Raw genomic sequence first — 190,783 nt, 5'->3', positions numbered from 1 at the left:
TGTATATAGTCGGGGTATGAACCAATAATCGCCGTCTCATTCTCTTGATAGAAGTAATTCTTACGTTCATTACCCTCGTAAATAAACGTTGTTTTAGCCCCGCTGGGATACTTAATAGCCGTCAGGATACCCGACCGTGTATAAACACTGTCTGGCTCGCGGTTAGCACCTGTGTAGCTGCCCACTGCCGGAATGAGATCGGCATTAGCCTTATTATTGAAATAGCCCCAATGATCCTGCGAGGTGTTGTTTACTTTCGGCACTTTACCACTAGCATAGCTGAACTCATAAGGCAACAGGGTTCTGAACTGTGTATAAATGCTCAATCGTTGCAGCTTTAATTTAGATATAGAAGTATCGGTACTTCCATAAGGAAACAAGGTCCCGTTACTAGAAAAATATTGGTACTCCAGCTTATACCCCATTCGTAAGACGGTATCCCGCAACTCGATATTCTTGAGCGCATATTCCCGTTTAGAATCGGCCCGCTCTGCAGTATCGTACAAAAAGTTCAAGGTTACGTTGTACGGAAACATAATTTGTTCCAGGTATTTCTGCTCTACCCGTATATACTGGCTGTTGGTGTAATTAATCGGGGACTCACCTGCACGTTCAAAACGGCTGGCTACCTGCGGAATGGTTTTTCCAGTCAACACCGTTTTGTATTTGAATTGAATGGTATCTTCCGCATAGGCCGAGATAATAGAAGTAAGATGCCAGGCCGAAACATAGGAGGCTGAATAATCGTAACTGGAAAGATTGCGCGTAGTGATTTCCCGGTTGGAAAATAAATACCGTGATCCATCTTCAAAAATGATGGTGAACTCGGTTATATTACTCGCTGGTATGCCGGAAATAGTGCCTGTTTTCCACCGCAAATTGATATTCTGCTTAGGGATGGTAACCACAGTCCCGTTCTTTCCAATCAAAAACGTTCCAGTTCTACCAGCGACGTTATATTGAAAAATATCCTGCTCGCTGTCAATAGAATCGGTTCCGTAATTTTCATCAGTGTATCGTTTAGGGTCCCGGCCAGTTCTTGATCCTGGATCCACTTCTGGCGTATACAGGAAACCACGCCCGGGAAAATCATCCGGAAGCCCACGTTGGTTCCTAATGATTATTCCCCCCGCACTCAATTGCCAACCTAAGCCAATGTTAGAGGCAGGTTCGTCAACTTTTACGCCTCCAGCGAAATAGTCTAGAGAAACACTCGTTGCAATGCCACTTCTTGTATAACTGTGAATAGGAATACTGATATTGGGTATACCAGTGAAATAATTGACGGGGATATTTATTTGTTTTCCAGATGCGACCGCTGCAGCCGAGCCGGAAATACTACTGTTCATATTCGGTGCTTCCTGTGCCACTATCGTTAGCGGCGATAGCAGAAGCAGGACCATAAAATATAGGTATCTCATATTTACCTGTTTAATTGGGGGATCGGTTTACTAATTTTAGAATCTGTATGAGTAATTGGAAAGTCGAGGCTATAATGAATAGCCAAATCTAACTTTGAGACCATTGGACCTGGGGATTTGGGATGCTGCCAAAAAATCATATAGGACCATTATGTTTCCTTTTAAACGTGCATTGATCTGATACTTCCTGCTTACTCCTATAAGCGCAGAGGTTTGCCAATCATGCCAGTTGGCTGTGTTGGTAGTCACTCCTTGAATTGATAAGCGATTTAGATCAAAACCACCATTCAGGTAATACATGTTTTTAATCTTCCAGTCTACGAAAGACCGTAAACTGACTCCCGAATGAGAAAAATGGATATGTGACCAATCTGATCCAAGACCAAGCTTATAGGCAATCCCAAGTCCTACTGATCCGTTCTTATGAAAATGATAGGCTGCTTGTGCGGCAACATCAGTGGTGGCAGGAAAGTATTTGGTAGATCGTTGAAATTGTATATTTCCGCCCAGTTCAATTCGCTGCCAAAAACGTTTTGACTTCAATGGAGAAGGTTTGAAGTTGGGCATTTCAGCTGCGTTGTCAAGGTCTTCATGGTTCTGCCTCAGTTCATTCATTCGGCTCCGGGCAGCACTCATCTGGTTAACGACGGCGCTCCTGATGTTAGCTAGACCTGGAACAACTGACTGGGAACCGAGCTGGCTTTGTGCCGTCTGTAGCTGCTGTTGCATTACTTGGCTGGCAATACCGCTACCTCCTAACCGCTGTTGTAGTAATGCTTCCACCATAGATCTTGTCTGTAATCCTTCAAGCTTCACAGAACTGGCTCCGGAGGTAAGATTGAAAAGGGAGGCCAGTGTTGAATTCCGTTTAATGAAATCTTTATATAAAGATGATTTCTGTAAAATCACCTGCGCCTTGGCTTCTATCTTACTGCGGTCGTTCAACAGGCTTTTGTATTCGCGTATCCGGGCGCCGTAATAGTAGGCTTGCTGGTTATACTTTTGAAGGTATTTGCTCGCGTCACTATATCCTGTTAGCCGTTGTTTTAACAGCTCTTGCCGGCCTCTGATGAACTTTTTAATATCTTTTGCTTTTTCAAATTCCGCTTCAAGATCATTTACACCTTTCACAGCCTTCGACAGTTTATTCTTCGAATCTGACAGTAATTCTTTATGCTCTTCCAAAAAACGAAAGGTAGTTTGCAAACTATCCAGGTAGGCGCTGCTCTGCAGGCTCTTAATAGGCAAAACAGCTTTGGTAAAACCCTGGTAGCTGGAATCATTAAGGAGCGATAACAGCTCCTGATCGGCCTTACCTTTTAGTTTTCTTTTTATTTTCCGTTCAATCCGGTTAAGCCTTGTTAGTACCTTACCGGATTGTCTGTCCAGGATATGTTCTACCTTTTCAGTTTTAGAGCTTACCCTTGTCAGATACTTTGACGGCAGCTTTTGTAGATCGTTCAGCTTTGCAGTGGTAGTTTTCAGTAGCAGGCTGGTATCAGTACTGCTTTGTGAAAATACCTGTTGTATACCTACACTAAGCCAGGTAGCCAACCAGAGGATCATAAGTCTCATGGCATCAGCTTTTCAGGGGTGAACAATTATTTGCGAGCGGCCTTTAATGCATCTATTTCGTTCTTGAGCTGAAGGATGTACAGCGTAAGTTCTTCTACGGTTTTTAAAAGCGCTTTTTGGTTCTCTGCCAGGTCTATTCCTGTTTCAGTTATTTGCTTTTCGGAGGGTATGTGAGGCAGGTGCCGCTCTTTTTGAATATAGGCTTCTAATTGTGCAAGTGGCGGAAGCTGGTATTCTGGTTTAAAAACGTAATCAGGCCAGCTGCCGTATGGCTTGATCATTACCTTTGTGAACATACCCGTGCCGTTTACTGCCAGCTTGTAGCCTTTGGTGTCAGATGTCCCGATACCTACATTGCCTGCCATAAAACCATTACCCGTGATCCTCAAATCCGCTATTTGGTCTTCGCTTTGCTGGTTCCGGATGCTGTTGTCGTTCAGATCAGTGAGGTCATACATTGCAGAGGACGCTATTTGCCAATATACCGGATTGGCCACCGTAGGGGTATCTCCGGTTAAGAACACATAACCAGCTGTTCCATAAGGACCAGCATATCCGCAAACCACCATATAGGCATAATCTTCCCATTTACCTGTGCCTGTATTATTGGTGAGCCACTGACGCATTGCGCCGGTACCTAAAGCGTTATTCGCGTAATTGAGTGTATAACCAACGGGGATTTTGGCCCGTATAAGGTGTACCAGTGTTTTATTACTACCACTCATGCCTTGCTGCTGGTAACCGCCTATGCCTGGTGATGCAACTCCTGTATGTTTTAGCTGCAGGCAGTAGCCAGAGGTACTGGGAGCGGTGGATATAGGTAAACGGCTGAGCGTCACATTTGAGTTGGCCGTATTGTTATAGACCTCGCAACTGTTTGTCCCATTGGTGAATTGTTCATCGGGATGCATCCGCTTGGCTGAGCGTAATGCAGCCAGCAGGACGTTGAAAGCGCCCCGATCTGGCGTTGAAGGCACTGATGGTAGCACCAATTGTTTACCGATGTAGAGGGAATTAGCATTAAAGCTGCCGTTTACATCCAGGTTATAGGCCGGAGTGGTGGTGTTTATACCAACATTACCCGAAGAAGGAAAGGTATTCTGAGCTAGGGAAATACCTGCGCTAAGGCTAAGCGCGGCTAACAGTAAAATCTTTTTCATTGTGATTTTTTGAAATATTTATAATGGATTTACTTGGTATCGCCGTAGGCGAGCCATCATGAATTAAGGAGTAGCAATAATTGTGTTGACGCCTTTAGCAGCATACTTTATGCACGAACGATACAGGATCGTCCGCAATAAATGTATCATTTACTGCAGCTAATATGACCTGTAGAGGGGGGACTTATTCCTGATGGAAAAGAAATTGGGGCACAAAAATATTATTTCATAGATGAACTGGATTTGGGGTTGAGGTATGATTACGATATTTTGACGCAGATGAAGGTAGGATAGATTTATGAAAAAAGAGTTAATAACATGTTAACGGAAATAACAAAAGTTCATCTATGAATATTGAGGATTCCTTCTGTCAGATTAGCCTCCAGTAAACATATATTTGTATTAATAAATATATTGTTTGTTGGAATGTTATTTGGGCTCATGGTTTGAGTTTAGTATATTTATTTTATTAAAGGTTTGTGAAATGAGAAGTAAGAATTTGAAGCGCTTGAAATCCTTTTTTTTATTTGATCTCCCCGTTAGATACAGTTACGTTTACTCCTATTTTCGTAAAACTCATGAAGGACAGCGCGATATTTATGCCAGTTGGCCGGTGGAAGCAACACGCAGTCAGTTGATTAATAAGTATTGGAACAATGCGCTTTGGCATTATTTGCTTTTGGTTGTTGTGGCTGCTGTTGCTGTAGGGCTTTTCAATATGCAATTGAATGGTATGTATATGCTTGCTGGTGTTGCATTGGGAATGGCCGCATATCTGCCCTTGTATTTCCTTCTTTATCGGCCGATCTTTACCAGCGAGTTCTTGCCGATGCTGGAAACAGCAATTGCCGCGTATGAAGGCCGTGAACGTGCATGGCTGGAAAAGTGTAAACAAGATCAGTTAAGCAACAGGGCATTGGTGCTTCTTTTCTACGCATTTGATAAAGCAAGTAAAGCCAATTATCTAAACCCTAGTGATAGGTGTGCAGACTTGTTGCACAAAATCTTCGGGGCAAGTCCTGATGGGATCAAAAAAGCACTCGACCTGATCTTTAAGAAGGATAAAAGGGCCAAATTGGGACATCGTCATTTTGTAGAAGTGGGCAAAAGTTTTGAAGAAGCCTATGCTGTTTTAGAGGCTATGCAGTTTTCAGAAGGCATACAACAGTTGAAGCACCTGGAGCAACAATTTAATCAATAACGCACATAGAGTCTTATTACCTTTCAATCGTAGCCCTATTCATCTTAATTTCTGGGAGTAATATTTTGTTGCCCCACAGATCATTTCTCATAGCATTGCAAACGAAATAATAGGTGTCATATGAAGGAGAATTTATAAACTTCTGCAATCCTAAGATTACTTTGTCGCTTGCAAAGATGAAAGAATTAAAATATTCTACTTCAATTTCCTTGTCTAACAATTCTTCAGTTGTTAAATCAGAGCGTTGTGCCAATAGGAATTGCAAATTGTTAGGTAAGTCAACCTTTGCTAACAGCAAGAGGTTTATGCAAAAATATCTTTGCCTTTTTACGGCGTATTCATTTTCCTTCATTTGCTTTTTATGCTGGAAAAGTGATTGGAAATATGCACCAATAGCGCCACCGACAATACCTAGCAGTAAAGGAATGATTTGAGGCCAATTCATATTATAAGTTATAATGGTTGCATAGTAATCATTTTTTATTAAAACAAGTATACTTAACCTGTTTTCTCTTTTTCGGACAGCCATATTTGCCGTCTAAATCGGTTAAATATGGACAAGAGAGAAACAAATGTGCAGACAACAGCACCAATGCTGTTCCCAATTGAACCGGAACAGTTTTGGCAAATGCTGCGTGTATTGGTGCGTGAAGAAGTCAGTCAACTGGAAAGACTACCCGTACGTACCCCGGCATATGATACCCCCGGCCTCACCTATAAACCCCTCTACAAAATCGGTGAGGTTTGTCAACTATTTCAGATTACCAAGCCTACTATTTACGACTGGATTAAACACGGCAAATTGAAGCCGTATAAAATCCGGTCGAGGGTTTATTTTCTTTGGAACGACATACAGTTCTTGTTGCGGCCCGGAGAACAGCCGAAAGAATGACAGGCAGCGCTGCTACCTGTCGCGGAGATCGGGTGGGCCTACTCTACGCTGGCCCCAACCCACGAAGATCGAACGGGCTGCCTTGGCTTGGCATCCCGTTCCCGAAGGAGGTACAGGGGGCGTCGCCACCTGTACGCGGAGATTGGGCAGGGCTGCTTTACGCAGCCCCCACCCGCGAAGATTGAACGGGCCGCCTTCGGCATCCCGTTCGCGGACTCGAACGGATCTTCGCTCCGTTAGCGAGCGGTGTTTTTGCTGCGCAAAAACCGCTCGCCCCCTCGCTCCCGATGGTCGCAAGGGGGAGGTGCGGAGATTTTAGCGGAGAATGACGGGCAGCTACGCTACCCGTCTGCGGACATGGTACAGGCGGCTTTGCCACCTGTACGGGGAGATCGGGCTGGGCAGCAACGCTGCCAGCCCTCAAAGATTAAAACGTAGCAGGTATGGAACAGACGCTGGAAAAGAACAAGGGTAAAGGCGGCAGGCCACCCAAAGCAGTAAAGAAGGAAATCTGTACAGGCGTACGGTTTACCAGGGCAGAATACTTTATCGTCAGAGAAAGGGCAACTAAAGCGGGGCTACGCTATACCGGTTACATTCGTCAAATGGCATTGTTTGGCAGTGTCATAGCCCGTTTAACTGACGAGGAACGGTCATATATCAAACAGTTAATCGGTATGGCAAATAATGTCAATCAGGTATCAAAACAGGCCCATAAAGAGGGGATGTTGAATGCGATGCTACTTTTTGAAAGCTACCGCCAACAGATTGACAGTATCTTAAACCGGTTAAGACATGATAAGTAAAGTAATTACCGGTAAATCTTTTTATGGCTGTTGCCGCTACGTTTGTGCAGATAAACAGCGGGCCGAAATACTGGAAGCAGAAGGGGTAAGAGATTATAGTTACCGGCATATGGGTAATGATTTTGAAATGAGCAGGCAGCAGTTACCAGACAAGCGAAAGGCCGTGTTTCATGGCATCCTCAGCTTTTATCCTGGAGAACAATTAACTAATGACGCATTGACGCAGATAGGACGGGAATACCTCGAAAAGCTAAGTCTAACTAATACCCAATATGTGATAACAAAGCATACGGATACCGATCATTTACACCTGCATATTATAGCCAATTTGGTTAACAACTGGGGGAAAGCAATCCGTGATAACTGGATAGGGTTACGCGGCAAGAAGGCCGCGCAACAGCTCACCCAAAAATATCAGCTTGTTCCTGCCATCGAAAAGAAAATAGCCCTTACCAATCTGCAAGCCCTTAATCATGAAGAAACGGCCCGTTATGAAATTTTTCAAGCTATAGAAATAGCGTTGCCCCGCTGTAAGACCCTACCAGCATTGGAAAAGGAGCTAACGAAAAAAGGTATAGACGTACAGTATAAGTACAAAGGGAACACCCAGCAATTACAGGGCATTAGTTTCAGAAAAGATTCGTATGCGTTTAAAGGCAGCAGTATTGACCGGAAATATTCTATCGCAGGCTTACAAAAGTCAATGCAGCAGCATATAACGCAGGAGCATATGCAATCAAGCAGGCGCGGGTTACGCTTGTAACAGTAAATCTATTTAAGAATGAATCAAATTATGTATTATGAATGAGTTGTTATTACAGACAATTGTAGACAAGTTAAATAAAGTTGATGAAGGTGTCCGGCAAATAAATAGCGCGACGCCTCAAGTGCCGGATTACGGAGAACGGCTAAATACTGTCAACGCGTCTTTAGAACAGATAAAAGCAGAGCTAGCAGGAATGACAGAGCGGACAAAATTTCCAACAGCGGCGGTTTCTAAGCTATTAGAATATCTTGAAATAAATAACGATCTGCTGCGACGTCCGCCGATACAGAAAGTTAAGCATCAACATCATATAAATGCTGGGATGATTGTTTCCACTTGCCTATTCCTGTTACTTGTCTTAGGGAGTGTATGGTTATTTAACACACGCTCAACGCTACAGGATTATAGAGCAGGAGACATAAAATATCGTTATTTAAAGTTGCAGGGGGGAAAACAGCTACGCCCATACCTCTATGAAATAGATAGCCTGTATCATGCGCACCCACAAGTCTTCCGGGATAGTGTTCTACAATGGGAGGAAGAGAGACAGCGCATAGCAGATATGTTACATGAAGCACAAGAAAAGGAAGAAGAGGCAAGCCAGTTAAGGAATAGAGCGAGAAAAATTAGGTGAGGCCAGTCCGGGGGAGGCGCTGCCGCCGCGCCATCCCCCGCGCCCCTCCCGGCGAGGGTTTCAAACAATGGCGATTATGTTCGTTGTTTTACGTTCTAAACTCATCAGACTTTCCTGCATGTGAGGGGCTGGATTCCTATCCTATAACCGAACTGCTTTTATTGCAATTGCCTCCGATAAACTACTACAACACCAGCTTCTTCTTCTGCAGCGCCCTATATTCCTCATGGTATTCATGAATTTTCAACTTTTTAAACTCCTCGGGGTTATTTTCTATCCATCTGCCCACATGCTCCCCGATATCTTTCTGACCTGCAAAAAGCCGCTTTTTCTTAGTTAGCCATAAAACCACCATAAAATCCTTGTATCTATTTAATGGTGATGATTGAGTATCAAAAGGATCAAGTGGTACATTCTTAATAAGACGGTATTCAGTAAAGAGTTCCTTCCAATCACTAGGAAAAAGTACGGTTCCGTTATAGTACAGCATTAACTGCTCAAACTCGGAGATCTGATCTCTTAATGTACCAACAAATTGATACTTATTATTGTCATCTGGAAAGTGCTTGAATCCAGTAATATATTTTGCTGTTTGATATAAATGCCGGTAATACACACCCAACAACCCGAAATGTCCTTCGTACGGTGGATATTTAAAGTTATATACTAGCTTATTTGTCTCCCCATTTTTATAAGCAAGTTTCTGTTCAGCTGTAAGATGTTTCAACTTAATAAAAATATCACGCTCATCACTCGATAGTTCATTAAAATAGGGGAGTTCTAATTCCATTCCAATTCCATGATAATATATTAAATAAGCTAGACGCATTCTATCTATATCTATATGTCTGCCCAGTTGAACTTCAGATTGAATCGCTCTATCAATCAATATTTTGAGAGTTTTGAATTCTTGGTAGAGCTCATAGAAGCAATCCCTTCCAATTACTCCTGTAGCCAGGTTCATTTGAGCAACGTTTTCTTTATGAAGCCGCAAAAGTTCAAAAAAGCGGCTTTCAAACCTTTCAAGCTGCCAATCCTTTCGCTGTTGTTCAATATCTTCGCGCTGTTGCTGGTTAGCCCGGTATTGAACATAAAATGCAACGAATGTTAGAATAGCCCCAATAAAGCCTATCCCCGGCCCCCAAAATCCCCCTGCAGTGTCACCTATAGGACCCGTTGCGGCATAATCCTTTTTAATCCAGTCAACCTGCGTGATCCAGATGGGAAGGGTCAAAATAAAAATGGTCAATACCGCAATTCCGCCAGCGAACCAATAAATTTTGTTTTTAGATTTCATAGTGTATACAAGTGCTAATATCTTTTGGCTTATCTATTAATTTGGTTATACTTCTTCCTGACTGTCTGCTACATTCTGATGACATAATAATGCTTTCGGTTTAATAATTAGTTAATTTCTTGTTAACGCTTTCAAGAAAACGCCTATATAGAAGGCAAGAGGCCGTAATCGTTCTCACTAATCTCCAAACTTTCGCAAGAGTTTATTGCGTTAACCAGCACTAGCCGGCTGAATAGTTAATCGATCAACAGGAGGGTTTGAAAATAAGTTAGTAGATTAACAGCCCTGCCTATTTGTGGTTTATCAAAAATGAAATCTGTCAATACTTGGTTCATTTCTTGCCCTGTTCTGTGCACGTAATGGCTCAATATGTCTTTGATTTACTGAGCTTTTTTTATGTTGTGATGTCAATAATTCACTTCATTTTGTAAAACCGCAGCAGATATGCCTATATCGCCTCTTTTCTCCCATATTTCCCTGATCTTCCTGCTTGCTTCTTCCGGGGTAATCCTAATGTACTTGTAAAAATCACGCAAGCTTTTATGGCCGCTAATCTTCATTATAAGCTCGACAGGTGTTCCCGCCATAAATTCATTGGTACAGAATGAGCGGCGGCAGGTATGGGAGGTAACCCATGCGTATTTGGGTTTTACCTGTACTATGTCTTTATTACCTTTCTTGTGTGAGAATTTTATTAACTCACATATGCCTGCCAGTTGGACTACTTCCTTGATATGGCGGTTAAATTCGGGGTTGCTTACTATGGGAATCTGACGTTTAAAACGCCTTAGCAGTATTTCCTCCGCTGCATCCCGCAACGGTACAACTACCCAATGGTCGGATTTTTCCTGCTTCTTATAAAGTGATCCTTTCCGCACATCCTCCGGCTGGATAGACGAAAAATCGGAAAACCTCAACCCGGTAAGGCAGCCGAGAACAAACAAATCCCGGTATTTTACCAGGTGAGGTTGTTCGGAAAGATCGGTTTGATATATCCGGGCAATTTCTGTCCATGTCAGGTACACCGCATCCGCCTCTTCATCCAGTATTTTAAAGTCGGATAAATCAATAGGGGCGATGATCTTACGGCGCACCCTGTCCCGCAGGAATATACGAAGCTGTTTAATAGTTTTGCCTATGGTAGAGGTTTTTAGCCCTTTTATCTGTTCCTTTTTACCGTCAATAACCTCTGATCTACGGCGTTGAATATAGTCGTAAGTCAGATAGTTGACGAGGCTTTCGTACAGATTGAAGTCAAAGGAATCAAATGTGATAGCGGCTCCCCGGTGTTCCTGAAAGGCCGCCATGTGGTCTTTCATGTTCTTATACACGTTCAGCATACCCGCCGAAACTTTATCCCGCTTGCATTTGATATAATCCTCTATCTGAAAAATCAAATCTAGGTTTGTTTTGGGATTGAGGGCCGCTGCCTGTTGGGCCTTTTCTTCCAGTGTGGCCGTATCAAAGGCCGGGTGAAAGGTTTTCTTTACAAAAGCCGGTATGTCCTGTACATTCTTTTTCACTGCATGGGCAATAATGTCGTTTGCCTTCCGTAGCAGGGCCGCCAGCTGGCCGTTTAGGTCGTCAGCAGTTCCGTATGTCGGGGGGAGGTCGGCGGTAATGCGCCGGAACTTACGATTCCAATATTTAGGAGGAACGGCGATTTCCGTGTTCAGGAGAACGGTTTTATCCCCGCAGTATTGGATAAAGATAATACAAGTACTATCTTTGCGCACTTTGCCCTTTGGGCAGATTAGTTTGATTGGTAACAGCATACTCAAAAAATTTTAGTCGAGTTTTTAGTCGAGTTCAATGCTGTTAACCGTTATAAAGGTAGGACTTTGAAAAATTGGATGGTGTTATAAAATATTGAAAATCAACGAATAAAAGTAAGACTCAATAAAGTTGTGTAAGGCTTTTCCTGACTTCTGTAATCCCAGCGGGATCACGAAAGCCCGGCTTCGAATAGAAGTCGGGTTTTTTGTTTGCATGAAATATGCGTAAGATCCGCAACGAGAGCTAATAATGGATTTATTTTTGTAGTTCGAGTTGGGCCAAACTATCCAGTTAGGCCGGCATGGGCTAGTTATCAGACCATCATTTGATTCATTTACGATCTTGCTAACTTCATTTATAAAAACTGTTCAACCTTTCTTTAAGAAGATTATGTCCTATAATCTTCACTTAAAATAAGCCTGAAATAATTGACAACACTATGCGAAGCCATTGTAATAATTATGGATTCTCTTTCCATATATCAGAACCCTACGTCAGACCATCTGCATACGTGCCTGCTGATAAGGTATTTTGCTTACATTTAACCTATGATGTTATATACAATTGCTTTGCTATTATGTTGCCTATTCATCGTTTTGTACATGCGCCGTAAAAAGGAAAAGCAGACGAGGAGTCAGGCGCTGGCCGGTATTTATAGCGCTTTACTCAACGAGCATATCCGGTATTATCAACTCCTGAATGACAAGGAAAAAGCAAGGTTTGAAACACTGGTAAATGAGTTCTTACAGTACGTGCGTATTGAAGGCGTTGGCACAGAAGTCACTGATCTGGACAAAGTCTACATTGCTGCGAGTGCCGTGGTGCCCATTTTTGGTTTTCCTGACTGGAAATATCGTAATCTCACAAACGTTATCCTTTACCCGGATACCTTTGATCACAATTTCCAGTTTGAAGGTGATGAGCGAAATATATTGGGTATGGTTGGCTCAGGTTATATGAACGGGCAGATGTTACTATCCAGAGCCGCTCTGATCAAGGCGTTTTCTTCTTCTTCAGGTACCGAACACACGGCTATTCATGAATTCATACATCTGCTGGATATGTCAGATGGTGCGACCGATGGTGTACTTGAAAATCTGATGCGACATGAATATGCTGTACCCTGGTTGAAAATGATGCACGAGGAAATGCGTTGTATTGAGAAGGGAAGATCTGATATTAATCCTTATGCATTGACAAATGAAGCAGAGTTTCTGGCGGTGGCTTCGGAATATTTCTTTCAGAGACCTGAGAAATTCAAACAGCATCATCCTGAAATGTATGCGCAAATGAGCCGTATCTTTGGTCAGACGCCCCCGGAAACAGATAGCTGACCAGTCTGTTAATATAAAGACCAAAGGAGCCGGCTTTTTCCGCCTTTCTAGCTTGTGTGGAGGATCAGCAGCAAGGCTGCTTATAATTAACCAGATCTGAATTGAATTCGAGTCCCTTCTGTAATTTTACAATAATTGGAGATTAACGATTGAAGAGTATTGTAAGGTGTAAAAATATTCTTTCATTACCTAAGGCCATGAAAGGTGGCACAGCTTATATAGAAAATTAAAAAATAGATTGTAAAATTTTAAAAGTTACGCATTATAAATAGCAAACTAATTCCTACTATGCAATCAATCACTGCCAATCCGTGCGTGCCGTTTGTTAAAATTAATGACAATTAAGCTATTTCCGCCAATCTTCCCAGGTCAAACACAAAAAAAGTTCTTTCATTTGTACAATGAAAGAGAAACAAGTCATCAATAGATACTTCCTTTCGGCTTTGCTGTGTATACTGCTGCACCCATTTCTCGCATCCGGCCAGATACAGGAGTATATTGTAGCTCATACATCCCCCATCAACAGTGTTGAATTTAATGATACCAGCTACAATGACCTTATACCCCTTTCCCGTGCCATTGGCGACAAGCGCGTGGTTATGCTGGGCGAGTTGTTTCATGGAGACGGAGAAACAATGAAGCTGAAATCGAGGCTGATCCGTTTCTTACACGAACGAATGGGATTTAACGTTCTCGTGTTTGAGAGCGACTTCTTCTCCCTTAATGAAGGCTACAATGCTTTCAGGCAGCATAAGATATCGTTCGACAGCCTGTTATACTTGTCTGTTTTTCCTACCTGGACTCAATGCCAGCAAATGCATGAGCTGTTCCAGTATCTCCGGGAATCTACCTCTGGCAAACAGGAGCTGATCATCAGCGGAATGGATAACAGAGGCATAAGCGGGTACAGCCTCCGCTACCTGAAAGGCGCCGTGGATGCTTTCTTGAGAAAATCAGGTATTCCGTTTGTTCATGATTCTGTATATAGATACTTCCATTCAATGTTGGGCAAGTCGTACTCTCTAGTATATGGGAAGAACAGGCCTGGACTCGACAGCATGATAAAATTACTCCCCGTCGTCATTAACCAGCTATCTGAAAACAGTCCTGCGCTGGAAGACCTGGAGACCGGGTTTTACCTGAACGTACTCAAAGGCCTCCTGATAAACTACAAATTAAGCTTGTACTATTACTATAATAGCGCTGAGTACAAGCGGGACCGGAAGGATCACCCCCTCCATGATTCCCAACTGGCCGAAAACCTGAAGTGGCTCGTAACAAGGAAGTTTCCCAACGAGAAAATCGTTGTTTGGGCGCATAATACGCACATTGAGAAGGGCCCTTTTGAAAACCTATCCTACCGGGGCTATAACAGCATGGGATACTTGTTTACTCAAGATAAACAGGTGCTGTCACAGACATATATCATAGGGCTGACCTGCTATGAAGGTGAAGGCCAGCTGACCTTGCGTGACGTCAGGGAAAAAGTGAGTCTGCCTCATAAAAAGAGTATCGAATCCTGGATTCACGCGAAAGGCTTCAGATATGCTTTTGCAGACATTACAAGCGCCCCTGCCGGCAATAAAACTAATTCACGATTCTATATGAAGGACTATATTAATACTGAATCCAGGCAAATCTGGACTGCATTCTTCGATGGCATCTTATACATTAACAGGGCTCAACCGTGCATAAAACAAGATCTGATAAAAAAATAAGTGTTATGAGCAATGTAGTATCCCCACACCTGGGGGCGCAAAAGCCCAGCTTCGAGTGGAAGTCGGGCTATTTGTTTGTATGCTTATTACTGGGTCATTAAAAGATGTTCAAAATCTCCAACGACGTCATAGTAATCGTAGTCAAATTTGTTAATCCAACAACTAATTATACCGCTGCGTATTAATTGGGCATTCGCTAAAACATCCTTCATTCGTCTATAAGTATCTGAGGTAGGTTTATAGCCATATTTATCTTGCATATATGTTAATGTACGGGCAGCAAAAAGTCTGCTGGTTGGACTTGGTGAGAACAAGATGCTTTCTAATGCATTATAATCTTTGTTGACAATAAAGAACCGAAGATTGTTAAATGTCTCACTACCTAAGCCGAACATGATATAAAATGGTTTACCAAAAGTGCCACCGGTCATGACATCCATAAAATAATTAATTGCTTGTCGCCTGCGATAGTTCGTATCTGCCGATTCTAAAAATAGCTGTCCCGATTCCTTTAAATATTCCTGTACATTTTCAGAATATACCTTTTCATATCTGATTTGGCCGTCTACACACTCAAATGGTAGTTGAATAACCTTGAGTAAATATTTTTCGATTATTTCTTTATGATTATCAATCGTCAATCTTAGTTTTAGAACACTATTACCCCAATAAATGACGTCAACATTGCACGAACCGTAGCCACCATGAATAGTGTGTTGTGTTGATTTTAAACCATAACCCAAATCTTCGTTGATACTACGGCAATTACATTTGCCATCTAAAAAATGAGGGATTACCTTTTTTATTTCCGTAAGAGAAGAGCTAACCGCCGGTAGCTTATTGAGTTTTTCTTTTATGATGTCTTTGTCAATTTGTACCCAATCTAAATGAATTGAATCTTCAAGTTTATCTTTTCCTCCGTAGCAATAAGGAATGAAAGAAAGTTTTGTTGAGTCTGTTGCTATTGATTGTCCCAATAGAACATTTGGACTTGTCAGGCTTAAAACGAATAGGTATTTGGAAACGAGCTTCAACTGTTTTTTTGTTAAGATGAAAGGAGCAAAGATGGTACGTAAAGAGACACTCATCATGTTTTCCCAATTATACAATCTTTTAAGACGAAAATAATTTGAAGCTATTATTTTTAACAAGTTAACAACAATAACGCGGCTTATGATCACCTGAGTAACCTCGAACTTTTATTATATTATTTCATTACTGTCCGGTAAAAAACATATCAATATAGCTGTAGCTATTACCGGTTAATAATTACAGCTAATTTTAAGAAGATTTAAAACCTGGGGAGTACCCCCTCTATGCTGAACTCAAGATAGGATTAAAGGCTTTACGCCATGCCGTATATGTATCCTTTATAAAGTTCATTAGCTCGACATAGCTCATCAAATGCAAACGGATCACTGTTATCATATTGGCAAACGACTTTTTCGTTGCTGATTTTTTCCGGATTACTACCATCAGTAGTTGAGCAATCAATACACAATAGATCTGAGCCTTAATAGCATTTTGATTGTCTCCCAAAAATATCGTAAGGGGAAGTTTTGCTTTATCTGCTTAAATAACAATTCTATCATCCATCGGCATTTATAAATACGGGCTACCTGATTGGCGCTGATCTTTAAATTGTTTGTAATAAATACATATATCTGCCCATCTTCTGCCTTATAAGTGACTCTGCGCAAACGTAAACGTACCTCTGCATTATCCTGTTTATAACCCACAGTAATCAATTGATCTTTAATTACTCCTTTACACTGTTGTTTTCTGGTCCTGTCTATGAGTACCTTGCAAACATGATAAACTGCATTTCCCTTCATTCTGGATACAAACCAGACCTGCTGTTTGCTCCAGGAATGAAACTGCCGATAGTCATTATAAGCCTTATCAAACACTACAAAACTTTCCCTCGGCAATTTCAGCTTTAACAGGAACTGGCGGTCATGTACTTTAGCCGGTGTCATACGTACAAACTCCGTTACGCCACTAAAGGCATCCATCAATGCGTGTACCTTTATGCCTCCTTTTCGCCTTGCTCCATCCAGTCGAGGTCTACCCACACCGCGTAAAATGTCTCCAAATAAGCTAATAGTACTACTATCAATGATCTTCAGATTTTTTATGCTTAATCCCTTCAATCGGCTGTCCGAGATAAATCCATGATACTTTTTTAATAATTCCATGTAAATCGTCTCAAATACCAGGTAGCTTCTTCGCCTATTCGCGTCTGAAAGAGTGCTTCTCGCTGGTGCTGTATCAAAACCCAAATGAGATAGCTTCCCTTCACAAGCCAACATCCCTTCGCAGAGCTCTCGAAGGCCATTACAATAACTAAATACCCCATATAACAGGCTCACCAAATGTACACGAAGCGGCAACTTTTTGTAATACCGATTACTATTATGTTTACGAGCCGCATCACGTATGAGTTTCGGTGGAATCTCCAATAATATCTGCGATAGAATCGGCTGTCCGGTAAATTTTTTATCTTTGGCCAAGTTTATATGTTTAAGGTGTGGTAACCCAAACTTATAAACTATTGGGGGCTTTGCCCCCTTTTTTATGCACTATTGATTTATTTTAGTCGGACAATACTGATATTATTTTAACATTTCCAACCTAGAGAGTTAATTATTTCCGCTAAATCGACATAGATCTGGTTCGAGTTTCCGATACTTGGGGTCACGAAAGCCCGGCTTCGAATAGAAGTCGGGTTATTTGTTTGTATCAAGTGCCTCGTTAGTTCTGCGACGAGTGCGAATAATGAATTAAGTTTTGTGATTGGTCATTTTCCTTGCTGGTTGGCAAACAAGTGTTTTTAGGAACTCCGCCATTATGCAACTTCACTAATTCAATGTAAGAGGTAGGTAGCTTAAAACCTAATTCTTCTTCAATAGTCGCAATGAGATTGTCGGACGGTGTGTGGTCAACATATTCCCGCAATGCGTATTCGCTATCCTCCTAGAAATTAGAAAGGTCAAAGTCTTTGAATATCATAAAACATTTTTTTAGTCGCCATTATTATTTCGCGGTTGAAAGTTAAATAACAGACTTTTTTATTGATAGCATTTTCAATGCTAACCAGCAATGAGCAAGGTATTACATTTGTCTAAATTTTCAGAAAGACTACTTTCTGTTATTTTTTCTTCGCTGATCGGTCTAAAAGCTTCGTAATGATCAAAAAAAATGCTATCGCTGCACCGAAAACAGCACCGGATCTCTCATTAAATTCTGAACTCTTATGTGAATATGCTATAAACCCTGAACTTCCTATGAATAAAATAAATGCTAACATTGTTACAATATAGTAATTTTTATTACTATATCATCTCTGGGTAAAAGCCTGCCTCGATTTGTACAGAAAGCGCGATGTCAATGAGAATATTTTCCATACATCAGCGAACGCTTGTTTTCTCCCTTTATCCTGGTCTTGAACAAAGAATTGCGCAAAAGCATATTGCTGCTTATTTAGGTATTACGCCCGTATTTTTAAGCATGCTGCGCAAACGTCTCTGATAAATTAAGTACATCACTACCTGACGCCATCAGGTACCCAAATAAAAAAGTGGGTGTATCGTACTTCTGACACACCCACTCCCGCATTACTGTAAATACTTGCATGTACGTAAGATCAGACTACCTGTTTCAGCCGGAAGCTGGCAACCAGGTGGTGCACTACGTTCGTTTTATCTTTATAGTATGCCTCCAGAGAACCTTCAACATACCCGCCTATCATCATATCATATCTTGTGAAGGTGACTTTAAACGTTCTATTATAATCCACCTCATAAAGGACATTATTCACACGAAGTTCGGTAAGGTTCAGGAAGGTACCTGTGCCGCTGCCACTGGTGGAGAAGTCCAGGCCCATCGTTGGATGCATTTGATCGTCCTGGCAGGAGACATCCGTGGTCCCTTTCCAGTAGTAAGACGCTAAAAAGGAATTACCTGGAGTCGCCGCATCTCCTGTGATGTTGTATTCAACATCATCAATGGAGTACTTCAGGAAGAGATTAGTGGCAGACTTACAGGTAGTAAGATGCACAATATTCTCTTCATTGGTGATCAACAGTGCTGCGGTGTCAGGACCAGGCACCGCATCGTTGCTGGCGTTCATCAAAAAAATCGCCCTGACGTCACCTGTTACGTAGGCGCCACCATATTGCCCATTGGTAACAGGCAAATACCAACGGCTGTTGAGGGGCTGGCAAATAGCGGTTACCGTTCCACTTTGTATAGGCCCGCCACCGCAGTTGATTGCCGTTCCCTTTACAGACGTAATGTAAGGGGATGACGCAGGCAGGATGATTTCCTCATCTATGCTGGAGTTGAACGGCCCCCGCAGCACAAAAGGAGGAGGTCCGTCACTGAGGCTGCGCCAGCCAAGGAGAATATCTGCTGTCAGGTTTTCATGGGCCGGTAAAAAACAGATTGCATTGCCTTCTGCATCTGTACGGGCAGATGCTACTTCGTTATCCCCGCTTTTTACCCGCAGGATGGCATTAACCACCGGAAGACCATTTGAGGTACGTACTTTAAACGTCTTATACATACCGTCCACAAGTTCGCCAAAGCTCCAGATACCTCCCTGATGAATTTCCTTTGTATAGAAATTCCCCGTCTTTTTAGCATACCCTTGCTGCACCCACTGGTTATTTAAATAGAGCCAGGCGGCTATGCTGTCAGGCGCCGTAGAGCGCAGGCCGGCCGCGATCGGATATTGCAATGTGAGCTTTCCCAGGATTTTATAGGGAATATCAAGCAGTAACACACCAAATGACCGGAGGTACCATCTATGCCCATCCACGTCTGCCTTAAAAGACGGATTGGTGATGGAAAAAGCGGTGGCCGTTGGGTCCAGAATTGCATACGCCGGACTTGATGCAACAATTCCGGGTTCTTCGAATGTATTGGCACCAAAAGTTAACTTCCCGTCTCCTGCCAGTGCCCATTCCCCCGCATCGGTGGTAAACACCCGGTCAAGGTACGTGCCGTGAACATTGTTTACATCCACGTTGTTCCGGGAAGAGCCAGTGAGAGGAACATTGCGCGCAGTAGCGAGAAGGCCCAGATAAGGATCTGGTGTTAAGCCAATATTGCAATCATATTTTTCAACCGATAGTGCCGTGTTCGTTGAGTAACCGCTAAACGCATAATCAGTAACAGCACCATTTATTTTAACGGACATTGGATCCCCATACTGGCCATTCATTTCCGCATATACTGTAACAATAGTGCTGACAGGAGTCGCAGGCGGTATTGGGTTATGATCAACAGGCGGCTCATCGGGGATATCGGTATTGGGCTTGGGTTTACTACAGGCCATTATTAATAATGAAATAATCGCCAGGGGATAAAGCAATTTCATAGATGGGCTTATTTTACATTTTAAAGGTAAATATAGTTCTAAATATAGAAAACTACCGCTGTTTGGCAGGATAAACACAGGGACCGGCTAAAGCCGGTCCCTGTGACAAACTACAAACTGGCCTTTATTTCATCCAGCGTATCCGCGAAGACCTTTTCCCGCCGTACGTCTTTTTGCCATACCAGCCCTCTTTCCACGAGGTCTATTTCCTGTTTAACAGTAGCGCCTGGTTGCCCCTCCTCTCTGCCGAGGATAAATACCGTATCAGAAATAGCTACACTCGTTTCAATATCGTGCGACACAATCACCAGGGTTTTTAATTCATCAGAAACGGATACCTGCAATAACATATCCACCACTTTATGCGAAACAGTTTCTGATCAAATACAGGATATTACCGCCTGGAAAGTAAAAAGGATATACTATCTAATATCTTTTTTTCCTATGGAATCTATTTCCTTGTCTAACGAAGCTGCCGGGCCATTCTTCGATTGAGAATTCGGCATCCCATATTTATTAGGTGTCGGAAATCCCTCCTGAGACAGCATTTTAAGCACGTAAAAAGGAATAAGCTGCCACCAGCCACTTTTCTCAAAATCGTGGCAGCGTTTGGCTCCCTGTGCTAGTAAAAGCCAGTAGCAAGGGATAATATGACTAACTGCCCATAAAGAGCCCGGATCAATACCAACTCTTGACATCGTAAGATTAATAGCCATAAATACCATCCAAGTAATAGCATACTCAGGCCTGCCAATTCTGCCTTTAAAAGAAAACGGGCTTTTAAACATGATCGTATTCTGAATTGAACAATTAGAAAGCATTAACCGTTGCCGTATACCACCTAATTTAAAGTAAATCCTTTAAATCTAGGTCCTTTTGTGAAGTAAAATTGATTCAAGGACGATACCCTTGTAGGTATATCACTAATCGCTACATGCTAACTCACTTCGTGCTCATCTATTACCCACGATCTACAATACGGAAAAAATTAACGGCCTGTAAAAATCGCTAATAATTTTCGGGCTTGACATTAAACAGCAATATCTTCCAGGAGTTTCTGCGATAGACACCCGTTTTTCGATTTGGTAAGAGTGTACGGCCTGCGTAAGCCGTGATGCTGTTGATGTGGCCCAGCAGATGGTGTAAGCCTGGCAGAAAGCATACATGAGGCCTCAGGCAGCAACAGTCCACTTTCAGTATTTGATGGCTCGATGTATAGCACGGTAAAGAACCTAGATCTGACTCAGAACCAGAGTACCTAGCATAAAGCGTATCTTAACTATGTGTTTTTGATGACCAGTTTGGTGGCACACAGTCCGAAAATGGAACATCAGGGAACAGAATCAATAGCATCAGCCCCAATAACTCTAAAAAGACACGCTACGAAGATGCTGCTAAAAAAGCATTTCCATAAACAATAAAATGATGAAAAGACAAAAGATAACAATTGGCTCTATAATAAGGATCAAACTTCCATGTCACAAATATGCATATGCGAGAATCCTAAAGAATGCAAACTATGCAATTTATGACTTGATCACAGAAAATGAATTTGAAGATATTAATGAAATAATCAGCAAGAATATCTTGTTCATTATAGCTGTGTATGACAAAGCAGTTACTTCGGGCAGATGGCCCAAGATAGGCAATGCAGCATTAGAAACAACATTGGATACGCTGCCGATGAAGTTTATCCAAGACCCTGTAGATAGTTCACAGTTTCGTCTTTATGATCCGAACACAGGCAACATGACTAAGGGTCAGAGAAAAGATTGTATCGATCTTGAAAAAGCCGCAGTCTGGGAAGGCGAACAAGTAGAAGAGCGGATTTGTGATCACTATGCAGGGAAGCCTAATAGATGGGTCGAGCAAATGCGGATGAAGTGAAGATATAACTTTTAAAATAAATCGGAATTCTTATGTAGAGAATATTATCACGGGAGTGATCTATATTACTCCCTTCTTCTTTAATCGGTTAATTATAGGTAAGGGGGAACTCTGGATGCTTAGATAAATTATTAAAGATCAACGTTAGGAAATTTACAGTGTATTCTTGCCTGATTTTTTACTCACCAGTCTGGTGCTTCAAGCCCATCACACTAAATGTTACAAATAATGGAAAAAAAGCAATTTTTAGAGAGTATAAAATCACATATCGACAACTCTGGTTTTCATATTACCCTCGTGTCTGCAGCTACTACTCCAAGATGGGCATACACAATTGGGTTAAAAGAAAAATATAATATGGAGCTGGTATTTGCCGGTGGGATTTTTTACATGGCGAGAGACGTAAACAGTATTCTTCATCAGGTAGTTGGCGAGATCGTTAAGCGGGATGGAAACTATTTCGAGAGTATTGATCTTGAAGATTTGGGAGTATTTTCAATTCGTCACGTTGATCATTCATGGGCCAGGCGTTTAATGTTAGGCGTTTATGATTATTACAAAATTGAAAAGGTGAACGCTTTTCAAATTGTCCCAGATGAGGATCATTTTACTTTGGATGTGCCTGATATGACCAAATCTTTTGATACAACAATGGAACCCGTTTGGCAATGGTTTGAAAAAGATTGGGATTTAGACATACCGGAGAAATCTACTGTTACTACCAACATCGAAGTACTTATGGGCACGCCAATTACAGAGATCGTACGTTGGGAAGATGACTATTGGGAAATGTTTTCAGAAGTTGGTCCCGATGGCCCGAATGAATGGAAAAGGGTTGTATCTATAGGAACTATAATAGCTATTGATCCATCCGTAACTCCTGCCCTAAATCTACCTCTTGAGAAAGGTTTTTTAAGGGATAGTAAGGATGACGATTGGAGAGACTGGGGATGATATGAAATAAATTTCGCTGAATGCCAACCAAAACTGGCATCAAGGAGCAACCGGTACAAAAAACAGGCGCTCGATGTTGAGCGCCTCTGCTCACTTTAATACAGATATCTATACTAACCATTTTTTTGCCTTTTCACAAGTATTAAAGGGTGATCTATATTACTCCCTTTGCTTATTTAACAGCTTTGATGTTACTAAATGGGATGTGCAGCAACTGTTCAGAAAAGGCCGAACCGAGCCAGAACCAACGCTTTATCCAAAACTGACTCATTAAGAATATAGACCGATATGCAGATAACTCCAATTTTAAAGAAACTCGAACAATTTTTTAGTGATCAGCAATCAATGGTCTATCCGCTCTCACTGGACGGAATTTCCAGAACTGAAATACAAAAGAAAATTGCGACTTTGAATCTTAGTTTTTCTGAAGAGACATATCAGCTCTTTGAATGGAAAAATGGAATTAAAGATTCTGACAACTTGACTATAGCACAATGCCGTCTCTTTCCCTGGGGTATTCTGGAATCGTTTGACAAGCTTCTTAGTGTTTATAAATTTCCAACAACGGCGGGGTAGGTCTGGAAGAGCTGCAGGAGCTGAACTTTGCAGCGGCCTTTTTATTTTTCAGCATTTACTAAAAGCATCAACTGCTGAACTACCGCAGCCGCTTACTCTATATTGCCTCCGACAGAAAGACACCTATCCTGAAACCTATTTCTTAACGAACCCCTTAAACAACAATCCCTTTTGTTATGAAATCAACTATCTTTTCCCGTAGTAAATCCACGGTCCTGAAAGTTCTCAGCTGCTCGGCGCTTTGTATGCTGCTGGCAGGTGGCTGCCAGCGTGATGCAAAGGAAACAACTCCGCCAGCCGCTAAAGGAAACATCTCCGATGTCCTGGCCAGCCAGATAAAACAGCAGGGCCACACTATTTCTATTCCGGTCAATGTAAGCGTGCCGGGTGTACTAACAGATGCCAAGGGTACGGAGATCAGAACGAACCGTTTCGGCCGAGTATTGTCCACACCAGATGAGATCTGTGAAGACCCTTCACTGGCTGTTGTTGGGCCCAATACCCTCACAATGTTGAAGCATACCATTTATGACTGCGAGAACGCTAAGCATTCGTTGACGATAGAATGGAAGATTCGCAGTTCTTACGACCTGGCGATGGTGAATCCCAATAATACAGCCCAGTTCAGCAAAGGAAGGATACGGATAAAAAACGGTACTGCCATCACCTATTCGGACTTAACCATTCCACTGGCTACGCTTAACTATATAGGGGATGATCCCAACGAGCCGGATATAAAGCAGTATATCCTTACTTATACTAAAGCAGACATTCCGGATAAGTACCTGGCTACAGGCGCCTTCACCGATATAGAGGGTTCCTTCGCGGTATATACGGATTGTCCGGCCCCTTACGGTTTCGTTATTACAACGCCCTACGCGTTCATATCCGCATATGGCGCCGTTGGGCTTGACCCATGTCAGCGGATAGACAATGTTTATATTACTCCTGCCACACCATCCACGCCGCCGCTATCGCCTAGTGATTGTGGCGTGATAGCCGGTAGTTATGTTGTTGGAGATGCAGGTGCCTGTCGGAATAATACGCCCAATATGGCAAGCCAGGTACAGGTAAAAAAGGCGGGGGATCCTGATGCCAGTTACATGAATATACAGTCCCTTGTCGTCGGCTCCAGCTCTCCGGTTACTACAGACGGTTTAGTATACTATTGGGAGATAAGACGTATGAAACAACTGCAGTTCTATCTTCCGGGTGTTACTGATGCTTCTTTCCCGGGTGACTTTACTTTCAGGTGGAGGAATGTGCATGGTGCAACAAATCCCTGTTATGGTCCTTGGTCAGTAGGGGTTACTTATACGATTTACGATTTCTAAACATTATCATTAAGCCTCATAGCAGAAAATAAAGAGGAAGGTTTGATGCCTTACTCTTTATGATTTATCTGATCCGCAGTAATAATATATAATTTATTTATATAATAACAATATTATGCAGTAAATTGAAACTTAAATGTAAACATCACTTTATGATCTGGACTATTATTATCGGGGGCATAGCTGGCTGGCTGGCCGGGAAACTAATGCGTGGTGAAGGGTTTGGAATAATTGTGGATATTATTGTGGGCGTAATAGGCGGCTGGCTGGGTGGCTGGCTTTTCGGCCAACTTGGAATCCATATAGGTAGCGGTCTGTTAGGCTCACTGATTGTGGCGCTGGTGGGGGCTATCATATTAATCTGGCTTATACGGCTAGTGAAACGATGAGAATGGCTGTTTGTCAGGAAAGGTAATAACCGTTAGGGTACTACGGGGTGAAGATTTTTGTTAAATCGTGCTCAATTTGGTTCGAGGTTCTGACACTCGGATCACGGAGAATTAAGCGCTTCAAGTTCAATGACTTGGAGCGTTTTTTTTTCACAGATTTACATACTAAGTTCATTTCCAAGGTCGAAACAATATCTCTTAATCGTATTTCCGAAAAAAAGTTCTAATCCACAATTTATTTCATCATCAACTTTTTCATATAAGATTTCGTAGTACAGATGTTCCAATTCCTCGACAGATACCTCCTGACTGCTTTTAAAATAGCCAGGATAATCTTCAACTAATTTTTTATAGTTTACTCCAAATAGTTCCAAACTTGCACTCATTGTTATAGTTGTTTTCTTATTGATAGTGAATTTTTATCAGCCACCACTCCTGCTGAAATTTTACTCGCATCTAACTTCATGTAATCCCTTTGCCAATAATATTTGTAGATTTATTTAATTGCAATGCATCCAATTCTCTTAAGCTTCCACCAATTTGATTTCCAGCGGCATCATAACATTTTAATTCTATATTTGGCAGGCGACTCTACCAAATCTCCAACACATCGCCTTATAAAACTAATTGCCTAACCCCTGATTATCCTGTCTTGGTCAAGACTTTGCTGGTTAATGTTTTTCAAGGTTGTTGATAAACTCTTCAAAGCTGTCTGCAATTTTTCGAACAGACCCGTCTGCAACCAAGCCGATAACATCATAATATACGCAACCGTTATCGCTTTCGCCAGTAGAAACATAGAACGGCCTTCCCCCGGGATCAGTTGCAAATGGTATCAAATCATTCCGGCCGCCCCCTTCTTCGACATCCCTCACTACAGGTAATATCATCTCGATTGAGGCGTTCCTGTTTTCCAGCAACGGCAAAAAGACACTCACCGTATATTGGGTAAGATATTTAGTTTCCTCAATTTTCGTTCCGCCATATACAAGCAAAAACGCCTTCAAATAGTCGGGAAAAATAACATGGTATTTCTTTTCGAACTCCGATATCTCATCCATTGAGGTACCAACGCCGTCAAATTTAAAATTGATAGTAAGTTCTTTCATCGCTAAAATATTTATACTCTCCATATGCCTATTAAATAACTATCCCCTTTATCTGGTGACACCTACCTCAGTAAATCAAAGAAGAGCTAGCATGCTTCATATAATCACACGGTGCTTTCAACCGAAATACAACCTCGAACTTTTCCGATACCCAATTGCCCTATTTCATCTGGTTGGCTTCAATGGTGTTCATGCCCCGATAGTCGGCGACAAGATTTTCGAGGATATGTTCCCGTTTGCTACCATCCATTACTGCACTGATGGCGTATTCGATATTTTCTTCCTTGATGCCTTGCGCAAGGTATTTGGTTTGGAGGGCTGCAAATTTTTTCATGTTAGGTATTGAGTGACCCAAAATTAGGTTCATTTTCAGAAGTTTCAAAACGGGTCAGTACATTAACGTAGTTGCCGTAACGCAACTACGACGGTTATATAGAAAAATGTTCCAGTCCCAAAAATGTTAACTCCTGGGATACGAACTCGATTAAACACATCCTGTAAAGACTCTAGCGTGGAAAGATCAATCATCCGGAGCTCCAGGAACCTGCTGATAGAGAAAAAGGCCCTACGCAGGAGCATTAAGCTGATAATTATATAAAAAATTTTCATAAATTGCATAATCCACTTTTAAGTGGGGTAAGCCTAACTTAGGGACAAGTAATATTTGTTATTCTCTATAATATTTTTTCTTTTGCATAGGTAAGATGAAGATAAACAGCACCATACGACTTAAAGCGGCCTTCCTTCTGGTAGTATTTGCCTTAAATACTATGATAGGGTTTGCTTGTGCCGTTGGTATGGGGTTTAATTCAAAACATCACCACGAGGAGGCTTCTTCCTCAGCAGCTACTCACCACCATAAATCCCAAAAGTGCCATCATCATGATGAGGCGCCTGCTAAGAAAGGGGCTGCCAATGATGATAACTGTTGCAATAAGAATGTAATTCAGTTTTCCCAGTTAGATAAGCTCCTTACCCATGCTGTAAGTACAGGAATTGAAACCCCTGTAACTATCGTATTTCTTCATGACTTTTATTTGTCTTATCTATCTCCTTTTGCTAAAATCAGCAAGCAAAATCGGGTAGTCCATCCCTATTTTTCCAGCTCTCCTGACATACGTGTGTCCATTCAGTCCTTCCTGATCTGATTTTTTGTAAAGAACAGAGGCAATTTAGTCTTGTCTGCAATTACTCGTCAATTCCTTCCAGGCATTGAACCATTAATTATTTCCATTTGTACATTATTAAATCAATTAAAATGAAAACGTTCATTTTTTTTGCAATCATCTTTGCTGCTCTTTCAGTTTCTGCAAAGGCAGGTTATAGTAAAGCTGTTTACACCACCCAACAGTCAAGTTTATCACAATTGCTTAGCCTGTATTATGATGAAAAAATGCATTGGTAAACAGTGATGCTAATACGGCAGCTATAAAAGCCGTGAATCTGTAAAAGCAATCAATGGCATCGATATGAAGACCCTTTCAGAGGCCGACATGTTGTGGCCATTAATGCAAGTTTTCTTAAAGTGAAATAGCTTACCGGCGAGTATAATGTTCATGAATCACCCTAGCGTTTTTTTTTATTAAAATAAACCATCGTCAACCAACACTACTTATGGCAAAGAGTAAACACTATTACATTCGTAAATCACATCGTTATTTAGGGCTTATCTTAGGTATCCAGTTTTTATTGTGGACAATTGGTGGCCTTTATTTCAGCTGGAGCAATATGGATGAAGTACATGGCGATTTTCAAAAGAAAAAACCCAGCTTATTATCTGTCGACATCCTGATGGTATCACCAAATGTTGTTATGGATAACATCAGAAAAAAACACCCTGTAGATTCAGTGGTCGCTATCCAGTTAGTAGAAATATTGGGTAACCCATTTTACCAGATCCGCCTTGCCGGTACTACTCATGATAATGAAAACCATGAGCATTCCATCCAGACCACGAATCACCTGGCTGACGCGGTAACAGGACAACTACGCGGACCATTAACAAAAGATGAAGCCATTAAGGTTGCGGCAACGGGATTCAATGCGGCATCTAAAATTAAATCTGTTGAATACCTGACCACCGCCAGTGGCCATCATGAATACCGCGAAAACCCTTTACCCGCTTATGCGATTACGTTTGAGCATCCGTCTGCAACAACTGTATATGTAGCTAGTGAACTCGGAACCATTCAAAAGTTCCGCAATAATAAGTGGAGAACTTTTGATTTGCTGTGGATGCTCCACACAATGGATTATCAATCGAGGGATAATATCAGCAATATATTACTGCGTTTTTTTTCCATATTGGGCCTGGTAACGGTTATTTCAGGGTTTGTCTTGTATGGCATCAGTTCCCGGACGTTAAAGAATGGTTTTAAGAATCGGAAAAAGCTGGCTTAAGGTATTACTCCATAATAAACATTATACTATTTTATGACAACTCCATCTGCTTACATACCTGCTTTAAAATATAACGGATTAACCAGATTTTATGACCTGGTGCTTGAGAAACTACTACGGGAAAAAATGTGGAAGTCGTACTTTATTAAAAACTTTATTAACAAGGTGCCACAACAAGTTTTGGATATTGGTTGTGGCACGGCTACATTGTCATTAATGCTGAAAAATACATTTCCATTGGCAACTGTTACCGGGCTTGATGGTGATCGTGGCATCCTTGCCATTGCTGCAAAGAAGATAATGGAACGACAATCCGATGTGAAGCTAGTGCAGGGCTTCTCTTATGAACTACCTTTCCCGGATAACTATTTTGACGCCGTAAGCAGCAGTTTGATGATTCATCACCTTAGTAATGAAGACAAGCACAGGACTTTCAAAGAAGTATACCGGGTATTAAAACCGGGTGGAGAGTTCAATATTGCTGACTGGGGAAAGCCAGGCAATATCGCTACAAGGATCCTGTTTTACCTGGTTCAATTATTGGACGGCTTTACAACTACCCGTGATAATGTAAAGGGATTACTGCCAAAATATCTGGTTGAAGATGGATTTATAAAAGTACAGGAACTAAAGCGATTCAATACATTGTTAGGGAGTATTTCAATCTATAAAGCATTTAAACAGGGAACGGATCTACTTGAATAAAGACCAGGAATGCAATTTAAACTTGTAAATAAAAACAATTTCCTTATATTTTGCCCTTAAACCCTTTAACCGTAATGAGCAGCCAGTTAATTCCAATCATCCAGCAATACAAAACAGATAAAGAATCTGTTTACAATACATGGTTTATTAATAATGAAGAACGGCTAAAAGCCTTCCGCTCTATACGCAGAGGTGTGCAACAGGTAGTGGATGATATAAAGACCCGGAAATTTCCCAACGATTTTAAAGGAACATCTCTTGAATTTGTATTAACCTGCATCACGGAGCAGAAGCAGGTTTTTGAAGGTGCTGCACACCCTTTCTATTGGAAGCCCAAACTTCGCATTCCTGATATTTATGAAAACGAAGCAAACAAACAGGCATTCGGTCAGTTTTTGGAAAATTGTTTGAATGCTAAGTCGGAAGATCAGATTATCCGGGAAATAATTAAGCTGGATGCATTGAAAATTAAAGGGCTTGGGCCAGCCGTTGCCAGCATTATATATTTCCTGCATCCTACTATCATTCCACCCTTCAATACAGCTATCATTAACGGTTTCAATTTTCTTTTCAAAGACAAAAAAAAATTAGGCAGCTGGAGCGAATATTTGAAGTTAAGGGAAGTCATAATTGATACTAATACTCAGCACCGTTCAGAATTATCATTGGATCTGGGTGCCATTGCAGGGTTGTTGTTTGAAATAGGTGCACAAAAACTGATTTTAGGTACAGATGAATATTTATCCGAAGCAGAACGACAGAAGCTGGAAAAGGCAATTGAAAAACGCCATAAAGAAGTAAAAGAAGAAAAACAGGAAGAAAGTCTGCATACCGAAATGCAATATCACTTATTGAAAATCGGCAGTTCTCTGGGATATGATGTGATCGCGGCTTCCAACGACCGTTCTAAAAGTTGCCATGGACAGAGTTTTTCTTTCATCAGCCTGCAATCATTTCCTGCTATGGTCTGCGAAAAGGATGTAATGAACACTATCCAATTGATTGATGTATTGTGGTTCCAAAAAGGTACTAACAATGTATTAGCAGCCTTTGAAGTGGAAAAGAGTACCAGTATTTATTCAGGTATATTACGCCTGACTGATTTGAGCTATACGATTGCTGACGGGGATGAAGTGTTTTATTTGATTGTACCGGATAGCAGGGAAAAAGACGTTAAGCTGCAGCTTAGCAGGCCAGCCATTAAGGGAAATAATATCCCTATTAAGTACATTTTGTTCTCTGAATTAAAACAGCATTGTGATGCGCTCTGCAAGTTTGGTGACAGTCACCGTATTATGGAAAAGATAGCAAGAGCCGTTTAAATTCATTATAGCAAGATTTGCAAAGTACTTCCCCGGTTTTGAAAAGTAATTGTAAGCGCTATTTAGCAATTTTACAGGGCAAAAAGACCAAATAAAAATGCCCTAACTTTCGCAAATTCGTTTTGCCATGGTCAGGATATGCCCGAGATCAGGAACTGGTAATGGGGCGACCTGACCAAAATCAAAAGACCTTATGACAGACGTCATATATCCCGGATTTCCAGGATACTATCTTCATAAAAGATAAAAAATAAAAAGTGAGAAAAATAACCGCCATATTCTTCCTTATTATTTACGCCGGCACGGCGTTGGGAGTGGCCGTTAATTTTCATTATTGCGGAGGCCACCTGGCCAATATTACTATATTGAATCTCGGTGACCATATCGGTTGCCCGTGCAATCCGAAAGATATGCCAAAGGATTGCTGCAAGAATAAGTTTTTTTGCATGCAAACTGACAATCATAGAATTGCACCGCAGCCGGTGATATTAAATCCCATTTCCTTTTCAGTCGATCTACCTCCCATAAAGGGTCAGTACGTACCCGAATTGTTAGCGGACGGTTATCATTCAGATCATTCTTTCTATTTTCTTCAACGAAGTAGTCCCCAACCCATTTATTTGCTCGTTCGGGTATTCAGAATTTAGCGTGGGGTCGCACATGTGGTCCAAAGTATAGCCTATAAGAGGCCCCTGAATAATTGATCAAGGTTATTTCTCCTGGCAATGACCAACCCACTTTCACAAATGCATATTAACCAATAGAACTAAAAATTCATGAAAAAGAATATTATTTCAATGGTACTTATTACCATTCCATTTGCCCTTGCAAGCAATGCATCTGCACAAAAAGACAGCAGCGGAATTTATAAGACTGCATCTGATTTTCAACAAAAAAAATTGTCTTATGCTATTAATTATAAGACAGAGAAGCATAAGATAAAAGACAACCTTCTATTCCATGGTGCTGAGATAAAGGTCGTCCACGAGGGGCAAACTTACAAATTGGACAAGAACAGTACATACGGTTACAAGAGCAGTAAGGGCGAAGTTTTCAGATTTGTCGGTAACAATGAATATAAAGTGCTTAATCCTGGGGAATCACCGATGTTATACGCGTATACGCATCCCACAAGTGCAACGAAGGGCAATTTCCATTATATTTCGGACTATTACTTTAGTACCGATGCCGCTTCAACCCCACAGGCTTTAACAAAGGAAAACCTAAAGAAGGCATTCCCCGATAATCACAAATTCCATGACGCGTTGGACGCAACTTTCAAAAGTGATGAAGGCTTATCCTCATATGATAATTTTCATAAGATGTATAAAGTGAATCATATTCTGGAGGCGAGTAGGAAACAATAAGATTGAAACCATACAGCACAGCTTTTTAACAAAAGCTGTGCTGTATCGGACACAACAAACACTCCCTACAACAATGAGATTATCCGTAATAATGTTCGGAACTATTTTGGGCCGTGCATGAGCAACAGAGAGTACAGGGTAGATTTGGAAAACCCTGACATCCTTAAGCAATTGGTAGTTACCAATGCTAAAAAGGAAAGGGGTATAACTTCATATCCAATATCTTACTACTATCGTCTCTATTACCATGGTAGTTTTGACTACAGTCCCTATCCCTGGTTCGGGCGGTCATTTGTATATCTTTGCAGAACTGGGTTATCAAATGCACATCAGGGATTAGAATGTCTTTATTATGCCCAAACATGGAAGCGCGTTTTTACCCGGCATTAGCGAATGGGGCGATGAAAAGTTCTGTTTATATGACCGCACCGGTAATCATGACGGAGGAAAAGTTTCAGGAAGCATTGAAGCATGGAAATGGCACTGCTAAAAAAAAGATGCTACTTCCTTTCGCAAAACTTATGTGCAGAATTTACCCTAAACTGAAATTACCTATCCGGCTTTAGCTCGATTTCAAAGAAATGGTAGATACAAAAGAGGAGAACCGAAAAATGGAAGCCCCTTTGATAAAAAGGTTTTTAAACGATCCAGATTTTGACAAGAAATATTCATTGTCAGCTGTTATTTCTTTGGTTTCTACACCTCCTCCAAACCTCCTTTCAGGTCTAAAAGTACCACCCATGTTTTTAGTTCCATTAAGAGGATTCTTTCCTTCTTATGAAAAAGATTTATACAACCGGCTACATGATATCAAAAAACAATAATTGAAGTAGATGGAGGCGTTTTTTTGGATGGTTTCTCATCCTTAGGAAGCAGCCAACATTATTTGCCAATGGTTTGATGAAACATTATAGATTAGAACAATATTGATCGTTGAAGTGTTTAAAATTAAAAGATGAAATAAAATATAAATCAAGACATGAAATGGTGATAGAACCTACATGTAACACTCATCTTCTCCAATTTAAATCTCTTTCTATTGACACCAAACAGGAACTGGTAGTGTTTATGCCTGCTAGTTGCCATCTGTGTAAATCTGAAGGCTTCCATGCATTGACAAGAGTGACTGTTTCTTTCGAGAACAAGTAGGAAGGACAAAAAATACGTTATTGTTTATGTATGGATAAAAAAAATTAGAGTCGCTGTTAAAATGTTTTTGTTGAATTTATTTAAGTATGATCATTCAGTTATCTGGCTACATCAATAATTAAATATCATCACAATGATTGAAACAATTATTTCCTGGTCAATTCATAACCGCTTCTTTGTGTGGCTCGGTATTATCATGATTGTGGTTGGTGGTTTTTATGCAATTAAAGAAACACCGGTTGATGCACTGCCTGATCTTTCCGAAAACCAGGTTATCATTTTTACTGAATACATGGGCCGCAATCCTAAAATCATGGAAGACCAGATTACCTATCCGTTGGTTTCGAATCTCCAGGGTATTCCAAGGATCAAATCAATAAGAGCAGCTTCCATGTTTGGAATGAGTTTCATTTTCGTAGTGTTTAAAGACGATGTAGATGTGTATTGGGCAAGAACAAGGGTACTGGAGCGGCTCAACTATGCACAAAAATTTGAAGCTGGAATTAAATGTGGCTTGTGTGGACAGGCTCTCAGTGACTATCCTGAATATGCTAAATTTTTAGTGGATCACGACATTCAGAGCATTTCTTTTAATCCGGATGCACTCACAAAGGGCATTGAAAATATTGCCCTGGCAGAGGAAGGTAAAACTTTAAACCTGCAATATTAATAGCCATGGAAACGGTAATATTCAGCACGCATAATTTTGAAAAGTGTTTTCTCGAAAAAGCAAATTCCGGAAAACATAAGTTGAAGTTTCTCGATGTTCCATTGAATATGACAACTGCGGATTTAGCAAACGGCGCTACAGCAGTATCCATCTTTGTAAATGACGATGCTGGCGCTGAAGTTCTGAACAAGCTTCAAAAAGACGGTGTTAAATTCTTAGTTCTCCGGTCGGCAGGATATAATAATGTTGATATGGGGGTTGCGCGGCGATCAGGGTTTAAAGTGGCCAGAGTCCCTGCCTATTCACCGTATGCAGTAGCAGAACATGCCATAGCATTAATGATGGCGCTCAACCGTAAGTTGATAAAAGCCAACACCCGGGTGCACGACTTAAATTTTTCATTAGACGGACTGACGGGTTTTGATATGAATGGAAAAACTGTTGGGATCATTGGCACCGGGCAAATCGGAGCGGTCGCGGCAAAAATTCTCAATGGCTTTGGTTGTAAAATTCTCTCGACTGATCTACAGGAGAACAGGGAATTAATAGAGAAGTATAATGTGCATTACACAAAGCTTGATAACCTCTACACACAATCAGACATTATTTCTCTTCATATACCTCTAACTCCCCGAACCCGCTATATCATCAACAAGGATAGTATTGACAAAATGAAAAAAGGTGTTATGATAATCAATACAAGCCGCGGAGCTTTAATTAATACAAAAGATATAATACAGGGGTTAAAAAAAGGACAGATAGGGTATTTAGGTCTGGATGTTTATGAAGAAGAAAGCGGATTATTTTTTGAAGATCATTCGGAGGATATTCTCCAGGATGATATGATATCCCGGTTACTGACGTTCAAAAATGTATTGATCACCAGCCACCAGGCTTTCTTAACGGATACGGCTTTGCAGAACATTGCAATGACGACCATCTATAATCTTGATTGCTTTGAAAACAATGGCATCTGCAAAAACGAAATCAATTAATAAAGAATCATGAATGTATTCAACTATATAGCAGTAAGCATAAGCACAGCAGGAAGTATTATTATTATCTGGGACGTGATGATTGCCATATTCATAAATGGCGTTACCTATCAAATAGACGGTTCGGTAAGTTCAGAAAATCACATGTATAGAGTAGATCCTGATGCAGGCGGTTACACCGAAGGGTGGATGCTGCTTAATCTCACAGACAATGCAGGTGCAAAGCACAGATTGTCTGCTGTGTTTCGATTGAAAAATAAAAGCTAAAAGTATAAAGGAGCAAAATGGTTGGCTCAGGGATCATATCGTATTACGCCGCCATTTCTTGCGATACCCCATTATAGATCAATAAAAAGCCACCTTATCCGGAATCAATTTAAAGTCATAATTATCATCTGTAATTTTAAAATTATAAACAATTCCAAACCTTTCACATACCCTAAGAATATACCTCCCGGATCTAATATTATTAAAATAATAATACCCGTCTTCATTCGTCACAGCAACAACTGCATTCATTCTACTCAATAAATAAGGGTCATCGCCATAAAAAAAATTTTCACTACCCGTAGTTTGTTGATTAAATCTATTCCTAGGGGCAATAATTACCTTGATATTCTTAACCGGATTTCCGTTAGAAAATAATAGCCTTCCTTTAAGGACCTGTCCAAAAGAAACTACGGGAAGAATAACTAAAAATAATAAGATAAGATTACAACGGAGTATCATCTTGTACAGTATTATCGGTTTGTGGATAAATCTTCCTATCAGGTTTTAATATGCCACTGTCCTTCAACGTAGCTGTTCTAATCTCGCAATTAGGTAACCAGTGAGTAGAAGAGAAACTTCTTACTTCATCTCCTTCCGTATAGTCCAGTAGATCTAAATTGGTTGAAACATAATTATCCGCTTGTACAGCAATGATTGGAAAGACTACTCGGCCATTTTCATCACGTTTGCCCACAATGTCCATCCTAAACTCTCCATTATTAATTTGAGTATTAGGAATCAATGTCAGTCTGGGATTGGAATTCACTCCTATCCTATGCCCCGTACTATCCAGAATAATGCCATGAATAGTCCATATACGATTAAAATCTTTCTTTTCACTAATGAGAGTGAACATTTTAGGAATAAGAGCAATAAATAACAAGAAGTAACCAGCGAAAGCTCCCCCTAAACTAATAGTCAATCCTTTAAAAGGCCCTTCAACAATCACCCTATTAGGTAAAATCTTAAAAATAAGGAGTGTCGGAAGAATCGGCAATACAATCCACATGAGCAGATAAACGCTATTTGAAAATGTTAGTTCCATATGCCTGAAAGTATGTTACAGTAAACCTAAAACCTTCCCATTAAAAGGTGCGACAATTACATTATCATAAATAAAATTAACCCCAAATATCACAGCAAAAAATACCAACTACTTGGTATTTTTAACAACAACCCATGTGAAGCCATACACTCAGAAAAAAGTTTTAACGTCCACGTATATCGGCCATTTATTTCAGCCACACCACTTACTTAATTCATCATCCATCTGTAAAACCTTCTCATTACTATCTGTTTAAAAATTCTACGGACTTTTAAATCTGCCTCAAAAAGAAGTGGCGACATCTCTCAATACCGCCACCTATACTCTCTCCCATGTACTACTCTTATAGACTGGACACCTCGCCAATACTTTGCAAGTAATTACCCGAAAAACCATTCTTTTGAAGAGACTTTATTTTTTGAGCTTGATTCATCAATACAGCATAGACAATCTCAAATATTTTCTCTCTTTCAGCATTACTTATACGCACCTCCCCTTTGCTCCCGATTCTTATTTTTCTATAAAAGGTTGGAATACTCCATTGGCATTCCTGACAAATCAGATCACGTATCAATAACGGTATACTGACAACCTTGGGATAAAGATGACTCATAATGTTAAGACCAATGTCATCACTCGTAGATGTGTCTTTTCTTTTCAATAGTTTCTTCATGATTTTGCTGTTTTGGTTCTCCTTGTATTTTTCTTATCAAAGAAATCAATTTGCTTTGTGAGCTTGTCATAATGATCCAGACGGCATATGTCAAGCTCTACATCAAGAGCTACCCCTGGTATCAGGTAAAATTCATACTTACCTGCAGGGAATAACAGAAATTCGGGAGTCGAGTAGCCTGAAATATGGAGGAATTTATTCGGCGACACATTATATTCCGTATCTCTAATCTTAAAAGATATATAATCTATCCCCTGAATTATTGCACTCCGGGTCTCTGAAAACTTATAATATACCCAGGTTGGCTGCTTAAGATCGAAGCAAACACGATCAATGGTATAATAACCATCCAAATGGTTTATGTATATACTTCCAAAATCCCCATAAAACGCCGCCTGACCTTCTCTAGGCTCATAGTTACTAAAAACGTGGTCTTCACAGTTTTCCCGATCGAAAAAACCACTTCTGATTGGATACAGTCTCATTTATATTAATTTTTAATTCTTAATACTATCCCCCCAGATAAATGTCTGGATGGTTAACAATACATCTCTCTTTGTTATTGTGTAATGGGATTGAGTAGTAGAGTAATGAAATTAACTCTCGAAAGGTAGAAGGAATAATTCGAACATCAATGAAATACTTACTAATCAAATACTTATACTTTGATATCAAATATTCTAACTTAGAATTCAAAGATTCTTTTAGGAAGACAATGCACCAAGGCTAATATCAATTTGTCTGATGTTCGCATTAAAAATTAAATTGTTCAAAACGGTCAGCGACAAACAGGAAGTTAGCCTGGCGCATTGTAGTCTGGTGTTAACAATTGTCAAGTTTTCTTTTCTATGAAAACTTAATGTGATCTACTGATCATAAATTGAGGCCTCCAGTGTAAATACTATTACTATACTGTCCATTGTTCTCTCCTCTAAACGCCATATAAGTCTCTATCCTTTGTTGTCTCCAAGTTTCGGGTAATTCAAGCGTTTCCTGACCAATTCTCCTTTTTGCTCCGCACAGATTATAAACAGCATGTTTCAGCGCTGGCGCATATGCCAACAGCATCACATGGTCTGTGCTATTCGGGTAATAGGTAGCTGGTGTCCAGCTGAATAGTAGAACATCGCCTTCTAAGGATACGGAAGGGCTAAGCCCATCTGTATTTATCATTCCTTCGGCAACGCGAAGTTTACTATAATCGATTTCATAGTTGGGATAACTGCCAATAATGGCGTGCGTTAGCTGGTAGGCCACAGCCGCATTATAGGCCCTATACGACTGATCTTTAGCTATTTTAGCAAATCCGATTTTCACAAACTCAGAAAACCGTCCTAACAGCCGATTGACAATCCGCATTCTCTCCATGCAGGCCAATTGTTTTTCACTGGACGGCTTTAATCTTTTGGGCCTTCGTGAGCGGATAATATACTGGCCCTCCTGCTCATAGCCTTCCAGATTGCCAATGACCCCGGAGAAGCCATTTAACAGTCCTTTTTCAAGTCGTGCCATAGTATTAGGATTTAATGTCGTGTGTTGATGTCCTCTCCCCTTCCGGAGCCTCCGGAGGGAAGAGGACTAAATAATTTCCGCCATTCTCATCTCCAGGGTTTGCCAGGAGTTTGCTTTTCGTCAAACACGCAGGTTCGTTTTTCCCCGGATGAAGAGAAGTTTGAGAAACTATTGAATTTCCATATCGCCTAAATACCGGGAGTCTGAATTTACCTTTCCGTCAAAGCTGACAAAAAGAACCCATGCATGCACGGTATCTGTCGACCATTGGGCAGGGACTACCATGTTATAACTCTGGCTGGATCTGGTAGCAACGCCCACAGCCTGCACATGCGACTGTTTTAAAGGGTTATAAAGCACTATTGTCAGTAGATCTGTGCCGTTAGTGCTATCGGTAACTGCATTGTTCACCCAGGTGAAGTCCAGCCTGGCCGCCACCGTAGTAGCTATTGCAAATTCCGGCGGGGCGAGTAGTCTTCCCTTACCGATCACTATTTGTGGATAGTTAATAGCCAATGCCGGATAAACACCAGTGATAGCTTTTTCCATATTGACCTTAAATGCGGCATTATAAGGTGTAAGTCCTTTTTGATATGCCTGAAAACCAATATTTATCAGATCACGAAGAGGATTCAGAAACTCGGTCATGAGAGCGAACGCAGTACGTTGCTTCATCTGGTTTTCCGTTGCCGGTTTATTGCTTTTTACTGAGCGGCTGCGCATTACTGAGATGCCTTTCCAGGTAGCGCCTACTACGGTACCTACCAGGCCCGAAAATGGGCCTAAGATGCCTTTGAGATACTTTCCCATAAAATAAGGGTTTTAATGTTAGGTGATTAAATCGGATTTAAAACGTACGCATGAGCGTGGGTTAACGCTGTTTGTGTGTGATAGGTGATCTTTGTTTAATTGAGGCTGTAAGGTATTAAAAGTGAGTAATAGGATGCTCCTTGGCGCCTTTGGAGCTTTAAATCATAGGTTAAATCAGAGGCTGTTCGTATGTTGTTCGCATGTTGTTCGCACATTGTTCGCATGTTGATCGTTCGCGACCGATCAAAGGGCGATCAAGCTATTATCAATGTCCGTTCTATTAGTCTTTCATTCCGGTATAAAGATAAGGGGGATAAGTGGGATATAAGTTGAAACATGTAAATATATTCCGGATCTCCAAACTTGACGCAGCTATCTCCAGATTTGTTCGTACTTCTGTGACCGGCAAATGGAGTGAGAAGTTTGTTCCGGAAAGAGAACAGTAGAAGTGTTGTCTGTGAACCTTTCTGCATTTGTACGTAAAACAACACTATGTATGTAGACAAAGTATTGACAAAGGCAGGTCAATCCTGCCTTTGTTAAAACCATCATAGGTTGATACTTTGTCCGATTTCGGGCAAATGCAACTTCAAACTGGCCTTTTCAAATGCCAGACGGGCTTCAGCCGTATCAATTTTAATAAAGTCAAAAGTATCATAATGCACACCTACTACTTCCATTACGTCTACTAAACCGGCTGCTTCAATAGCATCTTCCACTCCCATTGTCAACCCATCTCCTATTGGTAGTACAGCAAAGTCCAGCTTTGCCCATTTGGGAATGAATGTCATGTCCATGGTCAATGCAGTATCCCCGCTATAGTAAAAGTTACCGTCGGGGGTCTTAAAAACGAATCCACTGGCAACACCGGCATAACTGCCATCCTGGAAACTGCTGGAATGCATTGCGGAAACTGCCTTTACCGTTCCAAACTCAAAGGTTAATTTACCTCCCGGATTGATCGGTTGGGTGTTTTTTACACCTTGCTTACTGAAATAATCATGCAATTCCCAAACGCCCAGTACCTTTGCACCGGTTCGGTTTGCTATTCTGACCACATCCAGGATGTGATCAAAATGTCCATGAGATATGAATATGTAGTCAGCCTGCATTTCATCAATGTTGATGTGTTTTGCCAGTTCGTTCCCTGAAATAAAAGGATCAAATAATAGATGCTTGCCGCCTGCTACTACGGAAAAGCACGAATGGCCATAATAAGTGATTTTCATATTGCTTTATTTTAATCACAGCCCACCATTCAGGAACAATTTGACCAGCAATACAAAGTTTTTATGGAACTGGTATTGTGATGCATGATTTGAATCCGGATAAAGGATTAACTGTGCGTTCGGTAAGTTTTGCTGAAGGAGATAAGAATTGACTATTGGGAAAATAATATCTTCCTTTCCGTTGACGATAAGAACAGGATGAGTGATCTTTTTGAGATATTCAAAAGAGCCTTCTCTTTTTTACCCCATTCGGCTAAGCTTCGTTTAAAAATTGGGTAACCTGTTGGAGGAATAATGCCGGATACTGGTAATGTGGAGCATGATTCGTGTCAGGGTAAATGATCAGCGAAGAATTCGTCAAATGTTCTTTTAGGAGCACACTGTTTACTGTAGGACAGATAATATCCTGATCACCATGAACTACCAGTGTAGGCTGTTTAATCTGTTTCAGGTACTCGAAACTGTTTTCATAAGGTTTGCCCCAACTGAAAATGGCCGCAAGCTGTGCAGGAACAACTTTATCGGTAAGAGCAGGATCTTTCTGGACCCTGGCACGTACCCGGTTCAGATAGTCCCAGCCGGCTTTCTGGCTCTTCCTGGCAGGCGTAAAGAAAGTTTCCAGTAACAATTCATCAGGATGAGGATACTGTTTTTTGAATAATGCCCATACCTGAGGTGAATAATCAGCCATCCGCTCACCGCCACGGGGACCGGTTCCGATAAGGATCAGTTTGCGGATAAGTTCCGGACGGTCATAGGTCAGCTGTTGTGCAACCATTCCACCAATGGAGAAGCCCAGTAAATCAATTCTTTTTAAACCAAGCATATCGATAAAGCTGGCTGCATCCCTGGCCATTGCCGCAATGGTGTCCGGTGTTTTACCTTCCGAACCGGATACTCCTGCGTTATCGAATATGATCACTTCACGGTCTTTTGCAAAACCATCTATTACTGCCGGATCCCAGTTATCCATTGTACCGGTCAGGTAATTGGTGAATACCAAAGGCAGTCCGTTCTTTTTCCCATATCTGCGGTAAGCAAATTTAACGCCCTGTACCTCAACATAACTTGTGGGTACTGTCCTGGCTGTGTAGGTGCCACCCGTATTTGCCAACAAATCCCTCTTGGGAAGTAGCGTAAAACCCGCTGCCGCAATTGAACTGAGTTTTAAAAATTCCTTTCTTTCCATTTTAGTAAGTATTTATCTGCTTAGGGATGGTTGATCAAGCACTCCATTACAGTGTACGGCTTATGGCCGGATCATTATTTTGTTATTATCGCCAGTCTCCATGGCCATGACTGAGACGCAAATGTACAATGAACGATTGTTCATTTCTTATAGGGCGATGTGATTTTACCTCTTTATGACAAAAATGAACGATTGTTCATAATATATTTGTACCTGTAAAATCATGTTGGATATGAATAAAGCTGAGAGGAGGCTATCCTATGATGAATTTTGGAATGGAGGCTGATGATACCAGTCCGGTAATCAGGGAAATGGTTTATCAAACGATCTGCAATGTTCAGCAGGGTATGATCGATATCCTGGAGAAGGGTATAACAGATGGCGAATTTAATCGTGCATGGGATTACCAGGAGTTCGCCTTGAAAGCGTATGCCATGATCGAAGGTGGTATTCTCGTTGCGAGGGTTTCCAAAGATATTTCACAGATGAAGATGCTGGTAGGTATACTAAAACGTGAAATTGAGGCACAAACGCTTTGATCGCAATAAATCAATAGCAGGTACATTAAACATAAAAGATAATGAATAAGCATCCATTAAGACAATTCAAAGAATCGCCTGGTGCGACATCAGACAGTCTGAAAGCTCTTCTTGCTGATGATGTAGTCTTTTCCAGCCCAATTTTTTCCCGTGAAGTAACCGGTAAAGAACTTGTGGCAGAAGTTATGCTTACCTCAACATCGGTCAGGGACGGGCATTTCACGCATGAATTCAGGCAAGGTAATGAAACAGTGCTGATCTGGGAGGGAATCATTGGTGGACATAAATTGGTGAGCTTTGAACTCATCGTTAATGACGCGCACGGACGTATCAAATACCGGTCCGTTGCTTTTAAGCCTCACCCGGTGACCGAACTTTTTCGTGCAGCAATGTACGATAAGTTAAAAGACATTATTCCGGAAGACATGTGGGTTCTTCAGCCACTAAGTAGACAGGATGAGCGTTAGTATCAAGTCCGGAATACCGCCATAGCGCATAGGAAAAAGAAAGATTTGACTAGTTAAATACCAATTGGTCTAATAAATATAAAAAAATGACCTGCCTCTTATATATAATCATATAAGTATCAAAAATTCGAATAGTTAAAGATTGAATAATTATTAAAACTAAGTCCGCCCATCAGGTTTGGGGATCTGGAGGATCAGCGCTACTTAAAACTTCGCATTTATAATCATAATCATTTTAAAGAAAATGAGAACTAAAGAAGAGGAAAACAAAGCATTAGTCATGCAAGCACTTGACGAAGCATTCAATAAAAGAGACACCGCTGCTTATGACCGTTACTGGTCGCCAGATTATATCCAGCACAGCGCAGTCATTCCGCCAGGAAGAGAAGGTTTAAGAGTGGCGATGAGTACATTGCCTAAGGAATTCAAATATGAGTCCGGATTGGTTGTTGCCGAGGATGACTATGTTATGGTTCATGGCAGGTATAGCGGTATAGGAACACCAAAGCCATGGATCATTGTCGACATTTTCAGAATTGAAAATGGCCTGCTGGCGGAACATTGGGACGTAATACAGGACGAGGCCTCGCTTAAAGATTCGAAGAGCGGGCTCCCCATGTTTGGAGAAAATTTTTTTAGTGAGTTATAGATGGAAGTGGGAGCAGAAATGCTCCCCTTTTTATTCCAGTTGCCTGACAATTTGTAAAACCGATGGTATGAATACCTATAAGACATCGCCCCCCACTCCTTATGGAAAAACTGGACCGGTTGAAAAAATACTCAGTCACTTCTGCGAGATGAGCGACGAGGATTTTTCAATTTAAAGAAAGCTCAGAAGTTGTAGCGTCATAGCAGTGAGACTTTACGCTACGTGGCTGAATGTCCTTCAATTCATCACCCAATGCCCTCATGGCATCCAGTACCGGCAAAACTTTTTTACCCTGATCGCTTAACTCATATTCAACACGAGGGGGTTTTTCCAGATAACTATGCCTGATGATTAACCCATCTTCCTCAAGTTCCCTGAGCTCTTGAGTCAGCACTTTTTTGGAGATCGGGGACAGTAGCATAAAAAGCTTGCCGAACCTTACGGGTTTATCAATCAGAATCAATAGAATGAGCAATTTCCATTTGCCACCTACGTAAGAGACTGTACGAATAACGCCGCAGCCTTTTGGATTGGGATACATTTTTCTCATATACTATGCTTGTAATGGTTACCTAATGGTTACCAGTATTTTGCTTTAGTTACCATTGGGTTATCTCTATTTTAGTTCCTTTTCGACACTAAAGTAATTTTTTTTGGTTCCTTTATGAAACTAAAATCCAAAATAATTGACAACAATGAAAAAAGTTATAGTTATTACCGGTTCAAGTACGGGATTCGGCGCTTTAATGGCCAGGACATTTAGCCGTGAAGGTTACACGGTAATTGCTACCATGCGGGAAGTAAATGGGAAAAATGCTGGTGCAGCTAAAGAGTTGGGATCATTGCCAAACACAGAAGTTGTAGAACTTGATGTCACCAGTGATACTTCGGTAAAATCCGCCATCAGTCAAGTTCTTGAAAAATATCAGCAAATAGATGTATTAATCAACAATGCGGCAGTGTTCAGCGGAGGATTATTAGAGGCTTTTTCCGTAGAGCAGGTAAAGCGGGTTTTTGATGCTAATGTCTTCAGTGTTTTAAGGGTAAACAATGAAGTTCTCCCGGCCATGAGAGCTGCAAAAGATGGATTGATAATAACCATTTCGAGTAGTGTCGGCAGGGTTTCTCCTCCTTTTCAGGCACCATACAATGCGACGAAATTCGCAATTGAAGGTTTCGTAGAAGCATCTTATGCAGAACTTATCGGGCAAGGAATTGAAACGGTTTTGATTGAACCCGGTGCTTTCTTAACAGAGATATGGGGGAAATCTGGTATCGGCGCCGACCGTCAGGGAATTGCTGAAGCCTACGGTGAAGCAACTGCTGATTTGCAAAAGCATATTGAGTCCGTTTTTGGAAAAGTGTTACAGGAGAAAAAGCCCAATCCGCAATTGATAGCAGACACTACTCTCCGCCTTGTAAAAATGGAGAAAGGCAAACGACCTTTACGTACGCCTATAGACCCAAGCGCGAATGGAGCAGATGTAGCATACAATGAAGCGACTATTAACGCTGCCGCCCATTGGAAGAACCAATATGGTCTTTAACGTAATAAAGATTTCCTATTAAAAAATCATAGTAAAGCCCCTGTATTTAAATTTATCAGGGGCTTTACTTTTTACACGGCAAATAGAACCCTATCAAATTCGCTAATTTTGACGCCCCAATAATCCCAATTCAATCAAGATTGAGGAAGAATTAGTACTCTTATTTCATTAAGAGTCACAAACTCAGAAAACCGTCCTAACAGCGACACCAACAAAGGTGAAGGATTGAGGGGGGCCAGCAGCTCACAGTATTATTTAACATTTATAACCCGCACATTTAATTTTAGGGTACCTCCCTTGCCCACTGTAGTAACTCCAGCCACAGGAAACATCCCCGGATAGTCGGCACAAGTAGCACATTGCTTTAGCGAAGCGCCAAAAACATCACTAATAAAATACTTAGCGATCGTTACATGCCATTTGTTATCGCCTCCAAAATAAGCTTTCACAGGCACTGCGTAGTTCCCGGTATTGTCGGCAAGGTTAGCCACAACTATTGCTTTTAAATTGCTGGTAAACACGCCATCGTTAATAGCATAGTCATATATGCCCTGGTTTTCGGTAGTTTCTTTCGCAATATCAATGGTGTAGGTATTCTGGTAAAAATCTGAGCTGCCAAGTTTCGTGTCTAATTTCGTGTTTAATTTATTATCCAACGCGATCGTTTGGCCTTTTGCCAGCTGTACGGCCAATTGCAGTGCATCCTTTGAATCCTTTATTTGCTTTTGCAAACTGGCTTGCAGATCTTGTACCTGTGTCTTCAAAAGCTGCACATCCTCTTCAAGAGATTTAATTTTCGCTTCCGCTGTCATGCTCATTGCATCGCCATCGCGGGTGGATGAATTACTTTGAACCTTGGTAATAACCGGCCGTGTCTTTAGCGCAGGATTTACTGTTTGTGCTGCTGCAGATAACGCAAAAAAAATACATAATATAGGTAGCATGCTTCTCATAAAAGTAGTTTTGATATTAAATCAGTGTTATCGGTGTAAACCGGTTTTAATTTTTTTTTATTCTATTGTAGGCAAAGATTACAAGGGATTTTTGTCTATTGTTTTGTACCAATTTTTAAGGTGTCGCAGACCAAACATATAAACTATTGGGGGCTTAATTGCTCTCTTTTTTGTTTTAACTGATTTATTATACCCACACAACATTGATTTAAATGTAATTCATTATGGCGAATTAAAGTGAGCGAATCAAGTGGAATCAGGAGTTATTATAAGAAACAGCCCTCAGTCAAACGATCTGAAGGCTGTTTCTTATTTCTGCAGCGGAAACTGTTATTATCTTCCTTTCCCCGTTATTATGACAGGGGCTTTGCCAATATTGGGATTGTTTATTTTTTCGGCGGTGGAGGTGGCATCTTAGGAGGGAGCTGCGCGTATTGATACATCAAATTAATTTTCCCATTTTTATCAAACCGCCATGTTTCCTGCAGTTCCTTAGGTTTCATTTTTCCACTGGCATCTGTTGAATACTCCCGGGTCCATATTACTACCCACTGTTCATCTCTATCCTTGCTTCTGAGAGGTACCCAAGCATGAATAGAATCAACAACCTTGCCCATCTGTCCTCTCATCCTTTTAGCAACAGCAATAAGCGAGTCCCTGCTACCCGCAAACATATTACCATCAGCAAAAAACATGGTGTCAGTGTCTGCGAAAGAATTCTTTGAATTCTCAATTGTGTTGTTGTCCCAGTCCTGATACAATGCGAGCAATGTTTGTGCGTTTTTTGCATCGCCGATCTCAAAATCCGAAGAATAACTTGCCATGTAAGGGTAAGTCAGGCTTTCGTGTTTGGTTGAATCTGAATCGGATGTCTTTACAGCTTCCGTTGTTGGTTTGTTGGAACCGGAGGTGCAGGATACTAAAAACGCAATCGATACGAAAAGGTAAGTCTTTCTCATAAAAATTGTTTCTAAATTTTTAATAATAAATAAAGACAAGAGCGACGTCTGAAAAGTGGAGGAATGGGGTGTATTACCTAATTCTAAGATAAGGATTTTTATGAACTAAATAATAAAATTTATTCTACATGTTATTGAGAATCAATATTCTTAATATATAAAAAGCCATCGAATGCTTATAAAGCCAGTTCGATAGCTGCCTGGGCCTTTTTCAGTTTGGAACAGCGCACAAAATACCAGGAAATACCAGAAAAATCATACATTGGCATTTATCCAAAATATCATTTACATGACCAATATACCATTTCAGACGATAGACTGGACCAGTATTGAAAAAACAGTACATACGGGCGAGACCGGTACTGCGTATTGGCAAACAATCGAGTTTAATGGATTAAGAATTCGTCTCATAGAATATTCCAAAGGTTATTTGGCTGATCACTGGTGTGAAAAAGGTCATATAGTTCATTGTCTTGAGGGCGCATTTGTTAGCGAACTTAAAAATGGAGGCAATTTTCATTTGAAAGAAGGCATGACTTATGTAGTTTCAGATGAACTGAGCTCTCACCGGTCACTATCCGAAAATGGTGTTAAACTGCTCATTATTGACGGAGATTTTTTAAAAAGCCACTGATGTGCGCTGCTGATTTGAACCGATGCATTGTGTAACCGCAATACATTTGCTATTTATTCGCCATTCCCTCAATAAACCCTTCAACATTGAAAAATTTTCACTAAATTAGTAACAACTACAATTTCTTCTTAATCACCTAAATGCTTAACCCGATAAAGGATAAGGTCAATTTGCTGTTGCCCTTGATATTGACCCTTCCAGCTTGCATATCACCTGTAATAAACAAGCTGAAATATTTCAGCACTTCGACTATATGCTGAACAACCACTCCAAGGCATAGCTCCCAGGCTAAAGACAGGAGAGGACTATTCTTTAAACGTCATCACCATGAAAAAGAAGACAACTCCCAAAAAACTTCAACTAGTGAAAATCAAAATTGCCAATCTCAGTCAACCAAGACCCAAAGGAGATGTTTGTCTGACGTCTCTGGAGCAAACCACCTGTCCCAATTGCCATCAGCAATGATATAGCTTGATGGGCTGATAAAAATAACAGAGGTCCCTTTCCACAATAACGAAACCCTGCCACTTTCAGATAGAAAGCTGCAGGGTTTCGTTATCACCGATGAGAAAATAAAAGATATCCCAGTCACTCCAAGACAATGGGCCCAAATTTCCAAACCACCTATTGTAGGCCCTGAATAAAGGGATTAGCGGCTGCTATCACTTACCGCCACGTCAATGTGCTGGCTGGTTATCAGCAACATAGCATCATCCAGTTCTTTTTTCATAGTGGCTATGTACTGGTTGCTTTCTTTTTTGAAAAGAGATATTATATTTTTATAATAGTCAATCCCTTCCACCAGATTGGTTTTAAATGTTTGAAAATATTTTACTTGTTTGGGGCTTAGGCCTGTGGCTTTTTCAATCTGCTTTTTCCAATAGGTAATATATAAGTGTAACTCGTTAATAAAAATATTCGGCCGGTACAACGTATTAAGCAGGTGTAATCTGCCATAAATATGGCCTACCATTTCTGACAAAGTAAACACCCCTGAAAAATAAGCAAGATTAGGGCCGGGACATATGGTTACTGCTGCGCCAGGACGCGATAGCGTGATGTTATCTTTCAGCAGCGCTGATGTACCCAGGCCTTCACAGAGGCAGTCTTTTACCGTTATTTCATCTAAGGCGCTATTATATTCCTCCGGTGATAATTTTTTTTCCTGCAGCTGTTTTATTTTCAAATACTGGTATTGGCGTGATGCGGTGCAAATAGGGCTGTCAGTAAACTCTGTATCGGAAACAAGATATTTCTTTATACATGGACTGCCGGGCCTTCCTTTTTCGATTCTTTTCAGCCGCTGCGCTTCCCCGCTGCTTTTTCTAAAGTTATTAAAAGGTATGCCTAAAGGGGAGGCATCACTCATATAGTAATCATCAGGTTGAGCGGTAGCTAGTTGCTGCAGGGTATTCTCATCTACGTTGGTGGCTTCGGGTACCAGTAAAAATGGGCTTCCCCATCCGGTGCTGTTTACGGCATAGTGCTCCAATAAAAACTCATTTTCATTAGCAGTACCTATACCGCCCTGTACGGTAATTTTCAAAGGTGGTCGCGTGGTAAAAACAGTCTGTGCTTTAGCTGCCTGAGCAGCACAGCAAAGGGTAAAAAGCTCCGTGGCTAAAACTTCTTTTTTCTCTTTAAATTCTTCCAGTATGGGACCCAGTAATATACCTTCTGTAGCAAATGCATGTCCGCCGCAGTTAAGGCCTGATTCAATTCTAAACTCCGATACCCATAGGCCTCTTTTAGCCAGTATTTTGCCTTGTACCAGCGCAGAACGGTAATCACTTACCTTCAGAATCAGTTTCTTTTTTAACTGCCCGTTTGCATCGGGTAAAAAATCGGAAAACTGATCAATATAGTTGTATAAACGCGGGTTATAGCCGGCAGAAATAATAACGGATGATTGCAGGTTACTATTGGCAAACCCACGCAAAGCTGCTAATGCATCTGAATATTCAGAAGGTAATGGATGGCCATCGGCATCTGTATTTAGTTTATCTACCTTCGCCATAATATTTACATCTATGGCTCCGGCTACAATAGCTTTACGTAGTTGTTGTTGTAACTCCTGCTTTTCCGCGCCTAACGGCAAGAGTGTCATTTGCAGGTATTGCTGTTTTAATTGGCTATTGTCGGGTAACAGTTCGAAGTATTTCACCAGATCATTACCAGGTTCAAACGGTAAGGAGCGTAATTGGTTCAACTGCTTTTGCACTATTCCGTTTACCAGGTTAAGGTAATGGGTAATACGGGCGGCTCTAAAGTCTGGATCAGCTTCTGTAATGGGCTGGTAGGTCAGGCCTTCCTGGGAGCAATAGTACTCCCTCATTTTTTCAATCAGCTGATCTTCTACAATAGATATTACTGATGCAATACCGAAACGGGCTACTTTTACCGGTGTATCTATACTGTAACCTAAGCCTAATACCGGAATATGAAAACTATGTACTTCAGTAGTGTGCATAAATATTTGTTTAGCAGACGCGCTGCAGGTTGTTTGAACTTTATTTGCAGGCAAATGTCAAATTGTAAAGCGACATTAATTATGATTACAATCATATAGTCAGCTAATCTGTTACCGAACCGCGGTATAAAGCAGGCTGCTTTCAATCTAAGCAACATTTGTTTTGATAGTAGATGCTGACCGATACCCCCTATACGCTCATCCGGTCGCTATAAACAGTATATATTTTATAAACCCGCCACTATTCAGCTGCATTTGCCCTCTTCATTTTGCACAAAAGTTATTTACGTTTTCCGTTAGAAAACCCGAAATTTGTATTGATCATTCCGTATCATGTAAAAGACATTCAATATGAGAAGCGGAAGAAGAGATATAGTTCGTTTTGCTCCAAAAGGTAGTAATAGTTTTATTGAAATGTTAACCGGGGAAGTCCATAAGTACTTCCTTTCCAATAATATTTCACCATATGCCAATACGGGCATGTGGGTGAAAACAGCAATAATGTTATTTTGCTACTTTGCACCCTGTGTTGTTATGATCACTGGTCTAGGTGCAAATAACCTCTGGTTGTTTCTGGGATTCTGGTTCCTGATGGGATGGGGTATGATCGGAATAGGGACTTCTGTCATGCACGACGCCAACCATGGGACCTATTCTCCCAACAAAAAGATAAATAATTTCATAGGTTACATTCTGGAGGTAATAGGTGGCTATACTGTTACCTGGAAGATACAACACAATGTACTGCATCATACTTACACGAATATAGCAGGGCTCGACGATGATATTAGCGGTATTAAACTGTTACGATTATCGCCTCAACAGCAATGGTACAGATTTCATCGTTATCAACACATATATGCATGGTGTTTCTATGCGCTGATGACATTATATTGGATGACTGCCAAGGATTACCTTCAGGTCATTCGTTATAAACAGCATGATCTTTTGATTAAACAAAAGGTTTCATTACAGCAGGCAATACTTAATATCACCTGGTATAAAATGTTTTATTACTCATATATTCTTGTACTACCCTTTTTGTTTTCCGGGCAGCCCTGGTATTTTGTATTGATGGGTTTCCTTATTATGCACTTTACAGCGGGTCTTTTCCTGGCTTGCGTTTTTCAGCCATCTCATATAGTGCCAACCTCTGCTTTTCTATTACCGGTAACCATTGATGGCGTTCGACATATGGAAGATAGTTGGGCTGTTCATGAACTTGCCAATACCACGGACTTTGCGCCTCGCAGCCACATCTTATCCTGGTTTATTGGCGGGTTGAATTTCCAAATAGAACACCACCTGTTTACAGGTGTTTGCCATGTACATTATAGAAAAATAGCCCCTATTGTAAAGTCTACTGCGGAAGCGTTCGGGCTACCATACCATGTTCAGCCGACTTTTTTTAAAGCGCTGAAAGCGCATGCAAAAATGCTAAAAGCTCTTGGAAAGGGACAAAACTAGTCAGTCATTCTTCTTCGCAGGTTTGCCCTTTTAGTCGGGTATCAGGAACCTGCCCGGGCCTCTGATTTGAAAATACAAATGGCTACTTTGGAAGAAGAAAGCCGAACGTAAAACTCGCCTCTATACCGGATAACAATGATTTCAAAAGATAGAAGGAAATAAAACGTGTATGGTCAAACTTATAATCTATAGTACCTGTTCGACGGGCCACAGGCAATGATTTATCCTTATTCTTAGGAATGATCACATGTTTCAGCATGAAAGAGGGGAACTTTGCTATTCTTTTTGGTTGCCCTTTTAATTTATCCAGAACCAGATTATGATATTCTCCTACCACCTTTCCAGTTGCTTTTTCATCATTCAGACTGAATTGAAATGATAAATAATTAAGCAGGCCGGATTCAACATGAAAATTACCAAGATTTTCTGCTGATGGATTTAAGCTGGTAACATCTAAATTGTCAATCGCGCCACTGATATAATAATCTTTGCCGGGGCTAAACGGCATATAAACAGAAGCCTTTACTGTGCCTGATCCCATTATAGAACCTTCCATATGCAGGTCCATATGATCCGGATCGGATGAGGTGGGGTGACTGATAAACGGGGATAAGGAAAGCTGCAATTTTTCAATCTTCAGCAAACCCGTCTGTAATCCGTCTTTAGGAAATTCTTCATACGACAGCGTTGACTCAGACACCTTGAAATGATGTACCCGGATATGAATCGGAATACCCTTCAAAAATGCAACCGGTAATGGTTTATAACTTGATATGCGTGGCAATCTCCTGTCCCGGAAAATATAGATGTTGCTTTCTTTTATCCATATTTGTTCAGCCATTATCTTTTGCTGAAGGCACTTGATGATATCCAGTTTGGTTATTGTTATGCCGGAAATAGCGGCATCAACAACATCAGTCTGGTGCCCTGCTTTTTGTCCCATCTCAAACTTGTTGTATTGCGGGACAATCTTCAGGGAAGTAGCCTGCAATGTTCCTTTGTTATCAAAGTCCAATTTCTTTATTTGAATGTTCTGATAAGTACCAGGAATGACGGAATGAATGTCCGTTAAGGCGCAGGTGAACGTTTTGAAATCAATATCATCATTGCTGAAAAGGCTATCCGCTATTCGGATCTTTAGTTTATCCATCTCAATATTGCCATTTAGTTTTAACTGATCTCCTGTTGTTTCTTCGTAAGCAATGGAAGAGTGGATCATCCTAAACAAATCTGTTTGTATAGCTAAAAGAATTTGTTTTAGGTCAATAAAAAGGAACGACCGGGATAGCGCTTCCCTTGGCCCGATCGCTTCACTATAGATATTAAAAACAGGATTATTAAAAATTATTCTTTCTGCCACCAGTTTCTTATCAAACAATCTCAGAATATCCAATTTGAGGATGGAGATGCCTGCAATACTTGATTCAACGTATAAGGGTTGATTGTTGGTTCTCCTGAAAAATTCAGATTTGTTGCATTGTGGTATCAGCCTTGCGGAATCTATCTGCAATACTCCCTGTCGGCTGTCCATTAATATCTGTTTTATCATCAGCGTATGATAGGCATTCGGTATGGTATAATTGATTTCGGATAAACTACTTTTAATAGCACCAAAATGAAAATTGTTGATAGTGAATGCTTCGTTTACATCATTGATATTTATTTCATCCACACCAATGTTCCCCTTTAGTAATAGTTCATTCTCCTGATCAGTGTGTTCCCATACATGGATGGTGGCCAATTCAAAATGGTTGACCGATATACTTTTGAAAGGTGCGTTAGCGACCAGATGCATTTGTGCAGTATCTTTTTTATTCATTAAGAACCGGTCCAGATTCACGTCTCCATTACTGAGTCTTAAAGTATTGATGGAAAGTGTATGACGAAACAGCATCATCAGTAAATTAATACCATTAAGTTCAACTCCTGAAAAATGAAGGGAGTGTTGATGTTGACGATTATTGCTATCCGGTATATAAGATATTGTAAGATTGTTCAGTGAAAGTGACGAAGCGAATAGATTACTTTTGATGGATGAAACACTAATTTTTAACTTAGGAGAAAGATGCTGCAGTTCTTCACCGACTTTATGCTGAATGATCCGGTTTAAGATGATGTTTGCGGTAGCCAGTATCAAGAGTATTCCGATGCCACCGTAAATGAGGATCAACCATTTTCTGGGTATTTTAAATGATCTTATCATGAGCCTGCCAACATTACATTTGTTTCTTACCTTTTACACCCAATTGCTATTGATTGTTTAATATGGGCATCTTTATACCATGTTTGATGTTTCAAATCAATATCCGTGGTTTCAGGCTCTACTTACTTGTTTTCGTGCCGGCTCATCCTGCGATATGGCTCACCTGGTATCTGACCGATAGAATCTATCCATGGCGGCAGCGCTGAGAGGTATCTCGTTGATAACAGAGGTATATGGTTCATCTGGGATTATTAACGCCGTGAAAACTCAATAACTGAATACTCCACACGTAATAAACTTAGGCATCCACGGGATCAACCCATTTACCGTTTTAAGGTAGCACTCAAATCATTCCTGTCGTAATGTAATTGCCGGGTTTAACATCGCGGTACGATAGGTTTGTATACCTATAGTGAGCACACCAACTAATGACAGGCAGCCCAGGCATACCGCATAAATCCAGATTCCTGGCGTAGCCCGATAAGTGAAAATATGCAGGAACAGCGATCCCAGGAAGCCTCCCAGGGGCAGGCCAATAAAAGCTGCTATGAGGATCAGTTTTACAAAACTCCACGACAAAAGGCGCATCATCTGCCCCACTCCCGCCCCCATTACTTTACGGATGCCGACTTCCTTCACCCGCTTCTCCATATTATACGTCACTATTCCCAGCATACCGAGAGACGCGATCACAAAAACGATCAGGATAATAACACCAAACAATTTCAGGTCCTCATTTTCCATGTAATCATCATACATCTGTTGCTCATACCAACTGTATAAAAAAGGTTCATAAGGATACAGTCGCTTCCAGAGGCCTTGAAGAGAAGCTACAAGCGGCTCTTGTTTAACACCGTCCTGGACTAACAGTGAAAGTGTTTTAAAGGCACGGGGATCATATTGTAACACCAAAGGCGTGACCGGCATCTCATAACGCATGAAGTTGAAGTTTTTTACAACCCCCGCTATTATCATTTCACTACTATCCAGAATGATTGTCTGTCCTATGCTATTTCGGGCGTCCGTCAGGCCTAATGACTGTACTGCTTTTTCATTTATCACGACAAAATGGCCTTTAAGGGTATCGGAGTTATTCTCCGGCAAATTATTACCGGCCACAAAACTGAGCCGCATGTTACGGATAAAGGCAGCATCTACCGCATATCTATACGCCCGCAGCGGCTCCATGCCATCTTTGATACGGGTATTCCTGGTGATCATTGCCGGTTCTGCCGCTTCATTGAAAGGGGCAGAAGTCGCTCCTACGCTGTTAACGCCAGACAACTTAGCTATCTCATTGCTGAGCAGCCGGTAAGTATTATTATGATCTGCCAGTGGAATATTAAGAATGTTCTTGCGGTTAAAGTTGTCATTGTCCGTAGCCATATAGCGGAATTGACTATACATCACAGCGCTGAATACCATAAACACCAGCGATACTACAAACTGGATCACGATCAACACCTTGCGAAAGCCTATTTTTCGGAAATCCGCCGCTCCCAGTGCTCCCTTAAGCATCATAACCGGTTTACCGTATGACAAAATTCTTGCTGGGGCTATACCAGCCACAACGCCAGTGAAAAGCGTAAAACCAATAAACGCCAGCCACAGGACAAAGGGATGTTGTACCTCCCAGGTCAACCACGGGGCATAGATAAATGAGCGCATCACCTGTAGGCCCAGGAAGCCTATTATCAATGCGCAGAAAGCCAATAGTACACTCTCCATCAGTAACTGCAGCACCAGCTGCCAGCGCGCGGCGCCTGCTACCTTACGTACGCCTATCTCCCTGGCCCTGCTCAGGGAACGGGTGAGTGTAAGGTTGGTGTAATTAAATATCGCCAGCGATATTATTACCAGCATCATAATGATGTTTACCAACACCTTAAACCAGGGCTCTACTCCTGGATTATTCTGTAGGCCCTGAAGGTCTGGTGAAATCCTGCTGATAAGCTGCCTGCGGAAACGTAGCTCTTTAATACCAGTAAAATCCACATGTTTTTTGGTATCCGCCACTACCTGCTCCAGCATATCGTCCAACTTGGCAGATGACGCGCCCTTTTGCAGGAGCACATAAGTGCATCCGTTATAGTTAAGCCAGTCATTCTGATTAGCTGTAGGATTAAGCAAGGGATAAGTAGCGATGGACACTACCAGATCTGCCTCCAGGTGGGTCTGCTTTGCCCCCAGCGGCGCGAATACACCTGTAACGGTGAATGCTCCCATATCTTTATTCTCAAGTACTTTACCTATGGGATCAACATTACCAAAGAATTTTTCAGCCGTTTCGTGAGAGAGCACCACAGTATAAGGCGCTATCGCAGGCGTACCCTTCTCCAGCGCGAAGCCAAAAAGTTGAAAATACCCGGGGCTTACATAGTGTCCCCATGCTGACAGTGACTTTATCCTATTACTGAAGCTACCTCCAAAGCCACGGATCACCTGTGCCACCTGCTCAATACCACTTTGCTCCTGGAACAATTTTGGGCCAAGCGGTAAGGGCGTAGTGGCGAGAGAGAATGTTTTGCCTTCTTTATTGGTGACATCTGTAAGAATGCGATAAGTGCGGTCAGGATAAGGATGAAAAGTATCTTTCTCAAAACTACTCTGCACCTGTATAATAATCAGCAGGCACATGGCCATAGCCAACCCTAGCCCAATGAGGTTGATCAGTGAAAACAACCGGTGTTTCCATAGATTGCGCCAGGCAATACTCAAATAGTTTCTTAACATCGCTATTATATTTTCAACCTCCTAAGAGGGCTCACTAAGGCTGTTTAGCATTAGCGAAACATTAAATGAAGCTGCTAACCAGTGCAGATAAATATTCCAGCTGTACTGCAAGCTAAGAAAATGCCTGAATACAAAATGATGATAACTAATTAATTAATAATTCACATGGCGAAAATGTGTCCGGTTTTGATACAAGTTATGTTCAGTCATGAACGTTCCTACTGATAATGAGTAGCGACGCCCTATATTTTATAGGGAAATGGGGCTAAAATTGCTTAACTTAGATAAATAATATCATCCATGTTATACCTTGCTTATGAAGCGGGTTATCATCTTTTTCGCCCTACTCTTTCTGATTCCATCGATACTTATAGCACAAAAGGTATTTATTATAAGGATTGATGGAAGCATCAATCCTGTATCTGCTGATTTTATCCATCACTGTATCAACAAGGCCAATGCTGAAAAGGCCACTTGTCTGGTTATTTACCTTAATACCCCCGGCGGATTACTACAATCTACCCGCAACATTGTACATGACTTACTGGAAGCTCCCCTGCCCATTGTGGTATATGTTGCCCCCGGAGGTGCACATGCCGGCTCTGCAGGCGTTTTTGTGACCATAGCTGCGCATATAGCGGCGATGGCGCCTGGCACCAATATCGGGGCGGCGCATCCGGTGGGCTTACAGGGCATGGATACGGTGATGAGTGAAAAAGTGACGAATGATGCCGCGGCATTCATCCGATCCATCGCCAGCCGACGGAACAGGAATCTGGAATGGGCAGAGCAGTCGGTCCGAAAGAGCCTTTCCATTACAGAAAATGAAGCACTGGAAAAAAAAGTAATAGACCTGGTGGCCGCTAACCAACAGGAATTGCTAAACCGTATCGATGGCAAAGGCGTAAATACATCAGCTGGCATTAAGGTATTACATACAAAATATGCGCAGACAGAAACGCTGCAGATGGGCATGACAGAAAAAATATTGTCAGTGCTTACCGACCCAAATGTTATCTATATACTGCTATTGCTGGGCTTCTACGGCATACTGTTCGAGCTATATAACCCGGGCGCCATACTACCCGGCATTGTAGGCGTGATATCGCTGGTGATAGCCTTCTACTCCATGCAGGCCCTTCCTGTCAATTACGCCGGGCTGGCACTGATTATATTTGCCATTGTACTTTTTGTACTGGAGATAAAGATCATCAGTCATGGAATGTTGACAATCGGTGGTATTGTTTCTCTGCTGCTGGGCTCTCTTATGCTGATCCATTCAGATTCCGCATTGGAATCTGTCAGGATATCACTCAGTGTGATCATCGCTGCGGTCACAGTTACCACACTTTTCTTTCTGTTTATCATAGGTGCAGGATTGAGGGCCCAGCGCGCAAAGCCGGCAACCGGCATTGAAGCAATGGTAGGTGAAACCGGTGAAGCGCTGGATATACTGAACCCATCGGGAAATATAATGGTACACGGGGAAATATGGAAAGCAGAATCTGTTGAGGGGCAGATAGAACAAGGAGAAAAGATACGAATTATCGCAGTGAAGCAACTCAACTTAATTGTTGGACATTTAATTACCTGATATAAAACAGTCAATGCTATGATGTCATATTATTCTATCTGGATAATCGTCATTGTCCTTTTTGCGGTCATCCTGCTTACAAATGCAATCCGCATCCTGCGGGAATATGAGCGTGGCGTTGTATTCCGCCTGGGACGACTGGTTTCTCCTGATGGTGTACGCGGGCCAGGATTAATACTGCTCATCCCCATCATTGATAAAATGGTAAAGATCAGTCTGCGCACGGTAGTCATGGATGTACCTTCCCAGGATATTATCACCCAGGATAATGTATCCGTCAAGGTAAATGCAGTCGTGTACTTCCGGGTGGTCCAACCCAGCAAGGCCGTTATACAGGTAGAAAATCACCTGATGGCCACCTCTCAGCTTTCGCAGACCACACTGCGTAGTGTACTGGGGCAATCAGACCTGGACGATCTGCTCTCACAAAGGGAAAAGATCAACATGAAACTGCAACAGATCATCGACAAACATACAGAACCCTGGGGGGTAAAAGTCTCCAATGTAGAAGTAAAGCAGATAGATCTCCCGCAGGAGATGCAGCGAGCCATGGCCAAACAGGCAGAAGCGGAAAGGGAGCGTCGTTCCAAGGTCATAGCCGCAGAAGGTGAATTTCAGGCTTCCCAACGCCTTGCCGACGCGGCAAAAGTGTTGAGTGAACAACCCAGTGCGCTCACGTTACGTTATCTGCAGACACTTAGAGAAATTGCGACTGAGAAAAATTCCACTACGATCTTCCCCATACCGATAGATCTGCTGAAACCTTTCTTAAATAGGCCTGAATAGAAGGCGAATGGAGGCTGCAATTCCCTCGGAAATTTAGTGGGGCAGCTTCTCCCTGAAGAAACCATATACCCAGGTTCCGGCAATAGCGCTCAACAAAGTAAGTGCGATAACAGTTGCCCCCGCGCCAATCTGCGCAAACAGTGGACCAGGACATGCTCCTGTTGCAGCCCATCCAAGACCGAAAATAAGCCCACCATATATTTGCCCTTTATTAAATTTCTTGGGCGAAACATGGATCGGTTCTCCATAGATAGTTTTTATGTTGAACTTCCTGATCAACCACAAAGAGACAATGCCTACAATGACCGCACTACCAATAATGCCGTACATATGAAAGGATTGCAGACGAAACATCTCCTGTATACGGAACCAGCTAATAGCTTCGGACTTTACAAAAATCACCCCGAAGAATATTCCCACGACGGCGTATTTAATATTGTGATACCATTTGTGACTGAGTTGACTTTCATTGACACACATGGCATCCTGTGATCTGATTTCCAAATCTTTTTCCATAGATGTATTTTGCTTCATTGCTTCAGGATTTAAAGTGACAGGATAAGAGGGAGTATCAGGTTCGCCATGATAAACCCGCCGATCATAAAACAGACTGTTGCCACCAACGACGCCCATTGCAGGTTGGAGAGTCCCATAATAGCATGACCGCTGGTGCAACCACCTGCATAACGGCTTCCAAATCCCACCAGAAACCCACCTGGTATCATTAACAGAAACCCTTTCAAGGTGAACAAAGACCGCCAGTTCATGATATCTTCCGGAATCAGATTCCTATAATCGGTAATACCGTAGCCGGCCAATTCTTTGGCTAAAGTGGGATTTACCGATACAGGATTGGGATCGCCCAGCAACTTCACGGTTAGCATACCTCCCAGGAGAATACCGCATATAAAGAACAGATTCCACGCTTCTTTTTTCCAGTCATACTTGAAAAAAGGGATATTAGCCGGCATACAGGATGCACAGATATGACGAAGCGATGAACTGATCCCGAAAGATTTATTGCCAAGTAATAACAATGCCGGAACTGTAAGCCCGATCAATGGCCCTGCCACATACCAGGGCCAGGGTTGTTTTAATAAGTGTAACATTTTTATCATTCTATTTTCCTTGCATTATTTTATTTCATTACAGATAATTTCACGAATTCCCTTTCTCTTTCCACTCTTTCATTCCACCCGAATAATTCTTCACGTTGTCAAATCCATGCTTTCGTAATATGGAATAGGCTATTGTTGAGCGGTCTCCTGCCTGGCAATGGAGCACGACCTGTTTATCCCTGCTAATCTGGTCCAGATTGTGCTGCAATGTTCCTGCAAACACATGATCAGCACCCTCAATATGCCCGGATTGGTATTCGCTTTCTCCACGCACATCTACAATCTGCACGCCGTCCTTACCGATATAGGATTTAAATTCTTCAATATCGATCACATCGGCCATTTGCAATTCCAGTCCCAGGTTCTGCACATCAGACACATATCCATACATGTTGTCCATTCCAATACGCATCAATTTGCGGGTCAGGTCTTCAATTTGATGATCATCCGCAACCAAAATGAATTGCTTCTCATAACTGATCTTCCATCCCATCCAGGTAGAAAAAGCATTGTTACCCTGGATATTCAGGCTGCCGGGAATATACCCCCTGGCATACTCCACCTTATTGCGGGTATCAATGACTATCAGACCATTTTTATAGGCTGAAAGAAACTCTCTATTGCTAAGTTTGGGACGTTTCGGCACCTCCACCAGTAATGGGCGGTCCACTTTATTCAGGTGCTTCATCATGGCGAAGTATTTAGGCGGCTCTGGTTGTCCTTCCAGCAGATAATCAACAAAGCCTTGTTCATCATTATCGTACCTGAAGGCCCAGTTGCGAATCTTTTCGTAGCCTACCGTAGAACCAGGAACGGCACCCAATGCCTTACCACAGGCAGACCCCGCGCCATGACCGGGCCAAACCTGAACATAGTCGGGAAGTTCAGTAAAACGCCGGATGGATTCGTACATCTGTTTGGCCCCCTTTTGCCTGGAGCCGATGATGCCTGCGGCTTTTTCCAGGAGGTCAGGACGTCCAATGTCTCCCACGAAAACAAAATCTCCCGTAAAGATCATAACAGGTTTGTCGGTAGCCGGGTGGTCAGTCAGCAGGAAGCTAATGCTCTCAGGTGTGTGCCCGGGTGTATGCAGGACTTCGAGTGTCAGGTTACCCACTGTAATTTTATCTCCATGCTTTAAGCCATTATGTGGAAACTCGTATTGCCAATCCTGCCCACCTTCATCTGAAAGATAGAGCTCCGCGCCGGTGGCGGCGACAAGTTCGCGCGAACCGCAAAGGAAATCAGCATGGATATGCGTTTCGGCAGTATGCGTGATCTTCAGATCGTTTTGCTTAGCAATCTCCAGGTATACATCAATATCTCTTTGCGGATCAATAACGATGGCTTCCCCTTTGGCCTGACAGCCTATTATATAACTCGCCTGCGCAAGGCTTTTATCATAAATGCGTTGAAAAAACATATTTATATCTGTTTTTTGTTCTTACGTTGCTAATTCTTATAATTCAAAAGTCCTTCAATATTTCCGCACGTACAGTAACTTTGGTTACACAAGGAAATATTTTCGATTGCAGCACGTACATACCACCGCCGACAACTAATATGTGATAATGCGTTTTCATCATAATAGTCTTCATTTTAGCCAGATTTCTTTACTATGATATAGATGCCCATGATCAGTACAAACCAGCCAAAAGCTGGCTTCAATTTCTTTCCATCGATCTTTCGGGAGATAGAAGCGCCAATAAATACCCCAACTACAGCAATCAGCGTAACAATGAGCAGGAATTTCCAATGGACGACGGCGTGGGCAAGCGATGACAGGAATCTGACGAGAGAATCGGGCTAACTAATTCATAATAATTCATGGTGAAGTCATTGCGGGGAGGTTCATTTCAGGCGCTGCAAACGGATGATTTACAGCCACTACCGCTATGTATGCGATTTTAGCACGATCTTATTGCGCCCAAGCTGCACAATACCATCCTCTTCCAATTGCTTTAGCAGCCTGGAAACAACTACACGGGCTGTTCCAAGTTCATTCGCTAATTGTTCGTGTGTAATTAATATGGTGGAGGATTGTGTAACCCCGACTTTCTTTTTTAACAGGGCAAGCAGCCGCTCATCTAATTTCTTGAACGCGGTGGCGTTTACCATGTCCAGTAATTCTTCAAAACGCTTATGATATAAGCGGAAAATATAAGTGAGCCATTGCGGGTACTCCCTGATAAGCGAGGATACTTTCTCTATAGGCAGGAACAGGATTTCTGCATCTTCTTCGACTTCCGCCTTCACTTTACTAGCTTTATTAAGCAACCCTCCCATGAAAGACATGATACAGCTTTCGCCAGCTGTTATATAATAAAGAAGGATTTCCCGCCCGTCTTCTTCTGTTCTGATAACCTTCAGAACACCTTTAGTGATAACCGGAATCGATCGGGCGTTGGAGTTTTCGTTAAGGATGATAGTGCCGGCCTTGTAGCTTTTTGTTATTCCATACTTATACATTGATTCCACAAGGGCGGGTACCGATTTAAATTCAACTATCTCGTTCAGATTCTCCATACCACAAATTTACATTTTTCCCCCGAGCTGTGCAACGCGGTCAAACTTCGGATAACCCTGTTCGGGTTTCCGATACCTGAGATCGCAACAAACCCGACTTCCTGAGAACGGTCTCAAAAGCCGGGTTTGTTTCCAACAGGCATTACCACCCCCGTTTTGTCTACGGATCTGCCGTTTGCTTTTACGTTTCCTTCTACCTGCCCTTAGCTAATTCATCCCACGTAAATTTCCATTTACATCAAACGTAATCCGGTAATTACGCCTGGCTGCCTGTATCATGATATACCATTCTTTTACATGTACAGTTTTGATCTGACTAAAGTAAACAAACTGTATAGTTTCGGCACCTTCCATTGTTTTTGACTTTTCCACTGCTATATCATATACTTTTTTTGCCGTGCTGAATTTTACTTCATCCAAAGACATTAGCAGCATCTCGAGTGGAAAATGTTGGTTACCGGCAATCTTCACTGGCTTTTGTATTTCCCATGCTCCATTGCTGTAGGTATAAGTATCGACATTCCCGGGAATATCAGGATCCTGAAGATCGATAGATATCATGCCTCCCCGGTAATCATAAAAATAAAAGCCCGCCATGAAGAACAGCTTTTTCCCTTTAAGATGAGGCAAATCATGTAGTGCCTGTTGAATGCTGTCAAGCGTTGCAGCGTTTTCGAAAATGCTTTTAGAAACCTCTTCTGAAACGGATGAAATTACAGTTGATGAGGAAAAAACAGTTGATGAAGAAGACGCATTACTGTTAGAGGGTGCTTGTTTTTTTTGCGGGACCGGATGCAACGTTTCATCAATACTTCTTCGGACCTCCTTACATGATGCCATAAAAAAGAGGGTCAGCAGAATGGTCAATATATTATACCGTGAGGTCTTCATAAAATACAATTTTTTCTGGTTCGTCTGGCAGAAACATGATCTCTTTGGGTCCATTATCGAGCTTATGAACGTCAAGTAGTGAAACTATTTTTTTAAAAACGGTTTTACGCCTGTTATCCTGATGGTCTGTATATTCAATTTCAAATTGCACTTGTGGCTGTTCATTAATGTACATGCCTGTCTGCTTGTAGCTTAAGATGGTACCTGTAGTTTTAATACCATACATTATCATGCGGAGCGATTGCTTCGAGTCGCCCGATGCTTTTCCGATAAAACGCAGCAGGAGCATTATAAATATGCCAACACCAATGTTTATCAGCGGTACTGAAATCCAGGGATGCGAAAGTCTAAGGAAACGCCAGCCAGCTCCCAAACTTTCGAATCTATACGAAAACACAGGGTAAACGATGGCAGCAGTAAGCAAAAGCATGAAAATGAGCGAATAGAGTAGCACCACGCCTTTATTTCGTAAGACTTCCAATGATTTTGGAACAAATATCGCCTCCTGACCATTGATACCGGCACTCATTTCGATAGTGTTGCCCACCTCGAAACGGTTTTCAAATGGCTTACCATCGTTCAGCTCGTAGGGCAGCTCTATATGCGTTCCGACAAGGTTGCTGAATGCCAGTGTGAGTTCAAGTGTGACGGCATCATGAATAACGCCTTTCTTCACTTTCCGGATGATTTTTGCTATGATGGTAGTTCCTTCTTTGGCGGTTTTCTCCAAATGGTGTTTATCGGTAAATACCAGCTTAATGAAGAAACGGCAATATAACCCGATTACAACCAGCCAGCTGACGGCGCCAAGGCCCAGATATAAAAAGGCGGTACCGGCGCTCTCCTGTGGTGACTCTTCTATATCGCCATTGTAATAGAGGAAGGCCGGCATTGCAACGGTAAAACCGAGTGTATACAAAAGCCAGAAAGAAATACCAAGGCCTGGTTTACTCATAATGATATGTTTATCATGTTGTTTAAATGCTCCTCCTCCTCCATCTGAAGAAGCGAAGCCATCGGCGCGTTATTACCGGAACAAAGGTCAACAGACATCTCTTCAACAGCAAACTTCAGGTGGCTACGGAATATCTACTTTCTGGTATAAACGTGTCTACAATATGACTACAGGTTTCTTTATTTAATTGTTATATAAATAATTACATATGACATAAAGAGCATTTTCTTTAATTGTTTTATCTGCTGTCTTATCGATTTACAGTAAATTGGCGGTATGAAATCCTTATTGTCGCTATTCATTTGCCTGATCTGTTTAGGTGGTTTTGCGCAAACCAGGTTGTCTGACAGCCTGCAATCAGTTATTGACCACCCAGACTTAAGCGAGCAGGAGAAACCAGTGTTGTTAAACCAGCTGGCAGAGTTCTACCGGGTTAATAAAGAATATACGAAGGCAATAGGCGTCGCCCGGAAGAGTATATCGATAGCGTTGAGCATAAAGAATTATACTGACGCGACCAAAGCTTATCTTGTATTATTGAATAGCAGGATCAGTGCACAGGAACTTGGCAACCTTAAACAACTGAGCGATACTTTACTCTTAGTGGCAAATAAGGCGGGCGCCCCTGTTGCCATGGCCTATGCCTATTACGGACAAGCATTACTGTTTAAAATGCTTGAACATCCGGAATCCGTAATGAAGTACTGTCAGATGGCCCTGAAGATACTGGAGAAAAACCCTGACCCTTATATCGCCGCCAAGGTCTACTATCAGTTGTATGCAGTCAATTCCAACTGGAATAATGGAGACCAGACCTATCATTATGCCTCCTTAGCCACGGAAAACGCCTTAAAAACCAAAGATTATACGCTTCTGAGCAATTGCTATAATGCAATGTCCACTGCTTATGAATATAAATATGATGAAAATCGTAAGAAGGCAGTGCTTGACAGTATCTTATATTTCCTTAATAAGTCAGAGAACCTCTATACACATTATCCGGGTCAGGTTAATAATTATGCTTACGCAATAACCTGTATTAATATTGCCAGTTACTACCTCAGATTTGCCTCTTCTGCCGATAGCAGAGCACAGGCGCAGGGTATATATTATGCCAATACAGCCCGGACAGTTTTAAAAGATGCCCCCAATAGCCAGGAGGTGATAGCAAGTAGTCTTGGCATCCTGAGTGAATATGCCAAGCGGGATGGTAAGAACGAAGATGTGGAACGCTATCTGCTGGAGGCCTATGACGTGATGCAGACCCAGCAGCCACCCTATTATTATACAATGATCAATGTAACAAAGGGCCTGGCTGATTTCTATGAAGGTCAGCGAGATTATAAGAATGCGCTTAAGTTTCAGCAGCTCGTAAATGAATATAGCGGCAAAAGCTTTGACCAGCAAAAGGCATTAAAGGCCCAAAAGCTTGAAATAGAATATCAAACGGAAAAGGCCAATAACGAACTGCGGTTTCTAAAGGAACGCGAGAGAAGTCAGCAACAAAAAAACTTTTTATATATCTGTGTTACTATCATATCCATCTTGTTTCTGTTCTTTTTATTCAGATCTTATCATTTCAGGTTACGTTACTCATTACAACGTGAAAAACAGCTGGAACTGGAAAAGCAGGATTCCGAGCTGCAGTTGAAGTTTGAGAAGGAAGAACAGGCGAGACTGAAGGCCGAACAGCAATTGATGGAGATGCAGCAGCAACAGCTGAAAAAAGAAGTAATGGCCAGCGCATTGCAATTAGAACATAAAAATCAGATGTTGTACAATTTGAAGGACAAACTGGCAGAAGGGAATGGAGTAAACATGCAAAAGGTATTGAAAGAAGAAATGATCCTTGACAATGATTTTGAACAGGCTAAACTACAAATCCAGCAGGTGCATTCTGATTTTTTCCAGTTGCTGAACGAGAAAGCACAGCGAAAGCTTACCCTACTCGACCTTAAACTATGCGCTTACCTCTATCTTCAGATGGATACGCGTCAGATTTCACAGCTGATGCATGTTGAGGCCAAAAGTGTCAGAATGAGCCGTTATAGGATCAAGCAAAAACTCGGTCTGGAAAAGGATCAGGATCTGAATGTCTTTTTGCAGGGTTTAAGGTAAAATATCCTGTTATCAGCCCTGGCTGGCTATTGAGACTATAATAAACAGCTCCTCACCTGGCCTTCTCCATTTGTTTAACAATACCCCATCCCTCCGGCGTAATGCCCATAATCTCCGTGGCAACACCCAGCGTTTGATACGTATCGAAGAAAGCCATTCTCGCAATTGGATGATCCACTTCGCTGAGGACTTCATACCCTTGTTCGCGCAGCTCGCTGGTGATCCGTTCGAAATCGCTTACCGGTAAACGGAAGGCGACGTGCTGTATTCCTCCTGCGGGATACTTTTCAAGATAGTCATGAAACATGCTTTGGCCGGAAACGGGCTGGACTAGTCTCAGTGCCGGGTAGTACTGCTTCTTCCGGTGAGCCACCCAGACAAGTAAATTGAGCCGTCAAAGAAAACGGTTAGCCTGTCCAGAAGCCGATCTTTGCATCGTTATCAATAAAAATAGAAACAATGACAACAATAACAAAGACAGCTCTTGGCCAAAATGGGCCACTCGTGTCTAAACTAGGCCTGGGCTGTATGCGCATGTCTCCTGTTTGGGGACGCGCGGGGAATGATGAAAATGAAAGCATTGCCACCATTCAGACAGCATTGGATAGCGGCATTAACTTTCTGAATACAGGAGATTTTTACGCTAGCGGCCACAATGAGCTGCTTGTAGGCAAAGCCATCAAAGGCAGAAGGGATGATGCCTTCATAAGTGTCAAGTTTGGTGCGATCTTTTATGGCAATCAAATGCTTGGGTTGGACCTTCGCCCTATAGCCATCAGGAACTTCATCAATTATTCTCTGGTACGTTTGGGTATAGATACCATTGATCTTTATCAGCCGTGCAGACTTGACAATAGTGTTCCGGTGGAAGATGTGATTGGTACTATTGCCGACCTGATCAAAGAAGGAAAGGTACGTCATCTCGGCGTTTCTGAAATAACTTCAGATCAACTGCGTAAGGCGCATAGTGTTCATCCTGTAACAGCATTGGAAATAGGTTATTCATTGGCAGATCGCCAGATAGAAAGTGACCTGCTTCCTACGGCTAAAGAGCTCGGCATAGGAGTTGTAGCATTTGCCAATACAGCCGAAGGCTTACTCACCGGTGACATGAAAGCACCTCTTCCGGCTGATGCCTACCAGCATCACTTCTCCCGTTTTCAGGGAGAAAATCTGATAAAGAATCTGGAAAAAGTCGAAGTATTAAAGCAAATGGCAAGAGAAAAGGGATACACACCCACACAACTGGCAATTGCCTGGGTAAATGTGCAGGGAGATCATATCATTCCATTGGTAAGTATGAACAGGAGATCACGGTTGGCAGAAAACATACAGGCCATGGAGATTGAGTTCACGCCTGACGAAATGAATACGCTCAATACGCATTTCTCACCAGGTGCAATACTTGGAGGTACATACCTGCAGCGATAGTGGCTTTGCACATAAGCGCTGACTGTTTTATATCTTTACATCATGACGAATCGAACTGAAATAATCCCAGGGGTCTTCTTCTTCTCTTATCTCGCAACCCAAAAAAAAGAGAAGGTAGCATTCCTGCAGCACAATATGCTGGTATTGTTGGTTTCAGGCCGTTTCACATTGGAAACTGCTAACCAAAAGATCTCAATGGAGCGCGGCCAAATGTTGCTGATACAAAAAAACCAATTAGGAGAAATCACAAAGACGCCTTTGGACGGTGAGGATTATCAAACAATTGTCATTAGCCTGAAAGAAGACTTGCTCAGGGAAATCGCCCTGGAGGAACAAATAGAGACAGGACAAAAATATACAGGTCCGTCCAACATACTTATCCCCGGAAACGATTTTTTGCAGGCCTTCTTTCAATCCGTGATTCCATATGTTCGGCACCCGGAAGAAAGAATAGCCAAAGCGGTGGGTTTGCTAAAAGTAAAAGAGGCTATTCTTCTTCTCCTGAATACTATGCCCGAACTAAGGAAATTCCTGTTCGACTTTTCGGAACCTTATAAGATAGATCTGGAAAAATTCATGCTCAGCAATTTTCATTACAACGTTCCCGTTGAGAAATTTGCACAACTCACGGGAAGGAGTCTTGCCGGGTTCAAGCGTGATTTCCAAAAAATATTTACGATGGCACCCCGGCAGTGGTTACTGGAAAGGAGATTGGTGGAAGCCCGGCATCTTATAGAAAAAAAGAACAAAAAGCCATCTGCAATTTATCTTGATTTAGGCTTTGAAAGCCTCTCTCATTTCTCGCATTCTTTTAAGAAGAAATTCGGCAAGGCACCTACCGAATGGTTGGCTTAGGGCGATCAATTATTTCACGCTATCAAAGTGTTATAATGACCTACGAAAAGAGACAGGTTATTATAACACTTTGATCTTTGCTACCGCTGTCCTGGTGGGGCCATTATAGTTATAGTATTTAATCCCGGATCATGCATCTGGAATCTCAGGCTCTACTAACTTAGCCAGTTTTTCCAACGATTCCTGCCAGCCTAAATAGCACATTTCTGCAGGGATCGCTGCAGGAATTCCTTCCTGTGTAATTTTTATCTCCGTACCTGCGATGGTTTTCCTAAGTGATACCGAGGTAGTCATTTCTCCAGACATGTTGGGATCGTCAAATTTATCAGTGTATTTCAAAAACTCATTAGGTTTGAGCTCCAGGTATGTCCCACCGAATGAATGACTATTGCCGGTTGAAAAGTTTTGGAATGATGCTTTGTGAGAACCACCTACACTTACATTCATTTCATGAACGGTGCAAATAAATCCATAAGGAGGCAACCATGAAGCGACTGCAGCAGGCTCAGTAAATGCCCGGTATACTTTCTCCGGAGATGTCTTAAGAACTCTGTGTAGCAAAACAGTATTGTTTGACATAAGATACATTTTTGTTCCTACTCATCTGGCTTTTCGGCTCCGCCCGTTTTTGAAGTGGTCGCTGCTCCACTTGCTTTTTATGCCGGTTGTTTGTTTATCAACTTCGACATGGCAAAGATGGTGAGAAGATTAAATTTGGATAGAGGCTACATTAGACATTTTAAAGGGCTGTTTGCGACCTGGCCTCCAAATTATCAAGTTCCTGTCCCAGTGCTATGCCATCATGATCACCAGGTAAAACAGGAGGCGCTCCTCCCCTGCTTTAGGCCCAGCCCTGTTGATCGCGATTGCTGATACAATATTAGCACGATAAACCCTGTCATTTCAGGCTATGCCCATAGGACGCCAAAACGTGTCCACAGGACGCAAAAACGTGGGGACGGAAATATCAATAAATCTGATGTAACGCATACAAACAAACATAAAGCCCTCATATCTTGTTTATTCCTTTTGTCCACTTTGACTACTGTAAAGTCAATCCTGAACCTCACCATAAAAACTGTAAAGTTTTTATGTACTAATACAACATGCTTTGAATAGGCTTTGAGATTCGTTTCTCCTATGTCTATCTTACGTTCATCTTACGTTCAAAGACGTAGGATGAACGTAAGATAGACATAGGAGAAACATTGTTCAAACGAATCCCGAAGCCATCTCAAAGCCTATTCAAATGCAACCAAAAGCTTCTAAAATATCGATTTCAACATCAGGCAGCATACATCAAAAAAAAACAGGAAAGTTTATGGAATTTCCCATTTTCTACATCTGCTTTTTATGACGACGTATTATCTTACCTGCGGAGGTATGTTGGTACTGGCCCTCGCGCATTTCGGCAATACTCCCAGGGCAAACCCGGTTGCCAATGCCTGGCTTGGCGGCTTTTTTCTCTGCGCCGGTAGCGCCGTACTGGCATTTATTGCCCAAGAGACAGGGTTGGATATACGCTACCCGCTTCTCGTACCACTAACCGAATCCATCCGCCTGGCGATGGCGCCCTCACTATACCTGAGTGTGCTGTATTTTACTGCTGTCCGGCGCTCCTGGAAACGGGGAGATTATTTGCATTTTTTGCCGGCGGTATTGTTTCTGCCGCTATTATTCTTCGGAGGTCCTCACCTGCCCCATTTTTGGGGACGATTTGTCGGCATCAGCGTTAAGTTACAAATGCTCATTTACTGGATACTCTCCTTCAACCTATTACGCAAGCACAGTAATTCGATCCGCGAAGTAAGCGCCGAGGTTCAAAAGATAGATCTGAAATGGCTTCGATACATGCTGCTTGGGATCGCTGTGCTAATGTTACTTTGGTATAACCAGGTTTTCCGGGTGAGCGGAGATCTGGAACGCTTTACGGGCATAGGTTATTTATTAGCTATATATGTGATCGCCTTCTTTTCGCTGCGACAGGGAGAGATTTTCCCATATGCAGAAACGGAAAAACCTGCCCTGCAGGAGGTCATTGAAAAGAAAACCACCAGTCCAAGGCTGACGGAAGATGATATTTCGCGGTTGAAAGCCCGCCTGGCCCAATTAATGGAACAGGAGCAACTATTTACCAATAACGACCTTCATCTTCCTCAACTGGCCGGCAAAATGGAGATATCCGTTCATGAGCTATCCTATCTGCTTAATAAAGGGTACAATCAAAATTTTTATCAATATATCAACCATTACAGAGTGACCCGTGTAAAGGAATTAATGCTTTCAGAAAAGCACCGGCACCTCAGTATCCTGGGTATCGCATTTGAGGCCGGATTTAACTCTAAAACCACCTTTAACACCACTTTCAAAAAGATCGAGGGCATGTCGCCCGCCGAATACCGGGATTTACTGGTTCGGATGGATACAACGGGGCATTAAAATGTACTTCCCTGGCTACTATTGCAAAAAAACTGGTAGCTATGGAACATGTAAGATTCTCCCGAAAATTGTTCGTTTGTCTGTTGGCTGGCCTTATTGTCGCCGCTGTTTTCCGGCGGGTTATGGCCCGTTATCTCCTAACGTTGATCCCCATAAAAACTGTCTGGACCCTTTCCTGGTCATGTCTGCTGATTTTCGTGGCGTATACCTTTGTCTGGCAACAGCAGGAAAAGGTCGGAAAGGGAAATTCCGTGGCCAGACTCATTTTCTTTCAGACCCTTATTGCCTATACCCTGGCATTCGACCTGGCGTCATTTGGCTGGCAAAAGATCTTCCACTTGCAAATGGTGGTACCTCTTGGAATACTGGATCTTCCATTTAACAGTCTCGACGGAGAGACCCTTACCTGGGCCTATTTCAGGCGGTCCTATCCCTTTACGGTATCAATTGCCATTTCACAGATGGCAAGCGCCTATCTGCTATTATGGCCGCGAACCCGGTTGCTGGGACTGATCTGTATGGTACCCATTTTGCTAAATATCATCCTGATAGACGTCTTTTATCATCTACCTACAGGAGTGTTGCTGCATGCCATCATTTTAATGGCCGGGGTCATATACCTGATGATGCAGTACCGGACCCACCTCGTGAAGTTCTTCTTCCATGCGCTACCCGCGGCCATAACAAGCACGGCGCTTAACAACCGTACTATACACATATTACGTTCAACAGTGATATTACTGCCACTGATTCTACTGGCAACTTATACCTATCCGGACAAACATCCACAATTTACCGGCAAGTACAGGGTCAATCACCTCATGATAAATGGCAGGCCTATAGCGGCTCATAGTACCAAAGACAGCGTGCTTACCACTGTGTATATGGACTGGCTGGACGATTTTGTGCTTGAATTCAATCATTATAACAACAGGTATATCGGAACATATCAATATGACCCTGGAACAGATAGTTTGCGGGTACAATGGCGCTACCCGGTGGGCTTCAACACGCGTTTTTCAGGTAGTCTAAAGAAGGCTGATAAAAAAGGAGATTATTTATTCGCAGGACAATTAGGGACGAATATACTAGAGATGAAGCTTGAGAAACTACCGGAACCTTAACCGGATCACAAACCCGGCTTCCTGAGAACATTCTCAAAAAGCCGGGTTGTTTTTTTCTGGAATGCTACCAGCTGTAATAAAAAACAAGCAGTATCCATCAGGCTAAAAATTCTTCCATCAACATATTAAATTGAGAAGGCTTTTCCATCATAGGCGCATGGCCACATTCAGGTAAATACATCAGCCGATGGAGCCATGCGATAATAGCTCTCACAATTGGCCAGAAAATCATCAGAAAAACTGAACCTGATAATCTTTTCGTTCCCCTCATCATCAATGATCGTAAATGCAAACTGCCCCGATACCACAAAAGCTGCATAGCGGGCTATTTTGCCCAGTCAGGCGTATTGTTCTTCATGATATAGCCATTTTAACGCAATAAAATTAAAACTAAACCTGATATTTTGTACACAACCATGCAATAAGCAAAGAATAACTCAAGGTTATACATTACACGAATCACACCGTATTATCTTTCGTCAACATATCACTGCTAAAATTTGTCCGTAATAGCTAATTCAAAACAAGGCAATCGTTGCTCCCATTGCGTTATCCACTTGTTTATGTTTTGTTCATCGAATCTGGTTGGCCGAATCCCAGATATTCGTATATTTGACTCAATTAGCTTCACATAGCTCGTTAACCATTTGATTGCTCTACTCAAAAACCATTAGTATGTAATGTTTTCCCTTCGTTAACCTGGTATATAGCCGCGGTATACCTCTCACATATATTCATTACCCTTTAAAATCCTGTTATTATGAAAAATTTAAGCATTGTTCTAATGGTATTAGTACTGCCATTTATGTCCTTTAATAATGCTGACAAGAGGCCAACTGCGCCACCTGTAAAAGAAAAAGTCAAAAAAGCAACCCGTAGAAATGGCGCTGACAATATAACGGTGGTAAACAATACGCCGTATTCAGTAAGTGTCGATATTAAAATTTCGCTTGGGCCTAATGGTGCGGTGAATAATCATTACACGCTCACAGTACCTGGCAATCAATCTGTAAGTACTCCAAGCTTTGACGGTACCTGTAGTTATGTAGACGGTAATAATACCACCTATATGCTGGTGGAATGGACCTCAAGCGGCCCTGCTGCTGCTTCCAGTTACCAATTCTTTTTTGCCGATGGAACAACATATGGCTGTAAGTACCGGACTACCCGTAACGGAGGCCTTGGCACCTACCTTGACGGCGGTTGTGGTACACAGTTCCTTTTCCTGTATAACACCACTAACTGCGGATCATAAAACAAACACTTATTTTTTTCGCGGCAAATGATAGCAGGAAGGGGCGCTATGCTTCCCTTCCTGTTATTTTAGTTATGCAACACAGTTCTCAATAGAAGAACGTCTTTGCGCCTACCGTGAAGTAACACAGATAAAACTATTTCGCAAGCAGCGCCTGTCCCTCAAAAACCACTCCAGACCAGCCGTGCTTCATAAATTGCCTGATATTCTGATGATCAGTTCCATCCGGACTATTTAATACCGATTGATAATGTTCTGCAAATAAATACAGTGTATCTTCCTGGCTTAGGTTGTTTAATTGCGCGAAAGCAAAAACCTTCGCGCTACCCTGATTCTGAGTTGCCTCGTTATATGCTTCCCCATTTTTAAAAGCCGTTGGTTGGTGCTGGTACCTGGCTTCTATAAATTCAATCACCTCTTTGAACGTGAGTGTATTCGATTTCAATTTTTCAATCAGCATAATTATTTGTTCTTTCATTCAGAATGGCATGTTTTAAACTAATGTGAGGCTATACAGGATACCTCAGTAAACTCATTTAACGGGCCAAAAATAGAAATTTACTTTCAAGTTGCCAGATCATCCCCCCAGGATTCATAAAATTTCTCTCTTCAGTTGATCAGATAACGCATATTCCGGGCATAAAGTGGAATTTGCAGGGGATATCAACGGAGATGGGTTTAGCGATATTATCGTGTTACCATCCAGAATGGCAGCAAGATATTCCGTGAGGAAATAGTTAAACAATAATTTAAACGTAACAGAAAAAGGAGCCATTGTCTAAAAACGATGGCTCCTCCTTTCATATCCTATATCATACTCATCTTCTTCACATCCTGCTTACTATATACCTGCAGCCCACCTACCCAGGTCTCCAGTACTTCTATATTCCGCATATTCATATAAGGATCCTTCATTGTGAGCGGGTCCTGCTTCAGGATAACAAAATCAGCAAAGTGGCCTGCTTTCAGTGAACCGGTCCACTTTTCAGCATAACATTGCCATGCAGCATCATAAGTTACCGCAGTTAATGCCTGCTCAGCTGTAATACATTCCGGCGCATTCAATACTTCAAGTTCGGGATCGGCCTCCATTATCCGCGTAACCGACTGCTCCATCATTCTTAAAGGCCCCAGCGGACTTACCTTATGATCACTATGCAGTGTTATTTTCAGTCCCTCGTTAAGCGCAGTATTACAAGGATCAAGTATGATAGTCTTGTCGCCGAAAATAGCTTCCCGGAAAGCATATCCCCAATAACCCACATGACCAATCAGGAAGCTCGGAGATACCTCCAGCTCCTTCATCGTTTTCAACTGATCTTTGGTTATTAAAGAGCAATGTTCTATCCTGTGACGTACACTCTCCTTTGGTTGGGATATATACTCCTGATACACCTGGATAGCAAACTGAATGGCCAGGTTACCATTGGCATGCAGCATCAGCGGCCAGCCCTTTTTGGCAATGACGGCGTCTATCAGGTCTTTGAAATCCTGTGGGGCATTCAATGGTCTCTTATTATCTCCGAAATTAAATACACCATAGTTGTTCTCCGGCTTACATAGATAGGCCTCTGACTGATACCCTGTTAATCCCTGATTGGAACCGTCGGAAATCACTTTTACATGCCCAATGTATACATCCTTGTATTCAGCGGGAGGAGCATAATCAGGTAAAGCTTTCGCATCATCCATTGATTGAACTATTTGGGCTGCGCCTATCCGCACTGCCCGCTTGTGTACCAATAAATAGGCATCAAGCAACTCTTTCTGCTGATTGTTCATCCCGGCATCATACACAAAGGTTGTTCCTCTTTTATTGACCGTCTGGAAAATCTCTTTCAGGTGCGTAAATGACTCCAGGAACATGGCGTCCATCTGCGGCTTCGGGATTGTTATGAGGGCAGGCTGCATACCTGCTGATTCCTGCAATTGTCCGTGTGTGGCCTCCCGGTAATCTTTGAACTCAGGATACTCTTTCCGTAAATGTTTGTTCTTTTCATTATAATAAACTGCCTTCAGTGCCGGGGTATTCACGTAAAGCGTATGCATTGAAGCACTCATTAGCATTAGGGGAACCTCTTCGGTAATAGCATCCAGCCGGTCAATATCTACAGTTATTAATTCCTTATTATCTTTTTGCAATGGCATTAAAGCCGGATCAAGACCGGCTCCCAAAATCCAGTGTCCTGGCTTCACAAAAGGTATCTCCTGTTTAATGATTTCACTAACCATCTCCATATCATATCCAGGACGTAAATCCTGTTCATCAAACCCACCGACATCCAGCCATCCCATCAATATAGCAGTAGGTATAAGATGAACATGTGGTTCAATAAGACCAGGTAGTAAAGTATGCCCGGGTTGCAATACCCTGGATGCAAAACCGGGATGATGTTGCTCCATAAATACTTTTACATGCTGTTCGGTACCGGTAACCACAACATTCCCATCTGCGAAGCCTATGGCTGGTACCTTTTCAACAGCCCCATTGATCATCGGCCTTATAGTTCCACCGCTGATCATCAGCGCCTGGGTCTTTTCTTCTTTGACTTTATTCTTTGCTGTTGGAAGTGAGGAAAAGTTTTCCGAACTGAAAAGCTCATCTTTCAGTATTGTCAGTATCGGATTGTTACAGGCACAGTGCGTGCAGGAATCATGGTGTACATGTTGGTTTTCCATATTATTTGAGGTTTTGGTTGCATGAGGAAAGCTCCTGATAAATCCGGATTTATCAGGAGCATTTCAGGAATTGAGACTAAATCCCACTTAATACAGCTAATGATATCAAATTGTTCACTTACCAGTGCATATACCTACAGGTGGGGTATTGAAGAAGGAGCAGCAAATTGAACAGTTGGGGAACACAAAAAATTAAAAAGCCCATATATAACCTCTCATTAGAAAAGATATATATGGGCTGGTATTTATTCTTTCACTATTTTCTTTATTGTTTTTTTATCTCCGTTGATGATTTGTATAATGTACATACCTGCCGGGAGTTTGCTAACATTAACATTATAAGTACTGCCGGTTGCCAATCCGGAGAAATATACCTTCCCGTTCATATCGTAAAGGCTAATCCGGCTTTTTTGTTGCACCCCATCAGGAATAGTGATCAGCACATGATCATGTGCGGGAACAGGATATACGGTGATCTGTTGCACATTGTTCTTAACCGCAGTAGTTTCCACATTTGCTTGTCTCGCAGCATTGGTCCCATATACTTCCAGCTCATAGATCGAATAGCCATAATCCGATCCGCGTGCTGTTCCATATATGCGAACATACCTTCCTGTAGCGGACAAACCAGTATGATCGTTGCCGAGCGAGGTATTCCCCTGTATGGTTTTCACTGTTGTCCAGTTAGTATTGTCTGTCGATACCTGTAACAGGTAATCCTTTGCATAGGCGGCTTCCCAACTTATTTTAACCTGTGAGATATTATAGCTGCTACCCAGATCTACTGTGATCCATTGAGGATCTGCATACATAGTGGCAGACCAGCGTGTAGATGTGTTGCCATCAACAGCATAATTGCCTTCAAGCCCTGCTCCTTCTACAGAAGATACAGTTACTGGTTTATTCAACGCAATATTTGAAGCTGATACCTTTGTTCCATATACCTCCAGCTCGTAGATAGAATAGCCATAGGTGGTGCCACGAGCCGTGCCATACATACGAACATATCTGCCTGTAACGGATAATCCCGTATGATCATTACTGAGCGATGTATTCCCCTGTATGGTCTTCACTGTTGTCCAGGTAGCATTGTCTGTTGACACCTGTAACAGATAGTCCTTTGCATAGGCAGCTTCCCAGCTTATCTTAACCTGTGAGATATTGTAATTGCTGCCCAGATCGACTGTGATCCATTGAGGATCTGCATACAAAGCGGAGGCCCAGCGGGTAGAACCATTACCATCTACCGCATTCGCACCGGTGAGCGTAGCGTCTTCCGTTGAGGAAACAGTCACATTTTTCCCCAATGCCAGGTTATTGCCGGAAGAACCGAAATCATCCGGGCTTCTCATGTTATTACGAATGAAAACGCCTGCTTCTTTGAGTTTGCTGGTTGTCCATACGTTACCGGAACAGGTACCGCTAGTCCATACTCCGCCGCTGAGCGGGTTGTCGCTATAGTTCCAGTTTGTCCAGCTGATCTTTTTATTCCGCAGCAGATCCATATATCTTTGTCCCATTACAAGATCATTGGCGCCGTCGCCAGATGCTTCCTGCGTGCCAAATTCCGTAACGAAAACAGGTAAGCGATCAGATGCCCAGTCCAGATGGTTTATATAATAATCCTGGTGACTTTTGGCATAAAAGTGAAAGCTATACATGATATTGGGATAGTTAAGCGGATTGTTTATAATATCCTGCGCGTTGCTGCCTTCTGAAAGCCCAAGCGATGACCATCCTTTTGTACCAACACAAATAACAGCATCGTTATCAATAGCCCTGATCACGGGAATAACCTGGTCTGCATAGTTTTTTATACTTGCCCAGCTTACACCATTCGGTTCATTACAGATCTCATACAGCACGTTATTATTGTTCTTATAAGTATTCGCAATATCGGTAAAGAACGTTATTGCCCTACTGGTATTGTAATTAGGATCACCGGGCGTCAGCATGTGAAAATCTATCAATGCATATAAACCCCGGGCTGTTGCTTTATTTACAAATTGTTTAACCAGGGAGGTGTAGTAGGATGGATTGGTTTCGTAGCCATCTTCCTGAACGTACATCGACACGCGCAAGATGTCTGCTCCCCAGTCGCGGGTGAGCGTGTCCAGCGAGGCGTCTGTAATACAACTGGCGTACCATTGAATACCATGGGTGCTCATGCCCCTTAGTTGAATAGGATAGCCATTCTGATTACAAAGTTTTGTGCCAACTACTTTAAGCTGACCGTTCATTGACACTGGTGTTTGTGAGTAGCCTCGTACCGCTAAAAAAAAGCTTACTAATAGGATAACTGGTTTCATTAAGGAGTTTTTCATTCTTTGTATTTATTTAGATTATCTAAGGGACATAGGTTGCTCAGGTTCCAAAATTGCATATAGCACTGTTCACGTTAATAATGATATGGTATAAAAGCCGCTATAATGGTTATATCAAACAAATATATGATGTATATTGAAGATCTCCCTACTCATTTTAGCAGGGATAAAGAGTGAGTACTCCTAAGGCTTTCGACATTCTTTTCCTTTTCGTCTACACATTTACCGTCCAAATCTACAGCCCATATTTCCCTGGCTGCCGGTTAATAGCTTTGTACTGAATTAAATGCGTATCTACATGAAAGCATCTACAGAAAGAAAGATTATCCGGTGGTTACACATCCTGCTGAGCATACCCATTCTCGGTTATATTTACGGTCCTGTCTCCACTATTCCTGCGGCTGCTAATGCGGTTCGTTTTGTTTTCCTTCCCATCGTGGTGCTCAGCGGGTTCTTTATGTGGAAACGGCACTGGTTTAGAAGAAGATCAGATAACAGGCAGGTGCCAAGGGTCCGGTAGTGGATTTGTTGTCTGATGGGGGTTACCCCATACATAAACGCTTGCTGCTTATCTTTAAATATTTTAACGCTTCATTTCTAATACATTTCATATTTTCATACTATAATTAACCGAAATGAATGTATTAATCCGTCTTCAGTTTATTCTTTCAATAGTGGTTTGTATAACCTGCGCAAAAACCTATGCTTCACAGGTAACAGAACAAAGCGCTATGGATACTTCGGCCGCTATAGCTGCCATCAGAACAGCGTATAAAAACATAAACACCGCTACAGTCACTGCAGAGGTATTTAAATACGAGTCTGCCGGCTGTGCCGAAGATGGACAGGTCAAATATTTCTTTAACCAGAAAAAGGAGATTGTAAAGATCGTGGAGTCCGGTAGTATAGGCGACGGTTCCTGGAGCCGCGAATTCTATTTCCAGTCAGGTAAACTCATTTTCAGTTACGAGTCCCAGATCGGTGGTCCTGCCGATGGTCCGGAAACGAAGAACGAATACCGTACGTATATAAAAGGCGACCAGGTACTGCGCTTCATGGAAGACAAGAACATTGTTCCCTCCGGCGAAAAATCCGCAGATGCATTAAAGGCGTCTTATAAGCTTATTAAGGCCTATACAACCAAAAAGTTTGCGGAGGCCCTGTGCGGGTAAATCAACGCTATTTTCAGGCTATAATCAACAAAAAAGAGGGTGTCTTCAGGTAATTGAGGCACCCTCTTTCTTTTCTCTCCGGCAAACCTGCCCCGCCGACTGCAAAAAAAGCCTCCGGAGGCCTGCAGCCAACCTCAAAACACATGCTATTATTTTAATATACTTTTATATCTTGCACCCCATAAACACTCCTAAACCTATGAGCCAGGAACGACCTACACTGAAAAATCCTATTAAAATCGGACCGATAATCGGTATCGTCTTTATAATATTCATTGCCAACGGGTGCTATTCCAGTCACCGGGAAAGGCAAAAAGAAACAAAATACATTCCGGTACTCAAAGCCATGATGGAGGATAATACGGTTGCAGTTGCAAAAGTAGATCCCGTTTACAAAGAGGTATCGATCAAGGTCATGGGTGTGCCCATGAAACATTACGAGGTAACATACACCTATAAAGTAAATGGCCAGGGACCATACAACGGAGAAAGAACATTGTCAGCACCTCCTACATCTGCAGAAATGCCTTTGTATTATGCAAAATCGGATCCTTCTTACAGTTCTTTTGAACCACAGGAAGACATAAAAAGGATCACCGAAAAAGCATCCTCAAATTCTAACTTATATTGGAGTATAGGCTGGTGGGTTATAGCCTTTTTGGCCACGTTCGGCTACCTGTCGGAAGCATGGAACTACCTGAAAGCAAAGAAAGCGATAAGGGATGCAGAAAATGCCGCATATCACAAAGCCACGAATTATTAACTAAACGAACAGAAGAGGATGTAGGAATATAAACGAATATCCTCAGACGTATATAAAAGATTACCTGACCCGATCAGGTACCCGGATAAAAGAACCTGTGTCTTACCTTTGATACAGGTTCTTTTTTATTCATCAGGCGCTCTATTTTGCCTTATTAAAATGAAGTAGCTCCAGGTACTTTGGCCCCTTTCGTTCTCACAAAACAGACATGATATACAGCAGCAGTCTTTCCCACTAACTTCGCATAGCATACCACTGAGGCACCGTGTTCTGACAAATCCTATTGTAACCCATCCATCCCAGAAAAATATATGCTTTCTCTTTTAAAACCCTAAAACACCTCATTATGAGAAAACCGTTATTCTTACTGTTATGGCTGCTGTTCGCATGCCATATATCCAACGCCCAGGTGAGCAGGGGCGGAAGACCCTATAGTTATTCAGCAAATCTGGCTGAGAAGATCACAATCCAAACTATCCCTTCGTTATCCCAGGCTAATCTCAGAAAAGAAGATGAACAACGCGAAAAACAAGGATTACCATTGCGTGTAGGTATTATCTTTCCTACAGATTATTCATTGAATAATACAGGTACCTGGAGCACATTATCCAACGGCGACCGCATATGGCGTCTGAAGATCGATGTACAGGGAGCCCTGGCAACTTCCCTGTATTATAACAATTTTCGTTTGCCCCAGGGCGCTTCATTGTTTGTATACAATGAAGATCATTCCCAGTTGATCGGCAGTTATACCAGTGCCAATAACCAGGAAGGCGGCCTTTTTGCTACTGAAATACTCAAAGGCAATGCTTGTATTATAGAGTATTATGAACCTGGTGCAGTAAGGGGCCAGGGCCGCTTTACTATCAGCGGCGTGAACAACATTTACAGTGAAAGGATCCCGGAAGCAAGGAATAACCAGCAGAAAGACTTTGGTGATGCCGGCAGCTGCAATGTGAATGTGAATTGTCCTGAAGGCGCTAACTGGCAGAATCAGAAACGTGCAGTAGCCAGGATCTTACTGAGACTGGGCAGTGCAGCTTATCTGTGTACAGGTGCACTGGTAAATAATGCGCGCAGCGACTGCAAGCCTTATTTTCTGACGGCTAACCACTGTGGATCTAATGCCTCTGCTTCAGATTTCAATCAGTGGATATTCTATTTCAACTACGAGGCGCCTTCCTGTGCTAATCCTGCCAATGAGCCGGTAAGCAACACCATCACCGGTTGTGTGCAGCGTGCCAGATCAGGCGATAGCGGAGAAGCTGACGGTTCAGACTTCCAGCTGCTGCAATTCAATTCGTCTATCCCTGCTTCTTACAACGTATACTATGCAGGCTGGAACGCCAATAATGTGGCCAGTCCGAGTGGTGTGACGATCCATCATCCGGCAGGCGATATTAAAAAGATCTCCACCTATACTACGCCGCTTACCGATGACAACTTCAATACAACAGGTCCTCCCTATACCCACTGGAAAGCGGTATGGGCACAGACACAGACTAACTGGAGTGTGACCGAAGGCGGATCTTCCGGCTCTCCCCTATTCAACAGCGCAGGTCAAATAGTAGGACAATTATCCGGAGGTCCTTCCAGCTGCACTGCATCTACAGCTAACAAGAATGATGAATACGGTAAGATGTCCTACAACTGGACATCCAATGCTACAGATGTACTGCATCAGTTAAAGCCCTGGCTGGACCCCGACAATACCGGCATTTTGCAACTGGCAGGTACCAACTATCCTTGTGGCGACACTACTAATGTTTCCTGTCCGGACATGTACGAGCCTAACAATACCTTGGCAACAGCCTATACTATTGTAACTGATACTGATATCAGGGGAACTATCAATACACCTTCTGATACAGATTATTTCAAGGTAGTACTGACAGACAGCTCTTATCTGAGCGCCTACCTCGATAACCTGGGCGCCAATTTCGATGCCCGTCTGCTATCTTCTACCGGTAGTCAGCTGGCCAGCTCACAGAATACAGGTACTACTCCTGATTCGCTCTTTTCTACAGTTGGACCAGGTACGTATTACATACAGATATATGGTTACAATGGCGCTGTGTATGACAGCATCTGCTACAGACTGCATACCTATGCAATCATCATAGGAGGATGTACTGATCAGCTGGAAAGCAATAATACACTAGCCACGGCGGCCACCATCTCCACCGGTTATACGCTCCCAGCCCTGATTGCTTCCGCCAGTGATGTGGATTACTATCGTATTACTACTACCGGCACTAACACCATCACTGTCAGCCTGTCTAACCTGCCGGCAGATTATGATGTGAGGCTATTATCATCTACGGGCAGTCAGCTGGCCGTGTCACAGAATAGTGGTACCAGTTCCGAGACTATCACTTATAACAATGCAGCAGCCGGCACCTATTATGTATATGTATATGGCTATAGCGGTGCATTCAATGCCGGCAAATGTTACCATCTGCAGGTTAATGCAACACCTTCTGTGACATGTACAAACACTTTTGAGCCAAACAATACACAAGCTACTGCCGCTACTATCGGCGTAAATACGGAGATCAATTCACAGATTTCATCTTCAACAGATGTAGACTGGTTTAAGTTCAGCAACAACACAGCTCAACCGCATATTGAGATATTACTCAGCAATCTGCCGGGAGATTATGATCTATACCTGTATGACTCTACAGGCACACTGCGGGGCAGCTCAGAGAACGGTAGTACTACCAGCGAAAGGATCGTATATAACAACGCTCCTGTAGGCACCTATTATGTACGGGTAATTGGCTATAACGGCGCGTCCAGCACCACCGTATGTTACAAGCTGACCGCCAATATCAGCAGTACACCAAAAATAGCAGTGGTAAGTAAGAACAGGAAAACCATTGACCGTGAGCTGCATGTATATCCTGTACCATCCACCGGCAAGGTGTACACAGAACTCAACAGCACAAGCAATAAACTGCAATATATTACTGTAACAGATATGACCGGTAAAGTAGTATTTACTAAACAGTACAGGGTCGTATCAGGATATAACCGTCTTGAAATAGTACTGCCATCTTCATTGCAGAATGGCATCTATATTATTTCTGATGGTACTAATTCAAGGAAAGTAGTATTGCAGCGATAATATTTTGACGGATGGATGGAAGAAAAGGCGGTTCAGCAATGGACCGCTTTTTTTCTTTACAAGGATGTGAATACCATTGCAGGAAAGAGAGGATTCACATACTACCCTGCGAGGGCTACTGATTTAAGCTTAATATGACCTTTCTTTGTGACTTCGAAAATGTAGATAACGGCAAACTCACCTACTTGCTCGTTTCCATCTTCTACGTAGACAGTTCTTGAGAGCATATTTAACATTAAAGTGTTGTCAGGTTTGCGCCATGTTGCAATCATCCCATAACTCTTTGACGCGAGGCTGTCTTCGAATTCTATGGTAGTATATTCGCCTGTCTTATATAGTTCTTCTGTCTTGATCTTCAATATACAGTTAATGAATTCCTTTCCGAATATCCTGTTAAAATACTTATAAAAGTCAGCTTCGGTGAAGGCTTTTTCCTTGCTGGCCGCCGAATTAAGGCCATATGCCAGGTACCATATTTCGCTGTTCTTCCCTGAAATGGGCAATTCCACATATGCCTTTGCTTTCTCCTTATCGCCTTGATAAACTGCATCCCGGAACTGCCGGAAATTGTAAACCCAATAGGCCGTATCCTTCTGAGTGAACAGGGTATCCGGTGCAGCCTGCTGTGTTTGTGCGGAAGCGGTTATACAAAATATCAGGAAAAAAAAAACGAACATAGGTCTGATCAGGGACATTGTATTAGGGTATTTTATGAAGTAAAGGTCAAAACTATCAAATTTATTTGAATATTTCCAACGTGTCTACCTTATCAGCTCACAGGTGCTCCTTCTGAATGGCGACCAGGCCGAAACAACGAACAAAAGCTCCCCTCTATTGGCGTATTCCTCCAATTTATCTTACTTTGCCATTATAACAATTGGGTATTACAACAACATTAGACGCGTGCACATTTGGATTTATGCAGGAAAAACTCAGAGAACATATAGAAAAGATCATACCGCTCACTGACGATGAGTTTGCACTTGTATTTACTCATTTTACCTTTAAAAAGTTCAAGAAACATCAATTCCTCATTCAGGAAGGAGATGCCGTAAAGTATTCTTACTTTGTAATTTCCGGGCTTTTAAAGCTTGTGTATACCGATAATACGGAGAAGCAGCACATTGTCTCTTTCGCTATGGAAGACTGGTGGGAAAGCGATTTTTATGCCTTCTATACCCAGACTAAAGCAACCATGTCTTTAGAGTGTCTTGAAGATACGGAAGTCTTCTGCCTTTCCTTCGAAGACTACCAAAAACTACGCAATGCCCTACAGAAGATGGAACGTTTCTTCCTTGAAAAGTCGAATTTTGGCTTTCTGGGGGCACAGCGCCGCATAATATCCCTGATAACGTCTAACGCCAAGGAACGTTATGAACAGCTCCTTCAACAATACCCATCGCTTATTCAGCGTGTGCCCAAAAGCCTTCTTGCTGCCTATCTGGGAGTTTCCCGCGAGACCCTGAGCAGATTATCTTCATAGTGTGACAAACATCACTTTTTATTCGTGAGGTTTGTCAAAAATCAAGTTCTTCGCTATTCGGAATTTTGACTTGTAAATGTTAAACACAGTGCCGGCATTGGCACGAACACAAAAACCGAAGAAAATGGAAATAAGAAGCATTAATCCATGGAAATGGCAGGACGCACGTAGTTATTCGCAGGCTGTTGAAGTAAAACACGTAGAAGGTACATTATATTGTTCAGGCCAGGCGGCTATAGATGCTGATGGGACCTCAAGTAATGCAGACATGAACTCCCAGTTAATTCAGGCTATACAAAACCTGGAGCAATTGATCGGAGAAGCAGGGTATGAGTGTAAGAATATCGTGCGGCTCAATATATATACTACTTCAACAGAAGAGCTCTGGCCTAACTTCCCCATTTTTCAGGATTGGATAGCTAAGCATGGCATTAAACAAGCCGTTACTTTGTTAGAAGTAAAAAGTCTTTTTGAAACATTAAAGGTTGAGTTGGAAGCTACTGTGGTAAAATAATCGTACGAACCCGAACATTAACCGTTCACTCCCGGACAGTTTTGCCGGCATCATGCCTTTCACATTTCCGACCATCGCGACTTCTTAAAACAGGCATAGTCATTGATGCCTATATGCACCCGGGCAGCTTATCGCCCGGACATAAATTCAATGACTATGAAAAAAATGCTCTTTTTTTTGTTATGCCTCTGGTCTTTACATTCTTTTGGCCAGGAACAAGCTAAGTTCAATCCTGAAACATGGAAGGCTCCGTACTTTTTGCCTGTTGAAGGATGGGATATCGAGCGTTTCCCGATACCGATTGAGTTTGCCCCCACTATTCCCTATAAAGGTGTAGAGGATATCCGTTTTGCAAAAGGATGGGGCGAAGCCAGTCATGAGGATTACTGGTCGTATTCCTTTTTATGGTATCTGGAAGGATCGCAAAAGATCAGTGCTGAGATCATCGACAAAAACTTAAACGCCTATTACGATGGCTTGATCGGCCGGAATATTGAAAAACGCAACATCCCCGCGGATATGGTCACGAAAACAATTACCCAGGTAAAGAAACTGGGTAAGCCACAAGCCGGTGATGAGGTTACCTATTCAGGCACTGTCAGCATGCTGGATTATATGGCTAAAAAACCTATGGTGCTTAATTGTTTGGTACACGTTATCAAATGTCCCGGAACAGCTAATACGATCGTGTTCCATCAGCTTTCACCACAACCATTCACTAGTCCGGTTTGGACAAAAATGAAAGGACTAAGAGAGCGTTTTAACTGTAACAAACAGTAATAGCGGTTTAAATAAACAAAAAGGGCTCGTATTTGAGCCCTTTTTGTTTTATATTTACTCCCGATTTAGCCCTGTGAATGCTTGAAAAAAGGGGACCCTACGTACGTCTGAGCCCAGAAATAACTCCTCTCGTCTCAGTATTGTTAACCGTCACCAAATGTGCCATCAAAAAGAAATATTTCCCTAATAATACTGACCTATAATGTCACAACTCAATTCCTTATACGTAAAAATCAAAATCCCAAAGGATAACCTGGAGCAATTTCTTCAGGACAAACCTGTAGCAGCAACTGTTGATCAGAATTGGACGGCATGGTGGGATAGCCGTGGCATGTACGATGCAGAACCGTTGTCGGAGATCCATCTTTATGAAAAAGATATCAACCGCGACATCTTAGAAATATTTCCTAATGATGCCACTATCGGGAAAGATGAGCAAATGGAGCAAGGCAATGAAGAATGGGTTTTCTGCGTTGTATTCTTCAGCGAAAACTACGAAGAAATTTTGCCCATGTTAGCCTGGTTAAAAAGTATTGCACCTTACATGGATGCTGAAGGAGAAGGTGTCGCCCTGATCTATGACTTTTTCTGGGGAAGTGGGGTTGTTATGGCACACTTAGTATTCACTGGACAAGAAGTATCTTTCAGCTTCACTGAAGATATCTCCGGACTTGAACCGGGGTTACTGGCAGCAGCTAATGATACCTTACAGACCGCCTTTGACATTATCAGTGCTCAATATGGCGAAGCCGATTAGTAACCGGCTACCATGTCAATTATTGAACATCCAGGTTTTGCAGGGTTCTGCGCCTCCGGTTTATTTATCATTCCTCCTATGTATCAATTGAAAAGCATTATACTATCCTTTATCCTTTTATGCCTGATCATGCCGGCTATTGCGCAAAGGCAGGCTTTCCCCGAAAATGTAGGTGATATCCCCTTTGATAGCCTGCAGGATGATCCAGGGTTTGTGGTATGCAATCCAAAACAGGTGCTGCAATACTACAATACAGCATCTTACTATAAGGACCATAAAAAGGAGATCATACAATACTTGCTTAATAATTTCATTACGCAGGATAGCTTCCAGGATCAGAACGGGTATTTCACCATCCGGTTCATTATCAATTGTAATGGGAACACCGGCCGCTTCCGCCTCTTTGAGATGGATAACAATTACCAGCCCATTCATTTCAAGGAAACATTATCTCAACAGTTACTTAAGCTGGTAAAACAGCTAAGCGGATGGCAGCCGGCGGTTTATAAAGAGAAAGTATATGACAGTTATCAATACATCACGTTCCATATCAGGAATGGCAAAATAATAAGCATCAGCCCATGAAGAAAACATACCTGCTCCTATACTTCTGTCTTATTGGCTTTTCTTCCAGCGGCCAGGAAAATTGTGATATCTATACAGATTCTCTCTGCAATCTCGCCTGCAGAGTACGTAACCAATCCAGCACCTTCCCACAGGGCTCCCGCCGCAGCCAGGAATATCTTGACAGTGCCATCCGCTTATGCCCTGATATGGCAGATGCCTGGCGCGAGATAAGTGTCCCATATCTGAAACGAGGCGATTTCGTAACCTGGCGTAAATACATAGATAAAGCGGTTGCCTTGCAGCCCGCCAGGACGCTAGATATACGGGGCTGGTGCAGATTCAAATTTCTGAGAGATTATGAAGGCGCTCTTGAAGACCTGAAGCGGTTCGACAGCTTATCCCACTTTGCGTCCAAACATACAGGTGACGGCACTTACAGCTTAAATGTCGTAATGGCATTATGCGAAAGAGAGCTGGGGAATTATTCCAGTGCGGCGCTTTATTTCTCCAAAGGCATCGATAGTATTTTTTATACAAAGGGGAAAGACTTTATAGGCCTCTTCGACTTTCTACACAGGTCGGTATTAAAATTAAGACAGCAGGATTATGTTGGTGCTTTATCGGATCTTAATCAGCAGGAGAAATTGTGCAGGCATTATGTAGAGACCAGCTATTATAAAGGTATCGCTTACCGTGCCCTTGGAAAACACAAGCTGGCGAAACAGCATTTCGAGAAAGCGGCCCGATTATATAAAGAAGGATTTCATATGTCTGATATTTATTGCGAAATGCTGGATGCGGTATATCCTTCAGATGTAGATGAGGCTTTGGCTGAATATCCAATCTCTGTCCAATAAAGAACAGGTTCTTTAGTATAGCTGTTTCCATATTCAATCATATGGCAGGGTATACGAACCGCACTGCTTTTTTTATAACTAAAGAAACTGCCATCTCTTATAAATTTATGCATACTCTCTAATCCGTAAATTCTTTCAATCTCACAGATTTCTTCGCCCATATCATCAACGTTGCCAGTAATAATAACTTTATTCTCTTCCTTTCCCCAACTATTCTCATATTCCTGCCTGTGTTCTTCCTCAGCAAAAACACAGATAGCGAAGATGCTATCCATATCTATTATCTCCGACATTAAATGCTGATGACGTTCAATAAATCCAGGGCAAGTGTCGAATTCATCCAGGGTAAAAAATTCGGGGGCGCTTTCATCTTTGATTGAAAGTCTGGCGTGTATCAAGTCAAGTCCCATTCTTTTTCGCATAAAGATAAAAAATCATATGCTTATGAAAGATAAGTCAAATGGTTAAGCATATATAAATTTCCCGCCCCAAATTGGCCACTTCGGGAACAACCTGGTCCACCTGCCTGTTTCCTCATTGTCAAACGCTGCCAACAGGAATAATTTTACACCCGGATTCCAAAAACATTAAAAAACTGACTAATGAAAAAGATTAAAATACTTAAAGTTGCAATGGTTGCAATCGGTCTGCTGATGCAGAGCACATTCCTTAATGCACAAACCGGTACCACAACAGACGAAAGCATCCGGCCCTTCCAGTTCCATGCACCAGAAGAAAAACTGGTTGATCTTAAACGCCGGATCTTAGCCACTCAGTGGCCTGAAAAGGAGATAGTCAATGATGAATCGCAGGGTGTTCAGCTGGCAACAATGAAGGCGCTTGCACAATACTGGGCAACAGACTATGACTGGCGAAAAATAGAGCAGAAACTGAACGCCTTGCCACAATTTGTGACCAACATCGACGGCGTTGATATACATTTCATTCATGTCCGTTCCAAACATAAAAATGCTTTACCCGTCATTATTACGCATGGCTGGCCGGGCTCCATCATCGAACAGCTAAAGATCATTGGTCCGCTCACTGATCCTACTGCTTATGGCGGAAAAGCTGAAGATGCTTTTGATGTAGTAATACCATCTATTCCCGGCTATGGCTTTTCGGGCAAGCCAACTGCGACCGGCTGGGATCCTCCGCATATCGCGAAGGCATGGATAGAATTGATGAAACGCCTTGGATATAAGAAGTATGTGGCACAAGGTGGAGACTGGGGGAACGCCATTTCCGAACTCATGGCATTACAGGCGCCTCCCGAATTACTGGGTATCCACACCAACATGGCCGCTACGGTTCCGGCAAATATTACAAAGGCGCTGGCCTCTGGCGGCCCTGTGCCAGCTGGACTTTCAGCCGACGAAAAGAATGCCTATCAGCAGCTGGACTTTTTCTTTAAGAAGGGACTGGCCTACGCTCAGGAGATGGGCCTTCGGCCGCAGACGCTCTATGGAATTTCAGATTCACCCATCGGCCTCGCAGGCTGGATACTGGACCATGATGCACGCAGTTATGAGCTCATTACACGTGTCTTCAATGGACAATCAGAAGGTCTTACCAAGGATGATATCCTTGATAATATTACATTATATTGGCTGACAAACACCGGTATCTCTTCTGCTCGCCTGTATTGGGAAACATTTCAAACTGCAAAGGGAGGCTTCTTTGATCCCCGTCACGTCACCATTCCGGTAGCCGTAAGCGCCTTCCCTGACGAAATCTATGCTGCTCCAAAAAACTGGGCAGAAATGGCATATCCAAAACTCATTCACTATAACAAACTGAATGTGGGTGGTCACTTTGCCGCATGGGAACAACCCAAACTCTTTACAGATGAACTGCGTGCGTCGTTTAAATCACTTCGCTAGGCAAATTACGAACCGACAGTCAATAAAAATGGGGCGTGCTTTATGTCACGTCCCATTTTATTGACTATCGTAACTTCTCAGTATCACCAGTTCATTCGCATAATTTCAGGTACCCGCCAGGGACGGATAAATGCAGCATTTAATCCGCCGCAAAAATAACTTCCCAAACTCCGGCCTTGTCAACGCAACCCGATTAAAGAGCATTGCCTTGAGGAGCATTGCCTTCAGCTTCCGGCTCGTTGACTGGAAGATCCTCAGGTAAGATTGCATATGCGAATTCAGGACTCTCTGGAGCAAATGAATCCAGGTTAATTTCCAGATTATAACCTGCTGTACCTACATAAGTTCCCTGAAAGAAAAAATTTGTGCCTGTTTTATTTATTGGCTCTTCAAAGATGCCATCCTCTTCCAATTTGTCAAATTCGCTTTTGAGATCCTTTTGCCTATCGATAATCAGCATGAGCTCTGCCAGCACATTGTCAAAGTACTCAAAAAAGACTTCCCTGGGGTCCTCTTTCCAGAATGTATTGACAGCCTTTACATCTCCTGCGAATCCTTTCAGGGTATGACGATGATAAATATGTTTCCAGGTTTTACCTGGAACTACCACGTTAATAGTCATAGTTTGATGATCTATTGCCAGATTGGATTTACCGTTCTTTCCTTTACTGATTTTATAGGAAGAAAGTGGCAACTGGGTTTGAATCTCGACTCCGGATACAGGCACGCTTCTTAACTCTTTATTGTAGCCTATAGTACCGACTTTCCTATCAGTTCCCGGAAGGTATTCAGCAGGCACTTTCTTTACCATTTTCTCGCCATAACTGTACCAGGTAGCAGGGTTAAAGGCAGGTATCGTACTTTCCCCTCCCTTTAGAAATTCCAGGGACTCGCATATAACAGTAAGATCGGATGTGATCTCTCTCAGCGGAATAGCAGCCTGTTCCTCCTCCACGTTAGGCAGTTGAAACATAATTGGTTGCAGGCGGATCAGCGACCGCATTGCCCTGTCTATTCTTTCGAGATGCACTGATTGCTGAGAAAGTGATACGATGGCCCCTCTTACCTCAACCTGTGGAGCAAAGTTATTACCAGGATCTCCCACAGTTTCCCTGTAACTGGGTGTAAGATTGTTCCGGAGGTTCAGCAGCGCATTCACCCCCTCAACTGTTATGCCCTGTCCCGCGTAAATTTCGCCTAACAAATCCATACATGTTTTAAAGGCTGCAGGTTTTAAATTTGCCGGCAGGCTCACCAACGTTTTCAATACTTTGTCGAATTTTTTAATCGTATCCTGCGAGATGGAATGATCAAGCTGCATCTCCTCATCCGACACTTCTTCTGCAGCAGTCCTTCTCGCTGCATTCGTTTCGTCAGCGAACCGCTGAACAGTCTTACTACTTCCATTCCTCACAGCGCCAATTGAAAGCAGCGGATGACTCATCTCTGCTTGTTTAGATGAGGGTTGCGCGCTATTTGATCCTAATTGAAATGGATGGACATCTGGCATTGCCATCTGGGTAACATTACTCTCCACTGGCATGTGAAAAGCCTTAATTTCCATTGCCTGTAAAGGTTTCTCATCATCACTTTGCTTCTCTACAGAAACCCTTTGGAACGGGCTAACTGCTGGCCTGGATACTCCTGAAGAACCCTGGTTTTGTATTGCTGAAGAAGATGAATGAGCTGCTTCAACACTTCTGTTTTCGTGTGGCATAGGTGTTAGTGAAATGAATGATTAACTGCTGTAATATACGCCATCTGAGCAGAAACTCAGCATACAACGGGAAACCTCCGTTGCAGATTACACTTAACTAATTTAACGCGTTCGCTAAACAAAAAAGAAGAAAATCCCCAATAGTGGGGCGATAAGTTTTGTTCTCTATTTCTCCAGGATCAACAGTTCTCTCCTGTTATCGATAGTCCACCGGCTGAATTTATTGAGAAAACTTTTCCCTAACAGGTAATCCTGAACGTCCGGTGAGGTGGCTAACATGATATTATCAATAGTAAATTTGCCAATCTGAACATTGTTGATCTTATAAACCCTGCAATTCACCTCCTTACCATTCGCCACATTGTAAGTAGCATTTCCCAGGAAATCTTTTTCACTGAAAAGCTGCTGTTCCATCATTTGCGTTGCAAGCGAGTCAGAGATCAGAAGATCTGTTGCGCCACTGTCCAGCAACCAGATATACACAAAAGAACCGATTTTCACCTTCAGCTTTGTCATCGCATTAACAGTAATAATGTTCACGGTATCAATATCCGATACACCATGTACATCTGCTGCCAGGGAAGGCTTCCAGCCTGTGGTTTCCGACACTCTCTTCACTGGCACACCGCCACAACGATAAGCAATTTCATTATACAGAAAAGAGTTTGGATTAGCCAGTTCATCCATTCTTTTAGCAGGTACCTTCCTCTCTTTCATGACATTTACAGCACAATCGCAGTATGCATCCAGCTTCTTCTCATCCAATGAATCCTTAACACTCTTCTTCAGGCTTTCCTTCATACCTTCCTTTGCAGATTTCACCTGCGCATCAGAAAAGAAAACATTTCTCTTCCATGCTGTTTGATAGCATTTTTGAATATCTGCTTTCAACACCGAATCCTGTTCAATCAGGAAGTCCAACCACTCGTCGCCGGCAGCATTCCATGCTTCCCGATATTGCTTGTAGGTAAAACGGGCATCCAGCTTCTGTGCATTGCAGGCACAAACCTGCAGGGCCTCCTGGCTGTCCTCCCCGCTTTTGATCTTCTCCCTGCATTTTGTAATAAATAACCTCTTGCCGAAGAGTGGCACTCCTTCCTTTGTATTGATGAAGTCATCCTTGGGGACTGGCTGGCTGTACGCGGTAAATGATAGGGATAAAAATATCAGTAGTAATAAATTACGCATGGATACGCAAAGATAGTATATACCTTTAAAACAGGAAAAAATCAGCTGAGCTTCGAATAAACACATAAACATTTTTTACTCCGGAAACCATCAGTAAATATTATAAAAGACAACTGTATTAGCTAGTAGTCTCTATCTATATATGCCAAACATAATCAAATCTCGCTGAATCTTAACAAGGTGTATCCTTGCTTAATTGCAAAGATACGCCTTCGTTTCCACTAGTTTTAAGTATGTTATTCAGTAGTCGCATGACAATACCATCAATTGTTACAGGAAGCTTTCATTACTAATGCAATCGAATCAAATAAGAAAAGAAATATAGCTTCAACAAATACCATAAAAAAGTACTAACTATGCACCGTTTTTCATATAGACGTTTGCTAACTTCCTTATAGATGCCAAAAAGTACTTATCTACAAAAGAAACATTCAGGCGGGGCAATAAACCAGAAGGGCAATGATTATGAAATTGTTTTTGCCTGTCTAAAGATAATGCAGCTGATTGCCAGGTTCCGATCGCATTTAAGCAGTATTATTGTGTCAAGCCAGGGCAAGGGCTATGTTGATGACTTTTGGGTACAGAACCAGGTACCCGGAGAGCCGTTAGAAACCTGCTACCAATTAAAGACTTCTCAAAAACTTAGTTGGGGTAGACCAACAAATCAGGGTACCTTATCCTTCGACTTTCACAACCAAAAAAACAGTCTGATAAAAAAAGGTATCGACTTCCGCTTGGAATTAGTTGTTTCCAAAAGAAAGGTATTCAAATCGATGAAATATAGCCTGCCAAATACTTTGAGTAAAGTCTGTACCGTATATCATTTCCCTTGGCGTGCCACAATTGACAACCAGGTGTCGTATTGCAATGCCTTCAGGCAAGCTGCCGCTGCACTCTGCGCTCTCCCGGACACAGATAAGCTGCAGGCACTCGTCAAACATTTTGTCGGCGCCTGGGTAACCAGTGGCAGAAAAAAGGTTTCTCTGGATAGCCTGTTTAATGAGGTCAATGCCATCGGGGGTATGTCGTTTCTGAAATCTCCCATCCCCTTAGCGCTATCCCCTCAGTTGGTCGCGATTCTCAATGCAATTCCAAATTTCAGGTACCAGATCTTCCATGGCTATTTAGTGTATTATTATGGCACGACCGACAGCGGATCAGTACCACATATGATTAATTCTCAGGAATTTCGTAATATTGAGCATGAGATTATTGCGAAACGACCGGTTACCTTTGCCGACCTCGAAACTATAATCCTTTAAGAATGCGCCAATTAAGCCAATACGCACAAAATTCAGACGAGATAAAATTATTGTTGGATAGGCTTGTAGACCAGAAAACACAGCCACAGGGATATGCCGACGCATTTTATCAACTCGGTGGCGCCCTATCGGACTTTATTCGGAATAGCAAATCTCTCTCGGCCAAGACCAGGATCACACTGGCCTGTTCATCCGAAGATGCAGATTGGCTTTCGAAAGGTATTTTAGATCGTCTGGAGAGCCATGTCGCCAAGATTAATCTGGCGGTGTTCTGGAATATCCGATCCAACGCATTTGAGAACAGCGCATTTGCGATTGCTCCGATAATCAAAACCTACGTTGAGTCACTCGAAAATGTGGACATTCTTATTATCTGCAAGTCAATAATAAACACTTCCTGCGTTGTCAGAACCAATCTGACATACATGATCGAAAGGATTAATCCTAAAAAAATATTTATAGCATCTCCTGTCCTCTTTGAGAAAGCAATTCCCAGTCTTGAGAATGAGTTTCCAAAATCTATTAGTGACAAGTTTGAATTCTTTTACTTTGCAGAAGATAATGAGGTCACAGAAGCGGGCGAGGTTATTCCCGGCATAGGAGGATCTGTGTATCACCGATTGGGATTGGAAGACGCTATGAAAAAGAATAAATACATCCCAGTGATTGTGAAGGAAAGACGGGAGGCTAATCTGCCAGGCTAATGCTCCCATCTTTTCCCGGCATCAAGTACATTAAGCAGTCTTTCTATGCTTAAAACTGTGTCATTTCTACATCGTCGGATGCTGCTCCCTTAACTTCCACTTCTGAATATCCGTATTCTTCCCCGCCTGCAACACCACTGGTTCATCAACAGTTCCATTTTCATCTGCAGGCGTAACAAATAACCCTTTACCCCTTTGTTTAATAAAATAGGTGTCATTCCCCGCCGGAATAAATTCATACACCTGATCCTCCGAACCATTTGCTATACTCTGTTCTTCCAGTGTCTTTCCATCAGGCGATGGCCCTAGTGTTTTTTCCGAAAATAGATTCTTCAGTCTGTAGGCACCATCTTTGGTTGGCTGAAAATCCCATGTCACACATTTCCAATTGACAGCAGAATAGGAAACGATCGGAGTGCCATCACTACCATTAGCGTCCTTGATCCTCAACACCTTACCGGTGACAACATTTACAATAGCATAACTATTTTCTTTGATCTGCGCAGAAGCGGTAGCGGCCGTAAATACAATTGAACATACAGCCAGAATAACTTTGTACTTTTTCATGCGATCATTTGTTATTGAAAGATAAAATATAATCGGCCATTTTGCCAATCTCGTTATCATTTATCACCCCCTCCCATGAAGGCATTCCTTTGTTTACCACACCATGTCTTATAGTGTGTATAATCTCATTTTTTGAGCCACCATATATCCATTTATCGTCAGTGAGATCCTGAGCAATTTTAGATTCCGGCAAATTCTCTCCATGACAGTTCGCACATAGTTCCCTGAAAGTTTTAGACGTTTTCGCGTCAGCTAGTTGCCTTGTATCGGCGGATGGTCTAAGCCTCAATATAAGATCGAAACTACGTTCGTTACCGGGTCGTGCGTCATTCTCAGGAGGATCGATCATTGAAGTGGATAAGTAGATAAATCCGTCCGGTCCCTGCGCCAGTGCGCGGATACGGCCGTATTTATTTTTTAAAAGAAACTCGTGGCCGGCAATTTTATTCTGAGCAAAGGAGATATTGAGAATGGCCTCACCACGCATGCATCCCACCAGCAAATGATCTTTTAATTCAGGAAAAGCATTTCCTGTATAGAATAATGCCTTGGCAGGGCCAATGGAAGGAGTGAATTCCAGCGTGGGGCTATTCATATCTGCCGCCTGCTCACGGTGATGAATGATGGGCCATCCGTAATTTTTTCCTTTCTCGATGAAATTAATTTCATCTCCGTCGTTCGGCCCGTGTTCAGAATCGTATAACAGACCTGTACCGGGCTGAAAGGCAAGCCCCTGCGGATTGCGGTGCCCATATGTCCATATTTCCCTGCGTGCAGTATCGCTCTTAAAGAAAGGATTATCCGGAGGAATAGAGCCATCTTCATTTAACCGCAATATTTTACCATTCAATGCCTTTAGGTCCTGTGCAAGGATCGGGCGGTCCGCATCGCCTGTTGTGATATATAATTTTTTATCTGGCCCAAACACCAATCTTGAGCCTGTATGATTAAATGATGCGGGAATATTTTCAATAATGACTTTGGGATCAGTCAGGGAATCCCGGTTAAATGTATACCTGGCAACACGAAGAAATGCATTGTCTCCCCGCCTGTAATTATAAGATAGATAGATAAACTTATTACTGTTAAAAGCAGGGTGCAGGCACATCCCCAGCAGTCCCATTTTCCCTTTCGCCTCTATATCGGTAAGGGTGAGCACAGTCTTTGACAACAATTGCCTGTTACGATACAGCCGGACCCGGCCCGGCCGCTCTGTAAAGATCATGGACTGGTCGGGGAGAAAATTAATATCCCATGGCACCACCATATCCTTTACGATAGTATCAACAATAAATCCGGCTGGTGGAGGCGATGGATCATGACTTTCTTTTAAAAACGACAAGGATGGAATGATGCTCAATCCTGTCAGACAGCATATCAGGATATCTCTCATGGCTCATGCATTTTTTTGGGGATACATAAACCTAGCGATATTTTTAAAACATATCATTACCACTCATCATTCTGCAAGCTACACTACCTGATTCATAGAGGAATGCTGCACCAATCATCACCTGGAACATTCATCAAACACTATCAATGCAATCGATACACGACTGCTATATGCATACTTTAATAACTCATCCTTCGTTTAAGCTATCTTGTTGGGTTAAAGCCGCATAATATAGAAATGTTGGATGCAATACTTAACGAGGGCTAACAGGTATCGGCAATAAAATTCCCGGATCACAACAATCAGAGATAATCATCTCTTCTAAGGTTATTAACCTGGGCATTGCAGATTGCCTGGGAATTCTTAAATTAACATAGGATTGTTCTCCTCTACCCATCAAATATCAGGCATGAAAATGTTATGTATATTATATTGGGTGCCATGTTGCTTATTCCTTATTGGATGCTCTGGCAGAAATACCAAAATGCCCGAAGAAGCGGCTATCGCCGCTATGAATCTGAAACAGGGCAAAACAATCCTATGTGGCCCTACCGATAAGCAACTGGGCGCCGTTTCATTCGAAACATCATGTTCCGATAAGGTCAGGAAAGATTTTAACCTGGCTTTGGCCCTGCTTCATTCGTTTGAATACGACGAGTCCGAAAAAGCCTTTGCCGCCATCATCCGTAAGGAGCCTACCTGCGCCATGGCCTACTGGGGTATAGCCATGAGCAATTTTCACCCACTATGGGCGCCGCCCGGCAAAGAAGAGTTCGAAAAGGGCCGCAAAGCAGTCTCAATCGCGCAATCCCTCCCCAAGTCGATAAGGGAGGCGGCCTACATCAACGCCATAGCTGAATTTTATAAAGATCCGGGGAAAACCACTCACCGCGACCGCTGCATTAATTTTGAGAAAGCAATGGAAAGACTCCACCTGACCTATCCTGATGATAAAGATGCGGCGGCACTTTATGCGCTGGCGCTGGATGGGGCTGCTGATCCCGCAGACAAAAATTACACGAAACAAAAAAAAGCTGGTTATATCCTGAACTCACTTTGGGCCAGTCAACCCAATCATCCGGGTGTGATCCATTATATCATCCACAGCTACGATTATCCTGCCCTGGCAGCTATGGCGCTGCCGGCGGCAAAAAAATATGCTGCCGTTGCACCATCTTCAGCGCATGCCCAGCATATGCCGTCTCATATTTTTGTGCGGCTGGGACTTTGGGATGAAAGTATACGATCCAATATAATAGCAGCATCCGCAGCAAAGTGTTACGCAGAAGGTGCCGGAATAAAGGGCCACTGGGATGAAGAACTGCATAGTATGGACTATCTCGTTTACTCCTATCTGCAAAAGGGCGACAACAAACATGCTAAAGAACAATGGGATTATCTTAAAACCATCCGGGAGGTCTATCCCGTAGGCCCCAAGGTTGTATATTCCTTTGCGGCTATCCCTTCCCGCTATTTATTTGAAAACCGGATGTGGTCTGAAGCAGTGACCCTGCAGCCGCAGACAATTGCCGGTGTGACATGGGAAAAATATCCCTGGGAAAAAGCCATCATTCATTTCACGCGATTACTGAGCGCCATTCACCTTAATCAACCGGATATTGCACATGCTGAGTTTATTATTCTGAACCAGCTGCACGATACACTTGTACAGAAACAGGATGTCTATAAAGCCAATCAGGTGCTGGTACAGGTGAAAGCATCAGCAGCCTGGATGTTGTTTAAAGAAGGGAAAAACGAGGAGGCCCTGCAAAGGATGAATGAAGCTGTTGCCATAGAAGACATCACTCCTAAACCACCCGTCACACCGGGAGAAGTGGGTCCCGCCATTGAACTACTGGGCGATCTGCTGATGGCTATGAATAAGCCGGCCGAGGCATTGAACGCCTATGAAATCAATCTGCGGGACCACCCAAAACGGTTCAATGGATTATATGGCGCAGGGCTTGCCGCAGAAAGAGCAGGCAATATAGCAAAGGCTGGTACCTATTACCAGCAACTGCTCACCTCCTGTAATACGCCCTGGGCAGACCGGCCGGAGCTGGCTGCCGCAGAGGCGTTTCTGAAAACAAAATATACGTTGTCCGTCAATTACTAATTTCCTATCGTACAGGTTAATGTCCCGTAACCAAGCTGGTCGAATCCGCCGCTTGTGTTACCATAACTACCTCCACCGCCTTCAGGTCTCACCTGGGCAGCGAAACGTTCTGTATAAGGGGCAGAGAGCCCTTTACGTTTAACGTAGTGATTATATACCAGTTCCCATACAGGCCGGATATTTCCCCTCGAGCCCTCACCAATCACCGTCTGGTTCACGCCCAGACAGTTGGTATAAGGTGTATAAGGCACATCTTCCATCAGATTGTATTTGGCAACATATTCGGCTCCTTTCAGGAAACGGTTATCATCATAGCCATACATGTCATTTCCCTGGTTCCAGGTCATTTCGCAGAAGGCACCCATCAAACCTATTCCCAATACAGTATGTCCCTGGTCACGGCCACTTTCCTGCCATTGCCCCAATCCATTTTCATGAATATAGTAAACGGCATTTTTTATATTTCCATTACCTGCACCATACTTAAAATACTGTATACCCTCATTGTAGATACTACGGTCGTCGCAAAGCACACCGATAGCTGTCACCGAACACATATTGCAAAGATCCCAGTTAGCATAAAAATGGGCCATACATCTTTCTTTTCTTGTCAGGAAGCTATGATTGATCGGGTAGAATATATCAAGCATCATATGCTGGAATCTGGCGAAATCTGATGCGGACCATCCTTTGTAGCTTCTCATGATCTCACCGGCATTGGCAAACTGATAGCCCTGTAATCCTGCGCAAAGCACAGAATCATTAGTACCACTTATTCTTTTCAAAGTAGATGACCAGGCATTCATGATGGCAATTGCTTTCTTTGCATAGGCCTCATCTCCGGAAACTTTCCAGCGAAGCGCATCTGCATATGCTGCTGCAATATCATGAAACAGGTTTGAATAGTTCTCCGCGTTTACGCCATCATATCCGCGGTAGACAATCGAAACCGGATTGGATACATAATCAAGGGAAGCATGGGAATTGGTCGTTAATCTGTTCCATCCGGATAGCCAGGGTTCGGCACTGGCAGCCACTTTGGTTTTCATACGGGCAAAATCGGCATCAGTATGCAATAATCCCGGATGAACGAAGGCGGTGTCATGGTCTTTCAGTTCCAGCGGAGCAGTGTAGGTTGCTGATTTGTCTTTTTTACATCCTGCAGCAAGCAGCCCCAGCGCGAACAGGAGCGTAAATACATTGGTTTTCATTGGTTCAACTGTTTATGGTTTAGATATCTGATCAGGTAACAGGTTTTTTCGTATATGGCATATCGTGTATGTTAATGAAGCTACAAATATAATGGAATAAACTAATGGATGATCGTGAAATTATCTTGTAAATCTGACTACAAAGCAAAAAGGCACCCTTGCGAGCGCCTTCGACTTCTATTATTCCTGTGAATATTAATCCTGTGTGAATTCAGCGGCATGCAATTTCACGAAGTCGTACACACTCATCGGTTTCCTGCCGGTCAATCTGAACAGGTCGTCCGTCATACGATCATACCGTCCCTCCACATGCAATTTCGCCATCGCCGTGAGGTGGCCAACAAGGTGCGATGGCACTCCAAGCTCAAGCAGTTTGTCAGTCCACACGGAAAGCGGCACATCACGATACCGGATTGTCCGTCCCAACGCCTGAGAAAAGATATTTGCATAACGGTTCAGATCTGCCGATTCATACCCTGTCAGATTGTAAATCCGGCCAATATGCGGAGCGGGATCATCAAGGATCACAGCAACGGCATGCGCCACATCAATAGCAGATATAGGCGAGGTTTTGCTATCACCCAATGGTAATATTAACTCATCGCTACTTCTGATGCCAGCTGCTGCCAGGCGCAGGAAGAAACTTTCCAGGAACACTGTTGGGCGTATGGTAATAACTGGCAGCCCCGACCATGTCAGCGCCTGTTCTGCCAACCAGTGCAATTTGTGTTGCGGACTGTCAGTGGTTTCTGTTATGCTCATCTGCGTCACTGTCATCTGCGACATATTAACGAATGCTTCAACACCATGATAACGCGCTACTGCAGCAACGTTAACTGTTGCTTCGAGATAAGCGGCTGAGAGCGACATTCCGAAGTAAATGCGGGAAGTGCCTTCGATGGCTCTATGCATTGAGGCCAGGTCGGTAAGATCGCCCAGTACAACTTCTGCCCCGAGCCGGCGCAGATCCTCAGAACGGTCATCCTCCCGCCGTACAAGGGCACGTACCTTATGCCCTGCGCCGAGCAGGATTTTAGTGAGATGGCGACCGATAGCACCGATGTCGCCGGCAGCGCCGGTTACCAGGATCGGTTTGCTATGTGTTAATTTCGTAGTCATATTTTACAATTATGGTTGTAAAGGTATTGCCGGTTTCGACCGGAAGACAACAATAAAACCTATCAACCGGACAAGATTGTTCTTCAGCCGGGCAATTTTAATTGCGAATAGGCAGTAACTGCCAGTTATAACCAGGTTGAGGAACAGCAGATGTATGAAAACGATCATCTTCAGCAAATGTTGCAGGCCCCTGGAAGTGCATAATAAAATGGGTCCCATACAGGGGCAGATGCCGGGCAGATGAAGAAGAAATCCCTGTGAGTAATGATACTTAATTGTATAAATATCAGAACTATCCACTTACTTCCTTGTTAGGAATAATTACATAGCTGGTACCTGTCAGGTCCTGCTATACAACGAAGCGCAAATGAAAACCCTGATAATAACAAAGCAGTATAGATGTCGGGCCCTACGTGTAACAGACCACAGTAAAAAAATACAGGAACGAAATAACCTTAAAAAACAATTGAATTAGCGGCCACGGGGCCTTCCAGTGTAATTCCCCATATTGTTCACACCAAAATAAATACAAGTACTATGAAAAACGATGAAGTACGCCAGGGAACCGGACTTGCTGAAGAAACATCTTCTGCTGATCAACGGCTTGCGGTTGGATTAGACACGGCGAGCCTTGATCTCTGTTCTATAACCGTTACTTATGTTGATGGAGAGACAGTAGTAGCAGCCTATTCAGGCCTACCGGGCAATCAGCCGGCGACTTACAAAAACTTTGTTGCTATATGGGAAAATTCTGTGATCCCCTGGACGGCCCAACCCCTGGCAATGGTACCGATCGCACAAAACTCCCAGCAAGGTAGCGTTACTTTTAACGGACTCACCATAACAAGGGCCGCATATATAGTAGGATATGCTGTAGGGCCTGAAATAAGCAATATCTGTTGCAGCAGCCTCATAGCTGCCGGTGGCCTCCTCGCAGCACCAACACAGGTAAGCATCAGCCTGAATTACGTAGGCGCAGACATGCTTTCTATTCATTATCAGACACTCGCAGGTTACCTGCCGCAGCAATACAACAACTGGATCGGACTGTGGAAAGGGTATGCCTCTCCTTATAATGCTGACACGCCACTGGCAACTGTTATAATCAACAGCAATGCAAGCGAAGGCACAGCCAATATGCCCAACATACAACTGGAAGTTAATACAAACTATACCCTTATCTACTTTATGGGGAAAGAACGTACCATGGCGGCAGCCATACTCAACTTCAACACTGCCGACTTCCTCGCGGGTATTTAGTATAAGGTCATTTCTTCTTTTTAATTAACCAATAACACCTCTTACAAATGGAAACACAAAATCTGGCAGCGCCGAAAGTACTTACAGCCGTTCCAACAGAGAATGCGCAAACTACAACACTCACCATCTCCAATGTATCTGCGGATGAAATTGATGTAGATTATGAAACGATGCCCGGCAATCAGCCCAACACTTATGGCAACTTCCTTGCCATCTGGCAAAACCCTAACTCCGTTCCCTGGAATACGGAGCCCCTCCAACCCATCTTTTATATACAGACCAACACCCCTTCCGGTAGTGCAGCATTTACAGGTCTTAATATAAACAGCAACAGCTACATCATCGGGTATTCTGCAGGCCCGGTTCTTACAGGTGGCGGCAACGTCCAGAAGTATGGTAACATATGTGCCACCGCATCCATTCCAAAACAATCTGAAGGTGGCCCGGGCGTAATATCTACCCCTACCATTTCCAGCATCAACATCGGCACTACTTCTGTTTCTTTCCAGTTTGACTTACCAGACGGCATTTTGCCATTAAGCAATGGCGCCTGGGCTGGATTATGGAGAGGTGCAAACCCTTCTTTCTACACCGTTGCGCCTCAGTATTTCACTCCGATCTCATTGGATTTCTCCTCCGGCAGAGTTGCATTCAATAATGCAAGCATCGGTAGAGGTCTTACATACACCATCGGACTTTTCATGAGCGGATACAAATCAGGTGGTGGTTGCACACAGCGCGCACTGGCCTGCTCCGCTAGTTTTACCAATTAATTACTTACTGATCCCAGGACCCGTACTGCGTAGGTAGTGCGGGACCTGGTTTATAAGTATTGCCGGTATGCCGCTGGAAAACGGTGCCGGTAATATGTTGTTATACCCTGCTTCCTCAGCAGGGATGATAGTGTCATGTATCTGCAAGTCAAATAAACTTTTACGGGCCTTGTGTCCGGAGGATGTTTGTTGCCTGTCATATCTTCTTCATCACATGAAATTTCCGCGTCATGGCTTTCTTCAATAAACAATTTATCGACCAGTTATACATCGCAGAAACTAATCCCGGCGATGTTGGCTTCATTGCATTTGTAATACCGGCCGGCATCACGCCCGGAGTTGATACAATAGGATTGAAGGAAGCACTGGCCAGTACAACGTATTCGGGCACCTTTGTATTTGCAGCGCTACCGCCTGTTATTAACAGCGTAGATAGTGCCAATATATTCGTCAACAGTATATACAATGTATTGAACAGAGCTGGTGCGTCCCGCGCCTTTATGTGGCTGCAGGATAATGTCAATATCAACGCCAGTACGGCTCCCCTGATGGGCATCAGTAGTGATGGTACTGCCGTCAATAGCGGCTTGTTGGCAACGCTTACATCCAGTCTCTCACTCACTGTAGGCAGTGGTATGGCACTTAGCTGGCAGGATGACACTACCCTTCTGCTCGACGGTTCCTTATACAATTACACTATCGGATTCTCTGGTCCGTCTGCCCCACAGACGCGCAACCCGAATACAGGTACCATTGCATTCACAGGATCGCTCAGGGGCACTATCCAATTTTCTATCAGCATACAACGGCTGTCCTTATACAACAACTTTCAATGGGGCTTCCAGACCTTATGTCCCATACAGGCGGCATACCGTAATGCCACTTCTGAATGGCTACCGTTGGCAGATACAACAACAGGCCCTGCAGATTTTATAAGTTTTGCTACCAGTATTGATCCCTCTGATGTTTTCAATACAGTGTACGACCCCTGCAGTACCGGCACTTGCACCATCAGCGGCAGCTATGCCAGCAGACGTACCTGGTTTAACTTTACCGGCACCAATACCGATGGCTTACCTACCATACTGGCGTCTTTCTTCAGAACAGTTTTCGGCGCTGCCATCAACCTGCTGCCGGAAGTATCAGGCGCAAACACCTTACCGGCCAGGTTGGTATTTGCCGAAGGCGAATATACTTCCTCCTCCACACAAAGATTTTTAGTGACTCCGGAAGGAGACTTTACCATACAGATACCCACAGCTACAGCAGCTCCGCAATACCTGATAGGCGGCCTCCAGGGTACTGAATTTTTCAGCGTCACACCTAAAACAGATACTACCAACGGCGATAAATTCCGCTTCCTCTCCAATCAGCCTGCCTATGCACCTAAATTCCCGTTTGAGACAGCATCGCCGGTGAAAACGCCGCAGGACCCCAACGCACCACTACTTGACAACACCTATTCATCTGCATGGGCTACATTCGTTGCCGGCGCGGGCAATACTATTTACTATATCGCACAGCCAAAAGGATCTGCGCTGTTTGGCAGCGATGGAATTGTCGCACCACAATACACAGACCTCTTCGGCCATACTGTTCCCGGCTTCAAGTATGAAGCAGATGATGTTGTAACCTTCCCTATCGTACCTTATTACGGGGTAACAGCCGGTGATGGTATCAATTCTTTTTCGCAGGAACAGATCAACACCTTCGAAGCACAGGTATTAAGCCCTACACGGAGAAAAAATGTAGGGAAGCGCTCTACTTCCAAATCTTTGCTGTCCGCCAACAGCACCCTGGAAGACGGGTCAACGCAAACGTCTACGACTCCTTCAGGGCTGCTTGCAACGATCACCACATCCGCCTCCAGCGGGCAAATGCAGTGGAAGGAAGTACTGCTGGGGCAGAACACGGATAACGCCACAGACTATTTCCTCAAATTCGTGAAGCCGAAGGATGAGCTGATAGAAGCACTGCAAACGGGCGACCTGATGCTCGTAGTTGCCAATGCGGAATATCTCGGAGAACTGAATGGCACTGATCCCGAGCAGGCATCGTTCCTAAACAAAATGGGGATTGGTAGCTGGCAAATGACAGCTAATGTTGGTCAGCAGAATAAATACAATGACTACAGGAACGTCATGATCATCAAGGCAAAAAAGGGAAAGCTTTATGATCCGGCAGACGACACCAACAGCCTCCTGGCCAATCCTTCCAAATGGACACAGAAAGATCTTTTTGCCTCACCCACCAATACCAGTGATGACGGCACCATCTCACCACCCGACGATGATCAGCTGGTAATACTTTCGCAATGGCTGCAGAGCTACTTTAAACAAGCGATGGCGCAGGGCGACAATAAGTACTTTGCGAAATTCAATACCATTGCACAGGACGAGAACTGGACAGGCATCCTGTTCTTACGTATGGACATCAGCGATCTTCCAAAGAATCTTGCAGGCATCATGGCAGGTGTGACAGATCCTGATGCATTCAATGCACATCACCTGGCAGTGGAGATAAGCCCGGTAAAGAAGGATGGCGTAAATGCTAAACTGGATAAGCCCAGCACCATATTCGGCCTGATCTACTATGTAGATCCCGATTTCACAGATGACGGCTCAGACACTGCTATTGCACCGGTCACCGCAACTACTTACGACTTCCGTTTGCTCACACTGAAAGTACTTTTTGAGAATACATCCGTACAGAGCTTTGAAAGCCTCGCCCAGCTCACTATTACAGAATTACTGCAGATGCCTGTAACCGGTATGGGGGGTCCGGATAATGTCTATCACAATATATTGCTGAAGGGAAGCCTGCAGATAACAGACAACCAGACCTTGTATAACCTCTCCAGCCAGGGTGATAACACCTTCTATTTTGACAGTAACATCATTCATAAAATACAGATTTCAAACGTACTGCTCAGTACACTCAATACAGATAAAAACGGGAATATACAGTCATGGTTTGGCTTGAGCGGCTTTATTGACTATTATCTTATCGGGGATGAAACAACGCCCTTATTTGATATCTTCTCCTTCGGTAATGAGCCTGACCCTAATACCGATGGCAAAAAACTTTTGGATGAACCCAATAAGGGACTCAAGTTCAATAATCTCGGCATATCAATGACCTTCGCAGCGTCTGATCCTTCGGCAAAAGTAATGGCCCTCGATGCTACACAGATCAGCTTTGATACCAGTCATAGTACACCAAGAGATAACAGCATCTATCTCAACTTTGCACTGGACCTGCAGGGGCTTGTCATTGCCGCACCGCTTACTACTTTATCTGATAAAGGCTACCTGACCGCAATACCCGACCTGGCCTTAAATGATGTAAGCCCCGACAGCTGGTATGGTCTGCGTTTCAAGCTGAATATGGGTACGCCGGGCGAACTCGCCGGAAAGATAAGTCTCGATTCCTACCTGCTGGTAGCATGGTCGCCCGATAGCGAGGGAGACACCTATAAGGCATCTGTTGGTTTGTCATTACCAGGGGCAGGTGGCGGTGGAAAGCTTATCAGTCTGCAAAGCGTTATGAAACTATCGATAGGGCAAATACGGCTTGCTTATGATACTTCAAAGAAGTCCTTCCTGCTCATGTTCACAGAAATAGCTTTACAATTTTTGGGTATGCTGAAGGTACCACCAAATGGCTCTACACTATTCTACCTTTTTGGCAATCCCAATGCCGGCGGTAAAGCAAGTGGTCTTGGATGGTATGCGATGTATAAAAAAGATACCGCATCAGCAACAGTATAATAAAAGTTCTAACTTCTAATATCTCATACAATGGCCTCATTTCAGGATATAGTAGCACAATTCATGCAGGCTACGGATATAGTGGATGGATATACCGGCAATGCAATTGAAGAAATGCTCAGCCTTATCAAGACAGAAGGAGAATTGCGTTTTTATGTGGACGGTACGCTCAACTATGGGCATCAGGCCACAACGGTCAACATCATGAAGCGCATTATCGATACCACATCATATGCAGGAAGCATTGTAGTATACTATGCCGGCGGACAAGAGACTGCTGATAAACTTGCTGTCTTATTGTCTGATCTGGACCCTTTACAGATCAATGGGGCAATAATAAGATACGGTGACTGTCAGAACATCACGTTTAAACCATTTCCGGCTCCCGTAGATACTCCGCAGATCATGCTCGGTTTTACAGGGGGAGCAGACTCCATGACAACTAATTTTGCAGACCAGCTGAAAGTCAGGTATTTCCTGCGGCTGGAACCCTATCTGTGGGAAATGCTAAAGGGGTACAGCGTAACAAGTGCAGTGCAGATACCCGGCAACCCGGACAGATTCAATCTCTCCGTGGCATCCAGACCGTTCAACAAGCTGGCATATAAATTTACCTCCGACTCCGTTGCCAAAGTATCAACGAACGTATGGTCGTGGTATACTACCCAACAAACGTTTAATCCTGATTTGGCTACACGCACTAAAAACGTACAGGCCGTATACGATGTCTATTCCGTCAACCCGGCGGCAATGAGCCTCTGGCCTGTTTATGGCTTGCACCAGTTCGAATCAAACTCGGGGGAAATGAGCCTTAACCTGGCATTATCAGCACTCGATCTCTTACGGCTACTCGAGAAACCATTGGTCATTCTGCATTTCAGCAATCCGGCAAGAGCCGATATTTTTCAATACGTAGACGCTCTCCGAACCGACATTGATGCTCGCGACAAAACGTTGGCTACGCTGAAAAAGACAATATCAACTACTTATTTTCCGCCAGATGATTATGTGCAGGAATATTCCCCCGCCAAACTGCAAGCATTAATTAATGAATTAACAACGTATGTTACGCCGGCTATCGACAATACTTACAAGATCGAGTTGTTGAAAGGTTATGATAATGGGAAGTATGTTGATATATCCGCAGACATTTCCGCTAAACTTGCCAATGCAAGCAGCAAACAAATCTTCGTGATCTCAATCGGTACCGTACCGCAGGATGTATATAATTATTTTTATGGGAACGCAACGCTGCCTGCTATATTTGAGGGTCAGGGAACATCCAGCCTGGTGATCAGCCTGGGCAGACCGTTTATGCAGGTGCCTAAGAAAGGCGAAAATGACGCCTCCAATTATCCATCAATCCTTGCTGCCGACAACTATGATACGATTGCACAGGGTTGCAAAGAATGGGCAATGGCACTGAGGGATCTTTCTTTTAATTCATTCCTGAAAACCAGAGGAGGTCTTAAGCCCGATGTGTATCTGGAGCAACTTGACAACATTGTAGCTTCTACTCTCGCATCGATCAACTCATCATACTCACTCAATCGCTACTTTACCACCCTGGGAAACTACTATCAGCAGAATATACATGATAAACTGATGTTGGGGTTGGCAGGAACGCACGCTGTGGTTGAAGCCGATGCGGGCGCCGTATATGCAGAACGTGCGAGTGTTGCCGCGGGAACAAAGGAATCGCTTACATTACGGCATCGCCGTGAACGGTTCAGGGAGCGTTTAACATCATTCAGGAATAATGGAGGAGAATACACGGAAGAACCGGATATTGCAGAGGAGGAAGCGGGCCCGCTCACACTACAGGAGGTATACGATCAACTTATTGCTGCATGGTCTGACGGCACTATCAATTTATTGAAAGCCCTTCCAAAAACTTATTTCAGTGACTTCTTTGCTAAGGTGACCGGCAATACATTTTCCATTGCAGTACCGGAAGAAAATATTGTCGCCGAAAAGAATGGTGACGGCGCCATCACCAAAGTGACTGTTTCGGGAGCTACGACCTTGTCGTTCGTCAATGTAAAGATGAATATAAGCCTGGTTTACACTGCGGAATCCGGCCCGGTGATCACCCAGGTCACAGCTACGGCAGACCAGGTATGGACAATTGACAATATCCCATGGATATTGTTCCGGAATCCCGGTTTTACCATGAAGGTGAACGAAGGCGGTTTCCCTGTACAGGGTGGCATATTGGGTACCATAGAAAATAACGGTACAAATGTAGGTCTTCAGATCGAATATCCTGTAGGAGAAAACACCTGGCTGCTCTCAGCAGCGTTTGAAGGAAATTATCCTGGTATAGCTTCTATCTACCAGGCTGCAGGCGGTGTTAATCTGGTGCAGGCACTCCCCACACCGCTCAATCAGTTGGCAGGTTTCGGTCTGAAGGAAATGCAGCTGATGTATAACTCGACGTCCCTCAGCTTCGACTATATGTCGTTTGAAATGACGACGAACAGCCCATGGACCATTTCACAGAACCCGCTGTTCACCATAACGCCTACCATTGATATCAGCATTTATGATGTTGCCGACGTCAGCAAACGTACTACTAATTTCCTGGCTACAGGATCATTTACCATAGGTAATGGCACTATTACGATGGTGGGTGGCTATCCTGATTTCTCACTCTACGGTGGCCTTACAGATGGTACTATACAGCTCAGTGACCTGCTGGCATTGTTTGGCGGACAACTTGACCTGGCTACCTCTGTAACAGAGTTCAATTACAATTATTCTCCTTCTCAAAAATATTATCAGATAGATGCGCTGCTGGAACCCGACAAACCGCTGAATGTGGCGGGGATATTCAGCATAGATAACCTCAGCTTCAACGTCAACAGTAATAATTCTATCAATACCGTATTCCTGGGTGGTCAGATCACTGTATTGCCTGACGCTGCAAAGATCGGTATGGAACTCAGCGGCATCTATGCCACAGGTAAAGGCTGGACATTTGCCAGTAAGCAGACATCGGGCGTTGTGAAGATCGGGGATATGCTTTCGTATTATATTGGCAACAGCTGGACGCCTCCTGAACAATATAACTACGGTATCGACGGACTTTCATTCACTATTAATACCGCGACATCTTATTGGCAATTCGGTGCAAAAACAGCGTCCGAATGGAACATTGAATTTCTCGGCCTTAAGGTGATCGCCAATGCGCAGTTAGGGTATGGAAAGAAAACAGAGGACGCAACCGTAGGCAACTATGGCGCCATCTCCGCTGATATCACCTGGAATAAGATTAAAATTAATGCCTTCTACAATTTCAATCCTGACTACCAGGCATATGGTATTACCTGGGGTATACTTACCGGTGAGGTAGAAACGAAGGACGTAGACGGGACACCCCACCAGATCGCCACATTGAAGTTCAAAGACACTACTACCATAGGAAGCCTGATCGAAACAATGGTATCGTGGGCTACCGGCTCGGCATTCGGACTGGCCTCGCCATGGAATGTGCTGAACAGCATCCCGCTCAATAACCTTTCACTGGTGTACGATTTTACCGCCAACAAAGTAAGCTTTGAGGTCAACATAGGCCCGATCAACCTTGGTTTCGTTACCATCAAAGGCATCAGGGTTTCATACAACACTAAAGACCCAGATGACAGCAAAAATGGTGTGATCGTTACGCTGGACGCAACCTCTGCATGGGGAGATATCCCCAGCTGGAATGCAGCCAAACCAGAAACCACACCAGCGCCTCCCGGACAGGGCAACAAATACCTGGACCTGCGCCTGTTAGCCTTAGGTCAGCATGTAACGCTCGATTGTTTTAAAACCGCCGACAATGTACAGGCGGCTATTGCCTGTATGTCTGCACTTCCGGGTACCGATCCCGGTAAAATACCGGATATACATTTTGATACCAACAGCTCCTGGCTAACCGGCATGGACTTTGGCCTGCTGCGCCTGGGGGACGACAAACCCAATGCAGTAGCACTGGCAGTAGCAACAGCCGAGGCTACACAGTACTTCATCACAATGCAGATCGTGTTTAACGATCCTAACCTATATGGATTACGCCTTGCCCTTGAAGGCGAGCCTGCCAAGATATTCAAGGGGCTCGACTTCCAGATCATGTATAAAAAGATCAGCGACAGTGTGGGAGTATACCAGGCAGAGATCGTATTGCCGGATGTGATGCGCAAGATCAATATGGGGCAGTTTAATATCACACTGCCTGTATTCGGTATTGCGGTATTTACCAATGGCGACTTCCAGGTAGATGTTGGCTTCCCCTGGAAAGAAGATTTCTCACGCTCCTTTACCTTCCAGACGCTCATCTGGACACCTGTGGGTATACCCATCCCGGTGATGGGATCGGCAGGCGTTTATTTCGGTAAGTTGTCCAGCGCCACTACCAACAGAGTACCCGCCGCCACTAATGGTACATTCAATCCCGTGCTCGTATTCGGCTTCGGTATGCAGTTTGGTTTCGGCTATTCTTTCGATGCAGGTATACTCAAGGCCGGATTCAGTCTTACTGCTGTAGCCATACTCGAAGGGATACTGGCCAAATGGAATCCTTACCAGCTCACTGATGGCAGCGGCAACAATACCCAACTGGAAACATCTTATTACTTCTGGTTCCGTGGTACCGTAGGTATCATGGGTAAGCTGTATGGCACCGTGGATTTTGCTATTGTGAAAGCAGATGTGGATGTGGCCCTTAGCCTGCTGGTGCAGATCACCTTTGCACCATATGAACCGATAGAACTATCCCTGATCGCATCAGTAAGTGTGTCGCTCCGTATTACCATCAACCTGGGTCTCTTCAAGATAAAGATCAGCTTCAGCTTCTCTGCAAGGATACAGGAAAGTGTTACCATCAAGGCTATTGGCGGTACAGCACCATGGACTACTACAGAACAGCTGCAGCTGCTTAGCGCCGGTGTTACTGTTTTGCAAAGAAGAAGCAGACGACTATATTACGACCAAAAAGAATTGATGGCAGTACGCGATGCTCTCAACCCTGTATGGTCCAACTTACAAAAGGCAGCAGTCCCTGCTCCGCTCACCGCATATGCAGGTCTTGGCCTTACCATGGCGGGAGATACCGCCACCACTGTATCCCAGCAACTGGCATGTTATATTGCCATGCTCTTTATACAATCTGTACCACCACCGCAGGATGATAAGGACAACGGTAGACTGAAAGCATATGGTGCGGGCAACGATACCTCTTTTGAACTGTTAGGCAAACAGATATTCCGTTGGGCTGTTGCAGCCATACAATCAGGGCCAGTCACCAGTGAACAGGTGGACGCCGCCATTGTAACAGATCTTCAACTCGCAGCACTGCTGGATTACCTGAGTGATACTGCCAACCCGACACCGATCACTCCTGCAGATGTAAGTGCGTTTATGACTAACCAGTTTACGCTTACCGTAAATGCACCTGAATCAGGAGAAACAGATGCCACTTATTTCCCTGTTCCACCGGAAATGTTACTGACATTGCCGGACTATGGCACAGACTATAAAGGCATTTCGTATGACTTTGCGGCGTATAACAGTACCTCTACTTCCTACACAGAATACCTCAGACAGTACTTCAATGAACTGGCTGTACAGGTAGAAAAAGAAGAAGATGCGGGCAACCTGAAAGCGTTTATCATGGACGATGCTGGAGGTCTCTCTATGGCCAGCTTCATCTATAGTGACTACTTCCTGCTGATATGCCGCCAGATGCTGCAATCAGCCAGAGAATCGCTGAAGGACTTTAAATATTACCTGCAGGACAATCAGACTGTAAATGATATCGTCAACTGGGTAAATCAAAAAGCGGGCATAGACCTGTATACAGTTGAGGCCTTGTTTACAGACAACGTTTCAGCAACGCTGAACGCGGGTAAAAAGCTGCGCATAACAGACAGCACGTATATCGTACAGGCAACAGATACATTTGACAGTATCGCCGCGAAAGCGATATACTACGCAGGCTTTACAGGTAAGGATTTAGCTGTTGCTAACCAGGATACCGCCAATACTTTGTCTGCAGGTGTGACAATCAATTACCCCGATAAGGCCCCTTATAAAACAATGGCAGGACAGTCACTGAATGATGTGGCGAAGGCCATTGGTGTGTCTGCGGGCGACCTTATCAACAGCGGCAATATTACTAATCTCGCCGGCTTACTGCTACCCGTGGCTACACTTGCTATTCCTTCTTTCGATAGTATGACAGCAGGCGATGATACATTGAATAAGATCGCTTCCAAGTACAATATAACTCAGCAACAGCTGGCAGTCCCTGCTGAAAATGGTACGATTACAGACCTCTTTGACAAGCGTGTAACCGGCTATATCAACATCGCCAACCTGCAGCAATTCCAAGTAGGTGAACTGATCAGCGAAATACAGGCTACGAACGGTCTGCAGCATTTATCCGGTATGACCTCCCGTTACTATATGGCAGGGCTACGGCTTCCGACAAATGGCATTACACCAAACTATCCCGGTATGTGGGTGACAGACAACGGAGGTGTATTGGCACTACCTGACTATGCAGGGCTGTATTCCCTGACGGGACAACAATTCCAGATACCGGACCTCGGCACAGACAATTTCGATATACAGTTATCCAAAACATCTGCGCTGACCTGGCTGACCTTCTCCGGCGATAATCCTGACCAACTGGTATTGCCACTGGTACCGGGCTCCTACGATGCCCAGCAGATCAGTGCTGTAAAGGGGTATGCTACCAGCAATATTCTTGACATACCGCTTTCTTCACTGGGTGCACAGGATGCCTTTATCACAAAAGCTTCTACTTATCCATTCACATCACAGATCAGCTGGAACAGCGCTTCTGCCTTTACAATGCCTTATGGCGGCGATAACGGCGGCGTACCAGCACTGAGCCTGTGGCAATTGCCGGATACACTCCTGCAGCTGCCCGATCCGCAAACACGCCTGGTGAACCCAAGGGTTAAGATGCTGATAGGACGCTACGATGAGGCTAGTCGCACAATGGTCAATACACCTGTTACTTATTATGGTTATGGATCACTGGTTTCATTTACCATTAAGAAAGTACCGGTAGTTACTGACAGTCCGAATACACTGACTACTTATGAGATCATGGGTGCTGATGGCAGCAATGTAGAAGTGCTTGAAAAAATGGTCAGCGGCATCGGCGGTGACAATTCCCTGATCGCAACCCTGACTGTTGCCTATGGTGTAGATTCCAACGGTACTACTACACAAGGTATCCAGACAGATGCACTCAACAGTCTGACGATGGGTATTGCACAGGTGAACCTATCCACAGAAACCCGTCCGGACAGTGGCCCTGGCACAATCTCCCTGGCGGTTGAACAACAGGAAGAGATGGTATTGCTGAATGAGACATCGGAATTCATCCGCTTGCTCTGGCAGGCAAGCATCACCAGGGGTGGCGGTTACTACCTGTATTATTACAATTCCGGTAGCAGCAGCGGTCTGCCAGACAGGATATTCAACGATAACAATGAGGCTACGCTTTCCCTGCTGGTGTTGTACACCGCACCAACTGATGAGGCATTACGGAACAATGTGACCAACTACATGAATGTACTGGCTACCGGTGAAGCGATCGATACATCACATGCTGTATTATTTGCAGAAGCCAATCCTTATCAGCGTAGTCTGTCTTCAGATGGAACACAGACATTGTCTGACCTCGCATACAAATATTATGGCAATGTAGCCGACATCGTTACTGATAACCAAACACTCACATTAAGGGCTGGCAAAGCATTGCTGGTAGATGAAGGCGTGTATGAAGTAAGACCTGAAGGGCGCGCTCCGGGTGGTAACCTGAATGCGATCGCCACTTATTTTGGCACAACAGCTGATGCCATTAAAGCAGCCAATCCTCTACAGACAAGCTGGCCGGATGTATTGCCGCTGTATACAGCACTTTACCTGCCGGTCATGACAGTGACCATAGGTACCAGTAATGGAGGAAATACATTTGAAAGTATTGCTTCCTACTACGGAGAAGACCTGGCAGCATTGGGAGGCAAAAACCAGGAAGTAGCGGGCCTCTTTGCCGACAATCAGCAGATCATCATTAAGGGGGGACCAGATATACGTACCTCAACTGTGGCGCCGGGAGTGGCCGGCATAGCAGCAGAACGGCCGGTACCTGCGACAATACCTGATAATCCTTCCGACCAGGATTATGGCATGCTGTTCCTGCTTAATACCTACAACATGTTATCTTACCAGGTGGCTGAGAACAATTATTTCGCAGCGAGTAACCTGGGGCTGCCGGCCACACCATCCACAGAAACAGAGGAACAGGATACAAACGATAAGATGGCTTATCCGAGAGCATTGGCCGAAGGTGATACATGGAGCTATACGCAATCAGTCCCCTACAGCCGTTTCGCCAAGAACGTTAAATTAACAGCCGGTGTTATGCCTGATCAGGCAAGCAGTCCATATCGTGGTTTGGGTGGCTTGCTGCAGATAGACTATGCATGGCAGGACCTGTATGGTAACCGGATCATTACAACACTGTCCCAGCCATCGGGCAACAGTCAGCTGAATATGCCGCCGATGCTTACCGGGTATACTGACGCGATCATAGGACTGAACCAATGGCCTTCTGTTGCAGCATCCTGGGAAGTGAATACAGACAACAATGCAAAACCGCAATTACAGCTCAACCTCTCATTCGGCGACAGCTATTATCAGGGCCTCATGTACGCCAAAGCTGCGAGCGCCACAAGCATCACAGGATGGTTCACCGAACCGCTTGATGAGACATCAGCCACCAACCCATTAAACTACAGCCTGGACCATGGCATCAGCATCAAAGGCATCACCCTGGGTGGAGACAAACAGACAGTGACCATACAGGTGGATAATGTACCGGAAAATCTGCTGATCACCTTAAGCATCAACAATATCAGTAATACTGACAAGACACAGACGTATACAGGCATTGCACAGTTCAGTTATCCTGATGTTCCGCAGGAAGCCACTTCAACGATCATTGAACAGGCGAAGAAAGATATGGCGGTGTATGAACAGTTGTGGTATCAGCTGACCGATCCTAATGGCATCGCCTACACAGTAGATACAACATTGCTGCAGAAGGGGTATACGCTTACATCTACCCAGGTTTCTGACCTTGTGGAAGACTGGATCTCATCCATCTATCTCTTCCTCGAAAACAGGGCGAAGGGCCTCACAGATGTAGCTGCACCAGATGCAGCACACCCGCTGATTTTCGCTATTGATACTACCAATCTGAATCCTGAACAGATATTCCGGCTTGATCTCAGCTTCACGATAAAGCGTACCAAAAATGCGGCATCAGGTGATCTTGAAACCACAGGAGGCATACTGCAGACTGTAACGGAAGTGGCGCCGCTCGCCGATACACAGGGAGGAAATACACATAGTCTCAATACATTTGCTGCACGGTTTGAAGCAGCGCTGTTGCAAGCCGGTAAATACCAGATTCGCATAGCAACAGGCACAGACCGCGAAGATGCAGGCAACAATAAGGAGACCTGGGCGGTAAGACTGGGGCTGGATAAAACAACCCTGACGCCGGTAGCCTACAACATCAACGATCCGGCTGATCCGGATATGTTCGCACCACGACCGATATCCAATAAACTGGAGTCACGTCAGCAGGTGCCGATTTATAACTATTCTGAAAAAACGGGTATAGATTTCAATACGCCATCCACTTATGTTGATTTTACCGGTATTGATATGGACCGCTGGGGTAATCAGTTCTTCAGCAGCATAGATGATGTATTGTCGCCCGAGTTTACAGCTGCCATCCAGCTGGTAGACAACAAAAAGCAGACTACTTACCTGAAAGATCTGCTGGCCAATAAAGAAGCGCTGGCTGATATTGTGAAAGAGTGGATGATACCTGTCTTCAAGGATGAAACGGCCAATGCCGCTGCAGTAAAAGAAGCGTTTAAACAATCATTACTGGTGAAATTGGGTAATGCCTATACAACACAGGCAGGTATTCAGTTCCATGCAACAGTAAGCGCAGATGCTACTGCTGATATTGCTCCGCGTCTCTATGGCAACATCAGCCGGAACTTCAAGTTTGAAGGTGCATTGGTAGACGATACAGACAAAACGCTTGTATACCTGGTATTCACCAATCCGCCTGACCAGGCAGCCGCCAACACCAGCAGTAACTTTACAGCAAGCGATGGACTTAGTGTAAACAGCTCCGGCATAGATCCTAAAAATACCAAACGGGTGATACTTCAGCTGAGCGGACAGGCGATTGCCGGCAGCACACAGGTGACAGTAAATACCGGCTTTAAAGATATGACCGGAAATATTGTTATGCCGCCACTTACTAAGGTGGTACTGACCGCGATCAATGAAGGCAACAATAGTGATTCTATTACGTTCACTTCTCCGAAGCTAGCCCTGCAAACGAGCGCCTCGGCCACGCTTCCATTCCTGATCTCATCGCCACAGATTGTGAGAGGCAGTGGTAATGAGCTACTACCTTATGTAGATCTTGATCTTAGCTTTGCCGGCAGTTCTATCGAACATCAGATCAGCACCTTGCCGAACATTCAGGGATATGAAGCATCTACCTGGCTGAGTTTTGTCACACCACTATCTATCAATGATAGTCCGCTGACCGGCGATCTGGGTAAGATACAGGTACCGATGCCGATACGTGAATTCCCGGTAGCGCCATCTATGGTAAATCAGTCGGGAGCGTCAAGCGTTCCACCAGATCCTTCAGACATCAGTCAGTTGCTGAACTGGAACTATAATATTGACTATTCTTTACAGATTCACTATCCGCAGGATCAACTCGACTTCAACATCAACTTCAATGTAGCAGACACTGGCAATGTGATGCTCCTGGGTATTGAGGATGCCTTCCCACAACTGGCAGAGTTCATTACAGTATCGCCATATGTATATGCCGTGCTGGAAAAGCAGCTTACCCAGGTAACTGCCGGCACCGCTGATGACGATCCACTGCTGAATACAGTGTCTACTGCACTTGCTTCGTATGCAGCGCTGGTATTGCAGGTGGTCACTGCGTCACAAAGCAATATGATGGCAATGCCGCGTAGCAACATGAGGTATACAAGTACGGATGTGCTGCCTTATAGCTTCTACATACAGGAAGGATCGGCGACAATAGATGATGTACAGGCGCTTATTGTATCGGTACATGGCTTACCGCCGGCAGGTATCGGAGAACCGCTTGTAGATATCACAGGATACGAACGCCAGGTATATACGGGTACCTGCATCGGAGATTTCTGTTATTATTATACAAAAGGCGGACAGCCATTATCTGCAGAGGCAGGACAAGTAATACCCGGCAGAAGGGTGATCATACCGATGATGAATATTCTCGCACGGCAGGATGCAGCCACCACGGCATTCATCAGGCGAAATGTAGAACTCGTACCAGGTAAGCAGAGCAGCGAACCGTTTATATATACAACGGGTACGGTAGAGTTTTCGAATCCATACCATCCTACTACCGATAGTGATATACCGGTAGATATATCAACGATCAATGCTCCGTCAGGACAGCATAATTACGCACCACTCAGTACGCAGCTTACAAACCTGTTCAACGCGTTACTGAAGGAGAATTCGCAGGATACCGTCAGCATCCTGATGAGCTGCCAGTATACGTATCCGCTTAATGCAAGTACAGCGAATGTAGCCCTGCCGGTGATCATGCAGCCGATACAGAGTATACAGGTCAAACCTGATGCGAATACCGGCAACAAAAAGCTGGCAGATATGATTGCTGATTGGGCAGGCAGTATAGGATTGTGGTATAACAGCCGGACTCCGGTGAGCAATAATGCTGCCTTATGGTTTGATCTGACGATCTTCTCTAATCTTACAGAACAGCCATTGCCGCTGGTAAGATTGAGATCCTTAAATCTCGGCGTTCAGTATATCACTGAAATGTAAATATTGACTAGCTCCCTGAAACCGGCGTAAGATCGATGATTTTGCGCCGGTATTTTTTTGGAGAGTCACGTATAAGCAGTAACAAAAAAGCGGGCCTCACTCCCGCTTATACATCAATTAGCTCAGGGCGTCTGTATATACCAGCGTTGGTTACCGCCGTTCAGCCATGCCCATTGCTGCATGATGGAGCCATCGTTAGCGATATTGTTGGCGTCTACATCCAGCACTTTTCCGCTACGTTTGTTAATGATAGCATAGGTGCCATTGGCCTGAGGCTGTAACAACCATTGCTGGTTATCACCGCCTAACCAATCCCATTGCTGTATCCTGGTGCCATTGGCTGCTATTATATTAGCGTCTGCATCCAGCACTTTACCGCTGGCGGCACTGGTGATACGGTAGTAACCACCACCCAGGTAAGAGAAGGACCATTTCTGATTAGCACCGTTCAGCCAGCTCCATTGCTGTACTTTAGTACCGTTGTCGTTGATAAAGTTAGCATCTACATCCACTACCTTTCCGCTGGCTTCACTTACAATCTTGTAGGTGCCATCAGGAATAGGATTGCTACCGGAGATGCTGGCATACAGGTAGTTGAGGGCTATCACGTCGTTGGCATTAAACGGACGGCTTACACCGGTACCGATACAAGCCAGCATCCAGCTGTTAGGATCGCCTGCTGTCGGAGTACCTGGTATATGATCGGCGCCTACGCCTGCATCACCTTCATTACCACCGGAACCGCAGCTGTATGCGCGGTTGAAATAGTCAGTGTGGCGGTAACCAATAGTATGACCTATTTCATGCGCAATGATCGTAGCCATCCAGCCCTGGTTTGGCGTACTACCGATATATGAGGCATTAAGCCTGATAGGGCTTGGAGGGTTGCCATAGACATCCGGGAAGCCGGCTGACTGTCCCAGTACACCTGTACCCAGGTTCGCATTAATAATGTCTATTTCTCCACCGCTGGCTACACGCTGGAAGGAAATACGCAGGCCAAGCGCGTTGTAACGGGCAATGGCTTCATCTGCTGCTGCAGTATAGGCTGCAGGCAGATTGGTAACAGAAACAGTGATCACCCTGTGGCCGGAAGTGGCAATGATATTCCAGGTTTGATATTGTTCTTCTTTAGCTATCACCACTTTCCTGGGGTTCGCTTTTTCTTTCAGCGATTTGTCTGACAGGAAGATATCGCCTTCCACAACATAACCGTCGTCCACTCTTCTTATTTCCTGTGTATTAAAGCCCATAGCTTTGATCTGTGCGATCACGTCCTTTGTGATCCCATCTTGTGACTGCTTCTGTACCTGATCTTTCTTACAGGAAAAAAGGATAAAACTGCATACGAGGGTGCATAGGAATGCCTTCAAGAGATGCTTCATGTGTGATTCATTTGGGTTTTGGGTTAAAAGACATCGTAACTAAAGGGGAAGGTGAGGCCCGGGGTTACTTTGATTTTGGTTATTTAGAGTTTAACGCCGCCGAAGATACGGAAAAAGTTATTAGTTCATAATAAAAAAAGTACCCGAACATGGGCTCCGATACCAGTCCGGTATGGAGAGAACCTGTTGAAGCAAGATAACCTTGCTTTCAGGGGAAGGGCCTGTCATTTTGCACGCAAAACAACAGGAGGCGGAGGTGTACTGGTGAATCTAAAGCCCATAGTGAATAATTTCAGCTGCTAATATCTAACTTTTATATTTAAAATAGTACTAGGAAGAATCAACGAAGATTATATCTTTATTTCAGTTCATACAGACTGACAATATACCAACGTCTAAATCCCGAATAATGAAAACATACCTGACATTGCTGTTCATTGCTCTATGCCATTTGTCTTTTGCACAAACCGCTCAGGAACTACCTGCTACCATTATCCGGCAGGATAGTCTTTTCTGGGATGCTTTCAACAAATGTGACACGGTAAAAATGGGCTCCTTCTTCACTGAAGATGTGGAATTCTATCATGACAATGGCGGCCCTACCCTTGGCCTGACGGCCCTGGTGCATACGTTCAGCGCAAACTTATGCAGCAATCAAAATTTCCATCTTAGGAGAGAGGTAGTGGCAGGGAGCTGTAAGGTTTATCCCATGAAAAAGGCTGGCGCAATCTATGGTGCTATACTTTCAGGAGAACATGTATTTTATGTACTGGAGGCAGGTAAACCGGCACGGGCAGACGGCCTGGCGAAATTCACACATCTGTGGCTGTTAATTGATGGGGTATGGAAAATGAAAAATGTGTTGAGTTATGATCATGGGCCAGTGCCGGATAAAGCGCACAGGGAATGATCTTTCCCCTGTGCCATCTGCTTTAGTTTTACGTCTACCTTATCGCCGTCAGATTTAATAGTGACTGTTTTCTTAACGGTAGCTGCCCTTTTACTCACTTCTCAAAGCATCCACAGGATTCCCCATTGCCGCTCTTATGGTCTGGAAACTAACAGTAGCCATAGCAATAAATATCGCAACAGCTCCTGACACCAGGAAGATCCACCAACTAATGTGAATACGGTAAGCAAAGTTCTCCAGCCAGTGATCCATTACAAAGAAACTCAGCGGTGAGGCGATCAGAAAAGCAATCACCACCAGCTGAAGGAAATCTCCCGATAATAAGCCTGTAAGACCGGCAACTCCTGCGCCCAATACTTTACGTATGCCAATTTCCCGGGTACGCTGGCGGGCAGCTAAATAAGAAAGGCCAAACAATCCCAGGCAGCAAATGAAAACGGATAGTATGGTAACATAAGCAATGATCTGCTGCCAATGCTTTTCGTCCCGATATTGGCGAGCGATGTCATCATCTATAAAACTAAACTGGAAAGGACTATCAGGCAGATACTTTTTATATATCCTTTCTATGGCCGCCAATGCTTCAGACGCCTTCCCCTGTCGCGTTTTCACGATCAGCTGCTCATAATCCTTCATCACCAACACCTCCGGACCGATCTTTTCTTTAAGCGAATTATAATGGTAGTCTTTCATAACACCCACCACCGTCATATTCATATCACCTTTCCATTCGCCTATCAGTCTCACTTGTTGACCAACAGGATCTTTCCATCCTGCCTGTTTCACAAAAGTTTCATTGACGATCACCGACTGCAAAGAATCTGCCCCGAAAGCGGAAGAGAAATTCCTTCCCTGCACCAGTGGGATCTCCAAACCAGGCAGGTAAAACGCATCACCTCTCACCTTATGACTGTAGATAGTTCTATCATTTACTTTTACTACGTTGTTGTCTCCCCATGAATTGAAACCAGCTACCTGTACCACAGCCGGCACTGCTGCCAGTTCTGCACGAAAAAGCTGTGCCAACTGTTCGGGATTACGTTGCGCTGGAAGCTTAACGTCGATTATACCTGAAGGGCTATAACCAAGTTCCTTACTCCCGATAAAGGACATCTGCAGATAATATATCAGTGAGCCAGTAACAAAACTAATAGCCAGTGTAAACTGAAAAACCACCAGGCTTTTACCCAGCCATCCCCTACCTGTGCGTGTTTTTCGTTTCCCATAGAGCACCTCCGCTGCATTGAATCCTGACAGGACAAAAGCCGGGTACAATCCTATCATGATAATACTCATCACAAGAATACCTAACCCTACTCCCCATATCGTTACGTCCTTTATAAGGTACAATTCTATATGCCGGCCCGTAAATGAGTTGACTACCGGCAATAATATTCTACTGAATACAATTGCCAGCAAAAAAGCCGCTATACACAGTAAGGCCGCTTCTATCAAAAACTGGCAGATGATCTGCCACCTGTTACTGCCGTTCACCTTTCTGATACCAATTTCCTTGGCTCTTTGCAGGGAATGTGCAATGGTCAGGTTAATAAAATTGATACAAGCCATCAGCAAAATAAATGCGGCTATACCAGATAAAAGATACAGGGCAGTATACAAACTCCCGTTGAATATACCGGCATCACCTTGCACTGCTCCCGTATTGAGGTACAGACCAGTAAATGGCGTCAGGCCAAACGAGAGTTTCGTCGAAATATCCTCCCGCTGCCTGGCCTCCAGCAGTTCCTTGCCTGCCTTAGCCTGAAAAACACCATCGAACTTTTGTGCTACCTTCTTTGCATCAGCCTGGGGATGCAGCAATACGAAGGTGCTGACGTATTGGTTTAACCAGCTGCCATCTTTAAAGAAGGTTTCAAGAAATCTGAAAGGCAATACCACATCAAAACGAATGGAAGAATTTGAAGGTATCTCTTTTGCAACTGCCGTTACAGTAAGTGTCTGAAAACCTTGTTCTTCTATTTTTAGAGTCCTGCCCACCACATCCGTTCTTCCGAAATATTTCATCGCAGTCTGCTCTGACAGCACAATAGAATGAGGATCTGTTAATGCTGAAGCAGCATTGCCATGCAATAAGGGAAATGATAACAGCTTAAAGAAGCTGCTGTCCGCAAATAGTCCCTCTACCTGAAAGGCGCGCTCTTCTCCGATAATATTAAAACCGCCAACATTCCAGAAACGTACATAATCCACTATTTCGGGGATCGCCTCTTTAAAGGCCGGCCCCTGTACCTGTCCGGATCCATTGCCGGTGTTCGCCTTTCCATCCTTATCAGTTATGGTAGTTGTAATACTGTACAGTTGCGGTGCCTTTTCATGAAAGGTATCAAAGCTCAACTCATTTTTCACGAATAACACCACCAGTAGTACACAGGTTAATCCGATCGCTAATCCTGCTACATTAATAAAGGAAAACAAGGGATACTTACGAAAATTCCGCCAGGCTAACCTGATATAGTTTTTTATCATAACGGACTATATTGATAAGTTAATATAGCAATAACGCCTGAAACCTTCCCGGGCTTTTATTTATCTGGTTGCCTGCATTTTTAGCCGCCGTTAAAGAGATTATGTATATCCTGGGATATCGACGACCGGCGTATCCTGTTATGAAAGCTCAATTTTATATGAACGGTAAAGAGCTGATCCCGGATAGGAAGATAGTATTGGTCTCACCTATTATAATGGAATTGATGTACCTGATAGGCACATCAATTCCATTTACATCTTCTTACAACATTACTGTTTCACCGTTCGCTGGAATAATCAGTTTATCAGCGCTGACACTAGACTCGTTAGCCTTTCTCCGGAGGGATGCCCTTGTAGTATGGCAATGGTCTAAAGCTTCCATGTGTACGGCAATGATCTTTGCCTTACCGCTTTCGTTCATCAACTGCATGACCTGGTTTTCTTCCATCAGGATAGGTGTCGCTTCATACCCTGGCCATATCGCGCCTCCTGAATTAATTACAATATAATCAGGCTTGAATTGCTCAATACGTTGCGCTACCAGTGGTATCCAGATGCTATCACCTACAATATAAACGGTTGGCTGTCCTTCCGCCTTCAGAATGAACCCAGAAACAGTACCCATTAGCTTCAACACTTCACCACTACCATGCTCACCTCCTGTTCTGTAAATACTGATACCATTCCAAACGGTACTCTCCTCAACCGTCTCCGCATTGATGAAGCCCTCTTCTTTGAAGTACACTTTATCTGCAGGCTGGTTGATCAGTTTGACTGACTTATCCAAAGCCTGACTGGCAACAGGGTCGAAATGATCACGATGGGTATGAGTGACCAACACCAGGTCGATATCTTTAGTGATGTCTTCAACAGGCAAGGGTAAATCAACCATGGGATTCCTTGCAGCTCCGGTGAATGAATCATATGCATCCTTAGGAGCCAGCATAGGATCTACCAGGATTTTCTTACCTGCATAATTGATAACCAATGCGGCGTTTCTTATTAGTTGAATACTTGTGTCTATGGTCATATGCTATGCTTTTTTGTTTAGATATTACGTTACAAAAATAGAAAGACCGAAAAATACTGGCTCTATCAAAAAATTAAGAAATGATACCATTTTGATAACCGGCATGATCTGCCAGGAATTCAGTAGTAGTGAGTCCTGTTTGTGCCTTGAAGAAACGCATCAGGTGGTTGGGTTCCGGGAAATTCAGCTCATCAGCTATCTGCGCAACTGTGAGCCCGGAATGAATGAGATAGTTCTTTATTTCGAAAAGCCGGCGCTGTTTTAACAGATCAGTTGCTGTCACGTTAAATTGTGTTTTGACCGCTTTATTGAGCGATATTCTACTGATGCCCAACATGTCTGTGTAATCATTGATCCGCTGTTTCTCTTTGATATGGATCTCCAGCAGCTTTTTAAACTGGTAAGCGTAGTTATTCTCCGGCTTGTCCAGTGACAGGTTATGCTTATAGGCGTATTTCCTGTTTAGCTTCTGTAACAGGTAATACAACAGGGAACGGATGATGTGTACACTGTCCGGTTTTGTTTCAACCAGCTCCGACTTGATCTCCTTTAATATTTCACAAGCCTTTTGCATCTCTTCTTCAGTTACCAGCATATTCAGGGAATATTCTAACTGATAAAAGTACAGCAGCCGATAGGTAAACAATTTATCAGCGAAAAAATCATTCAGGAAATCTTCCTGGAAAATAAGAGCGGTAAAATCCAGCCTATCAGGTTCCAGCATCCATTGTCGTTTCTGAAAAGGGGAAATGAAGACAATAGAATTGTCTGTGATATTGATATTCTGCTGGTTTAGTATTAATGTGCCTTTCGCTTTCTTAAAGAACAGGATTTCGAAAAAGTCGGCGTTATAAACACTGGAATTAAGGTAGCTGTCTCTTAGCTTCCCGTCGGTCAGTACATTCAGTAAAAAATCGACGCCACACTCGGTTTTATGAAATTTTATCGTTTTCAAGTTTGATGCTGTTTGTCATTACTTTCAGGCTCAGAACCGGGAATATAGCGCAAAGATAAAATATTCGACCCGAGAACGATGACGTCAAACCCGAAATAGGTATTTAACACCAGACTTTCTCCATCAACTTGCTTGAAATCTACCACTTTTAGTTTCATTCTCCCCCCCGACCTCTCTCTAACTTTGCTTTCAACAAAACAGAACTCATGGAAGCATATATTCTCACACAAAACGGTGGCATAGAAAGTCTTCAGGATCTACCAGAATTTCATTACCTGCAAAATTGATAACCTCTGCGGCGTTTCTTATTAGTTGAATACTTGTATCGATGGCTATATGATAAATTTCATTCATTGTGTTACTGTTTCCCCAAAAAGCCAAGTACTGTCTTATTGAATGATGCTGCATTTTCGGCAGGATAATAATGTGTTTCCTTAGGAGCAATCAGCAGTGTACTTCCAGGTATATGTTCTGCGATCTGTTTTGTATGCGCTGGTTTTATGAGATCTTTTTCGCCAGCCATTACCAATACCGGGCAATGGATAACTTTTAAGTCGTCGAAGGAATACCTGGGTTCTGTTAACATCATATTGATCAGACGTACTCTGTTCTTTCCCCAGGAGGTGGCATCGTTCTTTAATTCCTTCAACTGATGGTCTAACTCCCTGAACACCCATTTATCGAGGACCGTATTATCTATAAAAACATTGGCTCCCATTGTCACCAGTCTCCTTATTTTGGCAGGATACTTCATGGCCATTACCAGGCCCGTATTCCCTCCATCACTCCAGCCAACTATATGCGCACTGTCTATATGTAAATAATCCAGCAACGCATTCATATCGGCGGCAAACTGCTCATAGGTGTAAGTTTTTCCATCATCGCCTGATTTCCCCTGTCCACGAGTGTCAACAGCAATTACCCTGTACTTTTTGGCAAGCTCCGGTATCTGTGCACTAAACGAGTTGATCGATTGCGAATTGCCGTGCAACAATAGCAGCGGTTCCCCCTCTCCATATATTTCATAATAAATTTTTATGCCATTTACCGGCGCATATCTACCTACATCCTCGTTTGCGCCAAACGTTGGCGCTCCCTTAAATGCGGAACCATCCACTTTGATAGACTTGTTACCGTGAAAGGCTGTATCATTTGTCAGAGCAATTTTAAATTCGGTCTTCCCTTTAAAGTTGGACCAGTTTTGCAGTGAGTCTTCTTCAAAGTCGCTGTTAGGAAGCGAAATTTCTTCAAATTGATCTTTAGAGGTCTCTACCCACAAGCGAAAATGATCGAAATAAAAAATACCACGTCGTGCAAAGAGTCCACCAAAGACCAGGTTCGCCGCATCTTTATCAATTTTGCCTTCTATAGTGTAAACAGCCCAGCTGTTGGAACGAATAGGTTTATCCACCATATTGTAAAAAAAGGCGATTTTCTTATCAGCTTTATCAACCCGTACCCATAACTCCGCTTCTGCCGTTGAGTCAATAAGCTGTACCTTGACAGCGGCTTTCAGTTTAAATTTTTTACCGGCAAAATCAGTAGCTTTTACAACCCTGGCAAAAGCATCCCAGTCATTGCGTTGCTGAGCACAAAGAAATATAGGAAAAATAAGAAGAAGGCAGGATAACAATTTCATATAAGGTTTTGAGATAGTTGTAAAACGACGCAAACAGGCTTTAAATTGTCAAAATACAAAAGTTGAGCAACATTCCCGCATGGTTAATTGTCTTGACAAATATTTATAACTTCACGAAAAAACGAGGGAACTGCTTTATAACAGGTAAAGCCAGCTATCATATGAAAAATAAACTGAGACGAATAAGAGTAGAAGATAATGAGTACTTATACGTCATTTCTGACAAATATGAAAATGGCACCAGTACGCTGACTATTCGTGTATTCCTGACTTCAACAGGATGGACCGGAAAAAATAAACAGGCATGATCCACTTGTTTGAAATCTACCACTTTTAGTTTCATTATCCCTACGCCCCAGCCCCCACTGCCTTCTAACTTTGCTTCCAACAAAACAACATCATGGAAGCATATATCCTAACACAAAACGGTGGCATAGAAAGTCTTCAGAAAACCACCCTTCCCACGCCACAACCAGCAACCGGAGAAGTGCTGATCAAAACAAAAGGCATCGGTATCAATCCTATTGACGGCCAGGTCAGGAGCTCTAAAGAGATATTGAATATAATCACCAATGGGAATACGCCAGACACAGTAGTGATCGGATGGGATGTTGCGGGTATTATCGAGCAGGTCGGACCAGGCGTTGAGGGCTTTAAGGCAGGCGACGAAGTATTTGGTCTTATTAATATGCCTGGACTGGGAAAGACCTATGCTACTTATGTAACTGCACCAGCCCCTCAGATTTCCCTGAAACCGTCAAAACTGAGTTTTACGACTGCGGCAGCTACGCCGATGGCAGCATTGACGGCCTGGCAGGCAGTAGTCACACTGGGCAAGGTACAGAAAGGGGAACGCGTATTAATTCACGGCGCCTCAGGAGGTGTTGGGCATTTTGCAGTACAAATCGCGAAATACCTGGGAGCATACGTTATTGGTACCGGATCTGCAAAGAATGAAAGCTTCATACTCAGTCTTGGGGCTGATGAATTCATTGATTATACGGCTATACCGTTCGAGCAGAAAGTGAAAGAGATGGATGTCGTAATAGATACCGTCCCTTCTGTAGAACACGTATTGCGATCCATCGAAGTGATTAAAACAGGTGGCAGACTGGTTTACCTGCAGCCACATTTTCAGTCAGAACTCGCTACCGAGCTGGGAGCTGCAGAGGTAAGCGGGTATGGTGTCTTTGTGCATTCTTCCGGGAAAGAATTGCATGAAATTGCCAGGCTGATAGAGAATGGTTCACTGAAGCCACATATATCTACCATTCTATCCTTTGACGAATTGCCGGAAGCACATCGCTTATTGGAAAATGGCCGGTCTGCAGGAAAGATTGCCATAGCAGTTAACTAAGATATCACTAACTAATAAACCGAATAATATGACAAACAACAGCACGGAAGAAATGGTACCCGCACTCACCGCGGAAGAGCAAAATACGATCCGCAGTTTTTACAGTGTTTTTAGCAATAGAAATTATGATCTTGTTGACAGCGTGCTTGCAAAAGACTGGCAGGACATTCCCCTCGCTCCTGGTCAGGCGGATGGCCCTCAAGGCTACAAAGAACTGGTAAAGAACTTTAGCGCCGCCTTTCCGGATATCACTATCACCATTCATGAGATTTTCGGCACGCATGAAAGGGCCGGCGTCAGGGCGGAAATGTCTTTCACACATAGCAATGCGTTCATGGGCATCGCACCGACGAATAAGCACGTAAAGATAGCCTTGCATGAATTTCATCATCTAAAAGACAATAAGATCGTAAAAACCTGGCATCTGGAAGACTGGCTGACCATGCTGATACAGACCGGCGCCTGGCCTGTAAACGGATAAAATACCGGTCGTATATTTGTACAAATATCATCATGATATGCAAAAAGCTTTATCGCTCGAAGAGTTTTATCGCAATACAATAGGTGTATTGCCCAGCGAGATATTCAAAAAAATAGGGCATTTCAACGTCTTTCATATGGAAGATTTTGAAGGTGTGGAATTCCCCTATGAGATGCCTTATAGCCGGAAGGACTACTATAAGATTGCCCTCATACGGGGACCACACAAGGTAGAGTATGCGGATAAGACCTTCGACGTAAAGCACAACATGCTGATGTTTGCCAATCCGCAGATCCCATACAATTGGAGGCCGGCAACACAGAGCCCCCGCGGCGCTTACTGTGTTTTTACGGAAGAGTTTATTAAAGACTTCGGAAATATCAGGGAATACCCGCTCTATCAACCGGGCGGGTTTCCCATTCTCGATGTAACAGATGAAGAAGCGGCGGAAATGATCGTCACCTTCAACAAGATGTTTACTGAAATTGCCGGCGACTACAAGTACAAGTACGACGTACTCCGGAACCTTGCTTTCGAATTGGTCCATATGGCACTGAAGATGCGGCCGGCTATGACGCTGGATGATCAGGAACGTTCCAATGCACACTACCGGATCGTTTCACTCTTCCAGGAACTACTGGAGCGGCAATTTCCCATTGAGTCCCCCAGGCAGCAGATTCATTTGAAGTCTGCCGGCGACTTTGCCAGCCAGCTAAACATTCACATGAACCATTTAAACCGTGTGCTTAAAGCTGCCACAGGAAAAACAACCAGCCAGCTGATCGGGGAAAGGCTCGCCCTGGAAGCCAGGGCATTACTCAAACATACTAACTGGAATATTTCAGAGATTGCCTGGTGCCTTGGCTTTGAAGACCCTTCTCATTTTATAAAAGTCTTTAAGAAGAATACACAAACTACTCCCAAGGGCTTTCGCAGTGAATGATATACCCACTTGATAACGAAGACCGGAAAATATATCCGCCTTATCATTTGATGAAATATCTTTGCCACCTACAATTTTATCAAATGCCAAATATCTCACTGAAAAACACCCTCCTCGCCACAGTCTTTTCACTTTCGACACTGATGGCCAATGCCCAGCAAGTACATGAACCCAATCTCAACAAACCCGAATGGTCTGCAGCATACCAACCATTCCGGATAGCCGGGAACCTGTATTATGTAGGAACTTATGACCTGTGCAGTTATCTCATTACCACGCCCAAAGGAAATATCCTTATTAATACCGGTCTTGCGGCCTCCGCATCAATGATCAAGGCCAATATTGAAGCATTGGGTTTTAAACTGTCTGATACTAGAATACTCCTTACCTCCCAGGCCCACTTCGACCATATGGGCGCTATGGCTGCCATCAAAAAGATGACAGGCGCCAAACTGATGGTGGATGCCGGCGACTCAGCCGTGGTAAGAGATGGAGGTAGTTCTGATTATGCCATGGGCGGCAGTGATACCATGCTGTTCCAGCCAGTGAAGATAGACCGTATCCTGCATGATAAAGATGTGATCAAACTGGGAGGCATGCAAATTACGCTATTACATCATCCCGGTCATACAAAAGGCGCCTGTAGTTTCCTTTTTGATGTGAAGGATGATCAACGCTCTTACAAAGTGCTGATTGCAAATATGCCAACCATTATAACAGAGAAAAGCTTCTCTGACATACCGGCTTATCCGGCGATAGCCAGCGACTATGCGTATACGCTGAAGGCAATGAAAGGACTTAACTTTGATCTCTGGGTAGCATCACATGCCAGCCAGTTTGACCTGCATAAAAAGCATCAACCAGGCGATGCCTACAATCCGGCTGCCTTCATGGACAAAAAAGGGTATGATGAGCAACTGGCAGATCTGCAGAAAGAATATGACCAAAAAATGAATACGACAGGTAAATAATCAGGTAAACATGCCGGAACCGTATACACTACGGTTCTGGCTGTAAACCAGTCATCCCTGGCTACCCCCTATTCCCCTCAATCATACGATAATAAACACCTACGTGGCGCTAGCCAATCAATTGTAAAAATGACATTAATTCTTTAAGTGTCAGGTTTTTGCGGAACATTTTGCTGTTTGTTACCTCTATAAAGGAATGAAAGTTCCCTAGCGGGAAGGGGGGATATTTGAAATGTAAAACATTTTTACCACATTCGCACTAAACAAAACAGATCAGCCAAAATCAATGAGGGAGGACAAAGTCATATGGGATGCTTTCCGTTACGGAGATGAATCTTCCCTGAAAGTGATTTTTGATCAGTACTATACCCCTCTTTTTAATTATGGTCATAAGTTTTCACAGGATGACCATCTTATAGAAGATGCATTGCAGGATCTGTTTGTTAAGCTCTGGAAGAACAGGAACAACATTAAAGAGACAGAGTCAGTTAAGAATTATTTATATAAGTCATTTCGTCGTGTATTGCTTCGTAAACTTGATGTTCAACAGCGCAAATACAATTTTACAGTACTGGAACAGGGACTCGACTGGAGCCAGGAACTGGGCTATGACCAAACGCTGATCAGTCGCGAACGGCTGGAGAATATACGTAAGAACCTCGCCCTGGCGCTGGAAAAGATGTCGCCCCGGCAAAGGGAAATTATCCACTTACGCTATTATGAGGAAATGGAATATGAGGAGATTGCCGAATTGATGCAACTCTCCGTATCCAGTACTTACAAACTTGTCTATAAAGCGATTGATACGCTCAGAAACCACCTCTCCCGGACCGATCTGCTCCTCCTGTCCACCTTACTGTCATTAAAAAAAATCTAATATAACAGTACAAACTGTAGCATTTATTAGAAATTATTCATTTTAACCTCTTAAAAATAAAATTTCCTACTTTTTATCTTCCAACCGGGATAAAAAGTCTGTAAGAGGTGTATTTAATTACAGCTATGGAACAGCAGCAGGATTATAGTCAATATACCACTACCACCTTCTTCAGCGATGAACAGTTCATTCGTCACGTCCTGAACGGAGATGAAACCACTGCTGCCTACTGGGATCTCATAGCGAAACAGTATCCGGAGAAGATGGCCGTCATGGAAGAAGCACGCGTCTGGATACTTATGATAAATAAACAGCCGGCATACCAACCTGCTGCAGACCGGTCAGCGCTCTGGTCTAAAATCAATTCGGAAATATCAGCTTATGAATATAATCAGCAGCGATATTACAGACCGCTGAAAATAGCCGCCAAATGGGCAGGCTCTATTGCGGCAACCCTGCTCTTATTTATAATAATAAGAGAATGGGCGGCGCAAGGTGAAAGATCATACAGTACTGATTTTGGGAAGCATGAACAGATCGTATTGCCAGATGAATCTGTCATTACATTAAACGGCAATTCAGGAATTTCCTACTCCCGTACATGGAGATCAGACAAACCAAGGGAAATATGGCTGCAGGGTGAGGCTTTCTTTGAAGTAAAACATGTAGCTATCAGGAACCGCCTTCAACAGTCTGATTCATTTCATGTACACGTCAGCGATCTTGAGCTGACAGTACTCGGCACCCGGTTCAACGTAAAGAACCGCCGCAACATGACAGAGATCTCCCTGCTGGAAGGCAGGCTCAGAATAGAAAAGACAGGTAAAGGCGCATTTGTCAAAACGCTTAAACCGGGGGATGCATTTATATACGACAGCACGAAACAACAACTGAAAGATCTGGAGAGAAAGCCGCAGGTAAACAAAGCATGGACAAACAATGAAATGGACCTGGATGGTTATACCCTCCAGGAGATATTGAACGTACTGGAAGATACCTATGGATATGAGATCACATTAAAAACGCCGCAACTGGCGCAGAGAAGGCTTACAGGGACAATACCGGCAACGAATGCCGAAGACATTCTTTTTGTATTAAAAAAGGTGTTTAATCTTAAAATCGATCAAAAAGGGAATCATTTAATTATCAGCCAAAATTAGCAACATGAACAGGAGAATGTTAGTTGTCATGTGTTTCCTCTGTGTAACACTGACACAGACTCTATTTGCCCAACAGCAGGTAAAATTGAAAGCTGCGCTTGATGAAGTAAGATCTGTGTATGGAACAAAATTTTCTTATGAAGAGCATTTACTGGACAACGTATACGTCAATTTCAAACGCCCTCTTGCAAAGGCTGCACCGGTAGAAAGTGTGCTCAAAGAGTTACTCTACAACAAGGGATTCCTTTTCCTGTACGTACAGGAAAATTACTATACTATCATTAAAGATAACAGGAAAACCCAGGCTCCTGATGCGCCTGTAGAAGGAGATACAGCTCCACTTCCGCAACAGGAGTATGTACAGACTATCACAGGTATGATCACCGATAGTGAAGGACATCCGCTGACGGGCGTAACTATCATTCCGGAAGGCCTCGGCATCAGAATGGGCACAAGCTCCAGCAGCGACGGCCGCTACACGATCAGGCTGACTGAGAAAACCAATGCCCTCGTCTTTAGCTTTATCGGTATGAGCCCGCTGAAGATAAGCATCGGCAACAAAACTGTTATCAATGCACAAATGCAGTCTGACCTGCTCCAGCTGCGTGAAGTAAATGTTATTTCCAACGGTTACCAGACCTTACCCAAAGAACGTGCTACAGGCGCCGCTGGCCTGATCACTCAGAAGGATATCAAAAGTGTCCCTTCGGTAGACCTGATGGAACGCCTGCAAGGCCTTGTGCCCGGCGCCCGTTTTGACCCGAGAACCAACAAGATCAGTATCCGCGGCACCAATACACTGGGCGCTGGTACCGGTTCCACACCCCTCATCGTCATAGACGGTTTCCCTGCAGTAGAACAGGATCTTACCACCAGACTCAATGGCAATACCACCAGCGGGGCCGTATTGAGCCGTTATAATCCTGAGGATATAGAATCTATTACAATATTAAAAGATGCCGCTGCTACGTCTATATGGGGTGCTAAAGCGGCCAACGGTGTGATCATCATCACCACAAAGAAAGGCCGGAAGAATTCTTCCCAGCTGAACTTCAGCACCAACCTCAGTACGTCCGCTCCTGCCAACATGGATCACCTTAACCGGATGACCACCCCGCAATATATCGAGCTTGAAAAGGAGATGAAAGATCTGGGCTACTTTACCGACCCGCTTATCTGGGATAACAGTTGGATGAAATTCAACCAGAACAGGCCTGTCAGCGAAGCCCTGGAATGGATGTTCAAAGTGGACCGGGGAACCGCTACCGCACAGCAACGTGATTCTGCCCTCTCTGCATTGGGAAAGCTGGACAATCGCAAACAGATCCGTGACCTGCTCATGCAACACGCTACCTCCCAGCAGTATAACCTGTCTTTTTCCGGCGGCGGACAAAACAGCACCTATTATATCTCGACAAATTATAGCAAAGATATTCCTGTGTTCAGAAGCAATAAAGGCGAGAGTTACTTTGTAACAGCTAACCTGAGCAATGAGCTCTTTAATAACAAAGTTACCATCAACACCGGCATCAGTTACAATTATGCCTCCAGCGTATCCAACACAGCAGCCGTAAATGCCATCGGCAACAGCAGGCTGGGACTACGTCCCTATGAAATGCTGCAGGACGCAGCCGGTAAACCTATCGCCCGTTCTATCGACTTCCGGGATGAAGTGGCTGCCGACTTCCTGAGCAAAGGATACCTGCCCTGGACATACAGCCCGCTGCAGGAACTGAATTATGGCAACATCAATACAAAGGAAAACCGCTTCCGCTTTACCACAGAGATCAATACTAAAGTCACCAAATGGGCCAATGTAAGTGTTTCTGGTATGTTACAACGTAATACAGGGGAAGATATCAACCTGTCAGAACTGAACAGCTATGATACCAGGGTGCTTATAAATACCGCTACCACCATCGGTTCCAATGGCCGCCTGGTATATGGTGTTCCATTTGGTGGTAAAATGACCAACAGCAATCGTACCGCCTTCAATTACGGATTGCGTGGCCAGCTGAATGTAAACAAATCCTGGGGGGATAAATACAGCCTCAATGCACTGGCTGGCGCTGAGATCCGTGAAGATCAGGGCACCCGTTACCAGCAAACGCGTTACGGTTTTGACGAGGATACTTACTCATCCGCATCCTGGGATCCCAACGCCTATTACCAGACCGTATATGGCTGGACTTCCAGCCTGGGCTTCTCCGATGGTACTATCACAAAATCCATCAACCGCTTTTTGTCCTACTATGGCAACGCAGCATTTTCGATGCTGAACAACCGTTACATTGCTTCAGCCAGCCTACGTTTTGACGACTTCTCCCTGGCGGGCGCTTCCCGCGGACAGCGCGCAAGGCCGCTATGGTCTGCCGGCCTGAAATGGGACGCTACTGCGGAAGATTTCATGAAAGATGTTACCTGGCTGAACAAATTAAATCTGCGTCTCACCTACGGTACCGGTGGTGCAGTACCTACCAGCGCCACCAATGCTGCAATACTGAGCCTGAGAGGCCTCCACCCGGTTACACGTGAACCATATGGAGAGGTCATATCTCCTGCCAATGACAAGGTTAGCTGGGAACTTACAAAAACCTGGAACCTGGGCTTAGATCTCGCTTTCCTGCACAACCGCCTGTCTGTAAGTGCAGATGCATACAGGAAGAATACCAGCGATATTTTGTGGACATTCCCTATCAACAGCACCTACGGATGGACCACCCTGCAATATAATGCTGCCAGTATGAAAGGACATGGATATGAACTGGGTATCAGAGGAGAGATTATCCGGGGTAAACGCTTCGGCTGGTCGTCCACTTTAAATTTTTCCTACAATACCAACAAGGTGACCGATTCACGTTTCACCCCTCCTACCAGCAGTATGGCTGTCAGCAGCAGTACCCCCATTGTAGGCATGCCTAATGACTATATGTATGCTTACCGCTGGGCAGGTCTGGACAACAAGGGCAGATCCCAGGTATACGATAAAGAAGGAAAGATCATTACCGCTGATATGGGAAATAATCAAATAACTGCGCAGGACTTAGTATATATGGGCCGCACCACACCACCTTACTTTGGTGGTTTCTTTAACGATTTCTCCTATGGATCACTCACCCTCGGTGTACGTATCAATTACGAAATGGGACATGTGTTCCGCCGTCTTTCTATCGAAAACTATCCGGACTATGCTACCAACAATTACCAGGGCCTTATCGGCACACAGCGCGATCTGGCACTGCGCTGGCGCAAACCAGGTGACGAGGCATTCACGAACGTACCGGGATTGCCTAATGTAACCACGAATAGCAGTAACCGCTACAAGAGCTCAAATCTGCTCGTGGAAAGCGGCAGTCATATACGTCTTCAGCAGATCTCACTGGGGTACCAGGTGCCATCACAGTTATTGTCCAGGACAGGAATGAAGTCGCTCGGACTAAGCATGTCGGCGAGAAACCTTGGTATCATCTGGAGGAAAAACAAAGCAGGTGTAGATCCGAGTTACATCAACGGTACCAACTACAACAACCTGCCCCCTGCTACCAGTTATTTCATGAGCCTGAATGCTTCTTTCTAACACCGGAAAAAAATCGACCAAAATGACAATCAAACATCTCTATATAGCACTGTTGGTAATAGCCGGAGCAACTACATCCTGCCGCAAATATGTTGAGGTGGAGCAGCCCAACCAACGTGAATTTAAATACACTTCAGACTTTCAGCAACTACTGAATAATGTCAGCATGTTTGAACAGTCGGCCAGTCTGCCAATGGTATCAAGCGATGATATCAATCTCGATGCCAATGCAAGCCTTCAGGGACAGCTGATGAACGGGATGGACAATATATACATCTGGGCGGCAGACTATTACACCTCCGATCAGAGCGACGCAGGCTGGGACCAGCTGTATAAACAGATCTACACCTGCAACCAGATCACTGCCAATGTGATGGAGAGTAAAAACGGCACTACGGAAGAGAAACAAAAAGTCTATGCCGAAGCTCAGGTACAAAGAGCCACTTCCTACCTGACGCTCATCAATCTGTATGCCCGTGTATATAACGCGGCCAATGCATCCAAAGATCCCGGCGTGCCACTGTTACTGACGCCCGACCTTTTCGCCAACCTCACACGGGCATCCGTTCAACAGGTATACGATCAGATCCTGCAGGACCTGACGCAGGCATTGCCAACATTGCCCGACTATCCCAGTAACAACCTGCATCCTGCAAAAGCGGCTGTTTATGCAATTTTGTCAAGGACTTACCTCTACATGCAACGTTATACAGAAGCCGCAGATAACGCGGTAAAAGCACTGGGCTATCAAAATACCATACTGGACCTGAATAACCATACAGCAGGTGGCTCCGCCTATCCACGGCGATTACTGAACCCGGAGATCATCCTGGCCAAGCAGGCATCAAAACCTGGCTATCTTAACCTCCCGCTCAGCGACGAGTTAGTGAACAAGTTTTCTACGGATGACCTGCGATATACTTTATTTACACGCAATGGCAGTTCTTTCTTCCCTTCTTTCACAGGAAGAGGCTCCTACCGCGACATGCTCTTCAGTGGCGACAATGTAAGCGTAGGTGTATCCGTACCGGAAATGATGCTGACACAGGCAGAAGCACTGGCAAGAACTGGACAAAAGGATGAAGCTATAGCACTGGTAAATGCACTCAGACAAAAACGCTTCACTCCTTCTACTTACATAGCGCTGTCTGCCACTACTGCTGATGAAGCTTTGCATATCGTCCTGGATGAAAGAAGAAGAGAACTGTTTGGTACCGGACTGCGTTGGTTCGATCAGCGCAGACTGAGCGTAGAGCCTGCGTTGGCTGAAACTGAAAGCAGGACATTCAAAGGGACTACTTATACACTGGTACCGGGCGACCGCTACGTGTATCCTATTCCTCCGAAAAACATTGAACAGAATCCTGAGATCACACAGAATGCGCGATAAACATTAACCATAAAAGATATGAGAAGAATAAGTTTAATTGGCTGCTCTCTTTTGCTTGGCGTTACGACTGTATTCGCCCAGAAAAACGAGCAATACAAAAATGCCGACCCGAAGGAACTGATAAAACGAACAGACCTGACGCCGAAGGATCTGGAAGCTATTCAACACTACTATCTGTTTGACCTAAAGGATAAAAAACGGGCTATAGAACTGGAACAGCTATTGATCAGCAAATATCCTAAAGGCTCATTTGCGCGTTTCGTCGCTTTCCAACAGTTCAACAAAGCAAAAAGCAATGCAGAAGTAATAACGATCAGCAATAATTTCTTCAAAGCTTTTCCATACGACGAGTGGCGTGCTAAGCCCAACAACCAGGGATTTATTTATTACAGCATACATCGTATGCTGGGGACCGCCTACTTTGAAACCAAACAGTTCAAAAACCTGATCAACTTTTGTAAGCCGCTTGATTATAAAACAGAGAATGAAATATACCGCTGGAATATCATGAGGGCTTATACTTTCCGGACACTCGGCCAGGATACACTGTACCAGGTGTCTACAGCACTTGTGAAGGAGCTTATCACGAAAGTGAATGATGGCTCCTATGTGGAAGATGGCGTATTTAATAAAGAACAGGCAGCCGCCAATGCTGCTGAGCAACTAGATAACCAGCTGGGCACACATATTTCCTTACTGTATGACATGAAGAAATATGGGGAGGCAAAGGAATATTTCAATTACCTCTCAGCCAAAGGTACCTACGGCGCTGCCGATCTCAATGACAAGCATCTGAATATCCTGGCGCAAACAGGCGATCAGCAGGCCGTTCAACCATTCCTGGAAAAATGTGTCAGCGCGAATGCAATGACCCCTAAAATGCTGGATAAGCTGAAAGAGGTTTACCTCTCCCAAAACAAGGAGGCCTCCTCATATGAAACCTATTTCTCTTCATTGCACTCAGGCAAAGAGCAGGAGGAGCTGAAGGCCTATGTGAAAGAACATCTCACCAACCAGGAGTATGTCCCTTTTGCAATAGAAGATGCTGATGGTAAACTGGTAAGGTCCAGCGACTGGGGCGATAAGATCGTTGTACTCGATTTCTGGGCTACCTGGTGCAAACCCTGTATCAGCGCTTTTCCCGGCATGCAGATGTTGGTCGATAAATATGCCAGTGATCCACAGGTGGAAGTGTATATGGTAGGTACCATGCAGACCGGCGATTATAAGCAGAAATCTACCGGGTATGTTAAACAACAGGGCTATCGCTTTCACTTACTACACGATGGCATCAATAAAGAGACAGGAGAACAGAATGCAGTGTTCAAAACATTTGTACCCTTTTTCCAGTCTTCTGCCATCCCGAGAAAGGTCATTCTGAAAGACGGTATCATGAGGTATACAGCGGAAGGCTACTCTGGTAGTCCCAGCAAGCTTGCCGACGAACTGACATATGCGATCGAACTTTTAAAATCAGAGAAATAATCATGTTGCTGAAAAGATATTCCATCATCACGATGGCGTTTATAGGCCTTTCATTCCCGCTCAAAGCACAGGTCAATCCCAAGGAAAAACTCTGGCAGGCGCTTAAAGGCATTCAGGATAGCTATGTGGATTCCTTAACAGACGAAAGTCTTGTGAATGCCGCCATTGCCGGAATGCTGCGCGAACTGGACCCGCACTCCCGTTACTATGCGAAAGAAGAGGCGGGGCAGATGCGTGAATCTATGAAAGGCAACTTTGCTGGTATAGGCATACAGTTCATTACAGCAAAGGACAGCGTATATATTACGCAGGTAATAAACGGCGGACCGGCAGAGAAAGCCGGGCTGATGGCCGGCGACAGGATATTGTCCATTGACAGCGAGGCTGTAGCTGGTTTGTCCAGCTATGATGTTATGAAGAAGATCCGCGGACAGAAAGGCACTCCCCTTTCCATTGTAGTGCTCCGCAAATCGGCCGGCAGTCCTCAGACGAAAGAAATAGTACGGGATGTTGTAGCCGATAAGTCGATAAGCACTGCGTACATGGTCAATGATAAAATTGGCTACATTTCTCTTCGCATCTTTAACGCAACCACCCGAAATGAAATAGATAAGGCCATCAATACGCTGAAAAGCCAGGGTATGCAAAGCCTTATTCTTGACCTGCAAGGCAACGGTGGCGGATATGTAGAAGCTGCCATTGGTGTGGCCGATGAATTCCTGCAGAAAGACAAGCTGGTATTCTACAGCATGCCCAGGGATAAGGGCAAAGACTATTACTATACCGGCGGCTTTGGCAGTTTCACTGAAGGAAAGCTGGTGGTGCTGATCGACCAGTCTACCGCTTCTGCCAGCGAGATACTGACAGGTGCATTACAAGACTGGGACCGTGCAGTGATCGTAGGCAGAAGAAGTTTCGGTAAAGGATTGATGCAACGGCCGGTTCCCCTGTTTGACGGATCTATACTGGAACTGACAGGTGCCCGCTATTATACACCTTCCGGACGATCCATACAAAAGCCCTATCATGGAGACAAGTATGATGATAATGCACAGACCCGCCTGGCCAGTGGTGAACTCCTGGATGCTAACGTGATCCATTTCCCTGATTCCCTGAAATATACTACGCTCGTTAATAAGCGTACTGTATACGGTGGCGGTGGCATTATGCCCGACCGTTACATCCCGATAGATACGGTGGAATATAATAGCTGGTTGCAGTACATCTCGCAGATCGGGTTGGTCAATAAACCCACCTTTGACTACCTGGATAGCAACCGTGCGAAACTGATGGAGACCTACCAGGACTTTAATGCCTTCAACAAGCAATACACCGTTCCTTCCAGCCTGATACAAAAGATAGTAGCAGATGCTGAAAAAGCAGGACTTCCTCTGCACACAGGCAATAAAGACCGGGCTATCAACCTGCTGTCGCTGGAAATGAAAGCACAGATAGCTTCCCAGTTGTTTGCCGGCAACGACTATTACCTGCGGGTGCTGAACAGCGACAACGCAAGCTTCCGCGAAGCATTACAGCTGCTCGAACAGCCTGCACGCTATGCGCAACAACTGAAACCAGCAGTAGAAGAAAATAAAAAAGCTAAGAAATAGAAACAAGAAAACATGCACATACATAAAATACTGATGCTGGCTGTTCTTGGCGCTCCTCTGGCGTCATATGCACAGCAATCTTACACGATAAAAGGAAGCGTAGGCAAACTGAACGCGCCGGCCAAAGCATATCTAACCTACAAGGTGAAAGGCCAACGTATCATGGACTCTGTTATTATTCATAACGGTCAGTTCACCTTCCGCGGAACAGTAGGTGCACCTAAAGAGGCACATATCGTAGTTAAGCATGACGACGAGCCGCAGAACCCAATTACACGCCCCAAAGACGATATCCTTCCTTTCTTCATTGAAGACAAGGTCATTACGATCACAGCAAAAGACTCTGTCCATAAAGCAGTCATCAAAGGCTCTCCTGCCAATGATGACAATGCGAAAGTGACGGCTATACTGAAACCGTACTATGATAAATATACTGTGCTCAATGAAGAGTATAAGAGTCAGCCTGAAGAAAAGAAAAAGGATTCCGCCTACCTGGCCAGTCTTGATGAAAGAGCTAACTCTGTACAGAAAGAGATCATTGCAACGAAGATGAAGTATGTAAAGGCCAATCTTACACACTACATGGCACTTGTTGCATTCAACTCAACCATACCTCCTGAATTTGATGCAGTAGCAGCAGAGAAGAACTTTAACGAGCTCGATGAAAAGATCCGTAAGTCAGACCTGGGCGAAGAACTCCTGGCCAGGATACTGAAAGTAAAGAAGACGCAGGAAGGCGCTCCGGCACCTGATTTTACCCAAACTGATGTAAATGGTAAAGCCGTGAAACTGTCTGATTTCAAAGGAAAATATGTGTTGCTTGATTTCTGGGCTTCCTGGTGCGGACCTTGCAGAAGGGAAAACCCCAATGTGGTAAAAGCTTATAATGCTTATAAGGATAAGGGCTTCACCGTATTAGGTGTTTCACTGGATAAACCCGGCGACAGGGATAAGTGGCTGGCAGCCATTGAAAAAGACGGCCTGCCATGGACACAGGTTTCAGATCTGAAAGCATGGGATAATGAAGCGGCCAAACTGTATGAAGTGAACGCTATACCTATGAATTTTCTTATCGATCCAAATGGAAAGATCATTGCAAAGTACCTGAGAGGCGAAGCACTGGAGGCTACTTTGAAAAAATTACTACAGTAGATTGTCTTTTATATACCAACCATTAAATAGTGGTCTTTATCATTATCCGGTCCGGAATAAACTTCCGGCCGGGCAAGACCACTACCTGATTAATTCCCGGCACTATCCGTCATTCTCCCGGGATCAGTTCAATCATTCTATCCTATGACAGGCGCTGATCGCCTGATTAAACCCTACGAATAAGGCTCGCAAAGGCGGGCCTTATTTGTTTTTGCACTACCTGATAGCGGAATGCCATCAGCTGCAATTATGAAAGTTAAATGCTAAAAGCTGACAACTTCTTTGAAAGCCTTCTTAGGCTGGAAATTCCTGTCAAACAATAAGGGATAATCTTTCCTTCCATGTACAGGAAAATTATCCAACCAACTGTGCCTGTCAGACAGGTTCCAGAAGGTGACGCCCGTCAGGGATGTTTTATACTTACGGAATATTGCAAAGCATCTCCGGTATTGTTCTGCCTGATTATTTTCTTTTTCGGAGCTATAGCTGGTATCTGCATCACTTGCTTTTCTTTCCCTGGCTTCATGCTCTTTCGGATACACGGAGATGTCCAGCTCTGTTACCTGCAGCGGGAGCTGTAGAGCGGCGAAGTCGGCGAAGGTCTCTTCCAGCTGATCTTCAGACGGTTCGTTGACAGCCCAGTGTGCCTGTAAACCTATTGCCTGAACAGGCACTCCTTTCGCCCGCAGGTTTTTCACCATCTGAATGATCTTCGCTCTCTTCGCCGGATTGATCTCATTGTAATCATTATAAAACAGCACTGCTTGTGGATCGGCTTCATGCGCCCACGTAAAGGCCTTTTCTATAAATTCCGGGCCACATATACGCAGCCATGCGGAATTGCGGTAAAACTCCTCTTTTTTATCACTGATGACCTCATTCACCACATCCCAGGCATACACTTTACCTTTGTATCGTGTTACCACCGTTGTGATATGATCTTTTAAGCGTTTCAACAATACCTCTTTAGATACCGTATCGCCCTTTTCATCTTTGAAGATCCATCCCGGCACCTGGTTATGCCAGCAAAGTGTATGGCCCCTGATCTTCATTTTATTCCTCAGCGCAAAGGCTACGATGGAGTCAGCTCCCCGGAAATTGTATTCATTCTCCCGCGGGTGAATAACGCCCATCTTCATATCATTCTCTGGAGTGACGCTATTGAACTGACTGGTGATCAACTGCGCCTCCTCTCCTTTCAGGACACGGGGAGAAACGGAAACACCAATGGGGAAAAAAGACTGGTAATAGTCCTTCAGCCCCTGTCCAGATACCTCCTGCCCAACGCAGGAAAGTGCGGAAAAAACGCCTAAAACTCCTAATAGCAAAGGCCTCGTGATCTTTCGGGAATCTGTTTGTCTGAACATCATAACGTTTTAATTTTCCAGGTATATTAAACCCGCCGGGAATCTTAATTGCAGGGCCATCAAATAAGGGGAATATTAAGACCTGCCGGCCCCATCGTTTGTAAATTTGACCTTTAATTTTTGAACAGTCAAATTTTTCCGGCAGATAATTCCGGCCGCTGTTTCCCTTCCGTAATCTATCCCGGACAGCAGCTTCTTATGGTCAATTGCACATCTAAATGTATATTTGGAAAAACTATATTCTTATAACTATGAAGTCCATATTAACCGCAACCGTTGTATTGTTACTGAGCTTACACTCATTTTTCGTACATGCCCAGGACCGTCCCGAGTTTCCCGAACTGGAGGTAAAAGAAGATTACGCGAAATCAGAAGCCCTGTTCCAACAGGTAACGACATGGCTGACCGAGACTGACCTTGACAAGCAAGAGGCACTGCGCATGGAGTCCAATGTCTTTATATTGAAGTGGATCACGGGCTCTCCTACTGTGACTGTAGGAATAGATGAGCATATTGTCAGGTTAGTCGATAAGAATAGTCAGCTGCTCGCTATCTTTATGGCCAATTACGCCAGCTTCTGTATCAGCAACAAGGAGAATAAAAGCACGCTGGATCCCAACAAGGCAGGCTTACTGGCAATGGTGAAAGTATATAAGAAAGGAATAGGTATCCAAAAGACCAAGGCACTTGATAAGCTGGCAACAGCGGCAGATAAGAATGAGCTGGATGATTATATTGCAAAGAACCTGAAGAGCGAGGTTACGAAGCATTAACAGGCGTACCGTTATTGTTGTTCATGCTATAAATGATTAACTTCCGGTTATTATTGTCCTGACAACAATAACATATGAAATTACGTGACGAACTGCTGAAAGAGCATACCAAAGAAAATTGCATGCGGATCGTACGCTGGGTCGGTGGCTCAGCCGAACGATTTGCCCAGCTGGTAGATCTGTTCATCAATGATGAATACCGCGTGGTACAAAGAGCCGCATGGCCCCTGAGTTATGTGTTACATGATCATCCTGAGCTTGCCGGAAAACATTTGCCGGTGCTATTGGATAACCTGGATAACCCGGCAGTAGGATCGGCAGCAAAGAGGAATACTATCAGGGCCCTACAGACAGTCCCCATTCCTGAAAAATATCATGGCGTGGTGATGAACCATTGCTTCAATTACATCAGCAGTCCCACAGAGAAGCCGGCCGTAAAGGCTTTCTCTCTTACTGTCCTGGAAAACCTTTCGAAGATTTACCCGGATATTAAGGGGGAATTGAAATTCATCATCGAGGATGCTATGGACAATGAAAGTCCGGCATTTGTATCGAGAGCAAAAAAGATACTGGCCAGGATGTCCAAATGACCAGGTGAACTGTTCATCAATAGATCTGTTCAGATATACCTTCTTTAAAAGTAAATGGCTCGCCAAGGCGAGCCATTTACTTTTATGTTGAACCAGACTTTTCAGTCAGCCCTCATTAATATTTATCATTCTGCTGGAATATCTTAGTCGCATCCATGGTAGACTGCGGGATTGGATAGATCCTGCGGAAAGGCTGAGATACTGGCTTAGCTGAACCAGCACCAGCAGCTTCAAATTTACCGAAACGGATCGCCTGTTTCCTTCTCTGCATTTCCCAATACATCTCAAAAGCGATCTCATTGTACAGGCTCTGTTCTGTCAGAGCAGTCAATGCAACTCCGGGAGCATTGGCGTACAGCGCCTCACGGGTCCTGGTAGTACGTAATTTGTTGATATCTGCCAGTGCCAGATCTGTCTGACCGTTACGGAAATAAGCTTCTGCACGCAGACAGTACATACCACCCAGACGAACCAGTGGAATATCCACATTGCTGGTAGCATTATCCTTTTCAGGATCGAACTCAAATTTGAACACACGCACACCACGGTTGATCTGTGCCTGTGAGAACACAGACTGTGCAGGATTGTCAAAATTGAGCTCCGGCGTAAAGTCAACTGGTAATGTAGTGTTCTTTTCGCAGTAAAGCTTCGTTACTTTAATACGGTTAGCAGCTGTCATTTCGAAAGCAGTGCCATTCAGTTTTGGTCCGTATTGCTGACCTACCTGCATACCACGGTTGAAATGGAACCAGGGCAGACTAGCGCTGTTTGCCACAATGCTGGTTGCAGGTACACTTGTATCGCTACCATCATTCATGAACCACGTTCCGTCACTGTACTGATAGTGTCTGGCGAACCTTGGATCTTCATGATTGTTATCCCAGGTATGGTAGAACTCAGGAGTGGTACAAACGGCGTTGGTACCCCTGTTAGCCGGTGAAGGTTTCTGGTTCCTTTCCATCGGCATGTATGCGAAGTCGTTATCGCTGTTACGCAGGGTATTGATATCCTGTGATACTACGAAAACCAGTTCAGGTGCACCGTTGTTGTCTATATCAAAGTTCTTGAAATAGTTAGTTTCCAGGTGGAACTGTGAATTGTTGATGATCTGGGTAGTGTAATAGATCACCTTATCCAGATCAGTACCATTGTTGTCAACCGCTGCTTCCTTGAAGTTGAAACCGCCGGTAGCATAACGGTCTTTGAACACCGCACGGTTCATGTACATATCAGCCAGCAGACCATAAGCAGCCTGTTTGGTGAAACGTCCGTTGTTTGTGGATTGTTCTTTCAGGTTAGCCAGGTCGGGCAGGATGGCTTCCATCTCTTTGATCAGATCATCGATGGCGGTGGCTGCCTTTCTTACCTCCAGCTGTGCATTTGCGTTATATGGATCTCTGTAAGGAGCCTGTCCGTATAGGTCCAGTGTATGGTAGGTATAAAATACCAGCAGGGCTCTTGCCTCTGCGAGGAACAGTTTCTTGTTGGTAAAATCAGGTTTGTTGTTGATCGTGCTGATAGCAGTCAGCGACTTGGTAATACCTGCGTTCAGGTTGTTCCAGGTGTTTGTCACCAGTGAGTTATCAGCTCCCCAGGTAAACTCGTGAATGGCACGGTAAACACCACCATCCCCCCAGTCACTACCACGGGTAGGCAGCATGGCTTCATCGGTTGAATATTCCTGTAATCCGAACACGTTAGTATGATCCACAAAGGTAGCATCACCCATTTGTCCATATGCCGCAGCCAGTGCGTTCTCAGGATTTGAATTGTTGGAGCCTAATACCTCGTCGATCACTTGTTCCTTCAGGTCTGTACATCCCACCATCGTTACGGTGAGTGCTATACAAGCTAATTTATGCAGTTGTAATTTCTTTCTCATAATCTCTAAAATTTAACGGTTGCACCTAACAGGAATGTTTTTGCTGCCGGATAGGTGGCATAGTCAACACCCAGGGACTGGTTTCCATTTACGGTCTTAGTAGTGTTCACCAGCGGATCATAACCGGAGTAACCGGTGATAGTGAACAGGTTCTGGGCACTCACATAAATGTTTAATGATCTCAGCCATGTCAGTTGAGCCAGGGTCAGGGTATAACCCAGACGCAGGTTGCTTAAACGGATGAAGTCAGACTTCTCCAGGTATAATGAAGATAACTGTACCTGGTTAGCAACGTTTGCACCGTCTTCGTAATATTTCCTTAGTACGTTACGGTCAGATGCCAGGCTATTGATATTCAGATCCAGTGCGGTATTGTTCACCAGGTATCCGCCGGTCTGTCCGATGAAGGAGAAGCCCAGGTCAAATGCCTTGTAACGCATCTGGCTGTTAATACCGAAGTTGAAGTTAGGAATAGCACCCTGGAAGATCTGTCTGTCGTTAGTGTTGATCACACCATCGCCGGTTCTATCTTCGAAGATATCTTTACCATCTTTATCATAACCCAGGTGTTTCAGCATGAAGAAAGAACCAGCTTCGTAGCCATTCTTATAGATGTTGGCATTCACACCGGAAAGGCCCGGACCGGAAATGCTACCTGAATACAGTTCAGAAACAGGCAGGTCTTTGATCTTGTTAGACAATGTAGATCCGTTCACGTCCAGTGACCAGCTGAAGTTCTTCGTGCGAAGCAGCGTGGTTCCCAGCATGAATTCAAAACCTTTGTTCACGATCTGTGCATCTACGTTCTTCCAGATAGTGGTGGTAGGGCTCAGCGGACCAGAAGGAATGTTCAGGATAGGATCTTTAGTGGTCTTATTATAATATTCTAATGAACCGTACAACTTACCTTTCCAGAGATCAAAGTCAACACCGATGTTGTACTGTTCTACCAGCTCCCATTTCAGACCTGGGTTAGCGGTACGGTTTACAAGCACACCATTTACAACGGTATGGTCGTCATACAGGTAGTAACCTGCAGTTGGCGACAGTGAATAGCTTGCCTGAGTGATCTTGTTAGGTACTTCCTGGTTACCGGTCTGACCCCAGCTGGCGCGGAGTTTCAGATCCTGGATAGCGCTGACGTCTTTCAGGAAGTCTTCACGGGAAAGGGTCCAGCCCAATGCTACTGATGGGAAGTAACCGTATTTTTTATCTTCACCGAAACGGGTAGAACCATCCGCACGTAAAGACGCTGTTACCAGGTACTTGTTGTCGTAGTTATAGTTTACACGTCCGAAGAAAGACTGTAATTCATTCTCCTGTGCATAACCGCTTGGAGCAGTGGGTGTTCCGGAATAGCCTGGGTTGTACTCAGGATCTACGCCTTCACCCTGCTTGGTGATGCCCTGCATACCAAAGGCAGTTCCTGCGAACTGGAACTTCTGGTAAGAGAAACCACCCATTAATTCAACCTGGTGTTTGTTGAAAGAACGGTTGTATGTCAGATACTGGTCCAGCAATGTGGTGAGTGATGACAGGTTGTTCTGTACATAAGCACCCAGTGGCGTTCTGTCCGTAATGTTCGGATAGATGGTAGAGTTACGCTCAGAAGTAGACTTGTCGATACCATAGTTGATACGGTAGTTCAGGCCTTTTAAAATTCTGAATGCAGCTTCAACGTTACCCAGCACGCGGAAGGTATTGGTCTTATCTTTATAGATGCTCAACAGGTACGCCGGGTTGTAGTGGGCGTTCATGTTGAAGTTGGTGTATTTGCCGGTAGAATCGAACACAGAACGTGTAGGATTCGCCATTAATGCGTGAATGATCAGCTGACCATCGGAACCTGCGGTGTTACCGTTAGGGATACCGGTTTCGTCGATGTTGCTGGCTGTCAGGTTCATCTTAACGGTCAGGCGTTTGTCGTCGAAGAAACCTTCTTCAGCGTTCAGCCTTGCAGTCGTTCTTTTGAAGGTGCTGGTTTCCACGATACCATCCTGGTCCATGTGAGACACTGATGCGAGGAAACTACCGGTATTGGAAGTTTTAGCAAAAGACAGGTTGTGGTTCTGTACGAATGCGTTACGGTAGATTACGTCCTGCCAGTCAGTGTTACCACCGTGATCGTAAGCCGGATCTTTAATGGCCTTACGGTATTCGTCAGCTTTAAGCACGTCAAGCTTTCTGATAACAGCTGAAGTACCGATGTAGGTATCATAGGTTAAAGTAGGTGCACCTTTGCTACCGCGTTTGGTAGTGATCAATACAACACCGTTGGACCCCCTTGCACCATAGATAGCTGCTGCGGAAGCGTCCTTCAGAATGGTGATGGTTTCGATATCGCTGGTATTCAGGAAGTTCAGCGGATTTTTAGGTTCAGAGCTACCCAAACCGAAGTTAGGACCGCCTGCGCTCACGTTATCGTTACTTAACGGAACTCCGTCTACAACAAAGAGTGGCGTACTACCGCTACGGATAGAGCCCACACCGCGGATGAACACATCCACACCGGCGCCGGGTTCACCGCTGGACTGGGCGATACGCACACCAGATACCTTACCCTGGAGCATGTTATCAACAGAAACGTTGACACCTTGCTTTATGTTATCAGCTTTCAGCTGTGTTAATGCACCTGTAACGTCGGCTTTGGTCTGGCTACCGTAACCAACTACTACAACTTCTCCCAGCTGGCTGCTGCTGGCTGCCAGGGTAACACGCATGAATGAGCCGCTGGCTGCCACCTCCTGTTGTGTGAAACCGATAGAGGAGATGACTAATTTTTCGCCTTCGGCGGCTTGCAGAGAGAATTCCCCGCGTTCGTTGGTGGTTGTCACCCGTTTGGAAGACAGTGACTTCACAGAGGCGCCTGGTATAGGAGTGCCGTCTGTGCCGACTACCACTCCCTTGATGGGCTCCTGACGGATTACCCGATCATAGTTACGATGGCTTACCGTATTAGCCACGGACGGGCTTGCGGCTGAAAGCCATACTGCTACAATTAAAAGAAACTGATTGTTCATTGGCAATCTACTATTATGCTTGAATGTAAAAAGAAGTACCTGCTTTGGCCTGTTGGTGGCCACCCTCTCTGAGAGTTGTATTATCCTAGCTAATGGTTATACGCAACGTGGTTCTGTCTGGAGGCTATCCATGCAATATAGGGCTTTAAAGCAAAGTCAGCGAAGATAATAATAACAGAACGAAATATAATTGGTTGTGCGTAAAAGTCCCCCATAGGCTATAGTGTCTTCAAATCGGGTGCAATGATAAGCTGCTTTCCGGAATTTGTTGTTAACTCCAGGTTATGTTTATTTTAAGAATGTGTTGCCGGGGGTAAGTCAGGGGGATCATTTGCGGCGATAACCCGCCGCGGCGGGGCATGTATTTATAGCCCGGGGACGGAATGAGGTGCCCCCTCCAGGGGCCGAAACGGTTAGAATCCAGCTGGAGATAGCCTCGTATAAACAAAAAGAGCCGGTCAGTTGTCTGCCGGCTCTTTATTTCTATTCAGATGATAAGGTTATTATTTCCAGCCTCCTCCGAGGTTCCTGTAAATATTTACTACTGCATTCAGCTGTTCTTTCTGGGTCTCTACAAGTTCCAGTTTGGAATCCAATGCATCACGTTGTGTCATCAGCACTTCTAAATAGTCAGCCCTGGCAGACTTGAACAGATCATTGGAAATATCAATAGACCTGGTCAGCGCATCCACCTGTTGTGATTTCAGCTCGTAACTTTTCTTCAGGTTGTTGATATTGGACAACTGCGTAGATACTTCCACGAACGCATTCAGGATCGTACGCTCATAGTTATAAAGGGCCTGTAGCTGTCGTGCGTTAGCGCTGTTAAACTCAGCCCTGATTGCATTTTTGTTAATGAGCGGTGCAACCAGATCTGCTGCTGCGGAATACAGTAATGACTCCGGAAGCTTGAACAGGTAGGATGGCTTAAACGCCTGAAACCCTACACCGGCGGTAATACCCAATGAAGGATAGAATTCCGCACGGGCCACCTTTACGTCCAGTTTTGCGGCTGTCAATTCCAGTTCGGCCTGTTTGATATCAGGACGATTGGCCAGTAACTGTGACGGAATACCGGTGCTGACCATAGCAGGCATGATACTCAGGAAATTACCTTTATCCCTTGGAACCTCCTGCGGATAACGGCCTAACAGGAAGTTGATCCTGTTTTCTGTTTCCTTGATGCTCTGCAGAATATCGTACTCCAGGCTCTGTGATTTCAGTACTTCTGCTTCGAACTTCTTCACGGCCAGTTCTGTTACCCGGGTAGCTTCCTTCTGCACCTTTACTATTTCCAGCGCGTTCTTCTGCAGATCGATGTTCTGCCTTACAATAGCGAGCTGGTTATCCAAAGCAAGCAATTCGTAGTAAGAATTCGCTATTTCTGCTATCAGGTTGGTCAGTACGAAATTTCTACCCTCTACTGTAGCAAGGAACCTGGTAACCGCAGCCTTCTTGGAATTGTGCAGTTTGTTCCAGATATCCACTTCCCAGTTTGCATAAGCGCCGATGGTAAAGTCGGCCAGCGGGTCAGGCATTTCTTTTCCGGGCTCGATCTCCGTAGTGGCGTCACCAGCACCCTGACTGGTATATCTTCCCACTTTTTCAAGACCTGCTCCTGCCCTCACACCTACAGAAGGCAGTAACAGTGCCTGACGGGACCTGATATCATTTCTTGCGATCTCAATTTCCTGTAAAGTGATCATCAGCTCCTGGTTATTTTTCAGTGCTGTATCGATCAGGTTTACCAGGTCTTTATCTTTAAAGAACTCACGCCATTGTACGGCAGACATGTTAGTCGTATCCTGGCTATTGTTGTATGTCGCAGGCACAGGCTTTGCATCAGGTGGCGCAACGATCTTCGGGACCTTACAGCCAGCTACCACCAGGCAAGCGCCCAGTGCACCAACCCATCTGTTCTTCCTGAATTTATACATATACATTATGATCAATTTCTTCGGTTAAAGGATTCTCTTCTTCTTCTTTAACAAGCATGCGTCTTTCTGCGATCTTGCCGAATATGTAGTACAATCCGGGTATGATCAGCACACCGAAGATGGTTCCGAAAAGCATACCACCGCAAGCGGCAGTACCGATAGTACGGTTACCGATCTTACCTGGGCCTGTGGCCAGTACCAGTGGGATCAGACCCGCTATAAATGCGAAGGAAGTCATCAGGATGGGACGGAACCTTACTTTGGAACCTTCCATAGCAGCCGCCAGTACTGATGATCCGGAACGATGTTTCTGAACGGCAAACTCCACGATCAACACCGCGTTCTTACCTAACAAACCGATCAGCATTACCATTGCTACCTGGGCATAGATGTTATTTTCCAGGCCCAGTACTTTCAGCAGGAAGTAGGCACCGCAGATACCTGCCGGCAGGGAGAGTATCACCGACAATGGCAGGATAAAGCTCTCATACTGTGCAGCGAGGATCAGGTACACGAAGCCAAGACAGATCAGGAATATGTAAATAGCCTGGTTACCCTGCGCCACCTCATCTTTCGAGATACCCGCCCAGTCTATACCAAATCCTCTCGGTAAGGTTTTCTTCGCCACTTCATCAATGACCTTGATAGCCTGACCACTACTGTAGCCCGGAGCGGCAGAACCACTGATCTGCGATGAGTTGTACATGTTATACCTTGTGATCTCCGACAGACCATATACTTTTTCCATTTTCATGAAAGCAGAGAATGGTACCATCTCATCACGGTCATTCTTCACATACAGTTTCAGGATGTCTTCAGGCAATGCCCTGTATTGAGGCGCTGCCTGTATGATCACCTTATAAGGGCGGTCGAATTTGATAAAGCTGATCTCATAGTTACTTCCTATCATCGTAGAAAGTGTATTCATAGCATTATCAATTGTCACACCTTTCTGCTGTGCGATGTCGTTATCAATACGCATCATGTACTGCGGGAAGCTGGCGCTGTAGAAGCTGAACACGGATGACAGCTCCTTACGTTTACTCAGTTCTTTTACGAACTCATTACTTACCGCTTCCATTTTCTTATAATCACCGGAGCCGCCTCTGTCCAGCAAACGCAACTCGAAACCACCGGCAGCACCATAACCCGGTACGGCAGGCGGCTGGAAGAATTCAATATTAGCGCCTGCGATGTCTTTGGTTTTCTCTTCCAGTTCCTCCATAATCTCCAGTACAGAGTGTTTACGCTCTTCCCAGTTCTTCAGGTTGATCAGACAGGTACCGGAGTTGGAACCAGTTCCTTCTGTCAGGATCTCGTAACCGGCCAGGGCAGAAACGGATTGTACGCCATCGATCTCTTCGCAGATCTTCTGCAGCTTTTCTGCTACTTCATTTGTTCTTTCCAGCGATGAACCCGGAGGTGTCTGGATAATTGCATACAGCATACCCTGGTCCTCATTCGGAATGAAGCCTGAGGGCACAGTACCATTCAGGTAGTATGTACACGCACAGAAAAAGGCCAGCAGACCAAAGGTCACCACTCTCCTGTTCACAATGCTGCGCAACAGCTTCATATATTTCGCAGACATCTTGTCAAAGCCCCTGTTGAAGCTATCCAGGAATTTATCTACCAGTGATTTCTTCTTATGTTTTCCATGATGATTCTTCAGGATCATGGCACAGAGTGCAGGAGTAAGTGTAAGCGCCACAATACCGGAAAGCACGATCGCTGTTGCCATGGTGATGGAGAACTGGCGGTAGAATATACCCACCGGACCAGACATGAACGCTACCGGTACGAATACCGCAGACATCAGGAAGGTAATGGCGATAATCGCTCCCGCTATCTCATGCATGGCTGCTTTGGTAGCCTTCAACGGCGACAGATGTTCTTTTTCCATTTTCGCATGGACCGCCTCAATTACCACGATGGCATCATCCACCACCACACCGATTGCCAGTACGAGCGCAAACAGGGTGATCAGGTTCAGCGTAATACCAAAGAACTGCATGAACACAAACGTACCGATCAAAGATACAGGTACCGCCATCGCGGGGATCAGGGTAGAACGCCAGTCGCCGAGGAACAGGAATACCACAATACCCACCAGTACGAAGGCTTCCACCAGCGTGTGTACTACTTTCTCAATAGACGCGTCCAGGAACTTGGATACGTCGTAGCTGATCTCATAATTCATCCCTTTAGGGAAAGAATTCGCTTTGATCTCCTTGAGTTTTTCCTTCACGTCTTTGATAACCTGGCTCGCATTACTTCCGTATGATTGTTTCAATACGAGCGCCGCGGATGGTTTACCATTCAGGTTGGAATAGATGTCATACATCGAACTGCCGAACTCCACATCAGCTACGTCTTTCAGACGCAGTATCTCACCATTGGGATTGGATCGTATGATGACATTTTCATACTGCGACTTATTACTGAACCTTCCGGAATATTTCAATACATACTCAAATGACTGGGACCTTTTACCGGAGCTTTCACCTGTTTTACCGGGAGAAGCTTCCAGACTTTGTTCGTCCAGTGCTTTCATCACTTCATCGGCAGAAATTTTGTACGCCAACATACGGTCGGGCTTCAGCCAGATACGCATGGCATACTCCCTGTTACCAAGGATGTCTGCGAATCCGACACCATCCACCCTTTTTAATTCAGGCAGGATGTTGATATCGGCGAAGTTGAAAAGGAATTTCTGGTCAGCATTAGGATCATCACTGTAAAGGTTTACGTACATGAGCATGCTGGATTCCACGCGGGTTACTTTCACACCTTCACGCACAACCAGTGGGGGAAGTTTATTCACCACTGATGCCACACGGTTCTGTACGTTCAATGACGCCTGGTTTGGGTCGGTTCCCAGGTTAAATACTACCTGCAGGGTAGCCTCACCATCGTTACCCGCATCGGAGGTCATGTATTTCATTCCCGGAACACCGTTGATGGCCCTTTCCAGGGGAATGAGTACCGATTTCACCATCAACTCACCATTCGCACCGGGATATTCCGCAGTAACGTTCACCTTAGGAGGTGAAATGGACGGGAACTGCGTCACCGGTAACTGGGTGATGGCAATCGCCCCCAGAAATACGATGATAAGTGATATAACTATTGAGAGAACGGGTCTCTGGATAAACTTATTAAACATTGATCTTCGCTATTAGTAATTGAACTACTATTCTGCTTTTAATCGCAGATGGGAAATAACCTCTTGCGGCGCCAGATATTCGTAGCTGATCTTATCATCATCTTTTACTTTCTGAATACCTTCGAGCAGTATACGGTCTCCTTCAGATATGCCACTTTCAATTACATACAGGTCAGGCATTTCACCTCTTACTGTAATATTTTTTGACTTCAGTACATTATTCTTGTCAACAACAAAAACATACTTTTTATCCTGAATCTCGTAAGTAGCTTTCTGCGGAATAACCAGTGCATCTTTCAGCGGCATACTCATCATCACCTTACCTGTTTCACCGTGTCTTAAAAGCTTGTCCGGATTCGGGAATTTAGCCCTGAAGGCGATATTTCCCGTTTCATTATCAAATTCGCTTTCAATTACCTCTACTTCACCTTTGTAAGGCAGGGGGCGGTTGTTGGCCAGCAGCAGGTTAACTTTGTTATCGCCGCGGCTCTTTGCATTTGTCTGGTATTCCAGATACTCTGGCTCAGACACGTTGAAGTAAGCGAACATCTCACTGTTGTCTGAGAGACTGGTCAACAGTTCTCCTTCATCAATAAGGCTTCCCAGTTTTTTAGGGATACGGTCGATAGTGCCGGCAAACGGAGCCCTGATCTCAGTAAATGACAGGTGAAGTTTGGCGAGCGCGATTTCAGCTTTTGCCTGATCGAGCTTAGCCTGTGCCATTGCCTGTTCATTTTTGGAGACGATGTTTTTATCGGCCAGTGTTTTTGCATTCTGCAGTTCAATTTCTGCAGCCTTAGCTTCCGCCTCAGCCTTCAGCAATTCTGCCTCATACAATTTCGGCATAATCCTGAATAGTACCTGTCCGGCTTTAACAAACTGGCCTTCATCAACATATATATTCTCCAGGTACCCCTTTTCCTGAGCCCTGATCTCAATGTTCCTGATAGAACGTATCTGGGAAACATACTCTTTTGTGAAAGAAGTATCCATCACTACCGGGTTGGTAACGGTATACTTGTTAACTTCTTCCTTTTCTTCTTTGTGTGGTTTACAGCTGGTGTGCCATAGAAGTGCACACAAGGCCGTGAACATGACGATTTTCTTCATGATATTAGTTAATAAACGATAGGTTGCCTGAAAGCAAAATTGAGAGAGAATAGTTCAGCCGGCGATAGTAATGTCATGCATGTGGAGGCCAGGATAATATACATCCGGTTGGCATGCATAAGGCATACCTACGCGTTGGCTGATGTATATTATTTTGATCAGATCCTTAATACTCCCTGCAGGAGATATTTATAAGATGCCTGATCCGATAATATTGTGGGAGATTTTAAATACCTGCGATGATATTTAAAAACAGATAAAGAAGCGTATGGCGAATGGCCTCTGGCCAGTAATTTATATTTATGAGCGAAACTATTGGGGTCCTCGTCTTCTACATCCTCACTTATAAAGTATGCATCTTCTGAGACAGGGCGGGTATCCTTAATGACAGAACAATTCCAATGGTTGCCGCCGGTGAGGATTTCCCGGTGTTTTTCCACCTCCGCCTCCGTCGCAAGCGCGTAACCGACCCCACTATAATACGTGCGCGCCAGGGGGTTTTCAATTCCCTTCACCAGCATCAAGCACAGACATAGAAAAAATACAGCTACTCTCATTTGGGGGTCAAAGCTAGGAAAAGTTTCAAACCGGCAAAAGGAAGATAGGGGTCAAGTGCAAATTTTAAGGATATTTTAAAGTTGTCTCCCCTGCCATGGCTATATGCAGAAAAAAATACATATTTCAGTAGTATTAAAATACACCCTACTTAAATCAGTAGGGCATATTTTAATATCAGTGTTGGGAAACCAGGTAAAATTGTCAGAAAGACATTGATAAAGAAGTTGTTACAGAAAAATCATCAGTCACAGGCCGGGACTCTTTCAAAAAGACAGCGTCCCTGGCCGAAAATCCGCGTCCTTCCACTCGGAACAGTACATTATCTGCAATGGCGTAATCCGCGTTAAGGGAACAACCCCAGGTCTGAAACCCGTTAGGGGTGCCGGTGGCTATAATGACTCCATGTTTATCACGATAATATTCCCCCCTGGCAGCAATTGCCAGTTTTTTGACAGGCGTATATCTTAATATGAGCACGGGAGAATACCATGTATTATAACTATCGCTTCCTTTTTCCTTCTGTTCCGCTCCGATGTCAAAGCCTGCTGTTAAACCGAATTTCTCCACCAGTTGCATCTGTGTGTAAAAGTTATGGAAGTAGCGCATCCGTCGGATACTATCAGGTTTATCACTGCCAATAAAGGAACTACTGTTAAAAGTAAATACGGCCGTCGGTTTAAATGTAATCTGGTGTCCGAATGCCGGAGTATTGTTACCATCTGCACGCTGTATCCGTTGCCATCCGTTCAGTATCAGTGCGCTCAACAACCACTTTTCACTGGGAGAGGTATAAGAAATCTTAACCCCACTCTCATAATAAGGGGTGTTATCAGCCAGTATGCTCCTTGTCAGGTTCCAGCAGTCTTTTCCAACAGCGCCTTCAAAACCGATATGGGAAGCAAAAATACCTGCATCGATCCAGAGATTGTGTTGCTTTGATATTTTGACACCGGCATTTGCCTCATAGATATTCTTTATTACGCCTGGCTCTGAAGCCATATTGGCATTTGCATAGGTACCTGTCATTAGCGCCAGGTTGGCCCGTACACTGTTTTTCACATAAGCAGCTTTTACGAAGCCCAGATTAAGATTGACCTCATTGTGGCGATTAAAGGAATACATAAAGGCTGGTCTTTTGTGATCTGCCGGTTTTCCAAAATCATATGAATAATAAACTTCCAGATAGCCAGTTATTTTCAGCGGAGGCTCCTGTTGGGCGTCCTGCGCATGCAAGTGGAGAATGTTAAAGGTTAACAGCAGGCAAAATAGTTTTCTCATCAATAAATTGTCTTTTGGTTGAAAGAATTGCCACAAGTCCACGCTCCTACATCAGCCGTCCGGGAAGTTCCCCAAGTAACTGCCCGCTAAAATTAGATAAAAATGCTGATCATTAAGCTCATCTGTATAGGGGTGAACATAACTACTTCCTGTCATCGCCGCATATGAGTATCGTCATAGGTAATAAATAAGCACAATTGTAACTTCAATACATTCTAAATATCATGATTATGATAGACGCAAAACATTATCATACAAAGCAGAACGCTTTGCTTACCTGTGGCATTATCTCTTTCCTATTATATATCGCAATAAATATTATTGTAGCCATGCAATGGAAGGAGTATGATAGCGCTGCACAGACCGTAAGCGAGTTATCCGCTGTTGGCGCACCGACGCGAACCTTATGGCTGATAGTAAGTACGCCCTATACATTATTAATGATTGCCTTTGCGTGGGGTGTATTTAGATCTGCAGACGCAAATCGTCCTTTACGTATTGCAGGTATCCTGTTAATTGTCTACGGCTTACTTGGCATCCTGTGGCCATTTGCCCCAATGCATCTTCGTGAAACGCTGGCAGCAGGTGGCGGAACATTCTCAGATACTTTACATATTACTCTTGGAGCTATCACCGAGATTATCTACTTGTTTGCGCTGGGGTTTGCGGCAGCTGCATTCGGGAAATGGTTCCGTATATATTCTATTCTGACCTTCGTGGTACTTCTTATTTTCGGGGGGCTGACCTTCGGGGATGCTGACGGCATTGCCACCAATCAGCCTACACCGTTGATTGGTGTCTGGGAGCGCATTAATATCGGCGTTTTCCTGCTCTGGGTAATTGTATTAGCTATTATCCTTCTGCGGAAAGAAGCACAAACAAAACCTTCCCGACAAGGCCGGTTGCAAACGTCATATTAAGTAATGCAGGTCATCTGTTAAAGATAACCTGCATTACTTATTGGGCTATTAATAAATATCAACATCGATGGAGTGCTCCGTGAAAATATGCTTCAGTCTTTCTTCCCAGCGGGCCAGTTCCAGTTCCCGCTGTACTACAGTCTGCCGGACAGGGGCATATATTACGTGGGGGCGAAGTACGTCAAACCCCGTAAACTTCAGCATCCCCCGGTGGATGGGTTTAAGAACACCATACAGATCTCCATGGAGCCCATTTTTCAGGTAAGCATTTTCATTAGCGCCGACAGTAAGGGAAAGGATGGCTTTTTTACCTTTAAATACGCCTTCTTCGTAACACCTTTCACTTCCGTAAAACCGTCCCATGGCAAAAACGCGATCCACCCAGCCTTTGAGAATCGCTGGTACGGTAAACCACCATATCGGAAACTGCCAGATCATCAGGTCACACCATTCCACCTTTTGTTGTTCTGTTTCGATATCGTCTGCAAATCCGGCAGTATCCGTTGCATGTATTTCTTCCAGTTGTTGCTTAAAAAAAGCAGCGTCATAAGTGGTCTTGAAATTACGCCGACCTGACACAGGATTAAATTCTTCCCTGTAGAGATCTGATACTTTTACTTCGTGCCCTTCTTCTTCCAGCGTTTTAATACCTTGTTTAAACATGGCGCCATTCATACTTTGCATTTCCGGATGGGCCAACACAATTAGTATTTTCATAATTTTACGTTGATTTTTCTGTTAACGCAGCAAAGGTAAATTGTGGTCGGTTACGCTGTAACAGCGCGGCTGATTGTATGTTTCACACAAAATTGTAAGTAATGGGCAAACGTAAGCCAACATCCACCAATGCTCAAAATCTCAGGAATCTCCTTGATTTTTGCGGAGCCGTATATGCAATAGATGTTCTGGGCGGCAGATGGAAACTGGTTATTCTCTATAAACTAGAAAAAAGAACAATGCGCTTCAGCGAACTGAAGGAGCATATCCCTGATATTTCTGATCGCATGCTAACGCTGCATTTGCAGGAGCTGGAGAAAAGCGGTCTGGTTATCAGAAGAGTATATGCGGAAGTACCTCCCAGAGTAGAATATACTTTGTCGGAAAGTGCGCGCAAACTGGCTCCTATATGGCAGCAGCTGGAGGAATGGGGGGTACAACACCGTGCGGTGATGGAAGAGACGACGGCGACACATGAATAAGATATTTGTCCGGATTGATTATTTCAGGAAAGGTGAGCTATTAATATTCTTCCGTTTGCCTGATCCATTGCGTTGGATATCTGTCCAGATGCACTATTTCATAAAAGGAGAACTATCAAACTTTTCCGTTTGCCCGCTCCATTGCGTTGGATATCTGTCCGGATACACTATTTCATAAAAGGAGAACTATCAAACTTTTCCGTTTGCCTGCACCATTGTTGTGGAATAGTGTCATCCGGAGCTGATAAAGCAACTATACTTCCTACTATCGCGGCAATTGTATCTCTGTCACCCAATCCGCTTACAGCGGTCCAGATAGCGGCTGAAAAATCAGATAGGTGATTGGCCGCACACCACAGTGCAAAAGGTACGGTATCCTGGGCTGTTAACCGTGTACCATTGCCTAATACCGATACGATAGTTCTGATGTCATAATTTGCAGGGAGCATTGCTGCCTTCTTCACTTTATATTTTATATCGCTTTCCGGCGTAAGCATCACCACAAAATCAAAAAACTGCGATGCGGAAAATGCTCCTTTTAACTTCCCATTTACACAAAAGCATGCCGCTAATGCAACAGCAATAGCGCCGGCAATAGCTTCATTATGGGCGTGCGTAATTGCTGCTGCAAGCCTTGCCTGTTCGATAACATTATCAATATCATCATAAAAGTAAGCTCCGATCGGCCCAGAGCGCATAGGGGCGCCGTTGCCCATTGAGCCCATGCCATCAAATGCAGCACGGCTAACTTCAGACCAGTGCTCCCCTGCTGCAATAGCCTTTAAAATAGCATGAGCAGTTCCGCCATAACCACGATAGTCATCCAATAAATAGTTATCTGCAAATTCTTTGGCTAACAGGTCCTGATCAATATGCCCGGTTTTTGATAAGATATTGTAAACACCAATACCCATTACCGTATCATCTGTAAAAAGCCATTCGCCTTCCTGCAATACTTTCTCTTGTATCCTATTCAAAATCACCTCCCCGGGCCCAAAGAATGTTTCGCCGAAAGCGTCACCTATTGATAGCCCGAGGAGAGATTGCCTGGCAAGATCGAGTCTGTTATTATGTTCCATACCCGATCAAATTATGCCTTATTTATTTAATATCAAACTATACAATGTAAATAACGATTGGAATCGAGGCACTCCGGCAGATGTACAAAATTGCATGATAAAGTCAGATGATGCCTGATTAAGCAACCTTTATGAAACCAGGTCTTATCGCCCAGCTACCCGTTTCTACAAGTTTTATTCTGAACTCTTCATCATTTCCTTTATCTCCAATCATAATTGAATGCGCAATATTGTTAGGCGCACCCTCAATTTCAGGATCATTGTAAACCGGATCATGTTCGATTTCCTGTTCTCTCCCGGGAGAATGCATATTGCGAACAGCTCCTACATTAAATTTATAGATATAAAATTTACTAGGATCCTTGTGTTTGCCTGTCTTAACATTAAACTGACGTCCAATCAGCGCCCGGGATGATTCTGCAGTGCAATATTTGTCCCAGTCACAGCTTAAATTGCCACCTGTAACCGGAGTATTCCTAAATGCGCTGGCTCTGGGCTTATGATCCTTTGAACTAATAAAATCTGCGCCTACGCGACAGAAAACGTAGTCTTCGTTTGGGATAAATAACTTTTCCATATTTTGGTTACAAACAGTTACAAACAGTTTTTCATCCAGATAGCTAAATGCTCTTTTACTTCCTTAATGTCCACATTTCCTTTAATACTATCCTCATTAGCATATCTGTCGCCATAAAACGATGCCTTCTGAGGGTTTCTATTATTAAAGTTAATCAGCAATCTTCCCTTAGCGGTTCTCCATTCCAGGTCCATTGACCCATCCCGTAAGGGATTTATCTCTGGCAGTTCAAAAGGAATCCTATAATGCTGATCAATATAGTTGACATATGTCCTTAAAAAGGAAGTAGCATTCTCCCAGATAGTTTTATCTATGGGCAAAGCATCTTCTTCATCCCATCCCTCTTTAAGGTTTAAGATGTACTTGGATTGTTCAATAAGTTCGTCAACTTTGGATTTGTAGGTATATGCAATCTTTATTTCACCATCCTTTAGTTCTTGTTGCGAAGGAGTAATTGTTGGATGGTGCCAGAAGCGATATAGAGGAAAATCTGTCCAGGTAAAATTTCTCCACCCCTTTGTGAGAAATGAGCTGATTGCTGTTGCAATTTCTGCCATAAAACTAAATTGTTTTAGAATTATTAAAAACTAACAAACAGTTCATCTCATTCAAAGCGAAGCTATGATATTTTCCACAATATTAAAATTATATAAACACAAAACAAAAAATAAAATACGCTATGAAAAGCCCGGCTAAACTGCCGGACTTTTCATCTACAATCAATAATTTGGATTCTGATAATAGCTTCCTCCCGACTCCAGTGTATTCAGGAAATCGGTTGGAATAGGCCGCACTTCATTCTGACTATCGGTAAAGAACTGACCAACATCAGGATTGGCATTCATCAGGTAAGTTTTGTTCAGTTTCTTAGTCCGTTTTAAATCATAGAACCTTACATATTCCCCACATAGTTCCCGCGCCCGCTCATCCAACACTGTCTGAACAGTTACAGCTCCCGGTACCAGCATAGCGCCAGCCCTGGTTCTGATCTTATTGATATATTGCGCAGCATTTCCTCCGCCATTGGCATAAATATCGGCTTCCGCAGCGATCAGGTATACCTCAGACATCCGCATCATAAATGTGGCATTTAAGTTACCATAACGGTTATTGGATGCGTTATTCGTATAGTAGTTACTGCTGTTATGTTTGAGCAGTGAGGGGTAAAAGCTGAAGAAAGGATTCGTAGTAAACGTTCCTCCCCCATCCAATGGCCTGTTCACCCGGTTGTACTGCATTTTCACGGATTTCTTTGCAGCATCATAAACATCTGCGTAATCCACTACCAGGTATGGTTGAGAGAGTTTGTCCGCAACCTTTGTGGCATAATCGGGATCATTCGGATGAACGAAATCAATAGCCGCACTTCCCTGAGCAAGTGTAGTACTGGTCGTTATAGCCGTTGAACGGTCAAATATCTTCAGAGCGGCATCCGTCCAGGTATAGGAAGGCTTATTGACGGTCCATGAGGTCTGAAATGATTTATGATACCGGGGGTCGAGTGTTCCATTATCCTGTACAAACAAGTTCAGCAAATAGGCGGTCGGCATGAACTGACCTCCTGAACGGCGGCCCCAGGTGGTATAGTCAGCACCCAGTTGTTGTATTGCGCCGAAGTCTGTTACTACGCAGTAAAACAACTCATTGTTCATATTCATATTCCAGGCACTATTGCTTACACCTCCCACCACATAACGATGTGACCATAAGGATTCCCTGTTGCTGTAATTATTGGCTTCCAGGAATACATCATCGAATGTAGGGTAGAGATAGGTATTATACTTGCTACCGCCACTTTCACAATCATCAATGAGCAGTTTGGCAGTTTCAAGCGCTTTCGCTGCCATAGACTTTGTCTCATCATATTCAACCGTCTGGAGATAAGCCCTGGCCAGGAAACCCAGAGCAGCCTTTTTGGAAGGCTTGGTGGTGCCGTTATTTACCGGCAGCCACTTTACAGCAAATTCCAGGTCGGGGATAATGACGTTCTTATAGACATCCAGCGGAACTGCTCTTTCAGGGTGCAGGTTGACTGTGGCAACAGGCGCTGTAGTAAGGGTTACACCACCGAATTGTTCCACAAGATTATAGTAGTACATCGCCCGCAGAAAATAAGCTTCCGCCACCATTTCATTCTTCTTTTCCGGTGTTGTGAACGGAGCAATGTCGGCATACTTAATAGCAGTATTACAGGAGCCAATACCATCATAGCAGGCGTTCCATATTCCACTTCCCGTGGTAAGGCTCATAGTAGCGCCGGCTCCATATTTAAAGAACTGGGCGAACGATACACCGTTCTTCTGATAAGTCCATAGATCAGTGCCCGCTTCACAGAGCATCATCCATTGGTTATATCCGTATAACTGGCGTTCCATACCGAAATAACAATTATTGACAAGGTTTCTGTATCCGTCCACGGAGGAAGCAGCTACCGATTCGATCGTAAATCCGGACGGATTCACTTCTTCCAGTGAGCAGGAAGAAAGACCGGTAACTATTGATAAGAGCAGTAGTAATATTTTATGTTTCATTTTTTGCAGCGTTAAAAGGTGATATTCATACCAAATACAAAAGTGGCAAACAACGGGAAGGAGTCAGCGCCTCCCGTTTCAGGGTCTGTGCCCTTTAAAGCCTTATTCTTTGTATATATCAGCGGATTATAGGCAGTAGCGTAGATGCGGCCTTTCGACATGTGTGTATATTTTACCAACCTTTCAGGAAAGGAATAACCTAATGTAATTGTCTTGAGTTTAATGAAAGATCCGTCCACATATCTGAGGGATGCGATCCCTGTTGTGCTGCTGATACCGGGACGTGGGTAACGGGCGGACTGGTTTTCAGGTGTCCAGTAATCAATACCTGCAGGCTGTCCGTCATCATTCGTGGAATACCATCCTACCAGGCTGCTGTTGATCATCTGTCCCCAACGTATCATTGTAAATAAGCCAAGATCAAAGTTCCGGTAGGTAATGTTATTGTTGATACCAAGCAGCCATTTAGGTACAGAAGAGCCCAGCACCATACGGTCATTGTCAGAATAAGGGTGTACGCCCTTATCTCCTACTCCGTTGGCGTCAAACTTTTCTTTGGTGGCAACCTTAACAAAGCCCGGCTTAGCACCGTACAAAGTGGCAGTGCTTTCTTCACCCGAAGACCAGATACCAAGATATCTATAATCGTAATGGGTATCGATGGGTTCACCAACAAACAGTTTTTCACCAATTACATTTCCATTCGGCAGGCTAACGATCTTCTCTTTATTCTTTGTGAAAGAAAAGGCCGTATTCCATTCAAAATTACGTTGGACGATGTTACGCGTTCTGAGTGTGATTTCCAGTCCTTTGTTGTTGGTCTCTCCGATGTTCTGCCAGGTGGCCAGGGCGGTTGCCCATGCTGTCAGTCCGGAAGTAATGGGTAAAGTACGTTTGAAAAGCAGCCCTTTGGTAGTTGTATTATAGGCGTCAATGGCAAGGTCCACACGGCCTTTCCACAATGACAGGTCTAATCCTATGTTCAGGTTATAACTTCTCTCCCAGCTGATAAGCGGATTGGAATAAGTGCCAGCATTCTGCACATTGGGAACAAGCTTACCATCCAGGGAGATCACCTGGTACATATATGCCTGTGTCTTAGAGGAATATGCAGACATACCACCGGAATTGCCGGTTACGCCATATCCGGCACGCAGCTTCATGTCGCTAAGCCAGCCAGCAGTGGCGCTCATAAAAGGTTCGTCTGAGATACGCCATGCCACTGCGGCAGCAGGGAATGCGCTCCACTTGTGACCTTCAGCCAGATGGGAAACGCCGTCCCACCTGTTGGTGAGGGTCAGCAGGTATTTTCCCCTGAAGCTGTAGTTGATCCTGCCGGCGAAGGACATCCTTTGTCTTTGCTCATAGGAGGATGCATTGCCGGTCTTCTGGGTGCCATTTCCAATGTTATAGAACAGGTAATAATCCAATGCCTGTCCCTGACCGAGGGAATTGTTATAATCCGCGCTGTTATTTGCCCAGGATGTAATGCCGGTCAGTGTCAATTGATGATCTGCCGCCAGTGTTTTATTGTAGGTCAGAATGTTTTCCCAGGTATATCCGTAACTGAATCCATTATAGATCCCGGCAAGCGGCGCTGCGTACCCTGACACCACATTGGATACAGCCTGTTTACCCCAGTATTTTCCGTTCCGGTAGCTGTTCAGTGTAGCACCCATTACTGAGCGGAAGGACAGGTCTTTTAAAGGCTTCAGTTCCACATAACCATTCAGGTTGGCAAACGTCGTTCTTGTGTTATCCGCAAACTGGTTGGGCAGCTGATCGCCAAGTGGTGTTGTTTCACCATCTACATATACGGTGTTGATATTCCCGTGTTCATCGTAAGGATCTCCTAAAGGTAATGCCGATAGTGATTTTGTGAAGATGTTTTTCGCCCGCTGGTTCTGGATCGTATAGTTCACGTTGATATTCGTGCCTATTTTCGCCCACCTGGTAGCGTCGTGATCGAGGTTCATTCTGACACCGTAGCGTTTCTGGTTCTCATTGCTCAATAAGCCTTCCTCTTTGCTATAGATGAATGAAGTATATATTTTGGTCTTCGCACTACCATCTGTAAATGAAAGATTATATTTCTGTTGCGTAGCCGCATTGTTAGTGATCAGGCCTACCCAGTCGATCCATTTGTTCTTGTTATAAGCGTCCAGCACAGCCTCGGTGGTAAAGATCTGGGACATATCCTGCGGGTATTCTCCATTTACCGTACGATACAACTCCCGGCGATATTTCACGTACTCATCCCCTGTCATACCATGAACGAAATGTGGGCTACCGCTCAATCCATAAAAGACATCCAGGTTCATTGCCGACTTGTTCGTCTTTCCTTTCTTTGTAGTGATGATAACAACACCATTGGAACCAGCCGAGCCATAAATAGCGGTAGAGGAGGCATCTTTCAGGATGTCTATACTCGCGATATCAGAAGGGTTTATCTGGTCGTACGTACTCTGGATGCCATCTACAATAAACAGCGGAGAATTATCGCCGTAAATGGAGCGGCTGCCTCGCAGCAGTATATCTACGTTGGTACCCACAGCACCGGAACTTCTCATGATATCCATGCCAGCCACTTTCCCCTGCAGGGCTTCCATTACGTTATTGACAGGAGTAGCGGTGATATCTCCTTCTTTGATAGATACTACGCTGCCTGTCAGGTCGCGCTTCTTTACTGTACCATAGGCAATAACCACGCTCTCACCCAACTCCTTTACAGAGGAGCTTAACGTGATGTTCAGGTACGGTTGTTCTCCTGCGGTCACCTGTAAACCATTTCCATCAGTATCTTTCACAGCCGCCGCTGTATATCCTTGCTCCGAGCGGCGCACCATGATCTCCATCACATTATATCCTACACTTGATACTACCAGCAAGGCATTTTCTGTAACGGGAGAAAGTGTAAAAGTACCTTCAGTATTGGTAAGCGCTCCCACATTGGAACCTCTTACCCGGACAGAAACAGCGATCAGGGGATTACCATCTTTGTCAGTGATCTTTCCCTTAATGGTCACCGGAGGGTCCGCGGGTTTCTTAACAGGAAGCGGAGGGCTGGCATAGGCGCCGAGGACGCAGATTGCCGTAACAAGCAGCATTGTTAGTTTTTTCATAAACGTTATTTTATTACTAGCATGATAAATATGCATGGATCACTGCATGCGTATGGCATGGCAGGTTGGGCTATTTCCGTGGAATTACTGCAATAGGTTTTCTATCCCATAGTACGGGTAACGGCTTATAACATAGAATTTCTACACGGTCTTAGTCTGTTAAATGGTCTTCTGGAAATAAAAGTAATAAATTGGGTGTAAACATGACACTATTTGAAAATAATTTTCCTGATGTGTGGTGTTTATACTTAAAAACGATCTCATTTCCGTATCACGGCTTATCACAATTGTTTTAGCCAGTCCAGGAACTGAGACATTTTCTCTTTGCTGATGGTTACAGTTTCTTCTGTGGGGATGGACAAAGTCACCGACAACTTACGGGAGAGGTACCCGGATGCGTCGAGCACGGCTTTTCTGTTCACCAGGAATTGCCGGTTGGCTCTGAAGAATAGTGGCTCTGTTAATTTCCCCAGTTCTTCCATGTTCTTATTGATGAGATACACTTGCTTGTCAAATGTGGTCAGATTTACAACGCCATTCTTCAGGTAAAAAAAAGCAATATTGCTGATGGCTATAGGAAGGATCTTATCTTTCTGGTAAACAAGTACTGCCCCGGAGTCAGCCGTCTTCTTCGAAACGTAAAGCTGTTCAAGCGCTTTATAAGACAAGGCATTCCCGGTCATTTTTCCTTTAAAGGCCAGGTACTTATTAATGGCGGCGGCTACAGCTTCTGTGGTGAATGGTTTCAGGATGTAATCAATTCCGTTGGCCTTAAAGGCATGCAACGCATATTCATCAAAAGCTGTACAAAATATGACCGGTACATCTATTTCCAGTTTGGAGAATATTTCAAAGCTTAACCCATCTCCCAGTTGAATGTCCGAGAAGATGAGGTCAGCATAACATCCATCACTGAAATAACTGATACTTTCTTTCACCGTGGTCAGTATTTTCTCAATCTGCGCTTCGGGGAACAATTGCTCAATTGTCTGGGCAAGGTCCCTGGCAGTTACTTTTTCATCTTCTATGATCACTAACTTCATTACATAAAACTTTGATGCTTACAGAAAAGGTTTTGTTGTCCTGACGAATGATCACATCTTCCGTAGACAGGATCTTATACCGCTCGATCAGGTTAATGAGCCCTTTACCGCTCGGTCCCTCTATACGTGTTCTCTCCTGCAGATTATTCTCAATGATGATACGATCGTTTTCATAAAACACTTTGATCTTCAGCGGCGAGGCCTCGGTCACTTCATTATGTTTGATGGCATTTTCTATTAATGACTGTATCGAAAACGGCGGTACTGAGCCCTGCAGCAGTACTTGCTCTGGAATATTGATCGTGCAGATCAATGCATCTTCAAACCGTATCTTCTGCATTTCGAGATAATCGTTGCAAAGCCTGATCTCATCCTGAAGACGGGAAAGGCGTGATTGCGGTTCTGTCAGAGAAGCCCGCAAAAAACTAACCAGGTGGGTAAGGTACGCCTCTCCTGCCTGTAAATCTGCCTTATACAGGCTTTTCAGCATGCTTAAGGCATTAAAAAGGAAATGGGGATGGATTTGTTGTTTAAGCAGCAGGTTCGCTGATTCCAGGTTTGCGGCTTTCAGCCGGGAGTTTTCCAGATCAGTATTTGTCTTTTCATACCGGAGGATAATAATATTCTGTATGATGATGACAAGACTGTTATTGATGATCGCCTGTACAAGAATAGAGCTCATTCGTTCTGCCACAGTCTCCTCTCCGATCTGAGACAGATATAGCTCTAACGGGCCAGTACAAAAACAAAAGATAATAGCAAACAGATATCCCAGGGAATATCTCATCCATTTCCTTTTTTTCACGGATGCAGCAGGCATCAATCTCCGAAGCATTACCAGGATAAGCACATTGACAAGCCCTTGCAGGAAAAACCGTACGCCAACAAAGACAGCATAAAAAAACGGCGTGCTACCTCCTGTTTTAGATATATTAAGGATCATGAATGCGGTAGCGGCAGTGAGCAACCCCGCCACTAAACTATACAATATCATGTTCCTCATTAATGGACTGACGTTCATGTTATAAAGATACTGCATTTGTTAATCAGCATAGATACAACGCATTATTAAACGGACAAAACGTGCTTTAAAGCGTCCTATTTCCCCATTAAACGGCTCGATGGTATTCTACCATGATCTATTCCTCCGGAACGGCATATCGCCAGATTTAAGGCTTCGTGAGGCATTTTGTCCGCTTCGTTCATTTTCTGCTCGCAGCTGGCTATCAAAACGCCCACCTTTGACCCGGCTAATATTAAAACCACCCTCCGGGGGATCATTAATGTCGAAAACTAGAAAAAAGAAATCATGAAAAAGTTACTCTTCATTTGCCTCGTTCTGCTATCTACAAAAGGTTTCAGTCAGAGTTTTTTAAAACGCTTCGAATTCGGATTAAAAGCCGGCGCTAACTACAGTAATTTCACCAACACTGATTTTGCAACCGATCCATTAGTCGGATTCCATGCCGGCGCCACCGTTGCTTTCAAAATCACAGACAACTTCCTGGTACAGGAAGAATTCCTGTTCTCCTCCCAGGGAGCAAAAATCAAAGGTGATGTGTTTGGCAACAACGATATTAAGCTTTACTACATTTCCGTACCCTTTCTGGCTAAATACCGGACCAACTCAGGATTTTATATAGAAGCAGGCCCTCAGGTAGGTATGAAGGCCAAAGAGGAAGTGAAGGGGCTGACCGTAGGCGAGTTTGCCAAGAAACTGGACCTGGCTGCGGCAGGAGGTATTGGCTTCCAGTCAAAGATCGGGCTTGGTATTGGTGTAAGGTATATTTACGGAATATCCAAGGTTGGCGACTTTGATATTACCAATATAAAAACAGATTTCAGATCCAATGTAGCCCAGGCAAGTATCTTCTATGTCTTCTAAGGTATGACAGGTATCAACGGGACAGAAAAGGGGCGTCTTCATTATCGAATGAGGCGCCCTTTTTTCATTGAATATCACTCGCTGCGAATACGCCCCTATCGCATACTGCATAAGACTATGCCAATGCCATCAGCTTAATCATTACGGGCTGCATGATGCAGTAATATTGCAGCAATAATTAGTAACTTCACATGGGATATCCATTCAGGTTAACCTTTAAAACCATTCAACCTGGCAAATTCATTTTATATAAACCCAAACCATCTATTTATGAAAAAACTTTTACTCAATTTGTTAGCCATTATGTTCGCATGCACTTCTGTAAAGGGGACATCCATTACTGCAGACACTACATTGCCCTGTGTATCTGCCTATGAGCCCAACAACACAGACGAAACAGCAGCACCCATACCGCCGAATACCAATATTCAAGGGGCGATGTACCCTTCAGGCGATTATGACGTTTATGTGATCAATGCCACGGCTAATGCGCAATTACACATTACGCTGCAAAATCCAGCTGCCAATACATATCTGGGGATTTACAACCCCGACTCCGGAGAATATGACTGGTCGCCAAACTCAGGTGTCGTCGACGACGCTCTCGATTTCCACACCATCGGAGGAAAATGCTATATCTATGTCGGCGCTTACGGAGAACCATCCGAAACCTGTTATACACTTAATGTTGGATTGACATATCCCTCACTCTGCCCGGATACTTTTGAGTATAATGATGTATTGGATTCTGCAAAGACCATTGCTATTGGACAAACAGTTGCAGGCAGGATCTCAGACCACATTGACAGAGATTACTTCAGATTTACGGTCGACACAACGTCGACAATCAGTGCGTATATGAGTAATGTTGTTTCAGAAGATCTTCAGTTCGACCTTTTAAATGCTAATGGCATACGTCTGCGTTCAGGTATATATGATGCAACCAATAAAACTAAACATATCTTTCATTACGGAGTACCTGCTGGCACTTACTACCTGGAAACCAGTAGTCAGGGATTTGCCATCAGTGACGAATGCTATCAGCTGACGGTCAGCACCCAACCATCACAGGAATGTGCGGATTGGTACGAGCCTAATAATAACGATCTGGAAGCCCCCGAAATATCAGTGAATACTGACTATATCTCAAAACTACAGGATCAGGACTTCTATCTGTTCTTTGTCCCTCCAGGAACATATTACTTCGAAGTAAGAGCAGATGGTCTCTGGCCTGATTGCCGGGTACACGTGACAGACTACTGGCTTAACGGAGTTGGATTCGATCACGTGGGATACAATGAAGACTATGGTTCCGTAGAAGTGTTCAATGGAGGAGGCGAGTATTATATCGTTGAGGTAGATCCTTACACAGGTGGTCCATCATCTGATAAGTGCTATAAACTGAGAATAAATGTGCCCGGAGCTCTCGCCGCCCGTACAGGAGCACCCACAACCAAAAATGATGCTATCACGCCTGTTAAATTATATCCGGTACCAACAACAGGTAAAGTCTTTATGGAGATTAACACCAAAGGTGAAAAAGAAAAATACATCACAGTATCTGATCTCAGCGGCCGCGTTCTCTTCAGCCAGAAATACGGTGTTACAGATGGCCTTAACAAGCTGGAAGTCACGCTTCCATCCACCCTCATCAATGGTGTTTATATTATCTCTGATGGTAAACAATCAAAGAAAATCCTGGTGAGACGCTGATCATCTGAAGCAATAATGCCCCATAAATCCACACATTTTTGGTAAAAAATATTTAGCCATCTGATCTATTTCAGATGGCTAAATATTTTCTGTCGCAAAGAAATCAGGTTGGTTATTGGTAAAAAGCAATGTAAGATCAAACCGCTGTCCCGTCGAGAAACCATTGTACAAATTTCCCTTCTTCCCCACCCTCACCGATAGCCCATTCATTATATCTATCACTATTTTCTGATTCAGCCGGTCTTCGAACTATCTGCTGAGAAACCATTTTAATAAATTTCCTTTCAGCCCTCCCATACCAATGATCATATCAACATATTCGGCTTCCTCTTCTGAGGGATTGGTATGTATAGCTAAAGATTCACTGATAGGTTCATAGTCTGAATAATCATATAATGACCATATCCTTTTAATCTCTTCAAAATGACTATTAATCAGCTCTTCCACCGGCATTTTCTTATCCAACCAGTGAGGCCCTATGTGAAGGAGAAAAGCAGTCCAGTCGTATACTAAACCTTTATCCTGCCGTTTATGCGCTTCACGGATGAGGTATATGCCCAGGTCGTACACGTTCATTACTTCCAGGGCCCCTTCTGCTTTCCTTAACGGAGAACCATAGTCGATATAGATCTTGCGGGTGTCCCTGTCCAGGTAGGCAACCATCTTGTTCGTTTCGCTCCATTCTTCCTTAATATCCCGGTAAATGAATTCAATGTCATCTTTTTCCAATAACTTTTCGAAATAGGATTCATTTCCCTTGTAATCCGGATGCTCCTTATAGTCGATTGTCCTGGTATACCCGCTTTTCAGCAGAATGGGCATCACTCTGAAATTGGTAAACGAACAATCAAATTGCTGTTGTATAGCATACAGGTTTCCGATGAGTTTTATTTTTTCTTCGTTTGTCCTGTCTGTTTTGTCGACCAGAATAATACCGTATTCTATCAGGCCTTCTATTTCCCACCTTGACATAGCTATACGCTTGCTGATTTAAACTTCAATAACGAAATATATTATTTATTTAGACGCGTTGAGGACGCGGATTTTCCAAAGGATATCAGATAAACACAAGTGACAACCATGCTTGCTTATCAATCCGTACTTTCTGATCACATCACAAAGCTAAACAGAAAGTTGAAGAAAACATATACGGGAAATACGCATTTTTCTCCTCGTTAAACGTGTTTCAATTGATTGATTAACTTCATCTGAGATAAGGCTATCCCGACCTCTACCTAATCTTAACCCTGTTTTTTGTGTACTGAGCTTTGAGATGGCTTCGGGATTCGTTTGAGATTCGTTTCACCTATGTCTATCTTACGTTCATCCTACGTCTTTGAACGTAAGATGAACGTAAGATAGACATAGGTGAAACGAATCTCAAAGCCTATTCAAAGCTTGTTGTATTAGTAACAGAAAAACTTTACAGTTTTTATGGTGAGGTTCAGGATTGACTTTACCGGTGCAATGTTTCTTCTACCTAAATCTTTCGTTATACCATTACACTACAACCTATTGCGTAAAAATGACGAAATAAGTTTTGTCAGGTTCATTATGTTTACGTATTTTCATTACGTCAAAAAAACGTAATAGTTTTAAACCCATCCCCCATCCTTAAAAATTCCATTATGAAAAAATTGACTGCAATTCTTACCGTATTCTTTTTTATGCTGCTTTCATTTAACAGCTATGCCCAAACAGAAAACAAACCCGACTATTTTGTTGGCAAATGGGATGTAACTGTAATAGGCACCCCTCAGGGTGATGCTGTCATGAAAGTAGACTTAAAACGAAATGAAGGGAAATTAACAGGAACCATCCTGACCCAATCTGGCAGTGAACCCGCCGCCATCAGCAAGATAGAAGAAACTGATGGAAGCGTTAAGCTCTATTTTACTGCCAGCGGATACGACGTGTTCCTGCTATTACAGAAAAAGGATGACGATCATGTTACCGGCAATCTGCTGGAGATGTTTGATGCTAAAGGAGTGCGGGTAAAAGCAGAGGATACAAAATCGTAGATCTGCTATGCCATATTCTCGTTATTAAACTCAATGCCCATTTTACATGAAGTCATTACTTACTATCCTATTCGTCTGTCTTAGCGTACAAATGAATGGTCAGGATTTCCGTACAGCCAACACTGAAGACATCGCGCTGTTTCCACAACAAAATGAGTTTCGCAATACGCTGGATCTTTCCGGTATATGGAAGTTTAAAAAGGATTCACTGGCAGAAGGCGAAAAGCAGCAATGGTTTAAGGGATTAAGCGATTATCGTTCTATCGCGGTACCAGGCAGCTGGAACGAACAGTTTGATGATATGCGCGATTATCTGGCTATGGCCTGGTATGAAAAGGAAACCTATATCCCCGCCAGCTGGAAAGGGCAGCGTATCTTTATCCGTGTAGGATCTGCTAACTATGCCGCAAAAATATGGGTCAATGGTCAGCCTCTTGGCCAACATGAAGGCGGACATTTACCTTTTGCTTTTGAGATCAGTTCTCTTGTGAATTGGAATGCCAGCAACAGGATCACGATACAGGTTGAGAATATATTAAAACCTGACAGAGTACCTACCGGCGGAGATGTAGCCACTGGCTTGTTCAACAACTTCCCCAAGTCCAATTACGATTTCTTCCCGTACGCGGGACTGCACAGGGCTGTGTGGTTATATACTGTACCTTCTGCAGCAGCTATCGCAGATGTCGCCATTAATACCGGCTTTACCGGAAATGACGGTGCAGTGGAAATAAAAGTTGTTGCACATGGAAAAGCATCACAAGGGAGAATAAGCATTGCAGGTATACAGGCGCCAATCCGGTTTTCTGGTGGCAAAGCTACAGCCAGTATAAAAATTCCGAATGTAAGGCGCTGGTCTCCCGAAGATCCATTCCTGTATACAGTAGATGTAACCCTGACAGAAGGTAATAAGACGATAGACCATTACACAACAGAAACAGGTGTCCGTACCATTACTGCCAACAGCAAGCAAATACTGCTTAACGGTAAACCTATATTCTTAAAGGGTTTTGGAAAACATGAAGATTTCCCCATCTATGGCCGTGGCACTGCATATCCTGTGATGATAAAAGATTTCTCTCTGTTCAAATGGATAGGCGCTAATTCCTTCCGCACATCCCACTATCCATACGACGAAGAATACATGAGAATGGCTGACAGGGAAGGCATCCTCGTCATTGACGAAATACCGGCAGTCGGGTTATATTTCCATGGGGACACAGCCCAGTTACAACGGCGTCAATCCGTTTGCCACCAATACATAAATGAGTTAATTACGCGGGATAAAAATCACCCTTCCGTTATCATCTGGTGTATTGCCAATGAGCCATTTCCGGCAAAGGTAGGCCTGACTTCAGGAGAAGAAAAACAAGGAGACGATCAGGCGCTGGTATCTTTAAAAACACTGTTTAAACAGGTCAAAACACTGGATTCCTCCCGGCTCACTACTCTTGTTGGGGTAATGGGAGGTCCTTCCGACTGGCTCACGTTGGGAGATGTTACCTGTGTTAACCGCTACTGGGGTTGGTACACCAATCCGGGGGATGTTCGTGCAGGCGCGGCTATGTTAAGTATGGAACTCGACCGTTTGCATCAAAAGGTACAGAAACCGGTTATCATTACTGAATTTGGTGCTGATACATATCCCGGCATGCATGCCGAACAACCAGAAATGTTTACAGAAGAATATCAGACAGATTTTATCAAAGCTTACCTGGACGTGGCTGACAGTAAAGACTTTATTGCAGGAATGCATGTATGGGCTTTCGCAGATTTTAAAACTTCTCAGGCAATTATGCGGTTTGGAGGCATCAATTATAAAGGTGTTTTTACCAGGGACCGCAAACCTAAAATGGCAGCACATTATTTACGGCAGCGATGGGCAAGAAAGAACTGATAAGTAAGACAAAAAGCTGTGCAGCTTGCGCAGCTTTTTGTCAATATTAGCGCGGACTATTGTAATCCTATTTGTTTAGCGTACGTTTGATTATCCCAGAAAAGATGTTCTTCCTTCATTACACCGTTTTCCCATATCCCTACTGTGGCCATCGGCATTTTGAATGCCTTTCCGGTTGGTGGAATGAATTTTCCATTTCCGATGGGCATAGGTTTGGTGAATGTACCTTCAAATACCCCGGTTACGAGCGTGTAATTGCCAGAACCAAATTTGATCGGATGTTCTTTGATCCTGGTATCAGGCGCATGTACAAAGAGCTTCTTCAGATCCTCAATATGGACGTCAATGCCTTGTGCCATGTGACCATCCGGCCAGAACACTTTTATATCCGGCGCATGGCTTTCTTTCAGGCGATCCCATTTCTGGTTACTGAATACATCAAAATCCAGTTCGTCAAATTTTTTAAGATGATTGGCAATGCTGTCATTGGAAGCAGCCAACTGCAGGACTATCTTTTTTAAGCTATCAATATTCTCCGTTGAATTTGAGGAAGGAGAAGTGGATTGTCCACAGCCTTGAAGCATGCCCAGAGATACCATTAATACAAGGGCAGGAATAATGAATTTGAAATTTTGGTGGTTCATGAATTTATATTTAAGCATTGAGGAAATAAGTGTCTATTATAATCAGACTTCCTGATGGCTTAGATCATTTCTTCTGCTGCTTTCAGCTCGTTCACTTTTTCAGTCATAACTATCTCTTTTGGTGATTGATCAGGAATGTAAATTTCGGAGAACAAGAAAAATTTCACCATTGACCTTGTTTAAGAAATAGTCTTAATCTATATTAATACTTTTGTTTGTTGTAGCAACTTGAATGGGGTACTATCAGTTATATTGCAATCGCAAATGTCTTATTATACTGGTTGTTTTATACATTTGCCCGTTTTAGGCCTTCTCCTCATCAAACCCCACTTGTGTAATCTGCTTACACCTGACCAGGAACTTCTCCTGAACAGCAACATCGTCTGCCGCAGGCAGATAATGTGCATGCCGTTTATGATGGAAATACTGACCGCTTACACATGCTTTGGGATCATTGCTTACTGCAAGCCATACCTGCGTCTCAAACCCTTTTTCAAGATTGTCCGGCGCGCCTGCACCACCCATTCTTGTTGGTACCCAGCCGGGATCAACTGCATTCGAGAATATAGATTTGTATCTGCGTGCTACGGCCATGGACAATATCACATCATGCAGCTTTGTATCGGAATATGTAACATGATTGCCTCTGGAATGTATGTCTGCCGGAAGATTGTCCAGGCCTGGATCACCCTGCAAATGCATGCCAGAACTCAGGTAAATGAGCCGCTCCGGTTTATGCATCAAACAGGTTAAGATATAAGGCGCGAGACTGTTCACAGCTAGTATGGTTGGCAAGCCCTCAGCACCAACACTATTCCTGGGTACCTGGTAAACACCGGCATTGTGAATCACCACATCGAAGATACCCAAGGCATTAGCCTTCGAAGCCAATGCCTTAGTTTCCTCTATACTGGAAAGATCTGCGATCAATACATCTTCTGCACCAGGTACTTGCTTTAATGCATGCTGTGCCCTCTCTTCACTACGGGCATGAAGAACAACCTGGTGCCCCAGCTTAATCAATGCATTCGCAGACAATTGCCCAAGCCCATCTGCAGACCCGGTGATGAATATTCTAGCCATGTTCCATTCGTCTAAAATAGCGTCCTCGTGTGATCTTTACAGGTAATAACAAATTTTATCCTGAAGAGTTGCAAAAAGTACCCACAAACCGGTAGATACCGCTACGTACTGCACTGTACGTCTAACCATCTGTAGCCAGCAGCCCCACATCACAGCAGGCAATGCACAATCCTTATTATTCCCCCACTGATACGCAGAAACTAACACCATTTTTTTCAAACGGAGAGGTCTGCAGTAGACTTCTACCTACCGCCAGTATTATCCTCTACTAATTTAAAATCATTAGTTCATAAATTAGCAGAATTTTCTTTATCATTAATATTCCCAGGAAAAACCTAACAGGCTTCATTGGAGAACACTAGCACAACTGGAGATATTATTTTGTCCGATTCGCCCCTATTTTTGTCTCTTTCGCCCCGTCTGAAATCTGACGAAGGCTATAACTTTGCCATCAATATTCACCACCAATCACACATGTATGAAAAAGACAGTTTTTTTCGCAGTCGTCCTGACTGCATTTGCCTTTATAGCACCCAACAATCCACTTACTAAAAAGGAAAGAAAGGATGCTATTCAATTATTGAAGAGCACTGAGAATGACCTGTTGCAGGAAGTGAAAGGGCTTAGCGAAGCACAATTGAAATATAAACCTGCGCCCGACCGGTGGAGTGTAGAAGAATGCGTGATCCATATCGCCACTACCGAACAGATGTTGTGGCAAGCGACAGATGCAGGTATCAAACAACCTGCCAACCCCGAGAAGCGTTCCGAAATAAAAATGACAGATGAGCAAATTGTAAAAGGTGTAGAAGACCGCTCACAGAAAAGGCAAACATCCGACAACCTGAAACCGGAGAACTCACCTTTCAAGTCCATGAATGAAGCACTGGAGAGTTTGAAAAGCAGCCGCGAAAAACTCACCGGCTATGTTAAGTCAACCCCGGAAGACTTGCGCAGCCATGTGCTCGCCATGCCGTTTGGCAGCCTGGATTCCTACCAGATGATACTGTTTATAGCAGCGCATAACGCCCGGCATACGCTACAGATCAGGGAAGTAAAAGCTGATGCGGGTTTCCCAAAAAGTTAGTCGTTTTGTCTTCGTCGGTGTTACAAACTTATGGAGAAGGATGTAGTATACACTTTTGACAAGATTATTGGATGAACTCCTGCAGGGGCTCCCATATTATCGTATGCGATAATATGGGAGCCCCTGCAGGGAAAAAATGAATTATTGAATCCACAAAGTGTCCGGCAATGAGGCCACTGATTATTATCAATATCTTTACTTTACCTTGACTACTACTTTCCCCTTTGCCCGGCCACTTTCAACATAAGCCATAGCCTCGTTTGTTTCTTTAAAAGGGAAGACTTTATCAATAACAGGACGAATGATGCCTGCATTAATTAAGGTAGTTATCTCACCTAATTGTTTTCCTTCTGCCCTCATGAAAAGAAAGGAGAAATTCACATTAAGTCGTTTCGCCTTATTCCTTACACCAGCACTCAATATTTTGAAAATGAATCTAACATACCAGGGTGCTCCAATTGCAGTTGCAAAATCCGGGTCGGGTGGTCCGGAAATAGAAATGAGTTTACCACCAGGTTTTAGGATACTTAAAGACTTTTCAAGGGTCTTACTATCCTGGCTGTTCAAGACCACATCATAATCTTTCAGTATTGTTTCAAACTGCTGTTCTTTATAGTCAATAACAATATCAGCACCAAGACTTTTCACCAGTGCTGTATTTGCAGAACTGGTCGTAGTAGCTACGGTAGCCCCCAGATGTTTTGCCAACTGAATAGCAAATGTACCTACACCACCTGAACCAGCCTGGATAAAAACCTTTTGTCCTTTTTTAAGATTCGCTTTTTCAACCAATGCCTGCCAGGCAGTTAGACCGACCAGAGGAATAGAGGCTGCATCTTCCATTGAAATATCCTTCGGCTTCAATGCAACGTCATTTTCATTGATTGCGATAAATTCCGCGAATGTCCCTACCCGATGGTCGGCAGGGCGGGAATATACTTCATCTCCTACTTTAAACTGACGAACCTTTGAACCCGCTTTTACTACAACACCCGCAACATCGTGTCCCAAAATAAGCGGAAATTTGTAGGGTAAAATGAGTCTAAATTCACCATTCCTTATTTTTGAATCCAACAGATTAACGCCTGTAGCATATACCTGAACCAATACATCATTATCTTGTAATATTGGCGCTGCTACTTCTGAGAGTTGCAATTTGCCTTTTTTGCTATAGTGAGCTATTGTAAATGCTTTCATATTGCGAATTTATTTTAGCAACGCGTTTAACTTCTTTGGATTCATCAATCCAGACATCAGCCTGGGTGAAATCCGGCTTAGTATGTAGACTAATTTTGTATCGCCTACCCGGATTGTATACCGGTCCTTCCGAAGACCGGCAATGAGCGCCTTTATTACATTTTCCGGCGTAATCTTTTTGCCGTCCATATCGGCCGTCATTTCTGTTGCCACAAGCGGCGGCAGCAGTTCAAACACCTTTACACGGCTGTTCAGGATCTGTAGATGTGCTCTGAGAGCTTCTGTATAAAAACGTAGTGCTACTTTTGAGGCCGAATAGGTTGCTTCCGTATTTAAAGGAACATAACTCAATATTGAAGTCGTATTTATAATGGCACTTTCAGCTCTTGACTGCAGCATCTCCATAAAAAGATTATTTAAATGGATAACCCCAAGGTAATTGATGTTCATTTCGTTCAATGCATTTTCATAATGAGCATCGCCCGTCACGCCGAAATTTGATGCAGGACTCAATACGCCTGCGTTGTTGTATAAAATATCAATTCCACCAAGCGTTTTAACCTGTTTTAAAAGCAACACAGCGTCTTCTTGATTCCCGGCGTCACTCTTTATGGTTATCAATGAAGGAAACCGTTTTTTTGCTTCCTCCAGTTTTACCTGATTTCTCCCTGTGATAATAACTTTCGCACCAGCTTCCAGAAACTGTTTTGCTGCTTCAAGCCCGATACCGGCACTACCCCCGGTAATCAATATTGTTTTATCTCTTAATTTCATTGTTTAAATTTTTATTCCAGTAAAAGAGTTACCTGGCAGCGTTCACTGACTTTAAAATGGATTTCTCGAAAGTTTTGTAGGCAAACTTTTGAAGCAGCAATGCCATTGAGGAACCTTTACCGACCGGATAGCTAAACTTTGGTTCCTTTTCCCTTACTGTTTGCAATAAAATATCAATAACCGGTGTCGGTGAAGCCCCGGTGACTAAGATGGTCTGTTTCACGTTCAAATGATTTTAAAGATTGTTCACGTCTGAATTATTGACCTGGATCAGAGTTAGATCATTCCTTCCCCCGTTCGTACAAAAAGTAAATGGATCTGGCTCAGCATAAAACACCCGCTAATTTTAGACTTTTTAGTATATTTTAAGCCGTAAAAAACGGAGCTATCACCGTAGATTAAAATAGACTTTTTAGTATATTATTTGGCAAAAAAATTATAAGGTGTAACTCTCTAATTCTGCTTTCAGGCCCTTAATCAATCCATACATTGGCTTTGCTGTATTCATGGCCCGGCACAGGACAAGAGCGCCCTCTACAGCAGCTGTTGTTTTAAAAGCATAAGCGGCCGGATCAAGCTGGTCAGAAAATTCTCCACTATCAATACCTTGTTGTAAGATCCTGGTAAATAATTCATGCCCCTGACGCAATGCCGTAGCCACCCTTTTTTTTACTTCCGGGAAATTATCATCTGATTCTACTGCCGCATTGAATAATGGGCATCCCCCGGCCATATGTGTATTCAACGGATCCTTATAGAAGTCAAGAAAAGCGAATACCTTCGCCTTTGCCGTTTTACCCTTGCTTATTGCAGCTAATATTTTATTACTATTATTCTCAAGCAAAAAATCAATCACCTGCAAAGACAAATCCTCCTTGCTTTCGAAATGACCATAGAGGCACCCTTTGGTTACTTTTGCAGCATCAAGCACGTCGTCTATACTAGCGCCAGATATCCCTTTTTGATTAAAAATAGGGGCTGCTGTTTCCAGGATAAACTGTTTTGTTCTTTCCGCTTTACTCAACATCATTAATCAACTTTACAGCACAAAATTATACTAAAAAGTATATTTCTAACAATTTTTATTGGATAAATTTCCAGTCGACCAATAAATTCGGTTATTATATTATATATAGCCTCCATTGTGTTAGGACATTTATGTCCATCCAACGTACCTGTTTTTTCTTTTGGACATCCGGTATTATACTTCAGAATACCATGACACGACTAAAAATGGGCTATTAAACGGCTTTCCCGGGGCTATAGGCAACATAGTAGGGTATGAAATGTACTGGGGCAGTACTTTTACCTGGCATTCAGAAGTGGGAGCGTTCGATGCAGTAATAGTCTTTACCTGGGTAACGTCGTTTAGGCATACCACATGAAAATCAGACAATTACAATATTATCCAAATTAACTCATAAATAAACCAGGATATTTCTTAAATTTCAGCTGTAATTCCCTAATTGCTTATGTCCCAATCTTATCATACCCTTCAAAGAGAGCAGACCACCCACCGTTCCGCTGCTGAAAATACTTCCCAGAATGGCATACAGTTCAAAGCTGTAAAACCTTTCCAAAAGAAAAGCAGTGATGCTCCCGTACAAGCACAGGAGGATGAATTGTTGCAGGGTCGTTTTGTCGCGCAACTGCAGGAGGATATGGAAGAAGAAATACCCGCACAGTTTGTGTTGCAGAAAGCGACATTACCAGAGGAAGACCAACCAGTAATGGGGAAGTTCACCGCACAGCTGAAACAGAATAATACCGGTATGCCTGATCAGTTAAAATCAGGTGTGGAGCAACTTTCCGGCATGAGCATGTCTGATGTAAAAGTACACTACAACTCTTCCCAACCGGCACAATTGAATGCGCTGGCATATGCACAGGGAACGGATATCCATATAGCACCCGGACAGGAACAGCATTTACCTCATGAAGCATGGCACGTAGCCCAGCAAAAGCAGGGACGTGTAGAGGCTACCACACAGATGAAAACCGGTACTCCGGTGAATGATGACCCGGGACTGGAACACGAAGCTGACGTGATGGGTGCACAGGCTATGCAGGTAGGAACGCAGAGTATGCACGAATAATATTTCTCAGGAAAAAATAAAAAACGAAGGCCGTTTCAGGATAATCTGAAACGGCCTTCGCTTTTTATAAAACTACTTTAATTTTATTCTTATCCCAATCCTGTTACTTTGCTACAAACAATAAAGGAGTGCAGACAGGCCTGCCCGCATCCATTGATCCAACTAAATAGTAGCAAACACAATGAGAACAACTGAGATCAACAAATCAGCATTACAGACAACAGGCACATTAGTGCCCGATGGCCCGGTATATATGCTAAATTTGCTGCGCTATAAAGAATATGCGGATTATAACAACCCTGCAGGCCCATCTCCCTGTTCCGGCCGGGAGGTCTATATGCAGCGATATGTCAGGGAATTTAACCGGATAGCCGCAGGACATGGAGTCAAATTACTGTTTCTCGGCAACGTAGGTGTAAGCCTCGTGGCGCCGGATACTGAGCAGTGGGATGATATAGCGATAGTTGAATATCCTGATTTCTTCACTTTCCGCCATATTGTAGATAGTAACGCGTATCTTACCGATGCCGAGCCACACAGGCTGGCTGCACTGGAAGACTGGCGGCTGATCGCTACCAATAAAATATCCCTGTAATTATTCGTCTCAGGAGCTCACCGCCAGTGCAAGCATCTTTTTAATAAACAGCCGAATGAACGAATCAATTCTGAAGAATTTCGAAAAACACATCTCCCTGGATGCATCAGAAATCGAATATGTTCAGGCCCTCCTGCTCTCTAAAAAGGTGAAGAAAAACACTGTGCTCCTGAAAACCGGAGATATCAGCAGATACATTTATTTTGTTGTGAAAGGGTGCCTGCGCATGTATAACACAGATGATAAAGGCCTTCAACATATCGTCACCTTTTGCCCGGAAGGCTGGTGGTCAGTGGATCTATCCAGCTTTCACTCCGGGGGGCCGGCTTTTTATACAATAGATGCCCTGGAAGATACTGAAGTACTCTATCTCAGTAATGAAAGCGTGGATAAGCTGTATGAGAAAGTCCCTAAATTTGAACGCTTCTTCCGTATTTTCTTCGCCAATGCGCTGGTATTATATCAGCGCCGGATGACAGCCCTCATTTCTCAATCAGCAGAGGAGCGCTATTTTCAGTTTCAAAAGCGCTATCCGGGTCTTGAACAAAGAATTGCGCAAAAACATATTGCTGCTTACTTAGGTATCACACCCGTCTTTTTAAGCATGCTGCGCAAGCGTCTCTGATAAAACAACACAGGGACCGGTTCGTAGCCGGCCCCTGGAATAAAAGTGAAGGCCGCCTCAGATGGGGCGGCCGTTCTTGTTGGGCTAACAAATGCGCTTGTTGCGCAGGTATTTCAGGTAAGGGATAACAGGAGCTGACCCGTTATTACATTATAAATTGGCCTTTATTTCCTCCAATGTATCAGCGAAGGCCTTTTCACGCCGTACATCTTTTTGCCATGCAAGCCCTCTTTCCAAGAGGTCTATTTCCTGTTTAACAGTAGCTCCGGGTTGCCCCTCCTCTTTTCCAAGGATAAATACTGTATCAGAAATAGCCACACTCGTTTCAATATCGTGCGACACGATCACCAGGGTTTTTAATTCATCAGAGACTGATACCTGCAATAACATATCTACTACTTTATCCAATACACAGATATCCAGTCCAGAGAAGGGTTCATCAAACAGGAGAAAGGCCGATCCTTTTAATAGTTGCTGCATAATACTGGCACGCTGACGCTGACCGCCAGACAATTGCTGTGGGTATTTATGCAGGCTGTCTGTTATTTCAAATGCAATAGCCCATTTGGCAATAGCATCTTTTTCATTTCCTTTTAAGGCGGGGTTTTGCCTGCAGGCCATCATCAATGACTGATAAATGGTTTTCCATTCAAACAGGTAATAATGCTGGAATACAACGCCCATGTCGCCTGCTTCCACCTCCTTATTACCATATATGGTAATGCTTCCTGAAGATGGTTGCTGTAAGCCCGCCATCAGGCGGAACAACTGTGTTTTACCAATACCGCTCCTACCAAGTAAAGACACTACCTGGCCCTGGCTCATACCCGGGCGTACGATATTCCGGACGGTAAAATTGATGTCCCTCAAAATGGAACGGTCACCGTAATTCAGGCTCACATGTTCCGCCTGCAAAAGCACCTCTTCTTTAGTGTATGTCATCATGTTGTTTTCTGTGATCTGGTGTAAGGAAATAGCCAGCTACGGATAGTTGCCAGCAGATAATCGAAGAACAATCCCAACAGGAAGATCAGCAGCTGCAATGCTAACACGTTGGTCAGATCGTTATACTTATTGTATTTGATCAACAGCGCTCCTATTCCACCTTCACTCATACTGAGCCCTTCTACCATTGTTATCATCAGCCATGATATAGCAAAGTTGTGCTGCACCATTTCCAGTACCTTGTCGGCCTTCCCGACGATGATCACCTCGTATAAGGTCCGCCAGCGATTATATCCCAGCGTCTTACACAGGTCATATTCCTGCTGGGGAATATGCACGATGACAGACAGGAAGGAAGTCACAAAAAAGGGTACAATACCAAATATCAGCAGCCATAATTTGAGTGCACTACCATTCTGCGTTAGCAGGGTAAATACAAAAATGAGCCCTGCTAATGTGAGGTACCGGCATTTCACAATAAACAATGCGATACCTTTAAAAAACGGCAATACAGACAAATAAGCGAAAACCAGGGTAATAGCAATAGAGTACAGCATGGCCTGCATTGTCAGTAAGAGGCTAACCAGCACATTATCTATCAGTACTTTGGTGGTGGATAAGTGCGCCAGGGCTGCCAGCACTTTACCAGGTTGCGGCATTAACCCATCGGATGTCAGATGCCACAGCGTCAGTGCCAGTATTACCTGCGATATTACCAGGATCAGGAATGTCTGCCTGCTGATGACAGCAAAGGGCTGAAATAATTTCTTCATGCGGATAATATTTTATGAAGGAGAAAAAAGATAGCCGCCGGGCTTTTGCCGGACGGCTATCCGGGCTAATTGTTACTGGCCTAAGACGATCTCCACCCTTCTGTTTTGACGTCTGCCAGCTTCTGTGTCATTATCAGCTACAGGTTTGGCAGCACCAAAACCTTTCGCCTCTACACGATTCACAGAAAGCCCTTTCCTCACCAGGTATTCTTGTACAGCAGCCGCACGCTTCTCAGACAGCGGAACGTTGACTGCATCAGCACCTACATTGTCTGTATGTCCGTATACACCAAGCTTCAACCCTTCCGCTACTACAGCAGATTCAAAGATCTCGTTCAGCATTTTGAATGAAGAAGGCTTGATCACAGCAGAACCGGTTTCAAACTCTATGCTGTAGGATTTCGATGATACTTCTGACGTGATCTCGGAAGCATATTTCGTTTCAATAGCCTTACCTTCCAGCAATTCCGGGTGATTTGACAACACAGAGAAGAGGAAGGATTTATCTACCGCTTTCTCGTATGGCATAAATGAAGGCATCAACGCAGGATACATTTTCACCATCAGGGTACCAAAAGTGTTGTACACCGCTTTGTACCTGTCAATTTTATCCTCACCCAATCCAAAGGTGTTGGCCATGTCCTGCAGGTTAAATACAGCAGATCCACCCAATGATACCTTCAGTCCCTGGATATCTTTTTCCTCCACACCATTGTAATATTTCAGCCAGTACGCAGCATCCTGTTCGTTATATACCTCAGCGCTTACTTTAGCGGCAAAAGCTTTTGCATCATTAAAGGAACGTACCTGGTCTCCCGCCTGTGCCAGTGCAATGATCATGTTCTCCACATCTGTGCGGTGGTCGTATGCCCACTTTTTGATGGCTATCGTCTGGTTGGGCATCTGCGAAGCATACTGCTTTGTATTGGCAATAGTCACCAATCCGCCTTTTTTCACAGCCACGTTTACGTCGCCGGGTGTCCAGGTAGCAACAGCATCCACGCCTACAGTAGTGTCTTTACCGGTAGTTTTACCATTTACCACCACTTTACGGCTTTCGGTATAACCGGTGATGTATTTATTAGGCGCGTCCAGGAAGTCGTTGGCTGCAATAATGTTGATAGCGGCAGCATCGTAAGTGGTCTCATCAGGGTTCACCTTCAGACCATTGTCGCCTGCCCATTTCAACAGAATATTGATATCGCCGTCACGCAGCACACCGGCCACACATTTACCGATAGCGGTTTTAGGATCAGCCTTCCACTGCTGAGGCCCCATTACCTGGTCTTCACCATATGATTTACCGTGTGTAACAGGTATGATCACAGGCTGATATTCAGCTCCGAGTGCATCCAGCTCTTTTGACAAAGAAGTCATGAAAGCAGGCATACCGTCTCCCATAAAGGTGATGAGCACACCCGGCGTGTTGGGATCCTTTTTATAGTCCTGCGCAAACTTCACCAGGTCGGCCATCTGCTTGTTACAGTCATCCTGCCTTACATAGGTGATGTCCAGCTTTGCATTATCAAACAAGGATCCTTTGGTAGTACGTACACCACCATTGGCATACATGGCCGAGAACTGGCTGTTCCATGCCATACGTAACCAGGTGATCTGTGTACCACCGTTTCCTGCAGGCTCATTGCCTGGTAAAGGGGCCTGCATTGCGTTACCGCTTAAAGATGCTTCAGGCGCATCAGGCAATACTACCTTACCTACTTCCAGCGATTCGCCCACCTGTTTCGGGCGGCCCTGATACCATCTTACGCCTAAGATACCGGCTGCTACTACTGCAGCAATAATGAAAAGTTTTCCTGCGGGTTTTAATTTGATTGCCATTTTATACTGTGTTTAGTTATGTTTAAAAATTGTTTGTGATAAATATTAATCCAGTAAGCCTCTATGCCTGTCTGGTGCCTGCACGCCCTTCAATCTTCCGCTATCGCTGTTTTTGTTCAGTGCAGATTGCGTATAATTGAAATCAGCGTGCATATCGAAACTGTTGATCAGCTCTATCGCCTGTGCCGATTTGGCCTTATCTTCCAGCACCTTGTCGTCCATAAAGCGGGAAGTAACATCTATGGCCGATTTAATATGGCCGATCTTCTCCCCGATACGTACTTTCAGTATCGCCAGGGCCTTTTCCGCATCCTGGTTCAGACCATCATCGCCCTTGAAGGCTTTCATGGCACTGCTCACGGCAGATAAACCAGTAGTAACGGAATAATACAAGTCCTTCTTCGCCTCCAGGTCAAGTTTGGCGTCTTCCAGCATGATCCCACTCTCATCATATGCAGCGTCAGCGAAAGAGACCAGTTTGTTCAGATCGCCCACGATGGGCGTTACATTGTCGATGTACTCCCTGCAGCGGATCACATTGTTGGCATACAGGTCTATCTGCCTGTTGTTCTTATTTTCGTTCTGCAGGATCTTTACCTTCTGAATGTTCAGCTGTAACTCCTTTTCCTTTTCTTTCAGCTTGTCCAGCAATTCACTCTGCTTACCTTTCAGTTTAGCGCTTTGTTTGAACAGGGTGTTCCTGTCCTCATAACCCTGATCGATCTTTGCCTGCAGAATCGCAAATGGATTCAGTTCTATGGCCAGACCAATCGTGTAGTTGGCAATGAACGCTGAGAAATACTTCAGCGCGCGCCAGAACTTTTTACTGGTGACCAGCAGCAGCATAAAACCGAGTATTACACCGCCAACGACCAGGTTGATCAGATTCCATGTCACGGTAACGAGCCATGGCAGTACATAGGTTGCAAACGCATACCCTAAGCCGGCAAAAAGGGAAATACCTATTATTGCGGTGGCGACGTTTTTAGGCTCGGAAAACCAGTTTGTTTTTACGGCCTTATTCATTAATTCATTCATGTTGCGTTGTTTTAAAGTATGTGTTGCTTTATCTTTTCTATGTCCTGCAGCAGCTTGTTCCTGCTGTTGGTCATTGCAGCATCATAACCGCTGCTGTTGTTTTCGATCTTCGCTTCATTCTCTGCTATCTCCTGCGTGAGTGCACCAATCTGTTGCTGCAGGCTTAGTATTTCCTGCGACAGTTTTTGTATGTGTTCCTGCACCTGGTCCATTTCCTTTTTCTTGTTCTGCACCTTGTCAAGCAAAGCCTGATCTACCGTGCTGTGAAAGGCTGCAGCATCAGCATCCAGTATCTTCACGTATTCCTGGGCGGAAGACAACAGTTTCTGTTTGTCCAGTCCCTGTGCCTGCAAACCAGCGAAGGCTGCGCTAAAGCGGGCACTTTCATCTTTGATGACATGCATCGCTTCGATCATTTTAGCGAACTCGTAATAGTCCGGCCCGGGAAGATTTGCATCTGCAAACAACCTGTTGAAGTAGTCACTGAACTTATTGTCAGTGTCTGCAGCAGTACGTGCTTCCGTATTACGCGGCGGCGAAGATGCTTGTACAGGCTGTGTTACAGCATCCTCCTCTTTTTTTGTCTTATCCTCCACCTCTATGAAGGCGGATAAGATCTTTTTACCTAGTGAGGCCATAGTTTTGTGATTTATAAGGGTGAATGAATCGCTGAGTAAAGGGCATAGCTCCGCCAGCACGACTTTTAATCGCGTATTTTTCCTAAAGCCTTATAGGGAAAAATGAAGGCAGACGATGCCTGTCATGCGGGGGCAAATAGCTATGACGCCAGTATTACTGACACGTAGCCTGCTGTTTGTGATGACATATAGGAGTGCCTATGGCAATCTATATAGCCAACTACTGGAAGTTTTACATTGTTAATTGGAAATTAGTACGAATGAATAAAACCCAGGTAATGTACCTGCTGAGCCGCTTCGCAACTCCGTCAAATTCTGTACTGTAGATTTTTTTTACAGGGTGGGAATTTCCGGTGGTTATAGCTCTTCAATGAAGGCGAGCTATCATCTTGTCCGAAAAATTGTTTGTCATGTTCTTTGGAGATTGACTCCGTTTTGTTTGATGACGTAAAGATATGAAGGGGTTAACATTTCCTTTACAAATACCAATACGAGCGGTTATTTTTGTTTCACGAATGGTAGCCGGCTATGATGAACGGTAAAATAGAGGTATAAGAGCGAATATAGGTGGTTAAACGGCAATACGCCGATTTGAACGGAAGCTCAATAATTGATTCAAAATCACCCTATTGCAGAGCAAAACGCAAAAATCAGCATCGTCAGGAATCCTACAGGAAAGGTAAAATTCCGGTACTCATCTGCTCTCTTTCTTATCATCTGCATATACTGAAAGATCTTTTTCTCCAGATCGAATAAATAATCCTGACGTCCGTCTTCATCCGATAATACTTCCTTCCAGGTTTCCACTGTAGAGGTCTGAGCCAGTGATTAAAATTGTACAAACAACAAGGAGATAGTAACAAAAGCTTTATTGAGGAAATCTATATAGCAAAGTAAATTTATTAATCTTTTGTTCAAATATTTCAACCTTCTTATATAATAGTCTTAGATAAATATCCCGTTAAAATTATCACAACAGTTTCCTACCTTTAAAATATGAATAGCCGGGATTTATTAAAACAGCACATTTCCAAAACCATAACGCTGACCGACGAGCAGTTTGATTACTTCTATTCACATTTTACGCCCTTGTCCTTTAAAAAAGGTCAGACTATCATTAGTGAGGGCGATGAAGTTGACTGCGAA

The 190,783-nt window shown here is 43.7% G+C and carries 164 protein-coding genes and 1 pseudogene (1 of these 165 running past the window's edge); 82 read left to right on the top strand and 83 right to left on the bottom strand.

The features are described 5' to 3' along the window. The 3 genes from F3I09_RS21130 to F3I09_RS21120 all read right to left on the bottom strand — a co-directional run. A partial coding sequence (locus F3I09_RS21130; RefSeq protein WP_149697024.1) for a hypothetical protein occupies positions 1-1,421 on the bottom strand: 1,421 nt, incomplete at its 3' end. A 69-nt stretch (positions 1,422-1,490) separates the two neighbouring features. After that, positions 1,491-2,996 carry a hypothetical protein gene (locus F3I09_RS21125; protein WP_149697023.1) on the bottom strand — a complete coding sequence of 502 codons (1,506 nt, stop codon included), beginning with the start codon at positions 2,994-2,996 and terminating at the stop codon, positions 1,491-1,493. Between the two features lie 26 nt (positions 2,997-3,022). Continuing rightward, the gene (locus F3I09_RS21120) at positions 3,023-4,156 is read right to left on the bottom strand and encodes a hypothetical protein (protein ID WP_149697022.1); all 1,134 of its coding nucleotides are present in this window, start codon (positions 4,154-4,156) and stop codon (positions 3,023-3,025) included. 484 nt (positions 4,157-4,640) lie between these two features. Here F3I09_RS21120 and F3I09_RS21115 point away from each other — a divergent pair, with 484 nt between their 5' ends. Further along, a complete protein-coding gene (locus tag F3I09_RS21115; RefSeq protein WP_149697021.1) occupies positions 4,641-5,357 on the top strand; it encodes a hypothetical protein in 717 nt (238 codons plus the stop codon). A 16-nt stretch (positions 5,358-5,373) separates the two neighbouring features. Here the strand turns inward: F3I09_RS21115 and F3I09_RS21110 are convergent, their stop codons facing one another. After that, a complete protein-coding gene (locus F3I09_RS21110; RefSeq protein ID WP_149697020.1) occupies positions 5,374-5,886 on the bottom strand; it encodes a hypothetical protein in 513 nt (170 codons plus the stop codon). 24 nt (positions 5,887-5,910) lie between these two features. Between F3I09_RS21110 and F3I09_RS21105 the strand changes: the two genes are divergently transcribed. From F3I09_RS21105 to F3I09_RS21090, 4 genes are all read left to right on the top strand, one after another. Next, the gene (locus F3I09_RS21105; protein WP_149697019.1) at positions 5,911-6,249 is read left to right on the top strand and encodes a helix-turn-helix domain-containing protein; all 339 of its coding nucleotides are present in this window, start codon (positions 5,911-5,913) and stop codon (positions 6,247-6,249) included. 443 nt (positions 6,250-6,692) lie between these two features. Continuing rightward, entirely contained in the window at positions 6,693-7,055 is a 363-nt protein-coding gene (gene mobC, locus F3I09_RS21100) for a plasmid mobilization relaxosome protein MobC (RefSeq protein ID WP_149697018.1), read from the top strand. Beyond that, positions 7,045-7,818 carry a relaxase/mobilization nuclease domain-containing protein gene (locus F3I09_RS21095; RefSeq protein WP_149697017.1) on the top strand — a complete coding sequence of 258 codons (774 nt, stop codon included), beginning with the start codon at positions 7,045-7,047 and terminating at the stop codon, positions 7,816-7,818. The genes mobC and F3I09_RS21095 overlap by 11 nt, the downstream gene beginning before the upstream one ends. Positions 7,819-7,855: 37 nt before the next feature. Next, a complete protein-coding gene (locus tag F3I09_RS21090) occupies positions 7,856-8,455 on the top strand; it encodes a hypothetical protein (RefSeq protein WP_149697016.1) in 600 nt (199 codons plus the stop codon). Positions 8,456-8,639: 184 nt separating this feature from the next. On the opposite strand, the gene F3I09_RS21085 is transcribed toward F3I09_RS21090, so the two are convergent. Further along, positions 8,640-9,752 carry a putative phage abortive infection protein gene (locus F3I09_RS21085; RefSeq protein ID WP_149697015.1) on the bottom strand — a complete coding sequence of 371 codons (1,113 nt, stop codon included), beginning with the start codon at positions 9,750-9,752 and terminating at the stop codon, positions 8,640-8,642. Positions 9,753-10,159: 407 nt separating this feature from the next. Next, the gene (locus F3I09_RS21080) at positions 10,160-11,527 is read right to left on the bottom strand and encodes a site-specific integrase (RefSeq protein WP_149697014.1); all 1,368 of its coding nucleotides are present in this window, start codon (positions 11,525-11,527) and stop codon (positions 10,160-10,162) included. A 603-nt stretch (positions 11,528-12,130) separates the two neighbouring features. Here F3I09_RS21080 and F3I09_RS21075 point away from each other — a divergent pair. Both F3I09_RS21075 and F3I09_RS21070 read left to right on the top strand, forming a co-directional pair. Beyond that, positions 12,131-12,862: a zinc-dependent peptidase gene (locus F3I09_RS21075; RefSeq protein ID WP_223233326.1), complete on the top strand. Its 732-nt coding sequence runs from the start codon at positions 12,131-12,133 to the stop codon at positions 12,860-12,862. 401 nt (positions 12,863-13,263) lie between these two features. Continuing rightward, positions 13,264-14,580 (top strand): erythromycin esterase family protein, encoded by a 1,317-nt coding sequence (locus F3I09_RS21070; RefSeq protein WP_149697013.1) that lies wholly within the window; start codon positions 13,264-13,266, stop codon positions 14,578-14,580. A gap of 86 nt (positions 14,581-14,666) precedes the next feature. On the opposite strand, the gene F3I09_RS21065 is transcribed toward F3I09_RS21070, so the two are convergent. The 6 genes from F3I09_RS21065 to F3I09_RS21035 all read right to left on the bottom strand — a co-directional run bounded on the left by F3I09_RS21065 (position 14,667) and on the right by F3I09_RS21035 (position 20,751). Then, positions 14,667-15,671: a hypothetical protein gene (locus F3I09_RS21065; protein ID WP_149697012.1), complete on the bottom strand. Its 1,005-nt coding sequence runs from the start codon at positions 15,669-15,671 to the stop codon at positions 14,667-14,669. A 399-nt stretch (positions 15,672-16,070) separates the two neighbouring features. Continuing rightward, the gene (locus F3I09_RS21060) at positions 16,071-17,093 is read right to left on the bottom strand and encodes an IS4 family transposase (protein ID WP_188133899.1); all 1,023 of its coding nucleotides are present in this window, start codon (positions 17,091-17,093) and stop codon (positions 16,071-16,073) included. A gap of 241 nt (positions 17,094-17,334) precedes the next feature. Next, the gene (locus tag F3I09_RS34815) at positions 17,335-17,538 is read right to left on the bottom strand and encodes an SMI1/KNR4 family protein (RefSeq protein ID WP_223233325.1); all 204 of its coding nucleotides are present in this window, start codon (positions 17,536-17,538) and stop codon (positions 17,335-17,337) included. 688 nt (positions 17,539-18,226) lie between these two features. Beyond that, the gene (locus F3I09_RS21045; RefSeq protein ID WP_149697010.1) at positions 18,227-19,963 is read right to left on the bottom strand and encodes a hypothetical protein; all 1,737 of its coding nucleotides are present in this window, start codon (positions 19,961-19,963) and stop codon (positions 18,227-18,229) included. Positions 19,964-20,073: 110 nt separating this feature from the next. Further along, the gene (locus tag F3I09_RS21040; protein WP_149697009.1) at positions 20,074-20,313 is read right to left on the bottom strand and encodes a hypothetical protein; all 240 of its coding nucleotides are present in this window, start codon (positions 20,311-20,313) and stop codon (positions 20,074-20,076) included. 72 nt (positions 20,314-20,385) lie between these two features. Then, a complete protein-coding gene (locus F3I09_RS21035) occupies positions 20,386-20,751 on the bottom strand; it encodes a DUF805 domain-containing protein (protein WP_188133898.1) in 366 nt (121 codons plus the stop codon). A gap of 637 nt (positions 20,752-21,388) precedes the next feature. Between F3I09_RS21035 and F3I09_RS21030 the strand changes: the two genes are divergently transcribed. The 5 genes from F3I09_RS21030 (at position 21,389) to F3I09_RS21010 (ending at position 25,103) form a co-directional block, all read left to right on the top strand. Next, a complete protein-coding gene (locus F3I09_RS21030) occupies positions 21,389-21,850 on the top strand; it encodes an immunity 26/phosphotriesterase HocA family protein (RefSeq protein ID WP_188133897.1) in 462 nt (153 codons plus the stop codon). Positions 21,851-22,078: 228 nt separating this feature from the next. Further along, entirely contained in the window at positions 22,079-22,804 is a 726-nt protein-coding gene (locus F3I09_RS21025; protein WP_188133896.1) for a DUF4262 domain-containing protein, read from the top strand. A 288-nt stretch (positions 22,805-23,092) separates the two neighbouring features. Continuing rightward, positions 23,093-23,380 (top strand): hypothetical protein, encoded by a 288-nt coding sequence (locus tag F3I09_RS21020; protein ID WP_149697005.1) that lies wholly within the window; start codon positions 23,093-23,095, stop codon positions 23,378-23,380. Positions 23,381-23,556: 176 nt separating this feature from the next. Beyond that, positions 23,557-24,714: a hypothetical protein gene (locus F3I09_RS21015; protein WP_149697004.1), complete on the top strand. Its 1,158-nt coding sequence runs from the start codon at positions 23,557-23,559 to the stop codon at positions 24,712-24,714. A gap of 152 nt (positions 24,715-24,866) precedes the next feature. After that, the gene (locus tag F3I09_RS21010) at positions 24,867-25,103 is read left to right on the top strand and encodes a GlsB/YeaQ/YmgE family stress response membrane protein (protein ID WP_149697003.1); all 237 of its coding nucleotides are present in this window, start codon (positions 24,867-24,869) and stop codon (positions 25,101-25,103) included. Between the two features lie 158 nt (positions 25,104-25,261). On the opposite strand, the gene F3I09_RS21005 is transcribed toward F3I09_RS21010, so the two are convergent. The 3 genes from F3I09_RS21005 to F3I09_RS20995 form a co-directional block, all read right to left on the bottom strand. Then, a complete protein-coding gene (locus tag F3I09_RS21005; protein ID WP_149697002.1) occupies positions 25,262-25,489 on the bottom strand; it encodes a hypothetical protein in 228 nt (75 codons plus the stop codon). Positions 25,490-25,774: 285 nt separating this feature from the next. Next, a complete protein-coding gene (locus F3I09_RS21000; RefSeq protein ID WP_188133895.1) occupies positions 25,775-26,212 on the bottom strand; it encodes an SMI1/KNR4 family protein in 438 nt (145 codons plus the stop codon). A gap of 160 nt (positions 26,213-26,372) precedes the next feature. Next, complete coding sequence (locus tag F3I09_RS20995; protein WP_188133894.1) at positions 26,373-26,546, bottom strand: hypothetical protein; 174 nt, start codon at positions 26,544-26,546, stop codon at positions 26,373-26,375. Positions 26,547-26,916: 370 nt separating this feature from the next. Between F3I09_RS20995 and F3I09_RS20990 the strand changes: the two genes are divergently transcribed. The 5 genes from F3I09_RS20990 to F3I09_RS20975 all read left to right on the top strand — a co-directional run bounded on the left by F3I09_RS20990 (position 26,917) and on the right by F3I09_RS20975 (position 30,639). Then, complete coding sequence (locus F3I09_RS20990) at positions 26,917-27,360, top strand: hypothetical protein (RefSeq protein WP_149696999.1); 444 nt, start codon at positions 26,917-26,919, stop codon at positions 27,358-27,360. A 110-nt stretch (positions 27,361-27,470) separates the two neighbouring features. Next, on the top strand, positions 27,471-27,617 hold the full coding sequence (locus F3I09_RS34140; RefSeq protein WP_188133893.1) for a hypothetical protein: 147 nt from the start codon (positions 27,471-27,473) through the stop codon (positions 27,615-27,617). A gap of 209 nt (positions 27,618-27,826) precedes the next feature. After that, complete coding sequence (locus tag F3I09_RS20985) at positions 27,827-28,612, top strand: hypothetical protein (protein ID WP_149696998.1); 786 nt, start codon at positions 27,827-27,829, stop codon at positions 28,610-28,612. Between the two features lie 33 nt (positions 28,613-28,645). Further along, positions 28,646-29,317, top strand: a complete 672-nt coding sequence (locus tag F3I09_RS20980) for a class I SAM-dependent methyltransferase (RefSeq protein WP_149696997.1) — start codon at positions 28,646-28,648, stop codon at positions 29,315-29,317. A gap of 194 nt (positions 29,318-29,511) precedes the next feature. Further along, positions 29,512-30,639 carry a type II restriction endonuclease gene (locus F3I09_RS20975; protein ID WP_223233324.1) on the top strand — a complete coding sequence of 376 codons (1,128 nt, stop codon included), beginning with the start codon at positions 29,512-29,514 and terminating at the stop codon, positions 30,637-30,639. Positions 30,640-30,842: 203 nt separating this feature from the next. Here F3I09_RS20975 and F3I09_RS20970 read toward each other — a convergent pair whose 3' ends face one another. Then, positions 30,843-31,103 (bottom strand): hypothetical protein, encoded by a 261-nt coding sequence (locus tag F3I09_RS20970; protein WP_149696995.1) that lies wholly within the window; start codon positions 31,101-31,103, stop codon positions 30,843-30,845. A 312-nt stretch (positions 31,104-31,415) separates the two neighbouring features. Here F3I09_RS20970 and F3I09_RS20965 point away from each other — a divergent pair, with 312 nt between their 5' ends. From F3I09_RS20965 to F3I09_RS20940, 6 genes are all read left to right on the top strand, one after another. Beyond that, positions 31,416-32,006 carry a hypothetical protein gene (locus tag F3I09_RS20965; protein WP_149696994.1) on the top strand — a complete coding sequence of 197 codons (591 nt, stop codon included), beginning with the start codon at positions 31,416-31,418 and terminating at the stop codon, positions 32,004-32,006. Between the two features lie 362 nt (positions 32,007-32,368). Beyond that, positions 32,369-32,572, top strand: a complete 204-nt coding sequence (locus tag F3I09_RS20960) for a hypothetical protein (RefSeq protein ID WP_149696993.1) — start codon at positions 32,369-32,371, stop codon at positions 32,570-32,572. A 15-nt stretch (positions 32,573-32,587) separates the two neighbouring features. Then, entirely contained in the window at positions 32,588-32,830 is a 243-nt protein-coding gene (locus F3I09_RS20955) for a hypothetical protein (RefSeq protein ID WP_149696992.1), read from the top strand. Between the two features lie 458 nt (positions 32,831-33,288). Next, complete coding sequence (locus F3I09_RS20950) at positions 33,289-33,825, top strand: efflux RND transporter permease subunit (RefSeq protein ID WP_149696991.1); 537 nt, start codon at positions 33,289-33,291, stop codon at positions 33,823-33,825. Positions 33,826-33,830: 5 nt separating this feature from the next. Then, positions 33,831-34,820, top strand: coding sequence for a 2-hydroxyacid dehydrogenase (locus F3I09_RS20945; protein WP_149696990.1), 990 nt, complete (start codon positions 33,831-33,833; stop codon positions 34,818-34,820). Between the two features lie 9 nt (positions 34,821-34,829). Continuing rightward, positions 34,830-35,087 (top strand): hypothetical protein, encoded by a 258-nt coding sequence (locus tag F3I09_RS20940; RefSeq protein WP_149696989.1) that lies wholly within the window; start codon positions 34,830-34,832, stop codon positions 35,085-35,087. A gap of 78 nt (positions 35,088-35,165) precedes the next feature. Here the strand turns inward: F3I09_RS20940 and F3I09_RS20935 are convergent, their stop codons facing one another. The 9 genes and pseudogenes from F3I09_RS20935 to F3I09_RS20900 all read right to left on the bottom strand — a co-directional run bounded on the left by F3I09_RS20935 (position 35,166) and on the right by F3I09_RS20900 (position 41,548). Next, complete coding sequence (locus F3I09_RS20935) at positions 35,166-35,549, bottom strand: carboxypeptidase-like regulatory domain-containing protein (RefSeq protein ID WP_149696988.1); 384 nt, start codon at positions 35,547-35,549, stop codon at positions 35,166-35,168. Then, on the bottom strand, positions 35,533-36,135 hold the full coding sequence (locus F3I09_RS20930) for a hypothetical protein (protein WP_149696987.1): 603 nt from the start codon (positions 36,133-36,135) through the stop codon (positions 35,533-35,535). Before F3I09_RS20930 ends, F3I09_RS20935 begins: the two co-directional genes overlap by 17 nt. 343 nt (positions 36,136-36,478) lie before the next feature. Then, entirely contained in the window at positions 36,479-36,808 is a 330-nt protein-coding gene (locus F3I09_RS20925; protein WP_149696986.1) for a hypothetical protein, read from the bottom strand. After that, positions 36,805-37,293 (bottom strand): hypothetical protein, encoded by a 489-nt coding sequence (locus F3I09_RS20920; protein WP_149696985.1) that lies wholly within the window; start codon positions 37,291-37,293, stop codon positions 36,805-36,807. Before F3I09_RS20920 ends, F3I09_RS20925 begins: the two co-directional genes overlap by 4 nt. Positions 37,294-37,681: 388 nt before the next feature. Further along, positions 37,682-38,320: a DUF6266 family protein gene (locus F3I09_RS20915; RefSeq protein WP_149696984.1), complete on the bottom strand. Its 639-nt coding sequence runs from the start codon at positions 38,318-38,320 to the stop codon at positions 37,682-37,684. A 168-nt stretch (positions 38,321-38,488) separates the two neighbouring features. Then, complete coding sequence (locus F3I09_RS20910; RefSeq protein WP_149696983.1) at positions 38,489-39,130, bottom strand: DUF6266 family protein; 642 nt, start codon at positions 39,128-39,130, stop codon at positions 38,489-38,491. 548 nt (positions 39,131-39,678) lie between these two features. Further along, the gene (locus tag F3I09_RS20905; RefSeq protein WP_149696982.1) at positions 39,679-40,359 is read right to left on the bottom strand and encodes a metal-dependent hydrolase; all 681 of its coding nucleotides are present in this window, start codon (positions 40,357-40,359) and stop codon (positions 39,679-39,681) included. A 15-nt stretch (positions 40,360-40,374) separates the two neighbouring features. After that, a pseudogene (locus tag F3I09_RS34135) lies at positions 40,375-40,572 on the bottom strand (alpha/beta fold hydrolase); the annotation flags it as partial. A gap of 40 nt (positions 40,573-40,612) precedes the next feature. Further along, positions 40,613-41,548 carry an alpha/beta fold hydrolase gene (locus F3I09_RS20900; RefSeq protein WP_149696981.1) on the bottom strand — a complete coding sequence of 312 codons (936 nt, stop codon included), beginning with the start codon at positions 41,546-41,548 and terminating at the stop codon, positions 40,613-40,615. Positions 41,549-41,808: 260 nt separating this feature from the next. On the opposite strand from F3I09_RS20900, the gene F3I09_RS20895 reads away from it, so the two are divergent. The 3 genes from F3I09_RS20895 to F3I09_RS20885 all read left to right on the top strand — a co-directional run bounded on the left by F3I09_RS20895 (position 41,809) and on the right by F3I09_RS20885 (position 43,203). Next, entirely contained in the window at positions 41,809-42,087 is a 279-nt protein-coding gene (locus tag F3I09_RS20895) for a hypothetical protein (RefSeq protein ID WP_149696980.1), read from the top strand. A gap of 41 nt (positions 42,088-42,128) precedes the next feature. Further along, a complete protein-coding gene (locus F3I09_RS20890) occupies positions 42,129-42,554 on the top strand; it encodes a hypothetical protein (protein ID WP_149696979.1) in 426 nt (141 codons plus the stop codon). A gap of 244 nt (positions 42,555-42,798) precedes the next feature. Next, positions 42,799-43,203 (top strand): nuclear transport factor 2 family protein, encoded by a 405-nt coding sequence (locus tag F3I09_RS20885; RefSeq protein ID WP_149696978.1) that lies wholly within the window; start codon positions 42,799-42,801, stop codon positions 43,201-43,203. A 166-nt stretch (positions 43,204-43,369) separates the two neighbouring features. Here F3I09_RS20885 and F3I09_RS20880 read toward each other — a convergent pair whose 3' ends face one another. Then, the gene (locus F3I09_RS20880) at positions 43,370-43,753 is read right to left on the bottom strand and encodes a helix-turn-helix domain-containing protein (protein ID WP_149696977.1); all 384 of its coding nucleotides are present in this window, start codon (positions 43,751-43,753) and stop codon (positions 43,370-43,372) included. Positions 43,754-43,898: 145 nt separating this feature from the next. Here F3I09_RS20880 and F3I09_RS20875 point away from each other — a divergent pair, with 145 nt between their 5' ends. Beyond that, on the top strand, positions 43,899-44,750 hold the full coding sequence (locus tag F3I09_RS20875) for an SDR family oxidoreductase (RefSeq protein WP_149696976.1): 852 nt from the start codon (positions 43,899-43,901) through the stop codon (positions 44,748-44,750). 251 nt (positions 44,751-45,001) lie between these two features. Here F3I09_RS20875 and F3I09_RS20870 read toward each other — a convergent pair whose 3' ends face one another. Both F3I09_RS20870 and F3I09_RS20865 read right to left on the bottom strand, forming a co-directional pair. Continuing rightward, positions 45,002-45,703 (bottom strand): hypothetical protein, encoded by a 702-nt coding sequence (locus F3I09_RS20870; RefSeq protein ID WP_149696975.1) that lies wholly within the window; start codon positions 45,701-45,703, stop codon positions 45,002-45,004. A gap of 386 nt (positions 45,704-46,089) precedes the next feature. Beyond that, a complete protein-coding gene (locus F3I09_RS20865; protein ID WP_149696974.1) occupies positions 46,090-46,662 on the bottom strand; it encodes a hypothetical protein in 573 nt (190 codons plus the stop codon). 289 nt (positions 46,663-46,951) lie between these two features. Between F3I09_RS20865 and F3I09_RS20860 the strand changes: the two genes are divergently transcribed. Then, a complete protein-coding gene (locus tag F3I09_RS20860; RefSeq protein ID WP_149696973.1) occupies positions 46,952-47,296 on the top strand; it encodes a DHCW motif cupin fold protein in 345 nt (114 codons plus the stop codon). 649 nt (positions 47,297-47,945) lie between these two features. On the opposite strand, the gene F3I09_RS20855 is transcribed toward F3I09_RS20860, so the two are convergent. Then, positions 47,946-49,766: a hypothetical protein gene (locus tag F3I09_RS20855; RefSeq protein ID WP_149696972.1), complete on the bottom strand. Its 1,821-nt coding sequence runs from the start codon at positions 49,764-49,766 to the stop codon at positions 47,946-47,948. A gap of 351 nt (positions 49,767-50,117) precedes the next feature. On the opposite strand from F3I09_RS20855, the gene F3I09_RS20850 reads away from it, so the two are divergent. Continuing rightward, a complete protein-coding gene (locus F3I09_RS20850) occupies positions 50,118-51,233 on the top strand; it encodes an acyl-CoA desaturase (protein ID WP_223233323.1) in 1,116 nt (371 codons plus the stop codon). Between the two features lie 82 nt (positions 51,234-51,315). On the opposite strand, the gene F3I09_RS20845 is transcribed toward F3I09_RS20850, so the two are convergent. Further along, the gene (locus F3I09_RS20845) at positions 51,316-53,436 is read right to left on the bottom strand and encodes a DUF748 domain-containing protein (RefSeq protein ID WP_149696971.1); all 2,121 of its coding nucleotides are present in this window, start codon (positions 53,434-53,436) and stop codon (positions 51,316-51,318) included. 348 nt (positions 53,437-53,784) lie between these two features. Next, positions 53,785-56,169, bottom strand: coding sequence for an ABC transporter permease (locus F3I09_RS20840; protein WP_149696970.1), 2,385 nt, complete (start codon positions 56,167-56,169; stop codon positions 53,785-53,787). Positions 56,170-56,485: 316 nt separating this feature from the next. Here F3I09_RS20840 and F3I09_RS20835 point away from each other — a divergent pair, with 316 nt between their 5' ends. Together F3I09_RS20835 and F3I09_RS20830 are read left to right on the top strand one after the other, a co-directional pair. Beyond that, positions 56,486-57,763: a nodulation protein NfeD gene (locus F3I09_RS20835; RefSeq protein WP_149696969.1), complete on the top strand. Its 1,278-nt coding sequence runs from the start codon at positions 56,486-56,488 to the stop codon at positions 57,761-57,763. An 18-nt stretch (positions 57,764-57,781) separates the two neighbouring features. Continuing rightward, the gene (locus tag F3I09_RS20830) at positions 57,782-58,549 is read left to right on the top strand and encodes a slipin family protein (protein WP_223233322.1); all 768 of its coding nucleotides are present in this window, start codon (positions 57,782-57,784) and stop codon (positions 58,547-58,549) included. A gap of 33 nt (positions 58,550-58,582) precedes the next feature. On the opposite strand, the gene F3I09_RS20825 is transcribed toward F3I09_RS20830, so the two are convergent. The 7 genes from F3I09_RS20825 to F3I09_RS20795 form a co-directional block, all read right to left on the bottom strand. After that, positions 58,583-59,083 (bottom strand): DUF6691 family protein, encoded by a 501-nt coding sequence (locus tag F3I09_RS20825; protein WP_149696968.1) that lies wholly within the window; start codon positions 59,081-59,083, stop codon positions 58,583-58,585. An 11-nt stretch (positions 59,084-59,094) separates the two neighbouring features. Then, entirely contained in the window at positions 59,095-59,658 is a 564-nt protein-coding gene (locus tag F3I09_RS20820) for a YeeE/YedE family protein (RefSeq protein WP_149696967.1), read from the bottom strand. 49 nt (positions 59,659-59,707) lie between these two features. Continuing rightward, positions 59,708-61,090, bottom strand: coding sequence for a rhodanese-like domain-containing protein (locus F3I09_RS20815; protein WP_149696966.1), 1,383 nt, complete (start codon positions 61,088-61,090; stop codon positions 59,708-59,710). A 176-nt stretch (positions 61,091-61,266) separates the two neighbouring features. Then, positions 61,267-61,452, bottom strand: a complete 186-nt coding sequence (locus tag F3I09_RS34810; RefSeq protein WP_149697039.1) for a TSUP family transporter — start codon at positions 61,450-61,452, stop codon at positions 61,267-61,269. 108 nt (positions 61,453-61,560) lie between these two features. Next, positions 61,561-62,193 (bottom strand): Crp/Fnr family transcriptional regulator, encoded by a 633-nt coding sequence (locus F3I09_RS20805; RefSeq protein WP_149696965.1) that lies wholly within the window; start codon positions 62,191-62,193, stop codon positions 61,561-61,563. 207 nt (positions 62,194-62,400) lie between these two features. Continuing rightward, positions 62,401-63,033 carry a hypothetical protein gene (locus F3I09_RS20800; RefSeq protein WP_149696964.1) on the bottom strand — a complete coding sequence of 211 codons (633 nt, stop codon included), beginning with the start codon at positions 63,031-63,033 and terminating at the stop codon, positions 62,401-62,403. Positions 63,034-63,064: 31 nt separating this feature from the next. Next, positions 63,065-64,039 (bottom strand): hypothetical protein, encoded by a 975-nt coding sequence (locus tag F3I09_RS20795; protein WP_149696963.1) that lies wholly within the window; start codon positions 64,037-64,039, stop codon positions 63,065-63,067. Positions 64,040-64,315: 276 nt separating this feature from the next. On the opposite strand from F3I09_RS20795, the gene F3I09_RS20790 reads away from it, so the two are divergent. Next, positions 64,316-66,157, top strand: a complete 1,842-nt coding sequence (locus tag F3I09_RS20790; RefSeq protein WP_149696962.1) for a hypothetical protein — start codon at positions 64,316-64,318, stop codon at positions 66,155-66,157. Positions 66,158-66,209: 52 nt separating this feature from the next. On the opposite strand, the gene F3I09_RS20785 is transcribed toward F3I09_RS20790, so the two are convergent. Next, on the bottom strand, positions 66,210-66,464 hold the full coding sequence (locus F3I09_RS20785; protein WP_370512665.1) for a hypothetical protein: 255 nt from the start codon (positions 66,462-66,464) through the stop codon (positions 66,210-66,212). 152 nt (positions 66,465-66,616) lie between these two features. Between F3I09_RS20785 and F3I09_RS20780 the strand changes: the two genes are divergently transcribed. Both F3I09_RS20780 and F3I09_RS20775 read left to right on the top strand, forming a co-directional pair. Further along, positions 66,617-67,588: an aldo/keto reductase gene (locus F3I09_RS20780; protein ID WP_149696960.1), complete on the top strand. Its 972-nt coding sequence runs from the start codon at positions 66,617-66,619 to the stop codon at positions 67,586-67,588. Positions 67,589-67,630: 42 nt separating this feature from the next. After that, entirely contained in the window at positions 67,631-68,443 is an 813-nt protein-coding gene (locus F3I09_RS20775; RefSeq protein WP_149696959.1) for an AraC family transcriptional regulator, read from the top strand. A gap of 129 nt (positions 68,444-68,572) precedes the next feature. Here F3I09_RS20775 and F3I09_RS20770 read toward each other — a convergent pair whose 3' ends face one another. Next, positions 68,573-69,022, bottom strand: coding sequence for an SRPBCC family protein (locus tag F3I09_RS20770; RefSeq protein WP_149696958.1), 450 nt, complete (start codon positions 69,020-69,022; stop codon positions 68,573-68,575). A 774-nt stretch (positions 69,023-69,796) separates the two neighbouring features. Here F3I09_RS20770 and F3I09_RS20765 point away from each other — a divergent pair. The 3 genes from F3I09_RS20765 (at position 69,797) to F3I09_RS20750 (ending at position 73,261) form a co-directional block, all read left to right on the top strand. Further along, positions 69,797-70,882, top strand: a complete 1,086-nt coding sequence (locus tag F3I09_RS20765) for a helix-turn-helix transcriptional regulator (RefSeq protein WP_149696957.1) — start codon at positions 69,797-69,799, stop codon at positions 70,880-70,882. A gap of 41 nt (positions 70,883-70,923) precedes the next feature. After that, on the top strand, positions 70,924-72,006 hold the full coding sequence (locus F3I09_RS20760) for a hypothetical protein (protein ID WP_149696956.1): 1,083 nt from the start codon (positions 70,924-70,926) through the stop codon (positions 72,004-72,006). A 760-nt stretch (positions 72,007-72,766) separates the two neighbouring features. Next, on the top strand, positions 72,767-73,261 hold the full coding sequence (locus tag F3I09_RS20750) for a hypothetical protein (protein WP_149696955.1): 495 nt from the start codon (positions 72,767-72,769) through the stop codon (positions 73,259-73,261). A 136-nt stretch (positions 73,262-73,397) separates the two neighbouring features. Here the strand turns inward: F3I09_RS20750 and F3I09_RS20745 are convergent, their stop codons facing one another. After that, the gene (locus tag F3I09_RS20745) at positions 73,398-73,739 is read right to left on the bottom strand and encodes a HopJ type III effector protein (protein WP_149696954.1); all 342 of its coding nucleotides are present in this window, start codon (positions 73,737-73,739) and stop codon (positions 73,398-73,400) included. Positions 73,740-73,905: 166 nt separating this feature from the next. Here F3I09_RS20745 and F3I09_RS34805 point away from each other — a divergent pair, with 166 nt between their 5' ends. After that, positions 73,906-73,998, top strand: a complete 93-nt coding sequence (locus F3I09_RS34805) for an FG-GAP repeat protein (protein WP_223233321.1) — start codon at positions 73,906-73,908, stop codon at positions 73,996-73,998. A 70-nt stretch (positions 73,999-74,068) separates the two neighbouring features. Here F3I09_RS34805 and F3I09_RS20740 read toward each other — a convergent pair whose 3' ends face one another. Both F3I09_RS20740 and F3I09_RS20735 read right to left on the bottom strand, forming a co-directional pair. After that, the gene (locus F3I09_RS20740; protein ID WP_149696953.1) at positions 74,069-75,940 is read right to left on the bottom strand and encodes an amidohydrolase; all 1,872 of its coding nucleotides are present in this window, start codon (positions 75,938-75,940) and stop codon (positions 74,069-74,071) included. A gap of 245 nt (positions 75,941-76,185) precedes the next feature. Continuing rightward, the gene (locus tag F3I09_RS20735; protein WP_223233320.1) at positions 76,186-78,180 is read right to left on the bottom strand and encodes a cellulase family glycosylhydrolase; all 1,995 of its coding nucleotides are present in this window, start codon (positions 78,178-78,180) and stop codon (positions 76,186-76,188) included. A gap of 382 nt (positions 78,181-78,562) precedes the next feature. On the opposite strand from F3I09_RS20735, the gene F3I09_RS20730 reads away from it, so the two are divergent. The 4 genes from F3I09_RS20730 (at position 78,563) to F3I09_RS20715 (ending at position 83,329) form a co-directional block, all read left to right on the top strand. Further along, positions 78,563-78,784: a hypothetical protein gene (locus F3I09_RS20730; protein ID WP_149696951.1), complete on the top strand. Its 222-nt coding sequence runs from the start codon at positions 78,563-78,565 to the stop codon at positions 78,782-78,784. A 115-nt stretch (positions 78,785-78,899) separates the two neighbouring features. Next, positions 78,900-79,436 (top strand): hypothetical protein, encoded by a 537-nt coding sequence (locus F3I09_RS20725; RefSeq protein WP_149696950.1) that lies wholly within the window; start codon positions 78,900-78,902, stop codon positions 79,434-79,436. Positions 79,437-79,635: 199 nt separating this feature from the next. Continuing rightward, positions 79,636-80,199 (top strand): hypothetical protein, encoded by a 564-nt coding sequence (locus F3I09_RS20720; protein ID WP_149696949.1) that lies wholly within the window; start codon positions 79,636-79,638, stop codon positions 80,197-80,199. 346 nt (positions 80,200-80,545) lie between these two features. Further along, entirely contained in the window at positions 80,546-83,329 is a 2,784-nt protein-coding gene (locus F3I09_RS20715) for a pre-peptidase C-terminal domain-containing protein (protein WP_149696948.1), read from the top strand. A gap of 101 nt (positions 83,330-83,430) precedes the next feature. Here the strand turns inward: F3I09_RS20715 and F3I09_RS20710 are convergent, their stop codons facing one another. Then, the gene (locus tag F3I09_RS20710; RefSeq protein ID WP_149696947.1) at positions 83,431-84,024 is read right to left on the bottom strand and encodes a hypothetical protein; all 594 of its coding nucleotides are present in this window, start codon (positions 84,022-84,024) and stop codon (positions 83,431-83,433) included. Positions 84,025-84,248: 224 nt separating this feature from the next. Between F3I09_RS20710 and F3I09_RS20705 the strand changes: the two genes are divergently transcribed. The 6 genes from F3I09_RS20705 to F3I09_RS20680 all read left to right on the top strand — a co-directional run bounded on the left by F3I09_RS20705 (position 84,249) and on the right by F3I09_RS20680 (position 88,287). Further along, the gene (locus F3I09_RS20705; RefSeq protein WP_149696946.1) at positions 84,249-84,812 is read left to right on the top strand and encodes a Crp/Fnr family transcriptional regulator; all 564 of its coding nucleotides are present in this window, start codon (positions 84,249-84,251) and stop codon (positions 84,810-84,812) included. A gap of 124 nt (positions 84,813-84,936) precedes the next feature. Beyond that, the gene (locus F3I09_RS20700) at positions 84,937-85,326 is read left to right on the top strand and encodes a RidA family protein (protein WP_149696945.1); all 390 of its coding nucleotides are present in this window, start codon (positions 84,937-84,939) and stop codon (positions 85,324-85,326) included. 156 nt (positions 85,327-85,482) lie between these two features. Then, entirely contained in the window at positions 85,483-86,106 is a 624-nt protein-coding gene (locus F3I09_RS20695) for a hypothetical protein (RefSeq protein ID WP_149696944.1), read from the top strand. 202 nt (positions 86,107-86,308) lie between these two features. Continuing rightward, positions 86,309-86,863, top strand: a complete 555-nt coding sequence (locus F3I09_RS20690) for a hypothetical protein (RefSeq protein ID WP_149696943.1) — start codon at positions 86,309-86,311, stop codon at positions 86,861-86,863. A gap of 12 nt (positions 86,864-86,875) precedes the next feature. Then, on the top strand, positions 86,876-87,448 hold the full coding sequence (locus tag F3I09_RS20685; RefSeq protein WP_149696942.1) for a hypothetical protein: 573 nt from the start codon (positions 86,876-86,878) through the stop codon (positions 87,446-87,448). Then, positions 87,445-88,287 carry a tetratricopeptide repeat protein gene (locus F3I09_RS20680; protein ID WP_149696941.1) on the top strand — a complete coding sequence of 281 codons (843 nt, stop codon included), beginning with the start codon at positions 87,445-87,447 and terminating at the stop codon, positions 88,285-88,287. The genes F3I09_RS20685 and F3I09_RS20680 overlap by 4 nt, the downstream gene beginning before the upstream one ends. On the opposite strand, the gene F3I09_RS20675 is transcribed toward F3I09_RS20680, so the two are convergent. Beyond that, a complete protein-coding gene (locus F3I09_RS20675) occupies positions 88,209-88,709 on the bottom strand; it encodes a hypothetical protein (protein WP_149696940.1) in 501 nt (166 codons plus the stop codon). The two genes, F3I09_RS20680 and F3I09_RS20675, sit on opposite strands and share 79 nt — an antisense overlap. A 180-nt stretch (positions 88,710-88,889) precedes the next feature. On the opposite strand from F3I09_RS20675, the gene F3I09_RS20670 reads away from it, so the two are divergent. Continuing rightward, complete coding sequence (locus F3I09_RS20670; protein WP_149696939.1) at positions 88,890-90,170, top strand: epoxide hydrolase family protein; 1,281 nt, start codon at positions 88,890-88,892, stop codon at positions 90,168-90,170. Between the two features lie 193 nt (positions 90,171-90,363). Here F3I09_RS20670 and F3I09_RS20665 read toward each other — a convergent pair whose 3' ends face one another. Then, positions 90,364-91,614, bottom strand: coding sequence for a hypothetical protein (locus tag F3I09_RS20665; RefSeq protein WP_149696938.1), 1,251 nt, complete (start codon positions 91,612-91,614; stop codon positions 90,364-90,366). A gap of 438 nt (positions 91,615-92,052) precedes the next feature. Then, the gene (locus tag F3I09_RS20660; protein ID WP_188133892.1) at positions 92,053-93,075 is read right to left on the bottom strand and encodes a retropepsin-like aspartic protease; all 1,023 of its coding nucleotides are present in this window, start codon (positions 93,073-93,075) and stop codon (positions 92,053-92,055) included. Between the two features lie 398 nt (positions 93,076-93,473). Here F3I09_RS20660 and F3I09_RS20655 point away from each other — a divergent pair, with 398 nt between their 5' ends. Together F3I09_RS20655 and F3I09_RS20650 are read left to right on the top strand one after the other, a co-directional pair. Then, a complete protein-coding gene (locus F3I09_RS20655) occupies positions 93,474-94,337 on the top strand; it encodes a hypothetical protein (protein WP_149696936.1) in 864 nt (287 codons plus the stop codon). A 2-nt stretch (positions 94,338-94,339) separates the two neighbouring features. After that, positions 94,340-95,041: a hypothetical protein gene (locus F3I09_RS20650; RefSeq protein ID WP_149696935.1), complete on the top strand. Its 702-nt coding sequence runs from the start codon at positions 94,340-94,342 to the stop codon at positions 95,039-95,041. A gap of 66 nt (positions 95,042-95,107) precedes the next feature. Here the strand turns inward: F3I09_RS20650 and F3I09_RS20645 are convergent, their stop codons facing one another. Together F3I09_RS20645 and F3I09_RS20640 are read right to left on the bottom strand one after the other, a co-directional pair. Further along, on the bottom strand, positions 95,108-95,608 hold the full coding sequence (locus F3I09_RS20645; RefSeq protein WP_149696934.1) for an RICIN domain-containing protein: 501 nt from the start codon (positions 95,606-95,608) through the stop codon (positions 95,108-95,110). Positions 95,609-95,612: 4 nt separating this feature from the next. Next, a complete protein-coding gene (locus F3I09_RS20640; protein ID WP_149696933.1) occupies positions 95,613-97,001 on the bottom strand; it encodes a PQQ-dependent sugar dehydrogenase in 1,389 nt (462 codons plus the stop codon). Positions 97,002-97,485: 484 nt separating this feature from the next. Between F3I09_RS20640 and F3I09_RS20635 the strand changes: the two genes are divergently transcribed. Further along, positions 97,486-99,117: a tetratricopeptide repeat protein gene (locus F3I09_RS20635; RefSeq protein WP_223233319.1), complete on the top strand. Its 1,632-nt coding sequence runs from the start codon at positions 97,486-97,488 to the stop codon at positions 99,115-99,117. Here F3I09_RS20635 and F3I09_RS20630 read toward each other — a convergent pair. Both F3I09_RS20630 and F3I09_RS20625 read right to left on the bottom strand, forming a co-directional pair. Beyond that, positions 99,114-100,328: an alginate lyase family protein gene (locus tag F3I09_RS20630; protein WP_149696931.1), complete on the bottom strand. Its 1,215-nt coding sequence runs from the start codon at positions 100,326-100,328 to the stop codon at positions 99,114-99,116. The two genes, F3I09_RS20635 and F3I09_RS20630, sit on opposite strands and share 4 nt — an antisense overlap. Positions 100,329-100,523: 195 nt before the next feature. Beyond that, entirely contained in the window at positions 100,524-101,447 is a 924-nt protein-coding gene (locus tag F3I09_RS20625) for an NmrA family NAD(P)-binding protein (protein WP_149696930.1), read from the bottom strand. Positions 101,448-101,984: 537 nt separating this feature from the next. On the opposite strand from F3I09_RS20625, the gene F3I09_RS20620 reads away from it, so the two are divergent. The 4 genes from F3I09_RS20620 to F3I09_RS20605 all read left to right on the top strand — a co-directional run bounded on the left by F3I09_RS20620 (position 101,985) and on the right by F3I09_RS20605 (position 119,226). Continuing rightward, positions 101,985-102,707 (top strand): hypothetical protein, encoded by a 723-nt coding sequence (locus tag F3I09_RS20620; RefSeq protein WP_149696929.1) that lies wholly within the window; start codon positions 101,985-101,987, stop codon positions 102,705-102,707. 47 nt (positions 102,708-102,754) lie between these two features. Next, positions 102,755-103,480, top strand: a complete 726-nt coding sequence (locus F3I09_RS20615) for a hypothetical protein (RefSeq protein ID WP_149696928.1) — start codon at positions 102,755-102,757, stop codon at positions 103,478-103,480. A gap of 230 nt (positions 103,481-103,710) precedes the next feature. Next, entirely contained in the window at positions 103,711-107,250 is a 3,540-nt protein-coding gene (locus F3I09_RS20610; protein WP_149696927.1) for a hypothetical protein, read from the top strand. 30 nt (positions 107,251-107,280) lie between these two features. After that, positions 107,281-119,226: a hypothetical protein gene (locus F3I09_RS20605; protein WP_149696926.1), complete on the top strand. Its 11,946-nt coding sequence runs from the start codon at positions 107,281-107,283 to the stop codon at positions 119,224-119,226. Positions 119,227-119,348: 122 nt separating this feature from the next. On the opposite strand, the gene F3I09_RS34130 is transcribed toward F3I09_RS20605, so the two are convergent. Further along, complete coding sequence (locus tag F3I09_RS34130) at positions 119,349-120,611, bottom strand: M57 family metalloprotease (RefSeq protein WP_188133891.1); 1,263 nt, start codon at positions 120,609-120,611, stop codon at positions 119,349-119,351. 409 nt (positions 120,612-121,020) lie between these two features. On the opposite strand from F3I09_RS34130, the gene F3I09_RS20595 reads away from it, so the two are divergent. Continuing rightward, the gene (locus F3I09_RS20595; RefSeq protein ID WP_149696925.1) at positions 121,021-121,521 is read left to right on the top strand and encodes a nuclear transport factor 2 family protein; all 501 of its coding nucleotides are present in this window, start codon (positions 121,021-121,023) and stop codon (positions 121,519-121,521) included. 90 nt (positions 121,522-121,611) lie between these two features. Here F3I09_RS20595 and F3I09_RS20590 read toward each other — a convergent pair whose 3' ends face one another. The 4 genes from F3I09_RS20590 to F3I09_RS20575 form a co-directional block, all read right to left on the bottom strand. After that, positions 121,612-124,008 carry an ABC transporter permease gene (locus tag F3I09_RS20590; protein ID WP_149696924.1) on the bottom strand — a complete coding sequence of 799 codons (2,397 nt, stop codon included), beginning with the start codon at positions 124,006-124,008 and terminating at the stop codon, positions 121,612-121,614. 262 nt (positions 124,009-124,270) lie between these two features. Then, positions 124,271-125,038: an MBL fold metallo-hydrolase gene (locus F3I09_RS20585; protein WP_149696923.1), complete on the bottom strand. Its 768-nt coding sequence runs from the start codon at positions 125,036-125,038 to the stop codon at positions 124,271-124,273. A gap of 73 nt (positions 125,039-125,111) precedes the next feature. Beyond that, complete coding sequence (locus tag F3I09_RS20580; RefSeq protein ID WP_149696922.1) at positions 125,112-125,993, bottom strand: helix-turn-helix transcriptional regulator; 882 nt, start codon at positions 125,991-125,993, stop codon at positions 125,112-125,114. Positions 125,994-126,351: 358 nt separating this feature from the next. After that, positions 126,352-127,632: an alpha/beta fold hydrolase gene (locus F3I09_RS20575; protein WP_149696921.1), complete on the bottom strand. Its 1,281-nt coding sequence runs from the start codon at positions 127,630-127,632 to the stop codon at positions 126,352-126,354. Between the two features lie 161 nt (positions 127,633-127,793). Here F3I09_RS20575 and F3I09_RS34125 point away from each other — a divergent pair, with 161 nt between their 5' ends. The 12 genes from F3I09_RS34125 (at position 127,794) to F3I09_RS20520 (ending at position 142,635) form a co-directional block, all read left to right on the top strand. After that, positions 127,794-127,940 (top strand): hypothetical protein, encoded by a 147-nt coding sequence (locus tag F3I09_RS34125; protein WP_188133890.1) that lies wholly within the window; start codon positions 127,794-127,796, stop codon positions 127,938-127,940. Positions 127,941-128,032: 92 nt separating this feature from the next. Continuing rightward, a complete protein-coding gene (locus F3I09_RS20570; protein ID WP_149696920.1) occupies positions 128,033-128,989 on the top strand; it encodes an NADP-dependent oxidoreductase in 957 nt (318 codons plus the stop codon). Positions 128,990-129,017: 28 nt separating this feature from the next. Continuing rightward, positions 129,018-129,470 carry an ester cyclase gene (locus tag F3I09_RS20565; RefSeq protein ID WP_149696919.1) on the top strand — a complete coding sequence of 151 codons (453 nt, stop codon included), beginning with the start codon at positions 129,018-129,020 and terminating at the stop codon, positions 129,468-129,470. Positions 129,471-129,507: 37 nt separating this feature from the next. Next, positions 129,508-130,413, top strand: a complete 906-nt coding sequence (locus F3I09_RS20560) for an AraC family transcriptional regulator (RefSeq protein WP_149696918.1) — start codon at positions 129,508-129,510, stop codon at positions 130,411-130,413. An 83-nt stretch (positions 130,414-130,496) separates the two neighbouring features. Beyond that, positions 130,497-131,384: a subclass B3 metallo-beta-lactamase gene (gene bla / locus F3I09_RS20555; RefSeq protein ID WP_149696917.1), complete on the top strand. Its 888-nt coding sequence runs from the start codon at positions 130,497-130,499 to the stop codon at positions 131,382-131,384. A 286-nt stretch (positions 131,385-131,670) separates the two neighbouring features. After that, on the top strand, positions 131,671-132,261 hold the full coding sequence (locus F3I09_RS20550; protein ID WP_149696916.1) for an RNA polymerase sigma factor: 591 nt from the start codon (positions 131,671-131,673) through the stop codon (positions 132,259-132,261). A gap of 125 nt (positions 132,262-132,386) precedes the next feature. Beyond that, the gene (locus F3I09_RS20545) at positions 132,387-133,421 is read left to right on the top strand and encodes a FecR family protein (protein ID WP_149696915.1); all 1,035 of its coding nucleotides are present in this window, start codon (positions 132,387-132,389) and stop codon (positions 133,419-133,421) included. A gap of 4 nt (positions 133,422-133,425) precedes the next feature. Next, positions 133,426-136,998, top strand: coding sequence for a SusC/RagA family TonB-linked outer membrane protein (locus F3I09_RS20540; protein WP_149696914.1), 3,573 nt, complete (start codon positions 133,426-133,428; stop codon positions 136,996-136,998). A gap of 22 nt (positions 136,999-137,020) precedes the next feature. Then, complete coding sequence (locus F3I09_RS20535) at positions 137,021-138,388, top strand: RagB/SusD family nutrient uptake outer membrane protein (protein ID WP_188133889.1); 1,368 nt, start codon at positions 137,021-137,023, stop codon at positions 138,386-138,388. Positions 138,389-138,406: 18 nt separating this feature from the next. Then, positions 138,407-139,873: a TlpA disulfide reductase family protein gene (locus F3I09_RS20530; RefSeq protein ID WP_149696912.1), complete on the top strand. Its 1,467-nt coding sequence runs from the start codon at positions 138,407-138,409 to the stop codon at positions 139,871-139,873. Between the two features lie 2 nt (positions 139,874-139,875). Further along, positions 139,876-141,483 (top strand): S41 family peptidase, encoded by a 1,608-nt coding sequence (locus tag F3I09_RS20525; RefSeq protein ID WP_149696911.1) that lies wholly within the window; start codon positions 139,876-139,878, stop codon positions 141,481-141,483. A 12-nt stretch (positions 141,484-141,495) separates the two neighbouring features. Then, positions 141,496-142,635 carry a TlpA disulfide reductase family protein gene (locus F3I09_RS20520; protein ID WP_223233318.1) on the top strand — a complete coding sequence of 380 codons (1,140 nt, stop codon included), beginning with the start codon at positions 141,496-141,498 and terminating at the stop codon, positions 142,633-142,635. Between the two features lie 263 nt (positions 142,636-142,898). Here the strand turns inward: F3I09_RS20520 and F3I09_RS20515 are convergent, their stop codons facing one another. After that, the gene (locus F3I09_RS20515) at positions 142,899-144,005 is read right to left on the bottom strand and encodes an endo-1,4-beta-xylanase (RefSeq protein WP_223233317.1); all 1,107 of its coding nucleotides are present in this window, start codon (positions 144,003-144,005) and stop codon (positions 142,899-142,901) included. Between the two features lie 248 nt (positions 144,006-144,253). Between F3I09_RS20515 and F3I09_RS20510 the strand changes: the two genes are divergently transcribed. Further along, on the top strand, positions 144,254-144,775 hold the full coding sequence (locus tag F3I09_RS20510; RefSeq protein ID WP_149696910.1) for a hypothetical protein: 522 nt from the start codon (positions 144,254-144,256) through the stop codon (positions 144,773-144,775). Between the two features lie 74 nt (positions 144,776-144,849). Further along, positions 144,850-145,365, top strand: a complete 516-nt coding sequence (locus F3I09_RS20505) for a hypothetical protein (protein ID WP_149696909.1) — start codon at positions 144,850-144,852, stop codon at positions 145,363-145,365. Positions 145,366-145,480: 115 nt separating this feature from the next. Here F3I09_RS20505 and F3I09_RS20500 read toward each other — a convergent pair whose 3' ends face one another. From F3I09_RS20500 to F3I09_RS20475, 6 genes are all read right to left on the bottom strand, one after another. Then, a complete protein-coding gene (locus tag F3I09_RS20500) occupies positions 145,481-147,247 on the bottom strand; it encodes a RagB/SusD family nutrient uptake outer membrane protein (protein WP_149696908.1) in 1,767 nt (588 codons plus the stop codon). Positions 147,248-147,252: 5 nt separating this feature from the next. Continuing rightward, positions 147,253-150,267, bottom strand: a complete 3,015-nt coding sequence (locus tag F3I09_RS20495) for a TonB-dependent receptor (RefSeq protein ID WP_149696907.1) — start codon at positions 150,265-150,267, stop codon at positions 147,253-147,255. Between the two features lie 503 nt (positions 150,268-150,770). After that, positions 150,771-152,210 (bottom strand): TolC family protein, encoded by a 1,440-nt coding sequence (locus F3I09_RS20490; protein ID WP_223233316.1) that lies wholly within the window; start codon positions 152,208-152,210, stop codon positions 150,771-150,773. Continuing rightward, positions 152,197-155,370 (bottom strand): efflux RND transporter permease subunit, encoded by a 3,174-nt coding sequence (locus F3I09_RS20485; RefSeq protein ID WP_149696906.1) that lies wholly within the window; start codon positions 155,368-155,370, stop codon positions 152,197-152,199. Before F3I09_RS20485 ends, F3I09_RS20490 begins: the two co-directional genes overlap by 14 nt. Positions 155,371-155,397: 27 nt before the next feature. Next, entirely contained in the window at positions 155,398-156,480 is a 1,083-nt protein-coding gene (locus F3I09_RS20480) for an efflux RND transporter periplasmic adaptor subunit (protein WP_149696905.1), read from the bottom strand. A gap of 759 nt (positions 156,481-157,239) precedes the next feature. Further along, positions 157,240-158,316, bottom strand: coding sequence for a porin (locus F3I09_RS20475; RefSeq protein WP_149696904.1), 1,077 nt, complete (start codon positions 158,314-158,316; stop codon positions 157,240-157,242). Positions 158,317-158,546: 230 nt separating this feature from the next. Here F3I09_RS20475 and F3I09_RS20470 point away from each other — a divergent pair, with 230 nt between their 5' ends. Beyond that, positions 158,547-159,236: a DUF998 domain-containing protein gene (locus F3I09_RS20470; RefSeq protein ID WP_188133888.1), complete on the top strand. Its 690-nt coding sequence runs from the start codon at positions 158,547-158,549 to the stop codon at positions 159,234-159,236. Between the two features lie 48 nt (positions 159,237-159,284). Here F3I09_RS20470 and F3I09_RS20465 read toward each other — a convergent pair whose 3' ends face one another. Further along, a complete protein-coding gene (locus F3I09_RS20465; RefSeq protein ID WP_149696902.1) occupies positions 159,285-159,953 on the bottom strand; it encodes an NAD(P)H-dependent oxidoreductase in 669 nt (222 codons plus the stop codon). A gap of 101 nt (positions 159,954-160,054) precedes the next feature. On the opposite strand from F3I09_RS20465, the gene F3I09_RS20460 reads away from it, so the two are divergent. Further along, positions 160,055-160,435 carry a helix-turn-helix domain-containing protein gene (locus F3I09_RS20460; RefSeq protein WP_149696901.1) on the top strand — a complete coding sequence of 127 codons (381 nt, stop codon included), beginning with the start codon at positions 160,055-160,057 and terminating at the stop codon, positions 160,433-160,435. Between the two features lie 167 nt (positions 160,436-160,602). Here the strand turns inward: F3I09_RS20460 and F3I09_RS20455 are convergent, their stop codons facing one another. The 7 genes from F3I09_RS20455 to F3I09_RS20425 all read right to left on the bottom strand — a co-directional run bounded on the left by F3I09_RS20455 (position 160,603) and on the right by F3I09_RS20425 (position 169,781). After that, positions 160,603-161,514, bottom strand: coding sequence for an ADP-ribosylglycohydrolase family protein (locus tag F3I09_RS20455; protein WP_149696900.1), 912 nt, complete (start codon positions 161,512-161,514; stop codon positions 160,603-160,605). Positions 161,515-161,632: 118 nt separating this feature from the next. Then, the gene (locus F3I09_RS20450) at positions 161,633-162,091 is read right to left on the bottom strand and encodes a hypothetical protein (protein ID WP_149696899.1); all 459 of its coding nucleotides are present in this window, start codon (positions 162,089-162,091) and stop codon (positions 161,633-161,635) included. A 17-nt stretch (positions 162,092-162,108) separates the two neighbouring features. Continuing rightward, on the bottom strand, positions 162,109-162,648 hold the full coding sequence (locus tag F3I09_RS20445) for a hypothetical protein (protein WP_149696898.1): 540 nt from the start codon (positions 162,646-162,648) through the stop codon (positions 162,109-162,111). Between the two features lie 162 nt (positions 162,649-162,810). Continuing rightward, a complete protein-coding gene (locus F3I09_RS20440) occupies positions 162,811-164,622 on the bottom strand; it encodes a RagB/SusD family nutrient uptake outer membrane protein (protein WP_149696897.1) in 1,812 nt (603 codons plus the stop codon). An 11-nt stretch (positions 164,623-164,633) separates the two neighbouring features. Further along, complete coding sequence (locus tag F3I09_RS20435) at positions 164,634-167,744, bottom strand: TonB-dependent receptor (protein ID WP_149696896.1); 3,111 nt, start codon at positions 167,742-167,744, stop codon at positions 164,634-164,636. 281 nt (positions 167,745-168,025) lie between these two features. Next, positions 168,026-168,787 carry a LytTR family DNA-binding domain-containing protein gene (locus F3I09_RS20430; RefSeq protein ID WP_149696895.1) on the bottom strand — a complete coding sequence of 254 codons (762 nt, stop codon included), beginning with the start codon at positions 168,785-168,787 and terminating at the stop codon, positions 168,026-168,028. Continuing rightward, positions 168,762-169,781 (bottom strand): sensor histidine kinase, encoded by a 1,020-nt coding sequence (locus tag F3I09_RS20425; RefSeq protein WP_188133887.1) that lies wholly within the window; start codon positions 169,779-169,781, stop codon positions 168,762-168,764. The genes F3I09_RS20430 and F3I09_RS20425 overlap by 26 nt, the downstream gene beginning before the upstream one ends. A 315-nt stretch (positions 169,782-170,096) precedes the next feature. Between F3I09_RS20425 and F3I09_RS20420 the strand changes: the two genes are divergently transcribed. Together F3I09_RS20420 and F3I09_RS20415 are read left to right on the top strand one after the other, a co-directional pair. Next, the gene (locus tag F3I09_RS20420; RefSeq protein WP_149696893.1) at positions 170,097-170,672 is read left to right on the top strand and encodes a porin family protein; all 576 of its coding nucleotides are present in this window, start codon (positions 170,097-170,099) and stop codon (positions 170,670-170,672) included. A 270-nt stretch (positions 170,673-170,942) separates the two neighbouring features. Beyond that, positions 170,943-172,385: a T9SS type A sorting domain-containing protein gene (locus F3I09_RS20415; protein WP_149696892.1), complete on the top strand. Its 1,443-nt coding sequence runs from the start codon at positions 170,943-170,945 to the stop codon at positions 172,383-172,385. A 249-nt stretch (positions 172,386-172,634) separates the two neighbouring features. Here F3I09_RS20415 and F3I09_RS20410 read toward each other — a convergent pair whose 3' ends face one another. Beyond that, positions 172,635-173,357 (bottom strand): hypothetical protein, encoded by a 723-nt coding sequence (locus tag F3I09_RS20410; RefSeq protein WP_149696891.1) that lies wholly within the window; start codon positions 173,355-173,357, stop codon positions 172,635-172,637. 656 nt (positions 173,358-174,013) lie between these two features. Here F3I09_RS20410 and F3I09_RS20405 point away from each other — a divergent pair. Together F3I09_RS20405 and uidA are read left to right on the top strand one after the other, a co-directional pair. Further along, positions 174,014-174,406: a hypothetical protein gene (locus F3I09_RS20405; RefSeq protein WP_149696890.1), complete on the top strand. Its 393-nt coding sequence runs from the start codon at positions 174,014-174,016 to the stop codon at positions 174,404-174,406. 46 nt (positions 174,407-174,452) lie between these two features. After that, positions 174,453-176,303: a beta-glucuronidase gene (gene uidA, locus F3I09_RS20400; RefSeq protein ID WP_149696889.1), complete on the top strand. Its 1,851-nt coding sequence runs from the start codon at positions 174,453-174,455 to the stop codon at positions 176,301-176,303. 56 nt (positions 176,304-176,359) lie between these two features. Here uidA and F3I09_RS20395 read toward each other — a convergent pair whose 3' ends face one another. Next, a complete protein-coding gene (locus F3I09_RS20395) occupies positions 176,360-176,947 on the bottom strand; it encodes an ester cyclase (protein ID WP_223233315.1) in 588 nt (195 codons plus the stop codon). Between the two features lie 303 nt (positions 176,948-177,250). Next, a complete protein-coding gene (locus F3I09_RS20390) occupies positions 177,251-178,030 on the bottom strand; it encodes an SDR family NAD(P)-dependent oxidoreductase (RefSeq protein WP_149696888.1) in 780 nt (259 codons plus the stop codon). 478 nt (positions 178,031-178,508) lie between these two features. Between F3I09_RS20390 and F3I09_RS20385 the strand changes: the two genes are divergently transcribed. Beyond that, positions 178,509-179,117, top strand: a complete 609-nt coding sequence (locus tag F3I09_RS20385; protein ID WP_149696887.1) for a DinB family protein — start codon at positions 178,509-178,511, stop codon at positions 179,115-179,117. A 195-nt stretch (positions 179,118-179,312) separates the two neighbouring features. Here F3I09_RS20385 and F3I09_RS20380 read toward each other — a convergent pair whose 3' ends face one another. The 4 genes from F3I09_RS20380 to F3I09_RS20365 all read right to left on the bottom strand — a co-directional run bounded on the left by F3I09_RS20380 (position 179,313) and on the right by F3I09_RS20365 (position 182,112). Then, positions 179,313-180,314, bottom strand: a complete 1,002-nt coding sequence (locus tag F3I09_RS20380; protein ID WP_149696886.1) for an NADP-dependent oxidoreductase — start codon at positions 180,312-180,314, stop codon at positions 179,313-179,315. 9 nt (positions 180,315-180,323) lie between these two features. Further along, a complete protein-coding gene (locus tag F3I09_RS20375; protein WP_149696885.1) occupies positions 180,324-181,088 on the bottom strand; it encodes an SDR family oxidoreductase in 765 nt (254 codons plus the stop codon). A 28-nt stretch (positions 181,089-181,116) separates the two neighbouring features. Next, on the bottom strand, positions 181,117-181,311 hold the full coding sequence (locus tag F3I09_RS20370; RefSeq protein ID WP_149696884.1) for a hypothetical protein: 195 nt from the start codon (positions 181,309-181,311) through the stop codon (positions 181,117-181,119). A gap of 213 nt (positions 181,312-181,524) precedes the next feature. Next, the gene (locus F3I09_RS20365) at positions 181,525-182,112 is read right to left on the bottom strand and encodes a TetR/AcrR family transcriptional regulator (protein ID WP_223233314.1); all 588 of its coding nucleotides are present in this window, start codon (positions 182,110-182,112) and stop codon (positions 181,525-181,527) included. Positions 182,113-182,560: 448 nt separating this feature from the next. Between F3I09_RS20365 and F3I09_RS20360 the strand changes: the two genes are divergently transcribed. From F3I09_RS20360 to F3I09_RS20350, 3 genes are all read left to right on the top strand, one after another. After that, positions 182,561-183,184, top strand: a complete 624-nt coding sequence (locus F3I09_RS20360) for a DUF4157 domain-containing protein (RefSeq protein ID WP_149696883.1) — start codon at positions 182,561-182,563, stop codon at positions 183,182-183,184. A 181-nt stretch (positions 183,185-183,365) separates the two neighbouring features. Next, the gene (locus F3I09_RS20355; RefSeq protein WP_149696882.1) at positions 183,366-183,779 is read left to right on the top strand and encodes a hypothetical protein; all 414 of its coding nucleotides are present in this window, start codon (positions 183,366-183,368) and stop codon (positions 183,777-183,779) included. A gap of 55 nt (positions 183,780-183,834) precedes the next feature. Next, the gene (locus F3I09_RS20350) at positions 183,835-184,404 is read left to right on the top strand and encodes a Crp/Fnr family transcriptional regulator (protein ID WP_149696881.1); all 570 of its coding nucleotides are present in this window, start codon (positions 183,835-183,837) and stop codon (positions 184,402-184,404) included. A gap of 150 nt (positions 184,405-184,554) precedes the next feature. Here the strand turns inward: F3I09_RS20350 and F3I09_RS20345 are convergent, their stop codons facing one another. The 5 genes from F3I09_RS20345 to F3I09_RS20325 form a co-directional block, all read right to left on the bottom strand. Continuing rightward, complete coding sequence (locus F3I09_RS20345) at positions 184,555-185,349, bottom strand: ATP-binding cassette domain-containing protein (protein WP_149696880.1); 795 nt, start codon at positions 185,347-185,349, stop codon at positions 184,555-184,557. Continuing rightward, complete coding sequence (locus F3I09_RS20340) at positions 185,346-186,122, bottom strand: ABC transporter permease (protein ID WP_149696879.1); 777 nt, start codon at positions 186,120-186,122, stop codon at positions 185,346-185,348. The genes F3I09_RS20345 and F3I09_RS20340 overlap by 4 nt, the downstream gene beginning before the upstream one ends. 72 nt (positions 186,123-186,194) lie before the next feature. Then, positions 186,195-187,961, bottom strand: a complete 1,767-nt coding sequence (locus F3I09_RS34460) for an OmpA family protein (RefSeq protein ID WP_223233313.1) — start codon at positions 187,959-187,961, stop codon at positions 186,195-186,197. Between the two features lie 45 nt (positions 187,962-188,006). Then, the gene (locus F3I09_RS20330; RefSeq protein WP_149696878.1) at positions 188,007-188,999 is read right to left on the bottom strand and encodes a hypothetical protein; all 993 of its coding nucleotides are present in this window, start codon (positions 188,997-188,999) and stop codon (positions 188,007-188,009) included. An 11-nt stretch (positions 189,000-189,010) separates the two neighbouring features. Further along, positions 189,011-189,637, bottom strand: a complete 627-nt coding sequence (locus F3I09_RS20325) for a DUF3450 domain-containing protein (RefSeq protein ID WP_149696877.1) — start codon at positions 189,635-189,637, stop codon at positions 189,011-189,013. Positions 189,638-190,633: 996 nt separating this feature from the next. Here F3I09_RS20325 and F3I09_RS20320 point away from each other — a divergent pair. Then, positions 190,634-190,783, top strand: the 5' portion of a protein-coding gene (locus F3I09_RS20320) for a Crp/Fnr family transcriptional regulator (RefSeq protein WP_149696876.1). The gene runs 426 nt beyond the window's last position; only the first 150 of its 576 coding nucleotides appear in the window; its start codon is at positions 190,634-190,636; its stop codon lies off the right edge, out of view.

Origin of the sequence: Chitinophaga sp. CF418 (genome assembly GCF_900142925.1) — a bacterium.
In the GTDB taxonomy this organism is placed as follows: Bacteria; Bacteroidota; Bacteroidia; order Chitinophagales; family Chitinophagaceae; genus Chitinophaga.
Note: the sequence above shows the minus strand (reverse complement) of the source record. Positions and strands in the feature narration are given on the sequence as shown.

Coding starts and splice junctions, on each gene's coding strand:
- F3I09_RS21125 (WP_149697023.1), bottom strand. CDS start 2,996: ATGAGACTTATGATCCTCTGGTTGGCTACCTGGCTTAGTGTAGGTATA.
- F3I09_RS21120 (WP_149697022.1), bottom strand. CDS start 4,156: ATGAAAAAGATTTTACTGTTAGCCGCGCTTAGCCTTAGCGCAGGTATT.
- F3I09_RS21115 (WP_149697021.1), top strand. CDS start 4,641: ATGAGAAGTAAGAATTTGAAGCGCTTGAAATCCTTTTTTTTATTTGAT.
- F3I09_RS21110 (WP_149697020.1), bottom strand. CDS start 5,886: ATGGCTGTCCGAAAAAGAGAAAACAGGTTAAGTATACTTGTTTTAATA.
- F3I09_RS21105 (WP_149697019.1), top strand. CDS start 5,911: ATGGACAAGAGAGAAACAAATGTGCAGACAACAGCACCAATGCTGTTC.
- mobC (WP_149697018.1), top strand. CDS start 6,693: ATGGAACAGACGCTGGAAAAGAACAAGGGTAAAGGCGGCAGGCCACCC.
- F3I09_RS21095 (WP_149697017.1), top strand. CDS start 7,045: ATGATAAGTAAAGTAATTACCGGTAAATCTTTTTATGGCTGTTGCCGC.
- F3I09_RS21090 (WP_149697016.1), top strand. CDS start 7,856: ATGAATGAGTTGTTATTACAGACAATTGTAGACAAGTTAAATAAAGTT.
- F3I09_RS21085 (WP_149697015.1), bottom strand. CDS start 9,752: ATGAAATCTAAAAACAAAATTTATTGGTTCGCTGGCGGAATTGCGGTA.
- F3I09_RS21080 (WP_149697014.1), bottom strand. CDS start 11,527: ATGCTGTTACCAATCAAACTAATCTGCCCAAAGGGCAAAGTGCGCAAA.
- F3I09_RS21075 (WP_223233326.1), top strand. CDS start 12,131: ATGCGCCGTAAAAAGGAAAAGCAGACGAGGAGTCAGGCGCTGGCCGGT.
- F3I09_RS21070 (WP_149697013.1), top strand. CDS start 13,264: ATGAAAGAGAAACAAGTCATCAATAGATACTTCCTTTCGGCTTTGCTG.
- F3I09_RS21065 (WP_149697012.1), bottom strand. CDS start 15,671: ATGATGAGTGTCTCTTTACGTACCATCTTTGCTCCTTTCATCTTAACA.
- F3I09_RS21045 (WP_149697010.1), bottom strand. CDS start 19,963: ATGAAATTGCTTTATCCCCTGGCGATTATTTCATTATTAATAATGGCC.
- F3I09_RS21040 (WP_149697009.1), bottom strand. CDS start 20,313: ATGTTATTGCAGGTATCCGTTTCTGATGAATTAAAAACCCTGGTGATT.
- F3I09_RS21035 (WP_188133898.1), bottom strand. CDS start 20,751: ATGTTTAAAAGCCCGTTTTCTTTTAAAGGCAGAATTGGCAGGCCTGAG.
- F3I09_RS21030 (WP_188133897.1), top strand. CDS start 21,389: ATGAAAAGACAAAAGATAACAATTGGCTCTATAATAAGGATCAAACTT.
- F3I09_RS21025 (WP_188133896.1), top strand. CDS start 22,079: ATGGAAAAAAAGCAATTTTTAGAGAGTATAAAATCACATATCGACAAC.
- F3I09_RS21020 (WP_149697005.1), top strand. CDS start 23,093: ATGCAGATAACTCCAATTTTAAAGAAACTCGAACAATTTTTTAGTGAT.
- F3I09_RS21015 (WP_149697004.1), top strand. CDS start 23,557: ATGAAATCAACTATCTTTTCCCGTAGTAAATCCACGGTCCTGAAAGTT.
- F3I09_RS21010 (WP_149697003.1), top strand. CDS start 24,867: ATGATCTGGACTATTATTATCGGGGGCATAGCTGGCTGGCTGGCCGGG.
- F3I09_RS21005 (WP_149697002.1), bottom strand. CDS start 25,489: ATGAGTGCAAGTTTGGAACTATTTGGAGTAAACTATAAAAAATTAGTT.
- F3I09_RS21000 (WP_188133895.1), bottom strand. CDS start 26,212: ATGAAAGAACTTACTATCAATTTTAAATTTGACGGCGTTGGTACCTCA.
- F3I09_RS20995 (WP_188133894.1), bottom strand. CDS start 26,546: ATGAAAAAATTTGCAGCCCTCCAAACCAAATACCTTGCGCAAGGCATC.
- F3I09_RS20990 (WP_149696999.1), top strand. CDS start 26,917: ATGAAGATAAACAGCACCATACGACTTAAAGCGGCCTTCCTTCTGGTA.
- F3I09_RS34140 (WP_188133893.1), top strand. CDS start 27,471: ATGAAAACGTTCATTTTTTTTGCAATCATCTTTGCTGCTCTTTCAGTT.
- F3I09_RS20985 (WP_149696998.1), top strand. CDS start 27,827: ATGGCAAAGAGTAAACACTATTACATTCGTAAATCACATCGTTATTTA.
- F3I09_RS20980 (WP_149696997.1), top strand. CDS start 28,646: ATGACAACTCCATCTGCTTACATACCTGCTTTAAAATATAACGGATTA.
- F3I09_RS20970 (WP_149696995.1), bottom strand. CDS start 31,103: ATGATTGTCAGTTTGCATGCAAAAAAACTTATTCTTGCAGCAATCCTT.
- F3I09_RS20965 (WP_149696994.1), top strand. CDS start 31,416: ATGAAAAAGAATATTATTTCAATGGTACTTATTACCATTCCATTTGCC.
- F3I09_RS20960 (WP_149696993.1), top strand. CDS start 32,369: ATGGAAGCGCGTTTTTACCCGGCATTAGCGAATGGGGCGATGAAAAGT.
- F3I09_RS20955 (WP_149696992.1), top strand. CDS start 32,588: ATGGTAGATACAAAAGAGGAGAACCGAAAAATGGAAGCCCCTTTGATA.
- F3I09_RS20950 (WP_149696991.1), top strand. CDS start 33,289: ATGATTGAAACAATTATTTCCTGGTCAATTCATAACCGCTTCTTTGTG.
- F3I09_RS20945 (WP_149696990.1), top strand. CDS start 33,831: ATGGAAACGGTAATATTCAGCACGCATAATTTTGAAAAGTGTTTTCTC.
- F3I09_RS20940 (WP_149696989.1), top strand. CDS start 34,830: ATGAATGTATTCAACTATATAGCAGTAAGCATAAGCACAGCAGGAAGT.
- F3I09_RS20935 (WP_149696988.1), bottom strand. CDS start 35,549: ATGATACTCCGTTGTAATCTTATCTTATTATTTTTAGTTATTCTTCCC.
- F3I09_RS20930 (WP_149696987.1), bottom strand. CDS start 36,135: ATGGAACTAACATTTTCAAATAGCGTTTATCTGCTCATGTGGATTGTA.
- F3I09_RS20925 (WP_149696986.1), bottom strand. CDS start 36,808: ATGAAGAAACTATTGAAAAGAAAAGACACATCTACGAGTGATGACATT.
- F3I09_RS20920 (WP_149696985.1), bottom strand. CDS start 37,293: ATGAGACTGTATCCAATCAGAAGTGGTTTTTTCGATCGGGAAAACTGT.
- F3I09_RS20915 (WP_149696984.1), bottom strand. CDS start 38,320: ATGGCACGACTTGAAAAAGGACTGTTAAATGGCTTCTCCGGGGTCATT.
- F3I09_RS20910 (WP_149696983.1), bottom strand. CDS start 39,130: ATGGGAAAGTATCTCAAAGGCATCTTAGGCCCATTTTCGGGCCTGGTA.
- F3I09_RS20905 (WP_149696982.1), bottom strand. CDS start 40,359: ATGAAAATCACTTATTATGGCCATTCGTGCTTTTCCGTAGTAGCAGGC.
- F3I09_RS20900 (WP_149696981.1), bottom strand. CDS start 41,548: ATGGAAAGAAAGGAATTTTTAAAACTCAGTTCAATTGCGGCAGCGGGT.
- F3I09_RS20895 (WP_149696980.1), top strand. CDS start 41,809: ATGATGAATTTTGGAATGGAGGCTGATGATACCAGTCCGGTAATCAGG.
- F3I09_RS20890 (WP_149696979.1), top strand. CDS start 42,129: ATGAATAAGCATCCATTAAGACAATTCAAAGAATCGCCTGGTGCGACA.
- F3I09_RS20885 (WP_149696978.1), top strand. CDS start 42,799: ATGAGAACTAAAGAAGAGGAAAACAAAGCATTAGTCATGCAAGCACTT.
- F3I09_RS20880 (WP_149696977.1), bottom strand. CDS start 43,753: ATGAGAAAAATGTATCCCAATCCAAAAGGCTGCGGCGTTATTCGTACA.
- F3I09_RS20875 (WP_149696976.1), top strand. CDS start 43,899: ATGAAAAAAGTTATAGTTATTACCGGTTCAAGTACGGGATTCGGCGCT.
- F3I09_RS20870 (WP_149696975.1), bottom strand. CDS start 45,703: ATGAGAAGCATGCTACCTATATTATGTATTTTTTTTGCGTTATCTGCA.
- F3I09_RS20865 (WP_149696974.1), bottom strand. CDS start 46,662: ATGAGAAAGACTTACCTTTTCGTATCGATTGCGTTTTTAGTATCCTGC.
- F3I09_RS20860 (WP_149696973.1), top strand. CDS start 46,952: ATGACCAATATACCATTTCAGACGATAGACTGGACCAGTATTGAAAAA.
- F3I09_RS20855 (WP_149696972.1), bottom strand. CDS start 49,766: ATGCACACTACTGAAGTACATAGTTTTCATATTCCGGTATTAGGCTTA.
- F3I09_RS20850 (WP_223233323.1), top strand. CDS start 50,118: ATGAGAAGCGGAAGAAGAGATATAGTTCGTTTTGCTCCAAAAGGTAGT.
- F3I09_RS20845 (WP_149696971.1), bottom strand. CDS start 53,436: ATGATAAGATCATTTAAAATACCCAGAAAATGGTTGATCCTCATTTAC.
- F3I09_RS20840 (WP_149696970.1), bottom strand. CDS start 56,169: ATGTTAAGAAACTATTTGAGTATTGCCTGGCGCAATCTATGGAAACAC.
- F3I09_RS20835 (WP_149696969.1), top strand. CDS start 56,486: ATGAAGCGGGTTATCATCTTTTTCGCCCTACTCTTTCTGATTCCATCG.
- F3I09_RS20830 (WP_223233322.1), top strand. CDS start 57,782: ATGATGTCATATTATTCTATCTGGATAATCGTCATTGTCCTTTTTGCG.
- F3I09_RS20825 (WP_149696968.1), bottom strand. CDS start 59,083: ATGAAGCAAAATACATCTATGGAAAAAGATTTGGAAATCAGATCACAG.
- F3I09_RS20820 (WP_149696967.1), bottom strand. CDS start 59,658: ATGTTACACTTATTAAAACAACCCTGGCCCTGGTATGTGGCAGGGCCA.
- F3I09_RS20815 (WP_149696966.1), bottom strand. CDS start 61,090: ATGTTTTTTCAACGCATTTATGATAAAAGCCTTGCGCAGGCGAGTTAT.
- F3I09_RS20805 (WP_149696965.1), bottom strand. CDS start 62,193: ATGGAGAATCTGAACGAGATAGTTGAATTTAAATCGGTACCCGCCCTT.
- F3I09_RS20800 (WP_149696964.1), bottom strand. CDS start 63,033: ATGGCATCATGTAAGGAGGTCCGAAGAAGTATTGATGAAACGTTGCAT.
- F3I09_RS20795 (WP_149696963.1), bottom strand. CDS start 64,039: ATGAGTAAACCAGGCCTTGGTATTTCTTTCTGGCTTTTGTATACACTC.
- F3I09_RS20790 (WP_149696962.1), top strand. CDS start 64,316: ATGAAATCCTTATTGTCGCTATTCATTTGCCTGATCTGTTTAGGTGGT.
- F3I09_RS20785 (WP_370512665.1), bottom strand. CDS start 66,464: ATGTTTCATGACTATCTTGAAAAGTATCCCGCAGGAGGAATACAGCAC.
- F3I09_RS20780 (WP_149696960.1), top strand. CDS start 66,617: ATGACAACAATAACAAAGACAGCTCTTGGCCAAAATGGGCCACTCGTG.
- F3I09_RS20775 (WP_149696959.1), top strand. CDS start 67,631: ATGACGAATCGAACTGAAATAATCCCAGGGGTCTTCTTCTTCTCTTAT.
- F3I09_RS20770 (WP_149696958.1), bottom strand. CDS start 69,022: ATGTCAAACAATACTGTTTTGCTACACAGAGTTCTTAAGACATCTCCG.
- F3I09_RS20765 (WP_149696957.1), top strand. CDS start 69,797: ATGACGACGTATTATCTTACCTGCGGAGGTATGTTGGTACTGGCCCTC.
- F3I09_RS20760 (WP_149696956.1), top strand. CDS start 70,924: ATGGAACATGTAAGATTCTCCCGAAAATTGTTCGTTTGTCTGTTGGCT.
- F3I09_RS20750 (WP_149696955.1), top strand. CDS start 72,767: ATGAAAAATTTAAGCATTGTTCTAATGGTATTAGTACTGCCATTTATG.
- F3I09_RS20745 (WP_149696954.1), bottom strand. CDS start 73,739: ATGAAAGAACAAATAATTATGCTGATTGAAAAATTGAAATCGAATACA.
- F3I09_RS20740 (WP_149696953.1), bottom strand. CDS start 75,940: ATGGAAAACCAACATGTACACCATGATTCCTGCACGCACTGTGCCTGT.
- F3I09_RS20735 (WP_223233320.1), bottom strand. CDS start 78,180: ATGAACGGTCAGCTTAAAGTAGTTGGCACAAAACTTTGTAATCAGAAT.
- F3I09_RS20730 (WP_149696951.1), top strand. CDS start 78,563: ATGAAAGCATCTACAGAAAGAAAGATTATCCGGTGGTTACACATCCTG.
- F3I09_RS20725 (WP_149696950.1), top strand. CDS start 78,900: ATGAATGTATTAATCCGTCTTCAGTTTATTCTTTCAATAGTGGTTTGT.
- F3I09_RS20720 (WP_149696949.1), top strand. CDS start 79,636: ATGAGCCAGGAACGACCTACACTGAAAAATCCTATTAAAATCGGACCG.
- F3I09_RS20715 (WP_149696948.1), top strand. CDS start 80,546: ATGAGAAAACCGTTATTCTTACTGTTATGGCTGCTGTTCGCATGCCAT.
- F3I09_RS20710 (WP_149696947.1), bottom strand. CDS start 84,024: ATGTCCCTGATCAGACCTATGTTCGTTTTTTTTTTCCTGATATTTTGT.
- F3I09_RS20705 (WP_149696946.1), top strand. CDS start 84,249: ATGCAGGAAAAACTCAGAGAACATATAGAAAAGATCATACCGCTCACT.
- F3I09_RS20700 (WP_149696945.1), top strand. CDS start 84,937: ATGGAAATAAGAAGCATTAATCCATGGAAATGGCAGGACGCACGTAGT.
- F3I09_RS20695 (WP_149696944.1), top strand. CDS start 85,483: ATGAAAAAAATGCTCTTTTTTTTGTTATGCCTCTGGTCTTTACATTCT.
- F3I09_RS20690 (WP_149696943.1), top strand. CDS start 86,309: ATGTCACAACTCAATTCCTTATACGTAAAAATCAAAATCCCAAAGGAT.
- F3I09_RS20685 (WP_149696942.1), top strand. CDS start 86,876: ATGTCAATTATTGAACATCCAGGTTTTGCAGGGTTCTGCGCCTCCGGT.
- F3I09_RS20680 (WP_149696941.1), top strand. CDS start 87,445: ATGAAGAAAACATACCTGCTCCTATACTTCTGTCTTATTGGCTTTTCT.
- F3I09_RS20675 (WP_149696940.1), bottom strand. CDS start 88,709: ATGCGAAAAAGAATGGGACTTGACTTGATACACGCCAGACTTTCAATC.
- F3I09_RS20670 (WP_149696939.1), top strand. CDS start 88,890: ATGAAAAAGATTAAAATACTTAAAGTTGCAATGGTTGCAATCGGTCTG.
- F3I09_RS20665 (WP_149696938.1), bottom strand. CDS start 91,614: ATGAGTCATCCGCTGCTTTCAATTGGCGCTGTGAGGAATGGAAGTAGT.
- F3I09_RS20660 (WP_188133892.1), bottom strand. CDS start 93,075: ATGCGTAATTTATTACTACTGATATTTTTATCCCTATCATTTACCGCG.
- F3I09_RS20655 (WP_149696936.1), top strand. CDS start 93,474: ATGCCAAAAAGTACTTATCTACAAAAGAAACATTCAGGCGGGGCAATA.
- F3I09_RS20650 (WP_149696935.1), top strand. CDS start 94,340: ATGCGCCAATTAAGCCAATACGCACAAAATTCAGACGAGATAAAATTA.
- F3I09_RS20645 (WP_149696934.1), bottom strand. CDS start 95,608: ATGAAAAAGTACAAAGTTATTCTGGCTGTATGTTCAATTGTATTTACG.
- F3I09_RS20640 (WP_149696933.1), bottom strand. CDS start 97,001: ATGAGAGATATCCTGATATGCTGTCTGACAGGATTGAGCATCATTCCA.
- F3I09_RS20635 (WP_223233319.1), top strand. CDS start 97,486: ATGCCCGAAGAAGCGGCTATCGCCGCTATGAATCTGAAACAGGGCAAA.
- F3I09_RS20630 (WP_149696931.1), bottom strand. CDS start 100,328: ATGAAAACCAATGTATTTACGCTCCTGTTCGCGCTGGGGCTGCTTGCT.
- F3I09_RS20625 (WP_149696930.1), bottom strand. CDS start 101,447: ATGACTACGAAATTAACACATAGCAAACCGATCCTGGTAACCGGCGCT.
- F3I09_RS20620 (WP_149696929.1), top strand. CDS start 101,985: ATGAAAAACGATGAAGTACGCCAGGGAACCGGACTTGCTGAAGAAACA.
- F3I09_RS20615 (WP_149696928.1), top strand. CDS start 102,755: ATGGAAACACAAAATCTGGCAGCGCCGAAAGTACTTACAGCCGTTCCA.
- F3I09_RS20610 (WP_149696927.1), top strand. CDS start 103,711: ATGGCTTTCTTCAATAAACAATTTATCGACCAGTTATACATCGCAGAA.
- F3I09_RS20605 (WP_149696926.1), top strand. CDS start 107,281: ATGGCCTCATTTCAGGATATAGTAGCACAATTCATGCAGGCTACGGAT.
- F3I09_RS34130 (WP_188133891.1), bottom strand. CDS start 120,611: ATGAAGCATCTCTTGAAGGCATTCCTATGCACCCTCGTATGCAGTTTT.
- F3I09_RS20595 (WP_149696925.1), top strand. CDS start 121,021: ATGAAAACATACCTGACATTGCTGTTCATTGCTCTATGCCATTTGTCT.
- F3I09_RS20590 (WP_149696924.1), bottom strand. CDS start 124,008: ATGATAAAAAACTATATCAGGTTAGCCTGGCGGAATTTTCGTAAGTAT.
- F3I09_RS20585 (WP_149696923.1), bottom strand. CDS start 125,038: ATGACCATAGACACAAGTATTCAACTAATAAGAAACGCCGCATTGGTT.
- F3I09_RS20575 (WP_149696921.1), bottom strand. CDS start 127,632: ATGAAATTGTTATCCTGCCTTCTTCTTATTTTTCCTATATTTCTTTGT.
- F3I09_RS34125 (WP_188133890.1), top strand. CDS start 127,794: ATGAAAAATAAACTGAGACGAATAAGAGTAGAAGATAATGAGTACTTA.
- F3I09_RS20570 (WP_149696920.1), top strand. CDS start 128,033: ATGGAAGCATATATCCTAACACAAAACGGTGGCATAGAAAGTCTTCAG.
- F3I09_RS20565 (WP_149696919.1), top strand. CDS start 129,018: ATGACAAACAACAGCACGGAAGAAATGGTACCCGCACTCACCGCGGAA.
- F3I09_RS20560 (WP_149696918.1), top strand. CDS start 129,508: ATGCAAAAAGCTTTATCGCTCGAAGAGTTTTATCGCAATACAATAGGT.
- bla (WP_149696917.1), top strand. CDS start 130,497: ATGCCAAATATCTCACTGAAAAACACCCTCCTCGCCACAGTCTTTTCA.
- F3I09_RS20550 (WP_149696916.1), top strand. CDS start 131,671: ATGAGGGAGGACAAAGTCATATGGGATGCTTTCCGTTACGGAGATGAA.
- F3I09_RS20545 (WP_149696915.1), top strand. CDS start 132,387: ATGGAACAGCAGCAGGATTATAGTCAATATACCACTACCACCTTCTTC.
- F3I09_RS20540 (WP_149696914.1), top strand. CDS start 133,426: ATGAACAGGAGAATGTTAGTTGTCATGTGTTTCCTCTGTGTAACACTG.
- F3I09_RS20535 (WP_188133889.1), top strand. CDS start 137,021: ATGACAATCAAACATCTCTATATAGCACTGTTGGTAATAGCCGGAGCA.
- F3I09_RS20530 (WP_149696912.1), top strand. CDS start 138,407: ATGAGAAGAATAAGTTTAATTGGCTGCTCTCTTTTGCTTGGCGTTACG.
- F3I09_RS20525 (WP_149696911.1), top strand. CDS start 139,876: ATGTTGCTGAAAAGATATTCCATCATCACGATGGCGTTTATAGGCCTT.
- F3I09_RS20520 (WP_223233318.1), top strand. CDS start 141,496: ATGCACATACATAAAATACTGATGCTGGCTGTTCTTGGCGCTCCTCTG.
- F3I09_RS20515 (WP_223233317.1), bottom strand. CDS start 144,005: ATGATGTTCAGACAAACAGATTCCCGAAAGATCACGAGGCCTTTGCTA.
- F3I09_RS20510 (WP_149696910.1), top strand. CDS start 144,254: ATGAAGTCCATATTAACCGCAACCGTTGTATTGTTACTGAGCTTACAC.
- F3I09_RS20505 (WP_149696909.1), top strand. CDS start 144,850: ATGAAATTACGTGACGAACTGCTGAAAGAGCATACCAAAGAAAATTGC.
- F3I09_RS20500 (WP_149696908.1), bottom strand. CDS start 147,247: ATGAGAAAGAAATTACAACTGCATAAATTAGCTTGTATAGCACTCACC.
- F3I09_RS20495 (WP_149696907.1), bottom strand. CDS start 150,267: ATGAACAATCAGTTTCTTTTAATTGTAGCAGTATGGCTTTCAGCCGCA.
- F3I09_RS20490 (WP_223233316.1), bottom strand. CDS start 152,210: ATGTATATGTATAAATTCAGGAAGAACAGATGGGTTGGTGCACTGGGC.
- F3I09_RS20485 (WP_149696906.1), bottom strand. CDS start 155,370: ATGTTTAATAAGTTTATCCAGAGACCCGTTCTCTCAATAGTTATATCA.
- F3I09_RS20480 (WP_149696905.1), bottom strand. CDS start 156,480: ATGAAGAAAATCGTCATGTTCACGGCCTTGTGTGCACTTCTATGGCAC.
- F3I09_RS20475 (WP_149696904.1), bottom strand. CDS start 158,316: ATGAGAAAACTATTTTGCCTGCTGTTAACCTTTAACATTCTCCACTTG.
- F3I09_RS20470 (WP_188133888.1), top strand. CDS start 158,547: ATGATAGACGCAAAACATTATCATACAAAGCAGAACGCTTTGCTTACC.
- F3I09_RS20465 (WP_149696902.1), bottom strand. CDS start 159,953: ATGAAAATACTAATTGTGTTGGCCCATCCGGAAATGCAAAGTATGAAT.
- F3I09_RS20460 (WP_149696901.1), top strand. CDS start 160,055: ATGGGCAAACGTAAGCCAACATCCACCAATGCTCAAAATCTCAGGAAT.
- F3I09_RS20455 (WP_149696900.1), bottom strand. CDS start 161,514: ATGGAACATAATAACAGACTCGATCTTGCCAGGCAATCTCTCCTCGGG.
- F3I09_RS20450 (WP_149696899.1), bottom strand. CDS start 162,091: ATGGAAAAGTTATTTATCCCAAACGAAGACTACGTTTTCTGTCGCGTA.
- F3I09_RS20445 (WP_149696898.1), bottom strand. CDS start 162,648: ATGGCAGAAATTGCAACAGCAATCAGCTCATTTCTCACAAAGGGGTGG.
- F3I09_RS20440 (WP_149696897.1), bottom strand. CDS start 164,622: ATGAAACATAAAATATTACTACTGCTCTTATCAATAGTTACCGGTCTT.
- F3I09_RS20435 (WP_149696896.1), bottom strand. CDS start 167,744: ATGAAAAAACTAACAATGCTGCTTGTTACGGCAATCTGCGTCCTCGGC.
- F3I09_RS20430 (WP_149696895.1), bottom strand. CDS start 168,787: ATGAAGTTAGTGATCATAGAAGATGAAAAAGTAACTGCCAGGGACCTT.
- F3I09_RS20425 (WP_188133887.1), bottom strand. CDS start 169,781: ATGATATTGTATAGTTTAGTGGCGGGGTTGCTCACTGCCGCTACCGCA.
- F3I09_RS20420 (WP_149696893.1), top strand. CDS start 170,097: ATGAAAAAGTTACTCTTCATTTGCCTCGTTCTGCTATCTACAAAAGGT.
- F3I09_RS20415 (WP_149696892.1), top strand. CDS start 170,943: ATGAAAAAACTTTTACTCAATTTGTTAGCCATTATGTTCGCATGCACT.
- F3I09_RS20410 (WP_149696891.1), bottom strand. CDS start 173,357: ATGTCAAGGTGGGAAATAGAAGGCCTGATAGAATACGGTATTATTCTG.
- F3I09_RS20405 (WP_149696890.1), top strand. CDS start 174,014: ATGAAAAAATTGACTGCAATTCTTACCGTATTCTTTTTTATGCTGCTT.
- uidA (WP_149696889.1), top strand. CDS start 174,453: ATGAAGTCATTACTTACTATCCTATTCGTCTGTCTTAGCGTACAAATG.
- F3I09_RS20395 (WP_223233315.1), bottom strand. CDS start 176,947: ATGAACCACCAAAATTTCAAATTCATTATTCCTGCCCTTGTATTAATG.
- F3I09_RS20390 (WP_149696888.1), bottom strand. CDS start 178,030: ATGGCTAGAATATTCATCACCGGGTCTGCAGATGGGCTTGGGCAATTG.
- F3I09_RS20385 (WP_149696887.1), top strand. CDS start 178,509: ATGAAAAAGACAGTTTTTTTCGCAGTCGTCCTGACTGCATTTGCCTTT.
- F3I09_RS20380 (WP_149696886.1), bottom strand. CDS start 180,314: ATGAAAGCATTTACAATAGCTCACTATAGCAAAAAAGGCAAATTGCAA.
- F3I09_RS20375 (WP_149696885.1), bottom strand. CDS start 181,088: ATGAAATTAAGAGATAAAACAATATTGATTACCGGGGGTAGTGCCGGT.
- F3I09_RS20360 (WP_149696883.1), top strand. CDS start 182,561: ATGTCCCAATCTTATCATACCCTTCAAAGAGAGCAGACCACCCACCGT.
- F3I09_RS20355 (WP_149696882.1), top strand. CDS start 183,366: ATGAGAACAACTGAGATCAACAAATCAGCATTACAGACAACAGGCACA.
- F3I09_RS20350 (WP_149696881.1), top strand. CDS start 183,835: ATGAACGAATCAATTCTGAAGAATTTCGAAAAACACATCTCCCTGGAT.
- F3I09_RS20345 (WP_149696880.1), bottom strand. CDS start 185,349: ATGATGACATACACTAAAGAAGAGGTGCTTTTGCAGGCGGAACATGTG.
- F3I09_RS20340 (WP_149696879.1), bottom strand. CDS start 186,122: ATGAAGAAATTATTTCAGCCCTTTGCTGTCATCAGCAGGCAGACATTC.
- F3I09_RS34460 (WP_223233313.1), bottom strand. CDS start 187,961: ATGGCAATCAAATTAAAACCCGCAGGAAAACTTTTCATTATTGCTGCA.
- F3I09_RS20330 (WP_149696878.1), bottom strand. CDS start 188,999: ATGAATGAATTAATGAATAAGGCCGTAAAAACAAACTGGTTTTCCGAG.
- F3I09_RS20325 (WP_149696877.1), bottom strand. CDS start 189,637: ATGGCCTCACTAGGTAAAAAGATCTTATCCGCCTTCATAGAGGTGGAG.